Consider the following 230686-nt stretch of genomic DNA (forward strand, 5'->3'; position numbering starts at 1 on the left):
GATTTGGTTCAGCCCAATAATATTTTCACCCGAAAACCACTTTCGGTGCCGATCATGTCTGCGGCTGGTACCACCAAAGCCGTGACCCGGTTTCACTTGCGCCACTTTATTTTACGAGCCAATCCACCCGCTCAGACCATTGCCGAATGGGCCAACAAGCTCCAGGAACTTTGCGAATCGTCCCGTCTGGGGATACCCGCCATCGTTGCTTCCAATCCCCGAAACCACATCACCATCGATGCCGCCGTTGGGTTAAGTGTGGGAACGACGGCGTTTTCCAAATGGCCCGGTGAATTGGGGCTGGCCGCCATGCACGATTTGAAACTCACCCGTGAATTTGCCGACATTGCCCGCCAGGAGTGGACGGCCGTTGGGTTGCGCAAGGGCTATATGTACATGGCCGACCTGGCGACCGAACCCCGCTGGCAACGGATCGAAGGTACGTTCGGGGAAGATGCCGATCTGGCTTCCGGTATGATTCGCGAAATCGTACTGGGCTTCCAGGGCACGCAACTTGGCCCCGGTTCGGTGGCTATGACGACCAAGCATTTTCCCGGCGGTGGCCCTCAGGAGAACGGCTTGGATTCCCACTTCGACTGGGGAAAATTTGCGCATTATCCCGGCGGCATGTTCGAGTATCACCTGAAGCCCTTCAAGGCGGCCATTCAGGCCGGGACCTCCGCCATCATGCCCTACTACTCCAGTCCGAAAGGAAAAGAATTTGAAGAGGTCGGTTTTTCCTACAACAAAGCGATTATTCAGGATTTGCTCCGGAAGAAATTAGGCTTCAAAGGCATTATCAACTCCGATACGGGACCGATTGAAATGATGCCCTGGGGCGTCGAAAACCTGACACTTCCTCAACGCTATCAGAAAGCGCTGGCTGCTGGCGTGGATCTTTTTTCCGGAACCGCTGATCCGACGGTTTTACTGGAAACGGTTCAGCAGGGCCTGGTCACGGAAGCGCGCATCAATGAGTCGGTCGGGCGTTTGTTGAACGAAAAATTTCAATTAGGGCTGTTTGAAAACCCGTATGTGGATGCGCAGAAAGCGCAACAACTGGTTGGGAATGCCGGGTTTCAGCAAAAGGCCGATTTAGCCCAGCGGAAGTCCATTGTGTTGTTGCGTAATTCGGCGAAGCTGCTGCCCGTACGGCCCAAAACGAAAGTGTATTTCGAAACCTATTACGATAACGGTCGGGGAGGCAATCCGATTACCGTCAACAAACCAACCGGGTTTGCGAACGCCCTGGAGTTTGTGTCGAGCAAAGAAGAAGCGGATGTGGTGTTGGTATGGCTGATTCCCAGTGCGGGCGGTTTATTTGCTTCCGCGGGAAAGCCCATCGACCTGAGCTTGTCGAAGAATAAAATTGATGTGGGGCATGTCAATGACCTGCTTAAAAGCAAGCCGACCATTGTCGCCATCAATTTTTCGAGCCCCTGGGTGCTGGATGAGCTTGAAAGTGGTCAGGCAAAAACCGTCCTCGCCACTTTTGGTACCACTTCGAATGCTTTACTCGATATCGTTAGCGGTTCCTATAAGCCGACGGGCAAACTGCCGTTTACGATTCCGGTATCCCAACAGGCCGTGGTGGAAAACAAGTCGGATGTACCGGGCGGGCGGGAGCCTGATGGTTACGCGCTGTTCAAGTTTGGCGATGGTCTGAGTTACGATTCAGTTGATCGATAAACCTGCGAAATCCTGGTGGCAAACCAGAGCATGCCTAAAAGAGCGACGCCCGTCCAACCAAAAGTTAATTTGAATTTATTAACTTTGATTATGTCAAATCAACGGACACATTCGGTTTCTGAGTTCAATACGGACCTCAAGCTAAAAGGCTTCAATGTCTTCCCGATCGAAAGTGACGGCAACGCCACCCGCATTTACAGCCGGAAAGATTTCTACAAAATTTGCCTGACCACCGGCAAAAGCATCATTCATTATGCAGACCGGAGTTTTGAAGCGAACGATACGGTTTTGTTTTTTGGCAACCCGCACATTCCGTATTCCTGGGAAACGATTTCGACCACGTATGTGGGGTATACCTGTCTTTTTTCGGAGGATTTCCTGAAGTTATCGGACCGGTCGGAGAGTCTGCAAAACTCTCCGTTCTTCAAGCTCAGCGGCACGCCCATCTTAACGATCAGCCCGGAGCAACGGGAGTTTCTGAACACCATCTTCCAGAAAATGATCGAGGAGCAACAGACGACGTATTCCTACAAGGACGATCTGATCCGCAACTACATCCACCTGATCATTCATGAAGCCCTGAAACTGGAACCCTCCCAAAACTTTGACCACCATACGACTGCGGCTTCCCGCATTACCTCCGTTTTTCTCGAACTGCTGGAGCGGCAATTTCCGATTGAAACCACCGACCGCCCGTTGCAACTGACCACCGCGCAGGATTACGCCAGGAGTCTCAATGTCCATGTCAATTATCTAAACCGGGCCGTCAACGAGATAACCGGCAAATCGACGACGGCCCACATTGCGGAACGCGTCATCAGCGAAGCCAGGGCCCTGCTGCTGCACACGGATTGGAACATTTCGGATGTTGCGTATGCCCTGGGCTTTGAGTATCCTTCCTATTTCAACAACTTCTTCAAAAAATTCACCGGCACCAACCCCCGCAACTTTCGCAAGGCTGAGGTTTGAAATGTATAAGTATCGGTTTGAATACTTTTACCTGGTCTCCCTTTTCAGCCTGTAACTTTGCTTCTCCATTTCTTGCAGAAGCAAAATGAAGACATCAAAGACATTCATTCCGCCTAGGAGCGAATCGACAGGGCGACGCTGTAGCGCAGGACGCCTAACCGCAAGCGTGTTTACTGTACTATTCCTGATGGGTTGTCAGGATCAGGCTTCAAAAAAAGAGAATGAGCAGCAAGCCATTTTTCCAAAAGGCGAATTAGGTCCTGCTCAAAACTTCACCGGTAAGGCCTGGGCTTTGGGTCTGGTCAAAAATGACTCCACGTATCAAACCGTTGTGGGCAATGTTTATTTCGAACCGGGAGCCAGAAGTAACTGGCACATCCACCCGGCTGGTCAAATCCTGATCATAACGGCCGGTGTGGGTTACCATCAGTTAAAAGGTCAACCCCGTCAAACGATGAGAAAAGGGGATGTCGTTCAATGCCCGCCTAATGTCATGCATTGGCATGGAGCCACGCCCGATAGTGGTTTACACCAAATGTACATCCTACCCAATACGGAGAAAGGCATCGTGAAGTGGCTGCATCCGGTGTCAGACGAAGAATATAATGCCTCCAATCCGGGTGAATAAAATGAAAAGATCACCGATCAGTTTACTTCCACTCCTTGTTCTTTTAATCGGTAGCATGGCTTGCCATACGGATGGCGAAATCGTTTCCCCTGCTACCGATGTCGAAAACAATGGCAACAACAGACCTGATACGACCAGCAACCGACTGAGGATCAGGATTGGGTCCACTACATTCCTGGCAACCCTGCTCAATAATCCAACGGCAAAGGCATTTAAAGCCCGGTTGCCACTGACCGTCGAGATGAGCGAATTAAACGGTAATGAAAAGCTATACCGGTTTTCATCGAACCTGCCAACCAACTCCGCAAATCCCGGCACGATCCATACGGGCGATTTGATGCTGTACGGTTCCACTACGCTGGTGCTGTTCTATAAATCGTTTTCGACGATCTACAGCTATACGAAGCTGGGGCAAATCGATAATCCGTCGGGCCTGGCTGCGGCCGTTGGTTCCGGAAACATAACCGTTACGTACGAGTTAGAGTAGAACCGTTAACGATGCCAGCCGGGTTCGAAAATCCCGTTCCGGTTGCCGTAATGATCCTTCAACAACCTCACTAAATCTTGCTGTATGGCCCGGAACGAACACCCCGGTGATGAGTTGGAAACGCCTGACGCATCCCGCCGACATTTTTTAAAGAAATCCTCGGCACTGGCTGCGCTGGCACTGGCTCCACCCGCTGCCGTGAAAGCCGTCGATACCGGATGGGATCAAAAATTTGCCGCTGCCTTCGAACAGTTGCCGCTCCAGGTTACCATCAATGGAACGGTGCAAAGCGTGTCGATCGAACCCCGCGTTACGCTGCTTGATCTGCTGCGCGAACAACTCCACCTGACCGGCACCAAGAAGGGCTGCGACCACGGCCAATGCGGAGCCTGTACGGTTCATGTGGATGGGCAGCGGGTCAATGCCTGCCTGACGCTGGCCATGACCGCCGAAGGCAGCAACGTAACGACCATCGAGGGACTGGCAACGAATGATCAGTTACACCCGATGCAGGAAGCGTTCATCAAGCACGACGGTTTTCAGTGCGGTTATTGCACCCCCGGCCAGATCATGTCGGCGGTGGCCTGCATTCGGGAAGGCCACGCTGATTCACCGGAGGAGGTTCGCGAGTACATGAGCGGCAACCTCTGCCGCTGCGGAGCCTACGCCAACATTGTGGAGGCAATCATGGAGGTTAAACAGGGAGGAAAAAAGGTATGAATCCGTTTCAGTTTACGCGGGCAACAACCCCCAAAGCCGCCATTTCGGCAATTACGAAAGAGAGCGGCACTTACTTTCTGGCCGGTGGCACCAACCTCATCGACCTGATGAAACGGGAGGTCATCATTCCCGAACGGCTGGTCGACATCAACAAACTGCCGCTGGCAACGATTGAAAAAACCGCATCGGGTTTACGCATCGGTGCCATGGCGAAGAACTCCGCCGTGGCCGACCATGAGCTGGTCAAAAAGCATTTTCCACTTCTGTCGATGGCGCTCAACGCGGGCGCATCGGCGCAGCTTCGGAACATGGCGACGGTGGGTGGTAACATGATGCAGCGAACCCGTTGCTCGTATTTCTACGATCATTCGATGCCCTGCAACAAGCGCGGCCCCGTGCAGGCTGGTCCTGACAAAGGAAAGCCCAACGGCCCAGCGGGATGCGGGGCCATCGGCGGTTTTAACCGGATGCACGCCATTTTCGGAGCTTCCAGCAAGTGTATTGCCGTTCATCCCAGCGATATGTGCATTGCGCTGGCAGCCCTGGATGCCACCGTGAACGTGTCGGGGCCGAAAGGTGACCGCCGGATTCCGTTCAGCGAGCTTCACCGCCTGCCCGGCGAAATGCCGCAGAAAGACAATACGTTGCTGCCCGGCGAATTGATTATTTCGGTCGATCTGCCGACCAACCGTTTTGCCGATTATTCCCATTATCTGAAAATCCGCGACCGGGCCTCGTATGCTTTCGCGCTGGTGTCGGTGGGCGTTGGTCTGGACATGAAAGACAAAACTATTCAGGACGTTCGGCTGGCGATGGGTGGCGTGGCGCATAAACCGTGGCGGCTCTTCGAAGCCGAACAGTTTTTGAAAGGCAAAGAAGCCACCGAAGCCAACTTCAAACAGGCGGCCACGCTGTCCATGAAAAATGCCAAAGGCTACGGCGAGAATGATTTCAAGCTGACGCTGGCTCCCAACTCAATTATCGACGCCCTGAAAACCGCCACAAAAACCGCCTGATCATGACGAAAGACACGAAAAACCCACCCATTGACCGGGTCGATGGACGGATGAAGGTGACCGGTGGGGCCAGGTATTTCGCTGATTTTGAATTGCCCGACATGGCCTACTGCGTTCTCGTCGGCAGTGAAATTGCCCGGGGCACCATCAGCAGCCTGGATACGAAAAAAGCGCAGGGCGCACCCGGTGTACTGGACGTGTTTACCCACCAGAACATGCCGCCCATTCCGGGCTGGGACGCCCCCGTGGAAGGACAGGCAGATGGCCCACCGCCCAAACCCAAAACGGAAGAAACGTACCGCATCCTGAGCAGCCCGAAAATTCTCTTCGACGGACAACCCATCGCGCTCGTGGTGGCCGATACCTACGAGCGGGCGACCTATGCGGCTTCGCTGGTCAAAGCGACCTATGCCAAACAGGTGGCTCGTACTGATCTTTCGAAACACGTCGCCGAGGGCGTTGCGCCCGGCAGGTCGGGCGATTATTCACGCGGAAAAGCCGACGCCCATCAGACGGCTCCGGTTACGCTGGAGGCCAACTATACCATTCCCATTGAGGTCCACAATCCGATGGAGTTGCACGGTATTCTGGCGCACTGGACGGGGCCGGACAAGTTGATGATTTACGCCAAAACGCAGGGTGTAAACGCTACGCAAAATGCTATGGCGCAGGCGTTTAAACTAGACCCGAAGAACATCCACGTCCATACTGAGTTCATGGGGGGCGGTTTTGGCATGGGCCTGCGAACCTGGCCGCAGGAAACCGCTGTCGTCGCCATTGCCCGCAAAATCGGTCGTCCGCTGAAGCTGGTGATGAACCGCAGTCAGATGTTTACGCTGGTGGGCCACCGGCCTTACACCGCGCAGACGATCCGGATGGGAGCCGACCAAACCGGTAAGCTGGTGAGTATTTCCCATGCGGCTACGGCGGAAACCGCCCGTTACGAGGACTTTACGGAAGCAACGGTCAACATGACCAAGTTCATGTACGCTTGCCCCAACGTCAGCACCCGCTACCGGATTGTGCGGCTCGACCGAAGCGTACCGATCTGGATGCGCGGGCCGGGCGAAGCCACGGGTGCTTTTGCGCTGGAATCGGCGATGGACGAAATGGCCCATAAACTGAACCTCGATCCCATCGAATTTCGCCTGCGCAATTACACCGAAACCGACCCGGAACACAACCGGCCTTATTCGAGCAAACACCTGAAAGAGGCTTACCAGAAAGGCGCGGAGGCCATCGGCTGGAATAACCGCAAACCGCAGCCGGGTAGTTTGCGCGAGGGCAACTGGCTCATCGGCTACGGCATGAGCACGGGCGTGTTCAACGCCTTCCGGTGGGAGGCTTCGGCCCGCGCTTTGCTAAAGACCGACGGCTCGCTGACGCTGCAAAGTGCGGTGACCGACATCGGGCCGGGAACAGGAACCGCCCTGACGATGATTGCCCACAACGTGCTGGGTGTACCGGTTGACAAGATCAAGGTTGAATACGGCGACACCTCTCTGCCGAAAGCACCCAGCCAGGGCGGTTCGGCCATTGTTTCGGCGGTGGGATCGGCGGTTTTCGATGCCTGCACCGCCATCAAACAGACGCTGATCGAACTGGCCGTGAAAGAAGGTGGTCCACTGGCGGGGCGGCAGGCCGACGACCTGGCGATGGCCGATGGCATTCTTTCGGTCGAAAAAGAACCGGGCAAAAACGTGACCGTGAGTGAGTTGATGCAGGCCAATAACCTCACGGTGATCGACAGAACGAAGGAATCGAAAGCGGGGCCGGACCACCAGAAGTATTCGATGTATTCGTTTTCGGTGCATTTTGTGCAGGTGCGGGTCAATCCGCTGACTGGGGTGGTGCGGGTCGCCAAAGCCGTCAGTGTGGCGGATTCTGGCCGGATTGTCAGTCCCAAAACAGCCGCTAGTCAAATGATTGGCGGTGTTGCGGGCGGTATTGGCATGGCTCTGACCGAAGAAGCCGTCATCGACCACCGGTTTGGCCGGTTTGTCAACAACAACTTTGCTGACTATCACGTCGCGGTTCACGCCGATGTTCCGGCCATTGAAACGATCATGATCGACAAGCCCGACCCGATCATCAACCCGATGGGGGCCAAAGGCATGGGCGAAATTGCCCTGATCGGTTTTGCCGGGGCCGTTGCCAATGCAGTTTTCAACGCCACCGGTCAGCGGGTTCGTGACCTACCGATTACACCCGATAAACTGCTCCGGACTGTTTAAATGATGAGCGAAGAAGATGAGTAACGAACAACCCCATGCGGGCATCTTTCAGCGGTTGCAGGCCGGTGAATTGCTTCGAAAGGATGATCCGGAGTATGGCAAATTTGCCGAAGTGGTTTCTCGCACGATCCGGTTATGCGTCGAAATGAACGCAACGGCAACCAATGTCGATGAGGTGCGCAAACGCTTGAGTGCAATCATTGGTAAAGAGATTGATGCGTCGACGACGGTTTTTCCGCCGTTTTATACCAACTTCGGCCGGTTTATTACGCTGGGGAAAAACGTCTTTATCAACCATGCCTGTTCTTTTCTGGACATTGGCGGCATCAAGATTGAAGATGAGGTGCAGATTGGCCCCCGGGTCAATATGACCTCCGAGAACCACCCCTTAGATCCCGCTGATCGTCAAACGCTGATTCCCAAACCGGTGGTGATCAAACGCAACGCCTGGATCGGGGCAGGAGCCACCATTTTGCCGGGGGTTACGGTCGGCGAAAACGCGGTTGTGGCCGCCGGTGCAGTCGTGAGTCGGGATGTACCACCCAATACGGTCGTTGCCGGTGTTCCCGCGAAGGTGATAAAGACGATTTCAACGGTTTTTTGAGGAAATTCATCGGTCAGAAGAAGGGAGACTTCCCAAATCAGGCATTACCACAACCAAATCTATTTCCGCCAAAATTTGAGCTAGCTTCCGAAGCCCCCATTCCTCACTCCTTCGATGGCCGATGGCAATGACGCCCATGCCCGCTTCCTCGACGGCTTGTTGGGCGGATTTCCGGTACTGCCCCGTCAGGTACAAACTCACTCCCCGCTCCGAAGCTTCCTGGATTAAGGCCGGATTCATGGCCCCAACGACCGCAATTTGGCCTGGCACGGTTTGCCGTCCCGCAATGGCGTCTTCGTATCCGCCAAACTCGTGGGCAATCCGCTGGCACCAGCCCCGGAAATCCAGTTGCGGTTCTGAGCCTATTATCCCAATCGGCCGCTCCGGGTAGCCCGGCATCGCTTTGTAGCCGATCACCTCCAGGAGCGGTTTTGGCGTTCCGGAAAACCCCAGGGCTTCCGCCAGCCAACGGTTATATCCAATCGTAAGGTGTTCATCGAACGGGAGATGGTGATACAGAACCGTTGCGTTCGCGGGCAGGGAAGCCCGGTCGAGCAGCCAGGGGCGGTGCAGCCAGAGCGTATCGATGCGGTGGGTAACCAGCCATTCCGGAAGGGACGGCCAGGGTTCGAGGGCCAGCCCCACCCGTTGAACCGGGTGGTCTGACGGATCAGAACCGGAACCGTAGAATAAACCGCCTTGCTCCCCGGGTGGATAAAGGGACGTATTAAAAATCTCCGCCAGAAGCGGTAGGAATTCCGATAAGATCATAGATCTCAAAGTTACGTGTTCATGGTGTCAGAAGCCCGGCATTCGACACCCGCTAAAACCGGTCGTATTGAGAATCCCTGATGGCCACTTCCTACCATTGTTGAATAACGATACCGAGTTGCGTATCGGTTAAAGCAAACTCTTTTGCTCCCCAGGGTCGTAGGGTTATTTTATTGAGATTGGGATGCAGGAACTCAGGATGGGTAGATGCGATCTGCTGGTAAACCGCTTCGATATCATCGGTTACCAGTCTGAATTCAGGGTTATGTTCCTGAGCGAGCTCCGCATTTTGAAAAAGGTTGATTCGCAAACCGTCTTTTTCAATGACGCAAAAGGGTTGCCTAGCGCCCAGTTCATCATGCTCAATTGTGAATTCAAGACAATTGACAAATAATTTCAGGGCATCGTTGATGTCGGTGTAAAATACATTCGGCACCAGTCTGGTAAATTTCATGACAGTAGTTTGTTGGGTTTACGTTCAATTCAGACACGCTGCCCGAACGTGAGGAGGTTGTTGTCGGGGTCTAAAACCGAAAATTCCTTTTGTCCCCAGGGTTTTTCCTGTAAAGGCCCCGCCGGATGGATGCTCACATTATGATCCAGGAAAGACTGGTATAATTGGTCAATCGCATCCGTTCGGATATAAACCTGACCGTAGTTTTCGGCCGGATCGAGATCGCTGAACCCAAAAAAATGAATCTCGATCGCGTCTTTTTGCACCATCAGATAGTCCGCAAAATCGGTCTGCCCGACTTCCTGAAAACTCAGTTGGTTCAGGTAAAAGTCTCGGGTGATGCGCTTGTTTCGCATCGGCAATTTGGGATGTATGGCCGTCAGCATAAGGTTGGGATGGTATCGATGCGGCAAACATAAGAAACCGGGTTTGATTTGTCACTTGATTCAAATCAAGAAATGCCCCGCGCCAGACGTTCTCTGACCCGACTCAGCGTTTCGGGCGTTATTTTCAAATAAGCCGCGATCATTTTCAGCGGAAACAGATGCAGTAATTTAGACTGATGATCAAGTATATACTGGTATTTTTGAGCGGGTGTCAGATTTTGGTCGAAGAAGCGAATCCGATCTGTGGCCTGATTGAGCAGGCTGCCCAGTTGCAGAAATACGGGCGATATTGCGATCAGTTCGTGAATCACCTGAATCGTCAATTCGAGCACGATGCCGTCTGAATACGCCTGAATGGTGTAGGCCGAGGGCGTCTGGGTGACAAAACTTTGGTGATTGAAAAACCACTGCCCGGGGAGGTGTAAATCAATGATGACCGGCTCCTGCTCGTCGTTGTACCTGACCTGGTAGAAAGCGCCTTCGAGGCTGCAATAAACCGTCTGGCAAACGGCTCCTGCGGCCAGCAGAACGGCATCCTTTTCGACGGACCGGTGATGGACGCGGTGGGCAAACAGCCTAATCTGCTCCTCACTGAACGTGCCGATTGGGGTGAGCATTTGTGCGACGGTGGCAATCCATGCTTCAGTCATTGGCTTATTTCATAACGACGAAGTAATGCTAGTTGCTGCTGCCCGGCAGAACCGTCCGGTTTTACACCTCCGCCAGTTGTTTCCTGACAGTTGCCAGCCCAAGCGCAACCTCCTTGTCAAAATCAGTCCAGTTGCATTCCAGCGATAGCCCGCCTTCGTACTTGATTTGTTTCAAGGCCCGAAAATACGGCTTGAAATCGTCACCCATCACACCGGGTGCGGTGCGTTTCTGTTTTTCCGCGATGTGGCAATGCGTGATGTATTGGCGGTATTTGATGATTTCCTCCGGTTTTTCGTCTTCTTTCAGCATGTGGTAAATATCACACTGCAACTTAAACCACGGGTTGTTGACGGCCTGAATGATTTCCACGCCTTCAGCCAGGCTATTGATAAAATTGGTTTCACCGCGGTTCAGCGGTTCGACCGCCAGCGTAACGCCGTGTTTTTCGGCCAGAGGAGCCATTTTTTTGCACAGTTCGATGTGCTGCGCTTTGGCGGTGGCCCGGTCAAACCCATCGGGAATCGCCCGTGAACCGCCACTGCCAAACACAATATTCTTCGAGCCGCATTCCTTCGCCCGCTTGAGTGCCAGATCGGCCCGCTGTAAAATGGCCTCGTGGTGGAGGGTTGGCCCCACCGATTTCAGGGTGCCCGGAAAAAAATAAATATACGATCGAACGGGCAAACCTTCCGTCTTCAGCGTCACTCGGTTTTTGTCATACTGCGCGTCTCCCGCATCGGGAATCAAAAACCGCCCGACACTTTCCTCGATGAACGAAAAGCCCAGTGTTTTTAATAACCCGACCTTTTCATAACCGGCACAAACACCCAAAGGCAGCGACAAACCAGCACTGGTTGCTTGCCCCATTCCGGCTTTAGCCAGCGTATTCGCTGCGGTTATTCCGGTCAGAATTCCGGTGGCACTCTTTAAAAAGGCTCTTCTTGACGTCTGGTTTTCGGTTGGATTCATGGAAAAAGGGTCGATTGTCAAAAGTGATTGGCGTCAACTACGCACCAGGTTGAACTCCTGAGCGGAAGGAGAACACGAAATGTAGAATGATGAATGCTAAATATAAAAGTATTTTCCAATTCAGCACTTTTACATTTAGCATTCATCATTCTTTTAAAAAAAAGTCTTACAAGCTGTTTGAGTTAACCGGGGAGAGCCCTGGAAGGGCGGTCTGTCAATAGTCAATAGCATCCATCAACTTGTGGTAGCTCCGGAGGAGCGGTCTAAAAACATCTTCAGGCCGCTCCTCCGGAGCTACCACAAGTTGATGGATGCTATTGACTATTGAAAGGACAGGCCTCCGGCCCTAATTCAAACAACTTCTAAACCGGTTATTTCAACACGGCTTTGCGAATCGCTTCTCCCCAGAAAACCCCCAGCGTAGCCGCTCCTTTGGCGTTCGGGTGCAGAAAAAACGTCCCTTGCTGGCCATTTTCATGTTGAAAATCGGTCAGGTAATGGGTTTTGAAGTAATTGAAGCCCTGCGTATCGCCGAGTTTCACCTGCCCCGGATGCGTCGCGCCATACGATGCGATCAAGGCGTCGATTTCCGGAAAATACGTCTGCAACCGATCCAGGCCTTCCTGTAAATATTTCGACCGGTTGTAGGTCGTCGGACTGTACCAGATCGGGCGGTGGAAAACCAGCTTGCAAGCGGGATAATCCGTCAATAACCGGTCGGCGATGGTTTTCAGATTGGCGCGGTAGGATTCCGGCGAAACCGGGGCGCCGTTGGGGCCCTGCATGGCGCTGTCGTTCGTACCGAGAATGATGGAAAAAACGAGCTGACTGCCTGCATCGCTCTTGAAAACATCAGCCGCCTGCGCCACTTTTCCAAATGCTTTGTTGGTCGCGGGCAGAAAATCGACGGTAGTAAAACCGCCTACGCCCTGATTGGAAAATGCAACCTCCCGGATGCCAGCCTGCTGTTTCAAATACGCCGTTGCTAAAACCGGTGGGGCTTCCGTCAGACGATCTTTCAGTCCGGCTCCGGCCGTGATGCTGTTGCCAATGAAGACAATGTTCAGTTTTTGTTCCGGGAAATTGACGGAATTCGACTTCGCAAAAATTTCCGCAGCGACCCGTTTTCGATACAAATCCGCGACATTTTGCTTCATCCGCGACCGATCCCTTTCCTCCAGAGCGGTTGTAATCACCGGTATCCAAAGCTTCTGACCTTCCCGGTTGAGGTGCAGACCGTCGGCCAAAAACAACTCACTGCGGCCTTTTCCATCCTGGCCATCCGTCAGCGGAACGACGTCGATGTAGTATAAACCGTCCAGTTTTCCCGCCAGTTTTTTGATTTCCCGGTTAAATTGGTCGCCCTGCTTTCTGAATTTTTGCCGGGCCGGTGAATGCCGGTTTGACACGAAATAGACTTCGGCCAGGGGGTTTGACTGCCAGAGTCGGGCCAGGAACGTTTTGAAGTTTTTGACAACGGTTTCGGGGTCATCACCACCCGCCAGATCGTTTCCTCCGCACGAAAAAACAACGCGGGCGGGGCGGTATGGCAGAATAATCCGGTCCATGACGCGCACCACATCAGGAATGGTGGCTCCGCCGAAACCCCGGTTGACGGGACTAAACTGGCTGAAATCTTCTTCCAGCGTTGGTCCCCAAAGCCGCCAGGTCGAACTGCCTATAAAGAACGTTGAGCCGGGAACGGGCGGATCATCGACAGCCTTCGCTTCGTAGGCTTTGATTTCGGACTCGAAACGGGGTTCTTGAGCCAGTAACCGGGTTCCGGTCGCAACCCAGATCAGAAGAATTGGTAGGATAAACCGCGTCGTTATTCCTTCAAAAGCTCTTTTCTTCATTTTAAAAAGCGAGATCGCAAGCGTGGTTTTGGATCGGATTCGCGCTGCATGTAGAAGCTAAAACGGGACGGTTTTTACTTGATAAGGCGTGAATTATGGAATGTCCATGCCCAAATCGGTTCTCTTGACCAGCCAAGCCTTCCATCCCGTTGGGATTCAACAGCGCAGCGTCGGTAGAAAACGAACAACCCAAACAACCATCTAATCCCGTAGGGATTCAACAGCGTAGCGTCGGTAGAAAAAGAACAACCCAAACAACCATCCAATCCCGTAGGGATTTAACAGCGCAGCATCGGTAGAAAAGGATGATTCATTATTTTCCCTGCGTGCCGTGAGGTACGCGACTGTCGGATTCTTGTGAATGGTCGCGTACCTCGCGGCACGCGGGACCTTATCGACATTCTTGGGCTACCGACGCTGCGCTGTTAAGCCCCTGACGGGGCAAAAAACGGCTCGACCAAGCTAGTCTTTAAAAAATACGGGTTTCCAGCCCTGTTTTCCAATCTAATTGCCGGACCTAAATCGCTAAACGGTTTAAACTGAAAATAGATAAATAACAACCCAAACAACCATCTAATCCCGTAGGGATTCAACAGCGTAGCGTCGGTAGAAAACGAACAATCCAAACAACCATCTAATCCCGTAGGGATTCAACAGCGTAGCGTCGGTAGAAAAAGAACAACCCAAACAACCATCCAATCCCGTAGGGATTTAACAGCGCAGCATCGGTAGAAAAGGATGATTCATTATTCCCTGCGTGCCGTGAGGTACGCGACTGTCGAATTCTTGTGAATGGTCGCGTACCTCACGGCACGCGGGACCTTATCGACATTCTGGGACTACCGACGCTGCGCTGTTAAGCCCCTGATGGGGCAAAAAACGGCTCGACCAAGCTAGTCTTTAAAAAATACGGGCTTCTACCCTGTTTTCCAATCTAATTGCCGGACCTAAACCGCTAAACGATTTAAAACTGAAAATAGATAAACTGATTCGAGGTGAAGACGCCAAAGAGGTACGACAGAAAGCAGATCAGCGGGAATAGCACGAAAAACAGGACGGTATTGCGCGTCGGAATCGTCAGGTACAACTTCTCTTTCACGAACAAAACCGCCACCAGCAACACGCAAAACCACAACTCGGTCGAATTGAAAGGTGTGCTGAGGGGGCCATCGAAGGGAGAAAAAACGATTTTACTGAGAATGTGAAAGGCGTTGCCGACGGGGGCTTTGTGGTTCCGGAAAAACACCCACGTCAGCATCACCAGCACGAAAGTTAGCACGGTTTGCAGCAGTTGATACGCCTTGTTCTCTTCCGGCAGCTTGATACCGAACTGATTAAATGCCTTGTCGCGCCAACCCGCCATGAGCTGGTACGCGCCGTGCAAACCGCCCCAGATGACGTAATTCCAGCTCGCGCCATGCCATAAGCCGCTGACTAAGAATACGATAAATACATTCAGATACCGCCGGGAGGGACTGACCCGGTTTCCGCCCAGCGGAATGTAGAGGTAATCGCGGAACCAGGTGGAAAGCGAAATGTGCCAGCGTCGCCAGAATTCGGTGATGGAACGCGAAAAATACGGCGCCCTGAAGTTGTCCATTAGCGTGAACCCCATCGTCCGGGCGGCCCCGATGGCAATGTCGGAATAGCCCGAAAAATCGCAGTAAATCTGGATCGTAAAAGCCAGCGTTCCCACCAGCAGCGTCAGGCCGTTTTGCTCCGCGGGGTTGTTGTAGGCATGGCTGACAATCTCCGCCATGCGGTCGGCAATGACCACTTTCTTGAAAAAACCGAAGGCCATTTGCATCAACCCGGCTTTCAGATTCTCGAAACTGAAATGAAAATGGGTATGAAACTGGTGCAAAACGTTCTGTGGACGCTCGATAGGACCGGCCACCAGTTGCGGATAGAACATCACATACAGCGCGTAGATCCCGAAATGATGCTCGGCTTTCTGATTGCCGCGGTACACTTCGATGGTGTAGCTCATCGCCTGAAAAGTGTGAAAAGACAGACCGATGGGCAGGATCGAATCGACGATGCTGAACGAGGTGGTGTTGGGCTGGCCAAACAGCGTCAGCACTTTGTTGAGCAGCCCGATGGCTTTCTGGTTGACAAGCTGGGCCGGGCCGTCGAGACTGGCCTGGTCGAGCAGCCAGACAAGGCTATCGGTGAAAAATCCAAAATACTTGAAGAATGCCAGAATGCCGATGTTCGAAATCAGGCTGACGATCAGCAGCCATTTTCGGCCCGAACCGGGTTTGGTACGCTCCAGCCAGATCCCGGCGTAATAGTCGATAACAATGGTCAGAAACAGGATCAGGATGTAAGCCGGTTTGAAGACCATATAAAAGTAACAACTGGCCAACAACAGCAACACCCACCGCCCGCGCCAAGGCAGACTGTAATACGCCAGGGTTACGACGATGAAAAACAATAAAAACTGGAGCGAATTAAATAGCATTAGGCTTTTAGATTTGATGGACGATGGACCATTAACGATGGACCATTGACGGAAAATCAGGAGTTTATAGTGCTTGTCAAAGGACGATTGACCATTGTCCATTGTCAATGGTCAATCGCCCATAGTCCATGGTCAATCGTCCATCCTCACAACTGACGTTCTTTTTTTCGGATGGTTTCCCGGACGATGTACAGCGGGCGGCCTTTGCTTTGGAAGAAAATCCGCAATACGTATTCGCCGATCAGCCCCATTCCGATGAGCTGAATTCCCCCAAAGAGGATAATGGTAAACAGCAACGCCGTAAAGCCTTCCGGCACCCCTCCGAAGAAATATTTCTTGATGAGCGTCTGAATAAAATACAAAAAAGCAATCCCGATGGAGAACATGCCCAGATTGGTCAGGAACTTGATCGGGAACTCACTGAAGTTAAAAATACCGTTGTACGCCAGTTTGCGGAGCATTTTGAACGTGTATTTCGCATCACCGGCCACCCGGGCATCGCGTTCGTATTCGACGCCGATTTGTTTGAAGCCGATCCAACTACGCATTCCGCGAATGAAGCGGCTTTCTTCGGGCATCTGGTTCAGGACGTTGGCAACCCGGCGGCTGATGAGCGAGAAGTCGCCACTATCGAGCGGAATGTCGACGTAGGAAATGGATTTCATGAACCGGTAGAACAGAAAATAGGCGGTTTTCTTGAAAGCACCCTCTTTCCGTTTCTTCCGAACGGCATAAACGACATCGTAGCCTTCCTGAAATTTAGCGTAGAATTCGTCCAGCAACTCAGGCGGGTCCTGAAGGTCGCCGTCGATGATAAACAAGGCTTCGGAGCCTTTGGCGGCTGCCATCCCGGCCGTCAGCGCAATCTGGTGGCCGTAGTTCCGGGCCAGAAAAACGCAGTGATACCGGTCGTCGGTCAGGGCCAGTTGCTGCATCAACACGGCCGTATTGTCGCGGCTACCGTCGTCGATCAGGACAACTTCGATGGCCAGTGGTGAACGATCCATCAAGGCATTTAGCCGGGTAACGAGGTGTGGAAACGATTCCCGTTCGTTGTACAGTGGAGCGACTATGGAAATCTGTGGATCAGACAAAGTGTATAGCAGTTAATTGGAACGCACAAAATTACATTATTGTCAGTACTTACCGAACGTTTATGAATTGATTCGAAAAACGGATGTCGGCACCCGCACCCGAAACAATCAGAATGCCAAGCTGATAGGAACCCGGATGCAGGAAGGTTTTAAACACCTGTGCACTGACATTGGGCATTCGGCGTCTGAGGTAATATTGCAAGGGAAAAAACAGGTTTTCGGCCGGAAAAAGATACGTATGGCGATCGGATTTGACCACGATACAGGCCTCGCTGATTCCTGCGGGCAATGGCCAGTTCTGGGTCACCACCCGAATCTCACCCGCCGATTCCTCCACCAGCAGGTGCAGGGCGGAGTCGGCGGGTGGTGCCGGTTTCAGCAGCGTTGATTCATACGGCGCGTAGAACGTATTTTCGGGATAGGTGTAAAATCCTTTTTCAACGGCGGTGTGCATCCATTTTTCGCTGGCAGCCGCGTAGGGCGAACCAATCATGGCCCCAAAACCGAGATCGTTGTGTTTCTGATTGAAAGCCGACGTCTGCCGCATGAGCGTCTGCGCACCCAGAAACGGCAGATGGTTGAAGTACATCACGCCCCAGACGACCCACCCCAGCACTAGACCACCCACCATCCATCGTTTCCGGTGCGCCGGGTTCCGAAGCTCACTCAACCGGTTCAGGTAGAGCACACTGACGAAGAGCGCCGGATAGAGCATATAATTGCTCACGAGCATGACACTGTAGCCAAACCGGGGTCTCAGAATCGCGACCACCACCGCATTGACCAGCAAAAAACCGTATACACCCACGAAAAAATACCGGCGGTGATTGAGTTCGGCATCGGCCGGTTTCTGGTCGGTTTGCCAGAGACTGGGCAGGAGCGTCGTTTTGAACAACCGGAACAGAAGGCCAATGAGCAGCATACCGCCCAGCGTGGGCAACAGGCTGCGGATCAAAATATCGGTTCGCGGGAAAAAGTCGAACAAACCGCCCAGAAACGTAAAAAAACCGAAAAAGACGAGGTGGGGATGTTGCAGGAAAAACGACAGACTGCTTTCATTACCCTGCAAACTGGCAAAATCGTGAAAGTACAGAATGATGACCACCACCGCGATGGCGATCCAGACCGCCAGCCGCAGCAGGTAGTGACGCCCTTCCAGACGCCATTGCACCAGCAGAACGCCCGCTCCGGCCACCCAGCCGAACAGGCCGTTGCTCATGGAAAACGAAGCCAGAATCTGTAAAAAAAGCGCCCCGGCAAAGCGGATCGAAACCGTGGCGGACCGGCCGGGAAAAGCGAGCCAGTACAACGCCCAGAGAATCATCATACCTACCGCCAAATGCTGCAAAGCCGTGATGGCCCAGAAACTGGTCAGGCGGTGTTGGGGTTGCAGCAGCACCAGCGCGATCGGCAGAAACGCCAGCAGCGGCAACCGCAGCGTCCGGAAAACCCGGTAGAAAACCAGCAGAATGGCCAGTAAACAGCCAAAAGCCAGCAGAATCAGCCACCGGAAGTTGAGCATACCGGTCAGGTTGTAGAAAACCAGCGTGGTTAGTTTGGCAAACAGGATACGGTGTTCGTTGTTCGGAGCCAGCAACCAGTGGAATTTTTCGGAGAAAGAATCGGCTTCGGTATAATTGACCAGAAACCCCACGAACGATTCGAGATCGTCCATCCAGGGAACATTGTCGGTGAAGAGGAGCACCAGCGTGAGAAAACTGGCAATCGGGAAAGCGACCAGGAACGGAGAAATTTTCCGAAGCGGTTCTGAAATCTGAATCATAGCGAGCGGGCGGCCTGATACGGCAACGGTTGGCATGCAACGTATATACTTCCCCGGAATGGCATCAGGCCTGTAAAGTGCGGTTTTTCAGGTCAATAGACCTTTTCTATCTGCTCTACAAAATCCCCGTATTGTTTGGCCGGAATGAAGTGTGACTGCGTTCGGTACGTCAGCACGATAAACACCAGCAACAGGGAGATCAGGAAAGCCTGTAGAATAACAATGAACAACGAAAAAACAATGTAAATGGCCCCCTGCGAAATGATCAGCTGATCCGTCACCCGCAACAGGATAACCACCGTGATGACCACCGTTGAAACTGCCGCCGTGATGACGCAGAAGAGCAGGATTCGCACGGCCGTGGCTTCCATCAGCACCGAAATGGCACTCAGACCGTGCAGAATCAGCGACACAAAATTCATCTTCGACGTGCCGGCCAGTCGCGCCCCCCGTTCGGCCGGAACCGACTGGTAGGGCAATCGCGAGCGGATTACGCCACCGGGGTAGTTGTTCCAGATGTCGGAAACGTGCGCCAGTTTTCGCAGCAGGTTGGGCGGAATCACACTGAAATTACCAAAGGTAATGGCTTTCCCCGTCAGCAGCTTGAATACGGATTTATAAATTAAATAGAAGGTTCGGAACAGACGGCTTTCCCGGCGTTTGGTGCGGTGGGCGAAAATGATCTGTCCGGGCTTTTGGGCTGAAGCCTCCAGCAGCCGGGCGATGTCTTCGGGTTGATCCTCCCCGTCCGAATCCATTACGATGGTGGTATGGGTTTCCGGCTGATCGGCCAGGTAAGAAAGACCAAGCGCAATCGCTTTCTGATGACCCACATTCCGCCAGAGCCGCATGATCGACAGGCTGTAGCCCGTATCGGTCGGCAACGATGCGTAGTTGGTAACGGAACAATCGTCCACGATCAGGAAATGAAACCGTTTCCGGAGAGCAGGGGCGACGGTTTTCGTCATTTTATCCAGGAGCAGCCCTAAGGCTTCCCAGTCATTAAACAAAGGAATAACAATGTATACTCTGTCGGTGGGTGCAGTGGGTATGTCGGTCAACGTACAATCGATTTATATACAGAACGGTGCCACAAAAATAGAACATATCCCAGACTTGTGACAGCCCGGGCTTTACACTCTTATTCAATGGTTGCTGGCCCCAGCTTCACCCCTTTTTTGTGGTAATACCCCGCCCAGCATCGGTTCCACAGATGATAGGGGTCGGAACTGAAATCGCCCAGCACCAGCGAAACCGGGCTAACCGGCAACGGACTCAACTGAACGGTGTCGCTTTTGCTGCTAGCCATCATCGCATACCGCTGCTCCACAGCCTCGTGGTACTGTTTGGCCCGGCCGGAACGCAAGTCACTGACAGTCAAGCGAAAATTCACATTCTGATACGTTAAAAAAAGCAGCGAAATGGCCACTACCACCACGACCGTCCAGCGGTAACTGGTCAGAAACGACAGAACGCCGACATGCTGCCGGAAAACCCGCACCCAAATCGTCAGGTTATAAAACCACCCCAGCGTCAGAATCAGGTTTACGGCGTTGAGCAAACGGGGCACCGGCTGGACACCGACGGCCCAGAAATGCAGCAGCGTCAGAATAAACAACAGCCCGACATACGGGAGAATGGCCAGACCCGGATGCACCTCAAAGTAACGACGGGTAGGATTCCGGGGGTCGGTCAACTGGTAGGCAACGGGCAGAAAAAGCAACGACAGAGGCAGTAAAGGCGTTTTTGTGAATTGTTTGGGGAAATACTGCGTGCAGTATTTCAGCGTCTCGGTAACGGAAAACAGCACATCCTGGCTGCGTTCGTTGCCACCCATCCGGACGGCATTGCCGGGTGCCTGAATCAGGAAATAACAGCAAATGGCGGCAATGCCAAACAAAATGAGCTGGGAAAGCGGGAGTTTTTTTCGATAAATCAGCAGGCCCATCAGAACCGTTCCCAGCAGTGCCATGGCCATAATCATGCTGGTTTCGCTGGACCCGATGATCACCGCGACCAGCAACGCTTCCAGGAACAAAAGGCGGCCGTTCATTCGGAATTGAATCCGGTCGTGGGCAATCAAAACCGCTATCAAAAACAGGAAGCCGACACAGGCGACGGAATAACAGGCCAGGCCGGGATACCAGTAAAAAAATTCCGGGATCGATACGAGCTGGGAAATGAACAGAAAACAGCCCGCCGAGGCTGCGACGATCTGCTCCGCTAACGTCAGCAGCGGCCGGGCCAGTTGATGGATGACCGCATAAAAACCCAGCCACAGCAAGATCAGCAGCAGAATCGGAAACACGGCATAGGCCCCATACCACTCCCAAACCAGCGGCCCGGTGTGGACCATCAGGTTGTGAAAATACCGCCCCGTCCAGCCATCGTAGTAAAACTTCTGCGCCTGCCAAACTCCGAACTGCCGGGCCGTATCGGCAAAACAGTAGTCGTCCACCAGCGAGGGTTGGTTGTAAAAAGACAGAGCAATGAGTGGGATAGCCACCAGAGACAGGCAGCCGAGAATCAGAAAGAAAACGAACTTGTTGGGTGTAATGAATGGATTCATTAGTGACAGATTGATCACACGAAACACGTGCAGTAGCTCACAACGTTTTGTTATTGAATAGATTACCGTTCGCTTTACACCTTCTCAGCACCATTGCCGAACAACCCGCTGTAGGCACAACGAGCAGCCCGCACACCAGCAGCAGCCAGGCACAGCAAACGTATTCAAAAGGGCATATTCCTTTTTAATACGCTGAAATTGACAAAAGTAAAGAAAGTAAAGATAAGGAACGCACCCCATCCTACCCAATCTTTCCACCGGGCGGCTGAAACGAATCAGGAAGGGGTCTTACGGTTTGCGGGCAATCTGGGGCAGAACGGCTTTGGGATTGTCTGCCAAAACCGGCAGTTTGTGCAGCTTCGCCCCTTTCCGGTAAAAATAACCGGCCCAGCAATCGTTAAACATATGGGCAGATCGGTAGCTCAGGTCATCCAGAACCAACGAAACCGGCAGGACGGGTAAAGGTGGCAATGTAACCGTATCACCTTTGGTGGTGCCCATCAACCGATAGCGGGCCATCATGGCCCGGTGGTATTTCTGAGCCCGTCCATAGCGGAGGTCTTCATACGTGAGCCGAAAGTTGGCGTTCCGGTATCCCTGCCATCCAAGCACCACCGTGACGACCAGCACCATCGGCCACCGATCGTGCAACAGCAACGTCCATTGACCCAGGGCTTCCCTGAAAATCCGGACGAAAACCGTCAGCGTATAGAACCAGCCCACAACCCACACGAAATTGACGACATTCAGCAGACGAGCCACCGGCGGAACACCCACGGCCCAGAAATGCAGAAAGGTCAGAATAAACAGCAGACCCAGGTAGAAACCCAGCGCCAGCCACCCATTGATGGCAAAATAAACCCGTGCCGGACTCCGGCTGTCGGTTAGCCGGTAGGCGATGGGTAAAAAAAGCAGCGACAGCGGCAGAATGGCCGACTGGAAAACCAGATTCCGGAAATAGATCAATCCGAATTTGGCCGCTTCCAGCGCCGAAAAAACCGCATCCTGGCTCAAGTTATTGCCTGCCATCCGGATGGCATTGCCCGGTGCCTGCACCACCGCGTAACTACAGAGACCAGCCCAAGCGAGCAGAATCAGCAGGGAAACCGGAAGGGTTCGCTGGTCGAGCAGACTGAGCAAAGCCAAGAAGCCCAGGCACGCCAGCATCACCACCATCCAGGTCTCGCTGGAGCCAATAATGACCAAAATCAAAAGGGCTTCCAGCAACAGGAGCGGACTTTTCCAGCCGGTTTGCTGCCGGTGGTGGGCGATGGAAACACCGATCAGAAACAGCAGAAACACGCAGGCGAGGGAATAGCCCGCCAAACCCGTATACCAGTAGAAAAATTCGGCGATGGAACGCAGTTGCGTAATGTATAAAAAACAGACGCCCGACGCGATCGCAATTTGCTCGGAAGTGGCGAGAACGGCGCGGCCCAGTTGGCGGATCAGTGTGAAAAAACCGGTCCAGAGCGCCAGCAGCAACAGGATGGGAAAAACCGTGTAGGCCCCAAACCACCGCCAGACCAAGGGGCTCGTGTGGACGATGAAGTTGTGAAAATACCGCCCTGTCCAGCCATCGTAATACATCATCTGGGATTTCCATACGCCAAATCGCATCACGGTATACGCAAAACAATAATCATCGACGATCGACGGATGGTTGTAAAAAGCCAGCCAGATCAACGGAATGGAGACCAGTAGCAGACATCCTGCCAAAAGAAAAAAAATGTATTTGTTTGGCGAAATAAATTTTCCCATCGGTTTCATTATCAGTTACATAGACCGAAGCCGGTGTTTGTAAACTTTTTTTATTGAATAGAATAGTTTTTGTTTTTACCCATTCTCCGGTTTAAAGCCGGATACACCAGCACGGCCAGCAGAATAATCAGCGTACCGGCGTAAAAACCCGTCGTCATCCGCTCGCGGTCACCAAAAAACAACCAGGCCAGCATGATCCCGTAGACGGGTTCCAGATTAACGGTCAGGTTCACCGCAAAGGCCGAAAATTTCCGCATGAGCCACACGGAAGCCGAATAGGCGTAGACGGTGCAGACAAATGCGAGGATCGAAATCCAGAGCCAATCGGCCGGTTGCGGCCACAAGGCCGTCGGTTTTTCCGAACCCGATGCCAAATATAGCCCCAGAAACAGCAAAGAACTACCAAACGCCCCCGACATTTCGTAAAAGGTGATGACCATCGGTGGATAACGCCGGGTAAACTGGCTGTTGATGATGGTAAAAATGGACGCCAGCATGGCCGAAAAAACCGCCATGACCAGACCAACAGCCCGGTCAATTTCAAAACGAAAGATCAGATACAACCCCGCCATCACGACCAGGCCCAGGATCACTTCAACGGCCCGCAGGCGTCGGCGGAAAAAAAGCGGTTCCAGCAAACTCGTCCACAAGGAACCGGTGGCCATACCGGCCAGACAAACCGAAACGTTGGCCGTTCGGGCAGCTTCGAAAAACAGCGCCCAGTGCAGCGCAATCACCAGCCCCGTAGCCAGCAGTTTCAGGCGGTCGGACCCGGAAACCGGCACCATTTTTTTCTGTACATAGAGCAAAATCCCCAGTCCGATGGCCGCCAGCAAAGTGCGGTATACCACGAGGGTGAGGGCCGATACCGAAATCAGAACGCCCAGAATGGCCGTAAAACCCCAGATCAGGACCAGAAAATGCAGGTGCAAATAATCGGTGGTGGTAGGGCGATTCATACGTTATCGCGGAATCGTATGGTACAAAATCACCCCAATGGCCGCAAAAATGATGTTCGGCAACCAAACCGCCACGATCGGATTGAGGTTGCCCGACTCGGCAATGCCCTTGGCCAGCATAAAAAACAGCAGGTAGACAAAAGCCAGCACGAACCCCAGGGCCACCTGCCAGCCCACGCCCCGGCGACTTTTCCGGGCCGACATAATCACGCCAATGGCCGCCAGAATGATGATGGCAAAGGGGCGCGTTTGCCGGGAATATTTCTCCAGCAAATAGGTTTCAACCCCGTCGGCCCCCCGGCTGCTGAGCAGGCTGATGTAGCTGTCGAGTTCGGGAAAGGTAAAGGTTTCGTAGAGACTGAAATCGCTGTCGAAATCCGACGGATACAGATTCAGCAGCGTATCGACTTTGGTGCCGTGGGTGAGCGTTTCCTGCAGGCCATCAATTTTCCGAATGCTGTAATCATACACTGTCCACTTCTTTTTCTCGGGGCTCCATTCGATGCGGTCGCCCGCCATTTTTTGCAGAAGTTTGTTGCCCTGAACCTGTTCCAGCGTGAATTTATAGCCCGTATTGCTCTGGTTATTATAGCTTTCCAGGTAGGCATACACATTGGGAGCCACCTTGATGTGGATATTACGGCCCGAATAGGTATATGGATCTTTGGTGTATTTCAGCTCGAAAGCGATCCGGGTCTGGTTGGCTTTCGGAACCACCCAGCCCACCAGAAAATAAGTCGCTATGCTCAGGATGAGGGCGCCGATGCTGTAGGGAACCAGCAGCCGGACAAAGCTCATGCCGCTGCTCAGCATGGCGATGATCTCCGATTTGGCCGCCAGCCGGGAGGTCATAAAAACCGTGGCGATGAACACCATCAGCGGACTGATGTAGTTGGCCCAATACGGGATGAAGTTGAAATAATAATCAAAGATAATTTTGTCGCCGGGGGCCTTGTGCTTGTAAAAATCGTCCACTTTCTCGGTGTAGTCGACCACACAGACCACCAGCACGATGACCATCACGACAAAGAAGTACGTCAGCAAAAACCGTTTTAAAATATACCAGTCGAGGAGTTTCATGAAAGTGGGTTAGAGTCAGCCAGACAGTCGTCTAATTGACTAATAGATTCCGGGCAACTTCATTACTGACAAACAACGTTTTTTCGTGGTTAATCTGTACAGAAACGGATTTATCAAACGCGTTGACATCCTGCACCAGCACCCGGCAGCCCAGGTTCAAGCCGGTTTTATCGAGGTGTTGCAGAAATTCCGGCGAGTGTTCGAGAACACCCATCACCTGAACTTCTTCCCCAATGGTCACTTCCGATAATTTGGTGTATTCTACGGTCGGCATGTGCCCCGCCGGGCTGGGAATTGGGTCACCGTGGGGGTCGAATTGCGGATAACCCAGAAAGGCATCCAGTTTCTGCACCAGGTCTTCAGAACGGATGTGTTCCAGTTCTTCGGCCATCTCGTGCACCTCGTCCCAGCCGAAGCCCAGTTTTTCGGCCAGAAACACTTCCCAGATCCGGTGCCGCCGAATCACTTTCAACGCCAGCCGTTCGCCTTCTTCGGTGAGCCGCACACCCTGGTATTTTTTGTAGTGGATGAGTTGCTTCTCCGCCAGTTTTCGCAGCATATCCGATACCGAAGCCGCCTTCGTCGCCGTCATTTCGGCCAGCGAATTGGTCGTAACCTCCCCTTCCTGCCGGGCAGCCAGGTAATAAATGGTCTTTAAATAATTTTCTTCCGTGAATGAATGCATAGGCGCAGGACGGATTTGCCATCCACCCAATCTCTCCAGAATCGACTAAAACCAGAAAACGACCGATGGGATCACCAACTGATATTTTCCGACTACAAATTTAGATTTTTATTACCGTTCAAAAAATTTTTAGACGAGTCTAAATTTTTATTTAGAAACATTTGATATATTTGTTGCGTTAAATACAAGAATATGTGTATAGCAGTCTAACGCTATGGTAACCAACGAATCTACTTCAAAGATGGCCCAGGGATGGAAGTCCGAAAATACATCGAAATCACTGCCTGAAGTTCACGCCAGCATACCGGTTTCGGAAACGGGTTCTTTTTACAAAAGATTACTGGCCTTTTCGGGGCCGGGTTTGATGGTGGCTGTTGGCTACATGGACCCCGGTAACTGGGCCACCGACATCGCCGGGGGTTCGCGGTTTGGCTACACTCTGCTGTCTGTCATCCTGATTTCCAACCTCTTCGCGATGCTGCTGCAACATCTGTCGCTGAAACTGGGCATTGCCACGGGCCGCGACCTGGCCCAGGCCTGCCGCGATCACTACAGCCGTCCGGTGTCGGCAGCTCTCTGGTTTTTGTGTGAAATTGCCATTGCCGCCTGCGATCTGGCAGAAGTGATCGGTTCGGCCATTGCCCTGAATCTGCTATTCGGAATTCCGCTGTCGGTGGGCGTCTGCATTACGGCGCTGGATGTTTTGCTGCTGCTCTACCTGCAACACAAAGGGTTCCGCTGGCTCGAAAGCATCGTGGGTGCCCTGATTTTTGTCATTCTGCTGTGTTTTGCCTACGAAATTTTGCTGGCCCGGCCCGAAATAGCCGCCGTGTTGGGAGGACTGATTCCGCAGAAAGAAGTCATCACCAACCCGGACATGCTGTACATTGCCATCGGGATTCTGGGGGCCACCGTGATGCCCCACAATTTATACCTGCATTCGAGCATCGTCCAAACCCGCGATTTCGCCCACACCGACAGCGGTCGCCGGAATGCCATCAAGTTTGCCACCATCGACTCCACGCTGTCGCTCTTTCTGGCGTTTTTCATCAACGCGGCTATTCTGATTCTGTCGGCAGCGGCTTTTCACACCTCCGGAAACCACCAGGTTGCCGACATTACCGACGCTCACCGCCTGCTCGATCCGCTCTTGGGAGCCACGCTGGCGAGTGTTGTCTTTGCCGTTGCGTTGCTGGCGTCGGGGCAAAATTCGACGCTCACCGGCACACTGGCGGGTCAGATCGTCATGGAAGGTTTTCTGAACATCCGGCTGAAACCGTGGCTGCGTCGGCTCATCACCCGCCTGATTGCCATCGTACCCGCCCTGATCGTCACCATCCTGTATGGCGAGCGCGGCACCTCGGAGTTGCTGGTTTTCAGCCAGGTAATCCTTTCGGTTCAACTCAGTTTTGCCGTCGTGCCGCTGGTTCTGTTCACCAGTGACAAACTGAAAATGGGGGCTTTCGTCAATCCCCGCTGGCTGACAATTCTGAGCTGGGCAGTGGCCGGCCTGATTATTGTTTTGAATGTTGTCTTGCTGGTTGGTACGCTTTGATGGAGAAAACCGGGATTTAACGTTATATTTACCCGGATTTCACCAGCCGGGCTCGTTTAGCCCGGCGTTTATTCTCTATGGACGATAAAAGGCACCTGGATAAGGTATCGGCAGCGGGTCTGCTGGTTGCACTGGGTATCATCTACGGCGATATTGGCACCTCGCCCCTCTACGTGCTCCGTGCTGTTGTTGGCACCGATCAACCCATTCAGGAAGACATTGTCAGGGGAGCCCTTTCCTGCATTTTCTGGACCATTACCCTACAGACCACCATCAAGTACGTTATTTTGGTGCTGCGGGCCGATAACCGGGGCGAAGGAGGAACGTTTGCGCTCTATGCGCTCGTCCGCCGACACGCCCGCTGGCTGACCATCCCGGCCATTATCGGTGGCAGTGCTTTGCTGGCCGACAGCATCATTACCCCTCCCATCTCCGTATCTTCCGCCATCGAGGGACTTCGCATCCTTTATCCCGACATCCCGACCGTACCGATCGTGCTCGGAATTCTGGCGTTTCTGTTTCTGATTCAGACCTTTGGTACCAGCGTTGTCGGTACGGCTTTCGGCCCGATCATGCTGCTGTGGTTTACGATGCTCGGCACGTTGGGTGTGCTGGCCATCGCCGACGATTTATCCATTCTGCAGTCGGTCAATCCGTATTACGTTTATCACTTTTTGACGGACTACCCCGGTGCATTCTGGCTACTGGGTGCGGTTTTTCTGTCGACAACCGGGGCTGAAGCCCTGTATGCCGACATGGGCCACACGGGTCGGGGAAACATTCGGATCAGTTGGGCTTTTGTGAAGGCCTGTCTCCTGCTCAATTATTTTGGACAAGGAGCCTTCATAGAAAGTCTGGCCGGTCAGCCCCTCGGCGAACGCAATCCGTTTTACGGTTTGATGCCCGAATGGTTCCTCTTTGCCGGTATTGTCATTGCCACGATGGCTACCGTCATTGCAAGTCAGGCCATGATTACCGGCGCGTTTACCCTCATCAGTGAAGCCATCCGGCTGAATTTCTGGCCGAAAGTCCGGCTCCGCTACCCGACCAATAAAAAAGGGCAATTGTACGTTCCGAGCATCAACTGGCTGCTTTTTGCGGGTTGTGTGGGCGTTGTTCTCTATTTCCAGGAATCGTCGCGCATGGAAGCGGCCTATGGACTGGCCATCACGCTCACGATGCTGATGACGACCATTCTGTTCAGCTATTACATGTATTCCCACAAATACAACGCGTGGTTTGTCATGTTCTTCCTGGTTTTTTACCTGCTCGTGGAAACCAGTTTTCTGATTGCCAACCTGGCGAAATTCACCCACGGCGGCTGGGTGTCGGTGTTGATTGCGGGCATCATGGCCGGTATCATGATCATCTGGCTGAACGCGAACAAGATCAAACTGCGCTTGACGGAATACGTTAAAATCGACCAGTATATTCAACCGTTCAAGGAACTCAGCCGGGACATCAGCATCCCGAAATATGCGACGCACCTGGTTTTTATGAGCAACGCAGCCCGGGCCGCCGAAATCGAGTCCAAGGTCATTTACTCCATTTTTCAGAAACGCCCCAAACGCGCTGATATTTATTGGTTTATTCACGTCGACACCACCGATGATCCGTATACGATGGAATATAAAGTGAACACCATCGCCCCCGATGACGTTTACAAAGTGACCTTCCGGCTGGGTTTCCGGATCGAACAGCGGATCAACCTCTTTTTCCGGCGGGTTATCGAAGACATGGTGAAAAACAAGGAAGTGGACATCACCAGCCGCTACGAATCCCTCAGTCGCCAGAACGTGATCGGTGATTTCCGGTTTGTGGTGCTGGAAAAATTCCTTTCCTTCGAAAACGACCTGCCGTTGCGCGAACGGATTGTGATGGATGTTTATTTCTTTGTTAAAAACTTCACCACCCCCGAAGACCGCTGGTTCGGGCTCGACAGCAGTGCCGTGAAAATCGAAAAAGTGCCGCTGGTGATCCGTCCGGTCGAGAATGTCAAACTGAAACGAATCGATACCTAATTTCTCCACTAAATGAAAATACTGATCACCGGCGGAGCCGGCTTTGTTGGCTCTTCACTGGCTTTGTCTCTCAAAACCGACTACCCCCAGTACGAAATTTTTGTTCTTGACAACCTCAAACGAAAAGGCTCCGAACTGAATGTGGCCCGGTTGACCAAAGCCGGTATTCAATTTGTTCACGGCGACATCCGGAACAAGGAAGATTTCGATCCCATTCCGCCCGTCGACACGCTGATCGAGGCATCCGCCGAGCCGTCGGTGCTGGCCGGTCTGACCGGAACGCCCGACTACCTCATCAACACCAACCTGTTTGGTACGGTGAACTGCCTCAACTTTGCGTTGAAATCCAAAGCCAACGTCATTTTCCTTTCCACCAGCCGGGTGTATCCCATCAAAACCATCGAGACCCTGAATTTCGATGAACACGACACCCGGTTTGTGCTGTCCGACGAACAACCGGTGCCGGGCGTATCGTCCAAAGGCATTGCCGAAAACTTTCCGCTCGACGGCGCACGCTCGCTCTACGGCACCACGAAACTGGCTTCGGAGCTGATTATTCAGGAATATCAGGAGTTTTTCGGCCTGAAAACCGTCATCAACCGCTGCGGGGTCATCACCGGTCCGTGGCAGATGGGCAAGGTCGATCAGGGTGTGATGGTTCTCTGGATTGCCAAACATTACTTTGAGCAGAAACTGGCGTATATTGGTTACGGCGGCACCGGAAAACAAACCCGCGACATGCTCCACATTGCCGACCTGTATCGGCTGATCGACTGGGAGTTACACAACATCGACCAGGTCAACGGCGAGATTCTGAATGCGGGAGGGGGCAACGAAAGCAGTGCGTCCTTGCAGGAACTGACCAAAATCTGTCAGGAAGTCACCGGAAAAACCATCCCCATCAGCAGCGTGGCCGAAAACCGGGCCGCCGACATCCGGCTGTACATCACCGACAACACGAAAGTGACGAAGCTGACCGGCTGGAAACCCGAGTTGGGCATCAAAGAAATTGTCACCGACATCACGAAGTGGCTCGACGAAAACCGGGAAGCCCTCGAACCGATTTTGAAGTAACCAAGATTTCTTTATCATACAAAAAGCCACCTTCGGGGTGGCTTTTTGTATGATAAAGAAGATGATGCGAAAATCAGGCGGCTGTCACCTCAATCTCTTCGCCCTGTTTGTTATAGAACTTGAATTCGTTGATCCCAAACGAACTGTCTTTGATCAACTTAACCCACGTTTTGTGTTTCATGAACCATTGCATCTGCTTGGAATACCAGCCTGCGGTATAATAGGCGTAGAGGTACGGATGCATCATGATCTGGACACCACGCTCGTTCTGGCGGGTCAGAATGTATTCCAGGTTCTGTTCGATGGCGTCCGTAATCAGGATACTGGCCTGAATTGTACCGGTGCCACCACAGGTCGGGCAAACTTCTTTGGTAACAATGTTGATTTCCGGACGAACGCGCTGCCGCGTAATTTGCATCAAGCCAAACTTCGTCAGCGGCAGAATCGTGAATTTGGAGCGGTCGGTTTTCATTTCCTCCCGCATCACGTCGAAAATCATTTTCTTGTTGTCGGGTTTCTTCATATCGATAAAATCGATAACGATGATTCCACCCATGTCGCGCAGCCGGAGCTGGCGGGCAATTTCTTTTGCGGCTTCTTTGTTCACACTGACCGCCGTGGCCTCCTGATCCTCCTCGGAATTCGATTTGTTCCCGCTGTTGACGTCGATCACGTGCAGCGCTTCCGTATGCTCAATGATCAGGTAACCGCCCGCAGGCAGACTAACCGATCGCCCGAACAGTGACTTGATCTGTTTTTCAAGCCCGAACTGTTCGAAAACCTTCATCTTGTTGTTCGTATAGAACTTGACGATTTTCTCTTTTTCGGGAGCAATGGTGTGTATGTACGTTTTAATTTCATCGTACATCTCCTTGGTGTCGACGGTGATGCTGTCGAACGATTCGTTCAGCATGTCGCGGAGGATGGACGAAGCCCGGTTCATCTCGCCAATAATCCGGTCGCGGGGTTTGGCGTCGCGCAGGAGTGCAATTCCCTTTTCCCACTTTTCGAGGGAGTTGGTCAGATCGCGATCCAGTTCTTCAACGTCTTTACCCTGTGCTACGGTCCGGACGATCACCCCAAAATTTTGCGGTTTTATCGACGACATCAGGCGCATCAGGCGCGTGCGTTCGGCTTTATCCGTAATTTTTTTGGACATATTGACCGTACTGGCAAAGGGCACCAATACCAGATACCGCCCTGCAATGGAGATATCGCAGGATAAACGCGGCCCTTTGGTCGAGATGGGTTCTTTGACAACCTGCACCAGAATGGGTGCGTTCTTACTCAATACCTTATCAATTTTCCCGAGCTTGTCGATCTCGGGTTCCAGCTTGAAATTGTTCAGCCGGCCGGTATTGGCCCGTTTGGCGATAACGTCTTTCGTGAATTTGTTAAGCGAGTTAATGTTGGAGCCTAAGTCCAAATAATGCAGGAATGCATCTTTTTCATAGCCAATGTCGACAAATGCCGCATTGAGGCCCGTCACTAATTTTTTAACTGTTCCTAAGTAAATATCGCCGACGGTAAAGCTGCTGTCCGACTCTTCAACGTGATATTCCAGCAGTCTTTTGTCTTGCAAAAGTGCTATCCGATCACCTTTCTGAGTCGAACTAATGACTAATTCGTTACTCACAAGATGAATATGCGGTTAAGAGGCCCGAAAATATATAAAAAGGCCGGGCAATCGGTTCGTCGGCATCCAGGTTAAAATCCTGTTGCACAAGCGAATAAGTCCTCCGATTGGCCGGCCCGTATGGTAAGATCGCCCGAAAGCGATCTACCTATTTTTTCTTATGGCGATTCTTTCTCAGGCGCTTCTTCCGCTTGTGGGTAGCAATCTTGTGACGTTTTCTCTTCTTTCCGCAAGGCATAATGGTAATTATTTTTTTATGGTTAAAAATTCTTTTCCAGCTCTTTCACGGCGGCCTGAATGGTCGGGTCTTTCTCCCGCTCTTTCACTTTGGCCAGCAATTTCCGAGCCTCTTCTTTGCGGCCCATTTCACCCAGGCTGATGGCCAGGTAAAATTGCGCCTTGGTATTGTCGGGATGACTGACCAAAATGGCCTGAAACCGCTCTACCGCCCGATTATACTGACCGGAGCGCATCGACAACAAACCCATGTTGAACAGCGCCAGTTCATTCGTCGGATCTTCCTTCAGCACATCCCGCAGCAGCATAATCCCCTGCATCGGCGTTTCGGTCGTGACATACGTCATCGCCATATTTGCCTTGGCAGCCAGCAGATTAGGGTTACTGTCGAGTGCTTTCTGATAAAACTCCCGGGTCTTTTTTCCCAGGTTTGCCAGTTTCTGATTGTCGACGGCAAACCCGTAAGCTTCATAATACAAATCGCCGGTTCGGAGGATGTTGGCTTCCGTTGGCGCCAGCGTCACCAGTTGTTCGGCAATTCGGGCAGCACTGTCATACCGACTCACTTTCCGATACGCCTGAATCAGTTCATTCCCAACAACCGGTTTTTGTTTAGCCTCCGCCGATTCAAAACGACGGCTCAACCGGTTCAGTTCCTTTTGCTGTTCGGGCGCCAGACTGGCCGTGTGCAGATCAGAACGATCCGTACGCAGCACCGCCGTATCCCGCACGGCCGTTTCCGGATCCGTCGTCTTTTCGTTGGTCAGTTTCCGGTCTTCGTTACGAACCACTACATTGGGCAGGCTGTATAAGCCCGCCGTCAATAGGATACCAACACCGATGACTAGAAAAATAGATTTGTTCATGGTAATAGAGATGAGATGTTAGACCAGAGAAACGAGATAATTCCCTGGTCTAACATCTCACCTCTTTTGTCATACAATGATTAAACTGAAACGTTTTCGTTCCGTTTAACCTGGGTTTTAACTTGCTCAACAAACACTTTGGCCGGTTTGAAGCTCGGGATAAAATGCTCATCAATGACCATCGCCGTGTTTTTGGAGATGTTCCGGGCCACTTTACGGGCTCTCTTTTTGTTGATAAAACTACCGAACCCTCTCACGTAGATGTTCTCATTCTTCGCCAGATTATTCTTGATCACGGTAAAGAATGTTTCAATGGTGTGTTGAACATCTGCCTTGTCGATTCCTGTCTTCTCGGCAATTTCTGCGATTACGTCTGCTTTCGTCACGTTCGTACTAAACTTTAAGGTTCAATCAGTTGTTGAAAAAAAAGCCTCTCCAAATTGGGAGCACAAAGGTAGATTTTTCCTGTTAGAGAAAAAACACTCTACCTTGTTTTTTCTTCTCAACAACACCAAGTTACGAATTGTTTTGGATTGGTTTTCAGACTCCGACGACACAAGAATCGATTTTGCTGCGACCCTGGCGGGGTGGTATGCACACCACAAACGGGATTTGCCGTGGCGTCACACCCGCAACCCCTATTTCATCTGGTTATCAGAGGTTATTCTGCAACAAACGCGCGTGATTCAGGGCCGCCCCTACTACGAACGCTTCGTGGCCGCTTACCCCACGGTTCAGTCGCTGGCCGACGCCGACGAGCGGGATTTGCTGCGGCTCTGGCAGGGGCTGGGCTATTATTCCCGGGCCCGAAATATGCACAAAACCGCGAAGTACATCGCCGGTGAATGCGCCGGCCGGTTTCCGGAATCGTATGCCGAACTGCTGAAACTGCCCGGTATCGGTACTTACACGGCGGCCGCCATTGCCTCGTTTGCGTTCGATGAAAAAGTGGCCGTGGTCGACGGGAACGTCTACCGGGTGCTGGCCCGGGTGTTTGGCATCGAAGAAGACATTACGACGACGACCGCCAAAAAAACCTTCTCAGCCCTGGCGAACCGGCTGATTCAGCAGTCTGACAATCCGGCGACCTACAACCAGGCGATTATGGAATTCGGCGCGATTCAGTGTACGCCGGTTTCGCCGGACTGCCTTTTGTGCCCCTTGCAGCAGCAATGTCGCGCCTATCTGACGGGCCGACAACGAATGTTACCGGTCAAAAGTAAGAAAACCGCCGTCCGCGAACGGTTTTTTAACTACATTGTGATCCGTCAGGGCGACCGCATTGCGCTGAAAGAGCGGACTCAGAAAGACATCTGGCAGCATCTGTACGATTTTTGCCTGATTGAAACCGAAGAGCCGATGGAAGCGTTTCGGGAATTACCGGAAGGAAGCGTACTGAACTGGGTGTTGCGGGAAGGCATTCTGAAGGGATTATCCGACGAACGAACGCACGTTTTAACCCACCAAAAGATCCGGGCACGGTTCTGGCTGGTGGAGGTGCCGGAGGGTCGAAAAGTGGAGCTTCCGGACGGGTTAACTTTTTGTAAACCGTCTGAAACAGAACGGTTACCAAAGCCAATTTTAGTCGTGGATTATTTGAAAAGTCTTCGTTTTTAGCTACTTTTACTTAGTAAAGTAGCATCCATTCACCATTTTATTTACCGTTTTATGGCAAGCATGAACAAAGTGATTCTGATTGGCAATGTTGGTAACGATCCTGAAGTCCGCTACCTGGATGGAGGGTCAGTGGTTGCCAAATTTAGCGTTGCCACAAACGAACGCTACACCACCCGCACCGGAGAGCAAGTCGACCAAACTGAATGGTTTCGGGTCGAAGTTTGGAATGACCAGGCTAAAACCGTTGAAAAATACGTCCGCAAAGGCAACCAGATTTATGTAGAAGGGCGGCTGAAAACCGAGACCTATACCGACCGCGAAGGCAAGGAACGTTTCTCGCTGACAGTTCGGGCCACGACGTTTCAATTCCTGGGCGGTGCCCGTCAGGATGGGGCTGAAGGCGGTGGCGAGTCCTACGCCGAATCGACACCGGCACCCCGGCAACAGGCGGCACCCCAGCCAGCACCCGCCCGGCAAGCAGCCCCGCAGCCACAGGCGGCTCCTCAACCGGCCCCGCGGCCCGCGCCGGCAGCCCGAAAACCGGAGCCTGTTCCCGATGATATGAATAACGCAGGCGACGACGATTTACCGTTCTAAGCCCGTGTTTTTGTTCACCCATACGCAACTACATGGATAGCGATCCCCTCTCGAGTAAGGTGCTCCCGGCCGATGCCTGGGGCACCTATCTTAGTTTTTATGGCCCTTATGCCGCCATTCTGATTGTCCTGCTGGCCCTGGCGGCCATTGTTTCTGCTTCTGAAGCCGCCTTTTTTTCCCTTTCGTCCGACGACCGCGCCATTTGCCGCAGCAGCGATGAGGTTGCCGAACGCCGGATCATGAATCTGCTCGACCGACCCCGGCGGCTTCTGGCCTCCCTCCTCATTTTCAACAACTTATTAAACCTGGCGATCGTCGTGATCGTCACCTACCTCGTCTGGAAACTCAGCCAGCTCGACCCGACCTCCGGCTGGGTACTGGCCAGTTTAACGGCGGTGTTGACCCTGACGATTGTGTTGTTCGGCGAGATCATTCCGAAGGTGTACGCCAGCCAGAACAGTCTGTCGGTGGCCCGCCGGACGGCTCCGCTGGTGGCCCTGGCTTCCACCCTCTTCCGGCCTTTGTCGGTCCTGCTGGTCAGTTTGACCAGTGTGATCGATCAGCGAATCCAGCGACGGGGCTATAAGGTTTCGATGGTAGAACTCAACCAGGCCGTTGAGTTAACCAGTCGTGAATCAACCCACGAGGAGCGCGAACTGATCAAAGGCATTGTCAATTTCAGCAACCTGACGGCCCGGCAGGCCATGCGGGCCCGGGTCGATATTACGGCGTTTAGCGAAAAGCTGACCTTTACGGAATTGCTGGCCCAGATCAACCAGTCGGGCTATTCGCGGGTGCCGGTCTACAAGGAATCGCTGGACGAAATTGAAGGCATTCTGTATCTCAAGGATTTATTGCCGCACCTGGACAGCGACGATTCGTTCCGCTGGCAGACGCTGATCCGCCCGGTTTTCTTTATTCCGGAAACCAAAAAAATCGACGACCTGCTCCAGGATTTTCAGAAACGCCGGGTACACATGGCCATTGTGGTGGACGAGTACGGCGGCACCCGTGGCCTCATTACGCTGGAGGACATCATTGAAGAGATTTTTGGCGACATCAATGACGAGTTTGACGAGGAAGAACCCATTCCGTTTCAGCGCGTCGATGACCGGACGATTCGGGTGGAAGGCAAAATCCTGCTGACAGACATTTGCCGGGTTCTACAGGTTGATATTACCTACTTTGACGAGGTCAAAGGCGAAAGTGAGTCGCTGGGCGGTTTGCTGCTCGAATTGTTCACCCGCGTTCCCCAAACGGGACAGGAGGTTAGCTACGGCGATTTTACGTTTAAAGTCCTCTCGGCCGACGATAAGCGAATCCAACACGTTGAAATTGTCAGACAGGAAACACCCAGTTGATCAGCAAGGTAATCGCTCATTCTGGCTATGAACCACCCTCCTTTACCGCCCGACCTGTTCATTTTCCAGTGTTTCGCCGGACCCGACGCCGGCAAAACCATCGTCCTGACGCCCCACGTCCGGTTGTTGCTGGGCACCGGCATCCAAAGCAGCTACCGGCTGAACGATCCGTATGTCGCCGAACAGCACCTGAGTCTTTTCTTCGACGGAGTCCGAATTCAATTTCATACTATTGATAACCAATACATTCGACTCAATGGCGTACCGGCTATGGCGGGGGAGTTGGCGCTGGGTGTCGACGCCCTGCAACTGGGAACGTCGCTCTGGCGGCTGTCGAAGCCAACGCCGTCGGCCACTTCCGAAAACCAGTTTGCCGAACCTTTCCAGCGGTTTTCCAATTTCGCCGGGATCGACCAGCTCGACCAGGATTTCAGCCTGAAGGCCATCTTCTCCCGAATCGGCGAAAAACGGACGGACGACGACATCGAGAACGCCTTCACCGTAGGCACGCGGGAAACCACCCCTCCCCTTTCGAAAATCGCGGCAAACTGGCCGCAGCCCTGGCTTTTTGCCCGAATGGCCAGTGCTTCGCTCCTCATTTTCTGGGGATTATACATCGGTGCTGCACAATTCAGCAACATTATCGTCATTCCCGGATTGCTCTTCATCGGCGCTTTTGCCGTCCCTTTTGCCTGCCTGATTTTTTTCTGGGAGATGAACGCGCCACAGAACGTTTCGCTCTATCAGACGGTGAAACTGCTGTTTATGGGCGGTATTCTGTCCATTCTGATCTCTCTGTTGTTTTTCAGCAATGTCAGCTTTTTGTCCAGTTGGCTGGGCGCATCGAGTGCCGGTATTGTGGAGGAGACCGGTAAATTACTGACGGTTTTGGCCCTGATGCGAAACAAACGGAAATACCCCTGGATCTTGAACGGCCTGCTGTTTGGGGCGGCCGTTGGCACCGGTTTTGCCGCCTTTGAATCAGCGGGTTATGCCTTTGTGGCGTTACTGGAATACGGTTCCGTCGATGTGGCACTCGGCAACATCGTGGTGCGGGGCATTCTGGCCCCGTTCGGCCACATCATCTGGACGGCCATTACGGCGGCGGCCATCTGGCGGCTCAAACGTTTTGATAAATTCCGGTGGGAGTTGCTGCAGGAAAAGTCGTTCATCCGGTTATTTCTCCTCGTGGTGGTCATGCACATGCTCTGGAACGCCGGTTTCGATCTGCCGTTGCTGCCGTCCATTTTCGGCATTCAGTTCAAACACATCCTGCTGGGGTTGCTGGGTTGGGTGATTGTGCTGAGCCTGATTCAGGAAGGGTTGAAGCAGATCAAAAAGGCGCAGAAAGAAGGGAACAGCGGATTAATCACGTATTGACACTTCCATGGAATGCGGTTTTGTACTTACCGTGAATTTGATTTCAAGAACTAGCCATTCTTTGGCCTTAAATCGGTCATCCCTACGGGATTTTAAACCTTTTTATTTCATCCTTCCCCCGGTTGAAACCGGGGGCTACAAAACGATTCATCCCTACGGGATTTTTGGATCTCACAATCTCTGAAGGTAGAATACAAGATTCTACCTTCAGAGATTGGTCAAAACCACCGCAACAATATGATTCATCCCTCCGGGATTTGTTATATTTTATCTCTTTCACCGGGTTAAACCCCACACTACAAAATGATTCATCCCTCCGGGATTTGTTGGATTTAATGATCCCGGAGGGATGAATCATTTTGTAGCCCCGGTTTGAACCGGGGTAGTTTTAAAGTCCCGTAGGGATGACCGATAAAATCATTGGCTGAATGGCTCATCCGATTCGGTTGACTTCCATTCCCGTAAACCTATACCTATTCACAGATCTGATTGTAATTAACAAACAATCAGCCGGTTAAAATAGATAGTAGTTTTCCAAATTTGTACTTTAGTAACACAACCTAAACGTTTTTATGTATGAAAAGGCGACTGTTACTGCTTAGCTTCCTGACCAGTTTCTCCCTCGCATCCGTTGCCCAGCAGGATGACAAACCGGATTTAGCAGTGGTAAAAAAAATACGGGAAGAGGGGTTGACGCGTTCCAAAGTCATGGAAACCGCCTTTTACCTGACGGATGTCAACGGCCCGCGTTTGCAGGGCCCCGGTTTTATGAAAGCCGCCAACTGGTCGAAAAACAAACTGGCGGAATGGGGACTGCAAAACGCCAAACTCGAATCCTGGGGCGAATGGGGCAAAGGCTGGGAGATCGAGCGCAGCTACATCGCTATGACGGCTCCCTATTACAAAACCATCATCGCTGTGCCGAGGGCGTGGAGCGGAGGAACGGAAAAAATGCAGCAGGCCGACGTGCTGTACATCGATGAGTCGGACACCACGGCGCTGGAAGGCTACCGCAACAAGCTCAAAAATAAAGTCATCCTACTCCACCAGCCGTTCGTCATCAGCCCTTCCTTTAACGCTGATGCCAGACGGTTTACGGAAAGTGATCTGGAAAAAATGGCCAAAGACGAATCGGTCGCCCGCGACTCGTCGTACCGCAGCCTGATTGCGGCCATGCGAACCCGCAACGCGTTCAACCAGAAAATGCGCAAACTCGCCAAACAGGGCGGTGCGCTGGCCATTCTGAACACCAGCCAGCTCAGCAAAGACGGGACGCTGTTTGTCAGTGGCGATTTTGCCAATGCGGCCACCGGGATTGCCCACGACGAGCTGGCCGACCTCACGATTTCGGTGGAAGATTATCTGTCGCTGAGCCGGATGGCCAAGGCGGGTGTGCCGATCAAACTCGAACTTGATGTCAAAACCAAATTCTATACGACCGACACCAAAGGCTACAACGTGATTGCCGAAATACCGGGGTCGGACCCCAAACTGAAAGACGAAGTGGTGATGCTCGGCGCCCACCTCGATTCGTGGCATGCCGCCACGGGCGCGACCGACAATGCCGCCGGTTGTTCGGTGATGATGGAAGCCGTCCGGATTCTGAAAACGCTGGGCCTGAAACCGCGTCGTACCATTCGGATTGCCCTCTGGAGCGGAGAAGAGCAGGGCTTACACGGTTCAAAGAATTACGTCACAAAACACTTTGTCGATCCGGCTACGAACAAACTTACGAAGGAAGGCGAGCAACTGGCCGCTTATTTCAACGTCGACAACGGAACCGGCAAAATCCGGGGGATTTACCTGCAAAACAACACCGCTGCGGGTCCGATTTTTGCCAAATGGCTGGAGCCATTCCACGACTTGGGAGCCACGACCATTGCGCCCAAAAGCAGCGGAGGCACCGACCACGTGTCGTTCGATCGGGCAGGACTGGCCGGTTTTGGCTTTATCCAGGATGGCATCGAATACAGCACCCGCACGCACCACACGAACATGGATACCTACGACCACCTGATCGCCGACGACCTGAAACAGGCCTCTACGATTGTCGCGTCGTTTGTGTACCATGCGGCCATGCGTGACCAGAAAATACCGTTGAAGAAAACGACGATGGGAGACGCTGGCCGGTAATTTTTATAATCGTTTACCCCAACCCCCTAAAGGGGCTTTCAACAAGTCTACAAAAGCCCCTTTAGGGGGTTGGGGTGAAATTATAACCCGATTATAACGCTTTCTACCAACAAAATCAGGAAGGCTGCGGCCGAAATGATCAACCCCCACTCTTTGATGCGGGTCATCAACTGCCGTCTTTCCACCTGACCCTGAAAGAGCCCAATGAGGTGTTCGGCGATGTCGGCCGTGGCAAACAAACTGGCGATCTGAAGCAAATGCCAGGCATAGTCAAAACCGTCGATGCATTGTTGCCAAATGAGGGGTTGAACGAAGAAATAGATCAGCAAAATCCATTCTTTGATTCCAAACCGGGTTATTTGAAGCTGAACCCGGCCAGCAAGGTGGGTAAAAAGTTGTCTGAACATGTCTGGTCATACGGTTGGGTACATCAAATGTAGCAAACATCATGCTATTTTTCCAGACCTGAATCACAAAAAAGTCCAACTCACGACCAACCGTACCGTCTATTGTCTATTGTCTATCGTCTACTGACTTACTTCTTCCCCGGCTGGTGCATCATCAGCGTTTCGATTTCTTCAGTCACCTGCGGCACCGGCATTTTTTCGGTTAGGTAGTAATGCGGCCCATTCGGGTCGTCCTGCCAGGAATTGTTGCCACCAGTGATCAAAAACCGCCCCCGTTTCAGTCCATAGTACGGTTCGACACCCCGAACGGCCACCAGAACCGCCGTCTGATCCCAGCTCATGCGCCCGTCGTTGTCCTGCCTGGCTTTCGGCATACAGAGTGTAAAAACATCCTTCACCGGACTTTTCAGGGACGGGTTGGCCACCAGACGCGGACCGGTTTTGATCTCTTTCCCGATCTCGAATCCGCTGAAAATAACCGGCGTAGGCCAGTTGGCAAAAGCTTTTTCAGACGCCACCGAATCTTTATACACGTTGAATTCCCGGCCTTTCGGAAACGCGCCAGCCATCGACACCAGCTCCTTTACTTTCTGTTTCACCAGTTCTTTTCCACCCAGTTTCGAAAACCGATCCGGTTTGGAGTCCAGCAAATTGGCCATGTTGGTCAGAAAACCGACGGTCACGATGGTCACGCTTCCGTTGGGCTGTTTGGCGAGAAGCTGCCGATACGTCGTCACGGCATCGGGCGCGTCGTCACTCGAACGGATTTTGTGCGGATACGTCGCCACGAGCATCTCGGGCCACTTCTGCCACGCGCCATCCACCACACCCGGCCCCTTTGTAACGCCCGTCGGCAGGTTCGGCCGACCGAAGTAAGTATTCAAGACGTCGATGACTGGCACCACCAGCTCGTGTTTATTGGATGCAATAACCGCCAGCGGCCGGGCTTCTCCCCGGTCGGCCAGGGCGTGCAAAACCGCCATCGCACCCACGTCGTCGTAGTCGGGGCCGATGTCAGTATCCAGAATGATGGAAACGGGTGGTTTGGGGCGGTTTTGTGCGAAAGAAAGGGTGGCAAAAGCCAGAAAGCAAAGGAATAGGAAGGATTTCATGGAAAATGGGTTTACGGTCCAATTTCCAAAATTACACCCACAACCCCTCCCCGCGCACGAAGTTTTTGCGAAGAGATTCCAGTTCAGCTTCGGATGTCGTCAGAAAACCCGCCTTTTGCAACTGCCGAAGCCGGTTTCGCTCCAGCGACGACAGGTGGCCGTCGATGAGAATTGTGAAAACAAAAAGCCGTTCCAATCCGTGCCGGACAGCATCAGAGCATGTCGCCAGTTGTTCGGGAAAAGATTCGTTTCTGCCAGCCTTTTCCAGATCGGCATCAATGGAAAACCGGGACATAACGGCTTCCCGGAGCAGCAGATGGGCGTAATTTTCGGGCCGGACAGCAACCGCTGCGAACTGTAAAACGCCGGGGAGCAATTGCCGAAAAGCTGGTTCGCGGCCAAACTCCTCGACAAGTTCGTTGGTAAACTGCCGGATGGTCAACGGAGCCATTACCCGGAGTTGAGCCTGTTGCAGAATTCGATAGGTGGCCCAGCTAATCCAGACAGCCGCAACCAGGGTGCTGGTTGAAATGGTCACGATGGGCGTAATGGCCCGTTCACTGCCCAGCCGGAGCATCCATTGAACCAGGCCGTTGCAGGCAAAAGCCAGTAAAAAAACCGTTATCAAATACCCGGACAGCGTCCACGGCAGCAGGGGCCGCGGGCTCATCCGGAGCCGGAACAGGCCCCGCGGAGGACTGTTCTCGGCCAGTTGGTTGATGTGGCGGGTAAATGACAGATCATGAAAACGCGGAAACTGACACGTCATTGCGATGAGACGAACCGCCCCGGTATAGACCAGCAGCAACGCATGCAGAACCAGGTAAAGTACCAAAACCGCAAACAGGACACTAATCAAAGGCCAGTCGCCGAAGGCCGTATGGGTTTTTGCAAACCAACTCGCCCAGAGCGTATGGGGCAGGTAAACGACCCAGATCCCGAACACCACCAGAGCCGATGAGACCAGCATCGTGGCACCTTTGATCCGGTACAGGGCGTGGCGCTCCGCGTTGTTGAGCACAAAAGGCTCATCGGAGGGGTGTTCGGTATGTATGGCACGGGCCAGATAACGAAGTGTTGTCCGGCCAGCGGTGGCCTGGTCGAAATCGCCAGAGGAATCGGTTGAGTCGGACATGAATAGTAACAGCTTACTTCTACTATAACCGGATTAAGGGGTAAGCTGTTTGCATACCCACAGACTTACACCGGATATTTCCACTCACCCCTGTATTCGCGGCTCAGCAGTTTATTGGCTTCGGCATCGCCCTTGATCACTTCTTTTTCCCCATCCCATTCCACACTACGGCCCAGTTTATACGACAACATTCCCAGCAGGGCCATGTTGGTAGACCGGTGGCCAATTTCGATGTCACAGGTCGGCAGACTTTTCGTTTTGATGGCTTTCAGAAAATCGTCCCAGAGCTGGGCAATATTCTGGTCGTCCGGTTTGTTGAGCTGCGCATCCTGGTGAATCACCGGTTTTTTCGAATCTGCCGGGTAGAACGTCCAGCCGTCCATCCAGCCCATGTGAAAAGTACCTTCGGTGCCGTAAAAATACACACCCACGGCCTGCTGCGGATGCGTTTTTTCGGCATTGTTCCCGGCAAAGGTCCGGTGTTCCCAAACCGCCGTAAAATCTTCAAACTCAAAACTGGTCACCTGGTGGTCGGGAGCGTCGGTATTGTCCTGTTTAATGGCCCGCCCACCGGTCGAAAAGACTTTTTTCGGGTACTTCTCTTCCGTCCACCACAAAATCTGGTCCATCCAGTGAATGCCCCAGTCGCCCAGGGTTCCGTTGGCATAATCCAGGTAATTCCGGAAACCGCGCGGGTGCATCGTACGGTTGTAGGCCCGCAACGGAGCCGGACCGCACCAGAAATTCCAGTCCAGTTCTTTGGGAGCCTCCTCGTCGGCGACTTTCTGCCCTGCTCCACCGGCGTAATGCACGAAGGCGCGGGCCATGCCAATTTTACCGGCTTTCCCCGATTTCAGGAATTCCATCCCGGAAACATTGTGCGGAGAAACCCGCCGGTGCGTTCCCACCTGGCAGACCTTGCCGGTTTGCCGGGCGGTTTTCACCATGGCCCGGCCTTCGTTGATCGTGTGGCCAACCGGTTTTTCCACGTACACGTGAGCGCCCTGTTTCATGGCTTCGATGGCAATGAGCGGGTGCCAGTGGTCGGGCGTGGCCACAATCACGATCTCGGGTTTTTCGCGGGACAGCATCTCCCGAAAATCCCGGTAGATTTTGGGTTTGTCACTGGTCAGTTTGGAAAATTCTTCGGCGGTTTTCGTCAGCTGCCGCTGGTCCACATCACACAGCGCCACCAGTTTCGACTGTCCGGACTGCATGGCGCAGCGCAGGATGTTGTTGCCCCACCAGCCAGCGCCAACCAGGGCCGTGCGGTAGGTCGATTGTTGCGCCAGTGTGATCAACGGACGGGTGACCACCGCAGCACCGGCGAGGGCCGATGTTTTCAAAAAGTCAGAACGATTCATAACAATGCAGGGAAGAAATAGTCCTCGAAAACTACGCAATCTGTGAGGTAATCACAAACTTTCTAACCAAGGGCACGTACCTTTGTGAAATATGGTTTTCATGGTTAGAGGGTTAAGTAGGGTTGAATGGTTGTAAATGGTTCGATGGTTATAAATGGTTGAATGGCTGTAAATGGTTGAATGGTTATAAATAGCCGGATGGCTTAGGATGACATTTACGACTGCATGGTTAAAGTCACCCAACCCTTTACAACCATAAAAACCATCTAACCTTGAAAACCATTATAACCATAAAAACCACCCTTAGCCATCCAACCATTCTTAGCCATTTTAGCCATCCAGCTTTTATGTCAGTCGTTCCGTATAAAGACAAAAATACCAGCAAGCGCGAGCAGGTCGAAGAGATGTTCGACTCAATTTCGCCGAAATACGATTTACTCAACCACCTCCTCAGTGCCGGTATCGACATTGTGTGGCGGAAAAAGGCGATCCGGCTCCTGCAACCCGAGAAACCCAAAATGCTGCTCGACATTGCCACCGGCACGGGCGACTTTGCCATCGAGGCCCTGAAACTCAACCCCGACAAAATCATCGGGGTCGATATTTCGGAAGGCATGCTGTCGTTTGGGCGGGAGAAAATCCGCAAACTCGGGCACGAGGATAAAATTGAACTTCGCTCCGGCGATTCGGAAAGATTACCGTTTGCAGACAATGTTTTCGACGCCGTCATCGTTTCGTTTGGTGTACGCAATTTTGAAAATCTACTCAAAGGGCTAACCGACATGCACCGCGTAACGCGGTCGGGCGGCACCTGCCTGGTGCTGGAATTTTCGAAGCCGCGCAAATTTCCTTTCAAGCAATTTTTTAGTTTTTATACGAATCGTTTCCTGCCGTTGATTGGCCGGCTAGTGTCGAAAGACGCTTCGGCCTATACGTACCTGCCCGAGTCGATGCAGGCGTTTCCGGACGGCCCCGACTTTATCCGGGTTCTTGAACAGGCAGGCTTTACGCAAACACGATGGATACCACTTACATTTGGCATTTGTTCTATTTACACCGGAAAAAAAGTATAGCCCTCGGTTTGCTGCTGGCGATGCTGAGTCCGAATCTTCAGGCCCAGTCATCGATGAAATACCGCCGGATTCATTTGGAAGGCTACGACGACAAGACCATCCGGTACGGTTTTCTGTTTGCGGCTCCCGTCACCCGTTTCAACATCAAATACAGCGACGCCTACGTCAGTGCTGATTCGGCCCACCAGCTCTACTCGCCCAGTAAAGTCGGTTTTCGGGTCGGTTTTGTGATGAACACCATCCTGAGCGAACATTTCGATGTGCGGGTGACGCCCGCGGTGTCGCTCTACTCCCGCTCGGTCGAATACAAGTATCCGGGTGGGACCGGCAAAAAAGAGGTGCGCGAATCGACCTGGCTGGAGTTTCCGGTTTTGCTGAAATACAAATCCAAACGGCGGATGAACTCGCGGATGTACGTCGTGGGCGGAGGTTCGCTCGGGATCGAAACCAACGTCCGTCGGCGCGAGGTGGCCGGTTCGAGCCGGTTGCTGACCAAAAACCGGGATCTGACGGTTGAATACGGGGTTGGTTTCGAGCAGTTTTTCGAATTTTTCAAATTTGCCCCCGAGATCCGGTTTTCACACGGCCTGGTCAACCTCTTCGAACCGGTGCAGGGCAATGCGGCCAACATCGGCATTCAGAAACTGCGCACCCACACGGTAACGCTGTATCTGACCTTCGAATAAACCGGGTGCCGAACGTGTCAATCAGCATCCCGAATGTCGATTCAAAAGCCCTGACGATGAATTGGTTGTAAAATAAGTTGATTTTTTTTAGTGGAATGCTTGCAGAATGCCTTTTAAAGCCACTATATTTGCACTCCCAAACGACGCGAATGAGTCGCCGGGAAACACAAAAAAGGGAGTTTAGCTCAGCTGGTTCAGAGCATCTGCCTTACAAGCAGAGGGTCGGCGGTTCGAACCCGTCAACTCCCACATTGATTATCAAGCACTTGCGAGTCAAATCGGCAAGTGCTTTTTTGTTGGTTTACACTTTGGTTTACACTTCGCCCCGGTTTACTCCTCATCTCCTGCCACTTTCCCCTTGCTCCGTTTGTAATTTCTTACCGAATTGGTAATAAAATCCCTCACTGCGTCTGACATCGATATTTCACGGTCCTGACACATGGCCGAGAAGGCGCGTTTTGATTTAGCACTAAGGCGAACTAGTAACTGGCTGTTTTCCATACTACTTACATCATCTTTTGATTGTCACTAAAGATAGCGATTCGTATAGACATTTGCAATACAAAAACCGTATATACAATTGATATACAGGCATATTACAAGTTCATTACGCTCGTTATGGGTTTGTAATATTCGCCTAATTTTGGTATCTTTTGGATACCAATCACCGCATATAATGACGAAGAAATCCACTCCTGCACTACCCGCTACTACAGATAAAAAGTACGTCGTCTACTACAGGGTATCGACCAAAAAGCAAGGAGAGTCAGGCTTAGGTCTGGAAGCCCAGCAGGCTTATGTAAGCCACTTCTACGGCACGAGTGAAATTATAGCCGAGTACACCGACGTCCGAAGCGGTAAAACTATTACACGGCGTCCTGAACTGATGAAAGCTATTAAGCAATGTAAGGCAGAAGGCGCTACGCTGGTGGTGGCAAAGATTGACCGGTTAAGCCGGAATACTGAGCAAGCTCTTTGGATTTACCGGGAATTAAGTGAACGTCTGGAGTCATGCGACATTCCGAATCTAGATAAATTCACCCTGACACTTTTTATGGCTATCGCTGACCGCGAACGGGAGCTAATCGGCATCCGGACAAAACAGGCTCTCGATCAGAAACGTTTGAAGGTTGGTGAATGGAGGCTGCGGGGCCACAACCCGAAGAAGGCAGCGGCCGGACTGATTGGCGCACGCATGTCCCACGAACAGGCAGCAGATAATGAAAACAACCGGCGGGCGTCGGCAATGGTATCAATGCTCCGTGGACAAGGCAAGACATATGCGTCTATTGCGGAGGAATTGAACCGGGCGGGATTCAAAACGGCAACAGGTAAACTGTTTCAACCCACCCAAGTGATGCGATTGAATAAAATAAGTAAATCTTTGACTGAATTGAATTCAAGTGTAAAATAACTTTAGGATAGATCTGAGGCACTTTTTATCCTCGCACATCTAATCCTACGTCCTCCGTTAAAAAATAATATGATTTTGAAGTTGAAAGTTTAAAGACCTTTCCCGTAGTTTGAACTACTTTTCATAAACAAGTATGAATGCGTTGTTCGAACTAGAATCGAGATGATTGGAGCAATTATAAAATATCAAGTTTCTATTTTTAGCTCAGCTATCGGCATAAGATATGATGCCACTAACATTTCCTATTTTCTAAGAGAATTGGAAAGTTTGCATTTGCTACCCGAACCCTACCAGGAAATGACGCCATTCGGTTCCGAGACAAAATTACGTATGACCTCACCAAGTGGGCTTTCCATTGATTTTGGTAGTCAAAGAATTGACATTGAACAGAATGCTAAAGATCAATCCGGGTCTAATATTGGTGAATTAAGGCAATTTTGTGAAAATGTAATTTTTATGGCAAGGGTGTTTTCTGACAAGATGGGTATGCTACCTAGCAGGCTTGCTTTAGTTACTATGTATTATTTGGAAGATTTGCCAAGCGAAAAGCTTTCAAAGCTTTATGTTAAGTCGATCAATCCGATAAAGTTCTTTGAAGAAAACGACCCTGTTGAATGGGGCACAAGGACTGTAGCAAGGGTTAATAAAACAGTAAATAATATTCCAGAGATAGTAAATGTGCTGGTGGAGATATCTAGAATTCCTGGCTTTTTTAAACACCCAGATGGTTCGGTTACTTCATTGGACAAAATGCGTTTACAGATAGACACCAATACATTTCACGGAAATACAACACCTAGATTTAATTTTGATAGTATACAATCGTTTTGTCATGAAGCACAAGGCTGGCAAAACGTTGTTCTAAATGATGTGATAGATAGTCTTAAATGAAAAAGAAATGACATACTCGACACAAAAGATAAGAAAGAAAAGAATAGCTACTAAGCCCGATCTCAATGCGTTTAGTCAGAGGTATTTTTATCCTTCGATTTTTAGTTTAGCGGAATCCCCTAGCAGTACGGTAGACGAAGTTGAAGAAGAAATTAATGACAATAGTCCACTTTCAGAAGTAAACTCAAATACTCTTGAAAGTTGGCAAGGCTCCTATTCCGGAAGTGATAAAACTAAACAGCCACCGGACCCTTTAATTGATGAAAATGACATAAATAATAAAAGGATGCTCCATATAAAAAACACATTCACTTCAAAATTATTGAAATGTATTCGTGAAGAGCATTTTGAGTACGGGTATACCTCCATGAGCGAAATTATTGCTAAAGAACAATATTCTCTAAACTCTTTTGTTACAAATACTTGGCTCTCCCAAATATTTGTAGAAAATTTTAAAGACACTCAAATAATAATTGGGGTTCTGAGAATAATTTCAACTTTCACAGAAGAGCAAGCAAGTCCACATGGAATATCATTAGCGTTAGCGGCTTTGTCACACAATGACATGGAAGTCAAAGAAAGCGGGATAAGAGTTTTGGAGAATTGGGGCTCTAAGCAAAGCCTAATTACTCTTCAAAATGTTCAAGAACAACCAGGCTGGCTGGGGGCATATTTGAAACAGGTAATTGAAGATTTAAAAAGTGAGATATGTCCCTCCTAGTTCGAAAAATTGCCAGGTCAAAGTGGTATAATAAGAAGCAAAATATTGATATTGACACCCCAGCAGATGCAATATCAAGTTGTTTAAGGACACAAAATAATACTCTTTCAGTTTGGAGAATTGAAGATGAAAGTGAAGTAAAAGAAGCAATTCTGGCTATAATCTCAAATCAAGACCAGCTTGACACAATCGATATTGTTATCTTAAAGGAAACATATTTGAGCGAAAACAGTATACAGATTGAAACTACGAAAGGTGAAACACCTGTAAAAGAGCTCGTAAATATACATAGGGATTTAAGTCAGTTAACCTATTCAAAGTTAGGAATAATAGCAAAGCATATTACAGACCAAGAGGCTACATTTAAACGCATCACCGTTAAGGACTCAAAGCAAATAATTTTAGAAGCAATAGAAAAGAAAAGACTTTCTATTGATGATTTAAAAGTAAAGGTTCGTATGAAAATTGCTGCATAATCGCAAAGATCAGTTCCCTCATTCTACGCTTTGTGGGCTATGAGAGGTCAGGCAAGTAAGCCAAAGGCTTTTAACAATCACATTGCGTCGGCAATGGTAGCCTATCTGCGGAGTCATGGCAAGACGTTTGCTGAGATAGAGGAGCAATTGAACCGTGACGGGTTTGTGACCTCAACCGGGAAAGAGTTTCACGCGATGCAAGTGCAGAGGCTGCATAAACGGGCGTCGGTCTAAATGTACGCCAGGATCACTTTTAAAAGGTAAGCCAAGGTTACTTTTTATTTTCTCAAATACGTAGTACGACTACCCTACAAAACCTACAAAATGGGGTAACTCCCGCATGAAAAAAAAATAAAGTCTTTTTCAGCCCTCACTTTCGTCACTTTCGTCACCGTTTCGACTCCCGCATCCACCAACCGGAGTGACTTTACCAGCCCCGGAGCGTCTAAGCAGTATGAAAACCCTGCTGCTTTACTCGGCGCTCGCTTTCGCCCGGCCCGATACGATTCCACCGACGGACACAACCCATTATTACGATCCGGTACAGGCGAGTGTTCAGAAAGATTTACAGGCCCGCAGTAACGCCTGGAAGCCGATGGAAAAGCGCATCAACCGTGTAATCTGGGTTTTTATCGGAGTGGTCGGCACATGGACTTTAGTGTTGGTCGCCAGGCGGGGAGTGCGGTAAAGGGAAAGCCCTTCTCACCAGATCCGCCCCGTTTACATGCTTGCCGACCAACTCCTTCATGTACCGGAACGGCACGTCGTCAATGTAGACTTCAATCGTGCGGTCTTCCAGGCTGGACGCAAACACCAGGGCTTCGCCATCGATCCGGATCGCCCCAATCCGGCTAACTTCCTGATCAAATTCTTCTACGGTGGCGTGGCCGAGCTTGAGACGGAGCCACATCCGGCGTTTGGTGTCCATGTCACCACAATGTAACAAAAAGTTACAAAAACAAAATACCCCGGCTCCATCGAAACCGGGGTGATTCAACACTCTGTGAACATAGATTGTATCCCCGAAGATAGGCAAAAACCGGGCAGTACCATACCGTTATCTCAGGTTTATAATATATTTATGTGATATAAGTTGACAAAATGGTAACAATTGTGTTATAGTTGCATTATAAGCAACTCTGTAAACATGACTGTCGATGACCTACTTATACCCGATGAGATCATTTTGCTTGATTCCCGCGCCTGGGACGAGCAATTTCTGGGCTTTCAACCGACCACCGGCTTCGCATCTCCGGCCAATCAGGATTTCAAACGAGCCTGTGACCTGAATGAACTCGTGGTGACCAACCGGGATGCTACGTACTATGCCCAGATGACCACCGATAGCATGGAGGGGGACCGCATCCGGGCGGGTGACCGGCTGATTGTCGATGCCAGCCGGGACGTTGTATCCGGTACCCTGATTATGGCCTGGGCTGATGGCGGGTACCGAATCCGGCGCATTCAATTGCTCGACCATATCGCCGTTCTGCATGCTTCGCACCCGTCATATCCACCGATCTTTTGTCACGAGGACGGTGATTTTCAATTCTTTGGTGTAGTGACCTTTGTGTTTTTCCCGCCCTACCAGCCTACTCAGGACGAACTATGAACGAGGAGGTCTGGAAAATACACATCGATGTCAACAACTTCTACCCCAGTTGCCACGTATCGGTCAATCCGGCGCTGCGGGGTAAAGCGGTTGCGGTACTTTCTAACAACGATGGAAATGTCATTGCAAGAAGTGTAGCCGCTAAGGCGATGGGCATACCAATGGGGGCCGTATTCCACGAAATCAAGCACCTGGTGACTTCGGGTAAATTGATCGTCTTTTCAAGCAAGTATCAGTTATACGGCGATTTTTCCACGCGGGTTATGAACATCCTGCGTCGCTTTATTCCAGCCGTCGAACTCTATAGTATTGACGAAGGATTCGGAGAGATCAAGGCTGAACTTAAAGAGGTGATTGAACTGGCGCGGAAGGTCAAGGATACCATCTTCCGGTGGCTGCGGCTGCATGTATCGATCGGTATTGCTAAGACAAAATCACTGGCGAAAGTAGCCACCCATATTGCCAAACGAAAAGAAGAATACGACGGGGTGTTTGCGCTCAGTGAACCGGATCAGACCCATTCGGTGCTGAGTGAGATAAAAGTCGGCGATCTGTGGGGCATTGGTTACAGCGGGGAAAAGAAGCTCAACGCTATTGGGGTTGAAAATGCATTCCAGCTTATCGGCCTTCCCGACGGATGGATTCAGAAAAATCTGACTGTGCAAGGCCTGCGGCTAGCCTATGAGCTGCGAGGTGAAGTCTGTAGACCGCTGCAATTGGAGATCAAGCCCAAAAAAGCGATCATGGTGGCTCCCAGCTTTGGCCGGGTCGTCACCGACCTTGAAACAATGACCAAGGCCCTGATGCGGCATGTCATCAAAGCGGGCGAAAAGCTCCGGCACCAACACTCCAAAGCCGCCCTGATGACGGTGTTCATCAATACCAATCGATTTGCAAAACACAAACCCCAATTCAGCAATAGCCTGACGTTCAGCCTGCCATTTGCGACCAACGAAAACGAGGTACTTTTCCGGTGTGCCGCCAGCGTTCTGAGCCACCTGTATACCCCTGGGTACGATTATCACAAGGTCGGGGTGATGCTCTCGGGATTGAGCACGGACACCAGTCAGCAGTTGAAGCTATTCGTAGAGACGCCAGACCCCCGCCGGAGCAGACTGGAAAAGGTGTTTGACCGGCTGCGGCTCAAGTTTGGGCGCGATCTGGTGTTTTACGCCGACCGCATACCGGTTAAGGAACCAGAACCCGACTGGCTCACGAAACAGCAATATAAATCGGAAGCACCCACAACCAACTGGAAAGAAATTCTCAAAGCAGCTTAACTTATAAACAATACCCCTATGTATTTTATCATCGAAAATGCCAAAGACCCAGGCTATTATCAGGTGCGATTAATGACCCCGAACCACCAACCCCTGATGAACAGTGAACTCCTGAATAGTAAGGACGCCTGCCACCGCTGCATCCGCATGGTCAAGCGGGCGGCTGCGCACACCGACAACTTCATCCGCTGGGACATCGACAAACATTGCTTCAACCTGCATTACGGTGACGATAGCCAGATGATTGGCGCCATAAAGTACAAATCCGCTGCCGACCGCGATGAGGCCATCACCACGAGTCGGCTGGCGATTATCGAAGCCCCGGTTGAAGATTACACCACCCCAATGCGCCAGGCCGCGTAATTGCCATGATCATCAAAGCAACGGTTTTCGAGGTTCGGGATAGCAGTCGTGCCATGAAACGCCCGGCATCCCTGAATGTACGGGCTTCTCTCATGGCGGAGGTGATGCGGAAAGTTGCCGCCTACGTCCTGATCAATGAAAAGCCCGTCGTGGCTTCCGGACCCAGCGGAACCGGTCTGGAAGTGGGAACCGCCTTTATGGCCCTGCACCGGGACGATTACAAACAGGTGCTGACTTTACTGCTGGAACTCGCCGGGGGCGACAAGGAGAATGCAATGTATCGTCAGATTCGGGCGATTATGGAACGGGAGTAAATTGGTCTGTACCCGCGATAGCTTCTGTACACCAATGGGCAAAGAGGTCCTTTCTGAAACTGACTCAACCGTCAACTGGGAAAGTCCAGTAAACCGACGTTCTATAACTCGTCAACCGGACCTATTTTCGGACTTTGATTTGTAGAATGAGTTGCTTTTCAGTTCTGAATACCAACACTTTATAATTCAAAGTTTCAGTCAATTGTCAACAAATCCACGTTTTTTGGACTCATTTGAATGCCAATAACTTTTTTGGTAATTTGGGCAACATAAGATTTGATTATACAACAGAAATATGCTTTCATTTATAGGGTACACAGAAGCTGAAGAGCAGATTGAGATAGTAGCAGACGAGCAAGGGATTGATGACCTGATTCTGTACCTACAGGGTATAAAAGAAGGTAAAGACCACATGCATCTAATTATAGATTCTGAAATCAACCCTTATCCGATCTCTAATCCGAAGGCCGGGGTAATTGTAATTAAGCATGTCCGATTAGAGTATGCTGATACAGAACAATGGCTTCTTAATTAACATAAAGTTAGTTACACGACCGCTATGGGAGAAATGCAATTTCTTCTTATTGTTATTTAGTCAAGAAAACCGTCCGAAAAACAAACCCGTTGACTGCCCTTAATTATCCTTTACAACTGCTTTGTATACCCAAGCCTCAACAATAGCTTCACCACTGATGCCACCTCAGATCCCAAGGGTTGCTGTTTCTCGGCTTCCTGTTCGGCAATCCTTTCGGCTGTCAGCAACGCTCCCTCCAGTTCGCTGACAGGAATGTGCTTGACATCGTGAATCGGAATGCCGGATACAAGAGCCAGGATGCGACAATCCTTTTCGGAGACTTCAACGGCTAACTCGCAGGCTACGCCGTGAGCGAGAAAGGATTTTGAATAACTTTCCATGAAACGAAGATAAGGCTGTAGGGTAATTCTCACGACGGGCAAGAGAATTAAATCGCGGATCTGCTTATTTTGTCGATCCATCCACACGCCTATGAGCCGCATCGCCGTTTACCTCCTCTCTGCCGTTTTCTTTCTTCTGGCTCCGGCCTCCTGCAAGAAAGCCGATCAGCCCGGCCCGGACACGTCCATGCCCACCCGGGACGCTAATCTCGCTTTGGGTAATCCCAGCAACGCAAACGCCAGCCAGGAGAACAATTACCTCATCGAGCGGTCCACCTATGCCCTCAGCTATAACCGCAGCGCTGGCATTGCCAACTGGTGTTCGTGGCATCTGTCGGCCGCCTGGAAGGGTTCGGCAACCCGCTATTCCGGTAACTTTATTCCAGATCTGACCTTGCCGGCCGGTTGGTATCAGATACGGCATGATGATTATACCCTCAGCGGTTTTGACCGTGGCCACCTCTGCTCGTCGGATGACCGGGACTCAACGGCGGAGGAAAACCGCACCACGTTTTTCATGACGAACATCGTTCCCCAGGCTCCCCGCCATAACCGCGAAAGCTGGAACCTGTTGGAAGGCTACACCCGGAAGCTCATCGCCGACGGCAACGAAGCGTATATCATTGCGGGAACGTACGGCAAGGGTGGTATCGGTGACAATGGGCAAGCCGAAAGTATCGCGGGCGGCAAAGTCACCGTTCCCTCTGCGCTCTGGAAGGTGATCGTCGTCCTACCGGTAGGAAGTGACGACCTCAACCGGATCAACGCTCAGACGCGGGTTATTGCCGTATTCATCCCGAATACCAACGCCTTCGGCGAAAAGCCCTGGAGTGATTACCGGGTCAGTGTCGATGAGATTGAGCGGTTGACAGGGTATAATCTGCTGGCCAATGTGCCGGATGCGGTGGAACGGGAAATTGAAGCGCAGGCGGATAAGGTGACGGTAAGTGGGATGTATTTGTATTCGGATTGGTGATCAGCCTCTCCGCCTATGAGTAGGAGGAGTCAATGATATGCTGCTTCTTGTAGTTCATCGATCTGCTCAACCTCTTCGGCAGTAAAGGCTGTAATTTCCTTATTGACAATTTCGCCGTCTCGATCAATGGAGATCATGAATTTATCTCCAGCCAATGCCCTGATCTCCAGTATCTTAGTTCCCGGATGACTGGGTGACGATAGTAACCCTCGGACAATTTCAAAAAGCGACATCATAAGGATAAAATTTAATGCAAATGTAAAAGTTCTAACGACAAATACTACAAAATGTTTTTGAATCGCTCCAAGGAGTTGAAGATGGCCTTACTCGCCCCTTGCAATATATTTAAGTCATATTTCCGATGAAATACCCCCATCTGTGTACTATCAACACATAAAAAGCCAATACTTGATTGTGGTAAATCATGGATACCAATACCATCAGCAGGCATGATTGAAGTGACAATCCCACTTTTGTAGGATAATGGCCAATTATGCCACCTCAAAATAGGATTGGTACGATGAGGCCTTTTGTTCTCTACATCAAAATTCGTGCTATTGTATTCATAATCAAACGGCAAATAATTATTGAAATAATATCCGTGTGGGCTTCCCAGCGCGTCCCTGTAAGCAGTGTTAGAATTTAAGGTGTGGTGGATATTTTTTGTCTTTGCGTAGTTATCTTTATTTCTTCGACCTGAAGAGTTTCTGCTTCTACATAAAGTCCTAACTACTAACTGACTTTCATTATTTTCATCACGAATCTTTTCAAGTATCTTTATCGACACCGCACATTCTGAACTGGTTATTAATTTAAATGCGTCAGCAAAAGAATCACAGAGTCCTTCAAAATGGGTAAGCACCTGCTGTTTCGAGTTTGGGTCAAGTTCTCTTTCGATTGGGCCATGCAGGCGGTTAACCGCGTTTAACACCTCTAAGCCTCCATTTATACTACTCAGCGCATCTGCATAACGAGTCTTTTTCTCCATTGTAGCGGACCTGAACACATACATTATGAAATAATAGACAGCTATCAGGCATACAAAGACGACAGCGATGGCGGTTTCGGGGATTTTTATCCATGATTTCCAGTAAAGATTCCCTGCTTGATATATTCCAAGAACCCCTGATATAACACCAATAAAATTGGTGGCTAGTACTCCAATCGTTCTAAGCATTTTACATTAACTATAGAAAAAAGGCGACAGCTAAAAGTTTCAATTTTAAATCAGTGGCTCAATGTAAGCAAAATTCGCTAATCGGAGACATAGAATTAATATTATACCTACCAAGAAATATCCTATAATTAGAATTAGATCAGTACCGTTTATAAATTCTGTGTTTTTATAAACATAACTTAAAACAAGAGTTGAAAACAGAAAGCACACTACAACTAATTCGATAGGTTCATTTATATCTCCTGCTTGTGTTTTTTTTTGAAGCTAAAATAGGCATGCTTTTTGTCGCTGGCTCTGAAGTGTATTTTTGGAAGCCTTCTACTATAGATGGGACACTTAAGTGCATACCCTGTAATAATTTGCCGGATATTGACAGGTATGCCTCAAATTGCATCCTGACCCTTGCCCCTCTTAGCCGGTTACCATAGCTGCTTATTTTGTATACTACATTATTGAAGATCGTTTGTTAGTGTCTTTCCCTATCGACCTGCGCTTGCATTTAAAAGAAAGGGCCACGTTTAAAACGCGACCCCTTGCCCGACTTCACCCATTAACTACCCGTCACTTTTGAGTGTATGACTTCGCGGTATTGATCAGGTACTCACGCCCGCGAACATCGTAAAGTATATCAAATGCCGGATTTTGCCCTGCTAAAACCCGGCTGATTGGATAGATCAAATCGAACCCCGGCGCAATCTCGTACCTACTGACGGCCGGAAGAAACGACGGATTCACCACCAGCCCCAGGCAGTGAAACGTATACGGCAATGACAGATAATCGACGCCTTTCCGGGTGTAGCTGTAATTCCCCTTTGACGTTGCCCCAGTGCGAACAAATCCAAGCGACTCGTAAGGATCTGCGGCACTGGTGGTTCCGACCCGGCAATACATTCCGGCAAGCCCAGTCATCCGCAGGAGTGCCGCGCGTTCCTCCTGGTCAACGGGGGGCGTAACGAATGCCGGTAGACTCGACTCCCCGACCCGTTCCAGAAAGTAGGCGTCCCGCGTTACCGGGCCTTTTGCCAGCCGGTTAAAAAGTACCCGTTCAGTGATCCCCATGCAATTGGCGGCATACGCTGATTGCGAATAAGTCGGGGCGTTGAGGTGATCAAACAGCGTCATCTTAACCCGCTCCCGGCAGATGTTACTATTTCCATCCATCGAAGTAACCCTGTAGTTTTTTCACCAATCCCTGCGCGGATTCTTTCTCTGTGTCATACTCCGCGCTGCAAGCGTGAATTTCAATCAGACATTTACAGGCATGGTAAAAGGCATTGTATTTGTCCAGGCAGTACTCTACCACAACATCTCGGATTCTCGGCTCACGCAATTAATTGACAACTTGTCTTAAACGGCGTTTTAGTAATATTCTGCCGGGCCATTGCTGTCTTAACTTTCATTGTGGATATAGCCAAAAGAGAATTGTCACATTACTCGACTCTGAGCATTCTTAACATAGGATGACACAATTTCCTCGGCATCACCGATGTAACGGTTGGCATAGACAGGCTTGGACCATCCCGCAATCTTGGAAAGCTGTACACTGGTGGCCCCATTTATTACCCGCTGAGTCAATCCAGTATCCCGCCCCATGCCGAACTGTAGACGGACTACTTCCCCCTCTTCATTTCGTAAATTTGCCACGCGAGCAATCGTTTTAAGTACCTTGCTGTAATACGCTGAACTTTTATAACATAACCCTTCAGGCCCTCCATATTTCGCCAGGATACGCTCCGCGCGATCGGTAATGTCAATGGTTTGAATTAACTTGGACCCTTGTTGTTTGGCCCGGCTGTTTTGGGCAATGCGAATACCGGAAGCCAACATCTTAAACCGGAATTTTGGTAACCGCATAAAATCGGCATGATGTAAGCATAACTCTCCGGCCACCAGCCAACTATCGCAGTAATGCCGCAGGACTGGAGACAATTCACAGGTTTCCAACTGGTTAATTTGCTGTTTGGTTAATGGCTTTGGATCAGCAACCGATCCGCCCCGGCACTTAAAGGAGAGTATGGGATTAACCTCTACAAAGCCTTTCTTTTGGGCGTAGGTTATCAGCGTTTTTAGGAAAGCGATAGTCTTGTTGATTGTAGCGGGACGATAAGGCATACCATTAGCCTGCGGCTGACAGGTTAGCCATTCTTTTAAGTTAGTGACAAAGGGATAGTTAACTTTGCCAACTGGAAAATCAGGCTGCTTCAGGCTTATTAAATAGGCATTAATTAACCGCCATCTTTTCGGGTAGGATAACCAGGTTGAGGTACTGATCTGATCAACATGGCGACCAGAATCGTCATTGATCTGCCGCTTTTGGTGGGCATAATATTCCTGATAGGCTTGTTGGATCGGAATGCACACAGGACTCTCTTGTGTAGCCAAAGCAAACCTTTCATAAGCTCGTTGAAAGTCCTGCGGCTCTCGTGCGATAGATAATTGAAACTGTAATCGGTTTTCTGCGACCTGGTACTTCTTTGCATAGGTTATGATCTGATCAGGGGTGATTTTTTCCTGCTGAGTCAACAGGTATTGGTAAGCCTTTTTAAGAAGTGACTCAAAAGTATTTACCAGATTAACCAATTCTTGCACTTCCTCCTGATCTGGGTCCGATTTTCGACGTGCCCAAACTGAATAATTTGCTGGGATTCTGGTAGAAAAGGGGCCAAAACCTTGACCGTCAAGTATCAGTTTCGCCCGAATTGATCCCTCTTCAGATTGAGGATGTTTTCTGCGAAACCAGAGTTCAAGTTTTAAGGGGTGTTTGACCATAGGAAAGAACGGACCTCCTATGGTATTTCCGCTAGGCATATTCATAATATAATGGGGTTTAATTTGAAAGGGAAGATGCGCACATTTATACTTTCCGCCGGTCGATCGCACGGAGTTCACGACCTTATCCTACCAGTTGGGTGTTTTGCTTGGTACAAATACTACTTTTACCCTGCTGATTGAATACCCGACAGTAAAAACAGAAAGGCACCAGTCAATGGCCAGCGCCTTTTCAACTACCCACTGTTAGTTATTGTCTTCTCTGGTCATACCCACCACCACCGCAGAGGTTAACCGATAGCACGACTTTCGCTTTTTCGTTCGTAGCATCGAAATAAACGCCCTTGCTTTTAATCTTGAAATCTTGTCCATGTGTCGAAGTAATTATTGATTAATACCAAACCTTTTTTTGATCTTATTCCATACTTCATCAAGCCGGGGCATCAACTCCCAGACTTCGTACTTGGCCAGATACTTGCGGATATCTTCGTTCACAATAGCCGTGACCAGATACTCAGTCGAGACACTCGGAAACTGTTTATTCGTCTCAACAACCAAGTCGTTAAAGTGACGGAGCGTTGCCCGTTTGTTCATCAGGTAGCGACGAAATGCCAGGCTGATGTCGTCCAGGTAGTAGCAGAGACGCAATCCTTCGGAGGGCAGATTCCGTTCTTTCCCGGTATTGACATAGGCATGTGGATCATAACGCTTGATCACGTAGTCCAATGGACTTTCCGGCTCGGCAATTTCCTGGCTGCTAATTTCCCAACCATACACAAACATTACCTGTGCCTCATCTTCCAATCCAGGGTCTACCGGAAAGTTTAGCGGGCTGGCTTGTGAAAAGAACCTGGTAGTGATTTTACCGAGGGCCGTTTTAAGTACCGGCACCAACTCGTAAAGTTCGAGTTCGATCAAATCCTTCCACGCATCAATCACCAGCCAGAACACCTCCTCGTAGGCGGTCTGATCGGACTTGCCCAGCTTTTTAAACAGGGTGACGTGGTGTTGTAATTGGGTGTTGGTGTGGTAGAGACTTTTGTATTCGCCTGTAACATAACCGCGCAGGAATAGATCAATCGAATCCAGACCGTGAGCGATTACGCCCGCATTAACCGTAACGGGATCCCCTGACTTGTCGAAGGGTTCGCCCGCCTTCAATGCTTCCTGATATGCGTTCCAGCGCCAGAAAACGCGTGTTCGAAATTCATCTATCGCTTCCGATGTGGAAACCTGATTTGTGGTGTTCATAAATTGTCTACTTTTTGAATTGAGAAGAATTTACTTCGATAGGTGTTGAATTTGGCCGCGAACACCTGCGGCTCATTAACCATCTGCCGACCCGCCAGTGTCGGGTTGTGGTGTTGGTCGAGGTAGCCGCCCGATCTCAACGACCGAACGGCGCGGGCGATGGCATTGATTGACGTTCCGAGCTTATCCGCCAACTTCCGGGTATCAAACGGCTCCAGCGTATCTTTTGCCGCAAACACACAACAGCGCAGATACAACACATCATACTCAAACGGCGTCAGCATGGCGGGGGCGGTAATAGGTAAGAAACTCGGCGGCACAGGCGCGGTAATCCGGTGAGAAGGATGATGCATGATACCGGTGGATGATTTCGTACCACTGAGCAATGAAAGCGTTATACCCTTCCAGGCAATGGCGCAACTCCTCCGACTCAGAAGCCGCAGCCAGTTGCACCAGTTCCGAAAATTGGCCAATATCCTTAACAAAGGAATAGTTGTGATCCGGGACGAACCGGTCGAACATGTCGCTGAACGGGTCAAACTCTTTTCTGCCGTCTGGGTGCTTCATGCGGTAGTCGTCAATGTACATCTGGAGGTTGCCTGATACGAAATCTTCGCACTCCTGCCGAAATTCATCAAATAGCCCAACTAATTCTTTCCCCTGTAGGATGGTTCTGATTAGTCGGACGAAGGTTTCGGAGTCAACGTGACTGCCCGACCTGTGATGCAGGGCATTGGGCCGGGCGTGACTCATGTAATCGGCGTCGGCTATTTTGACCAGTTCCCGAACTGGCTCAAGGTTAAATCCAATCATGTTCTAGTTTTTGAATTTCGTCTGATTCACGCTGTAGGCGCTTTCCTCCCGGATCGGCCCAAACAGCCACTGCTTGAGTCCGCGGTATTTTTCGATCTTTGCAGCCAGTTGATGAGGATAGAAATAAACCCAGGTGTCCCGGAGAATTCCGTCACCAAAAACCTGATACTTTACCTTCCCATCCAATGTGGGTATTGGCGCGTCCTTATCGGCAGTAAGCCGCATTGAACCACCGGGAACGCTGGCCGTTATCGGTTGCTTTCTCATGCTATAATTTACGAATAAGTATTTGAATTACAAAGAGTTAATTAGTTTTTCTTATGACTTTCCGCAGGAGAAAACGGACCCTTAGCGGGTAAATAAAAGTCCATGAACATCAGACTGAACGTATGCCAGTATACGGCGGGCGCTTCGTCGTCATCCTCTGCCGGTTCGGGTATATCGGTAATCAGTTCGTACCCAATTAGGCAATGCCGGTTGTAGAAATGGCTTTTCTTTACCTTGTTGTGTTGAATTTCCAGTAGGGCAACCTTCGGCATATACTCCCGTTCGGGGTTCGGGCTGTAGTCCGGGTTTTCGCCGTCGGTGCTGATCTCGATGAACGTCACATAAAGCGGCCCCAGGTGTATGTAAATCACCAGATCGACGTAATTAGGCAGTAGCCACCAGATCGTTTTCACAACGGCGTCTTTTGCGTGTCGGTTGCTGTAAACCGCTACCAGAGCCAGAAACACCAGCACCGCGCCCAGGGCGGCAAATTCACCCGCGTAGCCTATGGTTTCCATAATTCAGTAAAGGGTGCCACAATGAACGATAACGCCAGAGCCAGCACGAAAACGGCGTAGAACAGGGCAAGTACTTTTTGGTCGTTACGATCCACCCAGCGGGAGAACCGCAGTATGATTTGATGTGATTTCATGGCGTTTGAGTTTTCCCCGGAAGTGGGGGAAAGTTGATAGTCAGATCATTAGGGCTGTAACTCTTCATTTTGAGGAGTTTTTGCCAAATCGGATAAACCTTTCAGTGTGTCAGTTGGAGAAAGAACCCGGTACGATTCTACCGGGCCTTTGCATCAACTCCCTTTAACTTTCATTGTGGATATAACCGGATCGCGTCAGGCCGTGGCCTTTGGCGCCGTGGTAGCGTAGCGGTTGAATGCCGCCCCGTTCACGATGTCCCAGACAATGCTGATAATACCGAGTTCTTCGCAAAGCTGAAGGTGAGACTGCCCTTTTTTGCGCTCGAAATCCAGAACGCTGTAACCATAATCGTTGGCTAACCGGGCGTAAATCGCTTTGAAAATGTCTTCGTGCTTTTCGCCCGTAACTGCATGCCGCTTGTTTACGGCGTAGTTGATCTTGTCCCGCAGCGTCATGTTCGGAATGGCGGCTTTGCCAGGGTACAGGCCGAGTTTGCGGAGTGCCGCCTGTTGCTCGATCTTGACCAGTTCGCTGACGGTTCCCGACGTGGCCAGCGTTTGCCGGTAGAGGTCCGCCATGCCCTGCGCCTGCTGCAAAAGTCCCTGCGCAAACTTGACCATCAGATCAAACAGATTCGGCCCCTGGTCTTCTTCCGGCTGCGGTTCCTCTTCCGGGCCTACCCAGTCGGGCGACTCACTGACCGAATGCGGGCCCTCCTCTGTCGGCGGGGTCGCTTCGTCGCTGTTTACCGGCCGAGGGGCTACCGGATCGACAGGGGTCGGGTTGGTAAGAGGCACATACTGCTCTGTCAATAGCCCCAACGGCGTTGCAATTTGCAACGCTGGTTCCGGCTCAACAGGTGCAACGTTTACCGGCTGCATACCGATGAAGTCCGATAGCCTGCCTTTAGTTGGCAGCTTCTGTTTTTTAAGGTCTTTCCGATAGTCCGTCAGGTAATCCGCGACGGGGCGACCCTTGCCCGTCGGTTGACCTTTGGCGACAATGATAGCCGCATCGATGGATAGAATGTAAAGGGTAACCTTTCGGAACGTAACCGGGTCAGGTGCTTTGTATTCGACATAATCCCGATCCTCGAATAAATCATACTTTACGATCCAGCGCTGCACCCAGTCGTTGACCCGCGCGGTTTCGTTTTTCGCCCACAACTTGAACAACTCGCCAGCATTCACAGCCGCCCGCCCTTCGATCTGCATTACGCCGACAGGCCCGGTCAATTTCACCGCTACGGGCGTAACTGGTTCTGAAACGAATAGCGGTTCTGGCGTCACTACGGGAGTGTTTTCGGCATCCGATGGAGTGTCGGTTTCAAGCGTCTCGGCAATCTCCTTTTTGATTGGTGCGGCTTTGGCTGCGGGTACGGTGTTGAGGATCGACAGAGCAACCTTTACCGGTACGACGTACTGAAAATGCCGGTTCTCGCTGAACTTCTCAAAGTCCTTCCCTTCGGTCAGGTTCATTTTCCGAATCCGGTCTTTGAACCAGGAAGGAAATTCTGCGGGTGTGAACCCCATGCGTTGATGAATAGGACGTAAATTAATTACGGTCTGGTTGTTGCGCTGTAAAATATAGTTTGGGGTATTCATCGCTGAAAGTCGTTTTGAAGTGAAAAAATGGAGGGGTAAGGAGGTGACAGAGTATCACCTCCCTTTGATGTTACGCGGCTGCGTAGTAGAATGCCCGGCTTGCTAGTTTCAGTGCGAAGTCCTCAATCGAATCCGTTACCCGGTTGATTTCGGCGACTACCTGCGGGCCTGTCCGACCATCACCGAAGACCTGTTCAGCGAGTGCGTCCTGTTGCTCAAGAATGCCGTGTATAGACGTTTCGACATCCGTGTCGAGTCGTTCGTTGATTCGCTGGATTCGATTCAACAGGCGCGACATTCTGGCGGTCAATTCCGGTTTTTGTTCCGGGTCGGTCTGGACTTTGACAATCTGCCGGTTTACCTCGGCGATGAGGGCTACCCTGCGGGCTTGTAGGCTATTCATTGTTAGCCCCTCCTTCCGTTGCTGGCGTTGCCGGTTCGTACAGATCCCGAAGCCGTTTGATTTCGGTTTGCGCTACATCCGCTGAAGCAATGGCGGCTTTAAGATGTTCGCCATACTCCGACAATAGAGCCAGGTACTTATCTGAACTTTCGTTCTGCTCGGTAACCGCGGCTAACTTCGCTTTCAGACGTGCGACCTCCACATCTTCGGCGAACTTGTGCAAGTCGGCTTCGGCTTTCTTTTCGGAGACCGCTACCGTCAGACGGGGTAGAAACTCCATAAGCGCGGTAAACAACAGGTGGCTGGTTTTGATGTCTCCAGCCTGATTTTCGATGTCCTGCACCCAGGCAATGTACCAGGCGGAAACATTCTCAATAACCTGTGCCAGATCATCCGGTCGAGAAAGCAGATCGAACAGCATACCGTCCGACTGGATAACAACCTGCGGGTTATACGTCGTTTCGGAAACATCCAGGAACGTAGTTTTTACATTCCGAAAGGAAGTGGGGGTTCCAATTACCGGCGTGGGGCAAACTGGATTAGTACCAAGTAACCGGCCTTCAAAGGTACGGCTTGCCGCGTCAACCATCCAGACAAGCGAGTCGTAAACGCCGTCGTAGTTCACCTGTTGCTCCTTCTCTGCGGGGCGGTCCCTTGCAAAGTCCCGCATCGCTTCGGCGGCATACTTTACCTCTTGACAGAGCCGGTCAGGATCATTCAAACGTTCAGCGATAAATTCAGGCACCTGCACGTAAATAGGTAGTGTCGTGCAGGCTGCAATACCCGCTTCACCCGTGAACGTAAGCGAAATGATGTTTTTGATTTGCCCTGCCAGCTCGTGGAGGGCATTGTCAGGAATGTCTGACCCCTCATAGTCTTTGATGAGGTAGGCAATAGCGGCTTCAACCTGAGAATTGGCGCGAGTTACAAATGAAGAAATTGACGTTTCATCCTGAGAAGCTACCGTTTGTACAGTATTGGATGAATTTTTGGCGGGATTGCTTGCAGAATCCCCTACCCGTGACGAAATTTGTCCCGTTGACATTTTGATGATAAGTTAAAGTGTTTGACTTGTGACCCCTCCACCGGCTTTCCTAGGGCATCTGTGGAGGGGTTTACTGTTTTTTGGGCTTCATACGGTCCAGCGGGCAACCTCCTCGGTACTATAACGCCTTTTCTGAATCCCCCTGATTGTTAATCTTGAAACAAATATAACCTTCAATTCTGATAAATGCAAGACAAATAAACAACAATGTATTACAAAATAGTGCAATTGTTTGTCATATGAAAAGTGAGTACAGTTACTTACCGGATTTTACCTGACTCATCCGCTGGTCGTATTCCCGCTTAATCTCAATCTCTTTTTCACGTTCCAGTAGATTGACAGCCCTCTCTACAGCTTCGGCCCCGCTTTCATCAAAAAAAGTAGCCAGTTTTTCAATTAGCCCGATAGTGTCAGGTGGTAGCCGGTAGGTTTTCGATACCTTCGTTTGCTTTGCCATTCTTTTGTAATATTATGTATTACAAATATAAGACATTGTTGGTTATAAAAAAGTCGTTGTTCTCACTCCCTAGCAAGATCCGAAAAACGGACTTAGCCCTCGCGTGTATAGGCTCCGAAAGCTTAATGCTGCGGTAACTTCTTACCGTTCTTGAGGCATCGATCGGTAATAACTTACCGTACCCTGACTTCGATCTGATCGAAGTCAGGGTAGTACCCCGCGCGTATCACACATGAGAATGAAAAAACTCAACATCTCAGAGCCTGATCTTTTTACCGGGTAAGAAATGTTTTAATTGTACGCCTGGCGTACAATTAAAACATAGGGGGTCAGAGATATTGACACCCTATAAGGTGGGATTATTCCACATTAACAGCCAAAGGGTGTCCAGCGAACAGGCGCCCTTACGTCAGTGGAATAATTTGCTATTGTATAAAATATTGTATCTACACTAAATCAGAACGTTACTGCTATTCATCAATTTCTCATGCAAAATGTCCCGAATTTGACGATAAATGTCCCAAATCTGACATCGTGCGTGTGATCAAACAGGCAATTTTGCCGATACCTTTATTCGAAATGAAAGAGTAGTATCTTCTAATAAGCCCCTTAATTATTATCCCTATATAAATGCCTTCCTTGAGTTGCCGTAGAGGGTATTTATTTGTTAGGAGACCAGTTATTTCAGGATAGATCTATCAGCCATACGCCTTATAGACGAAATTGAACATAGTCTTGTACTTAACGCATTTTTACATATGATTTCCTAACAATTCTACCCCTTAATTTAGTATGGATTTCAAGGACACTATTAAAGCAATAGGTGAGAGAATTGCTCGCCTAAAGGATTCTATTCAAACCGAAGAAGCGACCAAAACAGCGCTTATTCTTCCATTCTTAAATGCTTTGGGTTATGACGTATTTGACCCACACGAAGTGTCTCCTGAATTCATTAGTGATATTGGTACCAAAAAAGGTGAGAAAGTGGATTACGCAATTATGCGTGACGGTCACCCAATTATGTTGATAGAATGCAAGCATCACAATCAAAGTCTGACGCTGCACGACAACCAACTTCTTCGCTACTTCCATGTCACTAAAGCGCGTTTCGGAATCTTGACGAACGGTGTGATTTACCGGTTCTACACGGATTTGATAGAACCGAATAAGATGGATCAGAAGCCATTTCTGGAAATCAACCTAACGGAAATGAAGGACGCTCAAGTGGAAGAGTTGAAGAAATTTCATAAGTCGTATTTCGATGTAGAATCCATATTAACCAACGCCAGTGAGTTGAAGTATATGGGCCAACTCAAGCCCCTGATCCTACAGGAAATGAACGATCCTTCGGACGCCCTGGTGCGATACATTGCCAAACAGGTTTACCCCGGTTTGCTCCACGCCAAGATGTTCGATTATTTCAAAGCACTGATCAAGAAAGGTTTTCAACAAATAATATCTGACCAGATCACCGACCGTCTGAAATCCGCCCTCACCAAAGAGGAAATGCTGGAAACGCCAGCGGCAGCCACTGCCAACGCATCCAACGAGCCGGTGGTAGAAGCAAAGAAAGACCCGACTATCGTAACAACTGCTGAAGAACTGGAAGGATTTTACATTGTCCGCGCTATACTCCGGGAAGGATTCGATGGTGAACGAATCGTTCACCGGGATGCGCAATCTTATTTTGCAATTCTTTTAGATGACAACAACCGAAAACCAATATGCCGGTTGTACATGAACGGGCAGAAGAAGTCGATTGCCTTTTTAGATGAAGCAAGGAAAGAAGTGAAGTATGAAATCAAATCTTTGAATGATATTTATAACTATCAGGAACAGTTGAAAAAGTCCCTTGAAATGATGCTGGCGGAAAGTAAGAAAAAAGAATAGTGGTCTAATGATTGGACTAAAATTGGTCAAAAGTTATCGTTGAAAGATTACCTGTTGCTTACCGTTGTTAAAAAAACGAAAATGAAGCTATTATCTATACTCGCTTTACTACAGATCACCCTGGCTGTTTCGGCACAAAACAAGGTTGAAGGGATCGGACCTTTCAAGATCAATAAAACAACGGTCGCGCAACTTCCCCAGATTGCTCAGGATCTGGGCGTAAAGTTTGAAGAGGTGTTACCCGATACCGCCGAAGCGATCCAGAGCGGCAAGGTAGGGCAACGCGTTTCTGAGGGGTCATTCTGTTCAGATGCGAAGGTATACACTGCCCGGTCTATTACTCTCGCTGGTGTTGACTTCAAAAACGTCTATCTGACTTTCTACAAGGGTAGCCTTATTAGCTTTCGTTCATTTGGCACCCCGGAAATAGAGCAGGCTTTAACCGAGAAGTACGGTTCAGGAAAAAGTAATGATGTGCCTGAAATATCCTCATGGTATAACAAATCGATCTATACCACGATCCATTTATCGGAAGATCCAGCAAAAAGCGCAACTGATTATTTTTCGGTAAACGATGCTCAGCGTCCTTACGAAGCCAGCCAGTGCAATAAAAAGCAGTTCGATAAAATCCGGGCCGCAATCGCAAAGAAGAACGGAAACCCATTGAAAGACCTATAGTCGGTAGTCTACCGACAGTAGTAATAAACCATAAACGCTCTGGCTTTGCTTCGATGCAACCAGGGCATTTAGTATATTTTCCTTTCAAGTAAGACAACGAAAGAAAATTTTCCTGCTTACAAGGTCTTTACCCAACCGAAGCAGATACTTGTTTCGTGGCAAAACCGATGAACGTGTTCGTGTTTTTGGCTTGCGTTTCGTTAAACTTTCCATCCTCTGCCGCTTTATCGTTCTCAGGTTGCGCAAATAAATGAGATGCCCTACCTAGCGTTACACTCTTCAATCCTCCGGAACGTTCATCAATCAGGTACTTGCGGCCGTCGATCACCGCACCACCCCAGAGGTAGGATAACGGGAACCGGGCGGCTGCGTCGGCAGGCTCGAAATAATCCGGGCTTCCGCCGTGGTAGCGTTGACTAATTGGTTTGGTATCATAGATCGGCAGCGCTTTTATATCCCGCTCGAAAATCTCATACCTGCCAATGATTTCTACGTCCTCAATGCCGATACAACTATCAATTTCCGAGAGGGTCCACGATGAGCCGTCAACGTAGTTTGCCGCCTGGTAGGTGTACGAACAAAGCGGATCGGATTCTTTGTCGTTGTTTCTCCAGTGTTCGGTTCGGCGATCCGTCTCGGCGAAGGTCCAGCGCGTCAGGTAGGCTACGAAGTGAACGCCATCGATCACCCGAACCTCTTTCGAGGGAGACAGGTATACTTTTACTTTGAAGTTCATACTAAAATCCGTCTGGGTCAATTCTTTGTATTCAAATCCTTCACAGGTTAAACGATCTCCGGAAAAATGATATAGTACTGGCTTTTATAGATCGCGTCCCTACGGGCTTGCTTTTGATTAATTCGTTCGGAACTCCGGCAGCGTCTTTACTTTCTCATCGACCAGTTTACCGGCGAAGTCTACCGCCTGTTTGTGTTGCGCCTGGGTGCTGGCGATGTGCTGCGACGCCTGATCGAGTAAAGCCTGTTGCTCCTGAATGATCGACCGTTGCAAAAAGTATTGTTCAGCAAGGAAAGTCGCCCGGTGGTCGGCGACGTAACGGATAACCTTGTTGTATAGATCGGGGTAGCCCGCTGCGGCTGCCGGGCCGGGCTGGCGTTTACGCATCGCTGCGGCTTCGCGGTCGAGGAACGTATCTATTGCGCTGCGGGCGTCCATCGTACCTACGTCCGGATGAATGCGAACAATCTTTCTAAGAAGTTTGAAACACCGGATTTTATTGAAATACATTCCAATGGCAAGCATAGTGTTGTTTGGTTGTGGGGGTCACAAAACGTCACCCCCCTTTAGATTGCTTTGTTTTTTGGTTACCCGTTGCTCGGTCGGTGAAGGTGGCGATCCTGCCGAACCTGTACCGCGGATGACTCTTTTCTAATGTCGGTTACGGCCACGTACATCGGATTGGCACGTAGTGCTGCATCGACGCCCGCTGTTACCTGCCTTCCAATCATTGCCGCCAGTCGGGCCTCGTCAACACCTGGTGATGTCGAACTGGCGACCCCGCCCATGGCCATATTGTTTGTGTACTGCAACCCTACCAGTTTCGCATTCGGGACGCCGTAGCTCGGTGATGGTTTCGACGGAAAGGCCCGACCACCGCCTGCCTGGTTGATCATCGATAGGATCGGGCCGAACAACTCGACCGCCCTTGCCGTCATTACGGCTTCACCATTCGATAGCTTCGCGTTGATCCTGTCATCCTTCGGCCCGCCGGGACCTTTGACCAGCGGCCCGTTTACCTGCGCCTGGTATACGCCACCTTGCGCGAACTCTTGAGCCGAGATAAGGGCCTGTTGCGCCAGACCTGCCGCAACGATTAACGCCCCGGAAACGAAACCTAATACCCCGGTCTGGGCGAAGGCTTTGGTCGCACCAACGGCGGTATTGATCGCAGCTTCGGCGCGGGCAATGGCTTTACGCTTTTTAGCCCCCTCTTTGTCAATCTCCAGTCGTTTCTTTTCAAAGTCCTCTTCGATCTGCGCCCTAAGCTCCGAGTTGTTGCCCGCCGACTTTAGGGCCGCTTCTAACTGCGCATCAAAGGCTTTCGTTGCATTGATGGACTGAACCTGAAAAACGCTCGATAGTGTGCCGGTTAGCTGGCTGGCAGCATTCCCGGCGTCGTCAACCATTTTATTGAAACGGGCCTGATCCAGATCGCGGAGGGCCTTATTTGCGACGCTCTCCGCGTTTGCAATCGCATCGAGGTTGTCTTTATGGATTTTCTTTTGTTTCTCTAATTCTTCTTTTATGATCTTGGTGCGCTCTTCGTACTCGGCCTTACTACCGGCGCGGGCGTTGTTGAGCCGGGTGTTAGCGCGGAGGATTTCATCGTCACTCTCTTTTACCAGTCGCTCTTTCTCTAACTGCTGTTGGGCGGCTGCGTACCGGCTTTTGATTTCGGCAATCTGCTGTTGTGTTAGTTCGACGTTTTCAAGTTCAGCCTTTTGCTGCGCATCAAGTAATTCAGCGCGTAGGGTAAACTCTTCGGCGGAACCCTGACGAACGGCGTTGAGCCGGGCCTGAATCGCTACCACATCATTCTGGGCGATCTTCGCTTTCAGGTTGTTATCGACTACCAGCTTCTGGGCCTTCTCGGCTGCGTCGATTTCCACCAGCCGGGCGGCTTGCTCTTTCGCGTCTTTGATCGTGGACACCGTAGCGAGTCGATCTTGTTGCGCCGATAGTGTGATCTGCTCTTTGAGTAGGTCGGCTTCCTCTTCGGTTCCTTTCCTGACCGCTGAAAGTTTGGCATTGATTCGGGACTGCTCAATCTTTAGGAAACGTTCGCTTTCGGCCAGTGCTGCGGCTATCCGGGCGTCGGCCAGATCCGCGTTCGCCTTCGCGGCGATCAGGTCGCGCTCCCGCTTGGTCTTCGCGTCTTTTTTATCCAGCTCGGCTTGTTTGGCAATGATTGCTTCCTGAATGGCAATGGTGCCTTGTCCGAGTTGTTCGGCGGCTCGTTTGCGAAGTTCCAGGGCGGCAAGTTCAGCGGTGAGCACCGCCTTTGCCGCTTCGATAGCTTTGTCCTTTCCTTCCTGAATCAGACCGTTTCGGGTGTTCTGAAGCTCGGCCTGTTTCTCGATACTGGCTGTCTGGATTTCAGCGAGTGCCGCCTGGGCTTCGGCGATTTTCTGCGTATCCTCCAGACGGTTGCCGTTCAGGGCGGCTTCGGCCTTCGCGTTTTTGATGCGCCGTAGCTGCAAGGCCTCCTCCTGTTTGAGTACGGTGATTTCCAGTGCTCCGGCTTTGGTCGCTGCGTTTATGCGCTCCTTGGTTGATTTGGTGGTATCATCCGCAATCATCTTGAGCCGGGCAACGATGGCGTTGGTTTTCGAGCGTTCTACGTTTAGCTTCTGTTCGGCGCGGGCGATGCTTTGTGTTTCTGCTTCGATGGCTTCCCCCTGCAATCGGACTTTGTTCAAATCCTCAGCGAGTTGTTTGGCTTTTTTGCTCGCATCCGTTACGCCGGTCGCCAGTTGAATTACACCGTTGGCCAGTCCGGTAAAACTACCGTCCTTGATCGCTTGCAGGATCACCCCGAACGATTTAATCCGGTTGGTAAGATTCTCCTCGATGAAGTCGCCGAACGCTTTGACCGCTTCGCCGGGCTTGTCCCAGGCAGTAACGAGCATTTGCCCGACGGCGGCAATCTTTTGCGTGAAGAAACTAACCACGGCGGAGACACCGGCCAGCTTCCGGCTGAGTAGATCCATCCCGGCCTGTGATTTGGTCAGAAAGGTAATCAGCGCACCGAAGGCCAGAATCAGAATCCCGATGCCGGTAGCGGCAATCGCCCCCTTCAGTCCGGTTAGGCCCAATTTTGCCGCTTCCAGCCCGGATTTTGCTTTTTGGAGTCCGCCGGTGATCCCCTCGATACTGAAACCAAACAGGCCCGTCACCTCTTCGGCTTTCTCGAACGCATCGGAGTAGTTGCCAACGTTCTCTTTGAAGTTACCGACGTTGCCGGATGCCTCTTTGACGGTATCCGACATCTCTTTGATCGACGCCTGCAGCACACCACCGACAGAAATCTCCTTCCGCTCGGCGGCAGACAGGGCGTTCCACTGAACCGTCTCTTGGGCAATGGCCGCGCGGAGGGCATCAACACTACCCTCGGCGGATTTCTGAATCTTGCTTTGGTTCTCAATTTGTTTGCTCGTTGCCGCTACCTCTTTGTTGGCAACTTTCAGGGAGCTAGAAAGCCCCTCGGAACTTCTGACGTATTCATCCTGGGTGAGTCTTCCGGCTTTCCAGTCAGCGTTTAGGTTGGTTTGTGCCGCCTTGAGTGCAAGAATCTCTTTTCGTAAGGCGATAACCTTTTCTTTGGCGTCGCCTTCGTCATACTCGGCCTTTAGTAATATGGTATCTGTCATCGTAGTTGTTGTTTATAAGTACTCTATTGATTTAGTAGGCAATTAAAGTTACTTCGCTAGGTTGATTATCCCGAATATTCGGAATCTGACTTATGATAAAGTTTGATTGTGAGATTGAAAGCGAACCGACTTGAACACCCCGCAGGATTACCGGGCGCATCAACCCTTTTACGCCGTTTGTGTCGGGCGTTTGCAGGTCGGCAACATCGGCCGGCCGTAGGTAAAAGGTAGCGGTGAACGTCCGGGGTTTGTCGAGTATCAGTTTAAGCCCATCAAAGTATCGTTCGATCAGGCTCTGTTCGGTAAACTGACCAGATACGCGGTCAAACGTCAACGAGAAAGCATTTTCGTCCCGAACAACGGGCTTTGGCCGAACGCTGAACCAACAGGCCATCAGAGCGCACGTACTGTCTACGGTCGTTCCTGGTTGCGTTCCGGCAATTCTGGTCGGCACATTGAAACTGACGTTGGGTTGGATGAGGATCACCCGCGGTGTAGCCGCTTTCTTGGTAATCGTAACGACGCCCGCGCCCGATGTGGCCACCGTCCGGGTTTCGATCTTCACCGGATTGCCGTATCCTGCGATTTCCTGCGTACTCTGCATAGACGCCGAGAACGGTAGGGTAAATAGTGTTTCTTCGGCTTTCAATGCCGGAGCGTTGCAATTGATCACCCCGTCGCCGAATCCTTTGTCTACCGAGTCGGTAGGCTTCCACTTTAGGTAATTCCTCTGCGCGTAGGGCTCCACGGCGGGCACCCAACTCGGCTCGGTGTCGGTGATGCGGTTACTCCAGTCGTCGGGGGTTAGTCGAACCGTGTTCTTGAGCATGACCAGGCGAACCGTACCGGTCATGTCGTCAACATCCCAGATGCCGGAGGTCAGGAAGGCGACCGTTGACAGGATGTCGAAACATTTCAGGTCGGGCAGGTTTCTCGCTACCGGCCAGGTATCGCCGTACTGTAAGGTTTTATCCGGCTCAAAGGACGCGAACGCGGTGGTAGAGGTGTTATACAGAATAACCTCCATGACGCCGAAAGTGGTACGCTTTTCGACTTTTCGCCGGATCTTCACCACGTCCTTTGCCTTTAGGTTCAGGCTGACACTGACCGACACTTTGTCATCTTTCGCCAGCGGGCCAATTGTATTGTACGGCCCGCCCTTGCTGAAATACCCCTGCGCTACTTCCGTGCCGTTCACCTCGACGATCAGCTTCACCTCGACGGCCCCGCTCGTTACTTTTGCCCGGAATTGCTGGAAGGCGTACACGGTTAGCCGCATGTTGCTGTCGGCGGTATAGGTGTAGGTCGTTGTATTGTAGTTATCCTGTTTGCCGTCTTCAAAGCCTTCCGAAAACCGGCTATCAACGTTGAAAGGAACAATCTGGTTGAGGCTGCGGAATTTCGTTAGTAACTCCAGTCCACCTACTTTCGTATCCGGCGCGTCTGTCATTGTTACCCGGGCGTACCGGGCCTTTACCCAGTCGTCATCGACCGCTGTGGGTTTTTCCTCTACGAAGGGGAAAGCAATCGCGTTTAGTAGACCATCCTCCAACCAATCACCCTCAGCCTGGTAGCCCGACTCGGAAAACATCTGTTCGAGTAGCAACTTTGCAGTGACCGCCGGGTACATTGTGTCAGATGGTACAACACCGTCTTCAATCGCTCCGTAGTCGATCAATGGGTATACGACACCATCAGGCACCGCGTTCATAACCTGTATCTTTGATAGATTCCAGTTGTGATTGAATCGGGATAAATCCAGCGACCGAATAGACTTATCAGCGAGCTGGTCGAACAAATTGGTTTTGTTTTCGTCTAACTCTACCTGCCATCCGCCGTTAAATTTCTTGAGCCGGGCCACACCTGAAAATACGACTTCGCCCTGCCAGACCACGAACGCGGGTAGTAGCTGGTAAGGGTACGGCGTATCCGAATCAATTTGTTCAGCGAAATCCAATAATGACCGGATGTTGAGTGAGTCGGGCAGCGCCATCGAGTTGCTGTAGCTGGATGGCAACGCCGACGGCTCGGTTAGGTTGTTCGCCTGGAGGGTAAGGGCAAGCTCGGCTTCGGCTACCCACTTATCTAACAAATACAGTCCGTCTTGCATCGTTGTTGTTGTTGTTTACGGTGTGGTCGTCGCTGCCGGTTTTTGTAGACGCTACGGGCTTCGGACATTGAACGGGTGTTAGTTCGACTCTACCCGTTAAAAGGTCACAGGGGCGACATTTCGTTGCTTTGCTGGTCATCGTAGTTTATAATGTGCTGCCGAGGATGGCCCACCGCCGAACTTGTCTACCGCTCTGGGGGCCTGCATTACTCGGGTCTGGTTGGTTACTTCGGGTTTCCCGTAAAGCGTGAAGACACCCGACCGGATGCCGTCCATCGCGTGATTGTGGCGGTCAATCGGCTGGTTGGTCGATTTGCCGTTTGCCATGATGTATTTATAGTTCCGGGTTTCTTTGGCGATGTTACGACTGCGCCGGGTGTAGTAAACCGTGTACTCGTTTAGCTTACCGATTCCGGCGACAATCGAGCCGGGTCCTTTTTCACAAGGGGTGGCATTGATGCCGGATACTTTTACGCCATCCGCTCTGTAGGTTCCGGTTTTTAGTTCGTCAATGGATTTCGGTTCAGCTTTATCGCAAATCGTTTGCCACTGGCTATTGAGTCCAGCAGCATGGAAGCGGTCGAGGATGTCGGGGTTTGTCAGACCCGTTTCGTATACGTACTCATCGACGTAGAGACTGCGGCCCGACCGGCCAACGTGACCAATAAACGTCGGATCTTTCGTATAGCCGAAGTCGATCACATAAAAGTTATGATCACAGGTCGGCATTTCTTCAATCTCGATCCAGTTCGGAAATACCAGCGACTCTTCCGACGGTTTGGGATCGCCCTGGTAAAGTGCGTTGAAGGTAACGGGTGATTCTTTCTGTTTGGCCAGCATCCGCGCCCGGCTCTGACGCTGCGGCCAAAGGGCTTCCCCCTCGCGTCGGTGGTCGTAAGTGTTGACTGCCTTTGTCTTGATCGCGGGAAAGTTCAGGAGTACCCACCCGTCGGGGTTGGTCTTGGAGTAGTACCCATCCTTATCCAGAAACCGGCCTGATGGGTCGTCCTCATCCCAGCGCGTGGTGACGTAGAGGATCTGACTATCGTTGTGGAAACGGGTATCAACTACAGTATCAATCCAGTCCCAAGCCTGTTCCCGAATTACCGGCGACTGTGCTTCCATGTAGTCTTTAATTAGGTCATCGAGTACCGCAATATCGACCGGATCACCCGTTAACGCACCACGGCGACCGACGGTCTTGAGTGATCCCGCGTAGCCTACAATATCGAACGCTTCCGTTGTTCGGGTCGATGCCTTGTCTTTGAGTGTAGCCAGGTTGACGTTTGGAAAAACGTTCCGGTACCGCTCATTGGTAAGTCGTTGCTGAATCTCCCGGTTAAACTTCTTCGCTTTCGATGCCGCAAACGATAGCAGGGCAATACGCCGGTTCGGGTTTCTTCCGAAGAGGTACGGTATAAAGTTCCGGGTGGCCATTTCGGATTTTCCGGTCTGGGGCGGCATGGTGATCATTAACTTTTTGATCTTGCCCTCATCGAATCGCTGGAGGTGTTCAGCAATCGCGTTGTGATACCCGAGCATGTCGTGGCCCGGATTGACATAACGGAAATACTCGCCGTACTCCCGTCCGGCTAGTTCGCGCTCCATTAGTTCAATTTCCAGTTCCTCTTCGATGGTATTCATTCGTCCCTTCCCTTCTTTAGTTCACTGAGTCGCCGTTTTAACTCGTCGGTCGATAGCCGGGAAACGTCATCGATGAGAATGGCGCCACCATCTTCGCCGGTATGCTCAAGTTGTTGCTTCGGTAGTCCATACGCGGAGTCTAAAACAACCTTATAGGCTATCGCCCGGCGTTTCCCGGCGATAGCGTCGCCGACCTGTACTAGCGTAACCGCTTCTTCCAGCGTCATTTCATCGACCTTGTCGCCGTACATTGACCGCAGGGCGTTGATAGTCACATCTGGTAGCCCATCTTTGACCAGCAGCCCCAATACCCGGCGGGCGATGGTGGACCGGTTGCGGGTACCCTTGGGTTTGCCGTTCGGGTTGCGCACCTCTCCGGGTTTGGCTGGCTTTAAATTGTGATCGTTCATCGTTTTGGGATTTTGTCGAGTATCTGCGTGGCCACCGTTTCGGCAATAGCCTGCATCATCCGGGGCGGTACACTGCGGCCGATGCCCTCGGCTTGCCTGATCCGGGAGCCTTTAATCTGGTAGTCGTTCGGAAACGTCTGCAACGCCTTTAACTCATCAATGTAGAGGTGGCGCGGCTCTTTCCAGTGGAATAGATCATCACCAGCGTGGGCGGTGATCGTATTGGCGGGCCGGAGCGCGTGTAGCTTCATTTTTGAGAACCAGCCAGCCTTGCCGGTCTTTCGACGATTAGCGTCTTCCATCGACTGACCCGGCGCAGTGACGTTCCAGTATTCGCGCTGCAAATCGGAAATGCTGACATCTTCGGATTTATCAATCTGATACGCCCGGATTGCTTCGCTGGCGGTAATAACCTTGCTGAACGGCTGAGGATAGGCCGGACTTAGGCCCAGGTCACTACGGACGCCAATAAAGATAATCCGCTGCCTGATCTGCGGAACACCGTAATTAGCCGCGTTGAGTAGCTTCGCCGATACTTTGTAACCCGCCGACTCGAACGCGGTAAAGAACTGATTAAAATAGCCTTTGCTGACGCCTTTGATTAGACCCGATACATTTTCGGCTACGAACGTTTTAGGCTGCATCGCTTTTAGAAAGCGGATGTACTCAAAAAACAGGTCATCGGTGCGCTGTTCGGTATTGCCGTAGGGTTTGATTTTGCCCCACCCGTCAGCAACAATGCCGTTGGTGGAAAACGACGAACACGGCGGGCTCCCGTCGAGGATGTCCAGATCACCCGGGCGAAGTCCCAAGTCGGTAAGGATCGCCTGCGGGTCCAGTGTTCTGATATCCGCCTGGTAAACCTTCGTGTGAGGGTGATTCAATCGGTAGTTAGCCGCCTGATAGTCCAGAAACTCCACGGATGCCAGCACTTTTAGCCCCGCCTGTTTGTAGCCCTGCGAAGATCCGCCGATGCCGGAGAACGTTGATATTACAGAATACATACTAATAAGCAAAGGGGCGTTTATTTAACTGTTTTCGGCGATGACCTTATAAGATCGATAAAACGGAATCCAGAAGATTGACCACGTGGTTACTCTTCGTTTCTCAGTATGATTTTTGTCGTGGCCCGGCATGGTCTGGGAGCGCACAACTTGAATGTGTTCTGATTTGCGTATCATGGTTTATCGAACAGTTTTAATATTTGAGCCTGGGTATCCATTTGGTCGGTTTGCGTACCCACCTCGCGGGATGTGGTCGAAATCACTTGATACATAGCCAGGCTTTGAATTGCAGGAATTGCCAGATTGGGGTAACGCTTCGGAACCGGCCGAGTAGCTGCCGATTCTGTTCTTCGCTCTGCGGCCGCATGATTCGGCGCAGGGATAGCTGCTTTTCGAGTATTTCCTCGGCGGTGAAGTGCTCCAGCTTCATATCGTAGTGCGAAAACGTGAACAAATCCTGAATGTAGCCGTCATCGATGTACTGTTTTTCGGCGACAATGAGCGCCCCGCCCGGTTTGAGCGCGTCGTAAACCGTATCAATGAGCCGTTTGCGAACATCGATCGGTAAGAACTGGAGTGTAAACAACGATAGGCACAACTCGCAGGGATCGAGCGTCAGGTCTTCGCGGGTCAAATCGTCGTTTATCAGCGTCACCCCCGCGCTGAGGGACTTGCCGAGTAGGTTATCGGATCGGTCGATACCAACCAGCCGCGCGGTTGATGGTGCGTTTAACCGTATTTTCGCCAGCAATACGCCGGTTGAACAGCCGAGGTCGTAAACCAGGGCGTTTTCAGTAATAAAGTGCGTAGCGACCCGTAAAACCGACTCACGCAGGTTGACGTAATTCGGTATCGACAATTCGATATGACTATCAAAGTTCTGAATCGTATCGAAAGAGAACTCACCAGGTGTGGCCACAGCTCGGACAGGTTTTGGTTGAAGGTAGGCTACCCGTTATTTCGTCGCCGTCGCTGGTGTTCTGCTTACCGACCGCTTCCAGTTCCAGACCCCATTCGCTTAGTAAGTCCGTATCCCACTCCGCAGCGAGTAGTTCAGTATCCCACTCCCCGCCAGATACGTTGTCTTTGATGACAAATTCGCGCTGTTGCTCTTCGCTGAGGCCCTCGGCGACAATAACCGGTACTTCTTTCCACCCCGCAGCAATAGCCGCTTTGTAGCGCATGTTTCCGCCGAGGATTACCATCTGCTCATTGACCACGATAGGCCGCAGGTTCATCATTTCCGGAAAGTCCGTCAGCGATTTGACCAGCTTTTTGAATGATTCATCTTTGATCGTTCGCGGGTTGTCTTCGTTGGGGACCAGTTGCGAGATGGGTAATAGTTTCGATTCGCTCATATTCGTATCTGTTGTTATTACTTAAAGTTATCGATTAACTCAAAACTAACCAAAATTAGTTATGTAGAAAATGTGCCCTTTCTCTAATTAAATTCATATCAAATGGGGTTGCCGACGGTGCTTTGTAGGATTGCTCGGATTGCAGGTTCGTCCGATGGATCGACAGATCCAACGAATAGCGGGAGCCGCGTTACAACATCGGACTCAGCGCCTATCGGCTGTTGGGCATACCTTTTTTGATACCGGATAATACGAAAGTCAAGGCGTTCCGGGTTGGAATTGCTGACCGCATGGATAAAGTGATCTGCCGCAGGAGTTCCCCGAAAGAGAATGAGGTGACGATTCGGGCGCTCATCTTCGGAAATTGAAAAGCCATGCGTTTCGGCAGTCGTTAGCAGATGAGCAAACTCACTGCCTTTCTGAACATCTGGTTTTTGTATTGTGGCTGACATTGGAAATTGGTTAATATGGTTTTTGATTATCCTACAAACTGTAGCTGTACTGGCCGCAAAACTTTTTCGGCGTCGATTCCCAGTGTCGTAGCCCATTCTTCGGCGGTCGGGCTTTGGATAAGCTCAATACCAGGAGAGTCGCCGGGCTTACTATCCCAGGAAGGCGGGTAACCACGGTATTCGCTCAGAAGAAAGTCGGCCAGGTCATACCCTTTTGCCTTCTGCTCGGTCGTTGTATTCTTTTCGAGAAAGTCTGAAACGGTGATCCGAAACCCTTTGCCGTTCAACTCATCGGCTTTCTGTTTCCAGGCTTCAAAGGCTTTCCCGTTCTTGCTGCAATCCGGGAACAGAACGATGTTGCGCCTGCGGAGTGACTCTAACCGGGCTTTGTTGAGGTAGCTCAAAGACCAAATAGCCATCCAGACCATTTTAGGGAAGTAGCCAGCCGCCAGCATTGCGGTTTTGGGTGATTCACACAGAGCGATCGGCAATTCTTTCGGGGCGGTGGCGATCAGATTAAGCCCGAAAGGGTAGGGAAAGCGATCTTCAGTAGTTTCATACACTTCCAGCCATTCCGGTATTGGCTTTTTGCGATCCTTCAGAAAGCGTTTTGTCAGGTAAGCAATGGGCCGGTTGCATCGATCCTCTTCACCTTTGCTGTTTTTGAATTTTACGGTTGAGCCGTTATCGTTGAACAATACGCCCTGTCCACCGTAAGCCTTGCCCTCCGCATCCAGACACCAGAAGATTGTCCCACCCTTGCCGAAGTTGCGCTGCACAAACTGCTCACCGTCTTTTATAGATAATTCGTAGTCGGCGCGGTAGGTACCGAGTCGGTAACGTTCGACCAGTTCGTTAGCGGCTCCAATTCCAAGTTGAGAGCGAAGCAGGTAAGCAAAGTTATTGCTATCGTAAGCGGTCAGTGAACGCTCGTGAACATCGGCCGGGATAGTCTGCAATACGGCGGGGCGGGGCTCCGGTGCAACAAACGGCTTGCGGTCAAAGGTTGGACGGTGGCGCTGCTGGCTATGCCCATTGTCCTGCTTCCACTGTTCACGCTCCTGCTGAAATATAAAATCTGAGTAGCTGTTTCCGTCTGTGCCTTTGGTGTAGGGTGAGAGGATATGTCCGCAACTGGTTTGATGGTCGCACCGTCCGAACTCTTCCGGTAGTAGTTCGCCAGTGCGCCGGTCAATGTAGGGGACCAGTGATTTGCGACCGCAAACCGGGCAATACCCTTTCCCGAATTTCGAGTTTAATCCGTATCTATAATCCGTTGTCATTGTCTGGGCTTTCAATCGTTGCAATCGTTGCAATCGTTGTGGAATAATTAAGCGCAATGGTCGAAACGGTCGAGCAATTCAATCGTTGCAATCGTTGCAAAAGCCCCTATATATATAGGGCTTTGCAACGGTTACGATTGCAATGGTTGACTGTCATTAAGCCGATCAAGATTCAACTCATTGATGGGGTACTTTTCGCCTTCGGGTTTGTGGGTCTTGACGTACCCCTCGTTCCGGTACCAGGTCACGAAGTCCACAGACCGGCGGTCGGAAATATCAATGCCGAGGTATTCAGCCCCTAAACGGATTTGTACTCGCAGATCCTGGTAACTTAGCGGCTTGCCCTCCGCAAACGCTTTGCGCAGAATGGCTTCGTGGTTCTCGCGGTTTACAGTCAACGGTGTAGGTTTTGACCTTCTACCGTTTTCCTCCTCAGTTAGCCCCGGGAAGTTGCCAATGTTGGTATCATCGATCAAAAACGGCATTCCGTACTCATCAATGGAAAACTGAGTTTCGGGGAACTCCCGGTCCCGGCACATTTCGGGGGTGATGATTGAAACCTCTTTATCTTTCTGGTCACGTTGAACCGAGAGCATGGTTTCGCATTTGTTGCCTAATTCGGTCCCCAAGTGTCCGCGAGCATTGCGGTCGTTCTTGTTTTCGTGCAGTACCGTGATGAGGTGGATCTGCTTTTCGTCAGTCCACTGGAGTAGGTCGGTTGCCCTGTTGGTGGCCTCCTCGGCGTCGTTTATATCGAAAACCGTGTCCCGTACTCCATCAATGATCACGGCGCCGACATTGGGCGTGTTCTTGATAGCCCACCGTATAACTTCCAGTCGGTCGTAGGTAGCATATGGCCGAAGCGAATACATTTTCAGGTTTGGCGGGTTGTCATCACCGCACAATTCGCAGATGCGTTTAAGAACCCGCTGCACATGCCATCGACCCTGCTCACTGTCAAAATACAACACTGTCTTTTTGTCATCTGGCAGGTGTCCCCTAAAGCATTTTAAAATCAGTTTTTCAGAAAGCAAGGCGGCAACGAAGATGCTGACGACAAATGTCTTGCGTGACTTAGCTTTGCCGGTAATCACAAGAAAATTACCCAGTGTCCCGATTACGGATTTAACTATAGACTCACCTGGTACATACGTTTCGTGGGATAGACAGATGGGCGGGCGCTCAATGTAATCTGTCGGCTTGATTTCTGATTGATTCAGTAGGGCTTCCCATTTGTTTTGCTTCTCTTCGGTACTACTGCCGGCCGATGCCGGTTCATCTGCTTCTGAATCTGGCAACTCACCGGTGACATCATTCAAATAGTCACCAAGGTTGCCAATCGGATCTTTGATTGACCGCGTATTATTTGTATCTTTCGGTTGATCTTCAACGACTTCGGAGGTTTGCGGGGTGCTGCGGAACTCACTCATGCGAACCTCCTTTCTTTATCTGGTCGTTAAACCAGCGCCAGAAACTTTCAAAGTCTTTAGCGACGTAATAAATACCACCCGATTCCTGCACTTGTTTTGCGGTCTGACGTTGAGCTGGTGACATTTTGTCTTGCCCGTACTTTATCTCAATTGAACAATGGCGCCCTGATCCACCAAGCAGGCAATGGACGTCCGAAACCCCTGGGCGAGTAGTTCCTTTCCGGAAAATCTTTAGCTGTGGATCGAATTGGCCCTGACTTTGGACCCGAACCGCATAAAGGCCGTGAATCTCAAAAGTCTTTAAAACGGCCTTAGTCAGGGCGTTGGAACTATTGAAGTTGGTTTTCGGCTTCGGAATCCCATGCTTCGGCATGTTGGGGTGTTTTGTGCGCGTGTGCTGCAACACCCGTTCGACGTATTCTAGTTTTTCGGGTGTCATCATTCAAAGCGTTTACGTTCAATGTTCCAGTGATAGCCGAGATCGAATGCTCGTTGGAGCAAAAAGTGCCAGCGTAGACTCCATTCTTCCTGATCAAGTCCAAGTGAGCCGGAGCGGAGATTGGCGGACTCCGCCATCAGTTCGGGCAACTCGAACAGGTCGGACATATTGGACTGCATTTCGTGTAAGGTGCTGTCAGCAATGTGGACTGGAGCGAACGTGTCGAACTGCGGACGGAAAGTTATGTCGTGCGCTTCGCCGTTTTTGATGAGTTCAACGATCCGCTGAAGGTGAAGGGTTTTATCTATGCTACCCTTTTTGAGTTGCGTGTATAAATCACGCGCTACTACATTGAAACCACGAACCCCAAAGACAAAGTCAAGCGTCGTGCTCTTGACAGGAGCAGAGTAATTAATATTCATCGTATTTGTCGTTGTGTGGATTTAGTCGAAAAGCTCGCCGAGGTGGGAGATACTAATGCAGATTGCGCCGGATCGGCGTAGGGCTTCAAACACCGGTGGCGGTGGGCTGATCGTCTTCAAGTGGAGGAAGAACGGCGGAGTGTTTCGAAACTTGCCGAAGATGATGCTTACCAATCGACTATCGGCTGTCGGGAGTGGTACGGCAAAGCCCCCATCTTCTGACCGGATCAAATCACTAGTACTGCGGAGGAGATTACCACCGGGACCGGCTGCCGGGTCTGGGAGGTGGAAGAGTTGGCGCCGGTTCATGCTGCTGCCCGCTTAGATTTGCGTGACTTACGATGTTGATTTTCAAATCCTTTTTCAGCCTCTTCGTCAGGTGTAACAAGCGCTGCGCTTTGCTGCTTCGCAAGCCACTCGAAGAAGATTACTGAGTCGCACTGCAGTATCTTTCCAAACTTGAAGAAGCCGGGGATTTTGCCAGCTGTCACTCTTTGCCGAAATGAACTTTCTGGGACATCGGGAAAGAGGTCTTTGATCCGCTTGTAACCAACGATTCGCGGCCAATCATCGGGCACACCTGATGCGGAAGGTTTTGATTGGGAGGGCTGATTCTTACTGAGCCAATCATTCATTACGGCGGCAAAATCTTCCCTAGTTGTGATGATGATTGCCTGATTGGTGGCAGCCAGTGCCGATAATTTATTGTCCATATCATTTAGTATTAATGAGATGGACAAATATTCAAATAGCTACACTCCACTCAATCCACACTTTTGAAAAGTTGCTTGAGTTGCTTGAATGGATTTATTTTAGCAGCTTTTTCCTCATTTCTTTAATAAAATATTCTTTAAATGTGCGATATTCTTTGTTTGGCTTATCAAAAGTATTTCCTTTTCCTTTGTACATGTCGAAATTGGGAAAGTGAGCAATAAGGAGTCTGGCCTTCTCGGAGCTCTCAATATCTCCCTCAATTATTTTATGAAATTCAAGTGCATCTAACCAGGCCGCAGCCCATGACACGTTTGCTTTAAATCCAGCGATCCACTCCCCGCTATCATTCAGGACAAATTCGCCGTCTGGCTTCTTTGCTAATAAAGGAAGGAATTCTTTATAGTATTCTTCTTTCCTAAAAATGTCAATAAATTTTTCATACTCCTTTGAAACCCTTTTCTGAGGCATCTTGCGTGCAGCTTCGGGAGTCTTAACTTCCGGCACTTTTGGCTCTGATAGTTCTACTATATCGAGAATTATCTGTTGGTTTTTTTTATCAGAAAACTGTAGAATCATTAGATCGATGTCCTTTAGAAGGGAAATCCCAACCGACTTGTTGATTCTGGAGATAGACGAAAAAGTTGAGGTCCTCTTATCTGTTTCTTCTTTTATTTTTGATCGAATCTCCTGAAGGAAGTCAATCCCGTCGTCTTCACCGTTTGATGCAGTCCTTAAAGCGTTGCAAGCCATACTAAGTCCGGTCAAGAAAATGCCGGTACTCGATGTTCGAAATAATTCATTGATATCATCTTCAAATGCTTCATAAAAGTTATCGATCACCGCCTTCACTGGATTGTTTCGCTGATCTAGAAATGGCTTTTTGCGATCTTCATCAAGTACTTTAGAGAGAACTTTATCTGCTTCTTTATCGGCATCGGTGTATGAAGTAGTAATATATCCCATATTCCGGTTCGCTTCATCTCCCTCATCCCTGTAAACCTTCCACACACTTGCCTTTTCATCAAAATAGTGATCAACACCATCTATCATTTTATGCTTCACTACACCTGGTGTACCCTCGGCGAACGGCTGATTATCGAATACACTAACTCGCTCCCCTTGCTCATTGACATAGGTAAGTTTAATTTCTTTCTTTTTCATCGGATTGTTGTTTACAGGTTTTCGTATGCTTCATCAATCAACTCATTCTCAAACTCCGCCAGGTAGGTCTGCGTAATCGCTTCCGTCTGGTGTCCCATTGCTTCACTGATAATGGCGGTGTGAACCCCTGAGTTTTTCAGTGCAGTAGCAAACGAGTGCCGGGCGACGTAGGTGGTTAAGGGTGTTTCGATCCCTGCCAGACGTCCGATCTCTTTCAGATCCTTATTGACCTGTCCAGTGATCTTGTGCAGCCGGTTGTCAATCTGAACGGATGTTATATGCCGTTCCCGGTTCAGGATTGGAAAAACATAACTCTCTGCATTGGCATGCGTAAAAGGCTTATAATATTCAATAATCGCTTCTGACGCTGGCGAGAGTTTCAGATTAAAGAGCCCGCCCGTTTTTTGACGGACATAATGCATTCGCCGGGTTCCACTAGCGCCGGTATGCAGATCCTTCCATTTGAGCATCGCCATGTCGACAAAGTTGATGCCTCCGCAGTAGTAAGAGAACAGGAACAGATGCTTGGCCAGAAACAACCGGGAAGTGTTAACCTCCACGGCTTCGATTAGCCGAATATCATCTTTTCCGATTGCGCGTTTACGCGTACGGGTATCGAATTTCGCAATGCTGAACTTATCTCGTTCGTTGGCCCGTCTCCTAAAAGGGTAATGCTCCTCCCCGATCAGCTTCTCACCAATGGCCCGGTTATAAGCTGCTCTGAGCGTACGAAAATAAACACTTAGGGTCGTGTCAGCACAATCAAGCGAACGCATGTAGGTTTCGAACCGGTTGAGGAAAGCGAAATTGACGGCCGACAACAGGCAATCCTTTTTCTTTAGGTAGTTGGAGAGTACGCGTTTGGTATCGCGGTACACATTAGCGTTGCCCACCTTCTTAGCGGTCAGCAACTCCTGATAGATCGACTCCAGATAGGCCAGTAGCTTGATGTCTGTTCGGGACTTTGTGATTGTCTCAGTAACGTGTTCAATCAGGCCCTCGGAAGTAACTACCTGACCCTTGTCTCTGAGCGTATTGGCCATATCGGAATAGGTCCCCTCCCACTTCCGGATGAGCTTCAACAGTCGGTCCTGCTCAGGGTGATTACGCCTGGGAGCTTCTTTTTCTTTGTCCCAGTACTTAAGCTGGCAGCTCTCCCCGGTCGACTTATACGAACGCTTCCGGTCTTTGGTAATCCGGAGCATCAGCGGGTGCGATCCGTCCGATAGGGTTTTGGAAGTATAGAGAATGACCTTTACTAATGGCTTACGGTCAATAGGCAGAGGATCGGTAGTCATAATGGCCGGTTTACACTTCGGTTTACACAAACCTACATAAACAACCAATATCAACCAACTACAACCAGCGCAATAATTACGAAAAAGCCTTATATTGCGCCATATTGAGCACAATCGAATAGCAACCAACAGGATACGTTGTCTGCCTTACAAGCAGAGGGTCGGCGGTTCGAACCCGTCAACTCCCACAAAAATCGCAAAAACCCCTCAGAAATGATTTCTGAGGGGTTTTTGTTTTTATTAAGTTAGTAATTTGTAAGTTAAAAAGGATCAAGTACAAAAGGGATCAAGAATAAAAGTTGTGGAGTGCGTTGTATTCTTTTAGGTTTGTATTTTTCAATCTACCAGGCGTCATGGCGTGAACCTTGTTGTTTATCTCGCTGATCTTTTGGTGTTGTATTTGGGAAATCTAATGTGATTGCGTAGGTTGGAGAGAAAAATTATTGTAATAAAAAATATATATAATCATCCTATACCCATGTCCAAGAGAAAATCAATTACAGGTCAAATGGGCCTATTTGACTTTATCGAATCGAGTCAACCAGTCGCAGTGGAAAGAAAGGCCAAAAACAATGTTTTGCCACATACCCAAGCCAAGTTAGACCTTTACTCTGGCTATCTGGAAATCTTCTTAGCTATCTTAAGCGTAACTCAACATATCCGAGAAATACATATCTATGACCTTTTTTGTGGTGCGGGCTTGTACGATGATGGGAAAGAAGGAAGCGCTTTAATTTCTTACAATATTCTTGATAAGGTAAATGACTTCATTGTGTGACAAATGACGAGAGAAACAAAAGATATTGTTTTACATCTAAATGATATAAAAAGTTCTAATATAGAAAATATAGAAAAATATTTAAGCGAAAAAAGTAATTATAAAAACTACAAAGTTGAATATCCCTCAAAAGAGGCAGAAAGTTTATTATTTGAAATAACTGAAAAAATAAAGAAGCAAGACAATAGTATAAAAAGTTTAATATTTCTTGATCCTTATGGATACAAAAACATAGATTTAAAATCTTTAAATGATCTAATGGATACAGGTAAAGTAGAGATTATTTTATTTTTACCTGTGTCGCATATGAATAGATTCAAGGAAGAAGTTCAAGAGAAAAATAGGGCAGGTTACGAAGCGTTAAGGCGTTTTATTTCTACTTTTTTTGAGTAGGTTTTGAAAAAATAATTGAAGAGAAATGGAAAAATGACCAAAGTAAAGGTGAAGGTTTTAGGATCATTCCCGAAAAATATAATTCCATAAGAGATAGAATTACAAAGAGAGAACATATTAAAAAACTACAAAAAATAAAGGAAAACATTAAAGAAAAATTGAAATTAGATGGAAATTTAAACAATTTAGAATTATATTTATATAGCCTTAATAAAGGAATAAAACCCTCTATTTTATCGGGCATAATATTAGAATTATACCAAAAAGGAGATTTAAGTATTAAAAAGTTGGACGGTAGTATATTAAGAAGAAATACAACTTACATTAACTATTTGGCATTCAGGGCTAACAATTACCAGATTGAAGTTAAATTGAACTGATATGGCACAGTCATCGATTGAATGGACGGAAATGACCTGGAATCCAACGACGGGTTGCGATAAACTGTCGACAGGTTGTAAATTTTGCTACGCGGAGGTGATGGCCCGGCGACTGAAGGCGATGGGACTTGATAAGTATAAAAAGGGCTTCAAGCTCGCCCTGCACGAAGATGCGCTCAACGTTCCTTACGGATGGAAAAAACCAAAAACGGTTTTTGTGAATTCAATGAGCGATTTATTTCACAAAAATGTACCACTGGAATTCGTTCAAAAGGTATTTAAAGTAATGAACGAGTGCCCACAACACACGTTCCAGGTGTTGACCAAGAGAGGTGATGTACTCGAAAAGTATTCACCGTTTCTAAACTGGACGCCGAATATCTGGATGGGCGTTTCTGTTGAGGATCAACGTGCAGTCGGACGAATTGATGGGTTACGGAATACTGGTGCAAAAATTAAATTCTTATCATTGGAACCTCTACTTGGTCCAATTAAAAACCTTAACCTAATTGGCATTGATTGGGCAATTGTTGGCGGAGAATCTGGCGTTCATGCCAGACCGGTAAAAGAAGAGTGGATTCAAGACCTTTTGCAACAATGCGAAAAAGCCAGTGTGATGTTTTTCTTTAAACAGTGGGGGGGTAAAAATAAAAAATTGACCGGACGCGAATTGAACGGAACGACTTATGACGAAATGCCTAAACGGTTTCCACTGGCCGCCTAATTCATAAGCTCGCCCCGCCCCCGGCGGGCTTTTTTCTTTACCACCACACACTTCATTGAACATATCCTCGCCTAAATCATTCGAAAATCCTGCAGCAAAGTACTGCTTACCTTTTATCTCATACCCCCACAGGTTCTCACCTATTCCTTCTTTCATTTTAAGTTCAAAATAATACCGCTTTATTACCTTATTATTGACGTGCTTTGCTACCTGAACCGACATTCAGTGAAACCTGCCCATCTTAGTGCGCTACTAGCCGGACCCATTGCGTTTTTTCTGGTTTTATTTTTTGCTGACTTAAACCCTGGCCATCCTGAGGTGACCAGAATGGCTGCGGTGACCGCATGGGTGGCCATTTGGTGGCTCACCGAAGCCACAGACCTGGCCGTAACGGCCCTGCTGCCTTTCATCCTGATTCCGATCCTGGGCATTGCCGATTCGCAAACGGTGGCGGCCCAATACATGGATCAAACCATTTTTTTATTTATTGGGGGCGTGCTGCTCGCTTTTGCGATTGAACGCTGGAACCTGCATCAGCGGATTGCCTTGTCCATTTTGTCGAAACTGGGCACCAACCCTGCCACCGTGCTGGCGGGCGTGATGGGCGCTACTTTTTTTATTTCGATGTGGGTGTCCAATACGGCGACCGTCATGATGATGCTCTCCGCGGTGCTGGGCATTATCGTTCAGGTGGAAAAACACAACCTATCTGCTTTTCAAAGAAATGCGATCGCCAGGGCCATGCTGCTGGGGCTTGCTTACGCGGCCTCCATTGGTGGCATGGCTACCCTCGTGGGAACGGCCACGAATCTTGCTTTCTACAAAATATATGTAGATGCTTACCCGGATGCCCACGACATGAACTTTGTCAGTTGGTTTGTGCTGGCTTTTCCTATCGCCGTAATCTTGTTGACCACGGCGTTTTTTATTCTTAAATTCTCCTTTCTGCGCCATGCCAAAAAAGTGGTATTCGACCGCAGTTACTTCGTTGCCTCCCTACGGCAATTGGGCAACATGGCATTTGAAGAAAAGATCGTATTGGCGGTTTTTGTGATGACCGCCTACCTGTGGTTTGGCCGAAAGGATATTGATTTTGGCTCTTTTCACATAACCGGCTGGAGCCATCTTTTGGGGACACAGGCCTCGTTTATTACGGATAGCACGGTGGCTATTGCAATGGCATTTTTACTGTTTCTAATCCCCTCGAAAAATGAGAAAGGGAAAATGCTGATGAGCTGGGAAGAAGCGAAGAAACTTCCGATCGGCATCATCCTCCTGTTGGGCAGTGGTTTTGCTTTGGCAAAAGGCTGCGATCAGTCGGGGCTAAGCTCCTGGATGGCCCAGGAACTGCTTTTTTTAAAGGATGCGTCCCCCCTGGTTGTTATCGCCGGCATTTGTGTTATCGTTTGTGTCATTAGCGAACTGGCTTCCAATGTAGCCTGCATCCAATTGGTGCTACCCATTTTGATAGCCATTCAAAAAGTAACCCACCTGCCCCCATTAATGCTGATGGTGCCTGCCGCGCTGGCTGCGTCGCTCGGGTTTATGCTTCCCGTAGCCACCCCGCCCAATACGATCGTGTTTGGCAGTGGGCGGATCCGTGCGGCTGATATGCGCAATGCAGGGTTGCTGCTCGACATTGCCGGCATCGTGATCATCACAGCCGCATCAATGCTTATCTGGCTATTTATCTGGAAATAAAGACCGGGAATACACGAGATTTTACCCGGATGTCTCAAAAACCTCTCTACTCTACCGACCACTTGACCTCCGACCAGTTTACATCCTGCGGCAACAGGTTCTTTTTGGCCGCCAGTGCCGCCACCCGACCGGCGGCCTGGCCCATGTAGGCGGCATTCCCCGTGACCCGGTAGCTCGAATGGGCCACAAAATCGCCACTGATGCACCGCCCCGCCATCATCAGCCCCTGCACATCTTTGGCGATCAAGGCCCGCACCGGAATGTCGTACGGTTTGCTGTTCATACCCCGGTTGTAGCCCGTTGTGGCTTCATCCTCCTTTTTAACCGAATGCACATCCACCCCAAACGTAACCCGGCAAACGGCATCTTCAAACCGCGATCCTTTGATCAAATCCAGACGGGAAACCGTATACAGCCCATGAATCCGGCGACTTTCCCGCACGCCAATCTGCTCACCCGTGGCCATCAGCCGCAGATTCTCCCACGGCCCGCCCAGCGACTGCAGACTCCGGATAATCTGATGCACTTCGGCCCGCCCTTTCAGTGTCGCTTCGGTTACCTGGCGGGCATCGGTTCCATTAAAACCGTATTCGTGATTGGCCATCAGCATGTGCAAATCGTCGTAGATCGGGTGCAGGCTGGGCCGGGCGTAGGAGGGTTTGTGACCGCCTTTGATAATGGCCTCTTCCAGCCGCTTTTTGGAGGGAGAGCCAATTTTACTATCGGCCTCGTCGCGGATAAACTCCTTAATTTCGTTATAGCGAACGCCCGAAATCAGGCAAAGCATGCTCATCGGTTGCCCCTGCCTGGCGCTGTCGCCATAGTCGAACTGACAACCCGCCCGAGCGGCCAGATCGCCATCGCCCGTGCAATCGATGAACACTTTACCTCCCCAGGCTTCCCGTCCAGACTTCGACTCGGTGATGATGTGGGTGAGCCGGCCATTCTGCGTGGATGCGGATACCAGCCGGGTAAAAAGCCGGACGGTTACGTTGGCTTTCAGGCATAGTTCTTCCAACAGAATTTTCATCTGTTCGACGTCGAACGAGAACGTATTGCCCGTCGGAACGGTGGCGGCTCCTTTCTTCAGCCGAAGCCCGTCCTTGATTTCTTCCACCAGTCCTTTTTTGTTCTTATTATCGATAATCCACGTCAGGCACCCCGATGTCCAGACGCCCCCCAGACAACCGTGTACCTCCAGCAACAGGGTTTTCGCCCCGCTACGTCCGGCTTCAATGGCGGCTGCCACCCCGGCGGGTCCGGCACCGCACACAATGACATCAAAGGCATCGACCACCGGAATATCGCGGGCGGGTTCGCTGAGCCTATCCGCTGCCGGGGCATGGACGGTCTGCGACAAACCGGGAAGGGGTAACGAGGCCGAAGCAGCAGCCAGGGTTGTTGATAAGAAGTATCTGCGTTGCATATCGAAAAAAGTTAATATTCTGTCCGTAAATTGGTTAACTCACTCTTGTTTCCTTTGCCACTCCGGTCGATCACGACGTTAAAAAAGTCTTCTGAATGATAACATCCGTGTTTGATTTGCGTACTTACTTTTCCATTTTCAACCACGCCAGCAACGCAGCACGTTCAGCCGTTGACGACAGACTGATGTGTTTTCCTTTCGACGGAAATAACCGCTCCAGTTCCGATGTAGGAACCGGCTGCCCGGCTCCGTTCACGACACCGGCCAGCCAGACGGGACGGGGCGCAAGGGCGGTGGCCAGATCAGGGAGATCATAGGTGTTGATGGCACCGGCCACAACCGACGGCACATACCGGGGCAGATACTGCTCCTGCCCGATCAGGGAACGATACGCACCCAGCCCGTTGAGCAGCGCCAGCCGACCGATGGCCGGTGTCAGCAGAGTAGCGTGCAGAACATCAGGCACAAACGTGCCGACACCCACCGCCAAAACCGTTGAAGTGCCGGTTTTCCTTCTAATAAATTCCGTCAGCAACTGAATCTCTTCCATCCGAACGGCGACCAGACTTTTCCGGGTCAGGATGCCCGCAAACCACAGGTTCAGCGATGTGCTGTCGAGCTGCGAATCACCACCGGGCAGATCCGCCTGGGCCAGTTCACCCGCTCCGCTCAGGTCGGGCAGCACCACGTTGTAACCGGCCTCTACCAATTGCTCGGCCACACCGCCTTTTTGGGCAGCTCCGGCTTTGCCTTTCGAGTCGATGTACAGCACGGTTTTACCCGTACCTTTTTTCGGCTTGAACCACAGGACGGGCAGGTAATACGCGCCCGGCCCTTTCACTAAATACCGTTCCATTTCGTACCCCTCGTGCGGAAACTTACCCGAAAAAATTACTTCGCCTAACGTTGGCGGTATGTACCCCGTCAACGCAATTACCTGTTTGGTAAGACTTTGCAATGAGTTACCAGCCGTAATTTTGGGAGCAACTGCCGACGCCCGCTTTTGGATCAACGAAAACAAGGTTTCACCTTTCAGCGCGGCAAATACGTTGCCGGTCGGCGTCACGTTGAGTTCTTCAGCCCGAAACGCCGGAATGTTTTCATCGGCACTGGAGCCGGGGTTGTTGAGGTGTTTCTGAAAAAAAGCGTACGTCGCTTCCCGGTTCTTTTGCGTGGAAGCATGGGGCGCATCGTCTTCGACCATACCCAGATTCGACTCCGCCCCGAGGGTTTTATAAGCCTTTTTGGCTTCGTCGAACAGTTCGCGGGCACCGTCCATGCTAAACATATCGCGGGTGGTCGTCACCATCAGCGTCGGACGCGGAGCGCGCACTTCGACCAGATCGCCCAAATCCAGCCCTTTCGCCAGCATCCCGGGCAGGATTTGTTCGGCATCCTGCGGCCCGTTGGAACGCAACAGCTTATCGTAGGTCGTCAGATAACACTCCGGCGCAGCCGCCCGAATCCGGGGGTCCATCGCGGCCAGATACGCACTTTGCGTGCCTCCCCCCGACCGACCCGTTACGCCAATCCGCGTAGCATCAATTTCGGGGCGGGTCAGCAGGTAGTCTACGACCCGGATGCCATCCCAAACGAAATACATCGCCGGTGTCACCCCAGCCACAAAGGCTTGCGCGCCGGGGTATGAATGTTCCAGCGTGGGTTTTAGTCCCGCAAAGCGTCGTCCTTCCGTTTTTTCGTATTGAATTCGTTCACCCTGCCCGATCGGGTCGAAAGCCAGAACCGCAAAGCCCTTTTTGACGTAATTGAGAATCATCTGCTGATAGACCCCGCTCCGAAAGGCTGGCGCACCATGCCCACTGCAAAATACGATGGCTGGCAGGTTCCCGCGTTTCCCCGTGGGCATAAACAAAGCCGCCGTTACGTAATACTTCGGCAGGGACTCGAAGTAGAGTTTTTCGACCGTGATGCCATCCCGTTCGAGTTTGCCGGTTACGACCGGATTGAGGGGTGTTTTTTCGGGAAAGGCCCCAAAAGCTTCCTGCAATTTTTGCCGGACTACGGTTTGCCGTTTCTGCCAGTCCTGTTGCGTTCTCAAAGCCTGAACCGCCTTTTTGCGCTGTTCCAGTTGCCTGAAGGCCTGTTCGCACAGATGCCGGTAGAGCGCGCCCGGCTGACCATTGTAGTATTTCCAGTACGGCAATACGGCCAGGTCGTCCTGCGCCCGTAAGAACGTGGTCAGACCAAGGCTGATGCACAGCAAAATCGGGAGGGTGACGGGTTTCATGGCTCTCATTATTTCTCCCTGGCTACGATTTCCAACGTGTTTTGCCCCACAAAAGCCGTTGTTTTTAGTTCCAGCACGATGCGGTATACGACATTCCCCAGCGACCGTCTCAATTTTGGATCATCGATTTCCTTTTTTTCGACCGTGGCCGACAGGGTTTTCGGGTCGTAGCGCATGAGCAGGTCAAACCCGTTGCCCTTCAGCACCAGTTCGCCGTTTTTGGGTTGTTCGCTGGGCAAGGTGGTCAGAAAATGCAATCGGGTTTCGCCCGTTCGGGCCATCAATTGGTACGCATCGCTGACGACAAACTTCTTACCGCGTTCCAGTTCATAGGCGCGTTCCCAGTTTTTTACCCCGGCCTCTTTCGGATAGGCTCCGCCGATGTCGGTTGAAAAGCGAACACCGGTTTTTGTGGGGGTAAAAATCGAGTGCCGGGCCGCGAAGTTTCGCCCTTCGTGCTGGGCAAAACCGTTGATGTGCGGAACGTTGTGGTAGTCGGACTGCATCGTCCAGATTGTATAGCGGTCTTTGCTGAATGTCTCGCGGGTGTATGTTCCCACGCCTGCATCGATCAGAACCGGGTTGCCGTTATAAAACAGAATGAACGAACCCACGTCGTTGTGGTTGTGCTGTTCGCCGTTGTGGCCGCCTTTGGCCGCGAAATAAAATCCCTGCGCGGAACCCTCGCGTTCGCGGGCAATCGCTACGTCCAGATTCGGCAAATAGTATTCTTTCAACAACGGTTCGGCCGGCGGAACCGTGCGCCAGTCGGCGGGGCTGAACAGATTCACCAGGTTGCTCCCCAGTCGTCCGCCCCTCATCGCTTCGACCGGACTGGTTTTGTTCTGTAAATACACTCCAAACCCCTGCATCACCGGGTCCTGAATGGCTTTGCCAATCCGGTAGATCCGTCCGCCGTCGTGACGGAGTTTCGCCTGGGCATCGGCAAAATTGACGTAGTATTCGCCCTGGCCGACGTAGACGCGGTAGATGTACCGCCCCATATTTCGAACGAGTTCATTCCCGTAAATGTCAATTTTGCCCCGGCTGGCTTTTTGCAACAGCGACAGGTAATCGAACATGCGCCCACCGGCCGCTCCCCAGTAGCCCGGCCCTTCGCTACACCCACCGTCTTCGGGATACGAATTGATGAAAAGATCGACAGCCTGCATGGTTTTGTAGATACCGTCTTCGCGTTTCTGCGGATCGGTTTCCAGCAGCAGCACGCAGGTCAGCACGTTGTAGCTGCACCAGGGCGTCCAGTTATTGACCCGGCCTTCGCCCCAGCCCGTAATCCACCAGTAATCGTTGCGCTGGTAAAATGGTTCGAGCACTTTGGCGCGTAATTCCTGCGCAAGTCGTTGCGCAATGATGGGGCTTACCTTGTCGAACGTCTCGTGAAAATAGTGCCAGATCCAGGCCAGATCAGCGGCCGTATCGCCCGTCACCAGGTCAATGATCGGATTGTTTTTGTCGGGCAACAGCGTGGTGATATTGGCAATCTGGCCGTCGTACCCATACATGTAAAAATGGGCGGGCGAACTCCAGACGGTTTGCTCACAGTAGGCAAACACGCCGTTGATCAGATCGTCCAGAAACCGCCCTTTGCCTTCGACCAATTCGGCCAACGCCAGCGACCGCAACGCGTCGAGCTTGGCCCGGTTCACCGTATCGGCGGCCTCGCGATTGCCGGTTCGGCTGTAGGTCAGGTAGAGCGATGCTTTGGTGAGCGGCCAGCCGTAGCCAAGGCATTTTTCACCTTCCCGGATGGCCTCGGTTTTCACCGCGTCAGGGAGGCTGGCCCAGCCCTGCCGATCATGATAGGCCGGAAAGTCTACCCATTCAACCCCCTTCACGACCGATGTACTGACCTGTTTGCGCGAAAAGCTCCCGGTGAGCAGATTTCGCTTGGCCTGACAAAACCCGGTTTCCCCGGCCAATACCAACAAAAGAACAATCGTGTAGCGCATCATTGGCGGTTACTGTTTCAGAAGTTTCAGGTGCCGGACGTGCTGGTCCTGTATCACCCGTAACAGATAAGTACCCGACGGCAGGTGTTCTACCCGCATCGGTTTCCGGAAATGCGTTTGCGTGTGTTGGAATGCCTGACCACTCAGCCCCAGAATCGTTACGTCAATGGCTTTTTCCGGATCACCGCCACCCAGAACGATCTGATTTTTAGCGGGATTGGGGTAAATAAACCAGTTTTTCGTTCCATCTTCGGCATCGATAGCCGCCCGTCTTGCCCCGCCCGGCTGGGGTTCCGTTCCGGCCAGCAACTGGCCTTTGTAGTAAACCGTAATCCTGCTGTTCGCTCCAATCGGCCCCGCAGCTTTGTAGGAATGATCGTCTGCTTCATTGAAGGCCGACCAGTCATTTTTAGCGATCCGGTATTGAATGGTACCCGTCGAACTCGACGGTTCCAGATTTCCCAGACTCTCCGCAAAACTAAACTCCAGATACGTGTCGGCACCTGCCAACGCCGGGTTTGGCTTCACAAACTGCCCCGTGATGGTGTTGTTGCCCAGCACCGCATAATCGATCCAGTAGTTCAGCGGTTGATTGCCTTCGGCCGTAAACCAGTAACGAACCTTCAGATCTTTATAACCCAGGGTAACGTTCCCCGTGTTCTGAATCCGCAGATCCGTACTGATGGTATTGGAATGGGTGGTCTGGTTTTTATTTTCCGACTCGGCCACCACCTGCGTCAAGGAATTCACAGTCGTTGGTTCGACACCCCAAATCAGGACCCCATTCTGGTACAACGTCACCTGGCTGGTGGTCGCATAATCGGTATTGCCCGCATACGAATGGTCGTCGGCTTCGTTGAAAACCGTCCAGTTCTGCTTGGCAATTCGGGACTGAATCGGTCCCGATTTCCCACCAGCGGCCAGTTGACCGGCCCCGTTTTCAAAGCGATACTCGACGTAGCCGTCGGCTCCCTGTCGCGGTTCGGTCAGCCGTACATACTGCGATTTAACCTGCGAGGTGCCGAGTTGTGCCCAGTCGATAAAGGTATTGATGGACGCGTGGTTCTCGCTGGTGAACCAGTAGCGAACGGTCAGTTCCGGACAGGAAACCGCATTGGAACCCAGGTTCCTGATTTGCAACTCCGGTTTGAGTTGGTTGTTGGCCAGTTGCCCGTTATCGCCGTCTTTGTGCAGCACCTGCAACGTGGGCGTCGTCAGTTCAACGGTGTTGGAGTAGGCAGACTTGCCCCGCCCATTCGAGGCATAGACGCGGTAGGTGTAGGTAACACCGGCTTGAGCCGTCAGATCAGTAAACGTCGTGACGTTGGCTACAACGGTCGCCAGATCGGTGAAGCTGCCCCCGGCTGCTTTGCGCTGAATCGTAAAACCGGTTTCGTTGTCGGCGTTGTCTTTCCAGGTCAGTGCCGGTTGCCCATTGCCCGACAGCGTGAGGTTGGTGGGAGCCGTCAGGTGATCCACGTAAATGGTCAGCAGCGGTCGCTGGCCGGAAGAGGTTGCTTCCCGACTGCTCAGGGTGGCCAGCGGAGCCTCCGAAGTGCTGATCCGCAGTGTCAATTCCTGCCCTGCCTGATCCTGTAGCAAATCGGTTGCCAGATCCCGCTGGTTAATCCCGGCGACCGGGTCCCAGCGATCGACTTCGCCCAGGGCCGTGAAGGATCGGCTATTGGTCCAGTTAATGGTCGTCTCGTTCCAGTCATCCTGCTGAATTACATCCAGACGGAGCGTAAGCGGATTCAGGGCGTTCACTTCGATGGAGATTCCATTCAGGCGCAATCGGGCCCGCTGGATGCGTTTGACAACCGCCCGTAAGTCAAAGCGCATGAAGGCTTCGCGGGTTGTGTTGCTGTTGGGACCCGTATATTTCACGTTCATGAAGTTCCGGGCTCCGTAGTTATTGCCGCTCAGGTTACCTGCATTGACATAGGCATCAGCCACTGGATTGAGGCTCAGTGAGTCCTGCGCCACCAGTGGCAGGGTTTCGGCGGTTGTCAGGATCGCCGGTGACGAACCCGCCAGGTTAAACGCCGACAGGCGGTATTCATACCCGGTTTCCGCACTCACCGTCCGATCCGTATACTGAACGGTATTAGCAGGCAGGTTGCTTTGAATAGCCTGAAACGAGCCATTGGGCATCTCCCGACGTTCCAGCCGGAAGCCGCTCTCGGTCGACGACCCATCGGACCAGGTCAGGGTCAGTTCGCGCATCTGGACGTTAGCAACCGTCAGGTTGGTGGGCGATTCCGGCACCGAAACCTGTTCCAGTTCCAGATCATCCATCACTAATTCGACTGAACCCGAATTGGTGATGGAAAGGTGATCTCCAATGGCCGACGTTAATCCGACGATGGCAATAACGGCCGTTTCGTCGGTGCTAAAACTGGTGTAGGTACGGAGCACCTGATCGTTTTGTTTTACCGTTATAGATGGGGCGCCCGTACCCGACAGGCTCCGTACTTTGAAACGCACGATTTTCACCGGCTTCGTCAGTGTCGTACGCAGCATACCGCTGCTGTTGGCCGCCAGCGCTATTACCCGGGTATCATTCGGTTTGACGCCCTCGGCACTCGCCTGGCGAGCCTGCGTATACTGCCAGATCAGCCCCTGCGTACCGGTAAATTGTCCATCGGAAAAACCGCTGCTAAGGGTCACGTCGGTAAACGATTCGGTCAGGGTCGGGGTCATCAGTTCGAACAGCGTCACATCTTTTTGATCCCATAAATAATTGATCCAGAGATCTTTCAAAAAAGGATACCCCAGAAAACCGTCTGTAATTTCAGCCTGATCACTGATCTCACCGTTGTACCGGCTCCGATAACCGGCCTTGCTTTTGTAGAGCAGATCGATGGTGCCCACTTTCAGCCGCCGGTCGATGTCCTGGTGGGCGGCTGTCGTGCCCCACAGGCCCAATGACCGGAGGGTTGCGTAGGTCAGGATGCTGTTCATCCAGCCTTCGTGCACATACCGCACGGAGCTTCGCTCGCCAAAACCATCCGTAAACTGAAACTCCATACACATGCCCATCAGGCCGGTCATGGGCGAAATCCGGTTTTTCAATACGTAAGCCTGACCGCTTTCCGAGACGTTGTGCGTGATATGCCGGTACATCCGTTCGGTCAGTGCCTGATAAATCAGGAACGGTTCATACGGAACTTCCTCCCGGGTATAATAGCTCTGAAAGGTAAAGGGCTGCCGTACACCCTGCTCATTGATGGTGCCGCCCCCTTTATCCGTACCGCCATTTTCCATCAGCGCTTTCATCTGGGCGCGGCCTTCGGGCGTATTCCCATACGCATACGTCCAGCCAAAGACGATGTTCGTAAAACCCAGGCTTTCAAACGCAGCCAGGTACGTATCGTAGTTGAAATCGGCCAGAAGCTGGTTTACGGCCGCCGTTCCGCCAAAGTACTGGTGCGCCGTAATCATGATGCCCACGTACCCTTCCTGGATATTGGGCGCGTTCCGTTTGCCACCGAAGGGGTTGACACCCAACAGGCACCGCACCGGGTTGTTGTAGAAATTTTGATTGTAGTTGCCCACGACCGTCAACGCCCGCATCAGCCAGTCGCACTTCTCTTTTTCGGCCGACGTGAGTTGCCCCCAGACGACCGGCGTATGTTTGGCCAGGGTTAGCGTCTGGGCCAGCGCGTTATCGGCCCAGCCCGCAATACCTCCCCGGCAGGTTGGCTCATATCCGCCCCTGATGGCACTGCGAATCTGGAGCAGAAGCCTGTCCACGACGGCGGTATTCGAGGGGTTGTGATACGCCACCAGGGCCAGGTAGTTCATGGCTTTCCCCGTCGATACGGCCCCATAAATAAGGTGTTCCTGCCCGGCTTCCGGATCGGGAGCCCAGCGAACCAGGCTGGCATTCAGCGACTGTGTGACTACGTCGGGCGAGGGGGTAAAGGGTTGGGCGTACGTTGATACCTGAATCAACAGGAATACGCAAAAAGGTAAAAAGGCAGTAAATTTCAAGGTTTTCATAACGTGATAAAGGAGGGTTGAGGATTTTCGAAAAGCGTAACAGAAGCCCGTCCAACCGGTTTTTCAGGTTTTTTTTATTTCACCCAGTCGGCAAAAAAGTCGTTGAGTGTTGGGCTGTCAGTGTCGCTCGCCAACAGGTAAAAAGCCTGGGAAACCCCCGCCTGTTGGTAAGTCGATGTCACAAACGACAGCTCCTTCTGGAGCACGTCCTGAGTTTGCCGGGTGTCTTTTCCGTCGGTTACGTTGGTCATCAATAGCTTGCGAGGTGCCAGACTGGCCGCCAGATCGGGCAAATCATAGGCCGTAAGGGCCGATGAAACAGTCCCTTCGATAAAATCGAGGTTATAATCGCGTTGGGTAGTGATGGCATGGTACGATCCGTACGGATTCAGCAAAGCAACACGACCAAGGGCTGGCTCGAATGCTGCGGCATGAAGAAGCACCGGCGAAAGTTCCCGGACCGCAATGCCTCCTACATCGGTAGCGCCCTTTTTTTTCAGCAACTGCACCAGTTTGACCACATCGCCCGCCCGTAATCCCACCAGACTACGCCCGATCAGCACGGAACCATACCAGAGATCATACCCCAGACCATCCATCTTCACATGCTGAAAATAGGTGCCCCCCGCCCACTGGCCCGGCCCGGTTTCGCCCGTTCCGATCAGGTCGGGAAGCAGGACGTGGCATCCGCCGTTGACCAGAGTCAGTACTTCTTCATTACTGGTCAGGCTGGCTTTGCCTTTGGGCGAGACGTAAATAACCGCCTTTCCGTTGGGCTTCGCTGGAACATAGAGCAAATACGGAATGACGTAATCGCCTTCGCCTTTGATGAAATACTTCTCAATCTGAAAACCCTTCCTCGGAATTACGCCCGCATAAACGGGTTTGTCGGCCAAATTAGGCGCAAGATAACCCGACAGTTTTTTCGCCTGCTGAACCACCTTAGGGAGATGCACGTGCGGATTTTTCCGGGCCGTTTGCAAATCAACCAATAGTTTATCGGCCTGCCGGGCATTCAGGCTAAAAACGGTTTCGGTCTTCTGTGAGGTCGATAGCTGGCCGGTTGGGGTTACCTGCATCTCTTCGTCTGTCAAGTACGCCACCGAATCTTCCTGCGCATTGCCGGGATTAGCGAGCGTTTTCTGGAAAAAGGCGTACATCGCTTCGCGGTTTTTGCGGGTCGAAGCATGTCCGGCAATGTCTTCGGCCATGCCGAAGTTTTCCGGTTTGTCATACGCCTGATAGATGCGCGACACTTCGGCGTGGGTATCCAGCGAACCCTGGTGGTTGAAATAATCGTTCAGGGTGGTGATCATCAGCGTGGGCTTGGGCGCACGAGCCAGCAGAAAATCGGGTTCGTCAAACGCCCGGCCAATGATATTCGGCAGGTTCTGTTCAGCGTCGGGCGGGCCGAGTGCCTGCAACAAACGTGTAAAATTGGTAATGTAACATTCGGGAGCCGTTGCCAGAATCCGGTCGTCGAGGGCACCGATAAAGGCGGTTTGTGTCCCTCCTCCCGAACGACCCGTCATGCCGATTCGCGCCGGGTCCACTTCGGGGCGGGTCAGCAAATAATCGAGTGCCCGAATGCCATCCCACATCATGTAGCGCGCCTGGCAACTCCCCGTGATGAAAGTCTGCACACCCGGCACGTCGTGTTCGCGGGTGGGTTGCCCCACCAGTGACTTACCCTTTTTCGGGTCCAGATACTCCAACCGTTCGCCCTGACCGACAGCTTCGAATGCCAGCACCACAAAGCCTTTCTGCACCAGATTCAGCAACACCTGCTGGTAGGAATGCGCCTTGTAGCCCGTGGGCGAGTGACCGCTGCAATACACGATCCCCGGTGCTTTTCCGGTCAACGGTTCCGGCACAAACAAGGTAGCAGGCACATAGAAACCGGGCTGCGATTCGTAGATCAGGTGTTCGACCCGGTAACCTTTTTTAGGCAGCACCCGTACGGTTTTGGCATGGAGCGGTGTCCGTTCGGGAAAAGGCCCGATGGCATCCTGCAACGTTTGCCGGGCCCATTGCTGACGCTTTTTCCAGTCGTTCAGGGTATTGATCCGGGCAACGGTTGCGGTTCGTTTTTCGAGGAGATCCGTGGATTGCCGGAGCAGATGCCGAAACAGTGCGTTATCGTCGGAACGGAGCAGAAACCAGTTCTGTAACACATTATATTCTTTCTGCGCCACGGCCCGACCCGGCAACAACAGACCCAGGCTGCAAAAAACCAGGAGTTGCTTCCAGATCGTTCCTGCCTGAACAGAACGCGATGGCCGATCAGCCTTATAAGGTCGTTTCATTTTTCCACGTCAAGAATTGTCCATTGACTTTTTCCTGCTCTTCCTTTTTCCGAAAAGGCACGGCATTGCAGCCCGGTCATTTGACCTGCTTTACGGCACGCATTAAGTAACGCTACCCTATAAACGTCGTTAGAATTTTGAGAAAGCCAGCCAGCAGTTGCCCCACTGGCTTTCTTACCTACCAACTCTAGGGTGCATCAATCCTCTTCTGGCTTAACAGCCCGGAGCTTACCAGCCCGGATTCTGGGTCAGGGCTGCGTTCATCTCGATTTCGGTGCGGGGAATGGGCCACAGGTTATCACGGTCGGTGAATTTGCGGACGAAATGCGGTTCGCCAAACAGGTTTCGGATCACCGCGCCATCGAGTTGCGCCTTCGCAATTCCCCACCGCCGAACATCGCTGAACTGATGGCCTTCGCCCGCCAGTTCCACTTTTCGTTCGTGCACGATCCGGTCGAATAACTGCGCTTTGGTGGTGACCGCCAGCGCGGCAGGACCGCTGTTCAGCCCCGGCATTTTGACGCGGGTTCGGACTTTGTTGAGTTCGACAATGGCTTTTGCCAGTTGTCCGTCTTCGTTGTAGGCTTCCGACAACATCAGCAGGACGTCGGCATAGCGGATAATGGGAAAGTTGAACGGCGTGTGTTCGCGGACGCTCATGGCGCCGTTCTCGTTTCCTTCCGGCGTAAACTTACGCCACAGGTAAGTGAACCAGCCCGAATTATTGCGGCATTGCCCGAAGTTTTCGCTCACCCCGGCCGCCACCACAAACTGCAACATCCGGACCTGATTGGCCACAAAACCGAGGTGATAGGAATACGGCACGATCAGGGCCGCGTTCATGCGCGGATCACGACCCCGGTAGATTTTGCCCAGCAAAGCCGTATCGGGTATGGAGGTCAGTTTGCCGTTGGTATGCGTCGCCCAAAAAGTTTTCCGTTTGACGGCATTGTCTTCATTGAATTTGGGAATAACGTCATTCCAGTTAAACCGGGAACCATCTTTGTTTTCGTAACTGTCGGCCAGTTCCGTGGTCGGTATACCGAAGTTCCCCCCGCCAAACGAACCTCGGAAACCGGTGTTGTAGGCATAAGGAATCCCATATTCCAGACCGACCCCACCGAGCGTCTGGACGGCAAAAATGATCTCATTGCTTTTATGGCCCGCCAGCTTGAAGAGGTCGGCATAGTTGGGATAAAGCGCATAGCCATAATTGTTCGATTTGTTAGAAACGATCTCTTCAAAATCAGCAATGGCGTTTTTCCAGTCTTTGGCATACAGATAGACTTTACCCCGCAAGGCATAAGCCGCGCCTTTGGTCGCCCGTCCGTATTCGGCCTGTGGCCAGGCAACCGGCAAGTCCGCAATCGCTTCGGTCAGGTCTTTCACAATAAAAGCACGCACTTCCTCCACCGAACTACGCGGTTTTTTCAGATTGTTGAAATCCGCGTTCAAATCCACCGACTCGTCGTAGACCGGTACACCACCAAAATAGCTGAGGAGTTCGGCATAGTGGAGCGCCCGCAGGAATTTCGCTTCGGCCACCACCGGTTTTTTAACCGCATCATCCACAGGCATGTCCGGCACCCGGCGAATGACCTGATTAGCCCGTTGGACCTCATCGTACTGGTGCCGCCAGAAATTGCCGATATACGTCGTTTGTTCGGTTGCCGTACCCAGCATGAAGCTCAAATAACCGTTTTCCTGCCAGCCGAAGGCCAGGCCCCCCATGTTATCGTGCATGTACTTTTTGCCGTACAAATCATCGCGACGAAGGCCGCCATACACGCCCATGATGGCCTGTTTGGCGTGCTCGGGCGTTTGCCAGAAGGTTTCGGAACTGATCCGGTCGTAGGGTACGGTATCCAACTGAACACAACCGGTCAGGAGAGCCAGCGGTACGATGAAGAGGAGAAATTGTATCGATCGTTTCATGGTTGGTTCTGATTTAGAAATCAATGCTTAAGCCCAGGGTAGACTGTTTCATGGTCGGGTAGTTAAAGCTATCAATGCCCGAATTGCCCCCCCGCGTCTCCGGGTCGAAGCCTTTGTAGTTGGTAAACGTCAGAAAGTTTTCCAGGCTGCAATAGACCCGAAGCCCCTCAAGCGCCATTTTTTGGGTAATCAATTTCGGCAGGCGATACCCGAACTGGAGGTTTTTTACCCGCAGATACGATTTATCGACAACCCAGAAATCACTGAGAACCCGGTTAATCGTATTGGTCGACAACAATAACCGCGGGTAGCTGGCATCCGTACGGCCCGGTGTCCACCGCCCGTCGGCCACGTCCTTGTTAATTAAATACAGGTTAGCCGGGGTGGGTGTCCGCCAGTCGTCGAGCCAGTAATCCTTAAAACCGCCGATGCCCTGCAGCAGGCAGGAGAAATCGAAGCCTTTCCACTGAAGTCCGAAGTTTAGCCCGTACGTAAACCGGGGGGATGTACCCTGCCCCACCACGTATTTGTCGTCGTTATTGATGATGCCATCGCCATTCAGATCTTTGTAGAGCAAATCTCCCAGTTGCGGGGTGCCGAAGGCCGCAAATGGATTCACTTTCTGCCCTGAAGCATTGACGGGTGCCTTGTCGATCAGTTGCTGAACCAGGGCCATATCCGACTCCGTCTGTAGAATCCGATCCGTAGCCAGCACGAACAGGACGTTGGCAGGCAACCCTTCCTGCAAGAGGTTTTCGTTCGAAATGGTCCGTTCATCGCCCTTGAACTTCGTTACTTTGTTGTTGATAAAGGCCATGTTCCCGCCAATCTGGTACCTGACTTCGCCAACCCGGCTATTCCAGTTGAGGGCCAGTTCAACGCCCTTGTTCCGCACACGGGCCGCATTCTGTTGGGGGAGCGAAGCGGTTCCCCGTACGTTCGGAGCGGGCAGATTGATGAGAATGTTGCGGGTGTCCTTGTCGAACAATTCCAGTGAACCCGACAGGCGGTTTCGGAAAAAGCCAAAGTCAATACCGAGGTTGGTCACATACGTACTCTCCCAGGTGATGATGGCGTTGGCAATGGCCGTTTGGGCAAAGCCCGTTTGCAATGTGCCGTTCAGGACGTAGTTCGACGACGCATACAGGGCCTGGTAATCGTAGTTGCCGATGCTGTTATTGCCCAGAGCTCCGTAGGAAGCCCGCAACTTGAGGTTATCCAGCCAATCGATGCCTTTCAGGAAAGGCTCTTCCGAAATCCGCCAACCGGCCGAAATCGAAGGGAACATTCCCCAGCGGGTATCACCGGCTCTAAAACGCGATGACCCATCGTAACGGACGTTGGCTTCGAGCAAATACTTCTCTTTCCAGCCCAGATTCAGCCGACCGAAATAGGAGTTCATTCCCCAGTCACTGGCTGTACCCGACGCATCGGCATCAATCGTAGCGGCATTTAGCACCGTCAGTGACGGATCGGTCAGGTCATATTTCTGGGCCTCAAACCACGACGATTTATAGTACTCCTGGCTGGCGCCAGCCATCACGTGCAGGTTTAACGCATTGGCAAATGTGGTCTGGTAGCGAATGATCCCGTCCATGTACTTCCGGGCCGTCTGTTCGCTGCGGTTCAGGGCATAGGTGCGGCCCGTTCCGGCCACCACGATAGAGTTCGTGCGGAAACTCCAGCGATCCAGAAATACCGGTTGCTGTTCTTTGAGATAACCCGTCTGCTCATAATTGAACGAGCCTTCAAGCGTCAGTCCTTTTACAGGATTAAAAATACCGAAGAAGCGGGTCGCCAGGCGGTTCTGGTTGATGTCACCTTTGCGGGAATTGACCGTTGCCAGGGCGTTGTTCGTGACCCCACTCCCATCGGGGCTGTTGGAAGCGCCATAGCGTCCGTCGGGGGAGCGGTAAACCATCGCGGGCGATGTAGACGCACTCCAGCGGAAGGCACTGTTGTTGTCGAGCGCATCGGTGCCAATATCGGTGCTGGAGTTGGTGCCGCTGGCCAGCAAACCAAGCGTCAGGTACGGTTTTACTTTGGCTTCCAGATTCACCCGGCCCGAATACCGCCGAAAGCCCGTATTTTCGATGATACCGGGGTTGTTCAGATACCCGAACGAACTGAAAAACTTGATCTTTTCGGTCCCGCCGTTGATCGACACATTGTGGTTTTGTGAGATCACATTTTGGCCAAACAGGTCACGCCAGTCGGTGTTGGGATACATCAACGGATTTTGGCCGGCGTCGTTTTTCCACAAATCGATGGACGACTGCGGGAAAATGGGGGTAACCCCAGGCGTCGTGTTCTGCTGGGACTCGTTATAAAGCTCCATGTGCCGGACATAATCGCTGACGGTTTCAACCAGACGCGTGGCTTTTTGAGCCGCTACGTAGCCATTGTAGTTGATCTTCATCGTGCCTTCCTTGCCCTTCTTGGTCGTAATCAGAATCACGCCGTTGGCCGCCCGCGAACCGTAAATAGCCGCCGATGCCGCGTCTTTCAGAATGGAAACCGTTTCAATATCCTGCGGGTTGAGGTTATTCATGTTCGACTCGACCCCATCGACAATCACCAGGGGGCTGGCGTTGTTCAGCGTCCCCGAACCCCGGATCAGCAGCGAAGCGCCATCGCCACCCGGTCGGCCATTTCCCTGGTTGACCGACAGGCCGGGCGCCAGGCCATACAGACTGGACGAAACGGAGGTAATCGGCCGACTTTCGGCCACTTTCGCCATATCGATCGTTGAAACGGCTCCGGTCATGTTCACTTTTTTCTGAGTGCCGTAGCCCACCACCACCACTTCTTCCAACGCTTTGGTATCGGTTTGCAGCGAAACATTGATCTGGGTTTGATTCCCCACCGTTACTTCTTTGGATACGTACCCGACGAACGAAAACACCAGCGTAGCCTGCGCATTGGGCACACTGAGGTTGTATTTTCCGCTCACATCGGTCGTTGCTCCGCGTTGGGTTCCCTTCACGACGACACTCACGCCCGGCAAGCCTTCGCCTTTTTCATCCGTAACGTTGCCCGAAATCGGTACGTCTTTCGGGGCGGTTTCCGCAACCAGCGGTCGGGGCATTGCTGGCGGGTTATCGCTGGCGGGTGCGGAAGGCATTTCCAGCCGACTGGCTTCCGGTGTTTCGGGCAGCAGCTTCAGAGCGGGGGCGGTTTTGGCTTCTTTCGGCAGGGCAAAAATGACGTAAGACCCGCTTCCCTGTCTGGAGAATGCCAGGTTGTGCGGTTGTAAGAGTTTCGTCAGATTTTGTTCCAGGCTCTGGCTCCAGTTAACGGTCGATGGCAGCACCTGGATGTGCCGGACCACCCGGTCGGCATAGAGCACATCGACACTGTAGTGGCTCTTTATGTCCCGAAGCAACTGACTGAGTTTTACCGTAGCGGTTTTCTGTTCATGAGTACGTTGCTGAATACGGGAAGTGGCTAAGGTCTGGGCCGGGCAAACTGAAAAGGACAGGTTCGTCAATACCAGCAGCGATTTAAGGTATATCAATGTTCTCATTGAAAAAGGGTATTAGGATGTAAAAGGAGACAGATTTAATCGGTGGCCCGGGCCGAGAAGGTCACTTTTTTACCCCGACGAACCGCCTGAATGTCCAACGCTTTCGAGATCGAAATCAACAGTTCATCCGCGTTGGTGGCTTTGAACGAACCCGAAACCGTTTCGTGCGCCAATGCCGGATCAGGAATGGAAACGTGCAGGCCGTAATTGTCGCGCAGGAGTTGGGCGACCTGACTCAGTGGCATGGAGTCAAACACAAACAGCTCATCTTTCCAGGCCGAAAACCGCTCCGGGTCGGCTACGTGTTTCCGCTGGATTTTTTCATCGACCAGGGTCACCACGTCACCGGGCGTCAAAACGATGGGCGCCATTGTCTGGCTGGTTTCCCGTTGCAGCACCACTTTACCCTGATTCAAAACCACCTGCATCCGATTCTGCCGGCTCGACACCGTAAACTCCGTACCCAACACCACCACATCCAGTCCGTTGGGCGTTTTAACAATGAAGCGTCGGTTGTCCTGCGTGTGCGTTACCGAAAACTGCGCTTCGCCGGTCAGGTAAACTTCCCGGTTTTTCTGGCCCGGAAGAACCCATTTCAACCCAAACCGGGGGACTTTCAGCACGGAGTTGGCATTGAGCGTTACCCGGCTCCCGTCGTCCAGCACCCAGCTCCGGATTTGTCCCGGTTCGGTGGCGTAGGTTTGGTTTACCAGTTCGGACCGGAACCACCAGCCCATGAGCAGCAAAATCGAAACCGAAGCTGCGATGTACCAGCCCGAAAACCGGACCAGAAAGGGAGTTGGCTCAGCAGGCATCGCTACCACCGGTTGCTCACTCTGTTTCTCAAGGTAGTCGTGATAACGCTCAATGGCCGACGAAACATCCACCATGTACTGCGGATGCGTAAGCTCCCATTCAGCCAGCGTTTTGTAAAAAAACTCTTCGTTTTCGGGTTGCTTCGCCCATTCGTCAATGGTCTGTTTTTGAAGTGCCGACGCATTCCCATTGAAGTAATCGAACAGGAGCGTTTTCGTAATGGGGATATTCATGATGGGTCATATTTCTAAGTTGACAGAACCGAAACGATACGCAGCTCCCCGGTTTAGCCGGGCAACAGCAAGGCGATGACCGTTATCAATAACCATTTGTCTTTCAGGAGTTTTCGAATCGCCTGACTGGCGCGGTACACCTGAACTTCTACCGTTCGCACCGAAATCTGTAAGTCATCCGCAATCTCACGCAGCTTCCGGCCTTCAAACTGATACAGCAGGTAGATTTTTCGACGTTCCAGCGGCAAGGTGTTGATGGCTTTTTCAACATCCTGACACAATTCCTCATATTGGGTGATGGCATCTGGTTGCCGAAATTCCTGGATGGGTAAGGGCGTTGCTTCCTCCAGCGGTGATTTGCGGCTCAGCTCCCAGCGCAGGTAGTTATAAGCCCGGTTTCGGGCGGTTCTGAACAGATAAGCCCGGTACGATGTCGTAATTTGATTGAATACGCCCTCCGAATAAAACTGATAGAAAATTTCGGAAACCAGGTCTTCTGCTACCTGACGCGACCCTACAAACCGCACGGTATGGGTGCAAAGCGGCTGGTAATATCGCTTGTATAAAAGTTCTACGCCCAATTGAGGGTTCTCCAGCAACGTCTTTCGAATAAACAACTCGTCGTCATTGGACGGCGAACGCGGGGAATGGGCGTCCTGATCCACGTTGGGTTCGATTCGGTTGGGTTCGTCGGGCTGTTGAAAAGCAGAAGAGGTTGGCACCATAACTAAAAAATGTAAAAGTGCTTCCGGGAAAAATACTTTCCCATTTCACAGGCAAGACAAGTTAGACCCAACCGACTACTTACAGGCTATTGAAAAATTTTATTATTTTTTAGTACGAAATGGTTTTTTAACGACTCTTTAGTTGATCATCTCCTAGTCGCTCAGGCAGAACGCCACGTATCGATCACCGGAGCGGGTGTTGAGTTTGCCCCCGCCACAGGCTATCACGATGTACTGTTTGCCATTGACCACGTAGGTGCTGGGCGTGGCATACCCGGCGGCTGGCAGTTTCATTTCCCAAACCACCTGACCGGTCTGTTTATCAAACGCCCGAAATTTTTCATCCCGACTGGCCGCAATGAACACCAGCCCGCCCGCCGTAACCAGCGGGCCGCCGTAGTTGTCGGTTCCGGTAATCGGCACGCCTTTTTTCGTGAGTTCGGGATATTCGCCCAGCGGCACCTGCCAGCGATGTTCGCCGGTGTTCAGGTCGATCGCCGTCAACGTACCCCAGGGCGGACTGCTAACCGGATAGCCGTTGCGGTCGTACCAGCGGTTGTAGCCCGTGTGCTGATACGGAATGACCGCCTTTTGCGTCGAAACGACCGGTTTCTCCACGGTTTTGTTGAACAGAAAATCGATAACAGCGTCGCGCTCGGCCGACGAAATATGCGAGAAGGAAGGCATCATACCCCGCCCTTTCAACAACACCTGCACCACCTGATCACGCGAAAGCCGGTTGCTCACCTGCACCAGCGACGGATAGGAACCATCGTGGTTGCCTTTGCGGTCCGCTCCGTGGCAGGCCGAGCAATACAACTGATATTGAGCATTACCCGCCACGGCTTGCTGACCCGCGTTCGGCGACGGCTGCTGACGGGGAATGAGCGACGTATAAACCGGCACTTCTTTCGACGGTACGTACAGAATGCCTTCGGGATCGGTTGCCGCCCCGCCCCACTGTGCACCGCCGTCGGTTCCCGGAAAAAAAACCGTCATCTTACCCGTCAGCGGAACATACGGACCCGTATTGGCTTTCCGCAGCACGTCCACCAGCGAATCGCGGTTGGCGGCAAATGAATTGATTTCTTTTTCGGTAAAAGACTGACGGGCAAACGGGGCGGGGCGCTGCGGAATGGGCTGGGTTGGGCTCGCCTGTTCACCCGAAACCGCTTCCTGCGGAAAGGGCGTTTCCTTGATCGGGAAAATGGGTTTGCCCGTGACGCGGTCGAACACAAACGTAAAGCCCTGCTTCGTTATCAGCGCCACCACGTCGATTTTTCGGGGCCGTCCGTCGGGGCCTTTCTGCGTAATGGTGAGCAGATTGGGGGGCGCGGGCGGATCACGATCCCAGATGTCGTGATGGACGAGCTGATAGTGCCAGAGCTTCCTGCCCGTAGCGGCATCGAGTGCCAGTAAACAATTGGCATACAGATTATTGCCTTTCCGATTACCCCCGTAAAAATCGTGTGCCGCCGATCCGGTCGGTGCATACAGAATGCCCCGCTGGCGGTCGATCGCCATCCCCATCCAGGGGTTAGCCGCCCCGATCCGCTGGCGCGGATTGGCCGGCGACCAGGTTTCGTAACCGGGTTCGCCTTTCATCGGAATTGTGTGGAACGTCCAGACCAGTTGGCCCGTCCGGGTGTCGAACGCCCGAATGTCGCCCAGCAAAGCCGTTTCGCTTTCCGAAAACCGGGCACCGACGATGATGCGGTTTTTGTAGATCGTATTGGGCGTATTGGACACCACGTAGTGATCGGCGCCGGGTCGTTCGATACCGGTTTTCAGGTCGATTCGTCCGTGATCGCCGAAGCCATCGATGAGTTTACCCGTTCGGGCATCCAGCGCGTGCAGCCAAGAACCGGCTCCAAAGAAAATCCGCTGATCGGTTCCATCGGCCCAGTACGTAACCCCCCGGCTGGTGGTGCCGCCGTTATCGGTCAGGGTCGTTTTCCAGAGGGGTTTGCCCGTAGCGGCTTCCACCGCAAACGCTTGTGTATTCGCCGACACACCATACAGAACACCATTGATGATGATCGGATTGCATTGCATCTGGGTACGATTGCGCACCGTATCGGCCCCACCCGACGCATACGTCCAGGCAACTTTCAACTGCTTGACGTTGGTTCGATTGATCTGGTCGAGTGGCGAGTAATGACTCCGGGAGCCATCGCCATTGTATTCGGGCCAGTCGGTCGTAACGTCCGCCAGTTGAAAAGCCAGCGCGGCACTAAACGCCAGACAGCCTCCCAGGGCCAGTAGTCTTTTCTGCATAGGATGGTTCAGGAAACAGGGCTATTTCGTGTTGGTTTTGGGGAGCAGATAGCCGAGTCGGGTTAAAAACTGGTCCGTTAAGCTGATAATCTGTTGGTTGAGTTCCGGATTGGCATTAAAGAAACCGTGTTTCTGCCCGGCAAAACGGTGTAATTCGCAACGGTTGCCAGCGGCCTGCATGCGTTCACAAAATTCTTCCGCGTTCTGAATCGGCACCGTCGTATCGGCCTCGCCATGAAAAAGAATCGTGGGCGGTGTTCCGGGCCGTATGTGCGCCACGGGCGAAAGGGATTCGGCCCGGTCGCCCAATCGTTCGTAGCCATAGCCCCCCACGGTTGTTTTGGTAACCGGATTCATCAAAACCAGGGCACTGGGTCTGGTGCTGACCGTCTTATCTTCACCGGGTTCGTCGATCTCGTCCAAAACCGCCGTCGCCAGGGCCAGATGACCACCCGCCGACCCGCCAGCCGCCACAATCCGGTCCGACTGAATCCCCAGTCGACCGGCATTTTTGCGCACCCAGCGCATGGCCGATCGGGCATCCTGCACGGCTTCAAACGGCGTGGTTTGCTGCCGACTCGAAACCCGGTAGTCGAACGCAATCGTGATCATGCCCCGGTCGGCAAAATAATGACAGGCGTTTTCAAACTGGGTGACACGCCCGCGGACCCAGCCACCCCCAAAAAAGAAAACGAGGGCCGGGTATGTTTTCCCCGGCTGGTAGTCCGGCGGATAAACGATGCTCGCCCGCAAATCGGTTGGCCCGGTCTGTTTATAGATTTCAACCTGGGCATGGGGCAACACGCGTTGGGCCAGTTGCACGGTATCGCGGTTTTGGGCAAAGGCTACGCAGCAACTGAGTAACCAAAGCCCCGGCAGTGCATACCGACGGGCTGAACGACGGTTTCCCGGTTGATTCGTGGCAGTGGCTACGGAGTGTTCCATGGCTAAAAATAGTGCTGGATGGCTTTCGGATAATCGGCAAAGGCGAGTTCCGGCTCCGGGATTTCGGGATGCCACATTTTTTCCCATTCCAGGCTGTAATAGCCAGAATAATCGCCCGCTTTCAAGGCATTGATCGCTTCCTGAAGCGGGGCTTCGCCTTTGCCAATAAAGGTATAGGCGGGTTTTCCGGCCACCATACGACCATCTTTGATGTGGGTGTGACGGATGTATTTTTTGAGCGTCTGATACACCTCCGCCGGTGGCTCTTTGGTAATCGACCACATATTGAAAATATCCCAGATCAGCCCAACGTTCGGATGCCCGGCCTTTTGCATAATCTCAAGCAAAACGTCTTTCCAGATCACCTCGCCGTGCGACTCCAGCAGCACCGTTACGTTGGCATCTTTTGCGTACGTTCCCAGTTCCAGCAGGTTTTCGCTAATGAGGTTGATGGTTTGCTGCCGATCCTGATCCTTGGGTAAATCGTTGGGAAAAACCCGAACATACGGGCAGGCGAGTTGCCGGGCCAGGTCGATGAACCGTTTGGCTTCGTCCATGTTTTTCTGCCGTTTGGCCGCATCCATCCAATGCAGGTTGGCTGATGATCCTAAATTGCAGATTTTAAGATTATTATCCGCAAACAACCGGCGTGTTTCGGCAATGGACGTGCTGAACTCCGGGCGTTTGGGCAGGAACATCTCTTTTTCCAATCCCCGGATTTCAATGGCTTCGTACTTTTCGGCAACGGCGGTTTTGACGATTTTCGACAACGGCCAGGCCGGGCAACCCAAGGTAGAAAATGCCAGGCGCGGTTTGGCTTTTTTGACCGTCAAGCCCAACGTGGCCGCCCCGGCAAGCCCGACGGCGGTTTGTATAAATGTTCTGCGTGTAGTCTTCATTTGTAGGGAAGAAAAAGCCGTGGCTTTTTTACTTGCCCCTGTGATCCCTTTAAACCGTTCATTCGGAGTGAGCGGGCCGTGGGTGTTCCGGTGCGCCAGGGGTAGCGGGTTCGTCTACAAACGGAGTGCGGTGAATAGAGCAAGGGCTTTACAGGCTATAGGAAGCATTCAACTGCCTAAAGACAAGTAAAGCCCTCACAACTACGTACAGGATCGTTGACAATTGTCTAGAATTGTACGACGCGCTCATACGCTTTCTTCGGCTGGCCGTTCTGATCGAATAACAACGGATAATCCTTGCGGCCCGGAACCGGGAAGTTGTCGAGCCAGGAGTATTTGTCGGTCAGATTCCAGAAGGTAACACCCGTGATCTTGTCGCGGTGCTTGCGAAACACCTCGAACAGCATTTTATAATGAGCGGCCTGTTTGTCGTTCATCTCCGGCGTAAATTCGCTTTTGTCCGTATCTTTTCTGGCACGACGCTCGTGTTCTTTGGGGTACACCGACACGTCGACCTCCGTGAACTGGATTTTGAGTCCCAAGCTGGCAAATTTGGTAATGGACGCTTCCAGTTCCTGCGCGGTAGGCTCGTAAATGGACCAATGCGCCTGCAAACCCACCCCGTCGACGGGAACACCTTTGTCTTTGAGTTTCTTCAGCAACTGGTAAATCCGCTCCCGCTTCGAGGCATTTTCGGTATTGTAGTCGTTGTAGAACAGTTGAGCAGTGGGGTCGGCTTCGTGGGCGTACTGAAATGCCTTCTCGATATAGTCTTCGCCGATGATCTCATAAAATTTCGATTTGCGGTAAAGGCTTTTCCCGGTATCAGGAACCGCTTCGTTCACCACATCCCAGGCATAGATTTTCCCTTTATACCGGCCCATGACGTCGGTAATGTGCCGTTTCAGACGAGCCAGCAACACCTCACTGCTCACGGTTTTTCCCGTTGAGTCGGTGAAAAACCAGCGGGGCGTCTGGTTGTGCCAGCAGAGCGTATGCCCCCGCAGTTTGATGTTATTTTGCTGCGCAAAGTCGGCGATGGCGTCGGCGTCTTTCCAGTTGTAGCGGTTTTCTTCGGGATGAATCGGGCCCATTTTCATGGCGTTTTCGGGCGTCATGCTGTTGAACTGGGCTTTAATCAACTCCGCATCGGGGCCGGGCTGCACCATGCGCGGGTTAACGGCCACGCCAATCGGGAAATAGTCTTTGTAATAATCCTTTAGCCCTTTTTCGGGGGCCACGAAGCCGACCGATAAGGCAATCAACACATAAGAGCTTAGTTTATGCATGGTCAACATGGGTTAGTACTGTTGATGAAACCAAACCTGCAAGGTCTGGGCGACCCCGTCTTAAAGACCTTGCAGGTTTTCTTCGGTTTCAAGTAATGAGGTAATCTTACTTGTAAGCGTCGATGGTTTTAATCGTACCGTCCGGATTATAGGTCAGTTCGGTTACTTTCACATTCCGGAGGTGGGTTTTGCCGGAGAGTTGCACGTCGTGGTAGAATAGGTACCACTTTTTATCAACCTGCACGATAGAATGGTGATTGGTCCAACCCAGAACGGGTTTCAGCACCAGGCCTTTGTATGTAAACGGACCATACGGATTGTCGCCGATGGCGTAGCAGAGATTATGCGAATCGCCGGTCGAATACGAGAAGTAGTATTTGCCGTTGTATCGGTGGAGCCAGGCCGCTTCGAAAAACCGCTTGTCGTTGTCTTTTTCCAGAAACGGTTTTCCGCTTTCGTCCAGAATCTGAACTTCCCGAACCGGCTCGGCAAAAGACTTCATGTCATCACTCAGCCGGGCCACGCGGGGCAGGTAAGCCACCTCATTTTTCTGTTTCAACGCCCCTTTCGGATTATACTGGTTGTTGTCCCAGCGCTGCAACTGACCACCCCAGATGCCCCCAAAGTACAGATAGGCTTTGCCGTCGGTGTCCTGAAAAACCGTGGGATCGATGCTGTAGCTGCCCTTGATGGGTTCCGGTTCGGCCTTGAACGGCCCCGTTGGGCTTTTGCTGGTGGCGACACCAATCCGGAAAATATCCTGTTTGTCTTTGGCAGGAAAATAGAGATAATACGTCCCATTCTTGTACGTCGCATCGGGTGCCCAGAGCTGACGACCAGCCCAGGGAACATCTTCGAGACTGAGCGCAACCCCATTGTCTTTAACCTTTCCTCCAATTTTATCCATTGACAGGATGTGGTAGTCGCGCATGGCAAAATGCCCCCCCTCGTCATCTTCCTTGACGTCTTTTGCATCGATGTCGTGGGAGGGATAGATGTAAATTTTGCCGTTAAAAACGTGCGCGGAAGGGTCAGCCGTGTAAATGTGCGATACCAGCGGCTGCGAAATTGGATTTTTGCCCCCGTTGGTTTGCGCAAAGGTGGTCAGTGAACAACCCATCAGGGCCGTCAGCAATAGCATTGTGTAGGCTCGTTTCATCATATTCGTATAAGATTAAAAAATAAACTGCGGCATCCGGTTCTGAAACGCCCTTTTACTTGAACAGCACCTGCGCAAATCCAAACAGATCGTGCCGCCAGACCGGCCAGGTGTGTCCGCCCGCGTACTCACTATACTGGTATTTGATGCCCAGGTCGTCGAACTTTTTCATCATCACCTGGCAGTTCTGGTGCGCAATGTCTTCCTTCCCGCCCATCGAAATCCACAGGTTTTTGAGGTTGCCGTTGATGGTGGCGGCATTGGTTTTCATGAATTCGTACTGCGGGTCCGACAGCTTGGGATTGTTGGCAAACCAGCCCGAACTGAACACGCCCAGCGACGAAAACAGATCGGTATTCTTGATGCCCGCGTACAAGGTCTGCAAACCACCCATCGAGAGTCCGGCCAACGCCCGGTTTTTAGCGTCGGTCTCCACCCGGAAGTTGCTTTCGACAAACGGAATGGCGTTCTGTTTCAGTTCACTTTCAAAAGCGCGCAGGACGTTTTCGTTGAAACCAGCCAGTCCGCCCGCGTTGGGCATGTTGCCGTCCAGCATCACCACCACCATCGGTTTTGCCTTCTTTTCAGCAATCAGGTTGTCCAGAATCACCCCCGTTCGGCCTTGCGTGGCCCAGCCGCGCTGGTCTTCGCCCCCGCCGTGCAGCAGATACAAAACCGGATATTTCTCCGCCGACTGATCATAGCCCGGCGGGGTGTAAACGTACATCTCGCGCCAGGTGTTCGACGGTTTGGAAAGATACCGTTTCACCCGAATGTCGCCATGCGGGTTGTCCTTTAACGCATAATAACTACCGTCCCGATCCGGAATTTCAATACCGCTCGCCATCCGTCCCATGCCGTAAAAGGTTTCACTGGCCGGGTCGACCACCGCAACGCCATCGATCAGCAACGAATAATAGTGAAAACCCCGGCTGACGGAATCGGTCGTGACGGTCCAGAAACCGCTTGTGTCTTTTACCATCGCGTATTTTTTACCCAGATCGATCTGCACTTTCTGCGCTTCCGGCGCTTTGACCCGAAAAACCACCCGGTTATCGGGCAAAATCTGCGGGTATTTCGCGGAGCGGATGTTGGTTGAAGCCGGGGTACCCAGAATCGTAAATTTTGTCAAAGACGCGACATCGACGGGTTTAAAAAGAAACTGGGAAAACATGAAAAGTCCGTTTTTCCAGACTTTGAAGTCGTGCACGCCCGGTTCGATGTAATACACGTGCGGAACCTTGTTTTCGTAAAGGTAATCGTGGGTGCGTTTGCTGAACGTGATCAGTCCGTCGTTATCCCCGCACGAAATCCAGAGCAGTTTCAACTGTTTTCTGGCTTCTTCCGGATTCGGCACCAGTTCTTCCGGCTTTTTCGTGTTCGGGGCCGACGAGAAACCGCCCACCCAGGCAAACTTGTCCAGATTGCCCAGGCCAAAGTTCAACGATTGCCCGCCCCCCATCGACAGCCCGGCAATGGCCCGGTGTTCGCGGTCTTTCAGAACGGAATACTTCTTCTCCACAAACGGAATCAGGTCGGTCAGCAGGTCTTTCTCAAACGTCGCGAACGCTTCCACCTTGTCTTTGTCGAACACATTGCCCACGGCGCGGTCGTCTTTCATGGCGCGGCCGTTGGGCATCACCACGATCATCGGTTCCAGCTTGTTTTCGGCATACAGATTATCCAGAATCACCTGCGGTTTGCCTCCCCGGAGCCACTCTTTCTCATCGCCCCCGATGCCGTGCAGCAGGTACAGTACCGGATATTTCTTCTTTTTGGAATACCCCGGTGGGGTGTAAATCAGGGCTTTGCGGGTGGTACCCACGGTTTTGGATTCGTACTGAACCGAATCCAGTTTACCGGTGGCGATGCCCGTGCGCACCTGATCGAAGCCCGTGGGCATTTCTTTTTCGATGGGTTGCGAATAGGCCGTTGAGCCAGTCATCGTGGCAACCGCAATGGTTACGGCGAGATACGCCACTTTCCGGAATAAGCTATTTTTCATGTCTTCGATGCGTTTTTAAGAACTCTTTACTACTTAAACAGCAACGGAGCCAGCTCATGCAAACTGCGACGCCAGGTCAGAAACTCGTGGGCGGTTTTTTCGGAGACGTACGAAACCACCTTGTAACCGGCCGCTTTCAAATCGGCGGTCGCCTTATTCACCCGATCCGGGTTTTCCTTGCTTCCGCAGCTCAGGAAGATCAGTTTGGCTTTCGACTTGTCTTTCAGCTCTTCCGGCGTATAGATGCCACCGCTGAGGAGGGCATACGATCCGAAAACATCCGGTTTGTTGAGCGTAATGGCGTGGGTTTCCATGCCGCCCATCGATAGCCCGGCCATCGCCCGATTGTCTCTGTTGGCCAGGGTGCGGAAGTTGGCATCCACATACGGAATCAGTTCGTCGACCAGCACCGTCTGGAAATGTTCAATTTTGAAATCCTTCATCCGGCCCCATTTCACCTCGTTGGTCATGCCGTAGGTCATCACAATGATAAACGGCTTGATTTTGCCTTCCGCAATCAGGTTGTCCATGATCAGATTGGCGCGTCCCTGGTTGCTCCAGGCGGTTTCGTCCTCGCCCCAGCCGTGTTGCAGGTAGAGCACCGGATATTTTTTCGATTTCTCTTTTTCGTAGCCCGGTGGCGTATACACAAACGCCCGGCGCGAGGTACCGGTGCTTTTGGACGGGAAAAGAATCTGCTGCACGTTGCCGTGGGGAACGTCTTTCAGGGCGTAAAAGTCCTGATCGTGCGCGGGAATTTCAATCCCACTCTCCCACCGAACCGACCCGTAGTAATTCAAAGCACCGGGATCGTTGAACGTGCCGCCGTCCACGGTCAGGTGGTAGTAATGGAAGCCTTCGTCCATCGGGCCTTCCGTGGTGCCGGTCCAGAAACCGTCGTCTCCTTTGGCGAGTCGGGTTCCTCCGCGTCCGCCCAACCCCAGGCTCACCCGAACGCTATCGGCTTTGGGGGCCTTGATCCGAAACCGGGTGTATCCCTGGGAGTTCACCTGCGGGTATTCCTGCCCCGGCTGGTTCAGGGTGGAGGGCTTGAAATCCTCAGCCACCGCCGGTTGGGTGGCCTGCGAAAAACAGGTTGTACTGGTCAAAGCGGCTGCGACGAAAACCATGATTGTGTGACGAGTCATTGGGGTATTGGTTAAAGTTTAGAAATCAGGTTTATAAAGTAGACGGTCAGACGATTGACAATTGACGATGGTCAATCGTCTGAGTAATCACTTAAAAAGCTGAGGCAACGTATGGGCCAGATAAAGCTTGCAGTTCATCCAGGTATGGCCCCCCGGCACAATGAGCGGTTCTACTTCCAAACCCTTCTCCTTGAACATCGCGATATTCTGTTTCACCGGTTCATACAGAAAATCTTCCGTGCCGACGCTGATCGTAAACAGCTTCAATTGCCCGTTCATCTGCCCGGCGTTGGGCGACCAGTCGGTGAAGTTCTTTTTAAACTCTTCCGTCGCGGTGTAAGGCGCATACGAACACACGTACGCGAACTTGTCGGGATGGGTCAGTCCGATGTTGAGGGTTTGGCCACCGCCCACCGAAAAACCGGCCACCGCCCGACTTTTGCTGTCTTTGCCGACGGGATAATTCGCTTCGATAAACGGCACAATGTCATTGACCACGTCTTTGGTAAAATCCGGCATTGGACTCGGACGGACATTGCCATACGGCATGACAATGATCATCGGTTTGGCTTTTCCCTGCGCAATCAGATTGTCGGTAATCAGGTTGGCGCGGCCCACTTTGGTCCAGGTTTCCTCGGTATCGGAGCCGCCGTGAATGAGGTATAAAACCGGGTATCTGGTTTTCCCGTTCGGATTGAAACCGGGTGGCGTATAAACCAGTAGCTGCCGGGTAACGCCCAACGTACCGGATTTGTAATAGCGGTAGCTGACTTTGCCGTGCGGCACGTTCTGGAGCGAATGAATCAGCGGCTGGTCGCCCGGCACATCGACGATGCTCCGTTTAAAGCGCTCATTGGCAAAGATGTACGTGTTGCTCGGATCGGCAAGTTGAACGCCGTCCACCGAAAAGCTGTACGGATAAATGTCCGGTTTGACGGGCGGCACCGTCACGCTCCAGATGCCCGACGTATCTTTCGTCAGGTCTACCGGTGCTTTCAGAAACTCGCCGTTCAGCGTCACTTTCTGCGCTTTTCTGGAAAAATACCGGAACGTAATGCTGTGGTCGGGATGCACATCGGGCGAACTGATGGACGGCGGCCGCTGGGCGATTGCCGCAATAGCCGACAAAAGAAAAGCCTGGAAGAGGTAGATACTGCGTTTCATGGGATCGGGCGGGGCTTATTGGAAAAGTAAAGGCGTGGTTTCGGCAACGTACTTTTTGACGTTCATCCAGGTATGACCGCCATCGGTAATCAGGCTTTTGAAGGCCACGTTTTTCGCCTTCAGGTAGTCCATAAATTCAACGGTGCCTTTGTACAGAAAATCGTCGCTGCCCACACTCACCCAGAACAGCTTCAGTTGCTTGTTCGTGTTCGCGGAATTGCCGCCGATTTGCGGAAAATTCTGGTCCATTTCGGCGGGCGACAGGTACGAGCTGTAGCTGCACACCCACGCAAATTTGTCCAGGTTGCTGAATGCCGTGCGGAGCGTTTGCCCACCCCCGCGCGAAAAACCGCCGATGGCCCGATTTTCCCGGTTCGCCACCGTCCGGTAGTTTTTCTCGACATACGGAATAACCCGGCTCACCAGATCCGTCGCAAAATCGTTGGCCCGTTTGACCGCATCGGCTCCGTCCCGCACCGTCGGATCGGCGGGTTTGCCCCCCCCTTTCTGCTCGGCGACCCGGGCCGCGATATTGCCGTAGGGCATGACGATGATCATCGGTTTGGCTTTGCCTTCGGCAATCAGGTTGTCGAGAATCAGATTCGTTTTTCCCACTTTAAAGAAGGTCTCTTCGGTATCGGTCGTGCCACTGATGAGGTAGAAAACCGGGTATTTTTTCGATGGACTCTGGTCGTAGCCCGGTGGTGTATATACCACCAGCGAACCGGTTGTGCCTTCCAGCGACGGATAGTATTCGTAGTTGATCGAACCGTGGGGAACGTCTTTCAGGGCATGTACCAGGGGCGTTTCGCCGGGAATATCCACGAGACTGGCTTTAAACCGCTCGTTCGGGAAAAACGCGACGTTGGCGGGGTCCATCACCGTAACCCCATCCACCTGAAAGCTGTACGGGTAAATATCCGGTTTGATGGGTTCCGTCGTTACGCTCCAGATTCCCTGGGCATCCTTGCTCATTTCGACGGGCGCTTTCAAAAACTGCCCACTCAGCTTAACCTCTTTGGCGATTGGAGACAGGTAACGGAACGTAACGGATTTATCGGCGTTCACCTGGGGTGACACCACCAGCGGACCGCGTGGCGGCTGGGCGACTGCTCCGGTGTAGAGGCAGATTAGGGCTGCCCAGAGAAGCCACAAATGGCTGGTTGTTTGTTGATTCATAGGTTGTTAAGGTTTGTGAGTTATTTGGTTGTTTATAGCTGTATCATTTTTATGACAGTCCTAAGTTTGCCCCCAACCCCCTAAAGGGGGCTTGAAATCCGGATCAAAAGCCCCTTTAGGGGGTTGGGGGCAAACTTTAACAAGGACTATTAAAACTTCTACACTCATTGGGTAATGATGTCTACTTCCGCGTAACCCGATGCCGAACCTTCCTGCGTATTTTTCAAGGCCCGCAGTTTAATGTACCGGGCTTTGGTGGGTTCGAACGGTTTGGTTTGCCAGACCGGACTGTTTTTAATGTTCGAAAACTCGCCTTCGCTGACGGTTTTCCACGTGACGTTATCGGCTGAAACCTCAAATTGATAGTGGGTGATGATGCTGGCTTCTTCCCACCAGTTCTGGGCAGGCAGATACCGAAAACCGGTCAAAGTTTCTTCTTTCCCCAGATCAATGACCAGATCCGTCGGCATGGGTTGGCTTTTGGGTTGTTGCCAGGACGTAGTGGGGTTGCCATCCAACACCTGATACGCCGGTTTGGCATCCGTATTCAGGATTTTCCAGCCGTTGCGGGCAATGTCAAATTTCTCTTCGCTGACGATGCTGCTTTGCTTCGTAAACGGATTGTAGGCAATCGCTTTGATGTCTGCTTTGCCGTTACCGGTTTTTACGGGAACCGTATACTTATTCGCATTGGCGGTTGGCGTACTACCGTCGAGGGTGTAATACAATTCCGATTCGGTATCACCAGCCTTGATGTGCAGATCGCCAGCCTGATCGCGCGTAACGATGGGGGGCGTCAAAATCAACGGGGCTTTGTAAACCTCCAGATTTGAAATCAACGGACAACCTTTGGCATCCAGAATCGTCAGCCGCAGTTGCGTGGCTTCAACGGTCGGAAACCGCAGAATGCGTTTATACCCGATGGTCGTTTCTTTGGCAATTTCTTTCCAGTTCCCATCGACAAAAGCCTCCACGGTAAACGAATTGACCCGCTGCCCCAACCGAATGGGTTCCTGCACCAGAAACCGGTTGAACGCCGTGGGTTTCGCAAACCGGAGCGTCAACGATGCGTTTCGAACAGCATCGTCCGTGGCCCAATAGCTTTCAGGATCGGCATCGATGGCTTTTCCGGCGTCGTAAGCCGGTTTTTTTCCGCGTACCTGCGAGGCTGTGGCCCGGGCATTTCTGGCCAGATTGACGGCGAACGCTTCTTTGGTTGCTTTGGCAAATTCCTGCACGGCTTTTTCGTCTTTCTCGTGAATCAGCCCGTTGGGCATGATCGGAAAATTGAGCAGCAACGTCCCGTTTCGACCGATGGAGTTATAATAAAGATCCATCAGTTGGGGCAAGGTTTTTACCTTTTTGTCTTCGCGCTCGTGGTAAAACCATTCGGGACGAATGGAGGTGTTGACTTCACCCGGCACCCACGCATCGCCATTCTCGACGCCGTGGCGCAGCATTTGTTCCGGCACATCGCCGGTGGCATTCAGTAAACTCCAGTTGGTTTCGCCCACATACCCGGCTTCGGTGCCGACCCAGCGCAGGTCGGCCCGGTCGCCCCCGTCGTTCCAGATGACGATGTTGGGCTGGAGCTTGCGCACGAGTTTGTAGGTATTGGGCCAGTCGTAATACGTTTTAGAATCGATTTTACGGGTTTCATTCGCGCCACCGTAATAACCGGAACCGCCATTGGCGCCATCGAACCAGACTTCAAAAATGTCACCGTAGTTGGTCAGTAGCTCCTGCAACTGGTTGCGGAAATAGGTGATGTATTCGGGCTTCCCGTAGTCGGCGTGGTTGCGGTCCCAGGGCGACAGATACACCCCGAATTTCAACCCGTATTCCTTGCAGGCATCGGCCAGTTCCCGCACGACGTCGGCCTTCCCATTCCGCCAGGGTACATTTTTTACGGAATATTCGGTGTATTTGGAAGGCCAGAGGCAAAAACCGCTGTGGTGTTTGGCCGTAAAAATGATGCCTTTCATTCCGGCCTCCTTACAAATCCTGGCCCACTGCCGGCAATCCATTTTGGTCGGGTTAAACAAGGCCGGGTCTTCGTTGCCGAGGCCCCAGGCCATATCGGTATAGGTGTTGATCGAAAAATGGATGAACGCATAATATTCCATTTTCTGCCAGCGCAACTGGTTTTCGCTGGGTAGCGGGCCAACGGGTTGGGGCAGTGTCGGTTGGGCAAATCCCGCCTGATGGAACAGCAGGATCAACCCGATCGCAAAAATTTTTTGCATCATTTTTTTAAAGTGGATGAAATCATCCGTTTTTGAACAGCCTGGGCGCATCGGTGTAGTAGGTACGTTTCAATCTACCAGAGGTAAATGTAAAAATATTTATCCTGCGCCGAAGCGTTGAGGCTACACCGTAGTGAGCCAGGAAGAAGCGTAATGGCAGAAAAAGTCTTTTTCATAAAGGGTTTAGTCTCGGGAGGATTGCGAAATTTTGTCTTCTATTCGGAAATAATCGAAGTCGGCAAAACCGCCCGTCTGCTGCGTGGCATAGTTAAACAAACCAAACCGATACCCCATAAAATGCGGGATGGTGTAGGGCATTTTCAGCCGCTCACCGATGGATTGCCACGACTTCCCATCCAGGCTATAAAAGAACTGAGCGATGTCGGCCCGGTCTTTAAAATTACATTCGGCTTTTAAATAGACGGTTTTTTGCGCCAGCGGAACCCGTTGGATTTCCAGCGGTTTACCGGAAGCTGCACTAACCATGACGAGGAAATTTTGACCATTTTCCCGTTTTACGCCGACTAAACCGTAGTTTTTCTGTAACAGACTCAGCCCGGCAAAATCTCCATCATTCAGTTTGGTCACGTCGAGTAACGTAGATCCGGTACATTCCGGGCCGATGGTCCGTTGCGTCAGGGTGTTTCGGGCCAGCACAAACGAGGTATCGGTCCGTCCGGTTTTCAGCCGCAGATAGCCTTTCCGTTCCGTAACCGACCAGAGCTGGTTGTCCGGATTGTGGTTCCATTGCCAGACCAGCGGCAGTGCAGAATCTCCTTTCTTCCGCGTGAATTCGTCCGAAGCCACAATGCCCGGAATCAGGCCTTTGCTGGCAGGCAAATTGAGCGTTTCGGGTACTTTTCCATTGACGCCCAAAACCGGCCAGCCGTCTTCCCACGTCACCGGAACCAGATACGGAATGCGCCCGACTCCGCCAGAATCCCGAAACAGGTATGCATACCAGTTCCCATCCGGCGTATCGATCAAACCGCCCTGCGCTACACCCAAATCCTGCAAACCGATTCGCCCTTCCCACGGCCCCGTGATTTTGTCGGCCCGGTGAATCACCACGGTTCGCATGCCTCCCCGCGGCCACGTAATGTTGAACAGGTAGTATTTGCCCTTCACCTTGAACAGTTGCGAGCCTTCGGCAGGCAGGCCACCGCCCGTGCCGGATGGCGTACTGGCGTTCTCAATAAGCACCTGCTCGGTGGTGCCGGGCTTCACGCCCGAAGCATCGGCAGTCAGTTCGACCAACCGGAGTTTGCCCGCGCCGTAAATGAGGTACACCCGACCGTCGTTATCAAAAAATAGGGTATTATCGTGGTACGACGGTTTAAATGACGTCTCTTTCCACGGCCCTTTTTCGATGTCTTTGGTCGTAAAAACATGGGTTTTACCGGTGGTTTGGGCAAATGTGGTTACGTAGTAAGTGCCGTTGTGATAACGCAGGCTGCTGGCCCACGACCCGCGTCCGTAGGTGCTTTTGCCGTTGGTCAGGTTCAACGCATCCACATTCGCCAGCGTGTCATACGCATAACCAACTAGCTGCCAGTTTACCAGGTCTTTCGATTTCATAATCGGCAGTCCCGGACTCAGGTGCATGGTAGTGCTGCTCATGTAATAGGTATTGCCCACCCGAATCATGGACAGGTCGGGCACATCGGCAAAGATCACCGGGTTCCGGGCAGTTTGGGCTTTCGATCCCAAAACCGTCACCAGCAGAACCACCATCACAATCCCTGACCGAATACGAAGCTTTTTCATGCAAAGAGTTTTAATGCCCTGTCCGACCGTCAGATCAGTGAGAAAAGAGATAAGATCGCATTCTCTTGTCTCCTTCTTTCTTCTCTTGTCTGCGTATATTATTCCAATGGGCCGATCAGCTCCACAAACGTCCCATCCGGATCCTGCACGAATACAAAGTGTGATTTTGCATTCAAGGGCGTGGGCGTATCGCCCAGAAACGGGACTTTCATCTGCGTCAGTCGGTCGATGATGGGCTTCAGGGCTTTTACCTGGATGGTGATGTACTGCATACCCGTATCATCCTGGATGAACTTCTGGGACGAATGGGTGGCTTTTTTGCCGAAGCTCATCAACTTCCAATCGGTGGCGTCGGGGCTGTTTTCGAGTTTTAGAATGGTGACCGAAACCGGTACGCCATTGGTTAGGCCCGAGCGTTTGCCAAACTCTTCATTAATCGTGAAGCTGCCGGTTTTGACCATGCCAATCCCGTTGACATAAAAGTCCAGGGAGCGATCCAGATCCGCTACCACAACCCCGATGCCAATGGCTTTGCTGCTGAAATTAGATTGTGCGAAGGAACTCAGAACGCACCCAAACACCAATAGAGTTATTTTGACACAGTTACAGACAGTCATTGGTTTGTTATTCATTTTGATAAAATTTTTCATTAACACGTTACCAGTCTGATTTGATTAAAGCGAGGGGGCTTTTTCCATTTTAGGCTACGGTTTTCAACGTTATCACGGGATGATAAAGCGCTGTTTTACAATCGACGGTCAATCAGATTCACTCTATCTATTTTTTGAACATCGGGTCATCCCCCGCGTATTTCAGGTACTGAAACGAAGCGGTATTCGTGCCGGCGTCTCCCGACGACGTCGCGTACAGACCGTACAGGCAACCAATAAAGCTGCCCGCTACTTTGGTACTCAGGAATTTACCGTCCACCTTGTCCTGAAGAAGCTTCCAGTTTTTAGCATCAGTGGAATACTGAAAATTATACGTATCCCCCTGCGATGCAATTCGCAGACCCACTTTCCCGGTTTTTCCAGTCAGCGGCACCTCGGTCAACAGTTCCATCTCTTTGGAGCGCGGTTTGCTTTTGTAGAGTTGCAGCACGTCTTTGTCCTGTGATCTGGATTTACACAGAAAGTAGAAATGGCCCTCATCCTGAAGAATGATCAGTCCGGCTTTTTCTTTTTCGGATGTTGGGGTGAAGTCCAGCTCGGTTTCTGCCGTACTGAACAGGTGCTGCTGACGTTTGCCGATGAATGCCGGATTGCCCAGTTCCATGACGGTTTCGGGCTTCAGTTTCAGCGTCAGTCCCTGTTTTTTCGACAGCGAATACCAGCTTTTATCGAGGGTGCGCATAAACAGCAGCGCCGGGTCCAGTGCCTTGTCGAAAGTCAGTGTATACGCAAAATTACCCGATTGGGGCAACGCGTCTTTCTGTTTCACCTCATTGTAATTAACCGGATACCTGTATGAAATTGCTTTCTCGCCATGCTCGATCATGGGCCAGTCGTTGGTCCAGGTGACGGGTGCAATGAACGTTTCACGGCCGGTGTTGTAATAATCGCCTTCGTAGGGCCGTACCGCCAGAAAAATGCAATACATCTTGCCGTCGGGTCCATCCACAAACTGCGCGTGACCCGCCGACGTAATGGCGTCTTTCCGGTCGGCGGGCAACTCCCGCTGTGTCAGGATCGGATTGCCCTCAAAGGGCACATACGGCCCCCAGACCTCTTTGCTCCGCAAGATCACTTCCGAATGGTTGACCGACGTTCCGCCCTCGGCCGCGTAGAGGTAATACCAGCCGTTCCGTTGCATGAGGTGGGGGGCTTCGATCCAAACCGGTTTTTTGCTGAGGTCAACGCCACCATTCACCAGTTGTTTTTCTTCTCCGACAACTTTTAAACTCTGGTAATCAAATTCATACATGCGGATGGTCCGATGTCCCGAATACAACGGTTTGTTACCGGGCGCATCGCTGTTGTATAAAATATAGGCTTTGTCGGCCGCTTCGTCAAAGTAGATGGAGGGGTCGATGCCCCTTACCTGCGGGATTTTAACCGGATCACTCCACGGGCCAGCCGGATTTTTGGCCGTCACCACGAAATTGCCATCGTGGTCGATGTCGGTGCAGGTGAGGTAGTAGGTGCCTTTGTAGTAACTGATGGCCGGTGCAAAAAGCCCCCGCGTCAGCCGTTCACCCATGAAATCCATTTGAGTGGGCCGGTCGATGACGTTCCCGATTTGCTTCCAGTTTTTTAAATCCTTGCTGTGAAAAACCGGAATGCCGGGAAAATAGGAAAACGTCGAGTGGACCAGGTAGTAGTCGGTGCCAACCTGCACGATGCTCGGATCGGGGTAAAAACCGGTCAGGATGGGGTTGACCAGGGTGGTTGTCTGGGCGAAAAGGACGTGACTCAAAAAAATACCAAGCGCCAGCAAAGCAGCCGGGAAAACATTTTTCATCTTTTTCATAGCAATCTTAACATCAATAGCCAGGTTGGTGGGCCGCAAAAACAGTGTGTTCTTCCGGCCTGAGTGGTTTATCGTAACGCTAAAGAGACGTAAGAGGTCAAAAGCCTCTTACGTCTGCGCAATTTATCTACCAACTTTTCTTACTCAATAACCCGGATTCTGCGGGAACTTCGGCCCTTCCACCACCCGGTCGATTTGCGCCTGGGGAATGGGCCGCAGCATGTGAAAATCCTGGATATTGGTGGCCGCTTCCGGATTCCAGGCTTTCACGCGTCGCACCAGCGAACGGGTCCGGACCAGGTCATGCCACCGTTGCCACTCGCCAAAGAGTTCGCGGGTTCGTTCGTCCAGAATAAAGTCGACCGTTACATCAGTCGGTGTAATCGTCATGGCCGTTGCGGCAGCCGCGTTCTGAGCCGCCGTGTTGGTTTTCCGGAAAGCCGCCCGTTGCCGAACCGTATTCAGCATTGCAGCCGCCTTCGTCGCATCGCCCGCTTTCAGGTAGGCTTCGGCACCCGTCAAATAGACATCCGCAAAACGGTAGAGCACACAGGGGCGGGTCGACGGATCGTTGAAGTTGGCACCCCGGCTGGGGTCCATGAATTTCTTCAAAGCCGGATAAATGCCGTTATCCCACAGGCTGGGCGGAACAACCAGCCCTTTGAAAGGCCGTGTACCGATGAACTGTGGCGCACCTTCCACCTCAAAGTCGGGCAACCAAACGGCGGTGTCGGCTCCCACGACGGTGGTATAACCAATGCCCCGCTTGTTGTTGGCGGCCGTAGCGGTGTTCGTAACGGCGGTATTGGAAATATAAACCGTATAGAACGAGTTGATAAACCGTGAATCGACATTCCGGTTCGTAAACGCCTGATCCAGAAAGTAGTTTTTCCCGGCATTCGCGCCGGAGGGCCATTTGTAACTGTTCGGGCGCATCCGGGTATAAGGCCGTCCATACTGCGAATCCCGGATCATCAACGAGGTTCCGCTGTTTACGTAGGCTCCCGCAGCACTTTTGTAGGAATTGATACCGGTATTGTTGGGATAATTCCAGTTGGTAAACCAGGGCGTCAGATTTTGAGCGGCACCACCACTGGCCCCACTGCCCACAGTATAGTAGCCAAATTTCGGGTCGAGTACGTGATCGCTGACAAACATGGTTTCTTTCCCATAGTCGTTGGCCGGTACAAACGCATCGCCATAATCCTGCCATAGATCCAGACCATACGCTGCTTTGTTGGCAACGATGTCCGCACAAATGGTGGCCGCCTGCGTAAAATCAGCCGCCGTATTGTTGAGCCAGCCCCGGGTCAGATACGCCTTGGCCAGCAGCAGTTGCGCCACCGGTTTCGTAGCGGCTTTGCCCAGAAATGGGGCGGTTGGCTGGTTGGGCAGATCCGTGGCAGCTTCGGTTAGATCCTTGATTATCAACTCATACACCTGAGCAACCGGCTGGCGGGAAGCGGCCTGCGAGGGAACCGTAATAAATTCGGTACTCAGTGGCACATCGCCATAGGTTTGCACCAGATAGAAGTACCAGAACGCCCGCAAAAATTTGGCCTGTGCCAGGTACTGCTTGCGGGTAGCGTCCGGCAAATCGATCGTCTGACCGTATTGGAGGACGCCGTTCAGCGTGTTGATGTCCTGAAAAGCAACACTCCAGGCTGAGCCGAAGTTGCTGCTGTTCAGGCCGTTGTATGTATAGGTCGGAGACCCACCGCTACTGGCTCCCTGCAAAAACTCATCGGTTCCGGCCTGCATTTCGACCGTGAACCCTTCGGTGCCCCACTGGCCCCGAATGTCGTTGTAGACCCCGGCAATACCGCCCAATACCCCCGACGGGCTGTTGAAATAGGAAGGAACGATCTGTGATTGGGGATTCTCTTCCAGTATTTTTTCGCAGCCCGTGTTGAGCAAAGCTGTCAGGCCAATGATGGACCAGATTTTTATCGTTTTCATGATTCGATCCAGGATTAGAATTTAAAGTTTACTCCCAGCGTAAATTGCCGGACGGGTGGGTTGTTCAGGTTGACGGAAATCTGACGCTCCGGCGTTCCGCGTTCGCTGGCTCCCTGCGGATTCAGGGTCGCCGAACCACTCGCGTAGCTGTTGCCTTCCGGATCGACGGCCAGATTGTCTTTTACTAGTGGCGAATACAGGATCAGCGGATTGGTGGCGTTGAAATAAACCCGGGCCGAGTTCATACCGATTTTCCGGATCAACTGATTGGAAAAGGTATAGCCCAGGTTGATGCTTCGGACTTTAATGAACGAACCGTCGTAGTAGCCCAGCGTAGAGCCAAAATAGGCAACCGCACTACCGGCATCCGGTGCGGGGAAGGCGTTGGTCGGGTTGGTTTCGGTCCAGTAGTCGGTTTTCACCTGATTGACCCGGCCCTGGTTGAAGAACGCAAAACCGCCCGAACCCGTGGAATTCCCCGTCAGATACGGAACAATCACTTTCATGCCCATCCGGGCAAAGGTGACAACCGACAGATCGAAGTTTTTGAAGCTGAACCGGTTGGTGATACCGCCTTCCCAGGTGGGCTGGAAATTGCCCAGGATCTGCCGGTCAGCCGCATCGATCTTCCCATCGCCATTGAGATCTTCCACCCGGATCTGACCCGGAAACTGCGTGGGTGAGGTCTGTTTGGCCAGCGTACCGTTTTCTTTGTCCGAGGTTTGCCAGATGCCGATTTTTTTGTAATCGAAAATGACCGAAAGCGGCTGGCCCACAAACCATCCCGCCCCTAAATTGGCGAGTTCGGTCGGTGTCGTAAGCTGCGTAATTTTCTCCCGGTTGAAGAAGTACGTCACATCGGCACTCCAGTTGAAGCCTTTCGGGTTTCTGAAAATCTCAAACGTCAGCGCGGTTTCCAGCCCCCGGCCTTCCGTGCGGCCCAGGTTTTTCAGAGTCGAACCGGCTCCGTTGCTCGGGGGCAGCGGAACAGACAGCAGAATGTTTTTCGTTTGCTGGTGATACCAATCCACCGAACCCGTAATGCGGTTATTCAGGAAGCCAAAGTCAACACCGATATCCACCTGCGAGGTCGACTGCCAACCCAAACCGGTCGCTGGCAGACTGGTCACCGTGTAGGCCAACTGCTGCCCGGCGGTTCCCGTTCCGAAGTTGTAGTACCCGGCCGACAACGCGCCCAGCGTTGCGTAGGCGCCCACGTTTCGATTTCCGGACAAACCCCAGCTTCCCCGTAGTTTCAGGTTTGAGATGAACGGGGCTCCTTTCATGAAGCCTTCCTCGATAATATTCCAGCCAGCACCAATTGCCGGATAGTTAAAATACTGGTTACCAGGCGATAATGTCGACGAACCATCGCGTCTCAACGTTAGGGTCAACAGATAGCGGTCATTGTAGCTGTAATTGACCCGACCCATGTAGGAAAGCAGACCGGTTTCGGAAAAGGAGTTGCCAAAGTCCGAGTTGGCAACGGGCGTTCCGGAAGCCAGCGAGAAATTAGACGTCTTGATGTAATCGGCCGGGACCCCGGTGATCGTAAACCGGCTGCCCAGCGAATGGTTTTTCGTAATTTCATACAGCCCGGTAACGCCCAGTTTATGTTTCCCAAACGTCTTGTCATAGTACAGCAGGTGCTGGAGGTTGATGTCCCAGTATTCAGTGTTGCTGATTTCGGCATTGGAAGACGACTGAACCGTGGCGCTGTTAAAATAGGTCAGCGGGCCATTGTAGCCATTGTAGTTCGACTGGCTGAAGTTCAAACCGGCATTCATCCGGTACCGCAGGCCGGGCAGAATATTCACCTCGGCATACAAACTGTTAAACGTCCGCAAGGCCCGCGTACGGCCCAGATACGAATCTTTCTTGGTCAGAATCGTTAATGGGCTAACCCCAGCGGCATCGATGGAGCCTTCGGCCGGGAACAGGTTGACCGAACCGTCGGCGTTGTACGGCGCAGCCAGTGGCGTTTGCCGCACCAAACCGCCCGGAATACCGCCACCGCCCGGTGTATTGGTGTAGGTCAGCGTATTCAGCGTGTTCAACCCAATCTTGATGCGCTTTCCGATCCGCTGGTCGACCGTTGCCCGGATGGTGTAACGTTCAAACTTCTGGCTGGGAATGATGCCGGTTTCATTGAAATACCCCAGACCCAGCGAATACTGCGTGTTTTCGACCCCACCGACCATGCTCAACTGGTGGTTGGTGTTGAAACCGGGTCGATAAATTAAATCCTGCCAGTTGGTAGAAACACCGGCCGCCAGGGCATCTTTTTCTTTCTGAGTGAGCGGATAGGCGGTTGTGCCGGGACTGGTGCGGTTGTATTTGGTCGCATCGTCTTTGAACTGGGCATACTCCGGGCCATTCATGACATTAAACTTGCCCATGATGTTGGTTACCCCGTGGTAGCCGTCATAGCTGAATACCGGTTTTCCGACTTTACCCCGTTTGGTGGTAATCAGAATAACGCCCCCCGATCCCCGCGACCCATAAATGGCCGTTGCCGAAGCATCTTTCAGAATTTCGAGACTGGCGATGTCATCGGGGTTGATGTCATTGAGTCCGCCGAAGGGGATTCCATCGACCACCACCAGCGGACCATCGAGCCCGTCGCTCGACCCGGAACTCGTCGTCAGCGTCCGGTTTCCCCGAATCCGGATTTGCCCCTGAGCACCCGGCGTAGAACCGTTGCTAATGATGGAAACCCCCGCAGCCCGGCCTTTCAACTGGTTCACCAGGTTGGGAGCCGGAACTTCTTTCAGCGTGGTTTCATTGACCGAAACCACCGAACCCGTCACATCGCGTTTCCGCTGAACGCCATAGCCCACCACCACCACCTCCTCCAGCGTTTTATCATCTGCAGTCAAAACGACATTGACAACCGTTTGGCTCCCGACGGTTACTTCCCTGGTGGTATAACCGATGTAGGAAAAAATAAGAACCGTGCCACTGGCCGACGGCACCGAAATCCGGTAGTCACCATTGCCGTCGGTGGTGGTTCCCCGCGTAGCCGACTTGATCTGAATCGTTACACCCGGTAGCCCTTCCCCGTTTTCAGCCGTGACTTTCCCCGTGATTTGTACATCCTGGAAGGTCTCGACGGCGTTCTCATCGGAAAGCTTGCCCTGAAGCGGTCCGGGTGGCGTCGACATTCTTTTGAGTACAATCTGCTGATTGATAATCTCATAGCTGACATTCAGTGGAGTCAGAATCTGGTTTAGAACCACATGAAGCTGCTCATTCTTAGCCTGGTAAGAAATTTTTCGTTTGGATTGGATAATCTCCCGGCTGAACAGAAACTGCACATCAGCCTGTTCTTCGATGCGTTTGATCACGGTCTCGACATCCTGATTTTTGGCGGTGAGACTGATTCGTCGGTTCAGGATTTCCTGGCCCCGCACATCGAACGCTACGCTGATGTGAATGAAGGCGAGCGCAAGCAATAGTTGTAGGCTTGAAAACTTCATAATCCTGACCCAAGCATTGCGGTTTATAGAATAGGAATGCATAAGTTTGCGTGCTTTGTTGTTCTTCAATTAGTTAGGAATGGCAAAAGTGTTCCCGACCCCTTGCGTAAAGGGATAATGTGTGGTGGAACGCACATGATTTGGGAAGCGTACAGGCGATGGTGTTGGAAGCACTGTCGCCTATTTCCGGCAGGAAAGAGATGGGTTTCTAGTTCATGTTACCTGGCTTTGGTTAAGAGTTAAAAAATCAATTACAACCCTGGCTGTGGATGACCACCTGATTGTCTGCCAGTTCAAAAGTAGAGGCCGTCGTTAGGCAGATGAGCCGGACTTTTTCAAGGAAAGGCACATCATTGAGTTGTCCGGTAAAGGTGCAGTTTTTCAGCAGGCTCCGGTCATAGTGAATGGGCATATGGTAGCTCGCTTCCAACTGATCAAAGATCTCCGTAACGGGCGTGTAATTGAACGCAAATGGTTGAGCCAGCGGGGCAGATGGCGGTTCTTTCTCCAGAAAATGTTCGTGCCGGACCAGCTTCTCCGCACTGGCATTCAGCCGAAGTTCTTCGTTTACCGTCAGCAGGACGGTTTTGCCCGGCGATTTAACGGAAGAAACCGCAACTTTACCCGTTTTTACTTTGACAAACGCCGTAGACTCCTTATCATAAGACCGTACCTGAAAACAGGTTCCCAGCACTTTGGTCGTTAGGTTGGACGTGTAAACGATAAACGGTTTCGCCGGGTTTTTGGCCACTTCAAAAAAGCCTTCACCCTGAAGATACACTTCCCGAACCGCCCGATGCGTCTGTTTGCGAAACCGGATCTGGCTATCGGGCGACAGCAGAACCGAGGAGTTATCGGGCAACACAACCACCAGCGACTGCCCCGTACCATTCTTCACCAGTTTCCAGTCATTCCCACTTACCGGCTGTTTTTCCTGCCTGCTGATCACGCGGCCTGTCTGAAAACCGGGCTGATCCAATTGCCACCAGACCAGCAAAATCACCACGGCCGCTGCGGTGGCCCAGCGCCCCCAGCGTCCGCGAAAGAGCGGTTTGATAACCGGAGAAGAGTCTGGCAATTGATCCAGAATATCGTCCGCTTTCTCTTTGGCCTGTTTCCGCGAAGGCGCAGCGGTTTTGCCCTGAATGACCAGAAAGGTAGCCACAGCCTGCTCGTAGAGTTCCCATTTATCCGGATTCTGAGCCAGCCACGCCCGCCAAAAAACCTGATCTTCCGGTCGTTTTTCCAGCATCCAGCGCCGGAAAGCGTCGCTTTCCAGGAAATCCTCAACGGTCGAAAAACGTTCGAAAGGAAAGTGCATTGGTACTATTCGGCTGTTTTTATTGATAGTATGAAGACTTTGCCCGCCGATACCCTCCTCAAAGCGAATTTTTTTGAGAAAAAATACAAAATCTCACGGCCATAGCTGGACAAACCACCGATTGCGAAGTTTGCCGAGTGCTTTTTGCAAGAAATTGGAGACCGATTGCCGGTTTACGCGCATCACTTCGGCAATCTCGGGGATGGATAAATTTTCGTAGTAGCGCAGATACAGGGCCTCCCGTTCACGGGCGGGTAAGGTCGCCAGTTGATCCTGAATGGTCTTTGTCATACCAGCCAGTGACTCCTGACGGATCAGTAAGGTTTCGGAATCGACTTCGTCGATTCCGGAGTTGTCCCAATCCAACTCTTCGAATTTCCAACGTTTTTGGACCCGTAAATACTGAAGGATGTGGTTCCGGAGGGCCTTCAACAGATAGTGTCTGATGCAGCCTGTCTCATTGATCTGCAAGCGGTTTTGCCAGAGTTGCAGAAAAAGCTCCTGAATACAGTCTTCAACCACAGCTTCATCCACCATAAATTTCAGCCCATAGTGTTTCAACGCGCCATAATAGCACTCGACCAACCGGCCTAAGGCCTGTTTTTCTCCCTCACGAAAGGATTGCCATAACGCTTGATCCTGGGCTTGAGAAGTCATGGAGCTTACTGGAATAATGACTGATAAAGGAAAAAACGGGTTAGCTGAATCGTACTGTGGCGACCTCACCCGTATCACGTGTCAAATTTCCCACAGGAGATTTCCAGCCGATCCGGAAACGCCGGTAAACCCTCCGACGGCGAGCAGACCCATCCTGTTGAAGCGGAAAATTTAGCATGAGTAAAAGGTGTCGTACGAACGTAATTTAATAACTGTAAAGTTGACGTTTATTTTTTAATTGTCAATAAGACAATTAATGTTTTTGAAAAAAAATTTTCTTATTGGCACGAATAATAGAATTATACCAAGTTTTCCCGGGCGGCTATGCTACGAATTGGGAGGACCGTTCAACCTGGCAGCTTCAGGCTGGCGATGCATCTCGCCCTCCATTTTGCGGTAAAAAAATCCCCGCTTCCGCGGGCAATTCCTTCTTTAGAATAGACAGGCAAATGCCTTAATAGATTTTAACTATTTAAATATAGAATTTATCGATTGGTATTATTTCCGCCAATAACATAATTTTATCCCACTGCACCCAATCCGGTGCAGGCATCTATCGATTTAACACAGAACGTATCGAAATGGAAAAAGGATCAAACGACATCAGCAAGTGCCCGGTTCACAATGGCAGTCTGAAACACAACGTGGGCGGTGGTGGCACCCGAAACCGTGATTGGTGGCCCAACCAGTTGAAGCTCAACATCCTGCGTCAACACTCGTCCTTATCCGACCCGATGGGTGAAGATTTCAACTACGCCGAAGCCTTCAAAAGCCTCGACCTGGAAGCCGTGAAAAGCGACCTTCACGCCCTCATGACCGACTCGCAGGACTGGTGGCCGGCTGACTTCGGACACTACGGCCCTTTGTTCATCCGCATGGCCTGGCACAGCGCCGGAACCTACCGCGTGGGCGATGGCCGGGGTGGTGCCGGTGCCGGACAACAACGTTTTGCTCCATTGAATAGCTGGCCCGATAACGTGAGCCTCGACAAGGCACGCCGGTTGCTTTGGCCCATCAAACAGAAATATGGCCGCAGCCTTTCCTGGGCCGATTTGATGATCCTGACCGGTAATGTGGCCCTCGAATCGATGGGTTTCAAAACGTTTGGCTTTGCTGGCGGACGGGCCGATGTCTGGGAGCCGGATGAAGACGTCTACTGGGGTGCCGAAACCACCTGGCTGGGTAACGACCACCGCTACGCCGATGGTTCGCCTGGTGTTGCGGCCAACGGTGTCGTGTCATCGGACGAAGATCCGGGACGCAACATCCACTCCCGCAACCTGGAAAAACCGCTCGGTGCTGCCCACATGGGCCTGATCTACGTCAACCCGGAAGGTCCCGATGGCAATCCGGATCCCGTAGCGGCCGCAAGAGACATTCGCGAAACCTTTGGCCGCATGGCCATGAATGACGAAGAAACCGTTGCGCTGATCGCCGGCGGTCACAGCTTCGGTAAAACCCACGGCGCTGCCACTTCCGAGCACGTAGGCAAAGAACCGGAAGCTGCCGACCTGGAATCGCAGGGATTTGGCTGGCGCAACAGCTATGGTTCCGGCAAAGGGGCCGACACGATTACCAGCGGGCTGGAAGTCATCTGGACGAAAACGCCGACCCAGTGGAGCAATAATTTCTTTGAAAACCTGCTGGGTTTTGACTGGGAATTGACGAAAAGCCCCGGTGGTGCGCACCAGTGGGTGGCAAAAGACGCCGGGAGCATCATTCCCGATGCCTATGATTCCTCCAAAAAGCATGCACCAACCATGCTGACGACCGACCTTGCGCTGAAGTTCGATCCGGCTTACGAAAAAATATCCCGCCGGTTTCTGGAAAATCCCGACGCTTTTGCCGATGCGTTTGCCCGGGCCTGGTTCAAATTGACCCACCGCGATATGGGTCCCCGCGCCCGGTATCTGGGTCCCGATGTGCCGACCGAAGTACTGATCTGGCAAGACCCCATTCCGGCAGTGGATCATGCGCTGATTGACGAAAACGACGTGGCTGCTCTGAAAGCAAACATCCTGGCCTCTGGTCTGAGCGTTTCGGAACTGGTTTCCACGGCCTGGGCTTCGGCTTCTACTTTCCGGGGTTCCGACAAACGCGGAGGTGCCAATGGCGCCCGCATTCGCCTGGCTCCCCAAAAAGACTGGAAGGTCAACAACCCTGTGCAGTTGCAAAAAGTGCTGGGTATTCTGGAAAGCATTCAGCAGGAATTCAACGGGACGCAGTCGGACGGTAAAAAAGTTTCACTGGCCGATCTGATCGTGCTGGCGGGTTGTGCAGGCGTTGAAAAAGCAGCGAACGATGCCGGACACCCGATCAGCGTTCCCTTCACCGCGGGTCGGATGGACGCGTCGCAGGAACAAACCGACGTGGAATCCGTGGGATATCTGGAACCGGTTGCCGATGGTTTCCGTAACTACCGCACATCAAAATTCATGGCTTCTACGGAAGAGTTGCTGATCGACAAGGCGCAATTGCTCACCCTGACGGCTCCTGAGTTAACTGTTCTGGTGGGTGGGATGCGCGTCCTGAACACCAATTTCGACGGTTCCAAAAACGGTGTGTTTACGCAACGCCCGGGCCAGCTAACCACCGATTTCTTTGTCAACCTGCTCGACATGAACACCGCCTGGAAAGCCATGTCCGACGACCGGGAATTGTATCTGGGCAGCGACCGGAGTAGCGGTCAACCCAAATGGACCGCCACCCGTGCCGATCTGGTGTTTGGCTCCAACTCCGAACTGAGAGCCATTGCCGAGGTCTACGGCAGCGCCGATGCACAGGGCAAATTTGTCAGAGACTTTGTGGCGGCCTGGAACAAAGTGATGAACCTGGACCGGTTTGATCTCGCCTGATCAACGATTGCCTTGGTATTCTGAAAGGGCCATCTCAGAGGATTTGAGATGGCCCTTTCCTTGTTTTTCCAGGTTCGCTTGCCAGCGTCAAAAGAGTCGGAGTTATGTTTCCGGATGATGAAGGTATTGCTGATTATGTCGCAGGATAAAATCAAAAATACCTTACAAATGATTAGTAATTAGTCATTTGTAAGGTATTCCAAGTACCGGGAGCGGGAATCGAACCCGCACGAACATTACTGCTCACAGGATTTTCGTACCAACTACAGTTTTCACTGCTCCCGAATCTTTACGGGATTTGTGGTCTGGACTTTCTCTTCATCCTATTCTGAAGAACATCAGAACTTAGATGCCGCCTGTCAAGTCTCTACACCTTTTCCAAAAAACTGGAACTTGGCTCGGGATTACCATCAGTTATTTCCAACTGGAAGGCTTCCCCGACGTTAAGCGGTTCTACTCCAAACATTTCTGTCTGGGCACTCAAATTGTTTAAGTCCTGCGCGTCTACCTATTCCGCCATCCCGGCGTGGTAGCAACCACATTCTACAAAAAAAGCACCGCGGTGGGTGCTTTTGAGCGAAAGACGGGGTTCGAACCCGCGACCTCGACCTTGGCAAGGTCGCGCTCTACCAGCTGAGCTACTTTCGCGTTCTATGCCAGAACGTTGGCGTTTTGTGGATGCAAATATAAGGGGTCTGCGCCGTTTGGCAAGTACTTTCCTGAAAAAAAATTAACAGGATCGTCAATAACGCCACTTAGATTCTGATTATGAATTGGTTAAAACCAACAAAAAAATAAAGAAAACATTCAGCCCCGTGCCCGCCAGCAGCGTCATAAGCATCGCCGACCGGAAATCAGCCTGCCGTTCGTCCCGAAAAACCCGGTTTGCCCAGAACAAAAAATACAACACCCCCGGCAACAAACAGACGGGCAATAGCCAGAAGACCGTCTCGCCCCGGAAATAGGCGTAAAAACCGGCCAGCGACAGCGTAAACCAGATCAACGTATTGAGAAAGGTGCCGCGAACTCCCAGTAAACGACTCATCGTCAAGTCGCCCCGACGGCCGTCTTCCTCGTGCTGATACACTTGTGTAATGGGATAAATCGCCAACAGATTTAGCGTACAGAGGAGAGCCGCCAGCAGAGGTCGGGGCTTTGCTAATTCCAGAATCGGTAGCGCATCGATGGCTTGCAGTGACATCAGGTAAGTAAACCCACCCTGAAACAAGCCGATCACGAGCCAACTGGCAATGGGGTACTTTTTTAGGCGAATAATTGGATGACTATACGCTTTGGAAATCAATCCGTAAATGAGTAAATAGGCCACGAATGGCCACCCGATCCAGATGCCAATCACCAACGCCAGCAGATCCAGCGCCCAGGCGACGTAAAACAGGGTTTTATCGACCGGCGGTGGCGTTTCCAGAATGCCGATACTGCCTTCGTCTTTGTCGAAATAACTGTTGTAGGCATTGCTGGCCGGATAGAGCAGGAGGTGAATAACCGCCCCGATCACGGCCACCCGCCCCCAATCCAGCGTACCCTGATGAAGACTTTCCGACTGACTCAGCGCAAAGAGAAAAACCGGCAGCAAAAAAAACGAAAACGGCACCCGCAAATGGAGCCAGACGGTCCGAAAGGTCATACCGGGAGAGGAAGGATAAAGGGTGCAGTTTTCATCAGGCAAAGTCTAACATTCAAGTGAACCGTTGGTTATAGAAAAGTCCGGATCGCTCCGGCAACCCTGAATAAGTCTAAATGGATAGCTACATTACCGCCATCGGCACGGCCGTTCCGCCATACGGCTTCTCGCAGTTGCAAATTGCTTCGTTCATGGCGCAGGCTCTCCAGCTCGATGAACCCAACCGGCGAAAATTACAGGCCCTGTACCGCCTGACCCGCATCGACCGGCGGCATTCGGTGCTGCCCGACTACGGTGCTTCGCCGGGTGAATATACATTTTTTCCGAACACACCTGATCTTGAACCGTTTCCGACCGTCGGAACCCGGATGGAATTGTACCGCAAAGAAGCCCTCCCGCTGGCGGTGGCCGCTATTGAGGATTTATACCGCGACGAAAAACGAACCGTTCAGCCCACGCACCTGATCACGGTGAGTTGCACGGGCATGTATGCGCCGGGGCTGGACATCGACCTGATCGAAGCCCTCGGGCTGCCCACCACCACGCAACGCACCGCCATCAACTTTATGGGTTGCTACGGCGCTTTCAACGCGCTGAAAACCGCCGACGCCTTCGTCCGCGCCGACCCGTCGGCCTGCGTGCTGATCGTTTGCCTGGAATTGTGTACGATTCATTTTCAGAAAAAAACCGACGAAGATCATCTGCTGTCCAACGCGCTCTTCGCCGACGGAGCCGCTGCGGTGTTGGTGGAAGCCCGGCCCAACCGGGAAAAACCGGCTCCCTCCTTCCGGATGCGGACGTTCTTCTGCGATCTGTTACCCGATGGAAAAAACGACATGGGCTGGATCATCAACGACCACGGGTTTGAAATGACGCTGACGTCGGACGTGCCGACGGTGATCCGGCAGGGCATCGGCCAGGCACTTTCCCGTTTGCTGGAACGCAGCGGACTGGCCATTGGAGACATCACGCACTACGCCATGCACCCCGGTGGACGCAAAATTCTGGAAGTGATCGAGCAGCAGTTGGGCATCGAACCGCACGAAAACCGCTTTGCCTACGAGGTGCTGCGAAAGTACGGCAACATGTCGTCGGCAACGGTTCTGTTTGTGCTGAAAGAAATCCGGAACCACCTGCGCCCGGAGTCGGGCAACATCCTGAGTTGTGCTTTCGGACCGGGACTGACCCTGGAGTCGATGATTCTGGAAATTATACCGTCTCGAACTGGGATTACACAGATTAAAGGATTAACTGGGATAGGTCAATTTATTATTGGTGAGACGGCGGAACTCTAACAAGCTGTTTGAGTTAACTGGGAGAGCCCTGGAAGGGCGGTCTGTCAATAGTCTATAGCCGATATCAATCAGTGGTAGCTCCGGAGGAGCGGTCTGAAGATATTTTTAGACCGCTCCTCCGGAGCTACCACTGATTGATATCGGCTATAGACTATTGACAGGACAGGCCTCCGGCCTTAATTCAAACAACTTCTAAGCTTTTGACGCCAAAGTTAATGAGTTGCACAACCGATGACTCGACCCGTTAACTCTTTATGTTGACTATCAAACTGATCCAAGTTTCACAAGTTTAATTTCCATTTAGAAGTTAATTCATTCGGTTTGTCACTTCATATGCAATTAATACTTTCACCTACTCCCAGTTAATCTTTTAATCTGTGTAATCCCAATTCACGACAATACCTTCCAACGCATAAGCCCCCAGCGGTGCAGCCGGTAGCGCATCGACACCGCCAGAACGCCCAGACCGTAGATGCTGCTCCGCCGGAAATTGATCGACGATGCTTCTTTGAAGTATTTCGTGGGGCAGGTCACCTCGGCAATTTCGAAGCCTTTGTGAAAGATTTGGGCGATCATTTCATTGTCAAAAATGAAATCGTCGGAGTTGTGCGTAAAATCCAGACTGCGCAGCACCTCGCCCGAAAACGCCCGGTAACCGGTGTGGTATTCCGACAGTTTCTGGTTCATCAGCACATTCTGCGTTAGCGTCAGGAAGCGGTTGGCCACGTATTTGTACAGCGGCATACCGCCTTTCAACGCCCCTTTGCCTAAAATCCGGGAGCCAAACACCACCGGGTACAACTCATTGCCAATCAGGCTGACCATCGCCACAATCAGCTTGGGTGTATACTGATAATCAGGATGTAGCATCACAACAATGTCGGCCTTCAGTTCCATCGCTTTGCGGTAACAGGATTTCTGATTGCCGCCGTAGCCTTTATTTTTTTCGTGCCGGATCACATGCCGGATGCCCAGGCGGTTCGCTTCATCGACGGTATTGTCCGGACTGGCGTCATCGACGAGAATGACCTCATCAACAATATCGAAAGGGATTTCACGGTAGGTACGTTCCAGCGTCAGGGCGGCCCGGTAGGCCGGTAATACAACTACGACTTTCTTATCATGATACATATTTGCAAAAATAAGGAATCAACCGAAATCATAACCTGTTACTTAATAGAGCTATATTGCAATCAGTTTTGCAATTTGACTTGTTTGGTTCTACAACTCTCCGATCTTCCGGCGAATTTTGTGCCAAAGTCCACTTAAACAGTTCTACTTAAACACTCGTTATACGCTAAATTTCATTGTTTTTCGACTCATGAGTTACGAAACCATATTTTTTATCTGCTTTGCGCTCTTCGTTCTGTTGGTGATGGCCTTCGATTTGGGGGCATTTACGAAGCAGAAAAGCCATATTGTCAGTTTTAAAGAAGCCGGTACCTGGAGTGCGGTTTGGGTCGCGTTGTCGATTGGCTTCTACTTTTTCATTAAAAATTTCGGTTACCTCGTTCACGGCATCACCGACATGGCGCGGCTGGAGGAAGTCCGCAGCCTGTATGCCGATCACCTCAAACTGATTCCGGGCAATTTCGAGCAGAGTCTGGCCATTTTCCAGAACAACATGGCGCTGGAATACATCACCGGTTATCTGGTCGAGTATTCCCTGTCGGCGGATAATATTTTCGTCTTCATCATGATTTTCGCGTCGTTCGGCGTGCGTCAGAAGTTCTACAAAAAGATTCTGGTCTGGGGCATTCTGGGGGCCATCATCCTGCGGTTTATCTTCATTTTCGTCGGCTCGGCCCTGTTGCAGCGGTTCGAATGGATCATCTACATTTTCGGGGCTTTTCTGGTCTACACCGGGGTCAAACTCTTTTTCGAAAAGGACGAAGACCAGCAGATGGAACCGAAAAACCACCCGGTGGTGAAGCTGACGGCCAAATACCTGAACGTCTACCGCCGGAACGTCATCGACCACTTTTTTGTCCGCCGGAAATCGGACCGCAAGCTGTTCGTAACGCCCCTGTTCATTGTCGTCATCGTGGTTGCGTTCACCGATCTGGTGTTTGCCGTTGACTCCATTCCGGCCATTTTCTCGATCACCAAAGACCCTTACATCGTCTTCTTCTCCAACGTTTTTGCCATCATGGGGCTGCGGTCGATGTTCTTTTTCCTGTCGAGCATCATGAGTCAGTTCCGTTTCCTGAAAACCGGTCTGGCGGCCCTGCTGACGTTCATCGGACTAAAAATGATTTTTCACAGTTGGCTGGAAGACCACGGTTTCGAGACGGTTTACTCGCTCTATGTCATTCTGACCATTCTGGGCGTCAGTATTCTGGCCTCCTGGCTGATTCCGGAGAAGAAGAAGGAACCGGAGGAAGTGCAGGTCTAGGTTTCAAGCAAACTTTCAGGAAGATTTCGACCCGCTGGGGAGATTCACAACCGGATCAATGACTGATTGGTCCGGTTGCCATTGAATTGGGAATCGGACGGGTTGCCGGACAATTCGCTTTTAGCGCGGGTTTTCAGGTATGCCACAACCTGGTTCCGCAACCTCAGGAATAACCAGGATTTAAATTCCGGGTCAGATTGGGGTTCTGATCCATTGTCCCGAAGCTCGTTGAAAACGGCACAAACCATTTTCTCTGCTTCCGCCTTGTTTTTAATCAGGGACTCGCAAAATTTGAGGGAAACCGGTCGATACTGTAGATAGAGAGCCTCGTCGGTCTTCGGGAACCTCCGGATCATTCCACCAGGCATATGCTTATGAGTCGAAGCCATTGCGTTATCGGTGCGTCCACACGTCAAAAAGACCCGTTTGTAGAGTCCTGAAATGAATTTAAGTGTATAGTATCTATGATAACAAATGCCACTTATATAACTATATTGCAATATTATACTAATATTTTATTGTTTTAATATACATTTATAGCCATTTGATGTACGATTTTACCACAATGAAGCCTCGAGAAATTCCTGACGAATTAGGGCGAACCTAAACTCTGATCGTTTAAAGCGGGCAGCCCTTTTGAGACCCCTGTATTTTTACGGCTTTTTGGGTAGATTTGTAGGGGCAGCGGGGACGAAGGTGCTTTGTTTTTTTGCACAATCAGGTGCATTCAATCTTCGGTGGCTTTTTCATTCGATTCCTATTTTTCAGACAGTTTCCCGGACAAAACACGGATTCAAATCCGTGGGTACGTATGCTATCCCCGACGGTTCTTAAAGCTTACCTCAAACGCCTGACCAACCTCAGCAGCCGTAACCGGTCGCTGCTGCTGACCAGCCTGCCCGTCGAGCAGTTTCTGGATTTGCACGAACTTGATTTTCTGGACCACAAACCGTCGTTCGATCTCGTCCGCCAGTTGATCGCCCGTCGTCCGGCCATTCCGCTCTGCGATGTGATGGACAGCCGGCTCGAAAAAGGCAACGAGGTCAGTAAAAAACTTCGGAAAATTGCCCGAACCGACCGGTTTATCGAAGAAGAACGCGGTTCGGAAGATTTGTACGTGGGCTATCCCTTCGTGCGTGGCAAGCTGGCCGACGGAACGGTGATTCACGGGCCGCTGGTTTTCTTTCCGGTTCACCTCGAACCCCAGGGAAACAAATGGATGCTCGTTCGCCGGGCGGATGAGTCCATCATGCTCAACCGCAGTTTTCTGATGGCGTATGGATACTACAACCAGTTCATTCTGCCCGATGCGGTGTTGGAACATACGCTGGATGAGTACGACAAAGACGCTACGGTTTTCCGCACCCAGCTCTACGAGTGGCTGAAAGCCAGCCCGTTGGAAATCAATTTCAACCAGACTCTTTTTACGGATCAGCTCCAGTGGTTCGATCCGGTCAAAAAAACCGATCTGGATAAACTGGAGCGCAACGGTGAATTAAAGCTGTATCCCGAAGCCGTGCTGGGCATTTTTCCGCAGGCGGGTTCGTATCTGGTACCCGATTATGAGGTGTTGCTGGAAGGCGAAGCCGTGCAGTTTCTGCAAACCGACGAGCTGCCAGAGCCATCCTCCGAAGCGTCGATGGCCGGTTTGCTCCCCGATTTTAGCACATCCACGAAACCGGTTTCGGTCCGGGAAGAAACGTTGCATACGCCCCTGGCCCTCGACGCATCGCAGGAGGAAGCCATCCGGCGCATCAAAGCCGGGGAATCGATGGTGGTGCAGGGCCCTCCGGGAACCGGCAAATCGCAGTTGATTGGGAATCTGATGGCCGATTTTGCCGCGCAGGGCAAGCGGGTTTTGCTGGTTTGTCAGAAACGGGCGGCTTTGGACGTGGTCTACGAACGACTGCGCCAGGTGGGCATGCAGCCCTTTTCGGCCCTGATTCACGATTTCAAAAACGACCGCAAGGCGCTTTACGACCAGATAGCCGGTCAGATTGAGCGGGTTGAGGAATATCGCAAACAGAATTACGGCCTGGATGCGATTTTGCTCGAACGCAATTTCGATCAGGAAAGCCGCCGGATCGATCAGACGCTGGCTGAATTACAAGCCTTTAAAGAAGCGCTGTTCGACGAAACGGAAGCGGGAATTTCCGTCAAACAGTTGTACCTGAGCAGCGATCCCACCGCCGAAACCATTCCGCTTGCGGCTATATACACGCAGTTCCGGCCCGATTCGGTGGCCGGTTTTGTAGAAAAACTCCGAGAATACGGTGCGTATTTAACCCGCCTGGGTCCCGATCATCCCTGGGCCGACCGGATTTCTTTCGCTTCCTTCTCATTTGGTCAGCTCCCGGCGCTCAAAAAACTGCTGGGCGACCTGCCGGTTTTCGTTAAAACCGTAACCGAACAGGCGCAAACGCTCACCCATCACACGTTTTCGCTCGCCGACTGGGAAACCGTGCAGGAAGATGAATGGGAAACCACCGCCTTGCTGACCTTGCTCGATGCCGACCCTTCGGCCCCACGCTGGCAGTGGGTGCGCCGGTTGCAGCAACAGCCCAACCATCCGCTGTTCCGGACAGAACCGGAGGAACTGGAGCGAATAGAAGCCGAATTCATTGACTGTCTGGGCGGAACCGGCATCGAAAAAAGCCTCCCGGTGACCGACCTGCCCAACATGGCCCAGCGGTTGCAGGAAGCGATTCAAAGCCATTCGTCGTTTGTCGGGCGAACGGTTTGGGGCTGGTTCAGCAAGGACAAAACCGGGTTGCAGCAACTCGCGTCTGCCAACGCTCTGGCCCTTTCCGACGAAACACTGCCGGTTTTACTCGAAAAAGTGCAGCGTCGAATCCGTTTTGAACTCCTTCGTCAGCAGATCGAAAAGAATGTCAATCAGGACGTTACCGCCGAAACCGCTGTTCTGACCGTTCGTCTGGCCCGCCAGGCGCTCGAAGCCGTCCGCCGACTGAACGCCCTTGCCTGGTTGAAGGCCCTGCCCGAATCCCGGCTGGAAACCGTCGGCGTTTTTTCAAAAACCGTCGCGCAATTGCTGGAAACCGGTCGTGGCGTAGCGGCCCAACGCAGCCGGTGGCAATCGTTTTTGAGCGAATCGCAAATCCAAAGATTGTGGCAGGAACCGACGCAAACCGATGCGCTGATTCGCACCCTGGAACAGGACATCGACCTGCTGATTGAAACCGATCGGCTGACTGAAAACTTCACGGTTGCGGAACGGGATATGGTGCAACGGCTGGGCGATACGGTTTCGGTCGAGCTATTTTTGAACAGCCTGCACCTGGCGTGGATTGAACATCTTGAAGGTATCTACCCCATTCTGCGTGGTGTTTCTTCTTTAAAAATCAGCCAGTTAGAAACCGCTTTACAGGAAAGTGTCCGGAAAAAGCAGACGCTGAGCCGCCAGATTCTGCTGGTTAAACTTCGTGAAAAGGCCTACCAGAATCTGTCTTTCAACCGCCTGAACAACCTCGTCACGTACCGGGAATTGAGCCACCAGGTGACCAAAAAACGCAACATCTGGCCGGTTCGGAAACTGATGGAGCAGCATTCGGACGAAGTGTTTCAACTGGTTCCGTGCTGGATGGCGTCGCCGGAGTCGGTTTCGGCTATTTTTCCGATGAAACCGGGGCTTTTCGATCTGGTAATTTTCGATGAAGCCTCGCAGTGTTTTGCCGAAAACGGCATTCCGGCGATGTACCGCGCCAAACAAGTGGTCATCACCGGCGACAGCAAGCAGCTTCAACCGAGCGATTTGTACCGCATCCGCTTTGAAACGGAACCCGGCGAGGAAACGCCCGTTGCGCTGGAAGTGGAATCGTTGCTCGATCTGGCTACGCATTATTTTCCGCAAACGCAGTTGCGCGGCCACTACCGCAGTCGCTCGATTGATCTGATTGATTTTTCAAACCGGCTTTTTTACAAAAATTCGCTCCATCTCCTCCCCGATTTCCACCAGCTCAACCGCCGGGAACCCGCCATCCGGTATTTGAACGTCAAAGGAATCTGGGAAAATAACACCAACGAAACCGAAGCCCGCGCCGTGGTGGCCCTGATCGATCAACTGGCGGATGAGTTGCCGGGCCGTTCCATCGGCGTAGTAACGTTCAACTTCCAGCAGCAGCAGTTGATTCAGGAGTTGCTGGAGGAACACGCGCTGGCTGGGCTCGCTGTTCCAGATTTGCAATCTGGAACAAGATCTGTCTCGGATTTGCAATCCGAAGCAAGTAAAAATGCGGATTTAAAATCCGCGACAGATCAAGATGCAGCGGGGTCGCCCGGCGATTACAAATCTGCATCAGCACCCAAATCCGCATCAGCATTCCCCGCTTCCACCGAAAACACTTTCGTCAAAAACATCGAAAATGTGCAGGGCGACGAGCGGGATGTGATCATTTTTTCCATCGGCTACGCGCCCGATGTTCGCGGGAAGTTGTCGGCGCAATTCGGCAGTTTGAACGCCAAAGGGGGCGAGAACCGCCTGAATGTGGCCGTGACGCGGGCGCGGGAACGGATTTACGTAGTCACGAGCATATATCCGCAACAGCTTTCCGTTGACAATACCGCCAATGAAGGGCCGAAAGTATTGAAGCAATACCTCGAGTATGCCCTCTCCGTGGCCGACGGCTCCTATGCCCCGCAACCCCGCCGAACCGACCGCGTTCCGGGTGCGCGTTTGCTGAAAGATGAGCTGAAAGACACCAAAACCGGTCTGGTGGAAGAACTGCCTTTTGCCGATCTGACCCGTAAAACCGCCGATTTGTACGAAGGGCTGGTGTTAACCGACGACGATTTGTACTACGAAAGCACGCTCAAAGACGCTCACGCGTACACGCCTTTTGCCTTACAGATGAAAAACTGGCCGTTCCTGCGGGTGTATAGCCGTGAATTTTGGCGGGGGCGAATTACGATTCCTTCGGATCCACCAAAGGCGTAGCGGGTTGGTCCACCGCCCCGAACGGCCATTGCTTGCGAATGCGGGCCGTAATCAGGAATACGATAATCCCCAGCGCAATCACCGTCAGACCCGACAGCATAAACGTCCAGCCGGTGGAAATGAAGATGAAGGTCCATATGGCGATGGCCAGCAAAACCGGCAACGGATAGAGTGGCATTTTGAACGGAAACGCGCTGGTCTGTTTTCGCTTATGCAATAATAATAAACCTACTGCCTGTCCGATAAATTGCACCACAATCCGCATCGCCAGAATGGCCGTGATGACGTCGGACAGGCGGAACAGCAAACTGAAGCCAAAACCCAGTCCACCCAGAAACAGCAGCGAGACGTAGGGAAAATGCCGGGTGGGGTGCAGTTTGGCGAAGATGCGAAAAAACTGTCCGTCGGCGGCAGCCGCGTAGGGAACCCGCGAATACCCCAGCAAAACCGCAAATAAAGACGAAAAAGCCACAATCAACACCATGAACGTCGCGATCGTACCCGCCTGCGAGCCGTAAAGCCGCTCAATCACAGCACTGATGATGAACTCGCTGTGCTGGGCTTCCTGCCAGGGAATGACGCTAACAACGCTCCAGTTCATGGACAGGTACAAAACCGCAATGCCGACCACCGAAATCAGCATACTCAACGGAATGTTACGCGATGGATTGCGGATTTCTCCGCCCAAATGGCACACATTGTAGTAGCCTAAATAGCAATAAATCGTTTTTACGGAAGCAATTCCCAGACCGGCACCAAACAAGCCGGACAGGGATTCTCCCGACGGCAAGGCGAACGAAACCGTCTGCTGTCCGCCCGTCAAACCACCCCAGATGATCCAGCCGAGCGTGGCCAGCACACAGACCCACAGCAAGATGCTGATGCGGCCAATGGATTCAATTTTGCGGTATAATAGCATCGTAATCAGGATCACCACACCCCCGGAAACCGCTTTGCGTTCCCAGCCCTCGAGCGGAATCAGATAGGAAGCATACTGGGCAAAACCGATGGCTCCCGAAGCCACCACCAACGGGGCCTGAATCATGGTTTGCCAGACATACAGAAACGACAGCATCTTGCCCCAGCGTTGTTCACCGTAGGCGATTTTCAGAAAGTTGTAACTTCCCCCAGCCTGCGGATAAGCGGCCCCCAGTTCGGCCCAAACCAGGGCGTCGATCAGCGAAATAACCGCTCCCAGAATCCACGCCCAGAGGAAATGCGGCCCGCCGATGATGTGAATAACCAGGGGCAACACCACGAACGGGCCGATACCGACCATATCGATCATATTCAAGGCCGTAGCTTGCCACAATCCCAGCCGTCGGGGCAAGGGCGTCGAATCAGTAGAAGTAGACACAATCAGGTTGAGTAAGAAAACAGTTGTCTGATAAAATAACCCGAATCGGGCAAAAACCGTCCGGTTTTAGGCCGGGCAAAGAACGGCATAACCGTCAAGTTCTTTCATATACGACGCCAGTTTCTCAATGAACGCGTCGGTATACGGGGCGTGTTGTTTGTTTTTCAACGTCGCGGCATACCACGTCCGCAGAAACCGTTTGCGGGTGAGCGAAACGGCGGACAATTCGCCGGATTTCAGGTACGGTTTGACAATCCAGTTGGGCAAAAGGGCCACGCCCATGCCAGCTTTCACCATCTCCAGAATGGCTTCGGTCAACGTCATTTTATAAACCCGTTGGGGTCGACAGTTTTTGTAAAGCATCTTAAAATTGGAGCTTTCTTCATCCGGGATGTTATACATGACGTAATTCTGGTCGGCAAATTCATCGATTTCCACCCAATCGCGCCCCGCCCATTCGTGGTCAGGGGCCACGATCACCATAAACTCGTCCTGAAAAAGTGGCGTATAACTCAGCTTCGGATTTTCAGAATCTTCGAGAATCGCGACGTCGATCTTGTTTTCAAGCAGGTGTTGCTCGGCGTAGTGCGTAGCTTCGATATCGATTTTTACATCCACTTTCGGGTAAACATCCCGGTAGGCCCGCAGAAATCCCGACAGCCAGTGGTAGGAGGTGTAGCATTCCGTGCAGAGCCGCACCTCACCGGAGTCCTTGTCGGTCAGGCATTTGACTTTGGCTTTGGTTTCGGCCACTTCCCGCAGAATTTTCTCGGCGGCCTCCAAAACCACCGTTCCGGCATCCGTCAGCCGCATCTGCTTTTTGTCGCGGATGAACAACTGGGTATTGAAAAAGCCCTCAATTTCTTTCAATTGATGGCTCAGTGCCGACTGGGTCAGGTACAGCCGATCGGCGGCTTTGGTGAGGTTGCCGCAGGTTGCCACCTCTTTCACCATTTGCAGATGCCGGATTTCCATGATGAATAATTTTCATGATTTCGACAAAAATAATTCGTTTTGCTAATATTCCAAAACCCCGCACCTTTGTCACACAAACGAAACAACACAGACTCATGAAAACGCTTGCACAACACGTACTGATGACATTTTTAGTCGGTTTACTCGTAACGGTTTCGAATGCCCAGGTAACCGCAGCCAACGATCCAAAGGCCAGCCAGTCGGCCTTTGATGTGAACCTGTTCCTGGGCACCCAGGAGAAGATTAATGTGATGCTGGCCGTTCGGGAGCCCCGAAAAGTGACCATCCGGCTGAAAGATGCCAACAGCACGGTTCTTTACCGGGAGGCCCTGAGCAAAACACCCGCCAACCACTGGCGCAAATTTGATTTTGAAGGGATGAAAACCGGCGTTTATTACCTGGAAATCACCGACGGCCACCAGAAAATCGTTCGCCAGATTGAAATTGGTTCGTTGCCCGCGGTGCAGTCGCAACGGTTTATTACGTATGCGCAGTAAACAACATTACTACTTTTATAACACCGGCTTCCTTCTATGCGGTGAAGCCGGTGTTTTGTTTATTAGCTTATGCCGAGCGTGTCAGCCAAGTAATTTTTTAAGAGCTTCCGGGTCAGGCAAGACATCACGCAGATGCGCCGGCAAGTCCGAACTGAGTTGGTAGGTTGCTACGCCCATCGGATTGTGAATAGCCTGAAAAGCATACTCAACCGTCTTATCATTTTTAGCTGAGCAGAGTACAATGCCAACAGCCGGTTTTTCGCCGGCCAACCGCTCCTGATCGTTGAGTACGTTCAGGTAAAAGTTTAACTGTCCGGCATAAGCGGGTCTGAACTTGCCTTTCTTCAGTTCAATCGCAATTAAGCACTTTAGGTGGCGGTTATAAAAAAGCAGGTCTACGAAAAACTCCTCGTCATCGACTAAAAGGCGATGCTGGTTTCCGATAAAAGCGAAACCTTTGCCCGCTTTGAGTATAAAATCCTTGATATTTTGTACGATGCCTTTCTCAACGACTCGTTCATCGTCGGTTTCGACATTAATAAAATCCAGCAGATATTCGTCCTTGAAGGCTTGTAAAGCAGTGTCACGCAAATTTTCGGGCAGCGTTTGAGTGAAGTTGCTGGATAGCTTCTGGTCGCGTTTTTGGTATACTTTGGCTTTGATTTGCCAGTCAAGCATTTCAACCGTCCATTGGTTTTTAACGGATTCTTGTATGTAAAACTGGCGTTCATTCCAGGCTGTGCAGCGATTCAGTAATAAAATATGATGTGTAAAACTCACTCCAAAGAAAACGTCACTATTGAAGTCGCCAAATTGTGCCATTGCTAACGGCACAATTCTATCTATCTGATTATTAAAACCTTCCATTTGGGCAGTTGTTAACTGCCCAATTAGCTCGACATATTCTTCGGCAAACTGCCGCATATTTTTTAAGTTCCGATGCGAGAATCCCCGCAGCCCCGGCAGTTTTTTCTGCAAATCGTCCGCGAGCTGCTCTAAAACCTTTGCGCCCCATTTCTCAGCAGCAATTTTCTCCGACAACCGCTTACCAACAGCATAATAAAGCAGCAATAATTCGCGATTGACGAGCTTAGCCGCCCGGTATCGGCTTTGCAAAATCTGATGGCTGATGTCGCCCAGCAGCTTGCTGTAGTGGTCTGGCATTTCGGTGTTCATAGGTAGTGGATTTTCAGGATACGGTCTTCGATGCTGTACCCTAATCCTACCTAGACGCAAAAAGGCTTCCCCGGTCACAGAGAAGCCTTTCTAAATCATTTTATTCACGGATTTTAGTCCGAAACACAAAATCTACACGTCACAAATCGCAATACTCTCCCGCAACGAGGTCAGCGGATCGCGCTTCGGAATGAACTCCTGCGCTACAAAGCCTTTGTAGCCCGTGTCGACGATGGCCTGCATAATGGCCGGATAATACAGTTCCTGCCCGTTGTCGATCTCGTTACGACCCGGATTGCCGCCGGTGTGGTAGTGGGCGAAATACTGGTGATCCCGCCGGATGGTGCGGATGATGTCGCCCTCCATAATCTGCATGTGGTAAATATCGTACAGCATCTTGAAATTTTCGGAGCCGACCATTTTGCACAATTCAACGCCCCAGGCGGATTTGTCGCACATATAATCCTTGTGATCGACCCGGCTGTTGAGCAACTCCATCACCATTGTTACCCCGTGCTTTTCGGCACTGCTCATGAGTCGTTTCAGGCCCACCGCGCAGTTTTCCATGCCCTTCTGATCGTCCATACCGCGTCGGTTTCCCGAAAAACAGATGACGTTTTTCAGCCCGGCTTCCTTCAGTTTCGGGAAAATGGCTTCGTAACTGGCCACCAGTTCGTCGTGCAGTTTCGGATCATTGAAACCGTCGTTGATGCCCTTCCCGGCTCCCTGCGCCATCGAGCAGGTCAGACCATACTTCTTGACGATGGGCCATTCATTCGGTCCCAGCAGGTCGATGCCCGTCAGGCCGATTTCTTTGGCGGCTTTGGCAAAGTCTTCCAGCGGAATTTTTCCGTAACACCACTTGCAGGCGGAGTGGTTGATCCGGCCTTTCAAGGCCGGGAAAGCGGTTTTCTGGGTTTCTTCCATGTGAGCGGCTAAGGAGTCGATAACAGAAAAGGTCAGGGCAGTGCCGGCCAGGGTTTTGAGGGCCGAACGGCGGGAAGGAGTTTTCATGTGGGAGGGATTTTGATGCTAATATCGAACACTGAATATCGAATGTTGAATAACGAACGAGTCGTGTTTATTTCGTTATTCAATATTCATTATTCAACATTCGATATTAACTATAATTCTTTGATTCGGATATTCCGATACCATACTTTGTCGCCGTGATCCTGGAGGGCGATGCGGCCTTTGCTGAACTGGTTGAAACCCTCCCAGCCTTTGAACTTGCTTTCACTCACCATTTTATCCCATTCCGGGCCGCTGGTGCGGTATTCAACCACTTTCTTGCCGTTCAGGTAATGCTCGACTTTTCCGTTGTTGACCACCAATTTAACCTTGTTCCACTCACCGGCCACTTTCTGGGCCGAAAAATCCGAGGGTGGCAACATGTCGTAGAGCGATCCGGAAGTCCGGTTTCCGTTTTTACCGGCCTTGGCGTCCTTATGCCGCTCGTTATCAAGCACCTGCATTTCCGGACCGGAATTATAGCTATTCTTGTATTTCGGATCTTCGTGAACCCGGTAGATGATTCCGCTGTTGCCGCCTTCCGAAATCTTCCATTCCAGTTCCAGTTCGTAGTTTTCGTATTCTTTGTCCGTTACGAGATCGCCCCCGCCCCGGCTGGTCAACACAATGGCCCCATCTTCCACCTGCCATTTGTCAGACGCTTCCTTTTTCAGGTAGCTGTGCCAACCCGTCAACGTTTTTCCATCAAAAAGTTTGACCCATTTTCCTTTTTTTGGGCCTGACGCGTCGGTTTGAGACGAATTGACGACGTTTAAAACCAGAGCCAACAAGGCCACCCGGGCCAGCGCGTTGAGCGTAATTTTCATAAAAATGTAATTTGAGTTCACGATTGGTTTGTTGTAAAGCTACAACGCAACAATATTAGAAAACCGGGACCGATGCGGCAACTTTTTTGGTAAAAAGCTTCTGCAAAATACGTTTTTTACAAGATGATAGATTTTTACACCAGAATTCAGTTCAATTGCGGCCAACTTTGTGCGTATGACGATGGGAATCGAACTTGACTGCAAAAATGATATCACCCTGGCCAGCCTGAAAGCCGGGGATGCCAAAACCATTGCCCAACTGGCCAACAACCGCGCCATCTGGCTCAATTTGCGGGACTCTTTTCCACATCCCTATTCGCTCAGCGACGCGGTGTATTTCATCGAAGCTGCTCAGGACGGTGCAATGGGCCTGGTTTTAGGAATCTATCTGGGTGGAAAGCTGGCGGGCGTTTGCGGTGTGATTCCGCAAACGGACATTCATCAATTGTCGGGCGAAATTGGATACTGGCTCGGCGAACCCTATTGGGGCCGGGGAATGGCCACGGCCGCCATTCGTCACCTCGTTCAGTACACGTTCGAAACCACCCGGCTGATCCGGCTGTTTGCGGGCATTTTTGCCTACAACAAACCGTCGATGCGGGTGTTGGAAAAAAATGGATTTACGCTGGATGTCATTCAGAAAGCGGCTGTCTACAAAGACGGAAAAGTCGTGGATGAATACCGGTATAGCCTCGTCGACGAGGAGAAATTAACCGCGTTGCTGTCATGACCATTGTCGAGAAAATCCTGAACCGGATCAACCGACCGGACCTTCTACGGGTGCTGTCGGACGAACTGACGCCCTCGGAACTGAACTCGCTGCTGCTGGCGGTGTTCAATCGGCAAACCGGGCGACTGACACCGGCGGAATTGCTGCAACATTACCAGAAAAACCGCTTCGTCAAACCGGCCGACACCGATTTCCTGGCTTTGCACGAGCTGGAAACCAAGCTTTTACAGCTATTCGAGACGTTCCTGTTCAAACCCATCGAACTGTCGCCGGTGGCTCCCCTGGGTTCCTGCTCGGTAGTGGCAACCGCCGATCAGCAGAAAATCCTGTCGGCCCTGCGCGGCACCGAAGTGCTGGCCGACGCCACCAACGCGCTCGCGCTGCATGTTAGCGACCTGAAAAAAAGCGGCCAATGGAAACCGCTTTCGCCCACCGATCAACTCCGGTTCAGCACGATTCAGCGGCATGTCCGAACGCCCAAAGTGGCCGTTGCGGGGCATACCCAGCACTTTAAAATCGGTTGTCTGGTCTCGTCGGGACGCGATACCGGCAGTTTTCAGTTTGAGCGCGAAAGTCTGGCCGAACACCTGGCCGTGGTGACCGCCGTTTTGCGCGACGCCCTGCGGATGGATACGCTGCGGTTTAAACTCATCCAGCGCAGCGATGACAGCCGGTTGCTGGAACAGGTAAAAAACCACATCCTGAAGGGTCGGCCCGACCTCATCATCGAAACCGACACCACGCCCGATCGGGAAAACCACTATTATAAAGGATTGCAATACAAGGTATTGGTTACGGTTCGCGGTCAGGACTACGAAATTGGCGACGGCGGTTTTGTCGACTGGACGCAGCAATTGTTACAAAATAAAAAAGAGCGGTTTCTGATCACCGGCCTGGGGGTCGAACTGCTGTTTCGATTAGTGTCATGAACAAAGGACGGGTGATATACGAAGACGAAGCAGAACCGCATTTCCGGCTGGCCTACCCCAGCCCGGCACTGACGGTTTTTGTCGAATATTATTTCGAAATACATCAACCCGCTACGCTATCGAATCCATTGTATTTGAATGGCTTACCCAACCTTTCGAATCTTCTGTGCATCAGTCTGAATCCGCAGAACTGGCTCTCGATCAACCAGAAAACCGGTGTGATCAAAACCGGACACGGTTCCCGGTTTCTGGGGAATCTGACGGATTTACACACGTCCATCTATCCCGCTGGCGTTCACGAATTTTACGTCAAATTCAAACCGGGAATGCTGGGAAAATTGTTTCGTTTCCAGACTCAGGAAATAGAAAATACCAATGCGGACTTAAGTATTTTGATCCGCCCGGACGAACTAGAAGAGCCATTACAAACCGCTCCCGCTTTTCACGAACGCGTCCGTCTGATGGAGACTCTGTTGCTGAAGCGAATTCAGCGGGTAGAAGTGACTTACAAGCTAAAAATCGTGCAGGCGGTTTTGCAAAAATTTGAGCCAAAAACCGCAAACCGGGATCAGCACATGAGCAAGATCTGCCACGACCTGGGCGTTTCATATCCTTCGCTACACCGGTATTTCAACGAAACGCTCGGCTATTCGCCCAAATACTGCCAGAAACTGCTTCGATTCAAGAACGGACTTCGGCTTTACAAACAACACGGAAGCCGGTTTCCGTTTGAAGAGGCCGGTTACACCGATTTCTCCCATTTTGTGAAAGATGCCCGCCAGTTGACGCAGCGTTCACCGTCTGAATTATGACAAAAAAACGGCCTGCTAAGATCAGCAGGCCGTTTTTGCAAAGATTCAACTTTATTTTACGACTTATCTTTTTTCTCGTCATCGTCGCCATCGCCATACCCCATGTGGTGCGGGTCATAGCTCTCGGAAGGCTTGTCACCTTCTTCCAGATACGTAGCGCCTTTGCGAACAAACAGCGCTTCGTCCGACGGATTATCCGGTAATCCTTCGACACTGCTGGGCAAACCGCTTTCGACGCTATCCGGCGCATGGGCCGCATCCTGCCGGTTTTCGGCAATCACATTGGGATCAACATCCCATTCCTGTGTTGATCCGTGGCTATCCGGGCGGGTTTCGTTTTCGAAATTACCCCGGTGGTCTTCCCGGTCGGCACTGATGTCGTGAGCAAGCTCACCCCGATCGGCCGATGGAACCACCATTTCGCCGGTTCCAACGCCTTCGCTCGGTTTTCCGTAATCGGACGTACCGTGCTGATAAGGATTTTTAGAATAATATGATTCGTCCCGGGCCTGCGGGTCGAAGGTTTCCTGATTTTCGTTTTCGTTCGTGTCCATCATGGTGAGGGTTGTTTTCATCCATAACTGCGAAACGAATCCGAATGTTTACGGTTTTGGTCGAACTATCGCCCCATCCACCCGCCGTCCACGGTCAGAATAGTTCCCTGCACGTAGTTGGAAGCCTGCGAGGCCAGATAAACGACGGCACCCTGCAAGTCGTCGGCCTCACCCCATCGTCCGGCGGGAATTCGCGCCAGAATGGCCGGATTGCGGTCGGCATCGGCCCGGAGCGCGGCTGTGTTGTCGGTGGCGATGTAGCCCGGCGCAATGGCGTTGACGTTGATGCCTTTCGACGCCCATTCATTCGCCAGGGCTTTGGTCAGCGACCCGATGGCGCCTTTGCTGGCAGCATAGCCCGGCACCGTCATGCCGCCCTGAAAGGTGAGCAGGGAAGCGGTAAAAATAATTTTTCGGTTATAATCCACCTCCCGGGTCAGCATCTCGCGCCCGATTTCCCGGCTGATGATAAACTGAGCATTGAGGTTGATGTCGATGATTTCATCCCAGTATTCATCCGGATGTTCGGCCGCCGGTTTTCGGCGGATGTTTCCGGCATTGTTGACCAGAATATCGATGGGCGGACATTCGTCGCGGACGGTTTCCAGAAACGTGTACAGCGCGGAGCGATCCGTAAAATCGACCGGAAACGGGTAAAATTTCCGGCCCAGCGCGGTTACGGCGGTTTCCACCTCGCTGCCCGGTTCGAGCGTGGCCGAAACCCCGATGATGTCGGCACCGGCTTCGGCCAGCGCAATGGCCATGGCTTTCCCAATACCGCGTTTGGCGCCGGTTACCAGCGCCGTTTTACCCTGAAGGGAGAATAGATCAAGAATCATGAAGGAATAATGAAGATTGCTAACCGTGTAAAGCTCCGATCAGGCTTTCCTCTACTGTCAACCAAACACCAAATTGAAATTAAACGTACCCAAGGATGTTAAAACGCCGGTACAAACAAAACCGCATCGGCCACCACCGGGCCGTCGGTTTGCTTGACCGCAATTTCAACCGAGGCCGTTTTACCCTTCGGCAGGTCGTATTCACCGAGCGATACCCACTCACCCGACGTTTGCCCAACCACCACAATATCAGCGGGTTTGATGGGAATTGACTTCTGATTTTTCCCGTCCGAAACCGTTACCCCCAGCTCGGAAGCACTTTTGGCCAGACGCGGGAAATAGGTATAGATCCGGTATTTGCCCGCTTTGACAATGTTCGGCGTAAACCGTACCGATGCCGCTTCGGTGCCCTGTCCTTCGTGGATCAGATACGAGGGGCCATAGCCGCCTTTGCTCTTACTTTCCAACCGCCACGGACCGGTTGCCGTCGTCAACGCCTTGTCGTCATTATCGACCAGAATTTCAGGGGTACTTTTATCCGCTAACGGATTCATTTTTAGTTCGTTCTGCAACTTGGCAATATCCACTTTCTGCACACTGGTCTTGGCATCGATCGCCATCACAGCCGCCAGCGCCGTCGATTGGCCCAGCACCATAAAAACCGGCTCCATCCGAATCGACCCGTAGGCAATGTGCGACGCCGACAGGCAAACCGGCACCAGCAGATTCCGGCACTCGGTTTCTTTCGGAATCAGGGCGCGGTAGGCAATTGGGTACGGCCCAAAACCGCCCACCTCAACATTCCCCTCGTTCTTCGCCATTTTTTTGCCGTCTTTTTCGATCACAATCCGCTGAATGTTGTGCGAATCCATCGTGTAAGCCGCCATGCCGACGCCGTCGGTCACGACCTCTTTCCCCTGACAATTGGCCTGGGTCATCACATACGCTCCCACCATCCGGCGCGCTTCCCGAACGTAGAGTTGCGGTGACCAGTTGCCAGTATCGGTATATTCATCTTTGGGATACCCCCACTTCAGCATCTGCTCCCGAAGGTCCTGCGGTACCCGCGAATCATGGCCGAAGAAGTACAGTAATCCCTTGGTATACAGCTCGTGATCGCGAATAATCTGCGCCCGTTTGTCATAACTCCCGTCCGGATACTCGTAATTCATGCCGATCATATCCGTCGAAAAACCGTTCCGGTTGTTGATGTCGGTTTTTTTGTTGGGCATTCCGCTCCAGATAAAATAGTCGTTGAGCGTGCGCTTCTGCGGCTGGGCTGCAATCAGCCGGGCGAGCAGGTCATACGTCGTGGAATCGTAGCCCGCCGGGCGCGTAATGGGCACCTGATTGGCCGGATCGGACGACAGGCAAATGCGGTAATTATACGCCTGGACTTTATTGTCGCCGGTTCCATCCGGTTCCAGTTTCGCCGGACTGACGCCCCAGAGCAAGCCGGATTCCGGTTTGCCGGGGGTTTTGTAGGGGTCGATGCCATCGGGAAGCTGGTGCCCTTTCATGAGTTGCACCCCGCTGATGGTTTCATTGTACTTCGAATTGTCTTCCCGGCCGACGGTGTAGGAAACACCGGCTTTCGCCATCAAATCGCCTTCATACGAGCAGTCGATGAACATTTTGGCCCGAACGGTGCGTTTGGCAGCCGGTTTTCCCGAATCCTCCAGCACGATTTCCTGAATGGTTCCGTTCGTCTTTTTCACGCTCGAAAGCCGGTGCGACAGCAGCACATCGACCTGCCCGCGTTTGACGTAGTCGTTGAAAAGATTTTCGGCTACGTGCGGTTCAAAAATCCACTGCTCGAACTTGCCGTAGTGTTGCCCGATGCGCCGGTAATAGTCGCGGGAGATGCCCGTAATGGCGTATTTATTGCCAATGTCGGTGAGGCCCAACCCGCCGGAGGTCATGCCGCCGAGGTGTTTGCCGGGTTCGATCAGCAACACGGTTTTTCCCAGTTTCCGGGCCGTGTATGCCGCAATGACACCCCCGGATGTGCCGCCGTAAACGCAGACGTCCACCTGCTGCTGGGCAATGGCGGAGGTGATGAGAAGTAGATTGAGGCAAAGTAGTATGTATCGCATGTTTTTGTAAAGAGTTGTTACTCAGAGTTAATCAGAGTACATCAGAGATACGCAGAGAAAAACTCTGATTAACCCCGATAATCTCTGATCAACTCTGTGTAATAGTTTATTTTTTCAATGCCGCCAACTGGTTGGCTTCGAAATTTGGGTCGGATGTTGAAAGTCCCTTCTCATACACCAGAATCGCCTTTTGCTGTACTAGCGACTTCTGCAAGTCCGGCACCGACAGGTCATGCACCGACTGCGACTTCTGAACGCACAGGGCCGCAGCAGTTCCGGCGGCTTGCCCGAGGGCCATCCAGCACGGTTCCATCCGGAGCGTCGAAAAACCAATGTGCGTAGCCGAAGCCGGAACCGGCGCCAGAAGGTTTTCCAACGGCGAATCCGGCACAATGACCCGGAACGGAACGGTATACACCGCTGACGGATAACTGATAAAACCGTCCAGGTGAATCTTGCCCGCTTCCCGTTTCCGAACCGCGTGCGAGTCGAGGGCGTAGTGGCTGGCCGTGATGCTGTCGGCGTGAAGCGGAGGTCGTCCGCCCGGTTTGACCGGCTGTGCATCCTGGGCTTTGAAGATGTATTTCCCCTTCATCCGGCGGCCTTCCCGAACGTACAACTGCCGGGGAAAATTGCCGTTGTCGGTGTATTCATCTTTGGCCCAGCCCCATTGCGCACACTCTTTCCGAAACCACTCGGGCAATTCGGGGTCGTTCTGGGCGAAGTAAAAAAGTCCTTCGGTATATTCCCGCAGCCGTTGGGCAAACCGGTCGCGCCACTCCCAGCCGGAGGTCGGATAAGGCCAGTTTTCTTCCGGTAAATCGGTGGAAATGAAGGCGTGGTGCTGGTTGTTGCCGTCGTTTTTTCCGTTCGGCAATTTGACCATGTTCGTCAGCCAGGCAATACCTTTCGGCATGCCGGGAACGTCCGGCGACACGCCTGCTTTCGTCTTGCGCTGAATTTCCGCCTTCTGCGCATCGGTCAGTTTCGTCATGGCGACGCCGGTATACGTACCGGTTTTGACGTCGTTGACCAGCGAGGCATATTCTTCGCGGTTGTAACGCGCCGGTTTCTGGATTCTGACCCGGATTTTCGGATCATTGGTCACGCACAAACGGTAATTGTACGACTGCACGGCGTTGTCGCCCTGAAACGTCGAGCCTTCGCCTTCCGGCCCGGCCCAGTATTTGTAGACGCGCCCCGCTCCCACTTCGTTGTATTCCGATTTGCCTTCCCGGCCCAGAAAAAACGGAACACCCGCAGCCGCGATCAAATCCCCTTCGTAGGTCGCGTCGATAAAAAACCGCCCCTGATAGGTTTCCGGTTTTTTCGTCGTTCGGTTGATGACGCGAATGCCCCGAATCCGGTTTTTCTCAATCGTCAGATTTTCGGGTTCAAAATCGAATTGGCGCAGGGTCAACACCGTTGCATTCGGGCTGTCTTTCAAAAAGCCATCGAAGATTTTGGCGGCTACCGACGGCTCGAAATGGTAGCCATTGGCACAGTCGGTGGCCTGCTGCGAATCCGCGCCGTATTTCTCAACGTAATAGGCCTTGATGCGCTGCACAAACTCCAGGAACAAACCGCCTGTAGCCCCACGGGTGGCGATGTCGGTGGCCCCAAGTCCGTTGGCGGGCAAACCGCCGATGTAGGCCGTCCGCTCCAGAATCAACGATTTTTTGCCCATCCGGGAAGCCGAAACGGCGGCCATGATTCCGCCGGGCGTGGCCCCAACAATGATCAGGTCATACTCAGTCTCCGCCAGCGGAACGGTTGCGCTGGCGTAAAGTTCGGGGAGTCCGGCGGTGAGGGCTAAACCGCTCAGGCCGGATACTTTCAGAAAGTGACGTCGGGTTGCAAGCATTAGTTTTAGTTTCAGGTAGGTTTATTACTCCTAAATCTCCTTTAAGCTGCTCTAACAGGAATTACCCCGGAGGTGTGATCTGTCAATAGGCAGAGTCCATAAGTCCAGATTCCAAGCCCCGGCTGGGGCGGACTTAGCGTAAGGGCATTCATTAGAGCGCCCCAGCCGGGGCTTAAGGTCACTAACTGGGTTCCTATTGACTACTAACAGATCACCCCTCCGGGGTAACTGTAACACCTATCAAAGCAACTCAAAAGCAATTTAGAGATGATCAGACATCCGTTTTATTATTTAATAACCAGCGTTTTGAGTCAATACTTTATTCGTAACGGTTTCGATGTACGGAATCGGCCACAGGTAATCGCGGTTCGGATTAAAAATCCGGAGTTCGACCACCCGCATGTCGGCTTTGTTAGGCACATTGCTGTAATCCGGTGTTCCGTTGGCATCGATCGCTGGGGCTGTCGCCAGCAACCCTTTCGGAATGCGGCCCAAGAAATTCCCGTTCATCAGCTTTTCAGCGATTTTCCAGCGACGGATGTCAAACAAACGAAAGCCTTCATTGGCCAATTCATACTTCCGTTCCTTGCGAATAATCGAGCGAAGTTCGGCCTGCGTTTTGCCCGTTTTGATGGCTGGCATGTTGACCCGCTGCCGCACGGCATTGATGGCGTCGTAAACCGATTGGTCGATCTGGTTGGCTTCAATTTTAGCTTCCGCGTAAATCAGTAACACTTCGGCATAGCGGATCAGGATGATGTTGAGTTCCGAATTGCTCCGGTCGTCTTTGTCCGTCAGGTCGGTGTATTTCCGCCAGCAGTAGCCGGTATACGTCGCAAAGGCGTGAATGGCGTCCTGGTTGTCAACCCGCGCGCCCGTGGCATAATTGATCGTTTTGACGCTGTCTTTGTGGGTTTCAAACTTGAAATTGAAGTAGTTGGAACCCGGTACGGCCACCGTAAAATCCAAGCGTGGGTCGCGGTTTTTGAACGGATCTTTCGGGTTATACAAGGGCGATTTGTCGATCGACAGTCCATCCGTGCATTCGTACGAATCCACCAGCATTTGCCCCGGCACCTTGTTGGAAGCGCCCTGCGCGTTGCGCGACAGAAAGTTCTGCGGGGTGCTGTGCGTCAGCGTTCCTTTCAGGTACTGCAACGAGAACATAATTTCACTGGAATTCTGCCCTTTATACGAAAACAACTCCCCGAAATTTGGATGCAGTTTGTTGATATTCAAATCCATGACGGCTTTGGCAGCGGTGGCCGCAACGTCCCATTTCTCGTTGTAAAGAGCCGTCCGGGCTTTAGTCGCTAAAGCCGCCTGCCGGGTAGCCCGACCGGTATTTCTGGCGTCATAGCTCGTCGGCAAGGCCTTGGCGGCTTCGTCCAGCTCATTCATGATGAAGGTGGCGCATTCGTCTTTGGTGCCTTTCGGAACCTGCGCATCGGCCAGCCCCAGCGTTTTGGTCACCAGCGGAACCCCGCCAAACAGTTCGATCAGATAACCGTATTGGTAAGCGCGGATGAAACGGGCTTCGGCCTGGTAGCGGGCATACAGCGTCGCGTCCATTTTGCCGTCCAGCTTGTTCATGTTGTCCAGGATAAAATTACAGCGGCCAATAATTTTGTAGGACTCATTCCAGACCGAGCGCACAAAACCGTTGTTGCTGTCGTGGCTTCCTTTGCCGATTTGCTGCATGGCACTGTTGTTCCGGTCCCAGTTGATATCGGTGCAAACATCCAGCAAAAGCTGGGTCGGCATCCCGTCGCTGGGGTGAAAATTCATGCCTTTGTAACAGCCGTTGACGGCCAGCTCCAGTTCGCTGGCGTTGGCAAAATACGATTGGTCGGCGGGGCCTTCCAGCGGAAAGCGTTCCAGATAATCCTCGCAGGAGGTGGTACTCAGGATCAGGCAGATGGACAAAAACCAGTAGTGTATCTTTTTCATTCGAGTGATTCAGTTGAAAATGGGAAGGAAAACCGGCGGTTTTTAGAAGCTGACATCAAGTCCGAAGCTGACCATTTTGACCTGCGGGTAGCTGCGTCCCGAACCAACCGGCGATTCGACATCGTAGCCGTCCCAGAACTTATCCCAGGTCAGCAGATTCTGGCCGTTGGCAAAAACCCGCACGTTGTTGATACCGGCTTTTTGGGTTAAAGTCGTCGGCAGCGTGTAGCCAATCTGAATGTTTTTCAGACGCAGGTAGGCGGCATTCCGCATCCAGAAGCTGGAGTTTTTTTCGTTGTTGGCTTCGCTGAACGCCAGCCGGGGAAAGGTGGCATTGGGCGTTTCCGGCGTCCAGTGGTCTTTGTGTTGCTCCTGCACGGTTCCGCCCAGGAAGAACGGCATGATGCCCTGCTCATTCAGATAGCCGTCAGCTTTACCAACACCCTGAAGAACAATGTTTAAGCTAAACCCTTTGTAATACGCATTCAGCGTACTGCCGTAGGTGAAGCGGGGAATGGTGTTTCCAAAAACCACGTTATCGTCGTTGTTGATGAGACCGTCGCCGTTCTGATCCTTGTATTTGATATCCCCCGGTTTGATCACCCCGAATTGCTGGGCATGGGCGGCCACTTCGTCGGCCGTCTGGAAAAAACCTTCCGACTCCAGACCGAAGAGCGAATTGATCGGGTAGCCTTCCCGGTTGGCAGTCAGGCCCGTCAGGTTGACACCCCGCATGTCGATCACTGTGTTCTTAACATCCGATATATTGAATCCGACATCGTAGCGAAAATTCCGGACGGCTCCTTTGTAATTGATGCCCAGTTCCCAGCCTTTGTTGTCAACGATTCCGGCGTTCTGCGAAGGCTTTCCCAAGCCGATGATGGCCGGAATATCCAGTTCCAACAGAATATCTTTGGTACGTTTCGAAAAATAATCAGCGGTGATCGACAGGTTGGAAAACAGCGTCATGTCCAGACCAATGTCTGTCATTTCGGTGGTTTCCCAGGAAATATCCGCGTTCGCCAGCGTATTGAGGGCGACGACGTTGACAATCTGTTTATTGAACGTGTACGGACCAAATTGCAGCGACGACATAAACGGATAGTTGCCAATGAGTTGGTTACCCAGTTGTCCCCACGACGCCCGCAGTTTCAGTTCGTTGACCACATTGGAAAGGGGTTGCATGAACGATTCCTGCGAAATCCGCCAGCCGCCCGATACCGAAGGAAAAAAACCGTATTTACGTCCCGTTGCAAACCGGGATGAACCGTCGTAACGGGCATTGGCCTCCAGCAGATATTTCTGTTTGTAATCGTAGTTGATCCGTCCAAAGGCGGATTGCAACGCCCATTCCGAGGCCCCCCCCGAAGCCCGCTGGATGTCCGAAGCTCCGGCATTCAGCACCTGATAATCGGGAAGCAGAAAGCCTTCGCGGTAGGCTGAAGTGTTGTCGTTGCGAAAGTCTTCCCGGGAAAAACCGGCTAAAACTTTCAGACCGTGGTCGCCGTACGCTTTATCAAAGGTTAGTGTTCCGCGCAAGGTGGTGTACATCGACCGACTGTTGCCCTCCGTCAGCGTGCTTCGGGCCGGTGCCAGAAAGCTCAGCGCGCCATTGGGTTTGTACGCCTGAATGGCTTTGTTAAAGTTTTTATCGATCGACAAGGCATATTTGGGCGCATAGGCGATTTCGGCCGTTAAAAACGAGGTGGGTTTGTATACCAGGGCCGCATTCAGAAAAGCGTAGGGGCTGTTGTTTTTCCGGGTTCCGCCGTCGCGCGACATCGCAATCGGGTTGTCGCCGTTCCAGCCATCGCCCCAGGTTCCGTTGGAGTTAATCCCGATCTGATTGGCCGGAATCCGGTTCATCCAGTGGAATACTTCCTCGGAACCCCGGCCCGGTTCGAGGGTCGTGGCGGCCACGAGCTGGAGATCGACTCGCGCGCTGAATTTTTTAGAAAGCTGAATATCGGCGTTGTTCCGGAGCGTGTAGCGTCGAAACGTTGAATTCTCAATCACGCCTTTCTGGTCAAAGTAGCCTACCGAGGTCAGAAAACGGATTTTCTCGCTTCCGCCGTTGATGCTCACAAAGTGGCTCTGTTGCAGACCAGAACCCGTTAACACTTCTTTCTGCCAGTCCGTATCGGGATACAAATCGCGGTTGGAAGCGCCTTCCGTACGATATTTCTGGATCAAATCGTCGGAGTATAAGGGCGAACGGCCCACGTTCACATACGCTTCGTTGGTGAGCAGCATGTGGTCGATGGCGTTGGCCATTTTGGGCAAGTTCGTGGGCGTTTGCCAGCCGATGTAGTTGTTGTAGTTGACCGAAATCCGGTTTCCTTTGGCCCGTTTGGTGGTGATCAGAATCACGCCGTTGGCCGCCCGTGACCCATAGATGGACGACGAAGCCGCATCTTTCAAAACCGAAACCGTCTCTATCAGGTTGGGATCGATGCTGTTCATCGATCCTTCAATGCCGTCGATGAGCACCAGCGGGTCCGAGTTTCCCAGCGTTCCGACCCCGCGAATCCGGATGGAACCGCCGTCGGCACCCGGACGCCCGGAGCGTTGCGTCACCGTTACGCCCGGCATCATGCCCTGCAAAGCGGCTGAAGTCTGGCCCACGGGGCGTCGCACCAGTTCTTCATTCGAAATGGACGATACGGCCCCCGTCAGGTTTACTTTTTTCTGCGTTCCGTAACCCACCACGACCACTTCCGAGAGCGACTTGGTATCATTTTCCAGTTTAACGCCCACCGTGGAGCGGTTTCCGACGGTCACTTCCTGAGAGATGTAGCCGACAAAGCTGAAGACCAATACCGCCTTCTCGTCGGGCACATTCACCTGATAGAATCCTTTGCTGTCTGTGGTCGTACCGCGGGTCGTGCCTTTCAACACCACGCTGACGCCCGGCAATCCCGCCCCGGATTCGTCGATCACCGTGCCGCTGATGCTGAGGTCGGCCACAACGGGCTGGTGGTTGGCAACGGATTCGGTCGCATTGCCATCGGTGCGCTCGTCAACCGGCGTGGCAGCGGGCGTTGAAGCCTCCGACTCCGTTTCTTGAGTCCGGTTCGACAGGTCGTTTTTCGTTTTCCGCTCTTCGGTGATTACAAAGGTGTCTTTCCGGATTTTTTTCACCCGCAAACCAGTATTCTTGAGCAGATTGTGCAGGTTTTTCTCGACGGAAACGTTCAGATTGACGGGCTCGGAAGGCCCGGTTTTCCCGGCCATAATCCGGTCTTCAAACACAATTTCAACGCGGTAATGACGCTGCAAATCGAGCAAAACGTTTTTGAGTTGCATTTGCGCGCTTCGGCCGGTGGAGCGTTGCAGGTGTTGGGCCGACGCCAGCGTCTGGCAAAAACCGGTAACCGGATAGCCGATCAATAGCACCGCTAACAAACCCAGGTGGTGTACAGCTTTCTTCATTTGATCTGAAATAATAGGGAATAGGGATAATCAGTTGTTTTTTAACAGGAGGCCCGTGCCGGTTTTCTCGGTTTTGAGGTCGAGGGTCTCGGTCAGGACGTTGAGCAGTTCGTTGGCATTATCGGCGTGGTAATTCCCGGAAATGGTCCGTTGCGCCAGTGAGTCGTCGTCGATTTCCACTTTCAGGCCAAAATTTTCGCGGAGCAGGTAGCACACTTCCCAAACGGACGTTTCCTTGAAGGTCAGGCCGGTTTTGTCCCGGGCTTCGGCTTTCGGAACCGCCGGAAGCTGACGCAGATGGAGATTGCCCTGGTGGCTGAGCGTGAGCAGATCGCCCGGTTTCATCGTCAATTGGTGTTTATCGGCGCCCTGGCTGTAATCGACCCGGATTTTGCCCCGGCCCAGGGCCACATTTGTGCTTTGCTTCCGGGCGTAAACCGTGAATTCGGTCCCCAGCACTTCAATCTGAAACTGGTCGGACGTTTTGACCACAAACCGCTGGTGATCGGGTTTGTGCGTCACCGAAAACCGGCCCTCTCCCGTCAAAAGCACTTCCCGGATGTTCGTGTAAAAGCCAAACCGGGGCACTTGCAAAGACGAATTTGATTTCAGCACCACGCCGGTTCCGTCTTCCAGCCGGAGGGTTTTCGTTTCTCCGTAGGCCGTGTAGTGTGTCTGATAAAACAGCTTGTTTCGCAACGGAATGAGCAGCGCCAGCAAAACCGTTGCGGCCACCAGATACGGTTTCCAGCCGCCCCAAAAGAACAGCGGTTTGCGAACGGGCATCGGTTCTTCGTCTGCTTCCGGCCTTTCGGTCTGGTCCAGCCGTTGCACCACTTTTGCAAAAGCTGCTTCCTGATCCGGCACAAATTGCAGGGAGCGCATCTCCCATTCGAGCAGCCATTCGTGGAACGTTGGGGTATTGGCCGGATTTTTCAGCCATTCCTCCACGGTTTGACGCTCGATCGGGGTTGCCTGTCCGGCCAGATAGGTAAACAGGGTATGTTTCGATACCGAATGATTCATGTTTGTGGCATTTGAACGAGAGACTTGAAAAGCTACTTTTCCCCTTAGTTCAGCAGAAAAATAGATTGATGAGGCAGACGAGCACGGTCCATTCTTCCCGCAGGGTCTGGCGCAGGTGTTTGAGGGCTTTGGAAATATGCACCTCGACAGTTCGGGGTGAAATCTGCAATTCGGTGGCAATCTCTTCGTACTTTTTATTCTCGAACCGGCTCAGCAGAAACACCCGCCGACACTGCGCGGGCAACTGGCTGATGGCGTCGTTGACGGCCAGAAACAGATTGTTGAAATGGACTTCCGAATCGGGCTGCGGCTGATGCCCCGTCAGGTGGTTTTCGGTAGTCGAATCGATGGAGTCGGTTTTGCCAAACTCTTTGCGCAGGTGCGTATAGGCTTCATTCCGAACCGCCGTGAACAGATAGCTGATGAAAGACGAGTGCACTTTCCGGTACGCTTCCGTGCGGTAGAACTGGTAGAACACCTCACTCACCAGGTCTTCCGCCAGTTGCCGGGAATAGACGAACCGAACGGCATGGCTACAGAGTGGGGTATAATAGTGCCGAAACAGCAGTTCAAACCCTTTCCGCGGTTCCTGTTCAAAGGCTTTCCGCAGAAAAAGCTCGGAATCATACACCGTCGTCACCGGTTTTTCTTCGGCGATGGAAGGTGTAGGGCGGTTTTCGGGCGATATCGAAGGGTTCAACAGGGTAAAGGTAGCCATTAGCACAAGATCTCTAAAACGAATTAAAGACTTTATTGCACTATTTTACCCTTAGTGATTTTTGAAAAAAGTTGACTTTTTTTTGACCGCTGGTCGCGATTTGCAATCGCGACCTACTCTGTAGCGGATTTGCAATCCGCATTTTTAAAGCATTTGTCTCGGATCAAAGCGTGCGCTGGTCGCGACCGGGCGTCCGGCGCCGTTGCAATCGGCATTCCTTCACTTCATTAACCACAAATAGTCTTCAAATCACAATCACCTCCAACAACCCTTTTTTCCCCGCATAATTCCGGGCAGAACTATAGAGGTATTCCTCCGGATACTCAACAATTCCGGCCCGTACCGGATTATCGTGCAGGTAGGTTAACTTCTGAACTAAAAACGGATCGGTAAACAGTTCTTTCGCTTCATTGCCATCCTGCCAAAACTTATATTCCTTGATTCTGGGCCGAACTTTTCCGGCAAATTCAAATCGATACAGCAGCCATTGCCGACGGCTTTCGGGCTCTTCCTGAATCGCTTTTACCAGCGCTTTGGACGTGAATTTCTTGAGATCGCGGAGAATATCAGACAAAGACGTGCCCGATTTGGCCGAAGCAATCAGGTGAATATGATTGGTCATCAACACCTAGGCATACAGCTCCAGCCCCTTGTGTTGCTGGCAATACCGCAGCGAATCGACGATTATATCTTTATAAACTGGTCGCGTAAATACATCCACCCAATCAACGACGGTTAGCGTCAGAAAATAGGCATAGTCTTCGGAAATACGGTTGCGAACCCCCATAGCAAACCTCTTATTTTATAGATACCACTGTTTGACGTTAAAAAGGGGGAAGAGTAACGGAATTATGAGAATTGGCGGATTACAAATCCGCCACAGAGTGGGTCGAGATTGCAACGGCACCGGCCGCCCGGTCTCGACCAGCACACAATTCAGCCTTCTTTTTCAGCAATTCAATCACCGGTTCCGTTTATTGAGTCACCCGGTTTTTGGGTGCTGACGCGCACTTGCCTTGTTTTGTACTCATTCTGGAAGACGGAATAGCAAAACAACAAAAACTACTGAATCATGAAAATGCGTTTTCTCGCGCTACTGGCGCTGGTACTCCTTTCGGTTGCCTGTAAAAAAGGCGGCAATGAATCCATTGATCCGACCGATCATTCATCCGGCGACGGAAGCGGCCAAAATCCAAATTCCGGCAATCCGCCCCCGGCAACCGGAAAAATACCGGCTGAACTCGTCGGTAAATGGTCGTATGGAACATTTTCGCCGACCAATTTCTGGGATTACAATGGCAAATACACCGGCAACGCCTACGAGCAGGCCCTGGTGTTCGAATTTCACGCCAATGGCACCTACGAAGAGTACGTCGTCAACTCCACCACGAGCTACAATTGCCGAACAGAAGCCTACACGTTTTTCAAAGGAACCGTTAAGGTTAACGAAGCAAACCGTTCGTTTGTCATCACCCCCGCCAGCGGCAACTACCGGGGCTTTTACGGCTGTGCGCCCAGCAGCAACATCAACCGCGATGCGCGAAAGGAAGAATTGAAGCAGGAAACCATGAATTACCAGGTCGAAAGTGGAAAAACCGCCCTCAAGCTGTCGGACGCCGAAAATCCGCAGGGAGTGCGTCTGAAAGCCGTTACGTGGTAAATTAACCGACATAAAAGCCGATCGGCTGGACGCTTTTCGAAGCCACTCAGTCGATCGGCGTCTTCGTTTTCGACTGATTTTCCAGCAGAATCACCCCGGCTTTCGACTGCCGCCAGCGGTCTAGCAACGCCTTGGGCGTGGGCGTCACCCGGAAGGCAAACGACCCCAGCAGCAGGTCTTCGTCGCCATCCTGATCGACGTCGGCGGCATCCATCGTCAACCACGCGCCCTGATCCGCATCAGGAAACGATTTCGGCCGAAACCGGTTGTTGCCCCGGTTTTCCAGAAACACAAAGTTTTCCAGCCGTTTGCGCGACACATCCGGGAAGAACGCAATGGCGGCCACATCCAGATCACCGTCGCCGTCGAAGTCGCGGGCGAGGGCTTTCGTGGCCCCGTGCAGGGGATAAAACCACACCTGCCGGAATTTAAAATTGCCGTCGTTGCGGAACAGCCGGACGCCGTGATACCGCTTCAGGGTGTTGGAATAATCCGCATTATCGCCGTTGGTATACAGCAGATCCATATCGCCATCCTTATCAAAATCAACGACATCCAGGTAACTGGACCCAAAGACCGGCGGAAAACGCAGCACGGTTTTCTTCCAGAACCGCCCCCCGCCTTCGTTGTTAAAAACCGCAACCTGCTCGTCGCTCTGCGACAGTAAAACGACGATGTCCACCCTGCCGTCACCATTCACGTCGGTCACCACGGTTCGAACCGCGCCCGGCACCGGTTCCAGAACGTGTTCGGTGTAGGTCGATCCGGTATTTTCAAACCAGGTCAGTTGCCCGGTATAAAACCCGAACTGACTCACCAGAATGTCTTCTTTTCCGTCGCCGTTCAGATCAGCATAAGTGGCATCGACGGGTCGTTGCAGCCGTTTCAGCAACACCGCCCGATCGATCTTCTGCGTCGCCGGGTTGCGGTTGATGTGCAGCAGTTCGCCATTCAGGAGATCGTTGGGGTCCATCGTTCCCATCGCCAGCACATCGAGACTGCCGTCGGGCCGGGTGCGCAAGCTGGAAGGGGGTGAAAAAGTCACCACTGAATCGACTTTTTGCAGGGTGTTGTCCAGAAAATACAGCCTTCCTCGCCGACTCCCCACCGCAATGCGCCGACTCACCGGCTGATAGGCCAGCAGAGTTACCAGATTGTCGACGGACTGGGCAGGTTTGCGGATTTTGAAAAGTGGCAAATCGTACGAAATCGCGGGGCGGGGGGCCTGTGGCAACGGTTTTTCCGGCGCGTTTTTTACATAATAGTCGGTAATTTTCTGCCAATCGTCGGGATGCACCATCGGCGCATTGGCAAAGGCTGTCGATTGCAGCACCCGCTGAATTTCGTCCGGGTCGCTCAACTGCCGGAATGGCGACAGCGAATCGGCCGAAAAACCCATCCGAAGCGCCATTTGCGGCAACACTTTTCGCTTCCAGATGTCTTTTTCCAGCAACTCCGGTGATGGAAAGGCGTGGCAGCCTGTGCAGTACTGCCGGGCTAGTTCCGGTCCACTTAAGCTTGACGGTTCCGTTGGCGTGGTTGACTGCGGGCTTTGATTACACGCCATTGCCCAAAACACAAAAAACAAATAGACGAAAAACGAAATTGATCTATTGAAAGACATCGTATGATAAAAAACAGAACAAACTTATCACAAAACCGCCTGTTTTTCAACTGCTGGCCGACCGCCGTTTGACCTTTTCCGAAATCGCTATTACTTTTTCTCATTTCTTTGCACCGCAATAGCCGCCCTTTATTTCTATGATGAACTGCATTCTCGGCGTCGACATCGGCACGACTAACGTTAAGGCCCTGGCTTTTCAGCCGGAAACCGGCGATCTTGTTGCCCACGCTTCCGCCCCCCTGACAACGCTCCACCCCCAACCCGGTTATGCGGAACAGGATCCAGAGGAAGTCTGGACGAACCTGATCGACGTGCTGGACGAAGTTTGCCGGGAAGTGAAGCAGCAGAACGGGCGCATCGAAGCCGTTGGATTCAGTTCGGCCATGCACAGCAGCATGGGGGTCGACGACGCCGGAAAACCGCTCACCCATGCGATCCTGTGGTCTGACAACCGGGCCGAAAAACAGGCAGCTTCCCTCCGCCACGACCAGGCTGCTCTCGGCAAAGACATTTACGAACGAACCGGTACGCCCCTGCACCCGATGATTCCGCTCTGCAAACTGGCCTGGTTTCGGGAACACAACCTGCGGCTGCTGCGCCGGGCCACGGGCTGGATTTCAATCAAAGAATACATTTGGCACAAGCTGACGGGGAAATACCAGATCGATTATTCGATTGCGACGGCCACCGGTTTATTCGACAGCCAGCGGAAGGAGTGGTATGCACCCGCGCTCGAATTTGCCGGTATCCGGATCGAGCAGTTGTCGGAACCGGTGCCCACCACCTACGCCGGCAAGCTCACGAACTCCGCGCTACCCGGCTCCGTCACCGACGGCCTGGCGGAAGCGGCTCTCTACATCGGGGCATCGGACGGCTGTCTGGCAAACCTGGGAGCCGGGGCCATTGAATCCGGGATCACCACCATTACCATTGGCACCAGCGGAGCCATTCGCCGGACGGTTCAACGGCCACTGCGCGATGAAAAAGGGCGGTTATTCAGTTATATCCTGAATGTCAGCGATCCGACGGATAAAAACTACTACGTGGTCGGCGGCCCTACCAACAACGGGGCGAATGTTCTGCAATGGGTCTCCGAAAAGCTGACGCAATCGGAAACCACGGACGTTCTGGCCGAAGCAGCCACCGTAGAAGCCGGTTCTGACGATCTGCTGTTTTTGCCTTATTTGCAGGGCGAGCGCGCTCCGCTTTGGGACGCGGGCGTGCGGGGCTCGTACCTGAATGTCGACTGGCACCACGGACGGGCGCATTTTGTGCGGGCCGCGCTGGAAGGCGTGTTGTTCAATTTGCTCCGCATCGAGCGCATTTTGTCGCGGCACACCGGCCCCACGCGGGTGATTCACGCCAACGGCGGTTTTGCCCAGTCCGCGTTCTGGGTGCAGATGATGGCCGATATTTTTGGCGTTCCGGTTCGGCTCAACGAGAGCAACGAAAGTGGTGCTATTGGCGCTATTCTGCTGACAATGAAGGCCACCGGGCGGGTTTCGTCGCTGGCCGAAGCCACCCGCCACGTCGGCTTCGGCCAGACGTTCGAGCCGGATGCCGAACGTCACCGGCGGTATCAGGCGGTGTACAAACGGTTTGAACAGGCTTTACCCTGAAACTGCCCGGTGGCTCCACAATCAGTCCATCATAAACTGCTTTTGATACGCATCGATCACCTGTTCACGCGTTCGTTTTAACCGCATCTTGACGGCACTGTGGTTGATGTTGTACTGCCGGGCAATTTCGGTAACGTCAATGTTATCCACGTATTTGAGTTGCAGCAACGCCATGCGGTCCGGCGAAATTTTTTCCATTACCACCGCCATCTGGCTCAGCATGGCATGGGCCGTATCGCTGCCTTCCGAATCGGGAATGTTGTCGATATCGACTTCATCCATCGCCACCACCACCATGCGGTTTGCCACCCGGCTTTTCTGCCGGCAATAATTTTGTGAAATGGAAAACAGCCAGGTCGAAAAAGCGGAACGTCCCTGAAACTGATCAATCTTGATGAAAACCTGAAGAAAAATGTCGTGCGTATAATCTTCCGCCTTGACCGGGTCGCGGGTAAATGTCAGACAGCTACCATACACTTTATGCACATAGCGTTTGTACAAAGTCTCCAAACAATCCGCCCGGCGGGTGTTCAGATACGAACCGATGAGTTCTTCGTCTTTCAATACACGTTTCATAAGACAGAGAAAATTAATATTCAATAATGAACTGTTACGTTTAGGTCCATCAGAAACAGGTCCTCCCAATCCGGTAACTTCGGGACTGGCGTTGATTTTTGAGTCTAAAATCAACAGTGATGTTACTGATTTTACATGATTGTTAAATACAATTACCCCGCCAGCCGGGCCTTGTGGCCGGGATAACACTATGAACGTATAGATTAACGTTATAAACCGAATGTTGAAGAGTATAAATACTTATATTTGGGCTTATCAACTTGCTGTGAAGCGCTTTTAGGCCCAAAATTGAGTACTCTCGTCAGTGAATAATGGTCGAATAGGACTTTTCAGGGCATGAATATTCATCAAAGTACAATGAGTAAGACTTCCCAGTTAATATCCGATGGGTTGTTTGCTCAAAAAACTTGTTTACTTATATTTACTATCTCATCGTTACCCAGTAACAAAAGTCCTCTACTCACCATAGCTCAATTCCATGAAATATCGTCAATGTCTGATTGTAGACGATTCCGATTCGGCGGTAGCCATCCTGCAGGAGTATCTGGCACGGCTCCCCTTTTTTATGCCTCCCCAGATCAGCGGAACCGTGCGGGATGCAACAAGTCTGCTACAACAGCAGCATTTTGACCTTATCTTGCTGGATATTAGCCTTCCAGACCAAACAGGACTGGATTTATTACGCTCGTTTTCCAAACCCCTGTCGGTGATTGTTACCACCGCTAATCCCAATTTTGCCGTTGAGAGCTATGATCTCGATGTGGCGGATTACCTGCTCAAACCCTTTTCTTTTAACCGGTTTATCCGGGCTGTCAACCGCGCCCTGGGGGTTCAACTGGCTCAAAATAGCCTGACGGAGGACCGTTTCATCTTTTTAAAAGTAGGCCATGCCATGCAGCGCTTCGATTACGACGCCATTGAGTACATACAAGCCTTTGGCACCTACTGTAAGGTGTTTATCAATCAGAAAGTGGTGGTGGTGAACGAAATAATTTCCAATCTGGAAAATCTGCTCCCCCGACACAAATTTCTCCGGATTCACAAATCCTACTTATTGAATTTATCCAAAATCAACAGCTACAATTATCGGACAATCTTTGTGGGTACGGCCAAGATTCCGCTGGGGGCTTCCTACCGGGATAAGTTCGAAGGTTTCCTGAATCTGCTCGATAAAAAATCAGAACCGTAAAATCAGCGGATTTGCTAACTTGCGCGACCGTTTTACCTCCCAATTTATGTTTGTTGAAGCCATTGAGCGGGTCGACCCTTTTGTACGTCCTATTTTATCGATTGTCCGGCGGTATGGCAGCAGCGAAGTAATTCCGGCCTGTTCAACCATGTTTTTTGTCAATGAACAGGCCTGCGCCGTCACCTGCAAGCACGTGGCCGAACAACTGATCAGTTCGGATACGATTCACCAAAATTACATCCAGTTTCAGGGCGAGCGCCGTTCCATTCCGCGGGACAAAAACCAGACCCGGCGGCAGGAAGACCTGGAAAACAAATACAACCTGCGCCGGGAAAGCATCATCCGGATCAAGAACCAGTTCGTTAATTCGGTCGATCAGTTTTCGGAAATCACCTACCACCTCCACCCCACGCAGGACCTGGCCGTTATCCAGTTTAAAGGATACAGCCAGATTAAATACAACGCCTGTGCGGTTTTTCTGCGCGATAGCAGCAAAATCAAGCAGGGCCGGAGCCTGTGCCGTCTGGGATATCCCTTTCCCGAATTTACCAATTACCGCTTCAACCCGGAGCTTGACGACATCGAGTGGACCGCCGACGGACGCAGCAACACCCCGCGTTTTCCCATCGACGGCATCGTGACCCGGCTGCGGGCCGAAAACGGCGAAATCGTCGGTGTTGAAATGAGCACGCCCGGTTTGCGGGGACAAAGCGGTGGGCCGCTATTCGATACCAGCGGCATTATTTACGGTATGCAAAGCTCCACGCGCCACCTTCACCTCGGTTTCGACATCGAAGACCGGGATGTGATTGTGAACGGCCGCCAGACCCGCGTGTCCAACTACCCGTTTCTGAACGTTGGTCAGTGTGTTCACGTTGACATCATCAAAAAGTTCCTGCGAGATTTGAGAATTAAATACTATGAAGAATAACGCCCCCAAAGACCGGTCCGTAGACACAAAGCCGACAACCCTCACGGCGTATTCGCTGGAGACACAAACGGAAGCGGCCATCGACCTGTTGAAACGGCTCATTGCAACTCCTTCACTCAGCCGGGAGGAAGACCGTACGGCGGCTCTCATCGAACAGTTTTTCCGCCAGCGCAGCATTCCCTACAAGCGGACCAAAAACAACGTCTGGACCCACAACCGGTTTTTCGACCCTGCCAAACCAACGTTGCTGCTCAATTCACACCACGATACCGTCAAACCGAATGCGTCGTGGACGCTCGACCCCTTCCAGCCCATCGAACGCGAAGGCAAACTCTACGGTTTGGGCAGCAACGACGCCGGGGGCTGTCTGGTGTCGCTCATTGCCACGTTTTGCCATTTTTACGACAAAAAAGATCTGGCCTATAACCTCGTGATGGCGGCCACGGCCGAAGAAGAAATATCGGGTCGCGAAGGGCTGGAGATGATTCTGCCCGAATTGCCGCCCATCGACTTTGCCATTGTGGGCGAACCCACGCAGATGCACCTGGCCATCGCCGAAAAAGGGTTGCTGGTGCTCGACTGTACGGCCAAAGGCAAATCCGGCCATGCCGCCCGCGACGAAGGCGACAACGCCATTTATTACGCCATCAAAGACATCGCGTGGCTGACCAGCAATCCGTTTCCGAAAGTGTCGCCGACGCTGGGACCGGTCAAATTGTCGGTGACAATCATCAACGCGGGCTCGCAGCACAACGTCGTTCCCGACACCTGCACGTTTACGGTCGATGTGCGCGCTACGGAACAATATACGCTGGAAGAAATCATCGAGACGATTCGCAAAAACATCCGCTCGACCGTTCAGCCGCGTTCGATTCGACTCAAACCGTCGAGCATTCCGCTGGATCACCCGATTGTGCAGGCGGGTATTGCCCTGAAACGCGAAACCTACGGTTCGCCAACCACCTCCGACCAGGCTTTGCTCGATTGCCCCTCGCTGAAATGCGGTCCCGGCCACTCCGAGCGGTCGCACACCGCCGACGAATTTATTTATTTGCGGGAAATTGAAGAGGGAATTGAGTTATATATCCGAATGTTAGAACAAATCCTGTAAATCATGTTGCACCCACTCACGTTTGAAACGATTTTCAAAGACAAAATCTGGGGCGGCCAGAAGATCAAAACCGTTCTGGGCAAAGACTTTTCTCCTTTGCCCAACTGCGGAGAAACCTGGGAAATTTCCGGCGTTTCGGGCAATATCTCCGTGGTGGCCGAAGGGCCGCTGAAAGGTAAAAGTTTGCAGGAACTGCTGGAACACTACAAAGACGAACTGGTTGGCAAGCACGTTTACGAGCGGTTTGGTAACGAATTTCCGTTGCTGGTCAAATTCATCGACGCCAACGACGACCTCTCGATTCAGGTTCATCCGAACGACGAACTGGCTAAAAAACGGCACAACAGCTTTGGAAAAACCGAGATGTGGTACATCCTCGCAGCCGACGAAGGAGCCACGCTCAACTCCGGTTTTAACCGGGAAGTGACCAAAGACGAGTACGTGAAGGCCGTCGCGGATAACACGCTGATGGACATTCTGAACATCGAACCGGTCAGTGCCGGGGATGTCTTCTTTTTGCCCGCCGGTCGGGTTCACTACATCGGAAAAGGCATTCTGCTGGCCGAAATCCAGCAAACCTCCGACATCACCTACCGGATTTACGATTTCGACCGCACCGACGACAAAGGGCAGAAACGCGAACTCCATACCGAACTGGCGGTCGATGCCATCGATTATACGCACTACGATCAATACAAAACATCGTATGATTCCCAGCCGAATCAGAGCGTCAATGCCGTCACCAGCGACTACTTCGTCACCAATGTCCTGAAATTCGATCAGGAAGTGCTGCACGATTACACACACCTGGACTCGTTCGTGATCCTGGTTTGCGTCGACGGTGCACTAACGGTCGAAACCGGCGACGGCTATCGCATCCCGCTGAAAATGGGCCAATGCGTACTGCTGCCCGCTTCCACCACGCAGGTCACCCTGCTCCCCAACGGCCCCATGACGGTTTTGGAATCCTACGTACCTTAAACTAACGATGAATTTCATCTACTTCATTTTTGCTTTTCTGGTTGGAACAGCGACGAGCATTCAATCGGGCGTGAATTCCCAGTTGCGACAGAGCATTGCCCATCCGGTGCTGGCCGCTCTCATCTCGTTTGGCTCCGGTTTTGTGGTGCTGGCGCTGATGTGTCTGGCTTTCCGGACGCCCATACCGGCTCTCGAAACCATGCGGGGCATCAGTTGGTGGAAATGGACGGGCGGTTTGCTGGGCGCCATTTATGTAACCACCGTCATCATAACCGTTCCGCGGATTGGCGCGGGCAACCTGCTCAGTCTGAGCGTTGCCGGCCAGTTGCTGGCAGCCGTTATTCTGGATCATTACGGCCTGCTCGGGTTTAAAGAACACGGGCTGACGCTCTGGCGACTGGTTGGCGTTCTGCTGATCGTGCTGGGTGTTGTGCTGGTGGTAAAGAATTAGAAAACAACGAACAATTCGGGTTCCAATCCGTGTTCAGTAGGCATGGTCAAATACCGCTTTTATCCGACGCTGCTCAACACCTTCTCCCGGTATCTTTCCGGAGGTAATTTCACGATGCAGCAGTTGCTCGACACCATCAACCGGGTTCCGGCCCCAACGACGGTGGCGCAGGAGCGCGGCAGCCGGTTTGAAGATGCCGTGATCAAGGGCGAAGACGAGGAGCGGTTCAACGCCGACATTCTGGAAAAATTCCGCCGACACCTGCCCCGCCCCATCATCGAAACCCAGGTCTATTGCCAGTATGAGATCGACGACGTGCTGTTTTACGGCTACGTCGATCTGATCGGAAAATACAAAGCCGTCGATATCAAAACCACGGCGTCTTATCAGCATCCCCGATTCACTTTCAACCACCAGAATCTGTATCTCCACGCGCTGAAAAAACGCGGCATCCGGTTGATGGAATACCTGATCACGGATTTTAAGGAGGTCTACGTCGAGAGTTATTCCCTCACGCATCCGATTGATAAACAGCTCGAAGAAATCCGGCTTTTCAAACAGTTTCTGGAAGAACACCGCGCATTAATCTCCGATCCGAAGATTTTTGTGACTCCGGAGTGAGTAAATAAGTTATTACACAGGGTTTATCAGAGAACACCAGAGGTAACCAGAGATTTCTCTGATAAACCCCGATTTCCTCTGATTACCTCTGTGTAATAACAACTTTCGAATTCTCATGAAAAAACTCATCATCGCCATTTCTTTCACCCTCGCTTTCTGCTCGTTCCAGAAAGAAAAATGGGTCAAGCTCTTCAACGGGAAAGACTTCAGCGGCTGGACCATTCGCGGGGAACAGGTCAAGAATGATTACCGCATCGAGAACGACGAAATCGTCGGAATCTCGAAACCCAATTCCCAGAATACCTTCCTCTGTACCAATAAAAATTACGACGATTTCATTCTGGAACTGGAAGTGAAAGTCGATACGGGCATGAATTCCGGCATTCAGTTTCGCAGCGAAAGCCGCCCGGATTTCAAAAATGGCCGTGTTCACGGCTACCAGGCCGAAATTGATCCGGCGGCCCGCGCCTGGAGTGGCGGTTTATACGACGAAGCCCGGCGCGGCTGGCTGGTCGATCTGAAAAATAACCCCGAAGGTCGGCAGGCATTCAAAAAATTCGACTGGAACAAATACCGGATCGAAGCCGTTGGCAAAACCGTCAAGATTTTCCTGAATGGCGTCAAAACCACCGACTACACCGACACGCTGGCGACCAAAGGATTCATTGCCCTCCAGGTTCACGGCACCAAAGTGCAGCGGCCCATGGAAGTCCGCTGGCGCAACATCCGCTTGCAGGAACTGGCGAAGAAATAACGGCAAATCACGTCCGTACACAAAATCTAGCTTTTTTATTCCCCGCTAACCGGTGACCTTTGCGGCTATGATTGGCCGCAGTTTACGTCTGTATCGGGATGCCTACCGGGGTTTGCCCGCGCCCGTGTGGTTGTTGGGGGGCGTGATGCTCATCAACCGCAGCGGCACGATGGTGCTGCCCTACCTGACGCTGTATCTGACGCAACACCTCCATTACAGCGTGACGGAAGCGGGCCTGGTGATGGCCGTTTACGGGGCGGGGGCGCTGGTCGGGACGTTTCTGGGCGGGCGGCTCTCCGACCAGTTCGGCTTCTACCCGGTTCAGTTTCTGAGCCTGCTGATTTCGGGTTTCTTCCTGATTTTCCTGCAGTTCGCGCAGGATTTCTACACCCTGTGTGGGGTCGTTTTCATCTACACGCTGCTGGGAGATGCCTTTCGTCCGGCGGTTTCGTCGGCGGTGGCCTATTACAGCGTTCCCGAAAACCGCACCCGCGCCTATTCGCTCAACCGGCTGGCGATCAACCTCGGCTGGTCGCTCGGGGGCGGTTTGGGCGGCTATCTGGCCGGAATCGACTACCGGCTTCTGTTCTGGGTCGATGGCCTCACCTGCATCGTGGCCGCGATCGTGCTGCGGGCGTACCTGCCCGTTCCCGTCCGGTCTGGTTCAACGGTTGCCAAAACCGACACCCCCGCAGCAGGCATCCGATCGGCCTACCGGGACCGGTTGTTTCTGATTTTTATCGGGGCTACGATCCTGTTTGCGATCGGCTTCTGGCAATTGTTCGGCATGATTCCGTTGTATTTCAAACAGGTGCTGCACCTGAAAGAAACCCAGATCGGCTTGCTGATGACGATGAACGGCCTGATGATCGTCTTCATCGAAATGGCGCTGGTCTACGCGGTTGAAAAGCGGTATGCCCACCTGAAAGTCGGCATCATCGGGTTCGGCGCGTTGCTGGTCGGCTTGTCCTATCTGATCCTGAATACCGGTTTGTGGCCGGTTTTAGCCATTATTTCGGTTCTTATCAACACGCTTGGGGAGATGCTGGCGATGCCGTTCATGCAGTCGTTTACGGTGGAACGGGCCAATCCGCAAAACCGGGGGCAATACCTCGCGTTGTATTCGATGGCCTATGCCGTCGCCCAGATTACGGCACCCGCTTTCGGGTCACAGGTTGTCGCCTGGGCCGGTTTTTCGACGCTTTGGATGGTGGTGATGGGATTTTGCCTGGCCTCGGCCTGCCTATTCTGGTGGATAGCCACTCAGGTGAGGAAAACCACTCTTTTAACAGATTTACTAAATAGTCCGGGAAGAACCGCTTAATTTTGCGGCTTTCCAACTGACTCCTTACGCGCTTGAAACTCTGGCAAAAAGCAAATACCGACCCTAATTCCAACGCAGCATCTGAAAAAATCGAACGGTTTACGGTTGGACGCGACCGCGAGATGGATCTGTACCTCGCTCCTTTCGACGTGCTCGGCAACCTCGCTCATGCCACCATGCTCGAAACCATCAACCTTCTTTCGAGTGAGGAGTTAAAAATGATGAGTGAAGAGTTAAAAGTTATTTACCAGCAAATTCAGGAGGGCGAGTTTGTGATTGAGGAAGGTGTGGAGGATGTTCACTCGCAGGTGGAACTGATGCTGACGCGGAAACTGGGCGACGTTGGCAAGAAAATTCACAGCGGACGGTCACGCAACGACCAGGTGCTGGTTGACCTCAAACTGTTCACCCGCGACCGGCTCTGGCAAGTGACCGAGGCCGTTCGGCAGGTGTTCGACCGGCTGATTGCCCGTTCGGAGCAACACAAGGCCGATTTGTTGCCGGGCTACACGCACCTGCAAATCGCCATGCCGTCGTCGTTTGGATTGTGGTTTGGTGCTTATGCCGAAGCCCTGGCGGATGATATGCTGCTGCTGCAAACCGCTTACCGATTTGCCAACCGGAATCCGCTCGGTTCAGGTGCGGGCTACGGTTCCTCGTTTCCGCTCAACCGGACGCTAACTACTGAACTGCTGGGCTTTGAAGGCATGCACGTCAACGTGGTATATGCGCAGATGAGTCGCGGAAAAACCGAACAAACCGCCCTGACGGCTTTGGCCGCCGTGGCCGCCACGCTCTCGCGGATGGCAATGGACATTTGCCTCTATAACAGCCAGAACTTCGGTTTTCTGACGCTGCCCGACGCCCTGACAACCGGTTCGAGCATTATGCCCCACAAGAAAAACCCCGACGTGGCCGAACTGCTCCGCGCCAAAACCAACCGCCTGAAAGCCCTGCCGATGGAGGTGACGCTGGTGATGAGCAACCTGCCGTCTGGCTACCACCGCGACATGCAGATTCTGAAGGAAATCCTGATGCCCGCTTTTGAAGAACTCCTGGATTGCCTGGAAATCACGGATTTCATGCTCGAAAACATTCAGGTGAAACCCAATTTGATGGACGATCCGAAATACGATCTGATGTTCAGCGTCGAGCGGGTCAACGCGCTGGTGCTGGAAGGCGTTCCGTTCCGGGAAGCCTATCTGATGGTCAAAACCGAAGTGGAAGAAGGAACGTATAAAGCGTCCCGCGAACTGCACCACACACACGAAGGCAGCCTTGGAAATTTGGGAAACGATCAGATTGTGAAGCACATGGACGCGAACATGCAGGGATTTGGCGCGGAGAAGGTAGCAGAAGCCGTGGAGAAATTAATCGGAACGCGGGACTGATCCCGCGTTCCGATCCCAGCTTATTCCACCCGGTAGGCAACCAGCTTGTTCTTGAAAAACGTCGGCACAACGATCATCTTCTTACCCGAAACATATTCAATATCAGCGGTATTCATTTTCTCCGGCCGCGAGTCGAGCATCAATTGTTTCTGTCCGTCGGCAGTGATGTAAAACAACCGGCCACTCCAGTCCGAAACGATGAAGTCCTTCCCGACGGCCACAATACCGTCGGTGTTTCCCATGCCGTCGGCCAGCTTCGTAATCGCTTTGGTTTCGATGTCGATGGATTGCAGGGCCCCGATTTTGGTGCTGCCGATCATCATTTTCTTCGTTCCGACTGCCATCAAACCGTTCGGATTGTTGAGGTCACCACCGTCCATCCAGATTTCCCACTTGCTGTCTTTCAGGCGATAAATCTTGCTGTTCCGGCTGTCTGATACATAAACCGTTCCCTCTTTATCAATCGTGACATCGTTCAAAAACGCCTTTTTGTCCGTGGCATCCCAGGTTTGCTCGGCCTGCCCGTTCGACAGATTAATGGCAATCAGCCGGTACACATCCGTCACATACAGGCGGTTTTTGTAGATGCCCATGCCTTTGGGTGCGTTCAGGCCCGTCGTCCACTTGAGGTTCTCGATTTTGCCGTCGAGCGAGACTTTCGAAATAAAACCGTCCCCATCGAGCGAATCGGATTTGCCGACGATATTGGCCACATAGAGAACTTTCCCTTTCGGATCATACAGCACCGATTCCGGCACCCGCAACGTGGAGTCGGTTTCCCAGACTTTCACGAGTTTCTTTTCTTTTTTCGGCGACTCAAACGCCGACAGGGTAACGGTCAGGATGATACTGCCGCTTAACAGTAGATTTAGCAAACGCATAGTTCGGGAGCAGATGGTTTTGTAATAATTACCTTGTAAGTAACGACACGGTCGCCGTTATTCCAACGGTTTGGCCGGTTTGTTACCATACAGCGCGCTAACTTAACCGAACGGCAAACAGCTCTTTGGAATTATAGTAAACGTAGGCCACGACAAACAGCGTAACCACCCCACCCAGTGCCACCGAGGGCACCACGCCCAGCAGCCGGGCCGCCACCCCCGACTCGAAAGCCCCGATCTCGTTGGAAGAGCTAACAAAAATACCGTTGACAGCCGCCACTCGGCCCCGCATGTGATCGGGTGGAAAAATTTGCAAAACCGTGTTCCGAATCACCACGCTCACACTGTCGAAGGCACCCGTCACGAACAAGGCAAAAACCGACAGCCAGAAGTGGGTCGAGAAAGCAAACACCAGCGTGAAAACCCCGAAGCCCAACACCGCAATGAGCATGTTCCGCCAGGCGTTGTGGGTGGGCGGAAACCGCGTCAGGAGCAGCATGGTTCCGATGGCACCGATGGCCGGTGCCGCCCGCAGAATTCCCAGCCCCTGAGCACCCACTTTCAGAATGTCTTCGGCAAAAACCGGCAGCATGGCCACCACACCCCCGAACAGAACCGAAAACAGATCCAGCGAAATGGAATAGAGAATGATCTTGGTTTTGAACACGAACCGGAAGCCTTCGCGCAGGCTGTTCCACAGGCTGTCTTTCGGGCCTTCCGTCACCGGAACCGGTTTTTTCTTGATCATGGAAATCAATACCAGACAAACCAGCAGCAAACCGATGACAACCAGCAACGAATAATCCAATCCCAGCCAGACGTAGAGGAAACCGGCAATGCCCGGCCCGGCAATGGCACCAGCCTGCCAGAACGAACCACTCCAGGTGGACGAATTGGCGTATAGCTCCCGCGGAACCAGAAACGGTTTTAGCGACGAACTGGTGGGTGAATAAAATCCTTTGGCCGTCCCGATCAGCACGAACGCGCTGTAAATCACCACCAACTGCGTGGTTTTGGAAAGATGTCCGACCACCGAGGGTTGAAAAACCAGGTAGAGAATGACGGACCCCAGAATAATCACCGACAGGCTGACCTGCAAAATGGAACGCTTCTCCCGCCGGTCGGCGAGGTGACCGCCAAATAGCGACATGGCGATGAACGGCAGCGCTTCGGCCAGGCCAACGAGGCCCAACGCCAGCGGATCGTGCGTCATCTTGTACAATTCATACCCCAACAAAACCTCCTGAATCAGAAGTGTGGCCGTAAACAGAAAGCTATTGGCAGCAAAAAAGCGAAATTCGGGATAACGAAGGGCTGCGTAGGTGTCAACCTTTTTATTCATACGACAAAAATAACGGTTCGATCAGGATTCTGCTGAATATTAAGCGGAACTGTCATTTCTTTGTTTTTGTAAATGAGCCGCCGAGCAGCCCCAACCCGCGACCGGGCTGCCCGTCGTCATTATTTAACGTCTTTCAAAAGAATCGGTTATGCGTGTCAAAATTTGTTGCATCAGCAGTGTGGAAGAAGCCCGGCTGGCGGTCGGAGCCGGGGCGTCGGCGGTGGGTCTGGTGGGGCGGATGCCCAGCGGGCCGGGCGTGATCGGAGATGAACTTATCCGAACGATTGCGCAAACCGTGCCTCCCCCCATCGCCACGTTTCTGCTGACGAGCGAGCCTACGGCCGAAGCCGTGATCGAACACCACCGCCGGGTTTTCACCAATACGATTCAGTTGGTCGACGCCCTGCCACCGGGGAGTTACCAGACACTGCGGGCGGCTTTACCGGGCATAAAACTGGTGCAGGTGATTCACGTTTTGGATGAGCTCAGCATCGACGAAGCCCTGGCATCGGCGGAGGAAGTGGATGCCTTGTTACTGGATTCGGGCAATCCGAAACTGGCCGTGAAGGAACTGGGCGGAACAGGTCGCCGACACGACTGGACGCTGAGCCGCCGGATTGTGGAGCAAAGCCGGGTGCCGGTTTTTCTGGCCGGTGGCCTGAACCCGGAGAACGTCCGGCAGGCCATCGACACCGTGCAGCCCTTCGGCCTGGACATTTGCAGCGGTGTCCGGACCAACGGAAAGCTGGATCCGGATAAACTGACGCGGTTTTTCGCCCAAATTCACCGAAGCTAAATAATAAAAAACCCCGACCAAACGGGCCGGGGTTTTCTTTCTATGCGTCGACTCACCTTACGCTACTGCAATTTGTTTGGGTTCGATCACCGGTTTTTCAACTTTCGGCAGATCGATTTTCAAAATACCGTCCGTGTAGGCGGCCTGAATTTGCTCGTTGTTCACGTTTTTCGGTAAGCGGAAGCTCCGTTCGAAAGAACTGTAGCTGAACTCTTTCCGGGTATAGTTTTCGGCTTTTTCTTCCCTGGCTTCTTCCAGCTTGGCCGAGATGGTTAACTGGTTGTTGGTCAGGTTGATCGCGAAATCTTCTTTCTTCAAACCGGGGGCCGCCAGCTCAATGTGATAGGCGTTTTCATCTTCTTTCACATTCACCGCCGGAACGACCGAACTGGCTGCTTTGGCAACCGCTGGCGTGTGAAAATGACGGTTGAATTCCTGGTTTACCAAATTGTTAAAAAAAGAGGGTAACTGGTTGTATTGGACTAAGGTTCTCATGGCTTTATGTTGGTTATCTTTTTAATTTCTGAACTACATCTCCCTTTATTCAACTTGTGTACCAATCTAAAAATAGAATCCGGATCAGCCATTTTGTCACTAAAATCATTTATACCGAAAGAAAAGATGACATTTTGTCTTACTTGACCGGCATTTTTGTCGGAACAACTGCTCAATGCCACCAGACGTTTGCCGGAATTATTACTTTAATACCTTCGCTTTTTGCCCCTAAATCCCCTAAAGGGGACTTTTAGCATCCGGATTAAGCTGCGTCCAAGTCCCCTTTAGGGGATTTAGGGGCAAAAAGCGGAAATGCAATGAATTATCAGACATAAGTCCTGTACTTAATCAACTGTCTATATCCAATGATTATGGATTAAAACTGCGAGATATGGAGCGGAAACACGGACACAATAAGGCTAGCATAGCTTTTTGGCAAGAGTAAGCAAGAAATTTAATGTGACTGATTGTTGATGCATCGACAATCAAACCTTATTTTTAGCCTTCTGTACCTCCCTCTCAACCGTACTATTACTTATGTTCCAGTATTACCGTCTTCTATCCTTCATTTTTTGCGTCTTACTCAGTACTACGATCCTACAGGCGCAGCAGACCGCGGCCACGTTTTTTGAAACCGGCATTGTGAAAAGTAAATCGGGCGATTTTATGGGTGCTTTACAGGCATTCAGTATGGCCATCGGGGCAAATCCCGAAAACGCACCCAGCTACTACAACCGCGGACTGGCCAAAGCCAATCTGAAAGACCACCGGGGCGCCATTCTGGACTACGACCGGGCCATTGAACTGAATGGAAAAGATGCCCTGGCTTACCTCAGTCGCGGGGTGAGCAAAAGCAAACAGGACGACCACCGCGCGGCCCTCATGGACTTCAGCCGGGCCATCGAACTGGCACCCGACGACGTACAGGCGTATTATTACCGGGGCGTGAGCCGCAGCCGCCTGGAACAATACCGGGGTGCCTTGCAGGATTTCTCTAAAACCATCGAACTGGACCCCAACAACGTACAGACGCTGTATGCCCGTGGCATTACGAAGCAGAAACTGGACGATTACGCGGGCAGTCTGGCCGACTTTTCGAAGGTGATCGAACTGAACCCCAAACGGGCGCAGGCCTACGCCGGTCGCGGAGCGTCGCTGGTGCAACTGGGTCAGTACCAAAAAGCCGCTGAGGACCTTAATAAAGCCATTGAACTGGCACCCGAAGACGGCGAGTCGTTCTACAACCGGGGCTTTGCCAAGAGCAAGCTGGAAGATTATAAAAGTGCGCTGAATGACTATGACCGTGCCATTGTTCTGGAAGCAACCAACTACCGGGCCTTTTATGGCCGGGCCTTCTGCCGTGGCAAACTGGGCGACCAGCGCGGAGCCATTCAGGATTACAATACGGCCATTGAAATCAACAATGCCAACGTAGAAACGAAAGTGGTCTATAACGGCAAAATTTCGAGAGCGGTTCTGGACAATTTGCGGAACGCCGTGCAGCAGAAAAACATCATCGACGCCCTGTCAACCGAACGTTCGGAAGCGTATTTCAACCGGGCGATCAGCAAAAGCAAAACCAACGACATCAAGGGAGCCACGGCCGATCTGAACAAGGCCATCGAACTGAATCCGACCTACTCGGAAGCCTACTTCACCCGCGGCCTTATCCGCTCGCAGCAGGGCGACCAGAAAGGGGCCATTCTGGACTGCAACAGCGCACTTCAACTCGATCCGAAATACGCCGAAGTCTACTACGTACGCGGCATCATCCGCCACAGCCTGGGCGACGAAAACGGCGGCTGCCTCGACCTCAGCAAATCCGGCGAACTCGGCTACACCCCGTCGTACAAGGCGATTAGTGATTACTGCAATTGAGTAAAGAATTTTGCCCCGTTCCCCTAAAGGGGACTTGGACGCGGAATCCTCCGGATGCCAAAAGTCCCTTTAGGGGAACGGGGCAAAGCTCTTTACTCAAACCGCAGGTGCTTGACCGACTCGCCCGAGTTGGCTAGTTCGCGGAGGGAGTCGATGCCGATCTGGAGGTGTTTTTCGACGTACGAGCCGGTAACGCGTTTGTCGCTCTCTTCGGTTTTGACACCTTCCGGCACCATCGGATTGTCGGAAACCAGCAGCAGGGCACCGTGCGGAATGGCGTTGGCAAAGCCGACGATGAAGATCGTGGCGGTTTCCATGTCGATCGCCATCGCGCGAATCTCCCGCAAATATTCCTTGAACACTTCATCGTGTTCCCAGATCCGCCGGTTGGTCGTATAGACCGTACCGGTCCAGTAATCCAGTTCGTGTTTTTTGATCATGGACGACACCGCCCGTTGCAACCGAAACGACGGCAGAGCCGGAATTTCGGGCCGCATGTAATCGTTGCTGGTGCCGTCGCCCCGAATGGCCGCAATCGGTAAAACCAGATCGCCGACCAGCGTTTTTTTTAACCCACCGCATTTTCCCAGAAACAACACCGCCTTGGGATCTACCGCCGTCAGCAAATCCATGACCGTTGCGGCCATGGCGCTGCCCATTCCGAAGTTGATAATCGTAATGTTGTCAGCAGTTGCCGTTTGCATGGCCCGGCCCAGGCCGTAGATTTCGGTATCGTATTTTTTCGCAAACAGCTCGACGTAGTTGATAAAATTCGTCAGCAGAATATACTCTCCGAACTGTTCGATGGGCGTTCCGGTATACCGGGGAAGCCAGTTTTGGACAATTTCATCTTTGGTTTTCATGGTTTGAAGTGTATCATCGATCGGTGGCAGCATTACTCCGCCAGATTCCGTATTTTTGACGGATGGAATCGTTAAACCTACCGGTTTTTGAGTACAATACGAAGCAGATCGAGGGGAAACCGTATATTTTCGATGTGTTGCGGAAGAAGTACGTGCTCATTACGCCGGAAGAATGGGTGCGGCAACACGTCGTGCATCTGCTGCTGAATCAGTATGGCTATCCGAAATCACTGATTCGCAGTGAAGGCGGTTTGAAACTCAATCAATTGCGAAAACGAACGGATATTCTGGTGTTCGACCGGTTGGGAAAACCGTTCCTGCTCGTCGAGTGCAAAGCCCCCCAGGTGACTGTAACCCAACAGGTCTTTGACCAAATTGGCCGTTACAACCACATCCATCAGGCCCCGTACATCGTGGTAACCAATGGCCTAACGCACTTCTGCTGCTGCGTCGATTACCAACTCCAAACGGTTGATTTTCTGGACGATCTGCCCCGGTTTGAGTAATCAATTCGTTTTCTTCCCCGGTTTTGGAAACACCTGATGGGTGTTCGCCCACTGACGCCATAGCCCTTCCAGTTCACGCACTTTATCGGGATACCGGGCCGCCAAATCGTTCATTTCAGTTTGATCCGTTGCCAGATCGAACAGCCGCCAGGTGGTGTCGCGGCTGGCCGAAACCAGTTTCCAGTTCCCGGACCGGGCATACCGCGCGCCAAAATGTTCGTTAAACAAGGTTGAATGACCCACTACCGGTTTTCCTTGAAAAGACGGCACCAGACTGACGCCCGTGCTGGGCGTGATCGCGTGACCCTGGTGGGTTTTGGGGTACGTCGCACCGGCCAGTTCGACAAACGTGCTCATGAAATCCATCACGTGTCCCGTCTGCGCACTAAAGCTGCCTTTTTTAGCCGTCATCCCGTTGGGCCAGAAAGCCACCAAAGGCGTATGAACGCCCCCTTCCGACGATTCGGCTTTCCAGAACTGATACGGCGTGTTGGCAACGTTGGCCCAGCGCTGTCCAATCGAGGCATAGGACGTCTGCGCGCCCGGCATCACCTGCTTTTTGAGGTCGTAGGCAATCGGTCGGCCATCGCGGGTCTGGTTGGGGCGGTCGAAACCGGGGCCGTAAGCCGCACAGTTTTCGGGGCTGGCTCCGTTGTCCGACAAAAACAGAATCAGCGTATTGTCCAGTTGACCGGTTTCGCGCAGGGCTTTCAGCATCCGGCCAATGCCCTGATCCATCCGGTCGATCATGGCGGCATGAACGGCCATTGCGCGGGCATCCCATTCTTTATCCGGGTTGGCTTCCCAGCTCAGGTCATTCTGCCAGCGGTCGGAAAGTTTGGTTTTCTTCGGATCGATCAGCCCCAGTTTGACCATTTTCTGATACCGGTTTTTCCGAATCACATCCCAGCCCACTTTATAGGTATCCTTGTATTTCGCGATGTCTTCGGGCAACGCCATCAGCGGCCAGTGCGGGGCCGTGTGGGCCACATAGAGAAAAAACGGTGCCGATCCCTTCGCAAAGGATTGAATGTACGCGACCGTTGTATCGCTGATGGCATCCGTGTGGTAATAGTTCTTCGGCACGGTTTTGACCGGTTTGGTGCCGTTTACCAGGCTGAATGGATCGAAAAAATCGACGACGCCCCAGATGTTGCCAAAATACCGGTCAAAACCCCGGTTGGTCGGATATTGGTCGATAGGCGCAAAATCGCCGTAGTCCTTCTGGTGGTTCAGCCACGCCAGTTGTTCCTTCGGGTCTTTCTGCACCGTGGTGTTCGAAACGTGCCATTTCCCGGTCATCGCTGTCTGATAACCAGCGGTTTTGAGCACTTCCGCCAGCGTTACGGTATTGTCGGTCAGGTGACCGCGGTAGCCGGGTTGATCTTCCGCTTCGGTCATTTTGCCAATACCGGCCTGCTGGTTGTATAAACCGGTCAGCAAACTGGCCCGCGTCGGACAACAGCGCGAGGTGTTGTAAAACTGCGTATACCGAATGCCGTTTTGGGCCAGGTAATCGATGTTCGGGGTATGAATTTCACCGCCGTAGCAGCCGACATCCGAAAAACCGAGGTCGTCTGCCATGATCACAATGATGTTGGGCCGGGCAGTCGCTTGGGGCGACGGAGTAGCGAGCGGTTTTTTCTCAAAACTGCCCAGAAACAGGATGGCAAAAACGGCCAGCAAAGGGATCGACAGAACCAAAAGCCCTTTTTTCATAACGTAACCAGTAAATTTGAACCAATATGAATGCAACCTACGGATAATCCACGCCGGATGGATCGACACCTTTATTTTTTACCGGTCAATGTTTTGATCGTCTTCAACTCCTCTGCGCTGAAGGGGGTTCCGTCTTTCCGCAAAATGTCGTGAAACCACAATTCCGGCTCTTTGCCGTCGGGCATCGGCATTCGCCAGGCGTAGATGGTGTTGGTTTTACCCGCCACGAACCCCCAGTTGATCGCACCGATGTTTTCCTGTTTCAGCAGCGGCATGATGGTCTGAAAAATACTGCCGTTGGACCGGGCCATGTATTCGGTGCAGATCAGCGGCCGCTTGTGTTGCCGGAGGTCCGCAATCCGCTTTTTATGATCATCGATATACTTGTAATGGTGGTAGGTGATCACATCCGAATTTTCGAGCTGAAACTGGTTTAGCTCGGTAAATTTTTCGTCCCAGTTCCACAAACCGGCACTCACCGGCTGCGAAGGATCAACGGCCCGCGCCCAGCTAAAAACCGCTTTCAGCAATGGCAAACTTTTGCTGAAATACTGGTTGTTGCCCGGTTCGTTATACAGATCCCAGAGCAGAATCCGCTCGTCGTTTTTAAAGGTGGTCATCACATCTTTCACATACCGTTCCAGCATCGCCAAACTGTCGGGATGGGTGTGGATCATGGTACCGGGGTCGCGCACCCAGCCGCTGTTATGAATACCCGGTTTGGGTTCCGGCTGTTTTCCAGGGCGGTATTCGTCGTTCCAGCAATCGTCAAAAAACACCAGAATGGTTTTAATACCGTGTTTTTGGGAGATGCCGAGGTATTGATCGAGCCGCTTTTTGAACCCTGCCTGATCCGACGTCCAGGCCACGTGGTGCAGATACACCCGCATCGCATTCAGTCCCAGACCTTCGGCCCAGCCAAGTTCGCGGTCGAGCGTTTGGGGATCAAAGGTTGCCTCCTGAAACATTTCCAGTTGGTTGATGGCCGAACTGGGCTGGAAGTTACAGCCCCGGATCCAGCCGTGTTTCTGATACCAGGCATTCGCCTTCTCGGGCGTCCAGATCTTGTTTTGGGCGTTTAATCCGGTCGCAACCAGCATCAGCACCCCCACAATGGTCAATAATCGTTTCATACCTACTGTAATAAAGGAAAAGAGTTTAAGACTTTCGCTTTTTGCCCCCAACCCCCTAAAGGCCGGGCGACCAGTGCCGGGCTAAAACATCCGGATTTCGAAGCCCCCTTTAGGGGGTTGGGGGCGAAAAGCGGAATAACTTAACAGCCTGGCCTTTAGGGGAACGGGGCAAAAAGAAAATGCGAAAATGCATCAGAATTATCAGACATAAGTCCTGGAGTCAATAACCCGAATTCTGAACACACAACTTGTTGGCATCAATTTCGGACTGCGGAATCGGGAACAACACCCGCTCCGGTTTGGCGTTCGTTATGCCCCGCGCCTGAGCCAGCGAAATGAACGTTCCCTGACGAATCAGGTCTTCCCGGCGCTTGCCTTCGGAGACAAACTCCCAGCCCCGCTCCCGGAAAATAACCGTCCGGAAAGCTTCTTTGGTGGCGGCATCGGCGGTGGTCAGGTTGGCAATACCGGCTCGGGTGCGCACCTGATTGATCAGCGTAAAACACTCGGCGGTTGGGCCGTTCAGCTCATTCAGGGCTTCGGCGCGGGTCAGCAGGATGTCGGCATACCGAATCACCGGCACGTCGGTTCCGCTGTTGTTCCCCACCGTATTGTTGTCCCAGTATTTAAAACTCCGGGCGTTGTCGCCGGTCGACAGATCGACGGTCTGGTTGCTGCTGTTGACATAGCTGGTGCAAATCAGTTGAAGCCGCTTATCGGTCGGAGCAAACGTGCTGGTGAAGGCGGTTCGCAGGCGGTATTGCGTCGCAAAATTCGACATGGTGGTCTTATAGACATAGTTGGGAAACTGCGGACTGCTCTTGTACGACGGCGGCAAGGTTCCGGCCTGAAACCAGTTTCCGAACGGATCTTCCGTTCGGCACGGCAACACCAGCAGCATTTCGCGGTTGTTCATGCCTTCATTTTCGATCCGAAACAGTTCCGCAAATGCAGGATGCAGGGCGTAGTAGTTCAGATCCATCACCGCTTTCGCGGCATCGGCGGCTTTCTGCCACTGTTTGGTATTGAGGTAAAACTTGGCCAGAATCCCGTTTGCATTCCCTTTGTTCAACCGGCCATACGCTTCTTCCTTCCCCGGATCGGGCAGATCGGCGATGGATTGACTGATTTCCGTTTCGATAAACGTTTTGAGATCAGCCTCCGCAGCCCGCGCCAGTCCGCCAAGCTGGCTCGTCGAAGTCCGGAGCGGAACCGTGCCGAAGAAATTGTACAGGATCGCGTAGGCCTGCGCCCGCAAAACCCGCGCTTCAGCTTTGAAGAGTTTCTTGATGGCATCGGTCGTATTCACGTTGTCGATGTTCTCGATAACGCCGTTGGCATCGCGAATGGCCCGGTAATTCGGTGCCCACATATCATCGTTGAACGTTCCCAGCGACGGATCCCAGGTGAAGTTGATGATCGTGATGAGCTGCCCGTTTTCGGCGCCACCGGTATTGAATGCCATATCGGTACAAACTTCCGAATCATTGATGACGTAGCGCGAGTTGGATTGGGTCTGCGCCTGGGCATAAGCCGAAAACAGCAACGACTTGATACCGCTTTCGGACGTCAGCACATTGCCCGGCGAAAATTCGGATTTGGGCGTTACTTCCAGGGTCTCTTCGCAGGCTGGCAACGCCAGAACCGCACCCACGAGGAGGATATAGTTGACGATCTTTTTCATGAATGATCCACTGTTAGGACGTATAAAGTCTCGTTTCACGGTCAGAACTGGAGGTTTAGCCCCGTTGTAAAGGTTCTGGTTAAGGGATAGGTGTTGTAGTCGATGCGTAAAATATTGTCGCCGAGGGCATTGGCCGCCGGGTCAGAGCCGGAATAGTTCGTAAACGTGTACAGGTTCTGCCCATTTACGAAGACCGACGCCCCGCTGATAAACCGCGTTTTCAGGGGAATTTTGTACGATAACCGGATCGACTGAAGCCGCAGATACGAGGCATCCTCGACAGTTTTGTTGGTCACCTGCCGTTGCCCCTGCACATCGTTCGGCAGAAACGACGGATAGTCGTTGGTGGGGTTGGTGGGCGTCCAGCGGTTCAGATACGGTTCGGCCAGTTTGTTACGGCGATAATCCACCGGATAATATGAATCGACCAGACTGCTGTTCAGCATTTTAGCGCCCTGTGATCCTTCCAGAAACACATCCAGAACGAGGGTTTTATACGAAACGCTGGAATTAAAACCGTAGTAGAAATCAGGCAGCGATTTGCCCAGCACCACCCGGTCGTTGGCATTGATGATTTTGTTGCCGTCCAGATCGCGGTATTTCAGGTCGCCGGCCCGGACGCCGGTTTGCGCCTGACCGAAATCGTCGCCCGTTTGCCAGACACCATCGACCAGATACCCATAAAAAGAACCGATGGATTCACCCGGTTTCAGAATGCTCACCTGACCGATGCTGCCCGGCCCGGTGCCGATGGCCTGACTCACATTGCCCAGACTCAACACCCGGTTTTTCAGCGTCGTGATGTTGAAACCGGCATCGAACCGAACGTCCTTCTGGTTCACAATCACGGCTTTCAGCGCCAGTTCCAAACCGGTGTTGCGCATACTGCCCACGTTCTCGGTCCGGCTGCCAAAACCGGTGCTGGCCGGTTGCGGAATGTCGTATAACAGATTGGAAGTCTTGCGGTTGTAGTAATCGATGCTCCCCGTCAGACGCGAGTTGAAGAAGCCAAAATCCACCCCGATGTCGGCCTGCACGGCGGCTTCCCATTGCAGATCGGGGTTGGCGCTGCGGCTGGGCTGGAGCGAACTGACCTTGTTGCCGTTAAAAACCGCATTGCGTCCGGCAGAATAAGTCGAAAAATAGAGGTAATTCACCGTCGGCTGGTTTCCGGTAACGCCGTAGCTCGCCCGCAGTTTCAGTTCACTCAGCACCCGGTTATTTTTCAGAAAATCCTCGTCATAAATCCGCCAGGCGACGGCTGCCGACGGGAAATACCCGAACCGTTTGTTGGGGCCAAACCGTGCCGAACCATCGGCGCGGATCGACGCCGTCAGCAGATATTTCCCTTTGTAGGCATAACTGGCGCGGCCCAGAAACGAGACGATCTTGTTCTCCTGACGACCACTGCCGACTCCGTTCAGCGTATTATCGCCCGTACCCAAGGCATCGAACGTCAGATCAGGCAGGGCAAAGGAACGGGAATTGGCGATCAGGCTACTGGACGTGTACCGCTCATACGTGGCTCCGGCCACCGCCGAAATCCGGTGGTCTTTCACCTCTTTGTTGTAGTTCAACGTGCCTTCGGTCAGGTAATACCCCCGTTTTCCGTCGCGCACGTCGGCATACCCATTGTACGACAAACCGGTGAGCGTGGTCGGATCGATCCAGAAATACCGCTGGTTGTTGTTTAAATCCACGCCGACCCGCACTTTGGCAGACAACGACGGCATCAGGAAGTATTCCGCATACACGTTTCCGAAGGTGCGGTAGGTGTCGCCCATGCCATATTGTCCATTGATGACGGCCAGCGGATTGTCCATCGGAGCCATCAATGGCGAGCGGTAAAACGAACCATCGGGGTTGTAGGGTGCTGCCGTCGGATCGTAGTTCTGGGCCATGTAGAGCGCGCTGGCGTTGTCGTTCAGACCGACGCCGGTGGCGTTGTAGTAATCGCGGCTGTAAGCCGTCGTCAGACTCACTCCGACATTGTATTTGGAGGCAATGCCGTTTTCCAGATTCACCCGGGCGTTGTAGCGGTTGGTGCCGGATTTCAGCATAATACCGTCCTGGTTAAAATACCCAACCGATACGTAGTATTTGGTATTGGCTCCGGCCCCACTGAACGACAGATCGTGTGACTGGATCGGGGCGTTGCGTAACAACAGATTCTGCCAGTTGGTATTGGCGTTCGTGCCGGTGACTTTGGGCGTGCTGAGTTTGCCGAGGTCGATGATTTCGTTGATCACTTTCGTGTATTCATCACCCGTCATAAACTGCTGGGTATTCGCTACTTTCTGCACGCCATAGGTTCCGTTGTATTCCACTTTCAGCTTGCCATCTTTCCCTTTTTTGGTGGTAATGATCACTACCCCATTCGCTCCGCGTGACCCGTAAATGGCCGCTGCGGAAGCATCCTTCAAAATCTCGATCGACTCGATATCGGCGGGATTCAGGCTGTTCAGTGGCGTCCGGTTGTTGGGATTGCTGGTCGTACCGCCCGCGCTCGCCGAGCCAATGGCCGTGCCGTCGTTGACCGGCAAACCGTCCACCACGTACAATGGATCGTTGTTGCCCGTAATGGACGTAATGCCCCGGATTTGCACGCTCATCGTGGCCCCCGGTTCTCCGCTTTTCTGGTAAATCTGCACACCCGGTGCCCGACCCGCCAGCGTTTGCTGCAGGTTCATGTTGGCACCCCGCGTCAAATCCTGGGCTTTCAGGGAAGTCACAGAACCGGTCAGATCGCTTTTCCGCACCGTTCCGTATCCCACAACGACCACTTCATTCAGCGCCTGGCTATTTACTTTCAACGCCACATTAATTTCCGAACGGTTATTGATCACCTCTTCCTGCGCCAGGTAGCCCACGTACGAAAAAACCAGCGTCAGACCCGTGGCCGGTTCCGGAATGCTCAACTGATACCGCCCGTTGGCATCGGTCGTCGTACCCCGGTTGGTGCCTTTCAAAACCACGCTGACGCCGGGCAGCGAACCGCCATTGTCAGCTCCCGTCACCGTACCACCGACGGAAATATCCACCGGAACGGCGGCTGTCGAAGCGGTCATGGATGCCGGTAAGCCCGCATTCAGGAAATTGTTTTCGGCCTGCTCTGTCCCGGTCGCCGGTACTGCCGGAAATCGCGCATCACCAGCCGACGGTTTTCGGTTCAGAACAACCCACGTACCCGGTTTTACCTGTTTGTAGCGCAGATGGAACGGTTTCAGTAAGCGGCCCAGCGCGTCTTCGAGCGTGGCACTGCCGACCAACGCATCCGCCGGGACGGTCAGATTGGCGATGGTACGGTCTTCAAACAGAATATCGGTCCGGTATCGGGTTTTCAGGTCATTCAGCACGTCGGCCAGTCGGCGCGTCACCACGGCTGATGGAGCCATCGTCGTGCGGTCCTGCTGCCGGATCATCGCCAGGGTCTGGCTGCTGGCCGGTTGCGGACTGCTCAGTAACCAGGCAACCAGCAAAACGGGCAGCGGAGTGGAGTTCAAGGGTGAACACATAGAACAGGAAAGTTGATAAGGGTAGAAAGGCTATTCGAAAAAAGTGACGGTATTTTCTTTCTGTTTGTAATTGATTTCCAACAATTCAGCCACCACCTGCAGAAACTCATCGGCATCGTGGGCCTGGAAAGAACCCGTGATGGTGCGGTTGGCCAGGGCCGGATTTTTCAGTTCCAGCCGCAGGTCGTAGGTATCGCGGAGGAGATCGGCAATTTCCCGAACGGGGGTGCTTTTGAACACAAACCGGTGGTCGCGCCAGGCCGTACTAACCTCAGGCTGAGCCATATGGCTCTGGGTTAGCTGTCCGGCGGGATTGACCCGGACGGCATCGCCCGGTTTCAGGCGCAGGCGACGGACGGGTTTGGTCGGGCTATTGTAGTTGAGTTGGATGGCTCCGCGACTCAGCACAATTTTGGTTTCCTGCGGTCGGTCGTATACGTTAAATTCGGTGCCCAATACCTCCACCTCGATACCCCGTTTCGTGTGAACGACAAACCGCTGGTGCGTTGGCGTATGCCGGATGGAAAAGGCCGCTTCGCCCGTCAGCCAAACCGCCCGGGTTTGTGGGCCGAAGCCGAAACGCGGTACGCGCAGCGTCGAATTGGCATTGAGCGTCACCTGCGAGCCATCCGACAGTGTTACCGGTCGGGTTTCGCCAAAGCCGGTCGCTATGGTCTGGTACAGCAGCCGTTGCCGACCCGCGTAGAGTCCCGCCAGCAGCGAAAGCACCACCGCAGCCGCCACCAGCCAGCGGGGCTTAACCGGCAACGGATGAACGCGGGTGGGCTGGTTTGCCGGAACCGCCGGGTGTTGCTGTTCCCAGATTTCGATGCGATCGGTGAGGGTTTGCAGGGCCGCATCTTCATCGGCGATGTACTGCAAATGCTGGCGTTCCCATTCGTCGAGCCAGGCTACGTAGTGCAATTGGTTGGCCGGTTGCTGCAACCACTCGGCGATCATCGTCCGTTGCAAAGCCGTGGAACGACCCGCAAAATGTTCGAACAATTTTTCTTTCGTGATAACCGGATTCATACGATGACGGAGGTTTGCGCCGATGCAGGGGAGCCCGGTTGCGTGGCAGGATGAACAAGGGTGAATGCCGTTAGCCAGCAAAAAAGGCCTAATTGAAGCGACTGGCGGAGCTGCGAAAGCGCACGACTTAAATGCGCTTCGATCGTTTTCGGAGAAATCTGGAGTTCGTCGGCAATTTCGCGGTGCTTTTTGCCTTCAAACCGGCTCATCACAAACACGCGCTGGCATTGCGGGGGAAGCAGCCGAACGGTTTCTTCGATGCGCTGGTAGAGTTCGGTATACTGGAGCAATTGTTCGGGATCGAGTGCAAAATCGGCGTCCATTCCATCGGCTTCGTCCTCCGCAGGCATCGCTTCCTGCCGAAATTCCAGCCGCAGATGCGTGTAAGCCCGTTTCCGGACGGCAGCATACAAATACGCCTGATAGGACGTGGTAATGTGCTGATGAACCTGGTTTTTCCAGAAACTGAAAAACACTTCGCTCACCAGGTCTTCAGCAATGGTGCGCGAATGGACAAACCGAACCGCCTGACTGCACAGCGTCCGGTAATACCGCCGGAAAAGCAGCTCGTAGCCCCGCCGGGCGTCGCTCTCGAACGTCTGCCGAATCAGAAATTCGGTATCGACCACCACCGGTTCCGCAGGTGGCTGCCGGAATGGATTGGAGGGAACAGGATTTTCGGGTAGATTTTCGGCCATCGACAAAGGAAGACAAACGGATCGGATTTACAACTAAGTCCGCGAAACCGGGTCTATCCCCTAGTCTATTCGTAGATTTTTTTTTATTATTCTCAGATTTCCACAAAAAAACCGCGTCCTGATGATCAGGAACGCGGTTCGTTACGGGGGTACGCTAAAAACTTATTTCGTTTTTACGCCGGAAGCTGCTTGGTCGGCCGTGGCCACAATGTTCATATCGACGGTAAAGTCATCGTAGATCACTTTGTCGCCCAGGTTATCAAAGAATGATTTCGAACCGTATTTAATCTCGAATTTAGCACGGTTGATGGTAGCTTTTCCACTAGCCGTCAGCGTGTTACCCGAAACAGAATACGTCACCGGGAACGTGACGGGGTTCGTGATGCCTTTGATCGTCAGATCGCCGGTTACATCGGCGACATTACCGGCGGTGGCTTTCACTTTCGTGATTTTGAAGGTGGCAACCGGGTGTTTGGCAACCGAGAAGAAATCGTCCGATTTCAGGTGATTGATCAACTTGTCGTGGTATTCCTTGTTGTCTTTCAGGTCGGTGCTGGTCATTGTCCGGAGGTCGATGGATACGAGACCGCCTTTCAACTGGTTACCGCTGAGGGTCAGATAGCCTTTTTCAGCTTTTACGGGGCCGGTGTGTTCGCCGGTTACTTTTTTACCATTCCAGGTCAATACGCTTTTATCGACGTCGATGTTGTACGTCGTCGTTTTGGCGACACTCTTCTTGGCGTTTTTGTCATTGCCGGAAACACCAGTGTTGGCTGCTACAGGATTGCTGATTGCTACGCTCAGGGCCACGAATCCTACTAAAATTTGCTTGTACATGAGATTAATTTTTAATTTAGGGAAATTGGTTGGTTGTAATTTGATTTATTGGTAAAAAAAGGGATTGCTATTCTGACGATCCACGCAGTTTGTCGAGCAGGCGGTTTAGCTCATTGGCTTCTTCTTCGGTCAGGTTATGAAACCGCTTTTCCCACTGATTCTGGTGCTGATCCATGATTTTCAATAGATCCAGCCCTTTCTCGGTGATCACGACGTCGACCGCCCGACGGTCGTTGGGGCATTCGGTGCGCTGGGCTAATTCTTTTGCAAGCAATTTATCGACCAAACGGGACGCATTCGACATTTTATCCAGCATCCGCTCGGTAATATCCGCTACTTTGACCGGGTTAGGGTACTGTCCGCGCAAAATCCGGAGGACATTGTATTGCTGAATGGTTAACCCATACGGTTTTAGTAAATACATCTGCTCATCGCATACCCACCCGTTGGTATACATCAGGTTCACCGTCATCCGGTGATACGGAGACCGGAACGATGTGGTTTGTTTGATGTCATTCTCGATTGGCATTGTCATTTTTGCTAAGTGAGGAACGGCTTCTTCGGTTCAGTTGCAAAATAACCATTTCACCTTTAATTACCAGTCCCCGTTAACGTTACAAATATACTGTCTATACATTTAATGTAACAACATTATATTCAAAAAAAGTTTCAGCGGTATGGAATAATTTCTGGTGCCGAGGTGTCGAAGTCGCGGAAACGGGCGGTGGGCACGCCTTCGAAGGCTGGCCGGAAGGGTGCCGGGTTGTTGGGAATATTGGGATACCAGGCAATCCGGATCTGGAAACTGTTGAAGGTCAGGTTCTCATTTCGTAACCGAAATGCCACGCCATAACCCTGATAAAGAGGTCCCTGGAACAGTTTCCGGGTCTGGTAGGTAACCAAACCAAGGTTGGCAAAGGTGACAATGGCCACCCGAAAACCGACGATGTTCAGACGGGAGAATAAAATATTTTCGAGATTGGTCAATAATAACTTCGTACCGCGCAATTCGTTGTTGTTGATCCCGAGCCGGTCGCGGCCACTCAGCGTCAGGTATTCATTGGTGAACCGCTGAGAACCCATCGTGTAGCGGAAATTGATAAAATGCCGCCAGTTGCCCCAGTTGGTCGTTCGAAGGGGGGTGAAATAACTCGACTCCAGCGAAAAAACACCCTGCTCCACGGTGGTCTTGCTCCGCAGAAAACTGCCGATACTCAACGCGCCATACAGATATCCGAACGATTCGAGGTAATGCGCTTTGGAGTATTTGAAACCCAGGTACTTGCGCTGACCCAGTTCGGCATTATCGTAGCCCGCCACAATGGACGCCAGACTCCCAAAGGGAACGTCCTCTGTCCGGCCAAAACCGTAGATCAATACATCCCGCACATAGCGCCGACGCGACAAACCGATGCTGAACAGCGTGGCATTCGTATTCTGAAACAACTGATTCGTGTCTTGCCGCACTTCCGGCCGGTTGGTGAAAGCCAGTCGCGTAAACCGGGCGGCCACCACCAGCCGCGTTCGGTCGTCTCCTTCCCCCAAAAAACTGAAGAACGGTTTGAAGGCATAACCAGCCCAGACGTCATTATAATAATAGCCGAGCTTGGTGAGCTGAGCGCTGTCTTCCGAAAAAACGATGTAGCGGGGAAACCGGTTGTAACTCAATTCGGCCGAACCCGCCCACTTGGTATCCGGCGTCAGAAACGGGCGATAGAAGCGCACTGCGTACTGTTTCAAATCGCGGGTTTCTACCAGATCGGCCTGCCCGGTAAAAAACGTTTTGCCGATGTATGGAACAATATACCGCCCCCGGTATTCGAGTTTTTGAAAGGGATCGTCGGCGTTATACGCAATCTGGTTGGAAAAGGTGTGGGCCAGCCCCCGGAAGTTTCGCTGCTCCAGGCGCAGATCGAACCGGTTAAAACCGCCCACACTACCCGATGGCAATAACGACCAGACATCCTGCGTGATGACGTAGACATCGACAAAACCCCGGCTTCCTTCGTGCGGCACCACGATGATCCGCGCATCGTGAAACACATTGGAATTCCGCAACAGCCGCTCGTTGTCGCGCAGCGTGTCCGGACTGATGCGGTCGCCCTCTTCGAACAGCAGAAACGACCGCCGGATTACGCCCTCGCGGGTGTCGGCGTGGAGCTGGTTTGCCGTTCGTTCGAGCCAGCTTCGGGGTCGGCGCAACGTATCGTATACACTGGGGCCAAAAACACCCAGCCGCCGGATGTAGATTTTATTGATCACCCGGCCCTGGTATTTCACGAACGGATTGGCTTCAATCTCATTAACATCCCCGGTTTTAATCCGGCTGTTATACATGTCGTGAAACAGCAGTTTGTGTAGTTCGCGCGTGATCTTGCGTTTGAACATCCGGTTTTTCAGGTTCGTGTAAAACAAACTGTCCCGCACCACCTGTTTGGCATCCCGAATGCCTTTCGTAATCGAATCTGCCCGGGTGAGCGAATCGCCTTTGGTGTCGGGAACGGGAATTTTAATTTCCTGCGCCACCGAAACCGAAACCGCCAGCAGCAGCCATACGATCGTCAGCCAGCCCCTGTGAATGAGCCGGAATCTCCTGAAATCGATCTGACGATCTTTGACTGGTTTCACGCTACTGTACTTCTTTTTTCATCCAGTAATCCCGCTGCCTTTCGTGGCCAAACTGAAAATAATGCCACCCGCATTTCTGAAAACCCATCCGCTCATAAAAGCCAATGCCCCGTTTGTTCCGCTCCCAGACCCCCAGCCACAACGTTTTGTACCCTTCCTGACGGGCCCGATCGAGGCAGTTTTCCATGAGTTGTCTCCCCAATCCGTTCCCGATCTGACTATCCAATACGTATAAACGCTGAATTTCGATGGCATGTTGGCCTTTGAGCTGACGGGGTGGGCGGTTTCTTCGTAATTTCGCATAGCCCACCACTTCCTGATCGGAACCAACGGTTACTAAAAAAGTTACTTTGGGGTCCAACAGTTCCTGGCGGGTTTGTTCCACAGAAAAAGCTTCTTCTATATACGCTTCAACCAGTTCGGCCGGATTGTGCGGAGGCCCAAAAGCTTCCCGCATCGTCCGGATCGCCAGATCGGTCAGCGCCACCGCATCGTCCAGGGTAGCGGTTCGAATCTGAAAGGGTGTTTTCAAGACCAGTTTAGTTGTTATGTTTGCAGGGAATAGATGCTTTTGCCCCGTTAACCGTTTAAAGTATACGAATAATATTTCAAAAATCCATGCAATTAACCCGTCCCCTGGTGTTGGCCTCTAATTCGCCCCGCCGACAACAACTGATGCGTGAAATGGGGTGTACGTTCCGCGTTGACGTTCGACCGACCGACGAAAGCTTCCCGGCCGACATGCCCATTGCCGTTGTTCCGGCATTTCTGGCGCGTCAGAAAGCCGACCGGTTTCGGTCCGATCTGGGCGACCAACTGGTTTTGTGCGCCGACACCATCGTCGTTGTCGATTCCGATATTCTGAACAAACCCGCCGATGCCGACGAAGCCGTGCAGATGCTCCGGCGGTTGTCGGGCCGGGCGCACCAGGTTATGACGGGCGTTTGCCTGCTGTCGGCCGAAGAAACCGTTTCATTTACCGACGTGGTTACGGTGGTTTTCAATCCGCTGGACGATTACGAAATCCACGCCTACGTTGAAAAATACCGTCCCTTCGACAAAGCCGGGGCCTATGGGGTTCAGGAACCCATCGGCATGATCGGCATCCAGCGCATCGAAGGTTCTTTTTACACCGTAATGGGATTACCGGTCCACCGGGTTTATCAGGCTTTGAAGCGTTACGAAGTCCGCACCAAAATTTACAATCCCTGAGCTTCAGGAAAGCAAGCTGTTCAGGATTCGTTATTCAGTATTCGATGTTCGTTATTAAAACATGAAAGAGTTTACCCATATCGATCCCAAAGGCAATCCGTCGATGGTTGACGTCAGCGACAAGGCCATTACCCGGCGCGTGGCCCGCGCCCGGAGCATTGTGGTGCTGAACGACGACATCATGCAGCACCTGCAGGGGCAGGATATTCAGACCAAAAAAGGGCCGGTTTTTCAAACTGCCATCATCGCCGGTACCATGGCTGCCAAACGAACGTCCGATCTGATTCCGCTTTGCCACCCGCTCGGTCTCGACAGTTGCAAACTGACCATCACCGCCGACGGAAACGAGGTGATCATCGAATGCACCACGGCCCTCGAGGCCAAAACCGGCGTTGAGATGGAAGCACTCGTGGGCGCGTCGGTGGCGGCCCTGACGGTGTATGACATGTGCAAGGCGTTTTCGCACGATATTGTGATCAAAGAAACCCGGTTGCTGGACAAAACCGGCGGAAAAAATGACTTTCACCAAACCACCTGAAGCAAGCGCTCCCCTGCTGGGTCTGGTGCTGGCCGGTGGGCGCAGCACCCGCATGGGGGTGGACAAAAGCACCATTGTCTACCACGGGAAACCGCAGTACGAATACCTCCACGATCTGCTGGCCAAATATTGCGACGACGTTTTTTTGTCGGTCAATGCGGAGCAGGCGCTTCAACTAGCCGACAGCCGGTTTAAACTTATTCCGGACGATTCGACGGTAAAGGGTCCGTTGGCCGGTATTTTGACGGCTTTCCAAAACCAGTCGGCCTACCACGCCTGGCTGGTGGTGGTGTGCGATTTGCCTTTTTTATCCGAACAATCGATCCAAAAACTGGTCTTCAACCGAACGAGTGAAACCATCGCGACGGCTTTCTGGGACAGCGACCACCGGTTTCCGGAACCGTCCGTTTGCATTTGGGAGCCAGCCGCCTATCCGGCTATCCTTCGGGGCATCGCCGAAGGCACGCCCTACCCGCGGACCATTCTAATGAACAACGCGATCGAGTTGCTGGAAATCGAGGACGTGAGCGAGCTGACCAACGTGAATACCCCGGATTTTCTAGCACCCCAACGGCAGGATGCTGTTTTTTTGCGGGAAGCCATTCGGCTCGCCAAAGAAGGAAACCGAACCGGAGAAACCGGGCAAAGCGATGACGGTTTTTGAACACCAATTAAACAAATGATGAGCGATGAATGGGCTCATGCGGACTGCCCCGTCATCGTTCATCATCCATCGTTCATCATTCTTTCAACTTATGTCTTCTCACCACATTGTACGCGACAAACAGGAACCGGCCTTGCTGATTGCCAACGGCGAAAGCTGCGACCCCGACCTGCTGGGCCAACTGCTTGAATGGAATCCGTTCGTCGTCGTGCTGGACAATGCCATCTGGCGCGTGCTGGACCTGGACATCAAGGTGGACGCCCTGCTCGGCGATTTTGACCTGCAACCGGATTTCGACCTGATTCGCGAACGGCAATACCCCATCGAAATCATTCACACGCCCGATCAGAACAAAACCGACCTCGACAAAGGCATTGAATTTCTGATCGAACGCGGTTTTCCGGCCGTCAACATCGTCTGGGCCACGGGCCGCCGGGCCGATCACACCATGACCAATATGACGAACATTATTCGATATAAAGACCGGATTAAAGTCGTTATGGTCGATGATCATTCAAAAATTACGCCTTTGACCGGTTCTTTCGAAAAATGGTACGCCAAAGGCACGCCCATTTCGCTCATTCCGGTCGGCACTGTGGACGGCATCGTTACTGAAGGACTCAAATACAACCTGTCCGACGAAACCCTGACCCTGGGCTACCGAACCGGCAGCAGCAATGAAGCCGCCGAAGACGGTTTTGTAAAGATCCAGTACCGAACCGGCGATTTGCTCCTGATGGAATGCTGGGATTAAACCGGCTTAGCGATTCAACACTGCCTTGCCACTCTTCTGCCGCCCATCGTCCAACAACAACCGGAAGAGATACAAGCCGTTGGGCAATGGCACCCCACCCTGATCGGTGCCGTCCCAGAAAACCAGATTCTCGCCCACCCGCACCGGCTGCCGCAGGGTACGAATGAGTTGGCCGTTGAGGTTCCGAATCAGAATCTGCCCCTCCCCCGGCGACTCCGTTCCCGAAACGGTAAACCGAAACCGGGTGTGCGTCGCAAACGGATTGGGCGTTGCCTGCACGGCCGACAAACTATCCCCATTCTGCACCCGAAACTGGATCTCATACGGCCCCGGCCCGGCCCGGTTGCCACTGACATCGGCGGCATAAACCTGCAACGCATACAGGCCATCCGCCAGATTTCGGGGCTGATAATCCAGCACAAACCGGTTGTCGGCACCCGCCGGTTTCCAGCTAACTGCTGGACTATTCAGGGTTACGCGTTCAAAATCGCAGGTTGCACACGGTTTTTTCAGGAACACCTCAATCCCGACGGTATCCTGACGGATTCGGTACGGGTCTTCATCCTGCAAAACCAGGCGAATCAGCGGATTGGCCGATACCAGGGCTTCATTTTTCAGTGAAATGCCGTCAAACGTTACACTCAGCAGCGGGTTCAGGCGGTCGGGGGGAAACCGCTGTCCCGAGTCCGGTAAAACCACCGTATAGCCATCCGCTCCGGTTTTCAGGTCGAACACCAGCACGTTGTTTTTTTCCTCCGACTCTTCAATCTGGTTATCCGGATCAACCGCGATTTCAAACCGGTTGGGTGTTTCGGCGTTGGGCAGTGACTCCGGTTTGAAGGCATAAAAGAGCGTATCACGGTAGGCAATGGCGTTGTTCATCTTCGTGCCATAGGACCGCATCTGACCATTGGCCAGCCGTTGCCGAACCGCCAACCCCACCCGCTGCCCGACCTCGAAACGCCCCGCGTTGGTGACCACCACGCCCAAACGCACGGAATCCTTTTGCGCCCCCCGCTGAAAAACGCCCGACGAATTGACGCTAAAATCCGGTTTTTGAATGGGAAACAAACGCAAAACCGGGTCGCCCTGCAACACCATCTGGTGGGCATTGGAAATGTCGTAGGCTCCGCTGTATTGCGCCAGCACGCGCCGGGTGGTTTCCTGCTGAATCAGCCCAATCGGTTTGTTGAGAAAAGCCGTGTCAGCAAATAACGTCTGGTAAAACTGCTGGGTGTAGGTTTCGAGCGGCCCGGAATAGCCCGAACCGCTGTGCGCCAGAATCGCAATCGCTCCTTTGTCGGGAGTCAGCAGCCAGTCGGTGGATAAGTTACCGACCGATCCGAAAAAGATATTACCGACTCCGCAGCCGTTGAAAAACATCAGCGGATAGCGGCCCTTGTTGCGGTAGCCGTAAGACGGTTTGGAGGCATAGCCGAAATCCAGATCGGTCACGATGGGCGATGAGTGGCCGAAAAACGTCATCAGGGCAACACCGGCATTGACAATACCGCTGACGTCGACGCGCTCCACCGGTTCGTCGGTCTGTTTGGCTTTGACGGTGATATTGGCACCCACATACTGTTTTCGGGCGGTTTCGCTCACCCGATCCAGAATGCGCCGGAACGTGGTCACTTCAAAAACCGAACTGCCTCCGCTCAGGTGTAACACCTCCTTTCGCCAGGGTTCATTGACCGGCGTGCGTTCAAATTCCTTCACTTTTTCGAGGTAGTTCAACACTTCCTGCGGATTCAGCGTGTTGATCCGCCCGGTCGGAATCGCCGGTACATTCGCCTGATAACCGGCCAGTCCTTCCGTCAATAACAGATCGGAACCCGGCACATTGCCGATGGTCAACACGAGGTCACGGTAGTATTGATCCGGACTGGTCCGCATGGGATAATACGCGTTGCCGCGCCCAATCAACAGCATGTATTTGGTCGTATCGGCGGATAAAGACTTAGCAGTCAGCATGTAATCAGCAAACCGGCGGATGGCCAGGGGCGTCCGTTCGCCGTAGCTAAACTGGTTGAGCAATTGCTTCATCGTGACCACCAGCGTATCATGACGCCCGCCCGCTGCCGACGCCCGGTAGCCCGCGTAGGCTTTGACCGGATTCGCCACATTGCCCACCGGTTTCATTAACGACTCATGACTGACCACCAGATAGTTGTGCTTCGCCGGATCGATCTTCCGAAAAACCGTCCGCTCCAGCCGCGACGGCGTCAGCGTTCCGGCCGAGATCAGAAGCTGGCGCGGGGTTTCGGTATTGGGTATGATCAGTTTCAGGACGGTCTGGTCTCGGATGGCGGTCAGACGGCGCGGGTGAACCGGATCGGTCAAATCATACAGCAACGGATTGGCCGGGGCATCGGTCAACTCCACGTACGACCGGCCTTTGGGATTCGGCAAAAGATGGATGGTTTTCTGCGTAAGGTTGCTCAAACTGAATGACTGCGGATACTGAAGGCGGAAATAACTCACCGAATAGCGGTCGGTTTCAAACGGCCCATACGATTGGGTTGACAGTGTCAATTCGTTCGACGACGAGACATCCGTTGGCGGTATATCGAACGACAGGCGGCCCGTATTGAACCACTCGAACCGGGTGTTTGCCAGCGGAGACGAGCCCGAAGCGGTTTTTCCCGGAAATATACGGACCAGATGGGTCGTGTTGTCGCGTCCGTTCAGCAACAGTTCCAGGTGCGGTTTTTCGGGGGCCGTCCGCACCCAGCCGTCGAGCAGAAAAGTGCGGCTAACAACACTGTCTTTTTTCAGCATCGGGCCGGTATAGCCTTCACCTTCTTCAAAAAAAAGTTCGTAGGCCGACAGAAAAGGCGACGGCCCGCCGTTCGACTGATTAATGGAGATTTCGTTGGTCAAAACCGTGAGCTGCTCGGCCAGGTGATACGGTTCCGGTGTCAGGCCCTGCGCGTCGGTTTCGGTAATAACATCCATACGTTTGCCCTTCCGGCCGTCGGGCCGCCAGGTCAGAAAATAGGCTGCCGTATCCGAATACATGCTGTAATACGGATGGGGCTGGGCGTTCCGGGGGCGATAGAGCAGCGAATCCTGCCGACCATCGTTCCGTTCGCCGATAAACTCCAGGTAATCGTCCGCATCCAGTTTGTTGTCCGACTCGCCCACTACGTAAATCGCCAGTTCGACGCCCCGCCGAAACACCTGCAAGCTGACCGGATTGATGGAGGCCGTTGGTATACCGGCTTTTTGCAAATCGGCGGTGGTGAGTCGGTATACGCCGGGCTGGGTGATGGGGATTCGGTAGTAGGTTTGCCCAAAATCGATCCATTCATTACCGTATTCAGTTGCTTGGGCAATCAATTTTAGCGATAGCAGACAAAGTGAAAAGCTTAACAGGGTGAGTCTCATGGCGTGGGTGCGTAAAATTTGGCAGTTAAACTTACGAATTAATCGGTGTTTACGCCAAATCTGCCATTCATCTCTTTATTTTTTCCGCTCATCACTTCGGCAAAGAGTATTTTATAAAGTACCTTGCATTGCATAGTACCTTTGTGTACCTTTGAACTATCAAAACTGGAAAGGTCAGGAGCTGGTTGGACACCGATTACTACGTGAACAACAACTGATGAACAACCGATTACGACCATGAATAACCCGATCAGCTCCTACCCCCGTCAACAAGTTAAACGTCATGCAGTGATATGAATATCGAAAATGCTCAAGTGCAAATGCGGAAGGGAATTCTGGAATTCTGCATTCTGCACATCATCTCGCGGGGCGAAGTATATGCTTCCGACATGCTGGAGGAACTCACGTCCGCCCGCATCATGGTCGTGGAAGGCACGCTTTACCCGCTTCTGACCCGGCTCAAAAATGCCGGGTTGCTCGATTACAAATGGGTGGAATCAACCTCCGGCCCTCCGCGGAAATATTACCTGCTGACCGAAACCGGCCAGGCGTCTCTGAAAGGGATGAACGATACGTGGCAGGAATTATCCGATTCGGTGAACTCGATTGTCAGTAAAACCGATAAACACAAGGCTGCGATCAATGGATTGACGGCCGTGGAAACCTCGGTTCCGTCCGTCGAAAACAAGCCCGAAAATCCCAATCCGGAAAACTGACCTAAACACATCTCGACTCTTTCACACGCGTTGTTGCCATGAAAAAGACCATCAGTATCAATATAAGCGGAGTGATCTTCCACATCGAGGAAGATGGCTACGATAAATTAAAAGGGTATCTCACGTCGATTCAACACTACTTTTCGACGTACGAAGACAGCCAGGAAATCATTACCGACATCGAAAACCGGATTGCCGAAAAGCTGCTCAACAAGCTCAAGGCGGCTGAAAAACAGGCCAGTCCGCGCCAGGTGGTCACGCTGGAGGATGTCAACGAACTGATTCTGTCGATGGGAACGGTGGCCGATTTCGAAGCCATCGAAGAAGAAGACAGCATCGGTGCTACCACCGGCAGCCGTTCGCAGGCAGCCTACGAATCGGCCGCAACGGCGGGTGCCAATCCGGAACCCAAAGCTGGCCCAGCCCCCGGAACGGGTTCGGTGCCTCCGCCCCGCCCGAGCGGTTTGCCCCCGCGCAAGCTGTATCGCGACTTACGCCGGAAAATTGCCGGTGGCGTTGCCTCCGGGATTGCCAATTATTTCAACATCGACCCGGTTTGGGTGCGCTTGATTTTTGTAACCCTCATTCTGGCTCTGCCGCCTTTCAGCGGTATTTTCGGCCACGGCAGTGACGAATTCTTTGGCGGTATTTCCGGGTTCACGGTGATTCTGTACATCGCCATGTGGGTAGCTTTTCCGGGTTCCATGACGCTGGAAGACGACAAAAGTGTCAAGAAGTTCTACCGCAATCCCGACGATAAAGTGCTGGGTGGGGTGGCTTCAGGGATTGCCGCTTACTTTGGAATCGATGCCGGGGTGGTCCGCCTGCTGTTTGTTCTGACCATCTTTCTGTTCGGTACTGGTCTGCTGGCCTACATTGTTCTCTGGATTATCTCGCCGACAGCCAATACGTTAACCGAAAAAATGGAAATGCAGGGGGAGCCCATTACGCTCTCGAACATCGAGAGCAATATCAAGCGCAGCCTTGATATCAACGAAACCGCCGAAGAAAGTACGCTGGCTAAAGTCCTGTTGTTTCCGTTTCGACTGATTGCCACCATCTTCAACGGACTGGCCAGCATCCTGGGACCGTTGGCACGCGGCACGGTATCGATTGTTCGGGTTTTAGCCGGGGTGTTTCTGGTCGTGGTTGGGTTTGCCATTATGGTGGGTGCGCTGGGCGTTCTGGGTACGGTTTTTGGCCTGAAAGGAATTCACTTCGGAAATAGTGATATTCCGTACATGATCCAGCGGGAAATCACCCCTCCGATGATTCTGTCGGCCTTTGTTGCGGTTTTCCTGCCGGGTCTGGCCATTGCGATTCTCGGAATTATGATCATTTCGCAACGGGCCCTGGTGACCACCGCCATTTCCCTAACGCTGCTGAGTGTCTGGTTTTTAGGCCTGATTGGTCTGGCCGCTACGGTTCCGCAGGTGGTCAATGAATTCAGCCGCAGCGGTCACATCGAGGAGACGGTGACGTTGCCGGTTCCGGCCGCCATCCCGACGCTCGACATCAATGATGAAGACAATGACAACGATTTTCATACAGCCATTGAACTGGAAGGCGTCGAGGGCACGGCCTGGAGCCTACTGAAACGTCAGGAAGCCCAGGGACCTACCCGCCAGGCCGCCCAGCAAAATGCCCGGACTATTCTGTATAACTGGTCGGTGAAAGACTCCCTGATTCGCTTTGACGACAGCTACGAAATCAAACCGGGATCGCGGTTTCGGGGGCAGGATATCGACCTCACGATCTACATTCCCTACGAACGCCCGTTCCGAATGACCGAAGCCTTTGCCCGTCATATTCGCAACGAGTTTGGAAACGAGGAACTGGAGCGCATGAAAACCAGTATCTGGAAATTCAGCAAAACCGATGGACTGGTTTCCCTGACCCATCCGCGTGAACTGAACGACAACCGCTACGAGGAAGACTTCGATACCAACGACGCCATCGACGAAACGCTGCGCAACGAGTTGGGGGATGATTTCCACCAGAAAGGTGAATACACCCGCCAGTTTGAAGCGACAAACTTCTCAAAGATCGACATGGGTGGTGCCTTTGCCGTCCGGGTAAAACGGGGCGAAACGTTCAAAGTTGTGGCCGATGGCCGTGAAGAAGACATCGACGATCTGCGGGTTCGGGTTGAAAATGGCGAACTGCACGTCGACTTCCGGAACGAGGGCGTTTTCAAATGGCGCAACCGCCGTCGAATCGGCATCACGGTAACGATGCCGGATGTACAATCCATTCATTACTCGGGAGCCACGCAGTCGATCATTACCGGTTTCGACTCGCTCGACAACCTGGACATCGACCTGACCGGTGCCTGCAAAGCCCTTATTGACGTCAAAACCAACAAACTGGACATCGACCTGACCGGTGCGTCGAAGGCGACCCTGCGGGGACGTTCCAATAATGTGAACGCACACCTGTCCGGTGCCTGTAAACTCGATGCCACGGCGATGACAGTGGGCCGGGCCGACGTCGAAGCAGTGGGTGCCAGCAACGCGGAATTCGGCAAGGTAGACGATCTGAAGTCGAAAACCAGTGGAGCCAGCAGCGTACACGGAAATACAAATCAGGAGCAATAGATGCAACGTTCTGATACGGTTTTGCATCTTTAGCCAGAATTCTTCAACTAAAATCTGCTATGAAAAGGTCACTTGCGTTTTCCTTATTCACACCCTTCCTGCTTTCGACAACGGTTCTATCGATAGCCGCCATCAGTCCTTCGGGAAGCCAACTGGTCGAAATCATGAGTGCCCTGCCCGTTCAGGATGAAACCCGGACGTTCAGCGTCAGCAACTTCGACAAACTCGACCTCGGCAGTGCCTTCATCATTCACGTGACGCGCGGCAGTGGTTATAAAGTGACGGCTTCGGGCCGGGGTGATGATCTGGACGATCTGGAAGCGAAAGTGATCGGCAATAAACTCCAGGTTCGTTACAAAGATAAACTAGGCTGGAACCGGAACCGCCAGCGGGTAACCGTCACGATTACGATGCCGGATCTGACAAGTGTTTCCTTCTCGGGGGCCTCCAAGTCCGATGTGACGGGTTTCCGCAACCTCAAGGAACTGGGGGTCGATATTTCGGGTGCGTCGACGTCGACCATCGAAGTGGACGCCGAGCGTGTGATGGTCGATCTGTCGGGTGCTTCCAATGTGACCCTAACCGGCCAGGCCAAACGGCTCGACGGGGACGTTTCGGGAGCAACAACCTTGAAAGCCTATGAGCTGAAGGTTTCGAGTGCCAAAGTAGAGCTGTCGGGGGCCAGCACCGCCCGGCTAAACGTCAGCGACCGGCTCGATGCCGACGCCAGCGGAGCCAGCAGCCTGACCTACCGGGGTTCGGCCTCCATCCGCTCCAATACTTCCGGTGCCAGCTCGATCAGAAGTGCAGATCGGTAAAAATAAAATAGTTAATTGAGATTGGTAGAATCGAAAATCGCCCTCTGACTTGGAGGGCGATTTTTTTATGGAACAAAACCGGGTAACTAGCCCTGGATCGTCTCACCGCGTTGAAAGGTATTTTCGTATTCTTTCAGCGTGGGATCGGCAAAAACATCGGCTCCGTTCAGGTTATAGCGGACGGGTTCGTTCACGAGGTCGTGCCGGTGACGGAAATACCCCAGGGCCGAAGAATAATGGCAGACGTACGATTTGCGGGTCAGGCTTTCATCCAGAATCGGTTCGCCACCGTGGGCGAGAGCCGCGTGCCAGATCAGAACGTCGCCCTTTTTAAGCAACAGCGTTTTCCGCTCCAGCCCCTCACATTCGGCAATCAGGTAACGGCCGAAATCCGTCGGATTTTTGGTCGATTCACCCGTGAAGAAAATACCGTTTCCCCAGTTGAATTTCGGAATTTTGTGCGAACCGACAAAGTAATGCAGTTCACCCGATCCGGGTTTCACATCTTCCAGCGCAATCCAGGCTGCGGCCAGATGACTCGGAACCTGGGGAACCACATACGGAAAATCCTGGTGGGTCTCCTGCTGTGAACCGTACAAAAAAGTCAGGCTCTGCATGGCTACCACCTTCTCGTTGAAAATGGCCTCCAGAAATGATACAATAGCCCTGTGAAGCATCAGTTTCTTACCGGCCACCGAGGCATTGTGGAAGTCCATTACTTTAATATACTGTCCTTCAATAATTTCACGCGGAACATCCCGGACCTTCATCACCGGGTGTTTGCGGTATTCGGGCCGGTCGATGCGAATGTTGATGTCATACAGCTCGTGCTTCTCGATCAATTCCTGCACATCGGCCAGATAGGCATCGATCAGTTCATCCGAAATAACCTGTTCAAGAATGACATACCCGTTTTTTCGCCAAAAGTGAAGCTTTTCGGTCAAATCATAGGGTAACTGGCGGGCTTTGGGGAACTGTTTGACGAAGCCCTCGATGTCCGGATTCTGTCTGTCAATCCAGGGCAGATTCTCAGCCGGAAAATCATGGAGAACCGGGGCAGGAAACAGCCTTTTGTAAGCCTGCCGCGCTTTGTTTACGATGGACATAGTTTCAGGTAGCAATGTTGCTCCTAAAGCTACTGTTATTCTTTTTTATACAACAGCATAACCATCTAAAAATCAGATAAATAGATTTTCAAAAAAAGCTATTTATCTGATAATCAGGAAATACCGTTAAATCACCTTTTGAAATTTATTCAAAAAAAAGTGTATGTGCAGATGATTACGATGCTATTCTTCTAGCGTATATCATTCAATTGAACAAAATCCATGTCGGTAAAGGAATAATTTTCGCCCGCCATAGCCCAGATGAAGGAGTAGCTGGCGGTTCCGGCACCAGCATGAATAGACCAAGGCGGAGACAGGATGGCCTGATCGGTGCCTACCAGCAGATGCCGGGTTTCCTGGGGATGGCCCATGAAGTGAAAAACGCGCTGGTTTTCAGGAATATCAAAATAAATATAGGCTTCCATCCGGCGGTCGTGGACGTGGGGCGGCATGGTGTTCCAGATGTTGCCGGGTTTCAGGGTGGTCAGGCCCATCACCAATTGGCAGCTTTGCAAACCGTCGGCATGAATGTATTTATAGATGGTGCGCTGGTTGGCCGTTTCCTGGGCACCCAGATCTACCGGCGAAGCCTCCGCCGACGTCAGTTTTGCCGTTGGACAGGTTCGGTGGGCGGGGGTCGAAATCAGCGCAAATTTGGCCGGATTGTCGGCCTGATTGCTGTTAAAAACCACCTCCCGGCTTCCCATGCCCACATATAAACAATCTTTTTTTGACAAGTCAATCACCTGACCATCAACCGTCACGGTTCCGTCACCGGCCAGATTGATAATGCCCAGTTCACGCCGTTGCAGAAAGAAATCCGCTTTCAGTTCGTCATAGGTCGGCAACGTCTGCGGCCCCCCAACCGGCATGACGCCCCCCACGATCATCCGGTCATAATGCGAATAAACGAACTCGAAAGTATGGGGTGTAAACAGGCTCTCGATGAGAAATTCCCGGCGAATCCGGTCGGTATCATATTGTTTGAAATCGCTGGGATTGGTCGTATAACGGGTCTGCATGGATGAATAAGATCAGTTTATGAATAGAGGGCGGGAGCGGTTTTTTCTACTGTTATCGGTCAGGATATGGCTTGCCGAATCCGGACCAGTTTCTCCAGCAAACTTTCCAACTGGCTCAGCGGCAACATATTGGCCCCGTCCGACTGGGCTTCCGAAGGGTTGGGGTGGGTTTCGATAAACAAACCGTCGGCCCCCACGGCAATGGCGGCTTTGGCGATGGTGGCAATCAGGGCCGGTTTTCCACCCGTAACGCCCGACGACTGATTGGGCTGTTGCAGCGAGTGCGTACAGTCCATCACCACCGGAACGCCGTGGTCCTGCATCATCGGCAGGTTGCGGTAATCGACCACCAGATCGCCGTACCCGAACGAGTTGCCCCGGTCGGTCAAAAACACCTCCGCATCCGGATAAACCGACTTCACTTTTTCAACGGCAAAAGCCATCGAATCGCCCGACATAAACTGTCCTTTTTTGATGTTGACCACCTTCCCGGTTTGGGCGGCTGCGGTGAGCATATCGGTTTGCCGACACAGAAAGGCCGGAATTTGCAGTACGTCTACGTAGGCAGCCGCCATGGCAGCCTCGTGCGATTCATGGAAATCCGTGACGGTTGGAACATCGAACGTCTCGCCCACTTCTTTCAGAATTTCGAGGGCCAGACGATCGCCAATTCCGGTGAAAGAGTTCAGCCGGGTCCGGTTTGCTTTGCGGTAAGATCCTTTGAACAGAAACGGAATCCGGAGCCGATCCGTTATGGCGACCAGTTTTTCGGCAATTTCCAGGGCCATTCCGCGGCTTTCGATGGCGCAGGGTCCCGCAATCAGGAAAAAGTTACCCGAATCGGTGTGTTTTAGTTTGGCAATCTTCACAGGTGGTTTCGACGTTTTCGTACAAAACTACACAATTAGCCCACTTTGAATGGTTGTGGCTTCTCAAAATCGCACTTTCGCTAAGTTTTGCCGGTTCTGGCTGCTTTGGAAGTGATTAATCTGAAATTTAAGTTGTTTATTGCCATTTTGATGGAATATTGGGCCATTCGTCGAAACAGGCGCTTCTTCATTTGGTCGTCCGGTGAATGAGTTGCCACAGCGCCTGTCGTTCGGTTGGTAAATACAATTTTATTTTGTAATAGGCTGTTAATCTGTCTTTTTACAAAAAAAACCAAGCACTTTTAAACGATTTTCGATAGAAAAAATTATTTGACAATACTGTTTTTAATCTCTTTCTTTGCACAGTTTTTAGAACCCCAAACGCATACAGAAATGTCAGAAATTGCAGACAAAGTAAAAGCAATCATTGTTGAAAAACTGGGTGTTGAAGAATCGGAGGTAACGCCGGAAGCCAGCTTCACTAATGATCTGGGCGCTGATTCGCTCGACACCGTTGAACTGATTATGGAATTTGAAAAAGAGTTTAACATCTCTATTCCGGACGATCAGGCGGAAAACATTGGTACGGTAGGCCAGGCCATTACGTACCTGGAAGAGAATGTGAAATAAGCTTTTCTTTTTGTAGTTCATTCTATGCCTTTTAAACGAGTAGTAATCACCGGCCTGGGCGCTCTTACGCCGATTGGTAATACAGTACAAGAGTTCTGGAACGGCTTATCTGCCGGTGTAAGTGGCGCCGGTCCGATTACTAAATTCAATGCCGAAAAATTTCGGACAAAATTCGCCTGCGAAATTAAGAACCTGGACATCAACCAGTTTATTCCTCGTCAGGACGCTCGTAAGATGGACCCTTTCGCCCAATACGCCCTCATTGTGGGCGACGAAGCGGTGAAAGATGCCGGGCTTGACCTCACCAAGCTCGATCTGAACAAAGCCGGTGTCATCTGGGGTTCAGGAATCGGAGGGCTGAAAACCTTCGAAGACGAAGTAAAGAATTACGCCACCGGCGATGGCACTCCCCGTTACAATCCATTCTTCATTCCGAAAATGATTGCCGACAGTGCATCGGGCATGCTCTCGATTCGCTACGGGTTTCACGGTGTCAATTACGTAACGGTTTCGGCCTGCGCTTCGGCGACCAACGCCATGATCGACGCCTTCAATTTCATTCGGCTGGGACGGTTGAACATCGCCATTTCCGGCGGTTCTGAAGCCGCCGTAACCGAAGCGGGTGTCGGTGGGTTCAATGCGCTCCGGGCGTTGTCGGAACGAAACGAGTCGCCGGAAACGGCTTCACGGCCGTTCGACAAAGACCGCGACGGTTTTGTGCTGGGTGAGGGTGCCGGTGCCCTTATTCTGGAGGAGTATGAACACGCGAAAGCGCGGGGTGCCAAGATTTACGCCGAACTGATCGGCGGAGGCATGTCGTCCGATGCTTACCACATTACGGCACCGCACCCCGAAGGACTAGGCGCGCTGAACGTAATGAAAGATGCGATCGACGACGCCCAGATTCGTCCGGAAGACATCGATTATATCAACGTACACGGCACGTCGACGCCCCTGGGCGATGTTAGTGAAGCGACCGCGATTGAAAAAGTGTTTGGCGACCATGCCTATAAAGTCAACATCAGCAGCACCAAGTCGATGACGGGCCACCTGCTGGGAGCGGCCGGGGCCATTGAAGCCATTGCCTGTCTGATGGCGATGAAATACGGTATTGTTCCACCGACCATTAACCATTTTACCGACGACGAACAATTTAACCCGAAGCTGAACTTTACGTTCAACGAAGCCCAGAAACGAACCATTGACGTTGCTTTGAGTAATACGTTTGGGTTCGGGGGTCATAATTTTTCCGTGATATTTCGCAAACTTGAGTCATAAACAGCCGCGTGCCAGCCGCTTCAGCCAACACCTTCTTCGAGCCCATTCGCAGTTTTTTCCGGTTTCGGCTGGGCAACAGCGAACGCAAAAAATTTAAGCGCTCCGTTGAACACATCATTGGCGAAGCGCCTTCCAACGTCGGCCTGTATCAACTCGCCTTCCGGCACACCTCGGCCTCGAAAGAAACGGCGATTAAAGGCTTCAAAGAATCCAACGAACGGCTGGAATACCTGGGCGATGCGGTTTTGGGCATGGTGATTGCCGAATTTCTCTTCAAAAAATTTCCGTATAAAGACGAAGGCTTCCTGACCGAAATCCGCTCCCGGATCGTCAACCGGGAAACCCTCAACGGCATTGCCCGGAAAATCGGTCTGGAAAACCTGATCGAATACGACGGCAGCCGCAACCGGGGCATTGTGCCTTCCCGAACCTCCATGTACGGCGACGCGCTTGAAGCCCTGGTCGGTGCCATTTACCTCGACAAAGGATTCCGTTTTACGCGTCGGTTCATTCTCAAGGAGTTACTGGGTCATTATGATCTGGAAGCCCTGATCAGTAACAATGCCAACTTCAAAAGCCGCCTGATCGAGTGGGCGCAACGGGAAGGCAAAAAAGTCGAATTTATCATTATTTCTGAACGCGGAAACAACCACTTCCGCGAATTCATCTCGCAGGTAACGGTCAATGACGAACCGTTTGCCCAGGGCAGTGGCTACAGCAAGAAAAAAGCCGAACAGTCGGCCGCCGAAAAAGCCTGCGAGCAACTGCAAATGAAACCGGTTTCTAATTAAGAACCGCCTTCTTCCCATTTCCCGATCAAGACTCCAGATCACTTCTTTCTGCGCCAGCCTTCCATCGTGTGTGTCATTTTATCGAAACTCACCCCTTGCAGTCAAAACCGTCTGTCAAACTGACTGGGTAGTATTCTAAAATAAACAAAGATTCCCGCCATAATGACATAAATTTATCTAAACATTGGACTGGTATGGATGTTGTATCGAGGGTATTCATACTTCTGATTTCGGAACAAGAACCTGGCAACGGAAAATTATAATTTTCACTGGCTCACCGTCTTAGAAAGATGACGGCGCAGCCCGCCAACATTCGCCTGTTAAAATTTGTTAATTGCGTTAAAAAAGCGAATTTTTGGAAAAGCAGATTTCGTTATCATGGGGAACTGGTACGAAAACAGTAAACGACCCATTTTTAGAATCAAGTCATGAAAAACAACTGGAAAACGTTAGCGATCATCGCTCTGCTGTCAAGCTTTGTTACATTGGCCGCTTATAACTTCTTAGGATTTAATAAGCAGGATGTAATTTTTAACGAATCGTCACCAACCCCCACCCCCACGGGTCGGTTGGCGGCACTGACCGGGCCCCAGGGTGCTCCGGGTGATTTTACCTACGCTGCCGAAGCCACCACGCCGGCGGTAGTACACATCAAAACGACCATGACCCGCACGGTTCGCCAACAGCAGATTCCGGATATTTTCCGTGACTTCTTTGGGGATGAATTTGGCCGGGGTGGCAACGGCGGGGCTCCACAGCGGCAACGCGGACAGGCTTCCGGCTCGGGCGTAATCATCAGCCAGGATGGCTACATCGTCACCAATAATCACGTCGTACAGGGTGCTGACGAAGTGGAGGTAATTCTGACGGATAAACGCAGTTTTAAAGCGAAAGTGATTGGAACCGACCCGCTGACCGATCTGGCTGTTATTCAGGTTAATGCCAAAAATCTGCCTTCCATCACCCTGGGTGATTCGGACGCGCTGAAACTCGGTGAATGGGTGTTGGCCGTGGGCTATCCCTTGGATCTGGAATCGACGGTTACGGCCGGTATTGTGAGTGCCAAAAGCCGCCGGATCGGTATCCTGGATCAGAATATCGACCGGAACGACGCCAAACCGGATTCGCCGGTCGAAGCCTTCATCCAGACGGATGCCGCCATCAACCCCGGTAATTCCGGTGGGGCGTTGGTCAACCTGCGTGGTGAATTGGTCGGTATCAACTCGGCCATTGCTTCAGCAACGGGGTATTATAGCGGATACGGTTTTGCCGTCCCGGCTTCTCTGGTGAAGAAAGTTTCGGCTGATTTGGTGAAATATGGCAACGTACAACGGGGCTATCTGGGCATCATTCCGGTTGAACTGAACAGCCTGCGAGCCCAGGAACTGGGTTCTAAAATTGGTCGTGGTATCTACATCAACGAAGTCGTGGAAGGCGGTGCCTCAGCGTCGGCTGGTTTGAAAAAAGGTGACGTGATCGTGAAAATGGAAGGTCAGAATGTGGATTCCGACGCACAAATGCGGGAGATCATCGGCCGTCGTCGCCCGGGTGACGTCATCGCGATGACGGTTAACCGGAATGGCGATCTGCGGGATTTCCGCGTCGAACTGCGCAACCGCAACGGCGGTCGTGACATCATCAAGAAAAGCGACAACATTTCTGCTTCTAATTCAGCCGCCACCCTGGGTTCGCTGGGAGCCGACTTCGAAGAACTGGCCGCAACCGATGCCAAACGGCTGGGCGTTGACGGCGGTGTTCGGGTGAAGCGGATTCGCGAAGGTAAAATGTCCGAAACCGACATCGAAGAAGGCTTCATCATCGTGAAAGCCAACGGAAAAGTAGTCCGCTCGGTAAAAGATCTGCAAACGGCACTGAACACCACCAAAGAAGGTGAAGGCCTGATGCTGATTGGCATGTATCCGAACAGTTCACGGATGTACTACTACGCCGTACCGGTATAAAGTGTAAAGTGTGTTTTCGGGTTCATAAAAAAGCCGCCGGTTCTGAGAACCGGCGGCTTTTTTATGAACCCCTAAATCCCCTAAAGGGGACTTATGCATCCTGAGTATAATCGTCCAAGTCCCTTTTAGGGGATTTAGGGGTAAAAAAGTAATTTATTCGAAATAATTCATCACCCGATGACCGCTTTTTTCCAGCAACTGGTCACGCTGGAACAGTTCGATGTCGGCGGCAACCATTTCTTTCACCAAAGCGGCCAGATCGTATTTGGGTTTCCAGCCCAGTTTGGTCATGGCTTTGGTCGGATCACCGAGGAGCAGATCCACTTCCGTCGGGCGGAAATAGCGCTCATCGATGCAGACCAGTTCCCGGCCCACCTCAATTGGAAAGCTGGGGTTGGTCGACTTGACCACCACACCGGTTTCGTTGACGCCTTCGCCCTTGAACTCCAGTTCGACGCCGATTTCGGCAAAAGCCATCCGGATAAAATCACGAATGTGGGTGGTTTTCCCGGTGGCAATCACGAAGTCTTCGGGTGTTTCCTGCTGCAACATAAGCCACATCGCTTCGACATAATCCTTGGCGTGGCCCCAGTCGCGTTGGGCGTCCAGGTTGCCCATGAATACTTTGTCCTGCAAACCCAGCGCAATCCGGGCCACGGCCCGCGTGATTTTCCGGGTTACAAACGTCTCCCCGCGCAGGGGCGATTCGTGGTTGAACAGAATGCCGTTACAGGCATACATGCCATACGCTTCGCGGTAGTTGACCGTAATCCAGTAGCCGTAGAGTTTGGCAACGGCGTAGGGAGAACGGGGATAAAACGGTGTCGCTTCGGATTGGGCGTGGCCCTGCACCCCGCCATACAACTCCGAAGTCGAAGCCTGGTAGATGCGGGTTTTTTCGCTCAATCCCAGCAACCGAACGGCTTCCAGAATTCGCAGGGTACCAATCCCGTCGACGTGCGCCGTGTATTCAGGTTCTTCAAAGCTCACCCGAACGTGCGACATCGCTCCCAAATTATAGATTTCATCCGGCTGGATTTCCTGAATGATCCGGATAATGTTGGTCGAATCGGACAAATCACCGTAGTGTAGCACAAACCGCACGTGTTTCTCGTGTGGATCTTCGTAAATATGATCGATCCGCTGGGTATTGAACAGCGAACTCCGGCGTTTGATACCATGAACTTCGTATCCCTTCGACAGGAGGAGTTCCGCTAAGTAAGCGCCGTCCTGGCCGGTAATTCCGGTAATGAGTGCTTTTTTCATAGATTATTGTAAAGACTGACTACAAAAAATATAGTTTATCGCTATTTAATGGATAAACTTCTTCTAATCTCGATTCGATCGGGCAAAAGCGTTGCCGACGAAAACTGCTGACGCAGTTGAGTCAGATACCGCTCGGCATCGAGCCGACGCATAAAATCGCCTACTTTCAGCCGGTATGTTGGTTGCCGATAGGTTGTATAGGGGTTCAATTCCGGAAAATTCTGGTAGGTAAACCGCTTGACGCGATCCACTTCAGTCCGCTGGTCACCAACATACACCTGGATTCGATACCCCTGCGCGTACCGGATGGAGCGGTTTTTGACCGAAATGGTGTCCAGTATAGCATCCAGTTTTTTGTTGATGTGCAGGGGCTCGGCCATCGGCAGCGTCCGGCGGGTTTCGGGAGCCGGGCGGGCAGGCGGAGTAGAAGGTGACGGTTTTGCCGTGGCAGGTGCTGCCGTACTGTATCTGGGGCGGGTAGCCGACAGGTCATAATTGTACGTATTGTAATCCACCGAGGAAGTTGACGACGACCGGGATACCGTCTTTTTCGATGACGCACACGAGCTGATCCAGCCCGACAGTCCGACCAAAACTACCAGGATAAACGCGCTATCCGAACGAACTTTATACATCTGTGCTTTCATCCCTTGTTTGCAAATTTAGCAACTATCTGGTTATGCAACAATCCGAACGCTATCTTGTTGAGCAATACCACCAACATACCAACGTTTTCCCTTCTTTTTATTTACTTTGAGGTAGCCTTCTTACGCTAACCCATGCTAGATATTCAGAGCCACGTATCGCTGAAATCCTATAATACATTCGGAATCGACGCCAAAGCCCGCTATTGGGTCGAAATCGATACCGAAGAACAACTGAGAACGCTTTTCCAGGTATCCGAGTTTTTGGCCGCCCCCAAACTGATTCTGGGTGGCGGCAGCAACTTGCTTTTCACCCGTGATTTTGAGGGACTGGTTATTAAAATGTCCATCCAGGGAATCAAAGTGGTGCGGGAAGACGTGTCGCACGTGTTCGTAAAAGCCGGTGCGGGTGTCAACTGGCACCAGTTGGTTTTGTTTTGTGTACAAAATGGCTATGCCGGCATTGAAAATCTGTCGCTGATTCCCGGCACCACGGGTGCGGCACCCATGCAGAACATCGGAGCGTATGGCGTTGAAATCGAGCAGGTGTTCGATCACCTGGAAGCGGTGGACATCCTGACGGGCGAAACCCGGATTTTCAACCATGCTGAATGCCGGTTTGGGTACCGCGAAAGCATTTTTAAACACGAAGCCAAAGGAAAATACATCATCAGCAGCGTTACGTTTCGCCTGAACAAACAGCCCGTTTTTCACATTGAGTACGGTGCCATTCGGGAAACATTAGCGACGATGGGCGTTTCGGAAGACAATCTCAGCATCAAGGCGATCAGTGAAGCGGTCATCCGAATCCGGCGCAGCAAACTTCCCAATCCCGCCGAAATTGGCAATGCCGGGAGCTTTTTTAAAAATCCGGAAATCTCAAAAGACGACTTTGCCCGGCTGAAAGCCGAGTATCCCACCCTGCCCGGTTACCCGACCGGCGACCTGACGATGAAAGTTCCGGCGGGCTGGCTCATCGAACAGTGCGGCTGGAAAGGCAAACACATCGGCTCTGCGGGGGTCCATGCCAAACAGGCGCTTGTGCTGGTCAACCACGGCGGAGCCACGGGTGCCGAAATCCTGAACGTAGCCCACCAGGTGCAGCAGTCGGTGGAAAACCGGTTCGGGATTCGGCTGAATCCGGAAGTGAATATTGTTTGAATGAATTGAATGGCTGGATGGTTTTTGATGGTTAAAAATGGTTGGGTAGTTACAGGAATCAGCCATTCTTAACCATTCAAACCATCCAACCATTTTTAACCATCAAAAACCATCTATTCAAAACAAAGCGATGCCGCGCCCAGCAGGCCCGCGTCGTTGCCGAGGGTGGCGCGTTTGAGCGACAAACCGTTCTGATAATAGGGCGTGAGCCAGAAGTCCAATTGTTTTTGAACGGCGGGCAGAATATAGTCGTAGGAAGCCGACAGGCCGCCACCAATCAGAATCTGCTTAATGTCCAGCACCCGAATGAGCGATACGAGCCCGTCGCCGAGCATCTCGCCCACTTCCGTCCAGATTTGCAGTGCCAGTTCGTCGCCAATGGCGGCCGCAGCCACCAGACTGGTCGTCGAAATGCTTCCGTCGGCCGCCAGTTGGGTAGTCCCTTCAAATTCCTGACGCCGTTCGTTGGCTAAATCCAGCAGTTCTTTTTTACCGATGTTCCGTTCGAGAACACGGTTGTTGCGCGAAGGCAGATGACCGGGCTCCATCGCGTTGCCGTCGCCACCGACAAATACCTTCTTGTTGATAATAGCCGCCCCACCAACGCCCGTTCCCAGGGTGATGAAAATATAATTTTCGTCGATGTTATCGTCAGCAAAATAAAATTCGCCCAGCGCAGCCGCGTTGGCGTCATTTTCCAGAAAAAACTGGACGTCCGGAAACCGTTTGTTCAGGGATTCGACCAGTGGAACACCGTTCAATTCGGGGATGGCCGTAATTTCGAGCGGGACGGTTCGCTCCCGGTTGATCATACCGGGCAAGCCAATGCCTACTTTCTTAATCTCCTTGTGTTCATACAGTTGAAGCGCAATGGCGTCAGCAAATTGTTCGACAAAATGCCCTGATTCGCGCCAGCTAGCCGTATCATGACTGTAAAAGTTGGAAATATTGCCACTTTGTGCGTCGACAATACCCATTTTGACATTCGTACCGCCGACGTCAATACCCAAATATTGAACAGATTCCATTACTGGAGTTTTATGTTTGAAACGTACTTTTTTATCTCAGTTTTTTCAATGAGGGCGCAAGATACGAAGGAAGATTTTAATGAATATCGAATAATGAATATTGAACGCCGAATAACGGAGTGATGCGGCTCTTTCGGTGTTCGCTATTCATTATTCGATATTCATCATTTTCTCATTTTATATCTCCCAACTGCGGCCTGAGCAAAATCTCTTCAACCACGGCTCCCGCCGATAAATTATACGCCGACCAGATGACTTCGGCGACATCGGAGGCCTGCATAAACCGGGCCTGGGGCAAACCGGAAGCCGCCCAACTGTCGGTATATGTGGCCCCCGGCAGCAGGGTTGTCACTTTAACGCCGTACGGTTTCATCTCTTCCCGCAATTCTTTGGCCATTCCCAGCAGGGCAAATTTGGAAATGCAATACGAACCGCCGTTCGGATAGGCCGTTATGCTGGCCGTTGACCCCATCATAAAAATGTGACCATTCCGTTGCTTCATCATATCACCGATTAGCCCCCGGGTCAGGTGGTAAATGCTGGCCACGTTGAGGTTCATCGTCCGTTCAAACGTTCCTTCCGGCTCGTTGTGGATTTGCCCCGGCAGAAAAACGCCGGCGTTGTTGACCAGCGCACTAACCGGACGGGCCAGCGAACGAATGAAGTCAACGAACCGGCTAACCTCCTCACGTTGAGCCAGATCAGCGGCAAACGGAAAGATGGTTGGAATCACCGCATCTTCGAATCCTTCCAGAACCTCCGCCACCGACTCCTCGATTTCGTGCTTCAACTGCCTTAAATCGTCTTCGTTGCGGGCACAAACCGCCACGTCAAAACCGCCTTCCGCAAAACGTTCAACCACGGCCCGGCCAATGCCTTTCGTACCGCCTGTAACTACCAATAGTGGATTCATAGAATCAGCCAATGGTCATTAGCCACCACCCCATCTATCTAAATACGAAAGATTGTTTGTTAATGACTATCGACTCTTTCATGTTTTTTGGCAAGATACGCACAAAAGCGTTCTATCTTTACCGTAGTTTTGTTGTTATTTGTGCTCATGCATCACCTTGGACGTTATTTTATCTTTTTAGGCTCCTTGTTCCGGAACCGGGAAAAAATGGGGGTTTATTCCAAACTGGTTCTGGACGAATGCATCCAAATCGGCATCAACTCCGTCTTCATCGTTTCCATCGTCTCGACCTTCATTGGGGCTGTAACCTGCGTCCAGACGGCTTATAACCTGGTTAGCCCGCTGGTGCCGTTAACGATTATTGCGGTGATTGTGCGCGACAGCACCATCCTGGAACTGGCTCCCACCATCACCTGTGTCGTTTTGTCGGGCAAAGTCGGTTCCAACATTGCCGGCGGTTTGGGCACCATGCGCATCACCGAACAGATCGATGCGCTGGAGGTGATGGGGATCAATTCGAGTTCGTATCTCGTGTTGCCCAAAGTGCTGGCCTCCATGATTACGTTTCCGATGCTGGTCATCCTGGCGGGTTTTCTGTCGATCTACGGCGGTTATATTGCCGGAACAGCAGCCGATATCATTACGCCGGAAGACTACATCAGTGGACTCCGCTCCGACTTTAAACCGTTCAGCATCACCTTTGCCCTGATCAAATCAGTGGTCTTTGCCTTTCTGATTTCGACCATTTCGTCTTTCAAGGGATATTATACGGCGGGGGGCGCACTGGAAGTGGGACAGGCCTCCACGGCTGCCGTCACGAATAGCTGTATTGCGGTTTTAGCCGCCGATTTTCTGTTAGCGCAGTTGTTGTTGTAAAAATGAACTATTACACAGAGTTTATCAGAGGACATCAGAGGGAATCAAAGAAACCTCTGTGTAACTCTGATTTCCCCTGATTAGCTCTGTGTAACAGCCAATTACCAGCATCATGATTGAAATAAAAAACATTCAGAAAACTTTCGGGGAACGGACGATTCTGTCGGGTATTTCGGGGAAGTTTTTGCCCGGCGACACGAGTTTGATCATTGGCGGCAGCGGCACCGGCAAAAGCGTTTTGCTGAAGTGCATGATTGGCCTCATCAAACCCGAAGAAGGCCAGGTGCTGTATGACGGACGGGATTTCCTGACCGGCGACGAAGATACCCAGAAAGCCATCCGGCGCGAAATGGGCGTTCTGTTTCAGGGTGGCGCGTTGTTCGATTCAAAAACCGTCCTGGAAAACGTCCGGTTTCCGCTCGACATGCTGACCAACATGCCCACATCGGAAAAAATGGAACGAGCGCAGTTCTGTCTGCAGCGGGTCGGGCTCGAAAACGCGGCCGACCGGATGCCGTCCGAAATAAGCGGGGGCATGAAAAAGCGCGTCGGTATTGCCCGCGCCATCGTGATGAACCCCAAATACCTCTTTTGCGACGAACCCAACTCCGGCCTTGATCCGCTGACGTCCATCAAAATTGACGAACTGATCCGGGAAATTACCGACGAATTTAAAATAACCACCGTTGTGATTACCCACGACATGAACTCGATGATGGAAATCGGCGAGAAAATCATGTTTCTCTACCAGGGAAAAAAAATGTGGGAAGGCTCCAGCTCAACCATCACGCAGTCGAACGTAGCGGAACTGAACGAATTCATTTACGCCAATAAACTCTTGCGGGATACCAAAGCATGAAACCAGGGGATGATGCACCATTAACCAGGAACGGCGGGCCGATCCGATGCCGTACGATGAATGTGAATGGTGCCTTGTTGCTGGTTTTCTGGCTGGGATTTCAACTTTTTGGATTCGCACAACAACCCTGGCCACCGGTTTTTGAAATCAAAACCGATTCCGGTCGTGTAAAAGTTGATACCGCTCATTTTCAGGTGCTGGCAGACCCGGCGGGAAATTACACCTTTGAACAGGTCCGACGCAGCGATTCGTTCCGGTTTGATTCTCACTACAACCCCAACCGAAATTCGCATGTTTACTGGATTCGTATGCGGGTCGAAAATACGCTGCCCCACGATCTGAATCTGTATTACGGCGACTTCTACGCCAGCTACCTGGACCTGTATTGGCTGGATGCCAGTCAGCGTTGGCAGCACCAGCGAACCGGCGATCTGGTTCCGGAAAAACAGATTCCGGATCGAAACGGCAATAAGGAACGAAGCCGTCTGTTCATTCATCTGCGCCCCGGCGAGCAAACGACACTCTACCAACGCGCGGAAAGCGCCTATTGGCACCCACCCCTGACCTACCTGGAGCCCCAGTTCGAGACCGAAGAAAACCGAATTCAATCGGTTTACAAGTCGATCCGGGTTGAGAACTTCTGGAAAAATTACTTTTTTGACGGGATTATGATCGGGGTTCTCATTCTGGCCATTGGCTACAACCTGTTCATTTTCATTTCGATCAAAGATGTTGTCTATCTCTATTTCGCTATCTGTCTCTTTTTCTTCACCTTAGACCGCAACGCCTACAACATTCAGCTTGCCTTTTTTGAAAACCAGCCCCATCTGTTCAAACTGCTGGCCAATTTCTTTTTCATTATCTTTTTTAGCTTTTTCATTCAATCAATTCGAAAATTTATTCAGCCGGTTCCGGAGTTGGGGCGCTTAAACCGCGCCATCTCCTATTTTCTGGCTTTGACTGCCGCCGTCAATGTACTTCAGTTTTTCATGTACCGGTTTTCGGGGATGCCGACCTCCGAAATCATGCTCCTCATCGAAATCCTGATTCGGGTCGTGTATGTTTTGCTGGGTATCGGGATGGTGAAAATGATCCGGCGCGGGTCGCTCGACGCCCGGTTTGCCTTGCTGGCAACGGCTCCCCTGTTTATATATTGGCTATTTACCCTCAGCACACAAATTGTAGGACGGTACCTGAATCTGAAGCTCCCCAAAGGGTTTCGGGGTATGCTGGAGTACAGCGAAAGTTTCTGCTTCGCCTGGCTGATTATTTTCTTTTCGGGAGCCCTGCTCAACCGCTACAACCTGGCGCGCAAACGGGTGGCGCAACAGGCAATTGAAAAGGAACAGCTTGAAAAAGAACGCGAAATCGAACGAAACCGCATCATCGCCAGCCAGAACGAGCGGCTGGAACAGCAGGTGAAAGAGCGCACCGCCCAGCTACAGACCTCACTTGAGGAACTGAAAGCCACGCAGAATCAACTCATTCAGAAAGAAAAACTAGCCTCGCTGGGTGAGCTGACGGCTGGTATCGCCCACGAAATTCAGAACCCGCTCAACTTCGTCAATAACTTCTCGGAAGTAAGCACCGAACTGGTGGCCGAACTCGAAGAGGAACAGCAAAAACCGGATCGCGACGCCGAACTGGAAAAAGAGCTGTTGGGCGATTTGAAGCAGAACCTCCAGAAAATCAATCACCACGGCAGCCGGGCCAGCCAGATCGTTAAAAATATGCTGGCCCATTCGCGCACCACGACCGGCGACCGCCAGGCCACCAACCTCAACGCGCTCTGTGACGAATACCTGCGGCTGGCCTACCACGGACTTCGGGCGAAAGACAATACGTTCAATTGTGAATTGGTGACGGATTTGGACCCAACAGCCGGTTCGATCAACCTCGTCCCGCAGGAAATCGGGCGGGTATTGCTGAATCTGTTCAACAATGCATTTTACGTCGTCCAGAAAAAGCAGAAAACAACGCTGATACCGTATAAGCCAACGGTTACAGTGTCGACAAAAGCCGGTTTGAAGCAGATCGAAATCCGGATCATCGACAATGGGCTGGGAATGGACGATGCCGTCAAAGAAAAGCTCTTTCAACCCTTCTTTACCACCAAACCCACCGG

General features: G+C 52.0%; 194 protein-coding genes and 2 tRNA genes (2 of these 196 only partly in view). 73 read left to right on the forward strand and 123 right to left on the reverse strand.

Annotated elements, in window-relative coordinates; translation table 11 throughout:
- From ACO064_RS08840 to ACO064_RS08875, 8 genes are all read left to right on the forward strand, one after another.
- A protein-coding gene (locus tag ACO064_RS08840; RefSeq protein ID WP_421831001.1) for a glycoside hydrolase family 3 N-terminal domain-containing protein crosses the window boundary here: on the forward strand, positions 1 to 1689 show its 3' portion. 306 nt of this gene lie to the left of the window's left edge; the window shows 1689 of its 1995 coding nt (coding positions 307–1995); its start codon lies beyond the left edge, outside the window; it ends in the stop codon at positions 1687 to 1689.
- A gap of 90 nt (positions 1690 to 1779) precedes the next feature.
- The gene (locus ACO064_RS08845; RefSeq protein ID WP_421827021.1) at positions 1780 to 2658 is read left to right on the forward strand and encodes a helix-turn-helix domain-containing protein; all 879 of its coding nucleotides are present in this window, start codon (positions 1780 to 1782) and stop codon (positions 2656 to 2658) included.
- 166 nt (positions 2659 to 2824) lie between these two features.
- A complete protein-coding gene (locus ACO064_RS08850; RefSeq protein ID WP_421827022.1) occupies positions 2825 to 3286 on the forward strand; it encodes a cupin domain-containing protein in 462 nt (153 codons plus the stop codon).
- 55 nt (positions 3287 to 3341) lie between these two features.
- Positions 3342 to 3773 carry a cyclophilin-like fold protein gene (locus tag ACO064_RS08855; RefSeq protein ID WP_421827023.1) on the forward strand — a complete coding sequence of 144 codons (432 nt, stop codon included), beginning with the start codon at positions 3342 to 3344 and terminating at the stop codon, positions 3771 to 3773.
- An 84-nt stretch (positions 3774 to 3857) separates the two neighbouring features.
- Entirely contained in the window at positions 3858 to 4493 is a 636-nt protein-coding gene (locus ACO064_RS08860) for a (2Fe-2S)-binding protein (RefSeq protein WP_421827024.1), read from the forward strand.
- A complete protein-coding gene (locus tag ACO064_RS08865) occupies positions 4490 to 5509 on the forward strand; it encodes an FAD binding domain-containing protein (RefSeq protein WP_421827025.1) in 1020 nt (339 codons plus the stop codon). Before ACO064_RS08860 ends, ACO064_RS08865 begins: the two co-directional genes overlap by 4 nt.
- Positions 5510 to 5511: 2 nt before the next feature.
- On the forward strand, positions 5512 to 7743 hold the full coding sequence (locus tag ACO064_RS08870; protein ID WP_421827026.1) for a xanthine dehydrogenase family protein molybdopterin-binding subunit: 2232 nt from the start codon (positions 5512 to 5514) through the stop codon (positions 7741 to 7743).
- 16 nt (positions 7744 to 7759) lie between these two features.
- Complete coding sequence (locus tag ACO064_RS08875) at positions 7760 to 8347, forward strand: DapH/DapD/GlmU-related protein (protein WP_421827027.1); 588 nt, start codon at positions 7760 to 7762, stop codon at positions 8345 to 8347.
- A 6-nt stretch (positions 8348 to 8353) separates the two neighbouring features.
- Here ACO064_RS08875 and ACO064_RS08880 read toward each other — a convergent pair whose 3' ends face one another.
- The 15 genes from ACO064_RS08880 to ACO064_RS08950 all read right to left on the reverse strand — a co-directional run bounded on the left by ACO064_RS08880 (position 8354) and on the right by ACO064_RS08950 (position 25829).
- Positions 8354 to 9118 carry a Nif3-like dinuclear metal center hexameric protein gene (locus ACO064_RS08880; protein WP_421827028.1) on the reverse strand — a complete coding sequence of 255 codons (765 nt, stop codon included), beginning with the start codon at positions 9116 to 9118 and terminating at the stop codon, positions 8354 to 8356.
- Between the two features lie 91 nt (positions 9119 to 9209).
- Complete coding sequence (locus tag ACO064_RS08885; RefSeq protein WP_421827029.1) at positions 9210 to 9572, reverse strand: hypothetical protein; 363 nt, start codon at positions 9570 to 9572, stop codon at positions 9210 to 9212.
- A 29-nt stretch (positions 9573 to 9601) separates the two neighbouring features.
- On the reverse strand, positions 9602 to 9958 hold the full coding sequence (locus ACO064_RS08890) for a bleomycin resistance protein (protein ID WP_421827030.1): 357 nt from the start codon (positions 9956 to 9958) through the stop codon (positions 9602 to 9604).
- Between the two features lie 65 nt (positions 9959 to 10023).
- Positions 10024 to 10608, reverse strand: coding sequence for a Crp/Fnr family transcriptional regulator (locus tag ACO064_RS08895; protein WP_421827031.1), 585 nt, complete (start codon positions 10606 to 10608; stop codon positions 10024 to 10026).
- 61 nt (positions 10609 to 10669) lie between these two features.
- Positions 10670 to 11578: a sugar phosphate isomerase/epimerase family protein gene (locus tag ACO064_RS08900; RefSeq protein ID WP_421827032.1), complete on the reverse strand. Its 909-nt coding sequence runs from the start codon at positions 11576 to 11578 to the stop codon at positions 10670 to 10672.
- A gap of 371 nt (positions 11579 to 11949) precedes the next feature.
- Entirely contained in the window at positions 11950 to 13434 is a 1485-nt protein-coding gene (locus tag ACO064_RS08905; protein WP_421827033.1) for a GDSL-type esterase/lipase family protein, read from the reverse strand.
- Positions 13435 to 14398: 964 nt separating this feature from the next.
- Positions 14399 to 15898: an MBOAT family O-acyltransferase gene (locus ACO064_RS08910; RefSeq protein WP_421827034.1), complete on the reverse strand. Its 1500-nt coding sequence runs from the start codon at positions 15896 to 15898 to the stop codon at positions 14399 to 14401.
- 146 nt (positions 15899 to 16044) lie between these two features.
- Positions 16045 to 16992 carry a glycosyltransferase family 2 protein gene (locus tag ACO064_RS08915; protein WP_421827035.1) on the reverse strand — a complete coding sequence of 316 codons (948 nt, stop codon included), beginning with the start codon at positions 16990 to 16992 and terminating at the stop codon, positions 16045 to 16047.
- 49 nt (positions 16993 to 17041) lie between these two features.
- A complete protein-coding gene (locus ACO064_RS08920) occupies positions 17042 to 18775 on the reverse strand; it encodes a hypothetical protein (RefSeq protein WP_421827036.1) in 1734 nt (577 codons plus the stop codon).
- Positions 18776 to 18867: 92 nt separating this feature from the next.
- Positions 18868 to 19836: a glycosyltransferase gene (locus ACO064_RS08925; protein WP_421827037.1), complete on the reverse strand. Its 969-nt coding sequence runs from the start codon at positions 19834 to 19836 to the stop codon at positions 18868 to 18870.
- 80 nt (positions 19837 to 19916) lie between these two features.
- Positions 19917 to 21344, reverse strand: a complete 1428-nt coding sequence (locus ACO064_RS08930) for a DUF6056 family protein (RefSeq protein WP_421827038.1) — start codon at positions 21342 to 21344, stop codon at positions 19917 to 19919.
- A 288-nt stretch (positions 21345 to 21632) separates the two neighbouring features.
- Positions 21633 to 23105, reverse strand: coding sequence for a hypothetical protein (locus tag ACO064_RS08935; RefSeq protein WP_421827039.1), 1473 nt, complete (start codon positions 23103 to 23105; stop codon positions 21633 to 21635).
- Positions 23106 to 23155: 50 nt separating this feature from the next.
- Positions 23156 to 24064: a DMT family transporter gene (locus ACO064_RS08940; protein ID WP_421827040.1), complete on the reverse strand. Its 909-nt coding sequence runs from the start codon at positions 24062 to 24064 to the stop codon at positions 23156 to 23158.
- A gap of 3 nt (positions 24065 to 24067) precedes the next feature.
- Positions 24068 to 25144 carry an LptF/LptG family permease gene (locus tag ACO064_RS08945; protein WP_421827041.1) on the reverse strand — a complete coding sequence of 359 codons (1077 nt, stop codon included), beginning with the start codon at positions 25142 to 25144 and terminating at the stop codon, positions 24068 to 24070.
- A gap of 31 nt (positions 25145 to 25175) precedes the next feature.
- Positions 25176 to 25829 carry a metal-dependent transcriptional regulator gene (locus ACO064_RS08950; RefSeq protein WP_421827042.1) on the reverse strand — a complete coding sequence of 218 codons (654 nt, stop codon included), beginning with the start codon at positions 25827 to 25829 and terminating at the stop codon, positions 25176 to 25178.
- A gap of 241 nt (positions 25830 to 26070) precedes the next feature.
- Between ACO064_RS08950 and ACO064_RS08955 the strand changes: the two genes are divergently transcribed.
- From ACO064_RS08955 to ACO064_RS08965, 3 genes are all read left to right on the forward strand, one after another.
- Positions 26071 to 27384: an Nramp family divalent metal transporter gene (locus tag ACO064_RS08955; protein ID WP_421827043.1), complete on the forward strand. Its 1314-nt coding sequence runs from the start codon at positions 26071 to 26073 to the stop codon at positions 27382 to 27384.
- Between the two features lie 77 nt (positions 27385 to 27461).
- The gene (locus ACO064_RS08960) at positions 27462 to 29405 is read left to right on the forward strand and encodes a KUP/HAK/KT family potassium transporter (protein ID WP_421827044.1); all 1944 of its coding nucleotides are present in this window, start codon (positions 27462 to 27464) and stop codon (positions 29403 to 29405) included.
- 12 nt (positions 29406 to 29417) lie between these two features.
- Positions 29418 to 30479, forward strand: coding sequence for an NAD-dependent epimerase/dehydratase family protein (locus tag ACO064_RS08965; RefSeq protein ID WP_421827045.1), 1062 nt, complete (start codon positions 29418 to 29420; stop codon positions 30477 to 30479).
- A 73-nt stretch (positions 30480 to 30552) separates the two neighbouring features.
- Here ACO064_RS08965 and ACO064_RS08970 read toward each other — a convergent pair whose 3' ends face one another.
- The 3 genes from ACO064_RS08970 to ACO064_RS08980 form a co-directional block, all read right to left on the reverse strand.
- A complete protein-coding gene (locus tag ACO064_RS08970) occupies positions 30553 to 32115 on the reverse strand; it encodes an Rne/Rng family ribonuclease (protein WP_114408166.1) in 1563 nt (520 codons plus the stop codon).
- 260 nt (positions 32116 to 32375) lie between these two features.
- Complete coding sequence (locus tag ACO064_RS08975; RefSeq protein WP_421827046.1) at positions 32376 to 33218, reverse strand: tetratricopeptide repeat protein; 843 nt, start codon at positions 33216 to 33218, stop codon at positions 32376 to 32378.
- Positions 33219 to 33298: 80 nt separating this feature from the next.
- A complete protein-coding gene (locus ACO064_RS08980) occupies positions 33299 to 33604 on the reverse strand; it encodes an HU family DNA-binding protein (RefSeq protein WP_114408168.1) in 306 nt (101 codons plus the stop codon).
- 142 nt (positions 33605 to 33746) lie between these two features.
- Between ACO064_RS08980 and mutY the strand changes: the two genes are divergently transcribed.
- The 5 genes from mutY (at position 33747) to ACO064_RS09005 (ending at position 40306) form a co-directional block, all read left to right on the forward strand.
- Positions 33747 to 34835 carry an A/G-specific adenine glycosylase gene (gene mutY, locus ACO064_RS08985; RefSeq protein ID WP_421827047.1) on the forward strand — a complete coding sequence of 363 codons (1089 nt, stop codon included), beginning with the start codon at positions 33747 to 33749 and terminating at the stop codon, positions 34833 to 34835.
- Between the two features lie 51 nt (positions 34836 to 34886).
- The gene (locus ACO064_RS08990) at positions 34887 to 35432 is read left to right on the forward strand and encodes a single-stranded DNA-binding protein (RefSeq protein WP_421827048.1); all 546 of its coding nucleotides are present in this window, start codon (positions 34887 to 34889) and stop codon (positions 35430 to 35432) included.
- Positions 35433 to 35464: 32 nt separating this feature from the next.
- Positions 35465 to 36793 carry a gliding motility-associated protein GldE gene (gene gldE / locus ACO064_RS08995; protein ID WP_421827049.1) on the forward strand — a complete coding sequence of 443 codons (1329 nt, stop codon included), beginning with the start codon at positions 35465 to 35467 and terminating at the stop codon, positions 36791 to 36793.
- A gap of 27 nt (positions 36794 to 36820) precedes the next feature.
- Positions 36821 to 38173, forward strand: coding sequence for a PrsW family glutamic-type intramembrane protease (locus ACO064_RS09000; RefSeq protein WP_421827050.1), 1353 nt, complete (start codon positions 36821 to 36823; stop codon positions 38171 to 38173).
- A 576-nt stretch (positions 38174 to 38749) separates the two neighbouring features.
- Complete coding sequence (locus ACO064_RS09005) at positions 38750 to 40306, forward strand: M28 family metallopeptidase (protein WP_421827051.1); 1557 nt, start codon at positions 38750 to 38752, stop codon at positions 40304 to 40306.
- 80 nt (positions 40307 to 40386) lie between these two features.
- On the opposite strand, the gene ACO064_RS09010 is transcribed toward ACO064_RS09005, so the two are convergent.
- The 4 genes from ACO064_RS09010 to ACO064_RS09025 form a co-directional block, all read right to left on the reverse strand.
- Positions 40387 to 40713, reverse strand: a complete 327-nt coding sequence (locus ACO064_RS09010; RefSeq protein ID WP_421827052.1) for a hypothetical protein — start codon at positions 40711 to 40713, stop codon at positions 40387 to 40389.
- Positions 40714 to 40841: 128 nt separating this feature from the next.
- On the reverse strand, positions 40842 to 41825 hold the full coding sequence (locus tag ACO064_RS09015; protein ID WP_421827053.1) for a nucleoside hydrolase: 984 nt from the start codon (positions 41823 to 41825) through the stop codon (positions 40842 to 40844).
- 31 nt (positions 41826 to 41856) lie between these two features.
- Positions 41857 to 42960 (reverse strand): LBF_2804 family protein, encoded by a 1104-nt coding sequence (locus tag ACO064_RS09020; RefSeq protein WP_421827054.1) that lies wholly within the window; start codon positions 42958 to 42960, stop codon positions 41857 to 41859.
- A gap of 65 nt (positions 42961 to 43025) precedes the next feature.
- On the reverse strand, positions 43026 to 44324 hold the full coding sequence (locus tag ACO064_RS09025; RefSeq protein WP_421827055.1) for a Gfo/Idh/MocA family protein: 1299 nt from the start codon (positions 44322 to 44324) through the stop codon (positions 43026 to 43028).
- Positions 44325 to 44671: 347 nt separating this feature from the next.
- Here ACO064_RS09025 and ubiE point away from each other — a divergent pair, with 347 nt between their 5' ends.
- From ubiE to ACO064_RS09065, 8 genes are all read left to right on the forward strand, one after another.
- Complete coding sequence (ubiE, locus tag ACO064_RS09030) at positions 44672 to 45397, forward strand: bifunctional demethylmenaquinone methyltransferase/2-methoxy-6-polyprenyl-1,4-benzoquinol methylase UbiE (protein ID WP_421827056.1); 726 nt, start codon at positions 44672 to 44674, stop codon at positions 45395 to 45397.
- The gene (locus ACO064_RS09035) at positions 45343 to 46083 is read left to right on the forward strand and encodes a porin family protein (protein ID WP_421827057.1); all 741 of its coding nucleotides are present in this window, start codon (positions 45343 to 45345) and stop codon (positions 46081 to 46083) included. Before ubiE ends, ACO064_RS09035 begins: the two co-directional genes overlap by 55 nt.
- Positions 46084 to 46257: 174 nt before the next feature.
- A tRNA-Val gene (locus tag ACO064_RS09040) sits at positions 46258 to 46332 on the forward strand.
- Positions 46333 to 46759: 427 nt separating this feature from the next.
- The gene (locus ACO064_RS09045; RefSeq protein ID WP_421827058.1) at positions 46760 to 47497 is read left to right on the forward strand and encodes a recombinase family protein; all 738 of its coding nucleotides are present in this window, start codon (positions 46760 to 46762) and stop codon (positions 47495 to 47497) included.
- A gap of 162 nt (positions 47498 to 47659) precedes the next feature.
- Entirely contained in the window at positions 47660 to 48388 is a 729-nt protein-coding gene (locus ACO064_RS09050) for a hypothetical protein (RefSeq protein ID WP_421827059.1), read from the forward strand.
- A 7-nt stretch (positions 48389 to 48395) separates the two neighbouring features.
- Complete coding sequence (locus tag ACO064_RS09055) at positions 48396 to 49109, forward strand: hypothetical protein (RefSeq protein WP_421827060.1); 714 nt, start codon at positions 48396 to 48398, stop codon at positions 49107 to 49109.
- Positions 49097 to 49585, forward strand: a complete 489-nt coding sequence (locus ACO064_RS09060) for a hypothetical protein (RefSeq protein ID WP_421827061.1) — start codon at positions 49097 to 49099, stop codon at positions 49583 to 49585. Before ACO064_RS09055 ends, ACO064_RS09060 begins: the two co-directional genes overlap by 13 nt.
- 454 nt (positions 49586 to 50039) lie before the next feature.
- Positions 50040 to 50273 carry a hypothetical protein gene (locus ACO064_RS09065; protein ID WP_421827062.1) on the forward strand — a complete coding sequence of 78 codons (234 nt, stop codon included), beginning with the start codon at positions 50040 to 50042 and terminating at the stop codon, positions 50271 to 50273.
- Here the strand turns inward: ACO064_RS09065 and ACO064_RS09070 are convergent.
- On the reverse strand, positions 50241 to 50513 hold the full coding sequence (locus tag ACO064_RS09070; protein WP_421827063.1) for a hypothetical protein: 273 nt from the start codon (positions 50511 to 50513) through the stop codon (positions 50241 to 50243). The genes ACO064_RS09065 and ACO064_RS09070 overlap by 33 nt on opposite strands.
- Before the next feature lie 258 nt (positions 50514 to 50771).
- Here ACO064_RS09070 and ACO064_RS09075 point away from each other — a divergent pair, with 258 nt between their 5' ends.
- The 5 genes from ACO064_RS09075 (at position 50772) to ACO064_RS09095 (ending at position 53689) form a co-directional block, all read left to right on the forward strand.
- Positions 50772 to 51197 carry a S24 family peptidase gene (locus ACO064_RS09075; protein ID WP_421827064.1) on the forward strand — a complete coding sequence of 142 codons (426 nt, stop codon included), beginning with the start codon at positions 50772 to 50774 and terminating at the stop codon, positions 51195 to 51197.
- Positions 51194 to 52477, forward strand: a complete 1284-nt coding sequence (locus ACO064_RS09080) for a Y-family DNA polymerase (protein ID WP_421827065.1) — start codon at positions 51194 to 51196, stop codon at positions 52475 to 52477. Before ACO064_RS09075 ends, ACO064_RS09080 begins: the two co-directional genes overlap by 4 nt.
- Positions 52478 to 52495: 18 nt before the next feature.
- Entirely contained in the window at positions 52496 to 52840 is a 345-nt protein-coding gene (locus tag ACO064_RS09085) for a DUF1508 domain-containing protein (RefSeq protein ID WP_421827066.1), read from the forward strand.
- A 5-nt stretch (positions 52841 to 52845) separates the two neighbouring features.
- Positions 52846 to 53154: a hypothetical protein gene (locus tag ACO064_RS09090; RefSeq protein ID WP_421827067.1), complete on the forward strand. Its 309-nt coding sequence runs from the start codon at positions 52846 to 52848 to the stop codon at positions 53152 to 53154.
- Between the two features lie 295 nt (positions 53155 to 53449).
- Positions 53450 to 53689, forward strand: coding sequence for a hypothetical protein (locus ACO064_RS09095; protein ID WP_421827068.1), 240 nt, complete (start codon positions 53450 to 53452; stop codon positions 53687 to 53689).
- 110 nt (positions 53690 to 53799) lie between these two features.
- Here ACO064_RS09095 and ACO064_RS09100 read toward each other — a convergent pair whose 3' ends face one another.
- Positions 53800 to 54171 (reverse strand): hypothetical protein, encoded by a 372-nt coding sequence (locus tag ACO064_RS09100; RefSeq protein WP_421827069.1) that lies wholly within the window; start codon positions 54169 to 54171, stop codon positions 53800 to 53802.
- Here ACO064_RS09100 and ACO064_RS09105 point away from each other — a divergent pair.
- Complete coding sequence (locus tag ACO064_RS09105) at positions 54161 to 55045, forward strand: DNA/RNA non-specific endonuclease (RefSeq protein WP_421827070.1); 885 nt, start codon at positions 54161 to 54163, stop codon at positions 55043 to 55045. The two genes, ACO064_RS09100 and ACO064_RS09105, sit on opposite strands and share 11 nt — an antisense overlap.
- A gap of 29 nt (positions 55046 to 55074) precedes the next feature.
- On the opposite strand, the gene ACO064_RS09110 is transcribed toward ACO064_RS09105, so the two are convergent.
- The 14 genes from ACO064_RS09110 to ACO064_RS09175 form a co-directional block, all read right to left on the reverse strand.
- Entirely contained in the window at positions 55075 to 55281 is a 207-nt protein-coding gene (locus tag ACO064_RS09110) for a hypothetical protein (protein WP_421827071.1), read from the reverse strand.
- Between the two features lie 44 nt (positions 55282 to 55325).
- On the reverse strand, positions 55326 to 56222 hold the full coding sequence (locus ACO064_RS09115; RefSeq protein ID WP_421827072.1) for a hypothetical protein: 897 nt from the start codon (positions 56220 to 56222) through the stop codon (positions 55326 to 55328).
- A gap of 561 nt (positions 56223 to 56783) precedes the next feature.
- Complete coding sequence (locus tag ACO064_RS09120) at positions 56784 to 57383, reverse strand: hypothetical protein (protein WP_421827073.1); 600 nt, start codon at positions 57381 to 57383, stop codon at positions 56784 to 56786.
- 264 nt (positions 57384 to 57647) lie between these two features.
- Positions 57648 to 59036 carry a phage integrase SAM-like domain-containing protein gene (locus ACO064_RS09125; protein ID WP_421827074.1) on the reverse strand — a complete coding sequence of 463 codons (1389 nt, stop codon included), beginning with the start codon at positions 59034 to 59036 and terminating at the stop codon, positions 57648 to 57650.
- Between the two features lie 339 nt (positions 59037 to 59375).
- The gene (locus ACO064_RS09130) at positions 59376 to 60242 is read right to left on the reverse strand and encodes a hypothetical protein (RefSeq protein WP_421827075.1); all 867 of its coding nucleotides are present in this window, start codon (positions 60240 to 60242) and stop codon (positions 59376 to 59378) included.
- Positions 60239 to 60526, reverse strand: a complete 288-nt coding sequence (locus ACO064_RS09135) for a hypothetical protein (protein ID WP_421827076.1) — start codon at positions 60524 to 60526, stop codon at positions 60239 to 60241. The genes ACO064_RS09130 and ACO064_RS09135 overlap by 4 nt, the downstream gene beginning before the upstream one ends.
- Entirely contained in the window at positions 60510 to 61055 is a 546-nt protein-coding gene (locus tag ACO064_RS09140) for a hypothetical protein (RefSeq protein WP_421827077.1), read from the reverse strand. The genes ACO064_RS09135 and ACO064_RS09140 overlap by 17 nt, the downstream gene beginning before the upstream one ends.
- Before the next feature lie 3 nt (positions 61056 to 61058).
- Entirely contained in the window at positions 61059 to 61322 is a 264-nt protein-coding gene (locus tag ACO064_RS09145; RefSeq protein WP_421827078.1) for a hypothetical protein, read from the reverse strand.
- A gap of 41 nt (positions 61323 to 61363) precedes the next feature.
- On the reverse strand, positions 61364 to 61840 hold the full coding sequence (locus tag ACO064_RS09150) for a hypothetical protein (RefSeq protein WP_421827079.1): 477 nt from the start codon (positions 61838 to 61840) through the stop codon (positions 61364 to 61366).
- On the reverse strand, positions 61828 to 61974 hold the full coding sequence (locus tag ACO064_RS09155) for a hypothetical protein (RefSeq protein WP_421827080.1): 147 nt from the start codon (positions 61972 to 61974) through the stop codon (positions 61828 to 61830). The genes ACO064_RS09150 and ACO064_RS09155 overlap by 13 nt, the downstream gene beginning before the upstream one ends.
- Positions 61975 to 62169: 195 nt before the next feature.
- Complete coding sequence (locus tag ACO064_RS09160; protein ID WP_421827081.1) at positions 62170 to 63579, reverse strand: hypothetical protein; 1410 nt, start codon at positions 63577 to 63579, stop codon at positions 62170 to 62172.
- A gap of 70 nt (positions 63580 to 63649) precedes the next feature.
- The gene (locus tag ACO064_RS09165) at positions 63650 to 63982 is read right to left on the reverse strand and encodes a hypothetical protein (RefSeq protein ID WP_421827082.1); all 333 of its coding nucleotides are present in this window, start codon (positions 63980 to 63982) and stop codon (positions 63650 to 63652) included.
- Positions 63975 to 65027 carry a hypothetical protein gene (locus ACO064_RS09170; protein ID WP_421827083.1) on the reverse strand — a complete coding sequence of 351 codons (1053 nt, stop codon included), beginning with the start codon at positions 65025 to 65027 and terminating at the stop codon, positions 63975 to 63977. The genes ACO064_RS09165 and ACO064_RS09170 overlap by 8 nt, the downstream gene beginning before the upstream one ends.
- Positions 65028 to 65283: 256 nt before the next feature.
- Positions 65284 to 65484 (reverse strand): hypothetical protein, encoded by a 201-nt coding sequence (locus tag ACO064_RS09175; protein WP_421827084.1) that lies wholly within the window; start codon positions 65482 to 65484, stop codon positions 65284 to 65286.
- 792 nt (positions 65485 to 66276) lie between these two features.
- Here ACO064_RS09175 and ACO064_RS09180 point away from each other — a divergent pair.
- Positions 66277 to 67374: a type I restriction endonuclease gene (locus tag ACO064_RS09180; protein ID WP_421827085.1), complete on the forward strand. Its 1098-nt coding sequence runs from the start codon at positions 66277 to 66279 to the stop codon at positions 67372 to 67374.
- Positions 67375 to 67413: 39 nt separating this feature from the next.
- Positions 67414 to 68052: a hypothetical protein gene (locus ACO064_RS09185; RefSeq protein ID WP_421827086.1), complete on the forward strand. Its 639-nt coding sequence runs from the start codon at positions 67414 to 67416 to the stop codon at positions 68050 to 68052.
- A gap of 127 nt (positions 68053 to 68179) precedes the next feature.
- Here ACO064_RS09185 and ACO064_RS09190 read toward each other — a convergent pair whose 3' ends face one another.
- The 17 genes from ACO064_RS09190 to ACO064_RS09270 form a co-directional block, all read right to left on the reverse strand.
- Positions 68180 to 68788: a hypothetical protein gene (locus tag ACO064_RS09190; protein WP_421827087.1), complete on the reverse strand. Its 609-nt coding sequence runs from the start codon at positions 68786 to 68788 to the stop codon at positions 68180 to 68182.
- A 117-nt stretch (positions 68789 to 68905) separates the two neighbouring features.
- Entirely contained in the window at positions 68906 to 69313 is a 408-nt protein-coding gene (locus ACO064_RS09195; RefSeq protein ID WP_421827088.1) for a hypothetical protein, read from the reverse strand.
- 62 nt (positions 69314 to 69375) lie between these two features.
- Entirely contained in the window at positions 69376 to 72441 is a 3066-nt protein-coding gene (locus ACO064_RS09200; RefSeq protein WP_421827089.1) for a hypothetical protein, read from the reverse strand.
- Positions 72442 to 72472: 31 nt separating this feature from the next.
- Entirely contained in the window at positions 72473 to 74551 is a 2079-nt protein-coding gene (locus ACO064_RS09205) for a hypothetical protein (RefSeq protein WP_421827090.1), read from the reverse strand.
- Between the two features lie 135 nt (positions 74552 to 74686).
- A complete protein-coding gene (locus tag ACO064_RS09210; RefSeq protein WP_421827091.1) occupies positions 74687 to 76195 on the reverse strand; it encodes a terminase large subunit domain-containing protein in 1509 nt (502 codons plus the stop codon).
- On the reverse strand, positions 76192 to 76605 hold the full coding sequence (locus tag ACO064_RS09215) for a hypothetical protein (protein ID WP_421827092.1): 414 nt from the start codon (positions 76603 to 76605) through the stop codon (positions 76192 to 76194). Before ACO064_RS09215 ends, ACO064_RS09210 begins: the two co-directional genes overlap by 4 nt.
- A complete protein-coding gene (locus ACO064_RS09220) occupies positions 76602 to 77609 on the reverse strand; it encodes a DNA cytosine methyltransferase (RefSeq protein WP_421827093.1) in 1008 nt (335 codons plus the stop codon). The genes ACO064_RS09215 and ACO064_RS09220 overlap by 4 nt, the downstream gene beginning before the upstream one ends.
- 259 nt (positions 77610 to 77868) lie before the next feature.
- Positions 77869 to 78528 carry a methyltransferase domain-containing protein gene (locus ACO064_RS09225; protein ID WP_421827094.1) on the reverse strand — a complete coding sequence of 220 codons (660 nt, stop codon included), beginning with the start codon at positions 78526 to 78528 and terminating at the stop codon, positions 77869 to 77871.
- Positions 78512 to 78967: a ParB N-terminal domain-containing protein gene (locus ACO064_RS09230; protein ID WP_421827095.1), complete on the reverse strand. Its 456-nt coding sequence runs from the start codon at positions 78965 to 78967 to the stop codon at positions 78512 to 78514. The genes ACO064_RS09225 and ACO064_RS09230 overlap by 17 nt, the downstream gene beginning before the upstream one ends.
- 98 nt (positions 78968 to 79065) lie before the next feature.
- Complete coding sequence (locus ACO064_RS09235) at positions 79066 to 79419, reverse strand: hypothetical protein (RefSeq protein ID WP_421827096.1); 354 nt, start codon at positions 79417 to 79419, stop codon at positions 79066 to 79068.
- A 26-nt stretch (positions 79420 to 79445) separates the two neighbouring features.
- Complete coding sequence (locus ACO064_RS09240) at positions 79446 to 80759, reverse strand: DUF6371 domain-containing protein (RefSeq protein ID WP_421827097.1); 1314 nt, start codon at positions 80757 to 80759, stop codon at positions 79446 to 79448.
- A 74-nt stretch (positions 80760 to 80833) separates the two neighbouring features.
- Positions 80834 to 82132, reverse strand: coding sequence for an AAA family ATPase (locus tag ACO064_RS09245; RefSeq protein WP_421827098.1), 1299 nt, complete (start codon positions 82130 to 82132; stop codon positions 80834 to 80836).
- Positions 82125 to 82574, reverse strand: a complete 450-nt coding sequence (locus ACO064_RS09250; protein WP_421827099.1) for a hypothetical protein — start codon at positions 82572 to 82574, stop codon at positions 82125 to 82127. Before ACO064_RS09250 ends, ACO064_RS09245 begins: the two co-directional genes overlap by 8 nt.
- A complete protein-coding gene (locus ACO064_RS09255; protein WP_421827100.1) occupies positions 82571 to 82993 on the reverse strand; it encodes a hypothetical protein in 423 nt (140 codons plus the stop codon). The genes ACO064_RS09250 and ACO064_RS09255 overlap by 4 nt, the downstream gene beginning before the upstream one ends.
- 305 nt (positions 82994 to 83298) lie before the next feature.
- Positions 83299 to 83706 (reverse strand): hypothetical protein, encoded by a 408-nt coding sequence (locus tag ACO064_RS09260; protein ID WP_421827101.1) that lies wholly within the window; start codon positions 83704 to 83706, stop codon positions 83299 to 83301.
- 94 nt (positions 83707 to 83800) lie between these two features.
- Entirely contained in the window at positions 83801 to 84868 is a 1068-nt protein-coding gene (locus ACO064_RS09265; protein WP_421827102.1) for a hypothetical protein, read from the reverse strand.
- An 11-nt stretch (positions 84869 to 84879) separates the two neighbouring features.
- Positions 84880 to 86166: a site-specific integrase gene (locus tag ACO064_RS09270; RefSeq protein WP_421827103.1), complete on the reverse strand. Its 1287-nt coding sequence runs from the start codon at positions 86164 to 86166 to the stop codon at positions 84880 to 84882.
- A 478-nt stretch (positions 86167 to 86644) separates the two neighbouring features.
- Here ACO064_RS09270 and ACO064_RS09275 point away from each other — a divergent pair, with 478 nt between their 5' ends.
- The 4 genes from ACO064_RS09275 (at position 86645) to ACO064_RS09290 (ending at position 90142) form a co-directional block, all read left to right on the forward strand.
- Positions 86645 to 86944 carry a hypothetical protein gene (locus ACO064_RS09275; RefSeq protein WP_421827104.1) on the forward strand — a complete coding sequence of 100 codons (300 nt, stop codon included), beginning with the start codon at positions 86645 to 86647 and terminating at the stop codon, positions 86942 to 86944.
- Between the two features lie 3 nt (positions 86945 to 86947).
- Positions 86948 to 87337: a three-Cys-motif partner protein TcmP gene (gene tcmP, locus ACO064_RS09280; protein ID WP_421827105.1), complete on the forward strand. Its 390-nt coding sequence runs from the start codon at positions 86948 to 86950 to the stop codon at positions 87335 to 87337.
- 381 nt (positions 87338 to 87718) lie between these two features.
- Positions 87719 to 88441 (forward strand): DUF5131 family protein, encoded by a 723-nt coding sequence (locus tag ACO064_RS09285; RefSeq protein WP_421827106.1) that lies wholly within the window; start codon positions 87719 to 87721, stop codon positions 88439 to 88441.
- A 225-nt stretch (positions 88442 to 88666) separates the two neighbouring features.
- Positions 88667 to 90142, forward strand: coding sequence for an SLC13 family permease (locus ACO064_RS09290; RefSeq protein ID WP_421827107.1), 1476 nt, complete (start codon positions 88667 to 88669; stop codon positions 90140 to 90142).
- Between the two features lie 46 nt (positions 90143 to 90188).
- Here the strand turns inward: ACO064_RS09290 and ACO064_RS09295 are convergent, their stop codons facing one another.
- From ACO064_RS09295 to ACO064_RS09420, 26 genes are all read right to left on the reverse strand, one after another.
- On the reverse strand, positions 90189 to 91568 hold the full coding sequence (locus ACO064_RS09295) for an FAD-dependent oxidoreductase (RefSeq protein WP_421827108.1): 1380 nt from the start codon (positions 91566 to 91568) through the stop codon (positions 90189 to 90191).
- Positions 91569 to 91692: 124 nt separating this feature from the next.
- The gene (locus ACO064_RS09300; RefSeq protein WP_421827109.1) at positions 91693 to 93816 is read right to left on the reverse strand and encodes an alpha/beta hydrolase family protein; all 2124 of its coding nucleotides are present in this window, start codon (positions 93814 to 93816) and stop codon (positions 91693 to 91695) included.
- 8 nt (positions 93817 to 93824) lie between these two features.
- Positions 93825 to 95789 (reverse strand): heparinase II/III domain-containing protein, encoded by a 1965-nt coding sequence (locus tag ACO064_RS09305; RefSeq protein ID WP_421827110.1) that lies wholly within the window; start codon positions 95787 to 95789, stop codon positions 93825 to 93827.
- A 6-nt stretch (positions 95790 to 95795) separates the two neighbouring features.
- Complete coding sequence (locus ACO064_RS09310; protein WP_421827111.1) at positions 95796 to 99791, reverse strand: cellulose binding domain-containing protein; 3996 nt, start codon at positions 99789 to 99791, stop codon at positions 95796 to 95798.
- A 74-nt stretch (positions 99792 to 99865) separates the two neighbouring features.
- A complete protein-coding gene (locus ACO064_RS09315) occupies positions 99866 to 102097 on the reverse strand; it encodes an alpha/beta hydrolase family protein (RefSeq protein WP_421827112.1) in 2232 nt (743 codons plus the stop codon).
- Positions 102098 to 102325: 228 nt separating this feature from the next.
- The gene (locus tag ACO064_RS09320; RefSeq protein WP_421827113.1) at positions 102326 to 104032 is read right to left on the reverse strand and encodes a RagB/SusD family nutrient uptake outer membrane protein; all 1707 of its coding nucleotides are present in this window, start codon (positions 104030 to 104032) and stop codon (positions 102326 to 102328) included.
- 13 nt (positions 104033 to 104045) lie between these two features.
- The gene (locus tag ACO064_RS09325) at positions 104046 to 107558 is read right to left on the reverse strand and encodes a SusC/RagA family TonB-linked outer membrane protein (RefSeq protein WP_421827114.1); all 3513 of its coding nucleotides are present in this window, start codon (positions 107556 to 107558) and stop codon (positions 104046 to 104048) included.
- 35 nt (positions 107559 to 107593) lie between these two features.
- Positions 107594 to 108607, reverse strand: coding sequence for a FecR family protein (locus ACO064_RS09330; RefSeq protein ID WP_421827115.1), 1014 nt, complete (start codon positions 108605 to 108607; stop codon positions 107594 to 107596).
- Positions 108608 to 108660: 53 nt separating this feature from the next.
- Entirely contained in the window at positions 108661 to 109332 is a 672-nt protein-coding gene (locus ACO064_RS09335) for an RNA polymerase sigma factor (RefSeq protein ID WP_421827116.1), read from the reverse strand.
- A gap of 153 nt (positions 109333 to 109485) precedes the next feature.
- Positions 109486 to 111609 carry a PQQ-binding-like beta-propeller repeat protein gene (locus tag ACO064_RS09340; protein ID WP_421827117.1) on the reverse strand — a complete coding sequence of 708 codons (2124 nt, stop codon included), beginning with the start codon at positions 111607 to 111609 and terminating at the stop codon, positions 109486 to 109488.
- A gap of 21 nt (positions 111610 to 111630) precedes the next feature.
- Complete coding sequence (locus ACO064_RS09345) at positions 111631 to 112554, reverse strand: alpha/beta hydrolase (RefSeq protein WP_421827118.1); 924 nt, start codon at positions 112552 to 112554, stop codon at positions 111631 to 111633.
- Positions 112555 to 112556: 2 nt separating this feature from the next.
- Positions 112557 to 113453, reverse strand: a complete 897-nt coding sequence (locus ACO064_RS09350) for a sugar phosphate isomerase/epimerase family protein (RefSeq protein ID WP_421827119.1) — start codon at positions 113451 to 113453, stop codon at positions 112557 to 112559.
- Positions 113454 to 113680: 227 nt separating this feature from the next.
- Entirely contained in the window at positions 113681 to 114742 is a 1062-nt protein-coding gene (locus ACO064_RS09355; protein WP_421827120.1) for an endo-1,4-beta-xylanase, read from the reverse strand.
- A 106-nt stretch (positions 114743 to 114848) separates the two neighbouring features.
- The gene (locus ACO064_RS09360) at positions 114849 to 115901 is read right to left on the reverse strand and encodes a glycoside hydrolase family 43 protein (protein ID WP_421831002.1); all 1053 of its coding nucleotides are present in this window, start codon (positions 115899 to 115901) and stop codon (positions 114849 to 114851) included.
- Positions 115902 to 115956: 55 nt separating this feature from the next.
- Positions 115957 to 117846: an alpha/beta hydrolase-fold protein gene (locus tag ACO064_RS09365; RefSeq protein WP_421831003.1), complete on the reverse strand. Its 1890-nt coding sequence runs from the start codon at positions 117844 to 117846 to the stop codon at positions 115957 to 115959.
- An 89-nt stretch (positions 117847 to 117935) separates the two neighbouring features.
- Positions 117936 to 119054, reverse strand: a complete 1119-nt coding sequence (locus tag ACO064_RS09370; protein WP_421827121.1) for an alpha/beta hydrolase-fold protein — start codon at positions 119052 to 119054, stop codon at positions 117936 to 117938.
- An 87-nt stretch (positions 119055 to 119141) separates the two neighbouring features.
- Complete coding sequence (locus tag ACO064_RS09375) at positions 119142 to 120218, reverse strand: alpha/beta hydrolase (protein ID WP_421827122.1); 1077 nt, start codon at positions 120216 to 120218, stop codon at positions 119142 to 119144.
- A 15-nt stretch (positions 120219 to 120233) separates the two neighbouring features.
- Positions 120234 to 121397: an alpha/beta hydrolase-fold protein gene (locus ACO064_RS09380; protein WP_421827123.1), complete on the reverse strand. Its 1164-nt coding sequence runs from the start codon at positions 121395 to 121397 to the stop codon at positions 120234 to 120236.
- 164 nt (positions 121398 to 121561) lie between these two features.
- The gene (locus tag ACO064_RS09385) at positions 121562 to 123643 is read right to left on the reverse strand and encodes an alpha-L-fucosidase (RefSeq protein WP_421831004.1); all 2082 of its coding nucleotides are present in this window, start codon (positions 123641 to 123643) and stop codon (positions 121562 to 121564) included.
- Positions 123644 to 123826: 183 nt separating this feature from the next.
- Positions 123827 to 125410 carry a glycoside hydrolase 43 family protein gene (locus ACO064_RS09390; protein ID WP_421827124.1) on the reverse strand — a complete coding sequence of 528 codons (1584 nt, stop codon included), beginning with the start codon at positions 125408 to 125410 and terminating at the stop codon, positions 123827 to 123829.
- A 98-nt stretch (positions 125411 to 125508) separates the two neighbouring features.
- Positions 125509 to 126027 carry a VOC family protein gene (locus ACO064_RS09395; RefSeq protein WP_421827125.1) on the reverse strand — a complete coding sequence of 173 codons (519 nt, stop codon included), beginning with the start codon at positions 126025 to 126027 and terminating at the stop codon, positions 125509 to 125511.
- A gap of 160 nt (positions 126028 to 126187) precedes the next feature.
- Positions 126188 to 127870 carry a glycoside hydrolase family 43 protein gene (locus tag ACO064_RS09400; protein WP_421827126.1) on the reverse strand — a complete coding sequence of 561 codons (1683 nt, stop codon included), beginning with the start codon at positions 127868 to 127870 and terminating at the stop codon, positions 126188 to 126190.
- 153 nt (positions 127871 to 128023) lie between these two features.
- Positions 128024 to 129838, reverse strand: a complete 1815-nt coding sequence (locus tag ACO064_RS09405) for a RagB/SusD family nutrient uptake outer membrane protein (protein WP_421827127.1) — start codon at positions 129836 to 129838, stop codon at positions 128024 to 128026.
- Positions 129839 to 129852: 14 nt separating this feature from the next.
- Positions 129853 to 133317 (reverse strand): TonB-dependent receptor, encoded by a 3465-nt coding sequence (locus ACO064_RS09410; protein WP_421827128.1) that lies wholly within the window; start codon positions 133315 to 133317, stop codon positions 129853 to 129855.
- 247 nt (positions 133318 to 133564) lie between these two features.
- Positions 133565 to 134638: a FecR family protein gene (locus ACO064_RS09415; protein ID WP_421827129.1), complete on the reverse strand. Its 1074-nt coding sequence runs from the start codon at positions 134636 to 134638 to the stop codon at positions 133565 to 133567.
- 93 nt (positions 134639 to 134731) lie between these two features.
- Positions 134732 to 135295, reverse strand: coding sequence for an RNA polymerase sigma factor (locus tag ACO064_RS09420; protein WP_421827130.1), 564 nt, complete (start codon positions 135293 to 135295; stop codon positions 134732 to 134734).
- 581 nt (positions 135296 to 135876) lie between these two features.
- On the opposite strand from ACO064_RS09420, the gene katG reads away from it, so the two are divergent.
- A complete protein-coding gene (gene katG, locus ACO064_RS09425) occupies positions 135877 to 138150 on the forward strand; it encodes a catalase/peroxidase HPI (protein ID WP_421827131.1) in 2274 nt (757 codons plus the stop codon).
- 575 nt (positions 138151 to 138725) lie between these two features.
- On the opposite strand, the gene ACO064_RS09430 is transcribed toward katG, so the two are convergent.
- Both ACO064_RS09430 and ACO064_RS09435 read right to left on the reverse strand, forming a co-directional pair.
- A tRNA-Gly gene (locus ACO064_RS09430) sits at positions 138726 to 138798 on the reverse strand.
- 118 nt (positions 138799 to 138916) lie between these two features.
- The gene (locus ACO064_RS09435; protein WP_421827132.1) at positions 138917 to 139795 is read right to left on the reverse strand and encodes a UbiA family prenyltransferase; all 879 of its coding nucleotides are present in this window, start codon (positions 139793 to 139795) and stop codon (positions 138917 to 138919) included.
- 113 nt (positions 139796 to 139908) lie between these two features.
- Between ACO064_RS09435 and ACO064_RS09440 the strand changes: the two genes are divergently transcribed.
- The gene (locus ACO064_RS09440; RefSeq protein WP_421827133.1) at positions 139909 to 141087 is read left to right on the forward strand and encodes a type III polyketide synthase; all 1179 of its coding nucleotides are present in this window, start codon (positions 139909 to 139911) and stop codon (positions 141085 to 141087) included.
- 390 nt (positions 141088 to 141477) lie between these two features.
- On the opposite strand, the gene ACO064_RS09445 is transcribed toward ACO064_RS09440, so the two are convergent.
- Positions 141478 to 142218, reverse strand: coding sequence for a glycosyltransferase family 2 protein (locus ACO064_RS09445; RefSeq protein ID WP_421827134.1), 741 nt, complete (start codon positions 142216 to 142218; stop codon positions 141478 to 141480).
- A 190-nt stretch (positions 142219 to 142408) separates the two neighbouring features.
- Between ACO064_RS09445 and ACO064_RS09450 the strand changes: the two genes are divergently transcribed.
- Together ACO064_RS09450 and ACO064_RS09455 are read left to right on the forward strand one after the other, a co-directional pair.
- The gene (locus ACO064_RS09450) at positions 142409 to 143482 is read left to right on the forward strand and encodes a TerC/Alx family metal homeostasis membrane protein (protein WP_421827135.1); all 1074 of its coding nucleotides are present in this window, start codon (positions 142409 to 142411) and stop codon (positions 143480 to 143482) included.
- Between the two features lie 811 nt (positions 143483 to 144293).
- Complete coding sequence (locus ACO064_RS09455) at positions 144294 to 148436, forward strand: AAA domain-containing protein (protein ID WP_421827136.1); 4143 nt, start codon at positions 144294 to 144296, stop codon at positions 148434 to 148436.
- On the opposite strand, the gene ACO064_RS09460 is transcribed toward ACO064_RS09455, so the two are convergent.
- Together ACO064_RS09460 and ACO064_RS09465 are read right to left on the reverse strand one after the other, a co-directional pair.
- The gene (locus ACO064_RS09460; protein WP_421831005.1) at positions 148405 to 149724 is read right to left on the reverse strand and encodes an APC family permease; all 1320 of its coding nucleotides are present in this window, start codon (positions 149722 to 149724) and stop codon (positions 148405 to 148407) included. The genes ACO064_RS09455 and ACO064_RS09460 overlap by 32 nt on opposite strands.
- 135 nt (positions 149725 to 149859) lie before the next feature.
- The gene (locus ACO064_RS09465) at positions 149860 to 150768 is read right to left on the reverse strand and encodes a LysR family transcriptional regulator (RefSeq protein ID WP_421827137.1); all 909 of its coding nucleotides are present in this window, start codon (positions 150766 to 150768) and stop codon (positions 149860 to 149862) included.
- Between the two features lie 95 nt (positions 150769 to 150863).
- Here ACO064_RS09465 and ACO064_RS09470 point away from each other — a divergent pair, with 95 nt between their 5' ends.
- Entirely contained in the window at positions 150864 to 151265 is a 402-nt protein-coding gene (locus ACO064_RS09470; RefSeq protein WP_421827138.1) for a hypothetical protein, read from the forward strand.
- An 81-nt stretch (positions 151266 to 151346) separates the two neighbouring features.
- On the opposite strand, the gene ACO064_RS09475 is transcribed toward ACO064_RS09470, so the two are convergent.
- The 3 genes from ACO064_RS09475 to ACO064_RS09485 all read right to left on the reverse strand — a co-directional run bounded on the left by ACO064_RS09475 (position 151347) and on the right by ACO064_RS09485 (position 154279).
- Complete coding sequence (locus ACO064_RS09475) at positions 151347 to 152441, reverse strand: PDDEXK nuclease domain-containing protein (protein WP_421827139.1); 1095 nt, start codon at positions 152439 to 152441, stop codon at positions 151347 to 151349.
- A 132-nt stretch (positions 152442 to 152573) separates the two neighbouring features.
- Positions 152574 to 153455 (reverse strand): hydroxypyruvate isomerase family protein, encoded by an 882-nt coding sequence (locus ACO064_RS09480; protein ID WP_421827140.1) that lies wholly within the window; start codon positions 153453 to 153455, stop codon positions 152574 to 152576.
- Between the two features lie 110 nt (positions 153456 to 153565).
- Positions 153566 to 154279 carry a 3-keto-disaccharide hydrolase gene (locus tag ACO064_RS09485; protein ID WP_421827141.1) on the reverse strand — a complete coding sequence of 238 codons (714 nt, stop codon included), beginning with the start codon at positions 154277 to 154279 and terminating at the stop codon, positions 153566 to 153568.
- A 181-nt stretch (positions 154280 to 154460) separates the two neighbouring features.
- Between ACO064_RS09485 and ACO064_RS09490 the strand changes: the two genes are divergently transcribed.
- The 3 genes from ACO064_RS09490 to ACO064_RS09500 are packed head-to-tail and all read left to right on the forward strand — an operon-like array spanning position 154461 to position 156750.
- Entirely contained in the window at positions 154461 to 155009 is a 549-nt protein-coding gene (locus ACO064_RS09490; RefSeq protein WP_421827142.1) for a GNAT family N-acetyltransferase, read from the forward strand.
- On the forward strand, positions 155006 to 155938 hold the full coding sequence (locus ACO064_RS09495; RefSeq protein ID WP_421827143.1) for a hypothetical protein: 933 nt from the start codon (positions 155006 to 155008) through the stop codon (positions 155936 to 155938). Before ACO064_RS09490 ends, ACO064_RS09495 begins: the two co-directional genes overlap by 4 nt.
- Entirely contained in the window at positions 155935 to 156750 is an 816-nt protein-coding gene (locus tag ACO064_RS09500; RefSeq protein WP_421827144.1) for a helix-turn-helix domain-containing protein, read from the forward strand. Before ACO064_RS09495 ends, ACO064_RS09500 begins: the two co-directional genes overlap by 4 nt.
- A gap of 56 nt (positions 156751 to 156806) precedes the next feature.
- On the opposite strand, the gene ACO064_RS09505 is transcribed toward ACO064_RS09500, so the two are convergent.
- The 10 genes from ACO064_RS09505 to ACO064_RS09550 form a co-directional block, all read right to left on the reverse strand.
- Positions 156807 to 157307: a hypothetical protein gene (locus ACO064_RS09505; protein WP_421827145.1), complete on the reverse strand. Its 501-nt coding sequence runs from the start codon at positions 157305 to 157307 to the stop codon at positions 156807 to 156809.
- Positions 157308 to 157369: 62 nt separating this feature from the next.
- Entirely contained in the window at positions 157370 to 158143 is a 774-nt protein-coding gene (locus ACO064_RS09510; protein ID WP_421827146.1) for an SDR family oxidoreductase, read from the reverse strand.
- Between the two features lie 98 nt (positions 158144 to 158241).
- Complete coding sequence (locus ACO064_RS09515) at positions 158242 to 160239, reverse strand: FAD-dependent oxidoreductase (RefSeq protein ID WP_421827147.1); 1998 nt, start codon at positions 160237 to 160239, stop codon at positions 158242 to 158244.
- A gap of 106 nt (positions 160240 to 160345) precedes the next feature.
- On the reverse strand, positions 160346 to 162103 hold the full coding sequence (locus ACO064_RS09520; RefSeq protein WP_421827148.1) for an FAD-dependent oxidoreductase: 1758 nt from the start codon (positions 162101 to 162103) through the stop codon (positions 160346 to 160348).
- Between the two features lie 291 nt (positions 162104 to 162394).
- Positions 162395 to 164053, reverse strand: coding sequence for a RagB/SusD family nutrient uptake outer membrane protein (locus ACO064_RS09525; protein ID WP_421827149.1), 1659 nt, complete (start codon positions 164051 to 164053; stop codon positions 162395 to 162397).
- Between the two features lie 42 nt (positions 164054 to 164095).
- Positions 164096 to 167485 (reverse strand): SusC/RagA family TonB-linked outer membrane protein, encoded by a 3390-nt coding sequence (locus ACO064_RS09530; RefSeq protein WP_421827150.1) that lies wholly within the window; start codon positions 167483 to 167485, stop codon positions 164096 to 164098.
- A 30-nt stretch (positions 167486 to 167515) separates the two neighbouring features.
- Positions 167516 to 168511, reverse strand: coding sequence for a FecR family protein (locus ACO064_RS09535; RefSeq protein WP_421827151.1), 996 nt, complete (start codon positions 168509 to 168511; stop codon positions 167516 to 167518).
- Between the two features lie 49 nt (positions 168512 to 168560).
- The gene (locus ACO064_RS09540) at positions 168561 to 169211 is read right to left on the reverse strand and encodes an RNA polymerase sigma factor (protein ID WP_421827152.1); all 651 of its coding nucleotides are present in this window, start codon (positions 169209 to 169211) and stop codon (positions 168561 to 168563) included.
- Positions 169212 to 169473: 262 nt separating this feature from the next.
- Entirely contained in the window at positions 169474 to 169851 is a 378-nt protein-coding gene (locus ACO064_RS09545; RefSeq protein WP_421827153.1) for a transposase, read from the reverse strand.
- Between the two features lie 6 nt (positions 169852 to 169857).
- On the reverse strand, positions 169858 to 170016 hold the full coding sequence (locus tag ACO064_RS09550; protein WP_421827154.1) for a hypothetical protein: 159 nt from the start codon (positions 170014 to 170016) through the stop codon (positions 169858 to 169860).
- 285 nt (positions 170017 to 170301) lie between these two features.
- Between ACO064_RS09550 and ACO064_RS09555 the strand changes: the two genes are divergently transcribed.
- Positions 170302 to 170889 (forward strand): hypothetical protein, encoded by a 588-nt coding sequence (locus ACO064_RS09555; protein ID WP_421827155.1) that lies wholly within the window; start codon positions 170302 to 170304, stop codon positions 170887 to 170889.
- A 46-nt stretch (positions 170890 to 170935) separates the two neighbouring features.
- Here the strand turns inward: ACO064_RS09555 and ACO064_RS09560 are convergent, their stop codons facing one another.
- On the reverse strand, positions 170936 to 172513 hold the full coding sequence (locus tag ACO064_RS09560; RefSeq protein WP_421827156.1) for an FG-GAP repeat domain-containing protein: 1578 nt from the start codon (positions 172511 to 172513) through the stop codon (positions 170936 to 170938).
- Positions 172514 to 172653: 140 nt separating this feature from the next.
- On the opposite strand from ACO064_RS09560, the gene ACO064_RS09565 reads away from it, so the two are divergent.
- A complete protein-coding gene (locus tag ACO064_RS09565; RefSeq protein WP_421831006.1) occupies positions 172654 to 174132 on the forward strand; it encodes a gluconokinase in 1479 nt (492 codons plus the stop codon).
- A gap of 21 nt (positions 174133 to 174153) precedes the next feature.
- On the opposite strand, the gene ACO064_RS09570 is transcribed toward ACO064_RS09565, so the two are convergent.
- Entirely contained in the window at positions 174154 to 174708 is a 555-nt protein-coding gene (locus ACO064_RS09570; protein ID WP_114407205.1) for an RNA polymerase sigma factor, read from the reverse strand.
- A 478-nt stretch (positions 174709 to 175186) separates the two neighbouring features.
- Here ACO064_RS09570 and ACO064_RS09575 point away from each other — a divergent pair, with 478 nt between their 5' ends.
- From ACO064_RS09575 to argH, 9 genes are all read left to right on the forward strand, one after another.
- A complete protein-coding gene (locus tag ACO064_RS09575) occupies positions 175187 to 175897 on the forward strand; it encodes a LytR/AlgR family response regulator transcription factor (protein ID WP_421827157.1) in 711 nt (236 codons plus the stop codon).
- A gap of 46 nt (positions 175898 to 175943) precedes the next feature.
- Complete coding sequence (locus ACO064_RS09580; protein ID WP_421827158.1) at positions 175944 to 176828, forward strand: trypsin-like peptidase domain-containing protein; 885 nt, start codon at positions 175944 to 175946, stop codon at positions 176826 to 176828.
- Positions 176818 to 177939 (forward strand): M20 family metallo-hydrolase, encoded by a 1122-nt coding sequence (locus ACO064_RS09585; RefSeq protein ID WP_421827159.1) that lies wholly within the window; start codon positions 176818 to 176820, stop codon positions 177937 to 177939. Before ACO064_RS09580 ends, ACO064_RS09585 begins: the two co-directional genes overlap by 11 nt.
- Before the next feature lie 3 nt (positions 177940 to 177942).
- On the forward strand, positions 177943 to 178920 hold the full coding sequence (locus ACO064_RS09590) for a type I phosphomannose isomerase catalytic subunit (protein ID WP_421827160.1): 978 nt from the start codon (positions 177943 to 177945) through the stop codon (positions 178918 to 178920).
- Between the two features lie 7 nt (positions 178921 to 178927).
- Positions 178928 to 179371 carry a DMT family transporter gene (locus tag ACO064_RS09595; protein WP_421827161.1) on the forward strand — a complete coding sequence of 148 codons (444 nt, stop codon included), beginning with the start codon at positions 178928 to 178930 and terminating at the stop codon, positions 179369 to 179371.
- A 42-nt stretch (positions 179372 to 179413) separates the two neighbouring features.
- Positions 179414 to 179992, forward strand: a complete 579-nt coding sequence (locus ACO064_RS09600; RefSeq protein WP_421827162.1) for a hypothetical protein — start codon at positions 179414 to 179416, stop codon at positions 179990 to 179992.
- A gap of 115 nt (positions 179993 to 180107) precedes the next feature.
- Positions 180108 to 180746, forward strand: a complete 639-nt coding sequence (locus ACO064_RS09605; protein WP_114407199.1) for a 3-keto-disaccharide hydrolase — start codon at positions 180108 to 180110, stop codon at positions 180744 to 180746.
- 52 nt (positions 180747 to 180798) lie between these two features.
- The gene (locus tag ACO064_RS09610; protein WP_421827163.1) at positions 180799 to 182070 is read left to right on the forward strand and encodes an MFS transporter; all 1272 of its coding nucleotides are present in this window, start codon (positions 180799 to 180801) and stop codon (positions 182068 to 182070) included.
- A 32-nt stretch (positions 182071 to 182102) separates the two neighbouring features.
- Entirely contained in the window at positions 182103 to 183461 is a 1359-nt protein-coding gene (argH, locus tag ACO064_RS09615) for an argininosuccinate lyase (protein ID WP_421827164.1), read from the forward strand.
- A 20-nt stretch (positions 183462 to 183481) separates the two neighbouring features.
- On the opposite strand, the gene ACO064_RS09620 is transcribed toward argH, so the two are convergent.
- Positions 183482 to 184342, reverse strand: a complete 861-nt coding sequence (locus ACO064_RS09620) for an SMP-30/gluconolactonase/LRE family protein (protein ID WP_421827165.1) — start codon at positions 184340 to 184342, stop codon at positions 183482 to 183484.
- A 97-nt stretch (positions 184343 to 184439) separates the two neighbouring features.
- A complete protein-coding gene (locus tag ACO064_RS09625; RefSeq protein ID WP_421827166.1) occupies positions 184440 to 185684 on the reverse strand; it encodes an MFS transporter in 1245 nt (414 codons plus the stop codon).
- Positions 185685 to 185832: 148 nt separating this feature from the next.
- Between ACO064_RS09625 and ACO064_RS09630 the strand changes: the two genes are divergently transcribed.
- On the forward strand, positions 185833 to 186480 hold the full coding sequence (locus ACO064_RS09630; RefSeq protein WP_421827167.1) for a phosphoribosylanthranilate isomerase: 648 nt from the start codon (positions 185833 to 185835) through the stop codon (positions 186478 to 186480).
- A gap of 57 nt (positions 186481 to 186537) precedes the next feature.
- On the opposite strand, the gene ACO064_RS09635 is transcribed toward ACO064_RS09630, so the two are convergent.
- The gene (locus ACO064_RS09635; protein WP_421827168.1) at positions 186538 to 186975 is read right to left on the reverse strand and encodes an Hsp20/alpha crystallin family protein; all 438 of its coding nucleotides are present in this window, start codon (positions 186973 to 186975) and stop codon (positions 186538 to 186540) included.
- Between the two features lie 537 nt (positions 186976 to 187512).
- Between ACO064_RS09635 and ACO064_RS09640 the strand changes: the two genes are divergently transcribed.
- Positions 187513 to 188853, forward strand: a complete 1341-nt coding sequence (locus ACO064_RS09640) for a tetratricopeptide repeat protein (RefSeq protein ID WP_421827169.1) — start codon at positions 187513 to 187515, stop codon at positions 188851 to 188853.
- A 92-nt stretch (positions 188854 to 188945) separates the two neighbouring features.
- Here the strand turns inward: ACO064_RS09640 and ACO064_RS09645 are convergent, their stop codons facing one another.
- Positions 188946 to 189716: an AMP nucleosidase gene (locus ACO064_RS09645; RefSeq protein WP_421827170.1), complete on the reverse strand. Its 771-nt coding sequence runs from the start codon at positions 189714 to 189716 to the stop codon at positions 188946 to 188948.
- A gap of 62 nt (positions 189717 to 189778) precedes the next feature.
- On the opposite strand from ACO064_RS09645, the gene ACO064_RS09650 reads away from it, so the two are divergent.
- Positions 189779 to 190222, forward strand: a complete 444-nt coding sequence (locus ACO064_RS09650) for a type I restriction enzyme HsdR N-terminal domain-containing protein (RefSeq protein ID WP_421827171.1) — start codon at positions 189779 to 189781, stop codon at positions 190220 to 190222.
- Here ACO064_RS09650 and ACO064_RS09655 read toward each other — a convergent pair whose 3' ends face one another.
- From ACO064_RS09655 to ACO064_RS09700, 10 genes are all read right to left on the reverse strand, one after another.
- Entirely contained in the window at positions 190223 to 191941 is a 1719-nt protein-coding gene (locus tag ACO064_RS09655) for an arylsulfatase (RefSeq protein WP_421827172.1), read from the reverse strand.
- Positions 191942 to 192012: 71 nt separating this feature from the next.
- On the reverse strand, positions 192013 to 193074 hold the full coding sequence (locus ACO064_RS09660; RefSeq protein WP_421827173.1) for a glycoside hydrolase family 2 TIM barrel-domain containing protein: 1062 nt from the start codon (positions 193072 to 193074) through the stop codon (positions 192013 to 192015).
- Between the two features lie 220 nt (positions 193075 to 193294).
- The gene (locus ACO064_RS09665; RefSeq protein WP_421827174.1) at positions 193295 to 194758 is read right to left on the reverse strand and encodes a RagB/SusD family nutrient uptake outer membrane protein; all 1464 of its coding nucleotides are present in this window, start codon (positions 194756 to 194758) and stop codon (positions 193295 to 193297) included.
- Between the two features lie 41 nt (positions 194759 to 194799).
- Positions 194800 to 198273, reverse strand: a complete 3474-nt coding sequence (locus tag ACO064_RS09670; protein WP_421827175.1) for a SusC/RagA family TonB-linked outer membrane protein — start codon at positions 198271 to 198273, stop codon at positions 194800 to 194802.
- Positions 198274 to 198303: 30 nt separating this feature from the next.
- On the reverse strand, positions 198304 to 199305 hold the full coding sequence (locus tag ACO064_RS09675; RefSeq protein ID WP_421827176.1) for a FecR family protein: 1002 nt from the start codon (positions 199303 to 199305) through the stop codon (positions 198304 to 198306).
- Complete coding sequence (locus ACO064_RS09680; RefSeq protein ID WP_421827177.1) at positions 199302 to 200003, reverse strand: RNA polymerase sigma-70 factor; 702 nt, start codon at positions 200001 to 200003, stop codon at positions 199302 to 199304. Before ACO064_RS09680 ends, ACO064_RS09675 begins: the two co-directional genes overlap by 4 nt.
- A gap of 162 nt (positions 200004 to 200165) precedes the next feature.
- Positions 200166 to 200840 carry a YceI family protein gene (locus ACO064_RS09685; protein WP_421827178.1) on the reverse strand — a complete coding sequence of 225 codons (675 nt, stop codon included), beginning with the start codon at positions 200838 to 200840 and terminating at the stop codon, positions 200166 to 200168.
- 67 nt (positions 200841 to 200907) lie between these two features.
- Positions 200908 to 201369, reverse strand: coding sequence for a MarR family winged helix-turn-helix transcriptional regulator (locus ACO064_RS09690; protein WP_114407183.1), 462 nt, complete (start codon positions 201367 to 201369; stop codon positions 200908 to 200910).
- 140 nt (positions 201370 to 201509) lie between these two features.
- Complete coding sequence (locus ACO064_RS09695; RefSeq protein WP_421827179.1) at positions 201510 to 203468, reverse strand: hypothetical protein; 1959 nt, start codon at positions 203466 to 203468, stop codon at positions 201510 to 201512.
- 1 nt (position 203469) lies between these two features.
- Positions 203470 to 204000, reverse strand: coding sequence for a GNAT family N-acetyltransferase (locus tag ACO064_RS09700; protein ID WP_421827180.1), 531 nt, complete (start codon positions 203998 to 204000; stop codon positions 203470 to 203472).
- An 86-nt stretch (positions 204001 to 204086) separates the two neighbouring features.
- Between ACO064_RS09700 and ACO064_RS09705 the strand changes: the two genes are divergently transcribed.
- The 4 genes from ACO064_RS09705 (at position 204087) to ACO064_RS09720 (ending at position 206636) form a co-directional block, all read left to right on the forward strand.
- Complete coding sequence (locus tag ACO064_RS09705) at positions 204087 to 204680, forward strand: Maf family nucleotide pyrophosphatase (RefSeq protein ID WP_421827181.1); 594 nt, start codon at positions 204087 to 204089, stop codon at positions 204678 to 204680.
- 61 nt (positions 204681 to 204741) lie between these two features.
- Complete coding sequence (gene moaC / locus ACO064_RS09710; protein WP_421827182.1) at positions 204742 to 205218, forward strand: cyclic pyranopterin monophosphate synthase MoaC; 477 nt, start codon at positions 204742 to 204744, stop codon at positions 205216 to 205218.
- Positions 205196 to 205882, forward strand: a complete 687-nt coding sequence (locus ACO064_RS09715) for an NTP transferase domain-containing protein (RefSeq protein ID WP_421827183.1) — start codon at positions 205196 to 205198, stop codon at positions 205880 to 205882. The genes moaC and ACO064_RS09715 overlap by 23 nt, the downstream gene beginning before the upstream one ends.
- A 91-nt stretch (positions 205883 to 205973) precedes the next feature.
- The gene (locus tag ACO064_RS09720) at positions 205974 to 206636 is read left to right on the forward strand and encodes a thiamine diphosphokinase (RefSeq protein ID WP_421827184.1); all 663 of its coding nucleotides are present in this window, start codon (positions 205974 to 205976) and stop codon (positions 206634 to 206636) included.
- A gap of 6 nt (positions 206637 to 206642) precedes the next feature.
- Here ACO064_RS09720 and ACO064_RS09725 read toward each other — a convergent pair whose 3' ends face one another.
- On the reverse strand, positions 206643 to 210026 hold the full coding sequence (locus ACO064_RS09725) for a C25 family cysteine peptidase (RefSeq protein WP_421827185.1): 3384 nt from the start codon (positions 210024 to 210026) through the stop codon (positions 206643 to 206645).
- A 293-nt stretch (positions 210027 to 210319) separates the two neighbouring features.
- Here ACO064_RS09725 and ACO064_RS09730 point away from each other — a divergent pair, with 293 nt between their 5' ends.
- The 3 genes from ACO064_RS09730 to ACO064_RS09740 are packed head-to-tail and all read left to right on the forward strand — an operon-like array spanning position 210320 to position 214157.
- Positions 210320 to 210742, forward strand: coding sequence for a PadR family transcriptional regulator (locus ACO064_RS09730; RefSeq protein WP_421827186.1), 423 nt, complete (start codon positions 210320 to 210322; stop codon positions 210740 to 210742).
- 38 nt (positions 210743 to 210780) lie between these two features.
- On the forward strand, positions 210781 to 213339 hold the full coding sequence (locus ACO064_RS09735) for a PspC domain-containing protein (protein ID WP_421827187.1): 2559 nt from the start codon (positions 210781 to 210783) through the stop codon (positions 213337 to 213339).
- Positions 213340 to 213398: 59 nt separating this feature from the next.
- Positions 213399 to 214157 (forward strand): head GIN domain-containing protein, encoded by a 759-nt coding sequence (locus tag ACO064_RS09740; protein WP_421827188.1) that lies wholly within the window; start codon positions 213399 to 213401, stop codon positions 214155 to 214157.
- Between the two features lie 86 nt (positions 214158 to 214243).
- Here ACO064_RS09740 and ACO064_RS09745 read toward each other — a convergent pair whose 3' ends face one another.
- From ACO064_RS09745 to kdsA, 3 genes are all read right to left on the reverse strand, one after another.
- Entirely contained in the window at positions 214244 to 215263 is a 1020-nt protein-coding gene (locus ACO064_RS09745; protein WP_421827189.1) for a phytanoyl-CoA dioxygenase family protein, read from the reverse strand.
- A gap of 191 nt (positions 215264 to 215454) precedes the next feature.
- On the reverse strand, positions 215455 to 216285 hold the full coding sequence (gene kduI, locus ACO064_RS09750) for a 5-dehydro-4-deoxy-D-glucuronate isomerase (RefSeq protein ID WP_421827190.1): 831 nt from the start codon (positions 216283 to 216285) through the stop codon (positions 215455 to 215457).
- Between the two features lie 59 nt (positions 216286 to 216344).
- Positions 216345 to 217154, reverse strand: a complete 810-nt coding sequence (gene kdsA, locus ACO064_RS09755) for a 3-deoxy-8-phosphooctulonate synthase (protein WP_421827191.1) — start codon at positions 217152 to 217154, stop codon at positions 216345 to 216347.
- A 393-nt stretch (positions 217155 to 217547) separates the two neighbouring features.
- Between kdsA and ACO064_RS09760 the strand changes: the two genes are divergently transcribed.
- The 4 genes from ACO064_RS09760 (at position 217548) to ACO064_RS09775 (ending at position 221814) form a co-directional block, all read left to right on the forward strand.
- Complete coding sequence (locus ACO064_RS09760) at positions 217548 to 217784, forward strand: acyl carrier protein (RefSeq protein ID WP_038121612.1); 237 nt, start codon at positions 217548 to 217550, stop codon at positions 217782 to 217784.
- 24 nt (positions 217785 to 217808) lie between these two features.
- Entirely contained in the window at positions 217809 to 219062 is a 1254-nt protein-coding gene (fabF, locus tag ACO064_RS09765) for a beta-ketoacyl-ACP synthase II (RefSeq protein WP_421827192.1), read from the forward strand.
- Positions 219063 to 219070: 8 nt separating this feature from the next.
- On the forward strand, positions 219071 to 219853 hold the full coding sequence (gene rnc / locus ACO064_RS09770) for a ribonuclease III (RefSeq protein ID WP_374755905.1): 783 nt from the start codon (positions 219071 to 219073) through the stop codon (positions 219851 to 219853).
- 428 nt (positions 219854 to 220281) lie between these two features.
- Positions 220282 to 221814, forward strand: coding sequence for a Do family serine endopeptidase (locus ACO064_RS09775; protein ID WP_421827193.1), 1533 nt, complete (start codon positions 220282 to 220284; stop codon positions 221812 to 221814).
- Between the two features lie 153 nt (positions 221815 to 221967).
- Here the strand turns inward: ACO064_RS09775 and gmd are convergent, their stop codons facing one another.
- Together gmd and ACO064_RS09785 are read right to left on the reverse strand one after the other, a co-directional pair.
- The gene (gene gmd / locus ACO064_RS09780) at positions 221968 to 223080 is read right to left on the reverse strand and encodes a GDP-mannose 4,6-dehydratase (RefSeq protein ID WP_421827194.1); all 1113 of its coding nucleotides are present in this window, start codon (positions 223078 to 223080) and stop codon (positions 221968 to 221970) included.
- A 41-nt stretch (positions 223081 to 223121) separates the two neighbouring features.
- On the reverse strand, positions 223122 to 223727 hold the full coding sequence (locus ACO064_RS09785; RefSeq protein WP_421827195.1) for an SPOR domain-containing protein: 606 nt from the start codon (positions 223725 to 223727) through the stop codon (positions 223122 to 223124).
- Positions 223728 to 223859: 132 nt separating this feature from the next.
- Between ACO064_RS09785 and murB the strand changes: the two genes are divergently transcribed.
- Positions 223860 to 224885 (forward strand): UDP-N-acetylmuramate dehydrogenase, encoded by a 1026-nt coding sequence (gene murB / locus ACO064_RS09790; protein ID WP_421827196.1) that lies wholly within the window; start codon positions 223860 to 223862, stop codon positions 224883 to 224885.
- 113 nt (positions 224886 to 224998) lie between these two features.
- On the opposite strand, the gene ACO064_RS09795 is transcribed toward murB, so the two are convergent.
- Complete coding sequence (locus tag ACO064_RS09795) at positions 224999 to 225913, reverse strand: ROK family protein (protein ID WP_114407168.1); 915 nt, start codon at positions 225911 to 225913, stop codon at positions 224999 to 225001.
- Positions 225914 to 226085: 172 nt separating this feature from the next.
- Entirely contained in the window at positions 226086 to 226826 is a 741-nt protein-coding gene (locus ACO064_RS09800; RefSeq protein WP_421827197.1) for an SDR family oxidoreductase, read from the reverse strand.
- A 147-nt stretch (positions 226827 to 226973) separates the two neighbouring features.
- On the opposite strand from ACO064_RS09800, the gene ACO064_RS09805 reads away from it, so the two are divergent.
- The 3 genes from ACO064_RS09805 to ACO064_RS09815 form a co-directional block, all read left to right on the forward strand.
- The gene (locus ACO064_RS09805) at positions 226974 to 227702 is read left to right on the forward strand and encodes an MlaE family ABC transporter permease (RefSeq protein WP_114407268.1); all 729 of its coding nucleotides are present in this window, start codon (positions 226974 to 226976) and stop codon (positions 227700 to 227702) included.
- A gap of 112 nt (positions 227703 to 227814) precedes the next feature.
- Positions 227815 to 228561, forward strand: a complete 747-nt coding sequence (locus ACO064_RS09810) for an ABC transporter ATP-binding protein (protein ID WP_421827198.1) — start codon at positions 227815 to 227817, stop codon at positions 228559 to 228561.
- A gap of 56 nt (positions 228562 to 228617) precedes the next feature.
- Positions 228618 to 230686: the 5' portion of a sensor histidine kinase gene (locus ACO064_RS09815; RefSeq protein WP_421827199.1), read on the forward strand. 130 nt of this gene lie beyond the right edge of the window; the window shows 2069 of its 2199 coding nt (coding positions 1–2069); its start codon is at positions 228618 to 228620; the stop codon falls past the right edge of the window.

The organism is Larkinella sp., assembly GCF_965227735.1.
Taxonomy (GTDB): Bacteria; Bacteroidota; Bacteroidia; order Cytophagales; family Spirosomataceae; genus Larkinella.

Coding starts and splice junctions, on each gene's coding strand:
- ACO064_RS09565 (WP_421831006.1), top strand. CDS start 172,654: ATGAACTGCATTCTCGGCGTCGACATCGGCACGACTAACGTTAAGGCC.
- ACO064_RS09315 (WP_421827112.1), bottom strand. CDS start 102,097: ATGAAACGACCTTATAAGGCTGATCGGCCATCGCGTTCTGTTCAGGCA.
- ACO064_RS09680 (WP_421827177.1), bottom strand. CDS start 200,003: ATGGCCGAAAATCTACCCGAAAATCCTGTTCCCTCCAATCCATTCCGG.
- ACO064_RS08885 (WP_421827029.1), bottom strand. CDS start 9,572: ATGAAATTTACCAGACTGGTGCCGAATGTATTTTACACCGACATCAAC.
- ACO064_RS09200 (WP_421827089.1), bottom strand. CDS start 72,441: ATGACAGATACCATATTACTAAAGGCCGAGTATGACGAAGGCGACGCC.
- ACO064_RS09085 (WP_421827066.1), top strand. CDS start 52,496: ATGTATTTTATCATCGAAAATGCCAAAGACCCAGGCTATTATCAGGTG.
- ACO064_RS08860 (WP_421827024.1), top strand. CDS start 3,858: ATGGCCCGGAACGAACACCCCGGTGATGAGTTGGAAACGCCTGACGCA.
- ACO064_RS09460 (WP_421831005.1), bottom strand. CDS start 149,724: ATGATCGATATGGTCGGTATCGGCCCGTTCGTGGTGTTGCCCCTGGTT.
- ACO064_RS09685 (WP_421827178.1), bottom strand. CDS start 200,840: ATGTACAAGCAAATTTTAGTAGGATTCGTGGCCCTGAGCGTAGCAATC.
- ACO064_RS09470 (WP_421827138.1), top strand. CDS start 150,864: ATGAAAACGCTTGCACAACACGTACTGATGACATTTTTAGTCGGTTTA.
- ACO064_RS09035 (WP_421827057.1), top strand. CDS start 45,343: ATGGATACCACTTACATTTGGCATTTGTTCTATTTACACCGGAAAAAA.
- ACO064_RS08900 (WP_421827032.1), bottom strand. CDS start 11,578: ATGAATCCAACCGAAAACCAGACGTCAAGAAGAGCCTTTTTAAAGAGT.
- ACO064_RS09590 (WP_421827160.1), top strand. CDS start 177,943: ATGTTGCACCCACTCACGTTTGAAACGATTTTCAAAGACAAAATCTGG.
- ACO064_RS09150 (WP_421827079.1), bottom strand. CDS start 61,840: ATGGAAACCATAGGCTACGCGGGTGAATTTGCCGCCCTGGGCGCGGTG.
- murB (WP_421827196.1), top strand. CDS start 223,860: ATGCTAGATATTCAGAGCCACGTATCGCTGAAATCCTATAATACATTC.
- ACO064_RS08965 (WP_421827045.1), top strand. CDS start 29,418: ATGAAAATACTGATCACCGGCGGAGCCGGCTTTGTTGGCTCTTCACTG.
- ACO064_RS09060 (WP_421827061.1), top strand. CDS start 49,097: ATGTCCCTCCTAGTTCGAAAAATTGCCAGGTCAAAGTGGTATAATAAG.
- ACO064_RS09595 (WP_421827161.1), top strand. CDS start 178,928: ATGAATTTCATCTACTTCATTTTTGCTTTTCTGGTTGGAACAGCGACG.
- ACO064_RS09800 (WP_421827197.1), bottom strand. CDS start 226,826: ATGAATCCACTATTGGTAGTTACAGGCGGTACGAAAGGCATTGGCCGG.
- ACO064_RS09675 (WP_421827176.1), bottom strand. CDS start 199,305: ATGAATCCGGTTATCACGAAAGAAAAATTGTTCGAACATTTTGCGGGT.
- ACO064_RS09205 (WP_421827090.1), bottom strand. CDS start 74,551: ATGCAAGACGGACTGTATTTGTTAGATAAGTGGGTAGCCGAAGCCGAG.
- ACO064_RS09010 (WP_421827052.1), bottom strand. CDS start 40,713: ATGTTCAGACAACTTTTTACCCACCTTGCTGGCCGGGTTCAGCTTCAA.
- ACO064_RS09210 (WP_421827091.1), bottom strand. CDS start 76,195: ATGAATACCATCGAAGAGGAACTGGAAATTGAACTAATGGAGCGCGAA.
- ACO064_RS09130 (WP_421827075.1), bottom strand. CDS start 60,242: ATGAACACCACAAATCAGGTTTCCACATCGGAAGCGATAGATGAATTT.
- ACO064_RS09095 (WP_421827068.1), top strand. CDS start 53,450: ATGCTTTCATTTATAGGGTACACAGAAGCTGAAGAGCAGATTGAGATA.
- ACO064_RS09500 (WP_421827144.1), top strand. CDS start 155,935: ATGAACAAAGGACGGGTGATATACGAAGACGAAGCAGAACCGCATTTC.
- ACO064_RS09735 (WP_421827187.1), top strand. CDS start 210,781: ATGAAAAAGACCATCAGTATCAATATAAGCGGAGTGATCTTCCACATC.
- ACO064_RS09390 (WP_421827124.1), bottom strand. CDS start 125,410: ATGAAAAAGCTTCGTATTCGGTCAGGGATTGTGATGGTGGTTCTGCTG.
- ACO064_RS09170 (WP_421827083.1), bottom strand. CDS start 65,027: ATGTCAACGGGACAAATTTCGTCACGGGTAGGGGATTCTGCAAGCAAT.
- ACO064_RS09660 (WP_421827173.1), bottom strand. CDS start 193,074: ATGAAACGATTATTGACCATTGTGGGGGTGCTGATGCTGGTTGCGACC.
- ACO064_RS09050 (WP_421827059.1), top strand. CDS start 47,660: ATGATTGGAGCAATTATAAAATATCAAGTTTCTATTTTTAGCTCAGCT.
- ACO064_RS09775 (WP_421827193.1), top strand. CDS start 220,282: ATGAAAAACAACTGGAAAACGTTAGCGATCATCGCTCTGCTGTCAAGC.
- ACO064_RS09235 (WP_421827096.1), bottom strand. CDS start 79,419: ATGTCAGCCACAATACAAAAACCAGATGTTCAGAAAGGCAGTGAGTTT.
- ACO064_RS09745 (WP_421827189.1), bottom strand. CDS start 215,263: ATGTCCATCGTAAACAAAGCGCGGCAGGCTTACAAAAGGCTGTTTCCT.
- ACO064_RS09580 (WP_421827158.1), top strand. CDS start 175,944: ATGTTTGTTGAAGCCATTGAGCGGGTCGACCCTTTTGTACGTCCTATT.
- ACO064_RS09725 (WP_421827185.1), bottom strand. CDS start 210,026: ATGAGACTCACCCTGTTAAGCTTTTCACTTTGTCTGCTATCGCTAAAA.
- ACO064_RS09690 (WP_114407183.1), bottom strand. CDS start 201,369: ATGCCAATCGAGAATGACATCAAACAAACCACATCGTTCCGGTCTCCG.
- ACO064_RS08920 (WP_421827036.1), bottom strand. CDS start 18,775: ATGATTCAGATTTCAGAACCGCTTCGGAAAATTTCTCCGTTCCTGGTC.
- ACO064_RS09335 (WP_421827116.1), bottom strand. CDS start 109,332: ATGGTGCCAACCTCTTCTGCTTTTCAACAGCCCGACGAACCCAACCGA.
- ACO064_RS09715 (WP_421827183.1), top strand. CDS start 205,196: ATGACTTTCACCAAACCACCTGAAGCAAGCGCTCCCCTGCTGGGTCTG.
- ACO064_RS09445 (WP_421827134.1), bottom strand. CDS start 142,218: ATGTATCATGATAAGAAAGTCGTAGTTGTATTACCGGCCTACCGGGCC.
- ACO064_RS09560 (WP_421827156.1), bottom strand. CDS start 172,513: ATGTCTTTCAATAGATCAATTTCGTTTTTCGTCTATTTGTTTTTTGTG.
- ACO064_RS09340 (WP_421827117.1), bottom strand. CDS start 111,609: ATGCAGAAAAGACTACTGGCCCTGGGAGGCTGTCTGGCGTTTAGTGCC.
- ACO064_RS09350 (WP_421827119.1), bottom strand. CDS start 113,453: ATGAAGACTACACGCAGAACATTTATACAAACCGCCGTCGGGCTTGCC.
- ACO064_RS09190 (WP_421827087.1), bottom strand. CDS start 68,788: ATGAACTTCAAAGTAAAAGTATACCTGTCTCCCTCGAAAGAGGTTCGG.
- ACO064_RS08875 (WP_421827027.1), top strand. CDS start 7,760: ATGAGTAACGAACAACCCCATGCGGGCATCTTTCAGCGGTTGCAGGCC.
- ACO064_RS09325 (WP_421827114.1), bottom strand. CDS start 107,558: ATGAGAACATTGATATACCTTAAATCGCTGCTGGTATTGACGAACCTG.
- ACO064_RS09435 (WP_421827132.1), bottom strand. CDS start 139,795: ATGACCTTTCGGACCGTCTGGCTCCATTTGCGGGTGCCGTTTTCGTTT.
- ACO064_RS09330 (WP_421827115.1), bottom strand. CDS start 108,607: ATGAATATCCCCATTACGAAAACGCTCCTGTTCGATTACTTCAATGGG.
- ACO064_RS08865 (WP_421827025.1), top strand. CDS start 4,490: ATGAATCCGTTTCAGTTTACGCGGGCAACAACCCCCAAAGCCGCCATT.
- ACO064_RS08935 (WP_421827039.1), bottom strand. CDS start 23,105: ATGGGAAAATTTATTTCGCCAAACAAATACATTTTTTTTCTTTTGGCA.
- ACO064_RS09065 (WP_421827062.1), top strand. CDS start 50,040: ATGAAAACCCTGCTGCTTTACTCGGCGCTCGCTTTCGCCCGGCCCGAT.
- ACO064_RS09305 (WP_421827110.1), bottom strand. CDS start 95,789: ATGATGCGCTACACGATTGTTCTTTTGTTGGTATTGGCCGGGGAAACC.
- ACO064_RS09395 (WP_421827125.1), bottom strand. CDS start 126,027: ATGACTGTCTGTAACTGTGTCAAAATAACTCTATTGGTGTTTGGGTGC.
- ACO064_RS09375 (WP_421827122.1), bottom strand. CDS start 120,218: ATGAAACGCAGTATCTACCTCTTCCAGGCTTTTCTTTTGTCGGCTATT.
- ACO064_RS09450 (WP_421827135.1), top strand. CDS start 142,409: ATGAGTTACGAAACCATATTTTTTATCTGCTTTGCGCTCTTCGTTCTG.
- ACO064_RS09665 (WP_421827174.1), bottom strand. CDS start 194,758: ATGAAAAAGATCGTCAACTATATCCTCCTCGTGGGTGCGGTTCTGGCG.
- ACO064_RS09105 (WP_421827070.1), top strand. CDS start 54,161: ATGAGCCGCATCGCCGTTTACCTCCTCTCTGCCGTTTTCTTTCTTCTG.
- fabF (WP_421827192.1), top strand. CDS start 217,809: ATGCCTTTTAAACGAGTAGTAATCACCGGCCTGGGCGCTCTTACGCCG.
- ACO064_RS09080 (WP_421827065.1), top strand. CDS start 51,194: ATGAACGAGGAGGTCTGGAAAATACACATCGATGTCAACAACTTCTAC.
- ACO064_RS09120 (WP_421827073.1), bottom strand. CDS start 57,383: ATGGATGGAAATAGTAACATCTGCCGGGAGCGGGTTAAGATGACGCTG.
- ACO064_RS09295 (WP_421827108.1), bottom strand. CDS start 91,568: ATGCAACGCAGATACTTCTTATCAACAACCCTGGCTGCTGCTTCGGCC.
- ACO064_RS09020 (WP_421827054.1), bottom strand. CDS start 42,960: ATGTCCGACTCAACCGATTCCTCTGGCGATTTCGACCAGGCCACCGCT.
- ACO064_RS09360 (WP_421831002.1), bottom strand. CDS start 115,901: ATGAAACGAGCCTACACAATGCTATTGCTGACGGCCCTGATGGGTTGT.
- ACO064_RS09640 (WP_421827169.1), top strand. CDS start 187,513: ATGTTCCAGTATTACCGTCTTCTATCCTTCATTTTTTGCGTCTTACTC.
- ubiE (WP_421827056.1), top strand. CDS start 44,672: ATGTCAGTCGTTCCGTATAAAGACAAAAATACCAGCAAGCGCGAGCAG.
- ACO064_RS09485 (WP_421827141.1), bottom strand. CDS start 154,279: ATGAAAATTACGCTCAACGCGCTGGCCCGGGTGGCCTTGTTGGCTCTG.
- ACO064_RS09550 (WP_421827154.1), bottom strand. CDS start 170,016: ATGGGGGTTCGCAACCGTATTTCCGAAGACTATGCCTATTTTCTGACG.
- ACO064_RS09645 (WP_421827170.1), bottom strand. CDS start 189,716: ATGAAAACCAAAGATGAAATTGTCCAAAACTGGCTTCCCCGGTATACC.
- ACO064_RS09480 (WP_421827140.1), bottom strand. CDS start 153,455: ATGAAAACTCCTTCCCGCCGTTCGGCCCTCAAAACCCTGGCCGGCACT.
- ACO064_RS08880 (WP_421827028.1), bottom strand. CDS start 9,118: ATGATCTTATCGGAATTCCTACCGCTTCTGGCGGAGATTTTTAATACG.
- ACO064_RS08870 (WP_421827026.1), top strand. CDS start 5,512: ATGACGAAAGACACGAAAAACCCACCCATTGACCGGGTCGATGGACGG.
- ACO064_RS08940 (WP_421827040.1), bottom strand. CDS start 24,064: ATGAATCGCCCTACCACCACCGATTATTTGCACCTGCATTTTCTGGTC.
- ACO064_RS09100 (WP_421827069.1), bottom strand. CDS start 54,171: ATGCGGCTCATAGGCGTGTGGATGGATCGACAAAATAAGCAGATCCGC.
- ACO064_RS09160 (WP_421827081.1), bottom strand. CDS start 63,579: ATGAATACCCCAAACTATATTTTACAGCGCAACAACCAGACCGTAATT.
- ACO064_RS09570 (WP_114407205.1), bottom strand. CDS start 174,708: ATGAAACGTGTATTGAAAGACGAAGAACTCATCGGTTCGTATCTGAAC.
- ACO064_RS09605 (WP_114407199.1), top strand. CDS start 180,108: ATGAAAAAACTCATCATCGCCATTTCTTTCACCCTCGCTTTCTGCTCG.
- ACO064_RS09575 (WP_421827157.1), top strand. CDS start 175,187: ATGAAATATCGTCAATGTCTGATTGTAGACGATTCCGATTCGGCGGTA.
- ACO064_RS09255 (WP_421827100.1), bottom strand. CDS start 82,993: ATGAATATTAATTACTCTGCTCCTGTCAAGAGCACGACGCTTGACTTT.
- ACO064_RS09345 (WP_421827118.1), bottom strand. CDS start 112,554: ATGGAACACTCCGTAGCCACTGCCACGAATCAACCGGGAAACCGTCGT.
- ACO064_RS09415 (WP_421827129.1), bottom strand. CDS start 134,638: ATGCACTTTCCTTTCGAACGTTTTTCGACCGTTGAGGATTTCCTGGAA.
- ACO064_RS09230 (WP_421827095.1), bottom strand. CDS start 78,967: ATGAGCGAATCGAAACTATTACCCATCTCGCAACTGGTCCCCAACGAA.
- ACO064_RS09740 (WP_421827188.1), top strand. CDS start 213,399: ATGAAAAGGTCACTTGCGTTTTCCTTATTCACACCCTTCCTGCTTTCG.
- ACO064_RS09495 (WP_421827143.1), top strand. CDS start 155,006: ATGACCATTGTCGAGAAAATCCTGAACCGGATCAACCGACCGGACCTT.
- ACO064_RS09310 (WP_421827111.1), bottom strand. CDS start 99,791: ATGAAAACCTTGAAATTTACTGCCTTTTTACCTTTTTGCGTATTCCTG.
- ACO064_RS08910 (WP_421827034.1), bottom strand. CDS start 15,898: ATGCTATTTAATTCGCTCCAGTTTTTATTGTTTTTCATCGTCGTAACC.
- ACO064_RS08845 (WP_421827021.1), top strand. CDS start 1,780: ATGTCAAATCAACGGACACATTCGGTTTCTGAGTTCAATACGGACCTC.
- ACO064_RS09650 (WP_421827171.1), top strand. CDS start 189,779: ATGGAATCGTTAAACCTACCGGTTTTTGAGTACAATACGAAGCAGATC.
- ACO064_RS09385 (WP_421831004.1), bottom strand. CDS start 123,643: ATGCAAAAAATTTTTGCGATCGGGTTGATCCTGCTGTTCCATCAGGCG.
- ACO064_RS08975 (WP_421827046.1), bottom strand. CDS start 33,218: ATGAACAAATCTATTTTTCTAGTCATCGGTGTTGGTATCCTATTGACG.
- ACO064_RS09215 (WP_421827092.1), bottom strand. CDS start 76,605: ATGAACGATCACAATTTAAAGCCAGCCAAACCCGGAGAGGTGCGCAAC.
- ACO064_RS08895 (WP_421827031.1), bottom strand. CDS start 10,608: ATGACTGAAGCATGGATTGCCACCGTCGCACAAATGCTCACCCCAATC.
- ACO064_RS08905 (WP_421827033.1), bottom strand. CDS start 13,434: ATGAAGAAAAGAGCTTTTGAAGGAATAACGACGCGGTTTATCCTACCA.
- moaC (WP_421827182.1), top strand. CDS start 204,742: ATGAAAGAGTTTACCCATATCGATCCCAAAGGCAATCCGTCGATGGTT.
- ACO064_RS09810 (WP_421827198.1), top strand. CDS start 227,815: ATGATTGAAATAAAAAACATTCAGAAAACTTTCGGGGAACGGACGATT.
- ACO064_RS09300 (WP_421827109.1), bottom strand. CDS start 93,816: ATGAAACCCGTCACCCTCCCGATTTTGCTGTGCATCAGCCTTGGTCTG.
- ACO064_RS09630 (WP_421827167.1), top strand. CDS start 185,833: ATGCGTGTCAAAATTTGTTGCATCAGCAGTGTGGAAGAAGCCCGGCTG.
- ACO064_RS09620 (WP_421827165.1), bottom strand. CDS start 184,342: ATGCGTTTGCTAAATCTACTGTTAAGCGGCAGTATCATCCTGACCGTT.
- ACO064_RS09015 (WP_421827053.1), bottom strand. CDS start 41,825: ATGAAATCCTTCCTATTCCTTTGCTTTCTGGCTTTTGCCACCCTTTCT.
- ACO064_RS08855 (WP_421827023.1), top strand. CDS start 3,342: ATGGCTTGCCATACGGATGGCGAAATCGTTTCCCCTGCTACCGATGTC.
- ACO064_RS09625 (WP_421827166.1), bottom strand. CDS start 185,684: ATGAATAAAAAGGTTGACACCTACGCAGCCCTTCGTTATCCCGAATTT.
- ACO064_RS09245 (WP_421827098.1), bottom strand. CDS start 82,132: ATGAGTGAGTTCCGCAGCACCCCGCAAACCTCCGAAGTCGTTGAAGAT.
- ACO064_RS09400 (WP_421827126.1), bottom strand. CDS start 127,870: ATGAAAAATGTTTTCCCGGCTGCTTTGCTGGCGCTTGGTATTTTTTTG.
- ACO064_RS09025 (WP_421827055.1), bottom strand. CDS start 44,324: ATGAATCGTTCTGACTTTTTGAAAACATCGGCCCTCGCCGGTGCTGCG.
- ACO064_RS09110 (WP_421827071.1), bottom strand. CDS start 55,281: ATGATGTCGCTTTTTGAAATTGTCCGAGGGTTACTATCGTCACCCAGT.
- ACO064_RS09220 (WP_421827093.1), bottom strand. CDS start 77,609: ATGTATTCTGTAATATCAACGTTCTCCGGCATCGGCGGATCTTCGCAG.
- ACO064_RS09655 (WP_421827172.1), bottom strand. CDS start 191,941: ATGAAAAAAGGGCTTTTGGTTCTGTCGATCCCTTTGCTGGCCGTTTTT.
- ACO064_RS09545 (WP_421827153.1), bottom strand. CDS start 169,851: ATGACCAATCATATTCACCTGATTGCTTCGGCCAAATCGGGCACGTCT.
- ACO064_RS09355 (WP_421827120.1), bottom strand. CDS start 114,742: ATGCATAAACTAAGCTCTTATGTGTTGATTGCCTTATCGGTCGGCTTC.
- ACO064_RS09055 (WP_421827060.1), top strand. CDS start 48,396: ATGACATACTCGACACAAAAGATAAGAAAGAAAAGAATAGCTACTAAG.
- ACO064_RS09365 (WP_421831003.1), bottom strand. CDS start 117,846: ATGACTGGCTCAACGGCCTATTCGCAACCCATCGAAAAAGAAATGCCC.
- ACO064_RS09525 (WP_421827149.1), bottom strand. CDS start 164,053: ATGAAAAAGATACACTACTGGTTTTTGTCCATCTGCCTGATCCTGAGT.
- ACO064_RS09165 (WP_421827082.1), bottom strand. CDS start 63,982: ATGAATAGCCTACAAGCCCGCAGGGTAGCCCTCATCGCCGAGGTAAAC.
- ACO064_RS09265 (WP_421827102.1), bottom strand. CDS start 84,868: ATGAAAAAGAAAGAAATTAAACTTACCTATGTCAATGAGCAAGGGGAG.
- ACO064_RS09490 (WP_421827142.1), top strand. CDS start 154,461: ATGGGAATCGAACTTGACTGCAAAAATGATATCACCCTGGCCAGCCTG.
- ACO064_RS09135 (WP_421827076.1), bottom strand. CDS start 60,526: ATGCTGACGCCGTTTGAGTATGATGTGTTGTATCTGCGCTGTTGTGTG.
- ACO064_RS09555 (WP_421827155.1), top strand. CDS start 170,302: ATGAAAATGCGTTTTCTCGCGCTACTGGCGCTGGTACTCCTTTCGGTT.
- ACO064_RS08955 (WP_421827043.1), top strand. CDS start 26,071: ATGGCCCAGGGATGGAAGTCCGAAAATACATCGAAATCACTGCCTGAA.
- ACO064_RS09380 (WP_421827123.1), bottom strand. CDS start 121,397: ATGAATCAACAAACAACCAGCCATTTGTGGCTTCTCTGGGCAGCCCTA.
- ACO064_RS09145 (WP_421827078.1), bottom strand. CDS start 61,322: ATGAGAAAGCAACCGATAACGGCCAGCGTTCCCGGTGGTTCAATGCGG.
- gldE (WP_421827049.1), top strand. CDS start 35,465: ATGGATAGCGATCCCCTCTCGAGTAAGGTGCTCCCGGCCGATGCCTGG.
- ACO064_RS09370 (WP_421827121.1), bottom strand. CDS start 119,054: ATGACTCGTCACACAATCATGGTTTTCGTCGCAGCCGCTTTGACCAGT.
- ACO064_RS09585 (WP_421827159.1), top strand. CDS start 176,818: ATGAAGAATAACGCCCCCAAAGACCGGTCCGTAGACACAAAGCCGACA.
- ACO064_RS09175 (WP_421827084.1), bottom strand. CDS start 65,484: ATGGCAAAGCAAACGAAGGTATCGAAAACCTACCGGCTACCACCTGAC.
- ACO064_RS09275 (WP_421827104.1), top strand. CDS start 86,645: ATGTCCAAGAGAAAATCAATTACAGGTCAAATGGGCCTATTTGACTTT.
- ACO064_RS09670 (WP_421827175.1), bottom strand. CDS start 198,273: ATGTGTTCACCCTTGAACTCCACTCCGCTGCCCGTTTTGCTGGTTGCC.
- ACO064_RS09410 (WP_421827128.1), bottom strand. CDS start 133,317: ATGAAGTTTTCAAGCCTACAACTATTGCTTGCGCTCGCCTTCATTCAC.
- ACO064_RS09600 (WP_421827162.1), top strand. CDS start 179,414: ATGGTCAAATACCGCTTTTATCCGACGCTGCTCAACACCTTCTCCCGG.
- ACO064_RS09115 (WP_421827072.1), bottom strand. CDS start 56,222: ATGCTTAGAACGATTGGAGTACTAGCCACCAATTTTATTGGTGTTATA.
- ACO064_RS09805 (WP_114407268.1), top strand. CDS start 226,974: ATGCATCACCTTGGACGTTATTTTATCTTTTTAGGCTCCTTGTTCCGG.
- ACO064_RS09320 (WP_421827113.1), bottom strand. CDS start 104,032: ATGAAACGATCGATACAATTTCTCCTCTTCATCGTACCGCTGGCTCTC.
- ACO064_RS09635 (WP_421827168.1), bottom strand. CDS start 186,975: ATGAGAACCTTAGTCCAATACAACCAGTTACCCTCTTTTTTTAACAAT.
- ACO064_RS09455 (WP_421827136.1), top strand. CDS start 144,294: ATGCTATCCCCGACGGTTCTTAAAGCTTACCTCAAACGCCTGACCAAC.
- katG (WP_421827131.1), top strand. CDS start 135,877: ATGGAAAAAGGATCAAACGACATCAGCAAGTGCCCGGTTCACAATGGC.
- ACO064_RS09260 (WP_421827101.1), bottom strand. CDS start 83,706: ATGGACAATAAATTATCGGCACTGGCTGCCACCAATCAGGCAATCATC.
- ACO064_RS09070 (WP_421827063.1), bottom strand. CDS start 50,513: ATGGACACCAAACGCCGGATGTGGCTCCGTCTCAAGCTCGGCCACGCC.
- ACO064_RS09125 (WP_421827074.1), bottom strand. CDS start 59,036: ATGAATATGCCTAGCGGAAATACCATAGGAGGTCCGTTCTTTCCTATG.
- ACO064_RS09090 (WP_421827067.1), top strand. CDS start 52,846: ATGATCATCAAAGCAACGGTTTTCGAGGTTCGGGATAGCAGTCGTGCC.
- ACO064_RS09155 (WP_421827080.1), bottom strand. CDS start 61,974: ATGAAATCACATCAAATCATACTGCGGTTCTCCCGCTGGGTGGATCGT.
- ACO064_RS09000 (WP_421827050.1), top strand. CDS start 36,821: ATGAACCACCCTCCTTTACCGCCCGACCTGTTCATTTTCCAGTGTTTC.
- ACO064_RS09535 (WP_421827151.1), bottom strand. CDS start 168,511: ATGAATCATTCGGTATCGAAACATACCCTGTTTACCTATCTGGCCGGA.
- ACO064_RS08990 (WP_421827048.1), top strand. CDS start 34,887: ATGGCAAGCATGAACAAAGTGATTCTGATTGGCAATGTTGGTAACGAT.
- ACO064_RS09705 (WP_421827181.1), top strand. CDS start 204,087: ATGCAATTAACCCGTCCCCTGGTGTTGGCCTCTAATTCGCCCCGCCGA.
- ACO064_RS09045 (WP_421827058.1), top strand. CDS start 46,760: ATGACGAAGAAATCCACTCCTGCACTACCCGCTACTACAGATAAAAAG.
- ACO064_RS09475 (WP_421827139.1), bottom strand. CDS start 152,441: ATGAACACCGAAATGCCAGACCACTACAGCAAGCTGCTGGGCGACATC.
- ACO064_RS08945 (WP_421827041.1), bottom strand. CDS start 25,144: ATGAAACTCCTCGACTGGTATATTTTAAAACGGTTTTTGCTGACGTAC.
- ACO064_RS09180 (WP_421827085.1), top strand. CDS start 66,277: ATGGATTTCAAGGACACTATTAAAGCAATAGGTGAGAGAATTGCTCGC.
- ACO064_RS09785 (WP_421827195.1), bottom strand. CDS start 223,727: ATGAAAGCACAGATGTATAAAGTTCGTTCGGATAGCGCGTTTATCCTG.
- tcmP (WP_421827105.1), top strand. CDS start 86,948: ATGACGAGAGAAACAAAAGATATTGTTTTACATCTAAATGATATAAAA.
- ACO064_RS09515 (WP_421827147.1), bottom strand. CDS start 160,239: ATGCGATACATACTACTTTGCCTCAATCTACTTCTCATCACCTCCGCC.
- ACO064_RS09520 (WP_421827148.1), bottom strand. CDS start 162,103: ATGCTTGCAACCCGACGTCACTTTCTGAAAGTATCCGGCCTGAGCGGT.
- ACO064_RS08930 (WP_421827038.1), bottom strand. CDS start 21,344: ATGAATCCATTCATTACACCCAACAAGTTCGTTTTCTTTCTGATTCTC.
- ACO064_RS09505 (WP_421827145.1), bottom strand. CDS start 157,307: ATGATGGACACGAACGAAAACGAAAATCAGGAAACCTTCGACCCGCAG.
- ACO064_RS09005 (WP_421827051.1), top strand. CDS start 38,750: ATGAAAAGGCGACTGTTACTGCTTAGCTTCCTGACCAGTTTCTCCCTC.
- ACO064_RS09420 (WP_421827130.1), bottom strand. CDS start 135,295: ATGACTTCTCAAGCCCAGGATCAAGCGTTATGGCAATCCTTTCGTGAG.
- ACO064_RS09195 (WP_421827088.1), bottom strand. CDS start 69,313: ATGCTTGCCATTGGAATGTATTTCAATAAAATCCGGTGTTTCAAACTT.
- ACO064_RS09405 (WP_421827127.1), bottom strand. CDS start 129,838: ATGAAAACGATAAAAATCTGGTCCATCATTGGCCTGACAGCTTTGCTC.
- ACO064_RS09440 (WP_421827133.1), top strand. CDS start 139,909: ATGGATAGCTACATTACCGCCATCGGCACGGCCGTTCCGCCATACGGC.
- ACO064_RS09465 (WP_421827137.1), bottom strand. CDS start 150,768: ATGGAAATCCGGCATCTGCAAATGGTGAAAGAGGTGGCAACCTGCGGC.
- ACO064_RS08950 (WP_421827042.1), bottom strand. CDS start 25,829: ATGCATTCATTCACGGAAGAAAATTATTTAAAGACCATTTATTACCTG.
- ACO064_RS09140 (WP_421827077.1), bottom strand. CDS start 61,055: ATGATTGGATTTAACCTTGAGCCAGTTCGGGAACTGGTCAAAATAGCC.
- ACO064_RS08890 (WP_421827030.1), bottom strand. CDS start 9,958: ATGCTGACGGCCATACATCCCAAATTGCCGATGCGAAACAAGCGCATC.
- ACO064_RS09730 (WP_421827186.1), top strand. CDS start 210,320: ATGAATATCGAAAATGCTCAAGTGCAAATGCGGAAGGGAATTCTGGAA.
- ACO064_RS09760 (WP_038121612.1), top strand. CDS start 217,548: ATGTCAGAAATTGCAGACAAAGTAAAAGCAATCATTGTTGAAAAACTG.
- ACO064_RS08960 (WP_421827044.1), top strand. CDS start 27,462: ATGGACGATAAAAGGCACCTGGATAAGGTATCGGCAGCGGGTCTGCTG.
- kduI (WP_421827190.1), bottom strand. CDS start 216,285: ATGCAGACCCGTTATACGACCAATCCCAGCGATTTCAAACAATATGAT.
- ACO064_RS09795 (WP_114407168.1), bottom strand. CDS start 225,913: ATGGAATCTGTTCAATATTTGGGTATTGACGTCGGCGGTACGAATGTC.
- ACO064_RS09285 (WP_421827106.1), top strand. CDS start 87,719: ATGGCACAGTCATCGATTGAATGGACGGAAATGACCTGGAATCCAACG.
- ACO064_RS09250 (WP_421827099.1), bottom strand. CDS start 82,574: ATGATGACACCCGAAAAACTAGAATACGTCGAACGGGTGTTGCAGCAC.
- ACO064_RS09720 (WP_421827184.1), top strand. CDS start 205,974: ATGTCTTCTCACCACATTGTACGCGACAAACAGGAACCGGCCTTGCTG.
- ACO064_RS09270 (WP_421827103.1), bottom strand. CDS start 86,166: ATGACTACCGATCCTCTGCCTATTGACCGTAAGCCATTAGTAAAGGTC.
- ACO064_RS09510 (WP_421827146.1), bottom strand. CDS start 158,143: ATGATTCTTGATCTATTCTCCCTTCAGGGTAAAACGGCGCTGGTAACC.
- gmd (WP_421827194.1), bottom strand. CDS start 223,080: ATGAAAAAAGCACTCATTACCGGAATTACCGGCCAGGACGGCGCTTAC.
- ACO064_RS09530 (WP_421827150.1), bottom strand. CDS start 167,485: ATGAAGAAAGCTGTACACCACCTGGGTTTGTTAGCGGTGCTATTGATC.